Annotated in this window: 220 protein-coding genes and 2 tRNA genes (1 of these 222 running past the window's edge); 135 read left to right on the plus strand and 87 right to left on the minus strand. The window is 71.3% G+C overall.

Features of this window, described 5'->3' with window-relative positions; all coding sequences use genetic code 11:
- The first annotated feature begins 98 nt into the window (after positions 1–98).
- From V6R91_RS09100 to V6R91_RS09110, 3 genes are all read left to right on the plus strand, one after another.
- Positions 99–617, plus strand: a complete 519-nt coding sequence (locus tag V6R91_RS09100) for a DNA helicase (RefSeq protein ID WP_231819481.1) — start codon at positions 99–101, stop codon at positions 615–617.
- 13 nt (positions 618–630) lie between these two features.
- Positions 631–1,134 carry an aminoacyl-tRNA deacylase gene (locus V6R91_RS09105; protein WP_067246863.1) on the plus strand — a complete coding sequence of 168 codons (504 nt, stop codon included), beginning with the start codon at positions 631–633 and terminating at the stop codon, positions 1,132–1,134.
- Positions 1,135–1,210: 76 nt separating this feature from the next.
- Positions 1,211–3,382, plus strand: coding sequence for an MMPL family transporter (locus V6R91_RS09110; protein ID WP_271059849.1), 2,172 nt, complete (start codon positions 1,211–1,213; stop codon positions 3,380–3,382).
- A 6-nt stretch (positions 3,383–3,388) separates the two neighbouring features.
- Here the strand turns inward: V6R91_RS09110 and V6R91_RS09115 are convergent, their stop codons facing one another.
- The 3 genes from V6R91_RS09115 to V6R91_RS09125 all read right to left on the minus strand — a co-directional run bounded on the left by V6R91_RS09115 (position 3,389) and on the right by V6R91_RS09125 (position 6,328).
- Entirely contained in the window at positions 3,389–3,823 is a 435-nt protein-coding gene (locus tag V6R91_RS09115; protein WP_336395228.1) for an NUDIX hydrolase, read from the minus strand.
- A 92-nt stretch (positions 3,824–3,915) separates the two neighbouring features.
- Complete coding sequence (locus tag V6R91_RS09120) at positions 3,916–5,520, minus strand: amidohydrolase (RefSeq protein WP_336395229.1); 1,605 nt, start codon at positions 5,518–5,520, stop codon at positions 3,916–3,918.
- A 7-nt stretch (positions 5,521–5,527) separates the two neighbouring features.
- A complete protein-coding gene (locus V6R91_RS09125; protein WP_336395230.1) occupies positions 5,528–6,328 on the minus strand; it encodes a hypothetical protein in 801 nt (266 codons plus the stop codon).
- 141 nt (positions 6,329–6,469) lie between these two features.
- Between V6R91_RS09125 and V6R91_RS09130 the strand changes: the two genes are divergently transcribed.
- Positions 6,470–7,591 (plus strand): M24 family metallopeptidase, encoded by a 1,122-nt coding sequence (locus V6R91_RS09130; RefSeq protein WP_336395231.1) that lies wholly within the window; start codon positions 6,470–6,472, stop codon positions 7,589–7,591.
- Between the two features lie 21 nt (positions 7,592–7,612).
- Here the strand turns inward: V6R91_RS09130 and V6R91_RS09135 are convergent, their stop codons facing one another.
- From V6R91_RS09135 to V6R91_RS09155, 5 genes are all read right to left on the minus strand, one after another.
- Positions 7,613–8,470 carry an ABC transporter ATP-binding protein gene (locus tag V6R91_RS09135; RefSeq protein WP_336395232.1) on the minus strand — a complete coding sequence of 286 codons (858 nt, stop codon included), beginning with the start codon at positions 8,468–8,470 and terminating at the stop codon, positions 7,613–7,615.
- Positions 8,467–9,366: an ABC transporter ATP-binding protein gene (locus V6R91_RS09140; protein WP_336395233.1), complete on the minus strand. Its 900-nt coding sequence runs from the start codon at positions 9,364–9,366 to the stop codon at positions 8,467–8,469. Before V6R91_RS09140 ends, V6R91_RS09135 begins: the two co-directional genes overlap by 4 nt.
- Positions 9,363–10,268 carry an ABC transporter permease gene (locus tag V6R91_RS09145; protein ID WP_255218145.1) on the minus strand — a complete coding sequence of 302 codons (906 nt, stop codon included), beginning with the start codon at positions 10,266–10,268 and terminating at the stop codon, positions 9,363–9,365. Before V6R91_RS09145 ends, V6R91_RS09140 begins: the two co-directional genes overlap by 4 nt.
- Positions 10,265–11,332, minus strand: coding sequence for an ABC transporter permease (locus V6R91_RS09150; protein ID WP_231819489.1), 1,068 nt, complete (start codon positions 11,330–11,332; stop codon positions 10,265–10,267). Before V6R91_RS09150 ends, V6R91_RS09145 begins: the two co-directional genes overlap by 4 nt.
- A gap of 70 nt (positions 11,333–11,402) precedes the next feature.
- Entirely contained in the window at positions 11,403–12,995 is a 1,593-nt protein-coding gene (locus tag V6R91_RS09155) for an ABC transporter substrate-binding protein (RefSeq protein WP_336395234.1), read from the minus strand.
- A gap of 132 nt (positions 12,996–13,127) precedes the next feature.
- Here V6R91_RS09155 and V6R91_RS09160 point away from each other — a divergent pair, with 132 nt between their 5' ends.
- Positions 13,128–13,703: an Lrp/AsnC family transcriptional regulator gene (locus V6R91_RS09160; RefSeq protein WP_271059842.1), complete on the plus strand. Its 576-nt coding sequence runs from the start codon at positions 13,128–13,130 to the stop codon at positions 13,701–13,703.
- An 11-nt stretch (positions 13,704–13,714) separates the two neighbouring features.
- On the opposite strand, the gene V6R91_RS09165 is transcribed toward V6R91_RS09160, so the two are convergent.
- Entirely contained in the window at positions 13,715–14,056 is a 342-nt protein-coding gene (locus V6R91_RS09165; RefSeq protein WP_271059841.1) for a hypothetical protein, read from the minus strand.
- A 96-nt stretch (positions 14,057–14,152) separates the two neighbouring features.
- On the opposite strand from V6R91_RS09165, the gene V6R91_RS09170 reads away from it, so the two are divergent.
- Positions 14,153–14,713, plus strand: a complete 561-nt coding sequence (locus V6R91_RS09170; protein ID WP_336395235.1) for a hypothetical protein — start codon at positions 14,153–14,155, stop codon at positions 14,711–14,713.
- Between the two features lie 20 nt (positions 14,714–14,733).
- On the opposite strand, the gene V6R91_RS09175 is transcribed toward V6R91_RS09170, so the two are convergent.
- Positions 14,734–15,192 carry a winged helix-turn-helix transcriptional regulator gene (locus tag V6R91_RS09175; protein ID WP_271059839.1) on the minus strand — a complete coding sequence of 153 codons (459 nt, stop codon included), beginning with the start codon at positions 15,190–15,192 and terminating at the stop codon, positions 14,734–14,736.
- A gap of 74 nt (positions 15,193–15,266) precedes the next feature.
- Between V6R91_RS09175 and V6R91_RS09180 the strand changes: the two genes are divergently transcribed.
- Entirely contained in the window at positions 15,267–16,682 is a 1,416-nt protein-coding gene (locus V6R91_RS09180; RefSeq protein ID WP_336395236.1) for an MFS transporter, read from the plus strand.
- A gap of 149 nt (positions 16,683–16,831) precedes the next feature.
- Here V6R91_RS09180 and V6R91_RS09185 read toward each other — a convergent pair whose 3' ends face one another.
- Positions 16,832–17,059, minus strand: coding sequence for a hypothetical protein (locus V6R91_RS09185; protein ID WP_336395237.1), 228 nt, complete (start codon positions 17,057–17,059; stop codon positions 16,832–16,834).
- A gap of 447 nt (positions 17,060–17,506) precedes the next feature.
- Here V6R91_RS09185 and V6R91_RS09190 point away from each other — a divergent pair, with 447 nt between their 5' ends.
- A complete protein-coding gene (locus V6R91_RS09190; RefSeq protein ID WP_271059836.1) occupies positions 17,507–17,830 on the plus strand; it encodes a DUF3592 domain-containing protein in 324 nt (107 codons plus the stop codon).
- A gap of 81 nt (positions 17,831–17,911) precedes the next feature.
- Here V6R91_RS09190 and V6R91_RS09195 read toward each other — a convergent pair.
- The 5 genes from V6R91_RS09195 to V6R91_RS09215 all read right to left on the minus strand — a co-directional run bounded on the left by V6R91_RS09195 (position 17,912) and on the right by V6R91_RS09215 (position 21,304).
- Positions 17,912–17,984, minus strand: a tRNA-Ala gene (locus V6R91_RS09195).
- 40 nt (positions 17,985–18,024) lie between these two features.
- Positions 18,025–18,101: transfer RNA gene (locus V6R91_RS09200), tRNA-Ile, on the minus strand.
- Positions 18,102–18,219: 118 nt separating this feature from the next.
- Positions 18,220–19,116: a DUF4097 family beta strand repeat-containing protein gene (locus V6R91_RS09205; RefSeq protein WP_271059835.1), complete on the minus strand. Its 897-nt coding sequence runs from the start codon at positions 19,114–19,116 to the stop codon at positions 18,220–18,222.
- Positions 19,113–19,832 carry a response regulator transcription factor gene (locus tag V6R91_RS09210; protein ID WP_067250845.1) on the minus strand — a complete coding sequence of 240 codons (720 nt, stop codon included), beginning with the start codon at positions 19,830–19,832 and terminating at the stop codon, positions 19,113–19,115. The genes V6R91_RS09205 and V6R91_RS09210 overlap by 4 nt, the downstream gene beginning before the upstream one ends.
- Entirely contained in the window at positions 19,820–21,304 is a 1,485-nt protein-coding gene (locus V6R91_RS09215; protein ID WP_336395238.1) for a sensor histidine kinase, read from the minus strand. Before V6R91_RS09215 ends, V6R91_RS09210 begins: the two co-directional genes overlap by 13 nt.
- 244 nt (positions 21,305–21,548) lie before the next feature.
- On the opposite strand from V6R91_RS09215, the gene V6R91_RS09220 reads away from it, so the two are divergent.
- A complete protein-coding gene (locus V6R91_RS09220; protein ID WP_336395239.1) occupies positions 21,549–22,277 on the plus strand; it encodes a VIT1/CCC1 transporter family protein in 729 nt (242 codons plus the stop codon).
- 92 nt (positions 22,278–22,369) lie between these two features.
- Here V6R91_RS09220 and V6R91_RS09225 read toward each other — a convergent pair whose 3' ends face one another.
- The 8 genes from V6R91_RS09225 to dnaA all read right to left on the minus strand — a co-directional run bounded on the left by V6R91_RS09225 (position 22,370) and on the right by dnaA (position 33,289).
- Positions 22,370–22,774: a DUF3566 domain-containing protein gene (locus tag V6R91_RS09225; protein ID WP_067246256.1), complete on the minus strand. Its 405-nt coding sequence runs from the start codon at positions 22,772–22,774 to the stop codon at positions 22,370–22,372.
- On the minus strand, positions 22,771–25,320 hold the full coding sequence (gene gyrA, locus V6R91_RS09230) for a DNA gyrase subunit A (protein ID WP_067246253.1): 2,550 nt from the start codon (positions 25,318–25,320) through the stop codon (positions 22,771–22,773). Before gyrA ends, V6R91_RS09225 begins: the two co-directional genes overlap by 4 nt.
- A gap of 57 nt (positions 25,321–25,377) precedes the next feature.
- Positions 25,378–27,450, minus strand: a complete 2,073-nt coding sequence (gene gyrB / locus V6R91_RS09235) for a DNA topoisomerase (ATP-hydrolyzing) subunit B (protein ID WP_336395240.1) — start codon at positions 27,448–27,450, stop codon at positions 25,378–25,380.
- A 117-nt stretch (positions 27,451–27,567) separates the two neighbouring features.
- Positions 27,568–28,059 carry a DUF721 domain-containing protein gene (locus V6R91_RS09240; protein WP_067246249.1) on the minus strand — a complete coding sequence of 164 codons (492 nt, stop codon included), beginning with the start codon at positions 28,057–28,059 and terminating at the stop codon, positions 27,568–27,570.
- The gene (gene recF / locus V6R91_RS09245) at positions 28,052–29,353 is read right to left on the minus strand and encodes a DNA replication/repair protein RecF (RefSeq protein ID WP_336395241.1); all 1,302 of its coding nucleotides are present in this window, start codon (positions 29,351–29,353) and stop codon (positions 28,052–28,054) included. The genes V6R91_RS09240 and recF overlap by 8 nt, the downstream gene beginning before the upstream one ends.
- 46 nt (positions 29,354–29,399) lie before the next feature.
- A complete protein-coding gene (locus tag V6R91_RS09250) occupies positions 29,400–29,885 on the minus strand; it encodes a GNAT family N-acetyltransferase (protein ID WP_271061633.1) in 486 nt (161 codons plus the stop codon).
- Positions 29,885–31,024 (minus strand): DNA polymerase III subunit beta, encoded by a 1,140-nt coding sequence (dnaN, locus tag V6R91_RS09255; protein WP_067246237.1) that lies wholly within the window; start codon positions 31,022–31,024, stop codon positions 29,885–29,887. The genes V6R91_RS09250 and dnaN overlap by 1 nt, the downstream gene beginning before the upstream one ends.
- 573 nt (positions 31,025–31,597) lie before the next feature.
- Complete coding sequence (dnaA, locus tag V6R91_RS09260; protein ID WP_378822028.1) at positions 31,598–33,289, minus strand: chromosomal replication initiator protein DnaA; 1,692 nt, start codon at positions 33,287–33,289, stop codon at positions 31,598–31,600.
- Here dnaA and rpmH point away from each other — a divergent pair.
- The 11 genes from rpmH to V6R91_RS09315 all read left to right on the plus strand — a co-directional run bounded on the left by rpmH (position 33,288) and on the right by V6R91_RS09315 (position 41,849).
- Positions 33,288–33,425 carry a 50S ribosomal protein L34 gene (gene rpmH, locus V6R91_RS09265; protein WP_022879826.1) on the plus strand — a complete coding sequence of 46 codons (138 nt, stop codon included), beginning with the start codon at positions 33,288–33,290 and terminating at the stop codon, positions 33,423–33,425. The two genes, dnaA and rpmH, sit on opposite strands and share 2 nt — an antisense overlap.
- A 3-nt stretch (positions 33,426–33,428) precedes the next feature.
- Complete coding sequence (gene rnpA / locus V6R91_RS09270) at positions 33,429–33,764, plus strand: ribonuclease P protein component (RefSeq protein WP_336395242.1); 336 nt, start codon at positions 33,429–33,431, stop codon at positions 33,762–33,764.
- Positions 33,761–34,111: a membrane protein insertion efficiency factor YidD gene (gene yidD / locus V6R91_RS09275; RefSeq protein WP_067246229.1), complete on the plus strand. Its 351-nt coding sequence runs from the start codon at positions 33,761–33,763 to the stop codon at positions 34,109–34,111. The genes rnpA and yidD overlap by 4 nt, the downstream gene beginning before the upstream one ends.
- Positions 34,112–34,114: 3 nt before the next feature.
- Positions 34,115–35,191 (plus strand): membrane protein insertase YidC, encoded by a 1,077-nt coding sequence (gene yidC / locus V6R91_RS09280; protein WP_336395243.1) that lies wholly within the window; start codon positions 34,115–34,117, stop codon positions 35,189–35,191.
- Entirely contained in the window at positions 35,188–35,700 is a 513-nt protein-coding gene (locus V6R91_RS09285; RefSeq protein WP_271061630.1) for a Jag family protein, read from the plus strand. The genes yidC and V6R91_RS09285 overlap by 4 nt, the downstream gene beginning before the upstream one ends.
- Positions 35,701–35,787: 87 nt before the next feature.
- The gene (rsmG, locus tag V6R91_RS09290; RefSeq protein WP_336395244.1) at positions 35,788–36,423 is read left to right on the plus strand and encodes a 16S rRNA (guanine(527)-N(7))-methyltransferase RsmG; all 636 of its coding nucleotides are present in this window, start codon (positions 35,788–35,790) and stop codon (positions 36,421–36,423) included.
- A 49-nt stretch (positions 36,424–36,472) separates the two neighbouring features.
- A complete protein-coding gene (locus V6R91_RS09295) occupies positions 36,473–36,865 on the plus strand; it encodes a VOC family protein (RefSeq protein ID WP_336395245.1) in 393 nt (130 codons plus the stop codon).
- A 214-nt stretch (positions 36,866–37,079) separates the two neighbouring features.
- Complete coding sequence (locus tag V6R91_RS09300; protein ID WP_336395246.1) at positions 37,080–38,003, plus strand: ParA family protein; 924 nt, start codon at positions 37,080–37,082, stop codon at positions 38,001–38,003.
- Positions 38,003–38,998, plus strand: a complete 996-nt coding sequence (locus V6R91_RS09305) for a ParB/RepB/Spo0J family partition protein (protein WP_336395247.1) — start codon at positions 38,003–38,005, stop codon at positions 38,996–38,998. Before V6R91_RS09300 ends, V6R91_RS09305 begins: the two co-directional genes overlap by 1 nt.
- A 956-nt stretch (positions 38,999–39,954) precedes the next feature.
- A complete protein-coding gene (locus tag V6R91_RS09310) occupies positions 39,955–41,412 on the plus strand; it encodes a sugar porter family MFS transporter (RefSeq protein ID WP_336395248.1) in 1,458 nt (485 codons plus the stop codon).
- Positions 41,413–41,516: 104 nt separating this feature from the next.
- Positions 41,517–41,849 (plus strand): tryptophan synthase subunit alpha, encoded by a 333-nt coding sequence (locus V6R91_RS09315; RefSeq protein WP_067246205.1) that lies wholly within the window; start codon positions 41,517–41,519, stop codon positions 41,847–41,849.
- Between the two features lie 4 nt (positions 41,850–41,853).
- On the opposite strand, the gene V6R91_RS09320 is transcribed toward V6R91_RS09315, so the two are convergent.
- Positions 41,854–43,041 (minus strand): exo-beta-N-acetylmuramidase NamZ family protein, encoded by a 1,188-nt coding sequence (locus tag V6R91_RS09320; RefSeq protein ID WP_336395249.1) that lies wholly within the window; start codon positions 43,039–43,041, stop codon positions 41,854–41,856.
- 188 nt (positions 43,042–43,229) lie between these two features.
- On the opposite strand from V6R91_RS09320, the gene V6R91_RS09325 reads away from it, so the two are divergent.
- From V6R91_RS09325 to V6R91_RS09345, 5 genes are read left to right on the plus strand one after another with little or no spacing between them, the layout of a single operon-like run.
- Entirely contained in the window at positions 43,230–44,189 is a 960-nt protein-coding gene (locus V6R91_RS09325; RefSeq protein ID WP_271060385.1) for a GNAT family N-acetyltransferase, read from the plus strand.
- 33 nt (positions 44,190–44,222) lie between these two features.
- Entirely contained in the window at positions 44,223–45,533 is a 1,311-nt protein-coding gene (locus V6R91_RS09330) for an extracellular solute-binding protein (RefSeq protein WP_271060386.1), read from the plus strand.
- 57 nt (positions 45,534–45,590) lie between these two features.
- Positions 45,591–46,562, plus strand: a complete 972-nt coding sequence (locus tag V6R91_RS09335) for a carbohydrate ABC transporter permease (RefSeq protein WP_271062681.1) — start codon at positions 45,591–45,593, stop codon at positions 46,560–46,562.
- Positions 46,559–47,446 (plus strand): carbohydrate ABC transporter permease, encoded by an 888-nt coding sequence (locus V6R91_RS09340; RefSeq protein ID WP_067246197.1) that lies wholly within the window; start codon positions 46,559–46,561, stop codon positions 47,444–47,446. Before V6R91_RS09335 ends, V6R91_RS09340 begins: the two co-directional genes overlap by 4 nt.
- Positions 47,443–48,165, plus strand: a complete 723-nt coding sequence (locus V6R91_RS09345; RefSeq protein ID WP_271062680.1) for a PIG-L deacetylase family protein — start codon at positions 47,443–47,445, stop codon at positions 48,163–48,165. Before V6R91_RS09340 ends, V6R91_RS09345 begins: the two co-directional genes overlap by 4 nt.
- A 79-nt stretch (positions 48,166–48,244) precedes the next feature.
- On the opposite strand, the gene trxA is transcribed toward V6R91_RS09345, so the two are convergent.
- The 5 genes from trxA to V6R91_RS09370 form a co-directional block, all read right to left on the minus strand.
- Positions 48,245–48,568: a thioredoxin gene (gene trxA, locus V6R91_RS09350; RefSeq protein WP_067246191.1), complete on the minus strand. Its 324-nt coding sequence runs from the start codon at positions 48,566–48,568 to the stop codon at positions 48,245–48,247.
- Positions 48,569–48,653: 85 nt separating this feature from the next.
- Positions 48,654–49,628: a thioredoxin-disulfide reductase gene (gene trxB / locus V6R91_RS09355; protein ID WP_271062679.1), complete on the minus strand. Its 975-nt coding sequence runs from the start codon at positions 49,626–49,628 to the stop codon at positions 48,654–48,656.
- 104 nt (positions 49,629–49,732) lie between these two features.
- Entirely contained in the window at positions 49,733–50,386 is a 654-nt protein-coding gene (locus V6R91_RS09360; protein WP_336395250.1) for an IMPACT family protein, read from the minus strand.
- A gap of 6 nt (positions 50,387–50,392) precedes the next feature.
- A complete protein-coding gene (gene murJ / locus V6R91_RS09365) occupies positions 50,393–52,009 on the minus strand; it encodes a murein biosynthesis integral membrane protein MurJ (RefSeq protein ID WP_336395251.1) in 1,617 nt (538 codons plus the stop codon).
- On the minus strand, positions 52,002–54,257 hold the full coding sequence (locus V6R91_RS09370; protein ID WP_336395252.1) for a DUF6049 family protein: 2,256 nt from the start codon (positions 54,255–54,257) through the stop codon (positions 52,002–52,004). Before V6R91_RS09370 ends, murJ begins: the two co-directional genes overlap by 8 nt.
- A 274-nt stretch (positions 54,258–54,531) precedes the next feature.
- On the opposite strand from V6R91_RS09370, the gene V6R91_RS09375 reads away from it, so the two are divergent.
- Positions 54,532–56,127: a class I SAM-dependent methyltransferase gene (locus V6R91_RS09375; protein ID WP_336395524.1), complete on the plus strand. Its 1,596-nt coding sequence runs from the start codon at positions 54,532–54,534 to the stop codon at positions 56,125–56,127.
- 300 nt (positions 56,128–56,427) lie between these two features.
- Positions 56,428–57,483, plus strand: coding sequence for an LLM class flavin-dependent oxidoreductase (locus tag V6R91_RS09380; RefSeq protein ID WP_336395253.1), 1,056 nt, complete (start codon positions 56,428–56,430; stop codon positions 57,481–57,483).
- Positions 57,484–57,637: 154 nt separating this feature from the next.
- Here the strand turns inward: V6R91_RS09380 and V6R91_RS09385 are convergent, their stop codons facing one another.
- A complete protein-coding gene (locus tag V6R91_RS09385; RefSeq protein ID WP_336395254.1) occupies positions 57,638–59,470 on the minus strand; it encodes an alkaline phosphatase family protein in 1,833 nt (610 codons plus the stop codon).
- A 204-nt stretch (positions 59,471–59,674) separates the two neighbouring features.
- Between V6R91_RS09385 and V6R91_RS09390 the strand changes: the two genes are divergently transcribed.
- The 4 genes from V6R91_RS09390 to V6R91_RS09405 all read left to right on the plus strand — a co-directional run bounded on the left by V6R91_RS09390 (position 59,675) and on the right by V6R91_RS09405 (position 64,081).
- Positions 59,675–61,219: a helix-turn-helix transcriptional regulator gene (locus V6R91_RS09390; protein WP_336395255.1), complete on the plus strand. Its 1,545-nt coding sequence runs from the start codon at positions 59,675–59,677 to the stop codon at positions 61,217–61,219.
- Positions 61,220–61,374: 155 nt separating this feature from the next.
- Complete coding sequence (locus V6R91_RS09395; RefSeq protein ID WP_336395256.1) at positions 61,375–62,262, plus strand: polysaccharide deacetylase family protein; 888 nt, start codon at positions 61,375–61,377, stop codon at positions 62,260–62,262.
- A 47-nt stretch (positions 62,263–62,309) separates the two neighbouring features.
- Positions 62,310–62,609, plus strand: a complete 300-nt coding sequence (locus V6R91_RS09400; RefSeq protein WP_336395257.1) for a hypothetical protein — start codon at positions 62,310–62,312, stop codon at positions 62,607–62,609.
- A 44-nt stretch (positions 62,610–62,653) separates the two neighbouring features.
- Positions 62,654–64,081: a CCA tRNA nucleotidyltransferase gene (locus V6R91_RS09405; protein ID WP_336395258.1), complete on the plus strand. Its 1,428-nt coding sequence runs from the start codon at positions 62,654–62,656 to the stop codon at positions 64,079–64,081.
- A gap of 155 nt (positions 64,082–64,236) precedes the next feature.
- On the opposite strand, the gene V6R91_RS09410 is transcribed toward V6R91_RS09405, so the two are convergent.
- Together V6R91_RS09410 and V6R91_RS36365 are read right to left on the minus strand one after the other, a co-directional pair.
- Positions 64,237–65,367 (minus strand): hypothetical protein, encoded by a 1,131-nt coding sequence (locus V6R91_RS09410; protein WP_336395259.1) that lies wholly within the window; start codon positions 65,365–65,367, stop codon positions 64,237–64,239.
- Positions 65,364–65,816, minus strand: coding sequence for a PadR family transcriptional regulator (locus V6R91_RS36365; protein ID WP_442928109.1), 453 nt, complete (start codon positions 65,814–65,816; stop codon positions 65,364–65,366). Before V6R91_RS36365 ends, V6R91_RS09410 begins: the two co-directional genes overlap by 4 nt.
- Before the next feature lie 530 nt (positions 65,817–66,346).
- Between V6R91_RS36365 and V6R91_RS09420 the strand changes: the two genes are divergently transcribed.
- From V6R91_RS09420 to V6R91_RS09450, 7 genes are all read left to right on the plus strand, one after another.
- On the plus strand, positions 66,347–68,005 hold the full coding sequence (locus tag V6R91_RS09420; protein ID WP_336395260.1) for an ABC transporter substrate-binding protein: 1,659 nt from the start codon (positions 66,347–66,349) through the stop codon (positions 68,003–68,005).
- Positions 68,006–68,080: 75 nt separating this feature from the next.
- Positions 68,081–69,169, plus strand: coding sequence for an ABC transporter permease (locus tag V6R91_RS09425; protein ID WP_067249136.1), 1,089 nt, complete (start codon positions 68,081–68,083; stop codon positions 69,167–69,169).
- Between the two features lie 91 nt (positions 69,170–69,260).
- Positions 69,261–70,199, plus strand: coding sequence for an ABC transporter permease (locus V6R91_RS09430; protein WP_231821561.1), 939 nt, complete (start codon positions 69,261–69,263; stop codon positions 70,197–70,199).
- Entirely contained in the window at positions 70,196–71,974 is a 1,779-nt protein-coding gene (locus V6R91_RS09435; RefSeq protein ID WP_336395261.1) for an ABC transporter ATP-binding protein, read from the plus strand. The genes V6R91_RS09430 and V6R91_RS09435 overlap by 4 nt, the downstream gene beginning before the upstream one ends.
- 136 nt (positions 71,975–72,110) lie before the next feature.
- Complete coding sequence (locus tag V6R91_RS09440) at positions 72,111–73,433, plus strand: GAF domain-containing protein (RefSeq protein WP_336395262.1); 1,323 nt, start codon at positions 72,111–72,113, stop codon at positions 73,431–73,433.
- A gap of 134 nt (positions 73,434–73,567) precedes the next feature.
- Positions 73,568–75,133: an acetaldehyde dehydrogenase ExaC gene (exaC, locus tag V6R91_RS09445; protein WP_067249132.1), complete on the plus strand. Its 1,566-nt coding sequence runs from the start codon at positions 73,568–73,570 to the stop codon at positions 75,131–75,133.
- Positions 75,134–75,197: 64 nt separating this feature from the next.
- Positions 75,198–75,572 carry a DUF779 domain-containing protein gene (locus tag V6R91_RS09450; RefSeq protein WP_336395263.1) on the plus strand — a complete coding sequence of 125 codons (375 nt, stop codon included), beginning with the start codon at positions 75,198–75,200 and terminating at the stop codon, positions 75,570–75,572.
- Between the two features lie 13 nt (positions 75,573–75,585).
- On the opposite strand, the gene V6R91_RS09455 is transcribed toward V6R91_RS09450, so the two are convergent.
- The 3 genes from V6R91_RS09455 to V6R91_RS09465 are packed head-to-tail and all read right to left on the minus strand — an operon-like array spanning position 75,586 to position 79,137.
- Positions 75,586–76,854 (minus strand): hypothetical protein, encoded by a 1,269-nt coding sequence (locus tag V6R91_RS09455; RefSeq protein ID WP_336395264.1) that lies wholly within the window; start codon positions 76,852–76,854, stop codon positions 75,586–75,588.
- Positions 76,855–76,893: 39 nt separating this feature from the next.
- Positions 76,894–78,036 carry a hypothetical protein gene (locus tag V6R91_RS09460; RefSeq protein WP_336395265.1) on the minus strand — a complete coding sequence of 381 codons (1,143 nt, stop codon included), beginning with the start codon at positions 78,034–78,036 and terminating at the stop codon, positions 76,894–76,896.
- Between the two features lie 57 nt (positions 78,037–78,093).
- Complete coding sequence (locus tag V6R91_RS09465; RefSeq protein WP_336395266.1) at positions 78,094–79,137, minus strand: hypothetical protein; 1,044 nt, start codon at positions 79,135–79,137, stop codon at positions 78,094–78,096.
- 86 nt (positions 79,138–79,223) lie between these two features.
- On the opposite strand from V6R91_RS09465, the gene V6R91_RS09470 reads away from it, so the two are divergent.
- Genes V6R91_RS09470 through V6R91_RS09480 form a run of 3 tightly spaced genes read left to right on the plus strand, consistent with a single transcriptional unit; the run spans position 79,224 to position 82,950 of the window.
- A complete protein-coding gene (locus V6R91_RS09470; RefSeq protein WP_336395267.1) occupies positions 79,224–80,240 on the plus strand; it encodes a glycosyltransferase family 2 protein in 1,017 nt (338 codons plus the stop codon).
- Entirely contained in the window at positions 80,237–81,643 is a 1,407-nt protein-coding gene (locus V6R91_RS09475; protein WP_336395268.1) for a polysialyltransferase family glycosyltransferase, read from the plus strand. Before V6R91_RS09470 ends, V6R91_RS09475 begins: the two co-directional genes overlap by 4 nt.
- Positions 81,640–82,950, plus strand: a complete 1,311-nt coding sequence (locus V6R91_RS09480) for an acylneuraminate cytidylyltransferase (RefSeq protein ID WP_336395269.1) — start codon at positions 81,640–81,642, stop codon at positions 82,948–82,950. Before V6R91_RS09475 ends, V6R91_RS09480 begins: the two co-directional genes overlap by 4 nt.
- 147 nt (positions 82,951–83,097) lie before the next feature.
- Here the strand turns inward: V6R91_RS09480 and V6R91_RS09485 are convergent, their stop codons facing one another.
- Positions 83,098–83,793: a hypothetical protein gene (locus V6R91_RS09485; protein WP_336395270.1), complete on the minus strand. Its 696-nt coding sequence runs from the start codon at positions 83,791–83,793 to the stop codon at positions 83,098–83,100.
- Between the two features lie 307 nt (positions 83,794–84,100).
- Here V6R91_RS09485 and V6R91_RS09490 point away from each other — a divergent pair, with 307 nt between their 5' ends.
- From V6R91_RS09490 to dnaB, 8 genes are all read left to right on the plus strand, one after another.
- Positions 84,101–84,973 (plus strand): N-acetylneuraminate synthase family protein, encoded by an 873-nt coding sequence (locus V6R91_RS09490; protein WP_336395271.1) that lies wholly within the window; start codon positions 84,101–84,103, stop codon positions 84,971–84,973.
- Positions 84,970–86,373, plus strand: coding sequence for a DUF6716 putative glycosyltransferase (locus tag V6R91_RS09495; RefSeq protein WP_336395272.1), 1,404 nt, complete (start codon positions 84,970–84,972; stop codon positions 86,371–86,373). The genes V6R91_RS09490 and V6R91_RS09495 overlap by 4 nt, the downstream gene beginning before the upstream one ends.
- Before the next feature lie 541 nt (positions 86,374–86,914).
- Positions 86,915–87,280 (plus strand): 30S ribosomal protein S6, encoded by a 366-nt coding sequence (gene rpsF, locus V6R91_RS09500; protein ID WP_067245610.1) that lies wholly within the window; start codon positions 86,915–86,917, stop codon positions 87,278–87,280.
- Between the two features lie 5 nt (positions 87,281–87,285).
- Positions 87,286–87,786, plus strand: coding sequence for a single-stranded DNA-binding protein (locus V6R91_RS09505; RefSeq protein WP_067245612.1), 501 nt, complete (start codon positions 87,286–87,288; stop codon positions 87,784–87,786).
- Positions 87,787–87,854: 68 nt separating this feature from the next.
- Positions 87,855–88,109 carry a 30S ribosomal protein S18 gene (rpsR, locus tag V6R91_RS09510; protein WP_040168021.1) on the plus strand — a complete coding sequence of 85 codons (255 nt, stop codon included), beginning with the start codon at positions 87,855–87,857 and terminating at the stop codon, positions 88,107–88,109.
- A 12-nt stretch (positions 88,110–88,121) separates the two neighbouring features.
- The gene (rplI, locus tag V6R91_RS09515) at positions 88,122–88,574 is read left to right on the plus strand and encodes a 50S ribosomal protein L9 (protein WP_067245615.1); all 453 of its coding nucleotides are present in this window, start codon (positions 88,122–88,124) and stop codon (positions 88,572–88,574) included.
- Positions 88,575–88,691: 117 nt separating this feature from the next.
- Entirely contained in the window at positions 88,692–89,438 is a 747-nt protein-coding gene (locus V6R91_RS09520) for a SecDF P1 head subdomain-containing protein (RefSeq protein ID WP_336395273.1), read from the plus strand.
- 534 nt (positions 89,439–89,972) lie between these two features.
- A complete protein-coding gene (dnaB, locus tag V6R91_RS09525) occupies positions 89,973–91,364 on the plus strand; it encodes a replicative DNA helicase (protein WP_231819530.1) in 1,392 nt (463 codons plus the stop codon).
- A gap of 18 nt (positions 91,365–91,382) precedes the next feature.
- On the opposite strand, the gene V6R91_RS09530 is transcribed toward dnaB, so the two are convergent.
- Together V6R91_RS09530 and V6R91_RS09535 are read right to left on the minus strand one after the other, a co-directional pair.
- Complete coding sequence (locus V6R91_RS09530; protein ID WP_336395274.1) at positions 91,383–92,267, minus strand: hypothetical protein; 885 nt, start codon at positions 92,265–92,267, stop codon at positions 91,383–91,385.
- A gap of 119 nt (positions 92,268–92,386) precedes the next feature.
- Positions 92,387–93,568, minus strand: coding sequence for an FAD-dependent oxidoreductase (locus tag V6R91_RS09535; RefSeq protein ID WP_336395275.1), 1,182 nt, complete (start codon positions 93,566–93,568; stop codon positions 92,387–92,389).
- A gap of 79 nt (positions 93,569–93,647) precedes the next feature.
- Between V6R91_RS09535 and V6R91_RS09540 the strand changes: the two genes are divergently transcribed.
- Entirely contained in the window at positions 93,648–94,136 is a 489-nt protein-coding gene (locus V6R91_RS09540) for a MarR family winged helix-turn-helix transcriptional regulator (protein ID WP_336395276.1), read from the plus strand.
- Between the two features lie 36 nt (positions 94,137–94,172).
- Here V6R91_RS09540 and V6R91_RS09545 read toward each other — a convergent pair whose 3' ends face one another.
- Positions 94,173–95,303 (minus strand): nucleoside hydrolase, encoded by a 1,131-nt coding sequence (locus V6R91_RS09545; protein ID WP_336395277.1) that lies wholly within the window; start codon positions 95,301–95,303, stop codon positions 94,173–94,175.
- 75 nt (positions 95,304–95,378) lie between these two features.
- On the opposite strand from V6R91_RS09545, the gene V6R91_RS09550 reads away from it, so the two are divergent.
- Complete coding sequence (locus V6R91_RS09550) at positions 95,379–96,401, plus strand: LacI family DNA-binding transcriptional regulator (protein WP_336395278.1); 1,023 nt, start codon at positions 95,379–95,381, stop codon at positions 96,399–96,401.
- 1 nt (position 96,402) lies between these two features.
- On the opposite strand, the gene V6R91_RS09555 is transcribed toward V6R91_RS09550, so the two are convergent.
- The 5 genes from V6R91_RS09555 to V6R91_RS09575 are packed head-to-tail and all read right to left on the minus strand — an operon-like array spanning position 96,403 to position 101,566.
- Positions 96,403–97,491 carry a hypothetical protein gene (locus tag V6R91_RS09555; protein WP_271059595.1) on the minus strand — a complete coding sequence of 363 codons (1,089 nt, stop codon included), beginning with the start codon at positions 97,489–97,491 and terminating at the stop codon, positions 96,403–96,405.
- A gap of 54 nt (positions 97,492–97,545) precedes the next feature.
- A complete protein-coding gene (locus V6R91_RS09560) occupies positions 97,546–98,382 on the minus strand; it encodes a carbohydrate ABC transporter permease (RefSeq protein ID WP_067245642.1) in 837 nt (278 codons plus the stop codon).
- Positions 98,379–99,329, minus strand: coding sequence for a carbohydrate ABC transporter permease (locus V6R91_RS09565; RefSeq protein ID WP_084344509.1), 951 nt, complete (start codon positions 99,327–99,329; stop codon positions 98,379–98,381). Before V6R91_RS09565 ends, V6R91_RS09560 begins: the two co-directional genes overlap by 4 nt.
- Before the next feature lies 1 nt (position 99,330).
- Complete coding sequence (locus tag V6R91_RS09570; protein WP_271059597.1) at positions 99,331–100,632, minus strand: ABC transporter substrate-binding protein; 1,302 nt, start codon at positions 100,630–100,632, stop codon at positions 99,331–99,333.
- A gap of 49 nt (positions 100,633–100,681) precedes the next feature.
- Positions 100,682–101,566, minus strand: a complete 885-nt coding sequence (locus tag V6R91_RS09575; RefSeq protein WP_231819537.1) for a nucleoside hydrolase — start codon at positions 101,564–101,566, stop codon at positions 100,682–100,684.
- Positions 101,567–101,693: 127 nt separating this feature from the next.
- On the opposite strand from V6R91_RS09575, the gene V6R91_RS09580 reads away from it, so the two are divergent.
- From V6R91_RS09580 to V6R91_RS09590, 3 genes are all read left to right on the plus strand, one after another.
- Positions 101,694–102,827, plus strand: coding sequence for an AI-2E family transporter (locus tag V6R91_RS09580; protein ID WP_219085922.1), 1,134 nt, complete (start codon positions 101,694–101,696; stop codon positions 102,825–102,827).
- 184 nt (positions 102,828–103,011) lie between these two features.
- Positions 103,012–103,206 (plus strand): hypothetical protein, encoded by a 195-nt coding sequence (locus tag V6R91_RS09585; protein WP_067245651.1) that lies wholly within the window; start codon positions 103,012–103,014, stop codon positions 103,204–103,206.
- 262 nt (positions 103,207–103,468) lie between these two features.
- Complete coding sequence (locus V6R91_RS09590; protein WP_336395279.1) at positions 103,469–104,023, plus strand: dihydrofolate reductase family protein; 555 nt, start codon at positions 103,469–103,471, stop codon at positions 104,021–104,023.
- A gap of 119 nt (positions 104,024–104,142) precedes the next feature.
- On the opposite strand, the gene V6R91_RS09595 is transcribed toward V6R91_RS09590, so the two are convergent.
- The 4 genes from V6R91_RS09595 to V6R91_RS09610 form a co-directional block, all read right to left on the minus strand.
- Positions 104,143–105,060, minus strand: coding sequence for a J domain-containing protein (locus V6R91_RS09595; protein WP_336395280.1), 918 nt, complete (start codon positions 105,058–105,060; stop codon positions 104,143–104,145).
- Between the two features lie 4 nt (positions 105,061–105,064).
- On the minus strand, positions 105,065–105,982 hold the full coding sequence (locus V6R91_RS09600) for a DUF808 family protein (protein WP_231819540.1): 918 nt from the start codon (positions 105,980–105,982) through the stop codon (positions 105,065–105,067).
- An 80-nt stretch (positions 105,983–106,062) separates the two neighbouring features.
- Positions 106,063–106,857, minus strand: a complete 795-nt coding sequence (locus tag V6R91_RS09605) for an alpha/beta fold hydrolase (protein ID WP_219086967.1) — start codon at positions 106,855–106,857, stop codon at positions 106,063–106,065.
- Between the two features lie 50 nt (positions 106,858–106,907).
- Positions 106,908–107,585: a hypothetical protein gene (locus V6R91_RS09610; RefSeq protein WP_336395281.1), complete on the minus strand. Its 678-nt coding sequence runs from the start codon at positions 107,583–107,585 to the stop codon at positions 106,908–106,910.
- A gap of 169 nt (positions 107,586–107,754) precedes the next feature.
- Between V6R91_RS09610 and V6R91_RS09615 the strand changes: the two genes are divergently transcribed.
- The 4 genes from V6R91_RS09615 to V6R91_RS09630 all read left to right on the plus strand — a co-directional run bounded on the left by V6R91_RS09615 (position 107,755) and on the right by V6R91_RS09630 (position 110,232).
- Complete coding sequence (locus V6R91_RS09615; protein ID WP_336395282.1) at positions 107,755–108,342, plus strand: DUF1349 domain-containing protein; 588 nt, start codon at positions 107,755–107,757, stop codon at positions 108,340–108,342.
- 77 nt (positions 108,343–108,419) lie between these two features.
- Positions 108,420–108,872, plus strand: a complete 453-nt coding sequence (locus V6R91_RS09620) for a VOC family protein (RefSeq protein WP_336395283.1) — start codon at positions 108,420–108,422, stop codon at positions 108,870–108,872.
- A gap of 48 nt (positions 108,873–108,920) precedes the next feature.
- A complete protein-coding gene (locus tag V6R91_RS09625) occupies positions 108,921–109,544 on the plus strand; it encodes a hypothetical protein (protein WP_336395284.1) in 624 nt (207 codons plus the stop codon).
- A gap of 79 nt (positions 109,545–109,623) precedes the next feature.
- Positions 109,624–110,232 (plus strand): flavodoxin family protein, encoded by a 609-nt coding sequence (locus V6R91_RS09630; protein ID WP_336395285.1) that lies wholly within the window; start codon positions 109,624–109,626, stop codon positions 110,230–110,232.
- 20 nt (positions 110,233–110,252) lie between these two features.
- On the opposite strand, the gene V6R91_RS09635 is transcribed toward V6R91_RS09630, so the two are convergent.
- Together V6R91_RS09635 and V6R91_RS09640 are read right to left on the minus strand one after the other, a co-directional pair.
- Entirely contained in the window at positions 110,253–111,353 is a 1,101-nt protein-coding gene (locus V6R91_RS09635; RefSeq protein ID WP_336395286.1) for a baeRF2 domain-containing protein, read from the minus strand.
- Positions 111,350–111,619 carry a hypothetical protein gene (locus V6R91_RS09640; protein WP_067249642.1) on the minus strand — a complete coding sequence of 90 codons (270 nt, stop codon included), beginning with the start codon at positions 111,617–111,619 and terminating at the stop codon, positions 111,350–111,352. The genes V6R91_RS09635 and V6R91_RS09640 overlap by 4 nt, the downstream gene beginning before the upstream one ends.
- Before the next feature lie 202 nt (positions 111,620–111,821).
- On the opposite strand from V6R91_RS09640, the gene V6R91_RS09645 reads away from it, so the two are divergent.
- Complete coding sequence (locus tag V6R91_RS09645; RefSeq protein ID WP_231819546.1) at positions 111,822–112,040, plus strand: hypothetical protein; 219 nt, start codon at positions 111,822–111,824, stop codon at positions 112,038–112,040.
- 3 nt (positions 112,041–112,043) lie between these two features.
- A complete protein-coding gene (locus V6R91_RS09650) occupies positions 112,044–112,496 on the plus strand; it encodes a DUF6098 family protein (RefSeq protein WP_067249637.1) in 453 nt (150 codons plus the stop codon).
- Positions 112,497–112,506: 10 nt separating this feature from the next.
- On the opposite strand, the gene V6R91_RS09655 is transcribed toward V6R91_RS09650, so the two are convergent.
- The gene (locus tag V6R91_RS09655; RefSeq protein ID WP_231819547.1) at positions 112,507–113,190 is read right to left on the minus strand and encodes a phosphoribosyltransferase; all 684 of its coding nucleotides are present in this window, start codon (positions 113,188–113,190) and stop codon (positions 112,507–112,509) included.
- Positions 113,191–113,325: 135 nt separating this feature from the next.
- On the opposite strand from V6R91_RS09655, the gene V6R91_RS09660 reads away from it, so the two are divergent.
- The 5 genes from V6R91_RS09660 to V6R91_RS09680 all read left to right on the plus strand — a co-directional run bounded on the left by V6R91_RS09660 (position 113,326) and on the right by V6R91_RS09680 (position 117,506).
- Positions 113,326–113,535 carry a heavy-metal-associated domain-containing protein gene (locus tag V6R91_RS09660; RefSeq protein ID WP_067249631.1) on the plus strand — a complete coding sequence of 70 codons (210 nt, stop codon included), beginning with the start codon at positions 113,326–113,328 and terminating at the stop codon, positions 113,533–113,535.
- Between the two features lie 37 nt (positions 113,536–113,572).
- Positions 113,573–114,388 carry a hypothetical protein gene (locus V6R91_RS09665; RefSeq protein ID WP_336395287.1) on the plus strand — a complete coding sequence of 272 codons (816 nt, stop codon included), beginning with the start codon at positions 113,573–113,575 and terminating at the stop codon, positions 114,386–114,388.
- A 156-nt stretch (positions 114,389–114,544) separates the two neighbouring features.
- Positions 114,545–116,017: an MATE family efflux transporter gene (locus tag V6R91_RS09670; protein WP_067249628.1), complete on the plus strand. Its 1,473-nt coding sequence runs from the start codon at positions 114,545–114,547 to the stop codon at positions 116,015–116,017.
- A gap of 137 nt (positions 116,018–116,154) precedes the next feature.
- Entirely contained in the window at positions 116,155–116,472 is a 318-nt protein-coding gene (locus V6R91_RS09675; protein WP_219086959.1) for a hypothetical protein, read from the plus strand.
- 125 nt (positions 116,473–116,597) lie between these two features.
- Positions 116,598–117,506, plus strand: coding sequence for a VOC family protein (locus V6R91_RS09680; protein ID WP_336395288.1), 909 nt, complete (start codon positions 116,598–116,600; stop codon positions 117,504–117,506).
- Positions 117,507–117,550: 44 nt separating this feature from the next.
- On the opposite strand, the gene V6R91_RS09685 is transcribed toward V6R91_RS09680, so the two are convergent.
- Together V6R91_RS09685 and V6R91_RS09690 are read right to left on the minus strand one after the other, a co-directional pair.
- On the minus strand, positions 117,551–119,272 hold the full coding sequence (locus tag V6R91_RS09685) for an AMP-binding protein (protein ID WP_336395289.1): 1,722 nt from the start codon (positions 119,270–119,272) through the stop codon (positions 117,551–117,553).
- Positions 119,273–119,407: 135 nt separating this feature from the next.
- On the minus strand, positions 119,408–120,379 hold the full coding sequence (locus V6R91_RS09690; protein WP_336395290.1) for an acetylxylan esterase: 972 nt from the start codon (positions 120,377–120,379) through the stop codon (positions 119,408–119,410).
- A gap of 176 nt (positions 120,380–120,555) precedes the next feature.
- On the opposite strand from V6R91_RS09690, the gene V6R91_RS09695 reads away from it, so the two are divergent.
- From V6R91_RS09695 to V6R91_RS09715, 5 genes are all read left to right on the plus strand, one after another.
- Positions 120,556–122,106 (plus strand): hypothetical protein, encoded by a 1,551-nt coding sequence (locus V6R91_RS09695; RefSeq protein WP_336395291.1) that lies wholly within the window; start codon positions 120,556–120,558, stop codon positions 122,104–122,106.
- A gap of 147 nt (positions 122,107–122,253) precedes the next feature.
- Entirely contained in the window at positions 122,254–123,099 is an 846-nt protein-coding gene (locus tag V6R91_RS09700) for a phospholipase (RefSeq protein WP_336395292.1), read from the plus strand.
- A gap of 67 nt (positions 123,100–123,166) precedes the next feature.
- Positions 123,167–123,454, plus strand: coding sequence for a hypothetical protein (locus V6R91_RS09705; RefSeq protein ID WP_271059620.1), 288 nt, complete (start codon positions 123,167–123,169; stop codon positions 123,452–123,454).
- Between the two features lie 66 nt (positions 123,455–123,520).
- Positions 123,521–124,147 (plus strand): acyl-CoA synthetase, encoded by a 627-nt coding sequence (locus V6R91_RS09710; protein ID WP_336395293.1) that lies wholly within the window; start codon positions 123,521–123,523, stop codon positions 124,145–124,147.
- Positions 124,144–124,530 (plus strand): hypothetical protein, encoded by a 387-nt coding sequence (locus tag V6R91_RS09715; protein ID WP_271059621.1) that lies wholly within the window; start codon positions 124,144–124,146, stop codon positions 124,528–124,530. Before V6R91_RS09710 ends, V6R91_RS09715 begins: the two co-directional genes overlap by 4 nt.
- A gap of 158 nt (positions 124,531–124,688) precedes the next feature.
- Here V6R91_RS09715 and purB read toward each other — a convergent pair whose 3' ends face one another.
- Both purB and V6R91_RS09725 read right to left on the minus strand, forming a co-directional pair.
- Entirely contained in the window at positions 124,689–126,071 is a 1,383-nt protein-coding gene (purB, locus tag V6R91_RS09720) for an adenylosuccinate lyase (RefSeq protein ID WP_336395525.1), read from the minus strand.
- A gap of 44 nt (positions 126,072–126,115) precedes the next feature.
- Positions 126,116–126,637, minus strand: coding sequence for a low molecular weight protein-tyrosine-phosphatase (locus tag V6R91_RS09725; RefSeq protein WP_067249600.1), 522 nt, complete (start codon positions 126,635–126,637; stop codon positions 126,116–126,118).
- A 172-nt stretch (positions 126,638–126,809) separates the two neighbouring features.
- On the opposite strand from V6R91_RS09725, the gene V6R91_RS09730 reads away from it, so the two are divergent.
- Both V6R91_RS09730 and V6R91_RS09735 read left to right on the plus strand, forming a co-directional pair.
- Positions 126,810–127,064: a hypothetical protein gene (locus V6R91_RS09730; protein WP_336395294.1), complete on the plus strand. Its 255-nt coding sequence runs from the start codon at positions 126,810–126,812 to the stop codon at positions 127,062–127,064.
- Positions 127,065–127,285: 221 nt separating this feature from the next.
- Positions 127,286–128,626, plus strand: a complete 1,341-nt coding sequence (locus tag V6R91_RS09735) for a hypothetical protein (protein ID WP_336395295.1) — start codon at positions 127,286–127,288, stop codon at positions 128,624–128,626.
- Positions 128,627–128,706: 80 nt separating this feature from the next.
- Here V6R91_RS09735 and V6R91_RS09740 read toward each other — a convergent pair whose 3' ends face one another.
- Entirely contained in the window at positions 128,707–129,108 is a 402-nt protein-coding gene (locus V6R91_RS09740; RefSeq protein ID WP_271059624.1) for a phage holin family protein, read from the minus strand.
- A 252-nt stretch (positions 129,109–129,360) separates the two neighbouring features.
- Here V6R91_RS09740 and V6R91_RS09745 point away from each other — a divergent pair, with 252 nt between their 5' ends.
- The 8 genes from V6R91_RS09745 (at position 129,361) to V6R91_RS09780 (ending at position 137,692) form a co-directional block, all read left to right on the plus strand.
- Positions 129,361–130,437 (plus strand): histidinol-phosphate transaminase, encoded by a 1,077-nt coding sequence (locus V6R91_RS09745; protein WP_336395296.1) that lies wholly within the window; start codon positions 129,361–129,363, stop codon positions 130,435–130,437.
- 188 nt (positions 130,438–130,625) lie between these two features.
- Positions 130,626–131,027 carry a hypothetical protein gene (locus V6R91_RS09750; RefSeq protein WP_271059626.1) on the plus strand — a complete coding sequence of 134 codons (402 nt, stop codon included), beginning with the start codon at positions 130,626–130,628 and terminating at the stop codon, positions 131,025–131,027.
- 117 nt (positions 131,028–131,144) lie between these two features.
- Complete coding sequence (locus V6R91_RS09755; protein ID WP_271059627.1) at positions 131,145–132,290, plus strand: thiamine pyrophosphate-dependent dehydrogenase E1 component subunit alpha; 1,146 nt, start codon at positions 131,145–131,147, stop codon at positions 132,288–132,290.
- Positions 132,287–133,267, plus strand: a complete 981-nt coding sequence (locus V6R91_RS09760) for an alpha-ketoacid dehydrogenase subunit beta (RefSeq protein ID WP_271059628.1) — start codon at positions 132,287–132,289, stop codon at positions 133,265–133,267. Before V6R91_RS09755 ends, V6R91_RS09760 begins: the two co-directional genes overlap by 4 nt.
- A 73-nt stretch (positions 133,268–133,340) precedes the next feature.
- Positions 133,341–134,714 carry a dihydrolipoamide acetyltransferase family protein gene (locus tag V6R91_RS09765; RefSeq protein ID WP_336395297.1) on the plus strand — a complete coding sequence of 458 codons (1,374 nt, stop codon included), beginning with the start codon at positions 133,341–133,343 and terminating at the stop codon, positions 134,712–134,714.
- Between the two features lie 232 nt (positions 134,715–134,946).
- Positions 134,947–135,963 (plus strand): metal ABC transporter solute-binding protein, Zn/Mn family, encoded by a 1,017-nt coding sequence (locus tag V6R91_RS09770; RefSeq protein ID WP_336395298.1) that lies wholly within the window; start codon positions 134,947–134,949, stop codon positions 135,961–135,963.
- Positions 135,960–136,817: a metal ABC transporter ATP-binding protein gene (locus V6R91_RS09775; RefSeq protein ID WP_336395299.1), complete on the plus strand. Its 858-nt coding sequence runs from the start codon at positions 135,960–135,962 to the stop codon at positions 136,815–136,817. Before V6R91_RS09770 ends, V6R91_RS09775 begins: the two co-directional genes overlap by 4 nt.
- A gap of 23 nt (positions 136,818–136,840) precedes the next feature.
- The gene (locus V6R91_RS09780) at positions 136,841–137,692 is read left to right on the plus strand and encodes a metal ABC transporter permease (protein ID WP_336395526.1); all 852 of its coding nucleotides are present in this window, start codon (positions 136,841–136,843) and stop codon (positions 137,690–137,692) included.
- Between the two features lie 30 nt (positions 137,693–137,722).
- Here the strand turns inward: V6R91_RS09780 and V6R91_RS09785 are convergent, their stop codons facing one another.
- A complete protein-coding gene (locus V6R91_RS09785) occupies positions 137,723–138,421 on the minus strand; it encodes a DUF899 family protein (RefSeq protein ID WP_336395300.1) in 699 nt (232 codons plus the stop codon).
- 74 nt (positions 138,422–138,495) lie between these two features.
- On the opposite strand from V6R91_RS09785, the gene V6R91_RS09790 reads away from it, so the two are divergent.
- The 13 genes from V6R91_RS09790 to V6R91_RS09850 all read left to right on the plus strand — a co-directional run bounded on the left by V6R91_RS09790 (position 138,496) and on the right by V6R91_RS09850 (position 155,981).
- The gene (locus V6R91_RS09790) at positions 138,496–139,092 is read left to right on the plus strand and encodes a TetR/AcrR family transcriptional regulator (RefSeq protein ID WP_336395301.1); all 597 of its coding nucleotides are present in this window, start codon (positions 138,496–138,498) and stop codon (positions 139,090–139,092) included.
- A gap of 46 nt (positions 139,093–139,138) precedes the next feature.
- Positions 139,139–139,564, plus strand: a complete 426-nt coding sequence (locus V6R91_RS09795; RefSeq protein WP_067250585.1) for a Fur family transcriptional regulator — start codon at positions 139,139–139,141, stop codon at positions 139,562–139,564.
- A gap of 73 nt (positions 139,565–139,637) precedes the next feature.
- Positions 139,638–140,624, plus strand: a complete 987-nt coding sequence (locus V6R91_RS09800; RefSeq protein WP_271059635.1) for a permease — start codon at positions 139,638–139,640, stop codon at positions 140,622–140,624.
- Between the two features lie 4 nt (positions 140,625–140,628).
- Positions 140,629–141,477 carry a TIGR03943 family putative permease subunit gene (locus tag V6R91_RS09805; protein WP_336395302.1) on the plus strand — a complete coding sequence of 283 codons (849 nt, stop codon included), beginning with the start codon at positions 140,629–140,631 and terminating at the stop codon, positions 141,475–141,477.
- On the plus strand, positions 141,467–143,260 hold the full coding sequence (locus V6R91_RS09810; protein WP_336395303.1) for a hypothetical protein: 1,794 nt from the start codon (positions 141,467–141,469) through the stop codon (positions 143,258–143,260). Before V6R91_RS09805 ends, V6R91_RS09810 begins: the two co-directional genes overlap by 11 nt.
- Complete coding sequence (locus V6R91_RS09815; RefSeq protein ID WP_336395304.1) at positions 143,257–143,970, plus strand: DNA-3-methyladenine glycosylase; 714 nt, start codon at positions 143,257–143,259, stop codon at positions 143,968–143,970. The genes V6R91_RS09810 and V6R91_RS09815 overlap by 4 nt, the downstream gene beginning before the upstream one ends.
- A 215-nt stretch (positions 143,971–144,185) precedes the next feature.
- A complete protein-coding gene (locus V6R91_RS09820; protein WP_336395305.1) occupies positions 144,186–150,554 on the plus strand; it encodes an isopeptide-forming domain-containing fimbrial protein in 6,369 nt (2,122 codons plus the stop codon).
- A gap of 198 nt (positions 150,555–150,752) precedes the next feature.
- Positions 150,753–150,989, plus strand: coding sequence for a 50S ribosomal protein L28 (rpmB, locus tag V6R91_RS09825; RefSeq protein WP_067245377.1), 237 nt, complete (start codon positions 150,753–150,755; stop codon positions 150,987–150,989).
- Positions 150,989–151,159 carry a 50S ribosomal protein L33 gene (gene rpmG / locus V6R91_RS09830; protein ID WP_046014935.1) on the plus strand — a complete coding sequence of 57 codons (171 nt, stop codon included), beginning with the start codon at positions 150,989–150,991 and terminating at the stop codon, positions 151,157–151,159. Before rpmB ends, rpmG begins: the two co-directional genes overlap by 1 nt.
- 2 nt (positions 151,160–151,161) lie before the next feature.
- A complete protein-coding gene (rpsN, locus tag V6R91_RS09835) occupies positions 151,162–151,467 on the plus strand; it encodes a 30S ribosomal protein S14 (protein ID WP_067245380.1) in 306 nt (101 codons plus the stop codon).
- A gap of 563 nt (positions 151,468–152,030) precedes the next feature.
- Entirely contained in the window at positions 152,031–152,852 is an 822-nt protein-coding gene (locus V6R91_RS09840; protein ID WP_336395306.1) for an endonuclease domain-containing protein, read from the plus strand.
- A gap of 675 nt (positions 152,853–153,527) precedes the next feature.
- Positions 153,528–153,815: an HU family DNA-binding protein gene (locus V6R91_RS09845; RefSeq protein ID WP_045250850.1), complete on the plus strand. Its 288-nt coding sequence runs from the start codon at positions 153,528–153,530 to the stop codon at positions 153,813–153,815.
- A 144-nt stretch (positions 153,816–153,959) separates the two neighbouring features.
- Complete coding sequence (locus V6R91_RS09850) at positions 153,960–155,981, plus strand: cytochrome c oxidase assembly protein (RefSeq protein WP_336395527.1); 2,022 nt, start codon at positions 153,960–153,962, stop codon at positions 155,979–155,981.
- A 24-nt stretch (positions 155,982–156,005) separates the two neighbouring features.
- On the opposite strand, the gene V6R91_RS09855 is transcribed toward V6R91_RS09850, so the two are convergent.
- Positions 156,006–157,082 carry a hypothetical protein gene (locus V6R91_RS09855; protein ID WP_336395307.1) on the minus strand — a complete coding sequence of 359 codons (1,077 nt, stop codon included), beginning with the start codon at positions 157,080–157,082 and terminating at the stop codon, positions 156,006–156,008.
- 121 nt (positions 157,083–157,203) lie between these two features.
- Between V6R91_RS09855 and V6R91_RS09860 the strand changes: the two genes are divergently transcribed.
- Entirely contained in the window at positions 157,204–158,589 is a 1,386-nt protein-coding gene (locus tag V6R91_RS09860; protein WP_271060406.1) for an ATP-dependent DNA helicase, read from the plus strand.
- 139 nt (positions 158,590–158,728) lie between these two features.
- Here V6R91_RS09860 and V6R91_RS09865 read toward each other — a convergent pair whose 3' ends face one another.
- Together V6R91_RS09865 and V6R91_RS09870 are read right to left on the minus strand one after the other, a co-directional pair.
- Complete coding sequence (locus tag V6R91_RS09865; RefSeq protein WP_067245390.1) at positions 158,729–159,376, minus strand: biliverdin-producing heme oxygenase; 648 nt, start codon at positions 159,374–159,376, stop codon at positions 158,729–158,731.
- Positions 159,377–159,467: 91 nt separating this feature from the next.
- A complete protein-coding gene (locus V6R91_RS09870; RefSeq protein ID WP_336395308.1) occupies positions 159,468–159,776 on the minus strand; it encodes a DUF2470 domain-containing protein in 309 nt (102 codons plus the stop codon).
- Between the two features lie 158 nt (positions 159,777–159,934).
- On the opposite strand from V6R91_RS09870, the gene V6R91_RS09875 reads away from it, so the two are divergent.
- Together V6R91_RS09875 and corA are read left to right on the plus strand one after the other, a co-directional pair.
- Positions 159,935–161,248 (plus strand): serine hydrolase domain-containing protein, encoded by a 1,314-nt coding sequence (locus V6R91_RS09875; protein WP_336395309.1) that lies wholly within the window; start codon positions 159,935–159,937, stop codon positions 161,246–161,248.
- A gap of 40 nt (positions 161,249–161,288) precedes the next feature.
- On the plus strand, positions 161,289–162,305 hold the full coding sequence (gene corA, locus V6R91_RS09880; RefSeq protein WP_067245397.1) for a magnesium/cobalt transporter CorA: 1,017 nt from the start codon (positions 161,289–161,291) through the stop codon (positions 162,303–162,305).
- 13 nt (positions 162,306–162,318) lie between these two features.
- Here corA and V6R91_RS09885 read toward each other — a convergent pair whose 3' ends face one another.
- The gene (locus V6R91_RS09885; protein ID WP_336395310.1) at positions 162,319–163,338 is read right to left on the minus strand and encodes a YeiH family protein; all 1,020 of its coding nucleotides are present in this window, start codon (positions 163,336–163,338) and stop codon (positions 162,319–162,321) included.
- Between the two features lie 76 nt (positions 163,339–163,414).
- Here V6R91_RS09885 and V6R91_RS09890 point away from each other — a divergent pair, with 76 nt between their 5' ends.
- Positions 163,415–164,341: a LysR family transcriptional regulator gene (locus tag V6R91_RS09890; RefSeq protein WP_271060411.1), complete on the plus strand. Its 927-nt coding sequence runs from the start codon at positions 163,415–163,417 to the stop codon at positions 164,339–164,341.
- 111 nt (positions 164,342–164,452) lie between these two features.
- Positions 164,453–165,760 (plus strand): cation:proton antiporter domain-containing protein, encoded by a 1,308-nt coding sequence (locus V6R91_RS09895; RefSeq protein WP_271060412.1) that lies wholly within the window; start codon positions 164,453–164,455, stop codon positions 165,758–165,760.
- Between the two features lie 17 nt (positions 165,761–165,777).
- On the opposite strand, the gene V6R91_RS09900 is transcribed toward V6R91_RS09895, so the two are convergent.
- Together V6R91_RS09900 and V6R91_RS09905 are read right to left on the minus strand one after the other, a co-directional pair.
- A complete protein-coding gene (locus tag V6R91_RS09900) occupies positions 165,778–166,944 on the minus strand; it encodes a sensor histidine kinase (RefSeq protein ID WP_271060413.1) in 1,167 nt (388 codons plus the stop codon).
- On the minus strand, positions 166,941–167,645 hold the full coding sequence (locus tag V6R91_RS09905) for a response regulator transcription factor (protein ID WP_231819574.1): 705 nt from the start codon (positions 167,643–167,645) through the stop codon (positions 166,941–166,943). The genes V6R91_RS09900 and V6R91_RS09905 overlap by 4 nt, the downstream gene beginning before the upstream one ends.
- Before the next feature lie 146 nt (positions 167,646–167,791).
- Between V6R91_RS09905 and V6R91_RS09910 the strand changes: the two genes are divergently transcribed.
- The 6 genes from V6R91_RS09910 to V6R91_RS09935 all read left to right on the plus strand — a co-directional run bounded on the left by V6R91_RS09910 (position 167,792) and on the right by V6R91_RS09935 (position 173,686).
- A complete protein-coding gene (locus V6R91_RS09910) occupies positions 167,792–168,283 on the plus strand; it encodes a DM13 domain-containing protein (protein ID WP_336395311.1) in 492 nt (163 codons plus the stop codon).
- Positions 168,280–168,756 carry a hypothetical protein gene (locus V6R91_RS09915; RefSeq protein WP_271060415.1) on the plus strand — a complete coding sequence of 159 codons (477 nt, stop codon included), beginning with the start codon at positions 168,280–168,282 and terminating at the stop codon, positions 168,754–168,756. The genes V6R91_RS09910 and V6R91_RS09915 overlap by 4 nt, the downstream gene beginning before the upstream one ends.
- A 109-nt stretch (positions 168,757–168,865) precedes the next feature.
- Positions 168,866–169,891, plus strand: coding sequence for a hypothetical protein (locus V6R91_RS09920; protein WP_336395312.1), 1,026 nt, complete (start codon positions 168,866–168,868; stop codon positions 169,889–169,891).
- Positions 169,888–171,570 carry a hypothetical protein gene (locus tag V6R91_RS09925; RefSeq protein ID WP_271060416.1) on the plus strand — a complete coding sequence of 561 codons (1,683 nt, stop codon included), beginning with the start codon at positions 169,888–169,890 and terminating at the stop codon, positions 171,568–171,570. The genes V6R91_RS09920 and V6R91_RS09925 overlap by 4 nt, the downstream gene beginning before the upstream one ends.
- Positions 171,567–172,241: an ABC transporter ATP-binding protein gene (locus tag V6R91_RS09930; protein WP_219085237.1), complete on the plus strand. Its 675-nt coding sequence runs from the start codon at positions 171,567–171,569 to the stop codon at positions 172,239–172,241. Before V6R91_RS09925 ends, V6R91_RS09930 begins: the two co-directional genes overlap by 4 nt.
- A complete protein-coding gene (locus V6R91_RS09935; protein ID WP_336395313.1) occupies positions 172,238–173,686 on the plus strand; it encodes an ABC transporter permease in 1,449 nt (482 codons plus the stop codon). The genes V6R91_RS09930 and V6R91_RS09935 overlap by 4 nt, the downstream gene beginning before the upstream one ends.
- On the opposite strand, the gene V6R91_RS09940 is transcribed toward V6R91_RS09935, so the two are convergent.
- On the minus strand, positions 173,683–174,306 hold the full coding sequence (locus tag V6R91_RS09940) for an RBBP9/YdeN family alpha/beta hydrolase (protein ID WP_271060418.1): 624 nt from the start codon (positions 174,304–174,306) through the stop codon (positions 173,683–173,685). The two genes, V6R91_RS09935 and V6R91_RS09940, sit on opposite strands and share 4 nt — an antisense overlap.
- A gap of 165 nt (positions 174,307–174,471) precedes the next feature.
- Here V6R91_RS09940 and V6R91_RS09945 point away from each other — a divergent pair, with 165 nt between their 5' ends.
- Together V6R91_RS09945 and V6R91_RS09950 are read left to right on the plus strand one after the other, a co-directional pair.
- Positions 174,472–174,714 (plus strand): hypothetical protein, encoded by a 243-nt coding sequence (locus V6R91_RS09945; protein ID WP_336395314.1) that lies wholly within the window; start codon positions 174,472–174,474, stop codon positions 174,712–174,714.
- 158 nt (positions 174,715–174,872) lie between these two features.
- Positions 174,873–175,391 (plus strand): Fic/DOC family protein, encoded by a 519-nt coding sequence (locus V6R91_RS09950; protein WP_336395315.1) that lies wholly within the window; start codon positions 174,873–174,875, stop codon positions 175,389–175,391.
- A 132-nt stretch (positions 175,392–175,523) separates the two neighbouring features.
- Here the strand turns inward: V6R91_RS09950 and V6R91_RS09955 are convergent, their stop codons facing one another.
- From V6R91_RS09955 to V6R91_RS09965, 3 genes are all read right to left on the minus strand, one after another.
- Positions 175,524–175,826 carry a DUF7882 family protein gene (locus V6R91_RS09955; protein WP_067245427.1) on the minus strand — a complete coding sequence of 101 codons (303 nt, stop codon included), beginning with the start codon at positions 175,824–175,826 and terminating at the stop codon, positions 175,524–175,526.
- 98 nt (positions 175,827–175,924) lie between these two features.
- Positions 175,925–176,149, minus strand: a complete 225-nt coding sequence (locus V6R91_RS09960) for a DUF2795 domain-containing protein (RefSeq protein WP_336395316.1) — start codon at positions 176,147–176,149, stop codon at positions 175,925–175,927.
- Positions 176,150–176,227: 78 nt separating this feature from the next.
- Complete coding sequence (locus tag V6R91_RS09965; protein ID WP_067245430.1) at positions 176,228–176,650, minus strand: Hsp20/alpha crystallin family protein; 423 nt, start codon at positions 176,648–176,650, stop codon at positions 176,228–176,230.
- 121 nt (positions 176,651–176,771) lie between these two features.
- On the opposite strand from V6R91_RS09965, the gene V6R91_RS09970 reads away from it, so the two are divergent.
- The 9 genes from V6R91_RS09970 to V6R91_RS10005 all read left to right on the plus strand — a co-directional run bounded on the left by V6R91_RS09970 (position 176,772) and on the right by V6R91_RS10005 (position 184,348).
- Positions 176,772–177,086, plus strand: coding sequence for a MerR family transcriptional regulator (locus tag V6R91_RS09970; protein ID WP_219085240.1), 315 nt, complete (start codon positions 176,772–176,774; stop codon positions 177,084–177,086).
- A gap of 154 nt (positions 177,087–177,240) precedes the next feature.
- Positions 177,241–178,143: a phosphate/phosphite/phosphonate ABC transporter substrate-binding protein gene (gene phnD, locus V6R91_RS09975; protein ID WP_271060422.1), complete on the plus strand. Its 903-nt coding sequence runs from the start codon at positions 177,241–177,243 to the stop codon at positions 178,141–178,143.
- Positions 178,140–179,012 (plus strand): phosphonate ABC transporter ATP-binding protein, encoded by an 873-nt coding sequence (locus V6R91_RS09980; RefSeq protein WP_336395317.1) that lies wholly within the window; start codon positions 178,140–178,142, stop codon positions 179,010–179,012. Before phnD ends, V6R91_RS09980 begins: the two co-directional genes overlap by 4 nt.
- Positions 179,002–179,844 carry a phosphonate ABC transporter, permease protein PhnE gene (gene phnE, locus V6R91_RS09985; RefSeq protein ID WP_336395318.1) on the plus strand — a complete coding sequence of 281 codons (843 nt, stop codon included), beginning with the start codon at positions 179,002–179,004 and terminating at the stop codon, positions 179,842–179,844. The genes V6R91_RS09980 and phnE overlap by 11 nt, the downstream gene beginning before the upstream one ends.
- Positions 179,841–180,611: a tyrosine-protein phosphatase gene (locus V6R91_RS09990; RefSeq protein WP_336395319.1), complete on the plus strand. Its 771-nt coding sequence runs from the start codon at positions 179,841–179,843 to the stop codon at positions 180,609–180,611. The genes phnE and V6R91_RS09990 overlap by 4 nt, the downstream gene beginning before the upstream one ends.
- The gene (locus V6R91_RS09995) at positions 180,608–181,240 is read left to right on the plus strand and encodes a TetR-like C-terminal domain-containing protein (RefSeq protein ID WP_336395320.1); all 633 of its coding nucleotides are present in this window, start codon (positions 180,608–180,610) and stop codon (positions 181,238–181,240) included. Before V6R91_RS09990 ends, V6R91_RS09995 begins: the two co-directional genes overlap by 4 nt.
- Before the next feature lie 385 nt (positions 181,241–181,625).
- Positions 181,626–183,143 (plus strand): flavin monoamine oxidase family protein, encoded by a 1,518-nt coding sequence (locus V6R91_RS10000; RefSeq protein WP_336395321.1) that lies wholly within the window; start codon positions 181,626–181,628, stop codon positions 183,141–183,143.
- Between the two features lie 576 nt (positions 183,144–183,719).
- Complete coding sequence (locus V6R91_RS36370) at positions 183,720–183,959, plus strand: Fic family protein (RefSeq protein ID WP_442928114.1); 240 nt, start codon at positions 183,720–183,722, stop codon at positions 183,957–183,959.
- The gene (locus tag V6R91_RS10005; protein WP_336395322.1) at positions 183,899–184,348 is read left to right on the plus strand and encodes a hypothetical protein; all 450 of its coding nucleotides are present in this window, start codon (positions 183,899–183,901) and stop codon (positions 184,346–184,348) included. Before V6R91_RS36370 ends, V6R91_RS10005 begins: the two co-directional genes overlap by 61 nt.
- Before the next feature lie 7 nt (positions 184,349–184,355).
- Here V6R91_RS10005 and V6R91_RS10010 read toward each other — a convergent pair whose 3' ends face one another.
- The 3 genes from V6R91_RS10010 to V6R91_RS10020 form a co-directional block, all read right to left on the minus strand.
- The gene (locus V6R91_RS10010) at positions 184,356–184,682 is read right to left on the minus strand and encodes an SRPBCC family protein (RefSeq protein ID WP_336395323.1); all 327 of its coding nucleotides are present in this window, start codon (positions 184,680–184,682) and stop codon (positions 184,356–184,358) included.
- A 126-nt stretch (positions 184,683–184,808) separates the two neighbouring features.
- Complete coding sequence (locus V6R91_RS10015) at positions 184,809–185,069, minus strand: hypothetical protein (RefSeq protein ID WP_336395324.1); 261 nt, start codon at positions 185,067–185,069, stop codon at positions 184,809–184,811.
- 395 nt (positions 185,070–185,464) lie between these two features.
- Complete coding sequence (locus tag V6R91_RS10020; protein WP_336395325.1) at positions 185,465–186,250, minus strand: tyrosine-protein phosphatase; 786 nt, start codon at positions 186,248–186,250, stop codon at positions 185,465–185,467.
- Between the two features lie 266 nt (positions 186,251–186,516).
- Here V6R91_RS10020 and V6R91_RS10025 point away from each other — a divergent pair, with 266 nt between their 5' ends.
- A complete protein-coding gene (locus V6R91_RS10025; RefSeq protein WP_336395326.1) occupies positions 186,517–186,948 on the plus strand; it encodes a hypothetical protein in 432 nt (143 codons plus the stop codon).
- A gap of 31 nt (positions 186,949–186,979) precedes the next feature.
- Positions 186,980–187,771, plus strand: coding sequence for a hypothetical protein (locus V6R91_RS10030; RefSeq protein ID WP_336395327.1), 792 nt, complete (start codon positions 186,980–186,982; stop codon positions 187,769–187,771).
- Between the two features lie 25 nt (positions 187,772–187,796).
- Here the strand turns inward: V6R91_RS10030 and V6R91_RS10035 are convergent, their stop codons facing one another.
- Positions 187,797–188,651, minus strand: coding sequence for a DUF6159 family protein (locus V6R91_RS10035; RefSeq protein WP_271060430.1), 855 nt, complete (start codon positions 188,649–188,651; stop codon positions 187,797–187,799).
- A gap of 190 nt (positions 188,652–188,841) precedes the next feature.
- Between V6R91_RS10035 and V6R91_RS10040 the strand changes: the two genes are divergently transcribed.
- Positions 188,842–189,816, plus strand: a complete 975-nt coding sequence (locus tag V6R91_RS10040) for a hypothetical protein (protein WP_336395328.1) — start codon at positions 188,842–188,844, stop codon at positions 189,814–189,816.
- A gap of 124 nt (positions 189,817–189,940) precedes the next feature.
- On the opposite strand, the gene V6R91_RS10045 is transcribed toward V6R91_RS10040, so the two are convergent.
- Both V6R91_RS10045 and V6R91_RS10050 read right to left on the minus strand, forming a co-directional pair.
- Positions 189,941–190,339 carry a hypothetical protein gene (locus V6R91_RS10045; protein WP_271063101.1) on the minus strand — a complete coding sequence of 133 codons (399 nt, stop codon included), beginning with the start codon at positions 190,337–190,339 and terminating at the stop codon, positions 189,941–189,943.
- 134 nt (positions 190,340–190,473) lie between these two features.
- Positions 190,474–190,647: a hypothetical protein gene (locus tag V6R91_RS10050; protein ID WP_336395329.1), complete on the minus strand. Its 174-nt coding sequence runs from the start codon at positions 190,645–190,647 to the stop codon at positions 190,474–190,476.
- A 150-nt stretch (positions 190,648–190,797) separates the two neighbouring features.
- Here V6R91_RS10050 and V6R91_RS10055 point away from each other — a divergent pair, with 150 nt between their 5' ends.
- From V6R91_RS10055 to V6R91_RS10085, 7 genes are all read left to right on the plus strand, one after another.
- Positions 190,798–191,106, plus strand: coding sequence for a hypothetical protein (locus V6R91_RS10055; RefSeq protein WP_271063103.1), 309 nt, complete (start codon positions 190,798–190,800; stop codon positions 191,104–191,106).
- 82 nt (positions 191,107–191,188) lie between these two features.
- A complete protein-coding gene (locus tag V6R91_RS10060) occupies positions 191,189–191,617 on the plus strand; it encodes a hypothetical protein (RefSeq protein ID WP_336395330.1) in 429 nt (142 codons plus the stop codon).
- Complete coding sequence (locus V6R91_RS10065; protein ID WP_336395331.1) at positions 191,614–192,792, plus strand: NAD(P)/FAD-dependent oxidoreductase; 1,179 nt, start codon at positions 191,614–191,616, stop codon at positions 192,790–192,792. The genes V6R91_RS10060 and V6R91_RS10065 overlap by 4 nt, the downstream gene beginning before the upstream one ends.
- 175 nt (positions 192,793–192,967) lie before the next feature.
- Entirely contained in the window at positions 192,968–193,993 is a 1,026-nt protein-coding gene (locus tag V6R91_RS10070; protein WP_336395332.1) for an SIS domain-containing protein, read from the plus strand.
- A gap of 18 nt (positions 193,994–194,011) precedes the next feature.
- Positions 194,012–194,881: a PfkB family carbohydrate kinase gene (locus tag V6R91_RS10075; RefSeq protein WP_271060532.1), complete on the plus strand. Its 870-nt coding sequence runs from the start codon at positions 194,012–194,014 to the stop codon at positions 194,879–194,881.
- The gene (locus V6R91_RS10080; RefSeq protein ID WP_271060533.1) at positions 194,878–196,941 is read left to right on the plus strand and encodes a hydantoinase/oxoprolinase family protein; all 2,064 of its coding nucleotides are present in this window, start codon (positions 194,878–194,880) and stop codon (positions 196,939–196,941) included. The genes V6R91_RS10075 and V6R91_RS10080 overlap by 4 nt, the downstream gene beginning before the upstream one ends.
- Entirely contained in the window at positions 196,938–198,572 is a 1,635-nt protein-coding gene (locus V6R91_RS10085; RefSeq protein ID WP_336395333.1) for a hydantoinase B/oxoprolinase family protein, read from the plus strand. Before V6R91_RS10080 ends, V6R91_RS10085 begins: the two co-directional genes overlap by 4 nt.
- Before the next feature lie 10 nt (positions 198,573–198,582).
- Here V6R91_RS10085 and V6R91_RS10090 read toward each other — a convergent pair whose 3' ends face one another.
- Complete coding sequence (locus V6R91_RS10090; RefSeq protein WP_271060534.1) at positions 198,583–199,659, minus strand: LacI family DNA-binding transcriptional regulator; 1,077 nt, start codon at positions 199,657–199,659, stop codon at positions 198,583–198,585.
- Between the two features lie 337 nt (positions 199,660–199,996).
- Between V6R91_RS10090 and V6R91_RS10095 the strand changes: the two genes are divergently transcribed.
- The 6 genes from V6R91_RS10095 to V6R91_RS10120 are packed head-to-tail and all read left to right on the plus strand — an operon-like array spanning position 199,997 to position 207,771.
- Positions 199,997–201,601: an ABC transporter substrate-binding protein gene (locus tag V6R91_RS10095; protein WP_336395334.1), complete on the plus strand. Its 1,605-nt coding sequence runs from the start codon at positions 199,997–199,999 to the stop codon at positions 201,599–201,601.
- A gap of 40 nt (positions 201,602–201,641) precedes the next feature.
- Positions 201,642–202,598: an ABC transporter permease gene (locus V6R91_RS10100; protein WP_336395335.1), complete on the plus strand. Its 957-nt coding sequence runs from the start codon at positions 201,642–201,644 to the stop codon at positions 202,596–202,598.
- A gap of 5 nt (positions 202,599–202,603) precedes the next feature.
- Complete coding sequence (locus V6R91_RS10105) at positions 202,604–203,518, plus strand: ABC transporter permease (protein ID WP_271060537.1); 915 nt, start codon at positions 202,604–202,606, stop codon at positions 203,516–203,518.
- Entirely contained in the window at positions 203,515–205,188 is a 1,674-nt protein-coding gene (locus V6R91_RS10110; RefSeq protein WP_271060538.1) for an ABC transporter ATP-binding protein, read from the plus strand. Before V6R91_RS10105 ends, V6R91_RS10110 begins: the two co-directional genes overlap by 4 nt.
- Before the next feature lie 31 nt (positions 205,189–205,219).
- A complete protein-coding gene (locus V6R91_RS10115) occupies positions 205,220–206,821 on the plus strand; it encodes a gamma-glutamyltransferase (protein ID WP_336395336.1) in 1,602 nt (533 codons plus the stop codon).
- Between the two features lie 56 nt (positions 206,822–206,877).
- The gene (locus V6R91_RS10120; protein WP_271060540.1) at positions 206,878–207,771 is read left to right on the plus strand and encodes an alpha/beta fold hydrolase; all 894 of its coding nucleotides are present in this window, start codon (positions 206,878–206,880) and stop codon (positions 207,769–207,771) included.
- Here V6R91_RS10120 and V6R91_RS10125 read toward each other — a convergent pair.
- The 10 genes from V6R91_RS10125 to V6R91_RS10170 form a co-directional block, all read right to left on the minus strand.
- Positions 207,753–208,484: a glycosyltransferase family A protein gene (locus V6R91_RS10125; protein WP_336395337.1), complete on the minus strand. Its 732-nt coding sequence runs from the start codon at positions 208,482–208,484 to the stop codon at positions 207,753–207,755. The genes V6R91_RS10120 and V6R91_RS10125 overlap by 19 nt on opposite strands.
- Before the next feature lie 83 nt (positions 208,485–208,567).
- A complete protein-coding gene (locus V6R91_RS10130) occupies positions 208,568–210,055 on the minus strand; it encodes a sugar porter family MFS transporter (RefSeq protein WP_336395338.1) in 1,488 nt (495 codons plus the stop codon).
- Between the two features lie 5 nt (positions 210,056–210,060).
- Positions 210,061–210,462: a sensory rhodopsin transducer gene (locus tag V6R91_RS10135; protein WP_336395339.1), complete on the minus strand. Its 402-nt coding sequence runs from the start codon at positions 210,460–210,462 to the stop codon at positions 210,061–210,063.
- Positions 210,452–211,240, minus strand: coding sequence for an SDR family NAD(P)-dependent oxidoreductase (locus V6R91_RS10140; RefSeq protein WP_336395340.1), 789 nt, complete (start codon positions 211,238–211,240; stop codon positions 210,452–210,454). Before V6R91_RS10140 ends, V6R91_RS10135 begins: the two co-directional genes overlap by 11 nt.
- Positions 211,237–211,905 carry a GntR family transcriptional regulator gene (locus tag V6R91_RS10145; RefSeq protein WP_271060544.1) on the minus strand — a complete coding sequence of 223 codons (669 nt, stop codon included), beginning with the start codon at positions 211,903–211,905 and terminating at the stop codon, positions 211,237–211,239. The genes V6R91_RS10140 and V6R91_RS10145 overlap by 4 nt, the downstream gene beginning before the upstream one ends.
- Positions 211,906–211,946: 41 nt before the next feature.
- Positions 211,947–213,545: an N-acyl-D-amino-acid deacylase family protein gene (locus V6R91_RS10150; RefSeq protein ID WP_336395341.1), complete on the minus strand. Its 1,599-nt coding sequence runs from the start codon at positions 213,543–213,545 to the stop codon at positions 211,947–211,949.
- Positions 213,545–214,273, minus strand: coding sequence for an amino acid ABC transporter ATP-binding protein (locus V6R91_RS10155; RefSeq protein WP_271060546.1), 729 nt, complete (start codon positions 214,271–214,273; stop codon positions 213,545–213,547). The genes V6R91_RS10150 and V6R91_RS10155 overlap by 1 nt, the downstream gene beginning before the upstream one ends.
- On the minus strand, positions 214,270–214,977 hold the full coding sequence (locus tag V6R91_RS10160) for an amino acid ABC transporter permease (protein WP_271060547.1): 708 nt from the start codon (positions 214,975–214,977) through the stop codon (positions 214,270–214,272). Before V6R91_RS10160 ends, V6R91_RS10155 begins: the two co-directional genes overlap by 4 nt.
- Positions 214,977–215,636 (minus strand): amino acid ABC transporter permease, encoded by a 660-nt coding sequence (locus V6R91_RS10165; RefSeq protein WP_271060548.1) that lies wholly within the window; start codon positions 215,634–215,636, stop codon positions 214,977–214,979. The genes V6R91_RS10160 and V6R91_RS10165 overlap by 1 nt, the downstream gene beginning before the upstream one ends.
- A 46-nt stretch (positions 215,637–215,682) precedes the next feature.
- The gene (locus tag V6R91_RS10170) at positions 215,683–216,498 is read right to left on the minus strand and encodes a transporter substrate-binding domain-containing protein (RefSeq protein ID WP_271060549.1); all 816 of its coding nucleotides are present in this window, start codon (positions 216,496–216,498) and stop codon (positions 215,683–215,685) included.
- Between the two features lie 193 nt (positions 216,499–216,691).
- On the opposite strand from V6R91_RS10170, the gene V6R91_RS10175 reads away from it, so the two are divergent.
- Complete coding sequence (locus tag V6R91_RS10175; RefSeq protein WP_336395342.1) at positions 216,692–217,831, plus strand: mandelate racemase/muconate lactonizing enzyme family protein; 1,140 nt, start codon at positions 216,692–216,694, stop codon at positions 217,829–217,831.
- A 32-nt stretch (positions 217,832–217,863) separates the two neighbouring features.
- Here the strand turns inward: V6R91_RS10175 and V6R91_RS10180 are convergent, their stop codons facing one another.
- Positions 217,864–219,156 (minus strand): FAD-dependent oxidoreductase, encoded by a 1,293-nt coding sequence (locus V6R91_RS10180; protein WP_271060551.1) that lies wholly within the window; start codon positions 219,154–219,156, stop codon positions 217,864–217,866.
- An 86-nt stretch (positions 219,157–219,242) separates the two neighbouring features.
- Between V6R91_RS10180 and V6R91_RS10185 the strand changes: the two genes are divergently transcribed.
- Complete coding sequence (locus V6R91_RS10185; protein WP_271060552.1) at positions 219,243–219,857, plus strand: TetR/AcrR family transcriptional regulator; 615 nt, start codon at positions 219,243–219,245, stop codon at positions 219,855–219,857.
- A 170-nt stretch (positions 219,858–220,027) separates the two neighbouring features.
- Entirely contained in the window at positions 220,028–220,852 is an 825-nt protein-coding gene (locus V6R91_RS10190) for a CPBP family intramembrane glutamic endopeptidase (RefSeq protein WP_336395343.1), read from the plus strand.
- A 9-nt stretch (positions 220,853–220,861) separates the two neighbouring features.
- On the opposite strand, the gene V6R91_RS10195 is transcribed toward V6R91_RS10190, so the two are convergent.
- Positions 220,862–223,693 carry an FAD-binding and (Fe-S)-binding domain-containing protein gene (locus tag V6R91_RS10195; protein WP_336395344.1) on the minus strand — a complete coding sequence of 944 codons (2,832 nt, stop codon included), beginning with the start codon at positions 223,691–223,693 and terminating at the stop codon, positions 220,862–220,864.
- Positions 223,694–223,765: 72 nt separating this feature from the next.
- Here V6R91_RS10195 and V6R91_RS10200 point away from each other — a divergent pair, with 72 nt between their 5' ends.
- Positions 223,766–223,900, plus strand: the 5' end (the start) of a protein-coding gene (locus tag V6R91_RS10200) for a GntR family transcriptional regulator (protein WP_336395345.1). 528 nt of this gene lie beyond the right edge of the window; 135 of the gene's 663 nt are visible here — the first part of the coding sequence; it begins with the start codon at positions 223,766–223,768; its stop codon lies beyond the right edge, outside the window.

A 223,900-nucleotide genomic window follows, 5' to 3' on the forward strand; every position in this document is an offset into this window, starting at 1 on the left:
CCGATGAGTTCCCCGGGGTTCTGCCACTTCGCGCTGTCATCCCCGGCCAGGCATGGCAAGATGGGGAATCCGAACCCCTTTTCGATTGGGAGGGCACCGTGGGCCTCAGCCGCAAGCGCAAGAAGGAACTCCGCCGTCTGCAGGGCGACGCGACGAAGCTGTGGGAGGCCCAGCAGGCCCTCGCCGGAGAGGCGGCCACGGTCGCCCGTGAGGCCGGCAGACAGCTCGACAACTTCCGTCGGGAGCAGCTCGTGCCGACGGTGCAGGACGTCTACCACAACCGCGTCGTCCCGGTGGTGGACAAGGGCGTCAAGGTCTCTCGCGACGTCGTCGACCACCGCGTCGTCCCCTTCGTCGGTGACGTCATCGGCAACGCGCTCACCGCGTGGGACGTCGCCAACGCGAAGCGGCACGCGGCCACCGGCCGCGCGGCGCGCGCCGTGGCCCGCGTCGTCGAGCCGGAGCCCAAGAAGAAGGGCGCCGGGGTCGGCACCGTCATCGCGGTGATCCTCGGCGTCGGCGCCGCCATCGGCGTGCTGTTCGCCGCGTGGCAGACGCTGCGCGCCGACGACGAGCTGTGGGTGGCCGACGACCCGCTGAGCACGCCCGAGGCGTGAGCAGGACCCGCGGGTGAGCGCGGCCCCGTCCGTCGACCCGGTCGACGGGCCCGATCCGCACGAGCGCGTCCGGTCCGCCGCGACCCGGCGCGGGCTCGAGATCGAGATCCGCGAGCGCCCCGTCGCACGCAGCCTCCCGGAGGCCGCGGCGCTGCTCGGCCTGGAGCCCTCGGGCATCGTGAAGACGCTGGTCGTCAAGCGTTCCGACGACACGTTCCTGTTCGCGCTGGTGCCCGGCGGACGGAAGATCTCGTGGCCGAAGCTGCGCGCCGTGGTGGGCGTGAACCGGCTCAAGCTCCCGGATCCGGAGGTCGCGCTGGCGGCGACCGGCTACGAGCGCGGGACGATCGTGCCGATCGGCAGCACGACCGACTGGCCGGTGTTCGCGGACGCCTCGATCCGCGGACGCCGGATCGCGATGGGCGCCGGGACGCACGGCTACAGCCTGTTCGTCGACGCCGACGCGCTCATCGACGCCTACGACGCGACCGTCGCGGACATCTCCGATCCGGAGTGACCCGGGCGGCTGGGCTCGCCGTCATCCCCGCAGAGAGCTCGAAGAGGAACCGATGAGAGAGCTCGAAGAGGAACCGATGACCGCTCCCGCCCCCGCCCGCCGCCGTGCGAGACGACCGGGGAGATGGCTGCGCGGGGTGCTGCCCGCCGTCCTCATCGTCGCGTGGCTCGCCGCGGCGTCCTTCGGCGGCCCGCTGTTCGGGAAGGTCGACGAGGTCTCCTCGAACGACAGCACGGCGTATCTGCCCGAATCCGCCGATGCGACGCAGGTCCGTGCGCTCCTGCCCGAATTCACCGACTCCGACGCCATCCCGGCGATCGTCGTCTTCGTCGCCGAGCAGTCGCTGACGGAGGAGCAGCTCGCGGGGATCGAGGAGGCGCTGGCGGAAGCGACGGGGGCGGAGGGGGTCTCGCCGGACGTCTCCCCGGCGCTGCCCTCCGAGGACGGGCGCGCCGTGCAGGCCTTCGTCCCGATCCTCGAGGACGCCGACGTCGGCGACACGGTCGGCGAGCTCGGCGCGGAGCTCCGTGACGCGGCACCGGCGGGCGTCACCGTGCACATCACCGGACCCGCCGGCTTCACCGCGGACCTCGTCGCCGCCTTCGCAGGGATCGACGGGCTCCTCCTGCTCGTGGCGTTCGCGGCCGTGCTGGTCATCCTCGTGCTGGTCTACCGATCACTCCTGCTCCCGGTCGTCGTCCTGTCGACGAGCCTGTTCGCCCTCTGCGTGGCGCTGCTCGTCGTGTGGTGGCTCGCGAAGGCCGGAGTGCTCCTCCTCAGCGGACAGACGCAGGGCATCCTCTTCATCCTCGTCATCGGCGCCGCGACGGACTACGCACTGCTCTTCGTCGCGCGGTTCCGCGAGGAGCTGCGGACGACGAAGGATCGCGGCGCCGCGATCGTCGGTGCGTGGAAGGGCGCCGTCGAACCCATCCTGGCCTCCGGCGGCACCGTGATCGCGGGGCTCCTCTGCCTGCTGCTCAGCGACCTGAAGTCCAACAGCGCTCTCGGTCCGGTCGCGGCGATCGGCATCGTGTTCGCGATGCTTGCCGCGCTCACCCTCCTGCCCGCGCTGCTGTTCGTGTTCGGCCGGGCCGTCTTCTGGCCGCGGCGACCGGCGTTCGAACCGGAGGTCGTGGCGGCGGAGAACGGCATGCCCGGCCGCGGCCTGTGGTCGCGGCTGGCCCGGGCGATCCCGCGACGGCCCCGCCTGATCTGGATCGGCACCACGCTCGTCCTCGCCGTCGGCGCGCTCGGTCTGACACAGCTCGATGCGAACGGCGTCCCGCAGTCCGATCTCGTCCTGTCCGCATCGGACGCGCGGGAGGGTCAGGCGGCGCTCGGCGAGCACTTCCCGGGCGGATCGGGGAGTCCCGCCTCCGTCGTCGTCGACGCCGACGACCTCCAGAAGGCGACCGACCTGCTCCTCGCGCGCGAGGGCGTCGAGGGGGTCGCCGTGGTGACCGCGGACTCGCCGAGCGGGTCCGCTCCCGTCACCGCCGACGGCATCCAGGCGTTCGGCCCGCCGGGGACCCCGACGCCGGAGCCGACCGTGGTGGACGGACGCGTCCTCCTTCAGGCGACGCTCGCGGATGCGGCCGACTCCCCGGCCGCGGCGGACACCGTCCTCGGCATCCGGGCGGATCTCGCTCCCCTCCACGCGCTGGTGGGCGGGGTGACCGCGACCGCGGTGGACACCAACGAGGCCTCGATCCACGACCGGGCGGTGATCATCCCGCTCATCCTCGGCGTCATCCTCGTCATCCTGATGCTGCTCCTGCGCTCCATCCTGGCGCCGATCCTCCTCATTCTCACGACGGTGCTGTCCTTCGGCACGGCCCTGGGGGTCTCCGCGCTGGTGTTCACGCACGTGCTCCACTTCCCCGGTGCGGACCCGGCGGTCCCGCTGTACGGGTTCGTCTTCCTCGTCGCGCTGGGGATCGACTACAACATCTTCCTCATGACCCGAGTGCGCGAGGAGTCCCTCGCGCACGGCACGCGCGACGGCATCGTGCGGGGTCTGGCGATCACGGGCGGCGTCATCACCTCGGCCGGCCTCGTGCTGGCGGCCACGTTCGCGGCGCTGTCGGTGATCCCGATCCTGTTCCTCGTGCAGCTCGCGTTCATCGTCGCGTTCGGCGTGCTGCTGGACACCTTCGTGGTGCGTTCCCTGCTCGTCCCGGCGCTCGGGTACGACATCGGCCGCGCGGTGTGGTGGCCGTCGCGTCTGAGCCGCGGCGAGCGCTGAGGAGTCTCAGCGCGACTGCATCACCCCGGCCATCCCGAGGGCGATGTCGACGAGCTTCACGCGCGGGAGGGCCCCGATCGCGGAAAGGTCGAACCATCCGGCCATGTCCGTCGTGCCGTTCTTCTCGAAGCGCAACCGGCCGCCGGTGATGTGCGCGCGGTAGACGATGCGCAGGGTGTGCAAGGGGGCGTCCGCGCCGGGCGTCACCCTCTGTCCGGCCGGGATCACCCGGGAGTGGATACCGAGGAGCTCGTCGATCGCGACCTTGTAGCCGGTCTCCTCGCGGACCTCGCGGCGCGCGGCGACCTCGGGATCCTCGCTGGGTTCGAGGCCTCCGCCGGGCATCGTCCACGACGCGCGGCGTCCCTCCGTCCAGCGGGCGAGGAGCACGCGTTCGTCCTCGTCGGTGATGACCGCGTAGGCGGCGACGCGCATGTCCACGCGCCTCACCCTATCCAGCACGCCGCCGCACCGCGACGATTCGACCATATGCCGATCCGGGAATATGGTCTGGACAGCCGCTCGCTGTGGCCTCAGACCACGCGGCGTCCGGCCAGATACGTGGCGCGCACCTCGGTCTCGGCGAGCTCGTCGGGCGTCGCCTCCAGTGGATCACGATCGACGACGATGAGGTCGGCGAAGAGGCCCGGCGACAGCGATCCGACCTCGTTCTCGGAGAACAGCTGCCAGGCCGCGTTGACGGTGTGCGCGGCGAGCGACTGGCGCCGATCGACCGGGGAGCCTCCGGGCATGACACGCCCCGTCCGGCTCGTGCGCGTCTCTGCGACCGCCATGTTGCGGAACGGCTCGGTGGGAGTGACCCACCCGTCGTTGTGGAAGCTCGCCCGGTGACCGGCGGCGAACGCCGCACCGGCGTCGGCCCATGCGCCACCGCGCTCCGCCCCGAACAGGTCGTCGACGAGGACGTCGCCCCAGTACGTGATGTGGTCCACGAACAGGCTCACCGTGACCCCGAGCGCGGCCGCACGTCGGAACTGCCCGGGGGTCATGGCCCCGACATGCTCCAGACGGTGCCGGTGGTCGACGCTGCGGTGTCGACGGATCAGCTCCTCGTACACGTCGAGGGTCTGGTCGATCGCGAGGTCCCCGTGGGCGTGGCAGGCCAGCTGCCATCCTGCCGCCGCGTAGGGCTCCGCGACGGCGAGCAGCTCGTCGGGGGAGTAGTTCGTGCGCCCGACGTGTCCCGGTTCCAGTCCCAGCGCCCGGGTCGCCTCCGTGTCGAGGTAGGGGAAGCTCGTGGCGATGTTGCCGATCCACGGCGAGCCGTCCGACCAGGTCTTGACCCCCACCTGACGTGTCATCGCATCCCCCGCGCCGCGGGCGCGCGGAGCACCCCCGGGGCGGGACATCTCGTACCAGCGCAACCGCACCGGCAGGCGGCCGGCAGCGCGCAGCGCCTCGACCGCGGGGTTCAGGGCGGGGTTCCAGCTCAGGTCGGCGACGGTCGTGCATCCGCGCCGGGCAAGGTCCTCGACGTGCGCGCCCAACAGCCCGACGATGTCCGCCTGCGCCGCCGACAGCAGCGGTGCCGTGACGATCTCGACTGCGCGCGCCTCCTGAGCGACCCCGGACAGATCCCCGGACGCGTCTCTCCCGAACGAGGCGCCGGATGGGTCGGGGGTGTTGCGGCTGATCCCCGCGACGTCCGCGGCCGCGGTGTTGAAGTAGGCCGAGTGGCCGGAGTTGTGCACGATCACGAGCGGCACGGACCCCGCCATCTCGTCGAGGAGGGCGCGTCCCGGTTCCGGCAAACCTCGTTGCAGCAGCGCATCCCAGCCGTTTGCGAAGACGCTTCCCGAGGACTCGGCCGCACGCGAGATCGCAGCGCGAAGGGTGTCCATCACCTGCGCGGCCGTCGGCACGACGACCGGACGCAGATCGACGACCCGATCCGACAGCAGCACCGCCGCCGTGCCCGGATGGCCGTGCGGCTCGATGAGCCCCGGCATGATCCACCCGTCCAGTCGTTCCCGCTGCGCCGACGGGTGGGCCGCGGCGAGCGCGTCCGTCGCGCCGACCGCGAGGATCCGGCCGTCGTCGTCGACGAGCACGGCCTCGGCGAGGTCGGGACCCGTGGGGGCGAGCGGTCGGACGCGCCCCGTGAACAGGATGCTCATCGCGACGCTATCCGACCGGAGTGATCTCGACCGGGCTGCCGAGGTCGTGATAGTACTGCGTGGCCGTCTCGGTCAGGCCGAGGAACGAGACCGTCCCGGTCGCTCCGACCGGGATCCATCCGTCCGAATACCAGAGCTCGTACGCGTCCACGCCGACACCGCCCCAGGAGAAGGCGGCGTCGCTCACGATCCGGTAGGCGTCGACGGTCGTCGCGTTCGGCAGCTCCACCGGGGCCGGCTCCTGCACGGTCCAGGCCGGGCTCGCGGCGATCAGGTCCACCGTCGCCGCGGGATCCGCGAAGATGCGCGTGAGCTCTCCCGCGATCCCGGCGATCATGACCTCCGGGTCGGCGGAGGTGACGTCCCCGGCGATCGGTCCGGTCCCGCGATCAATCCACATCTGGCCACCGATGTAGGTGACCTCCATCGAGCCCTCGGCGTCGTCGATCGTGCCCTGCATCTCGAAGTCCGGGGCGTAGCGGAATCGCACCTCGCCGTTCTGCGACCCGCTGCGGATCGTCTCCCGTCCGCTGCCCGTGCTGCGCAGGGCCATCGCCACGCAGGCCCCCAGCGTGGCGCCGTCGTAGGCCGCGCCGGGGGAGAGCGGCAGCGCCGCGCATTCCGCCGGCGACGCCCAGGTCTTCTCCGACGGCGTCGGGGTGGGGGTGGGCGTCGCGCTCGGCAGCGGCGAGGGCGCCGACGCCTCGGCGGAGGGCGATCCCGTCGGCGCCGGCGCGGTCGCGGTGCAGCCGGCGAGGAGCGCCGCGAGAACGATCACCGCACCGGGCACGAGCGCACGCATCCTCATCGACGTTCTCTCCTTCGGGGCACGGGGTCCCCTCGATGCTAGCGGTGTCGGCCTCGTCCTGCTCGGCGGCCGGGGACCCGTGTGGAACGATCGGCTGCGCGCCACGGCCCGGGCGACACCGCGGGGCAATAGCGTGGGGACATGAGCGCATCCCCCTTCGCCGCCGAGGTCTACGCCTCCCGTCTCGACCGCGCCCGCACGCTGGCCGCGGATGCCGGCCTGGACGGACTCGTCGTCGGCCCGGGACCGGACCTGCAGTACCTCCTCGGGGTGGAGGGCGACACGATCGAGCGGCTGACCGCCCTCGTTCTGCGCCCGGCAGCTGACCCGGTCGTGGTCGTGCCGCGGATGGAGCTCGCGAAGGTCCGGGAGACCGCCGTGGGCACGCTCGGCCTGCGCATCGCGGACTGGGTGGACGGCGAGGATCCCTATGCACTCGTCACCGCTGCGCTCGGGTCCCCGGCCCGCGTCGGGGTGTCCGACGCCCTCCCGGCCCTGCATGTCATCCCGATCGGCGATGCGTTGGGGGTCCGATTGGACCTCGCGACACCGGTACTGCGTGAGAGCAGGATGATCAAGGACGCCGCGGAGATCGAGGAGCTGCGCCGTGCCGGTTCCGCCATCGATGCGGTGCACCGGGCGGTGCCGGGGCTGCTGCGCGCCGGACGCACGGAGCGGGAGGTCGCCGCGGACATCCATGCGGCGATCCTCGCGGCCGGTCATCGCTCCGTCGAGTTCGTCATCGTCGGGTCCGGCCCGAACGGCGCGGACCCGCACCACGAGGTCTCGGACCGCGTGCTCGAGGACGGCGACGTGGTCGTGGTCGACATCGGCGGCGCCGTGCCGTCCGGCTACAACTCCGACAGCACGCGCACGTACGCCGTGGGCACGCCCTCCGCGGAGGCGGCGCAGCGGATCGGGATCCTGCAGAGCGCGCAGCAGGCCGCCGTGGACGCCGTGCGCCCGGGCATCACCGCCGCGGAGGTGGACGCGGCCGCGCGGGACGTGCTCTCCGCGGCGGGGTTGGGCGAGGCGTTCCTCCACCGGACCGGGCACGGCATCGGCGTATCCGTGCACGAGGAACCGTACATCGCCCCCGGGAACGATCTCGTGCTGCGCGAGGACATGGCGTTCAGCATCGAGCCGGGCATCTACTTCCCGGGCTCGTGGGGAGCGCGGATCGAGGACATCGTCGTGGTGACCGCCGACGGCGCCGAGCGCCTGAACAACGCCCCGCACGGGCTCACCCCCGCCGGTCATTGAGCGAGGAGCGCAGCGCGCCGGTCAGCGGGTGCGGTCGAGGGCCTCCGGGATCTCCGCGGACCACGCGGAGGGCGCCTCCGACGCCGGGGCGGCGGGCAGCACCCCGGCGCCGTCCGGGTGCGGGATCGCCGCCAGCAGCGCCTCGGTGTACGGGTGCACCGGATCGGCCCACACCGTCGCGGTCGGTCCCGACTCCACGATGCGGCCGCGATACATCACCGCGACCCGGTCGGCCATCAGCCGCACCACCGAGAGGTCGTGCGAGATGAAGAGCATCGCCGCCCCGGAGGCGACGCACAACTCCCGCATCATCGCCGCGACCGACGCCTGCGCCGAGGCGTCGAGGGCTGAGATCGGCTCGTCGGCGACGATCAGATCCGGGCGCGCGGCGAGCGCCCGCGCGATCGCGACCCGCTGGCGCTGACCCCCGGAGAGCTGGTACGGATAGCGGTCGGCCAGCGTCGGCGACAGCCCCACAGCCTCGAGCCAGTGCGCCGGGGGCTCGACCGCCGCGCCGCGGGCGCGCGCAGCGCGGGATCCCTCCGCGATCTGCTGCGAGACCCGCAGCCGCGGGTTCAGCGAGGAGTTCGGATCCTGGAACACCATCTGGATCGCCGTGAGCTCCTTCGGCCGGGTGCGCAGGCCCAGCGGCGGGACGGCCCGGCCGCGATAGCGCACCTCTCCGCCGCGGGGGCGCTCCATCCCCACGACGGCGCGCGCCGTGGACGACTTCCCGCAGCCGCTCTCGCCCACGAGGGCGAGCACCTCTCCGGCGGCGATGTCGAACGAGACGCCGTCCACCGCGCGGAACGCGGACCGCCCGCCGTACTCGACGACGAGATCGCCGACGTGCAGCACCGGGGACCGGGGGTCGCTCACCGCTTCTCCTCCTCGTTCACGGGTGCCTCGTTCACGGGCGCCTCGTTCCCCTGCGCGCCGTTCCCGTGCGCGCCGCTCGGCGCGGCCGCCGGGGCGTCCACCAGCGGGTCCTGCGCGTCGGGCATCGCGTCCAGCAGCTCCCGCGTGTACGGGTGCTGCGGGTCCGTGAACACCTGCCGGCGGGACCCGGACTCGACGATCAGCCCGCCGCGCATCACCGCGACGTCGTCGGCCACGGCGCTCATCACCCCCAGATCGTGGGTGACGAGCAGCACCGCGAGGTCCCGCTCGGTGGCGAGGTCGCGCAGAAGGTGGAGGATCCCGGCCTGCACCGTGACGTCCAGCGCCGTCGTGGGCTCGTCCGCGAGCAGGACCTCCGGGTCGCAGGCGAGCGCGATGGCGATCGCGATGCGCTGCCGCTGACCGCCGGAGAACTGATGCGGGTACTTCTGCAGCGCCTCGTCGGGGTTCGGCACCCGAACGAGCGCGAGCAGCTCTGCCGCCCGCGCACGCGCCTGGGCGCGCGAGAGCCCGCGATGCGCGCGCATACCGTCGGCGAGCTGGGAGCCCACCGTGATCTGGGGGTGCAGGCTCGCGGACGGATCCTGGAACACCATGCCGATCCGCTTCCCGCGGATCCGTCGATACGCCCGGTCGCCCATTCCGACGAGCTCGGTGTCCCCGCCGAGAAGGATGGATCCCGATGCGGTGCCGCCCGCGGGGAGCAGGCCGAGCACGGCCATCGCGGTCATGCTCTTGCCGGACCCCGATTCGCCGGCGAGGCCCTGCACCCGCCCGGCGACCAGGTCCAGGTCGATGCCGCGGACGACCTCGGTGCGGTGCCTCCTGGTCTGCCCCAGCTCGACGCGGAGGTCGCGGATCGCGAGCACGCTCATGCCTTCACCTCCACGGCCGTCGGAGACTCGGCCTCGCGCTCCCGCGCAGCGAGCGGGTCCAGCGCGTCGCGGAGGGAGTCCCCGATGAAGTTGAACGCCATCACGACCGTGAGGATCGCGAGGCCGGGGAACAGCCCCAGCCACCACGCCGAGGTGTTCTGCATCGCCGCGGCGATCATGGTCCCCCACTCCGGCGTCGGCGGCTGGGCGCCCAGGCCCAGGAAGGAGAGGCCCGACAGCAGCAGGATCGCGGTGCCGATGTCGAGCGAGGCGAGCACGAGGACGGGACCGGCGATGTTCGGCAGCACGTCGCGGATCAGGGAGCGCAGCGGCGAGGATCCCAGGAGACGGCCGGCGACGACGTAGTTCTGCGTGCGCAGGCCCAGCACCAGCGATCGCGTGATGCGGGCGTACGGAGGCCAGGCGACGATGATGCCTGCGATCACCGCGTTCATGATCGACGGCCCGAGGGAGGCCGCGATCACCATCGCGAGGATCACCGTCGGGAACGCCATCACCATGTCGGTCAGGCGCATGAGCACCTCGTCGATCCATCCGCCCAGGTAGCCGGCGACGGCGCCGACGATGGTTCCGACGACCATCGCGCAGACGACGAGCATGAGCGCGAGGGGGATGGTGGTCTGGGCCCCGGTGAGAAGACGGGAGAAGACGTCGCGACCGTTGGTGTCGGTGCCCATCAGCGCGTCCGGGCCCGGGGGCGACAGCCGGGGGAGGTCCTGGGCCAGCGGGTCGTGCGGCGCGATCACGGGTGCGAGGACGGCGACGATCAGCCATCCCACCGCGATCACGGTGCCGACGAGGGCCAGGGGCGTGCGCCAGGCGCGCGGGAGCAGCGGCCGGCGGCGCTTCGGCGCGATCTTCTCAGGGATGACGAGGTTCACGACAGCCTCACCCGGGGGTCCAGGACGCCGTAGAGCACGTCGACGACGAGGTTGATGACGAGATAGATGACCCCGACGACGAGGCCGACGCCCGTGACCGCGAGCAGGTCGAGGTTCTTCGACGCGTTGTAGGCGTAGGTGCCCAGTCCCGGCCAGGCGAACACGGCCTCGACGAGGACGGTTCCCGACAGGAGGCTCCCGAAGGCGATGCCGACGAGGGTCAGGATCGGGAGGGCGGCGCCGCGCAGGACGTAGCCGACGACCACGCGGCGGCCGGACAGGCCCTTCGCGCGGGCGGCACGGGCGTAGTCCATGTCCAGCACCTCGAGCACCGAGGTCCGGACGAACCGGGTGAGGGTCGCGATCGTGAACAGGCTGAGGACGAGGACGGGAAGCGCCAGGTGGCTCGTCGCATCGAAGAACCCGACCGAGTCGCCGTTGAGGATGTAGTCGATCGTGTAGAACCCGGTGATCCGCGGCGGCGGCGTGATGGTGGGCGAGATGCGCCCGGAGCCGGACACCCAGTGCAGGTTCATGAAGAACAGCTGATAGGTGAGGATCGCCATCCAGAAGGTGGGGATGCTGAGGCCGATCAGGGTCACGACGCGGACGACCTGGTCGGTGACCTTGCCGCGGCGGTAGGCGGCGAGCGTCCCGAGCACCACCGCGACCGCCAGGCTGACGAGGATCGCGTAGAACGCCACCTCCGCCGTCGCGGGAACGGCCTTCGCCAGGTCCTCCGAGACGGATCGGCCCGTGGTCATCGACGTGCCGAGATCGCCGCGCAGGAGGTTGCCCACGTAGAGGAAGAACCGCACCCACACCGGCTGGTCGAGACCGTACTTCTCCCGGAACGCCTCGACGGTGGCGGGGTTCGAGGAGGCGCCCTCCCCGAGCGCGGCGCGCACCGGGTCGCCGGGGACGACGACGGTGAGGGAGAAGGTGACCAGCACGATCCCGAACAGGAGGATCACGCTCGTCACGGCGCGGCGCGCGAGGAAGCGCAGCAGCGTGTGCTGCGCTCCGCGCACCGTGCGAGTGGCGATGGCTTCGGTCTGTGTCACGGGGGGACTTCCGTCAGGCGGGCGAAGTGACGGCGCGGCGGGGACGACAGGCGCGTCCCCGCCGCGGCGCTCAGCCGGCGGGGTGCAGGGCGCGCAGGTCGAGCGTCCAGGTCACGTTGTACTCGAGCCCGGCGACCGTGTCGTCGCTCGCGACGTTGTTCCCGGGGACGATCAGCGGGACGAACGGACCGCTCTCCTGCATCGCCTCCGCGAAGGCGGTGAAGTCGGCGTCGCGCTCGTCGCTGCTCGTGGCGCTCTTGGCCGTGGCGACCAGCTCGGCGATCGGCGCGGAGGCCGACGCGGGCCATCCGGCCCGCAGGCCCACCTTCTCGCCCGGGCCGAACGGCAGGAACGAGGAGGAGTCGGCGTAGTCAGGGCCCCAGTACCAGAGCGAGAACGCCTCCTTCCCGGCGACGTACGGCTCGACCTCGGTGGCGAACGGCGCCGGGGCGAGCTCCACGCTGATGCCGACGGCCTTGAGCTGCTGCTGCACGCGCTCGGCGACCGGGGTGAACTCCACGCCGCCGACCGGGTTGTCGTTCGGGAACTGCAGCCTGACCGTCTCGCCGGCGTAGCCGGACTCGGCGAGCGCGGACTTGGCCCGCTCCGCGTCCGGCTTCACACCCTCCGCGAGCGCGCCGCCGAACATCGGCGGGATGACGCCCGTGGCCTGGACGGATCCGGCACCGGCCAGCTCCAGGAGCTTGTCGTAGTCCAGCGCGTAGCGGACGGCCTCGGCGAACTTCGGGTTGGCCGTGACACCGCCGACGGCCGGGTCCTGGTTGACCAGGAGGAACAGCGTCTCCGCGGACGGGACCGAGTCGACCACGAACCCGTCGCCCAGGTCGGCGACCTGGTCTCCGGAGAGGTCCACCGCGACGTGCGAGTCGCCGCCCTTGAGGTTGGTGAGCTGGGTGGCCGACTCGGGGATGTTCCGGACGACGATCTTGTCGTAGGCGGCCTCATCCGGGCCGTCGTACTCCTCGTTCTTCACGAGCACGACCTGCGAGGTCAGGTCCAGCGACTCCAGCGTGTACGGGCCGGAACCGGCGGAGGTGCCGTCGAGGTACTTCTGCGCGGCGTCGGAGGTGTCGGTCGTGCCGCCCTCCTTCTCGACGGCCTTCGCGTTCAGGATCGACAGCGACGGGTTCGTCACGATCGCCGGCAGCTGCAGCGACGGCGTCTCGGTCGTGAGCGTCACGGTCTTGTCGTCCACCTTGGTGACGGTGATGCCCGCCATCAGGAAGTTCGCCTTGGAGTCCGTCAGCCCCGCGACGCGCTCGAGCGAGAAGACCACGTCGTCCGCCGTGACCGGGGACCCGTCGGAGAAGGTGCGTCCGTCCTGGATCGTGAAGGTGAACTCCGTCGCGTCCTCGTTCTGCTCCATCGTCGCCAGCGACGGCTTCGGCGTGTGCGAGTCGGTGCCCTCGAAGGTGAGCAGCGTGTCGTACACCGCGTGGATGATCATGTTGCCGGTGGGCACGTAGTTGCGCCCCGGGTCGCCCGTCTCCAGGGAGAAGGCGGTGTCGACGACGAGGGTTCCGCCCCCGTCCGCTGACGAGTTCCCGCCACCGTTCGCGGAGTTTCCTCCGGAGCATCCGGCCAGCGTCAGGGCGGCGGCCGCGAGCAGCGCGGCGGCGGCGCGGCGATGTGAACGAGCCACGGGCGTTCCTCCTCAGTCACGGCTGGACGGGTCGGATTCTCGCCAGCCATTTTCCGGCACTATATCCGAGGCATCGCGCCTATTTCGCGCAATCCATTGATGCGTTGGACCCCATGAGGCAATATGTCCAGCATGAACGCCGATGATCACGCGTCGACTGGACGATCCGCCGCCGCGATCGACGAAATCGGCTTCGACATCCTCCGGGTGCTCCGAGACAACGGTCGGATCTCGATCGCCGCCCTCGCTCAGGAGGTCGGGATCTCCCGCGCGAGTGCCTACTCGCGCGTCGAGGCGCTCACCCGCGCCGGGGTCATCTCGGGCTATTCGGCGCGGGTCGACACGGCGAAGGTCGGGCTCGGCGTGAGCGCACTGGTCTTCTGCACCATCCAGCCGCAGAGCTGGCACTCGTTCCTCGGCTCCGTCGGCGAGCTGCCCGACGTCGAGTCGGCCCGCGTGACGACCGGGGAGCACGACGTCATGCTGATCGTGCGCAGCGTCGACGTGGAGACGATGCAGTCGCTCGTGATCGGCACGATCGCCGCACTTCCGGAGGTGACCAAGCTCGAGACGGTGATCGTCCTCGGCGAGATCTTCCGCCGGCCCTACGTGCTGCCGACGGACATCCCCGCGCGCGAGCCGATCTCCGTGGAGACGGGCCTGATGGGGTTCACCCGCACGGACCCGACCCGTCAGACCCGGGTCTGACGGAGTAGGCGTCAGATCTGCCGGCAGACGCTGACGTGGTCGACGCCGTCGACCACGAAGTCCTCGACGAGCCGGATCCGCCCCTCCGCGTCGTGCTCGACGCGACTCACCGCGTCGCCGCGCACGACGGAGCCGTCGGTCACGAGGGCGTGGGCGAACGAGATCCGCACCTGGTCGTCGGCGAGCTCGCCCACGAAGCGCCCCTCCGTCACGGTGTCACCGGTGTACTCGCCCCAGACCAGCCGACCGTCCTGGTGGTAGTCGAAAGTGGTGGGCGACTCGGGGTCGACGGCGCTGGCCGTGGAGGAGACCATCGCGAAACGCAGCCCGTCGAGGGAGAGGGGGGAAGGCATGACGACGAGTATGGCGGTCCGCGGACCCGATCCGCCAATCCGGACGCTTGACGGGTCGCCGCGGGTGCGGGAGCATCTCGGCCAGGAGGAGACGATGTGACGACCCCCGCGCGCGCATCCCGTCCGACGCCGTGGCGACGCCTCTGGCCCGCCGCGTCGGGCGTGCTCGTCGCGGCCGCGACGGCGTATGCGCTGACCGACGGTCGCGGTGCCGCGCCGGTCGTCGCCGCCTCCGGTCTCGTGTATCTCGCCGCCGCGGCGTCCGGACGCCGCGGCGCCGCCTGGGCCTCGTTCGCCGTCGCCTTCGTGCTCATCGCGATCGACAAGTTCACGGCGTTCGACGCGGTGCCTTGGCTGCTCGTGCTGGCCGGCGCCGTGCTCGTCGCCGGGCTCCTGCTCCGCCGCCGCGGACCGTGGTGGATGCTCCCGCTGCAGGCCGGCGCCATGGTCGCGTTCGGGGCGATCGCCGCCATCGCCCTCGCACTCGATCCGCGGTGGGGCGGACTGCTCGTCGCCGCAGGACTTGTCGCCCACGCCGCGTGGGACATCTGGCACCACCGGACGGACCGGGTCGTCGATCGCTCCTTCGCGGAGTTCTGCGCCGTGCTCGACGTCCTCGTGGCGATCGTCGTGGCCGTCGTCTCCCTGGTCCGCTGACGGACCCGCCGCCGCCTCGGTCAGGACGCGACGGCGGTCCGCTCGGCCTGGGCTCGGTCGAACTCCTCACGGGCGCGAGCGATCCGGTCCTGGTGCTCCTCGGTCCACACGACGAGAGACTGGACGGTGTCGTGGAGCGTTCGCCCCATCGTCGTGAGCCGGTACTCGACCCGCGGGGGCACCTCCGGATAGATCGTGCGGTGGACCAGGCCGTCGCGCTCCAGGTTCCGGAGGGTGACCGTCAGCATGCGCTTGCTGATCCCGGCGATCTCACGGCCGAGCTCCCCGAAGCGCATCGACTTCGCGTCCAGGAGGGCGATCACCAGCAGCGACCACTTGTCGGCGATGCGGTCGAGGATCTGCCGCACCTCGCAGTCCTCCCGCGCATCCCACTGGAACGGGTCCCGATCGTCGCGGCACTCGGCCGGGGCGGGCACCTCGAGGGAACCCGGGTACGCGGAAGTGCCTTCTTGTGCCATGGATCCATGGTGACCGAACATGAGCGAGGTTACAAGGAGTAACCAGGATCCGATGAGTGACCGAGGAGCGAGCCGTGACCGACCTGAAGACCCCCACCGGATCCGCGCCCGTCACCCCACAAGGCTCCTGGGGAGTGCTCGCCGTCGTCACCGGCGCGCTGTTCCTGGAGGGCATCGACATCGCGATGCTCAACGTGGCCGTTCCGAGCATCGCGTCGGACATCGGTCTCGGCACGGGATCGGCGCACTGGGTCATCAGCGCGTACGTCCTCGCATATGGCGGATTCATGATCCTCGGCGGACGGGTCGCGGACCTCCTCGGACGGCGGCGGGTCTTCCTCGTCGCGCTCGGCGTGTTCGCCGCGTTCTCCCTTCTCGGCGGCCTCGCGCACGAATCGTGGGCGCTGATCCTCGTGCGCCTGGTGACGGGTGCGGCCGCCGGGTTCATGACCCCGGCCGGATTCAGCCTGCTGACCACCAGCTTCCCGGAGGGCCCGCGCCGTGGCAGGGCGCTGGCGATCTATGGCGCGATCGGCGCCGCCGGCTTCTATCTCGGAGTGGTCGCCGGAGGCGTGATCACCTCGTTCGGGTGGCGGTGGGTGTTCTTCGTCCCGGCGGCGATCGCTCTCGTCTTCCTCGTCGTCGGGTGGCGCGCCGTGCCGCGGAAAGACAAGCCGGTCGGCGCCGGACGTGCGCGATTCGACGTCGGCGGCGCCGTCACGCTGACGGCGGCGATGATGTCCTTCATCTTCGGCGTCGTGACCGTGGGGGAGCACCCGGGCGATCCTCTCGGGCTGTCCGCGCTGGGCGCCTCCGTGCTGCTGCTCGTCGCGTTCCTGGTGATCGAGCGGCGCGTGCCGGAACCGCTCGTCCCCTCCGGGGTGTTCACCCAGGGACGGCTCCCCTGGATGAGCGCCGTCGGAATGCTCTTCATGGGCGGATTCATGGCCTGGCAGTTCCTGCTCACCCTGTTCCTGCAGGAGCACCTGGGATGGGGACCGCTCGAGACCGGCCTCGCCTTCGCGGCGATGATCGTGGAACTGCTCATCGCCCCGTCGCTCACGCCACAGATCGCCGCGCGGTGGGGGAACCTCCCCACCCTCACGGCGGGTCTCGTCTCCATGACGATCGCCTTCCTGCTCACGCTGCGCCTCGACGCCTCGTCCGGCTTCCTCGACCTACTGCCGTCGCTCCTCCTGATCGGGGTCGCGTTCGCCCTGGTGTACGGGCCTCTCACGGCCGCCGCCGTGGAGGGGGTGGAGCCGGATCGCCACGGCGTCGCCGGCGGGATCGTCTACACCGGCTTCCAGTTCGGGGCGGCGCTCGGCGTCTCGGTCGCCACCATCGTGCTCGCCGCCGGTGGCGGTTCCGCCTCCGACGCCGACTACGCCCGGGCCCTGTGGGTGCCGTTCGTCGCGGTCGCGGTCGGACTCGTGACCGCCGCCGCATCCCGCGTCCGCCGACCCGCCGCACGGAGCACCGCCGGATAGGACCCCGACATGAACAAGAGCGCCGGCCCTTTCAGCCGTACCACGCGACGCGCGCCGCATTGCTCCGCGATTCTGGAGCTCCTGAAGAGCAGTTCGAACGGGCCATCGACCTCTGCACCCACCCGCCGAGCAGGCGCTACCTCATCGGCCTACAGCAGGAAACGCTTGACGATCCGTCGATCCGCCGCAATTCGCGGCCGAGCCGATCGTCGCCTGAGGTCAGCAGGCGAGGCAGCTGCACATCCGACCACGCGTCCGTACTCATCCAGAATGCGCAGTTTCTCCAACGACTCGGGCAGATCGCCGGTGTGCAGATCACTCACCAGCGACGGCTCGGTGCTCCCGCCGCTGATCGTCAGAGAGGTGAGGTTCGTCATCTCACCGATAACTTTCGGCAGGCGCGCGATCTTATCGTTGTGGGGAGCCCAGAGTTGAGCAGTTTTGACCTGTGCCGCCCGTTCAGGGAGCAACGGCTAGTCGAAGAACAGCACTTCGCGCTCGGGCCCGAACGGGCTTGGATCCTACTCGTCAGGGATCAACGCGTAACGGGTGGGAGGCTGACTCCAGGACCGGTGCGATTCGCGTCGCCGGCGTCGACCTGTCGACCTGTTCATCACTGCCTCGCCCGGCAACTCGGTGTTCCAACCAGAGATCTCCTCACCGAGGACAACGATCGCCACGAGGACGTCGAGCACGGCGCAGAATTCCGCGAAGGAGCGTCGTGGCCATCCTCTCCCTGGTCCGCTGACGAGGCGGCGCCGAGAGCTCCGCGCTTCGTGCCCGCCTACACTGAGGACCGACGTCGACGGGGAGGCGAGGCGCGTATGACGGTCGGAGTGATCATCGCCCTCATCACGGGCACCGTCGGGCTCGCATGGGTCGTCTGGCTCGTCGTCCAGGATCGCCGGATCCAGGCGGAAGGGCGCGACGTGCGAGTCCTCGTCGAGGAGGCCCGCGTCGTCGCGCGCAACGACAGCAGTTCCGTCACGGTCCGATACCGCCTGTCGTGGAGCGAGGGCGGAAGGGTTCGGCGGGTCGAGGGCACGGAGACGATCGGAGCGCATCGTATGCAGGCGGTGAGAGCGGGCGAGGAGGTCACGATCCGGTACCTGGACGACGGGCAACTGCGGTTCGTCTTCGATCGGTAAGCGACCAGAGTCCCGACCAGCGACTCACGAGACGCGAGAACCGTGCCACGGCGACGCAGTTAAGACAGTTCTTGCGGACTGTGGAGCCTAGGAGATTCGAACTCCTGACATCTTGCTTGCAAAGCAAGCGCTCTACCAACTGAGCTAAGGCCCCGAACGGGATCCGACGGATCCTGCGGGTGTTCAGTTGTGTGTGGTGGGGCTACCAGGACTTGAACCTGGGACCTCTTCATTATCAGTGAAGCGCTCTAACCGCCTGAGCTATAGCCCCGCATCAACCTCCAAGACTTTACCGGATCCCGCCGCGATCACGAAATCGGCGTCGGGTCGCAGCGGGCCCGGGGACGGAAGCCGTCGTCCCCGGGCCGAACCGTCGCGCGCCGCCGCGGTCAGCGGCCTTCGCGGACGCTGATGCTGCCCGCCGCGACCTGCACCGTGACGACGCTCCGCGCCGACGCGCTGGTCTGCAGACCGTTGTCGAAGCTGCCCGCGGCCACCTCCTGATCGACCGCGTACGCGCCCTGCGGAAGGGTCACGGTCATGGACCCCGCCGTGGCGTCGAGAGAGACCTCGTCGGGCTGGGATCCGGTGAGCTCGGCCTCGAGACGACCGGCCGACATCGTGAGGTCGGCTTCGCGCACGCCGTCCAGCGTGAGATCGGCCCGACCCGCCGAGATCTGCGCGGAGACCGATGTCGCCGACCCGTCCACCGTCATGGCGCCGGCACCGAGCTCGAGATCCAGCTCACGGAAGTCGCCGCTGGCGGTCAGGGATCCGGCCGAGAGCTGGAGATCCGCATCGAGGCGCCCCTCCAGCTGCTCCGGCAGCGTGAGCACGACGACCACGTCGTCGGTGCTCCAGCTGCCCCACCATCCCCACCACCCCCATCGTCCGTTCGGGCCGTTCACGCGGAGGGTGTCCTCGTCGCGACGCATCTCCCACTCGCCGGGGGATCGGCCGTCCACCCGGAGCTCGGCATCGGTCACGTCGCCGAAGCGCACCGTGACGTCCGCTCCGCCGGCGTCGACCTCGAGGTCCGTGATCCCGTCGATCGGGGCCGTGAGACCGTGGGCCGACCCCGCGGGCCGGAACTGGCCGGTGGCGGCGAAGGCGGCGCCGCCGCCTGCTCCGAGCAGAGCGATGCCGCCGACGATCGCGGCCACGATCGTGATGGCGCGACCGGCGCCGGAACCGCCCGAGGGCGCAGCAGGACCGGCGGGCGTGCCCGGGCCCGACGCGCTCGCGTCGTGTCCGGCGGGAGGGGGCGTGTTCGGGGTGGTGTTCATCGTGTCGTTCCCGTCTGTCTGGTCTGCGGAGCCGGTGCCGGAAGGCCGGCGCTGTTCTCGATGTGGGCGATGGCCGCGAGCACACGGCGGTTGCCGGACTCGTCGGGCTCCAGCCCGAGCTTCTGGAAGATGGCGGTGATGTGCTTCTCCACGCTCGCCTCGGAGAGGAAGAGCAGGCCCGCGATCGCCTGATTGGACTTCCCCTCGGCGATGAGGGCGAGCACGGTGCGCTCGCGCTCGGTGAGGGTACGCATGCGGTCGTCCTGATTGCGTCGGGTGAGCAGCTGCGCCACCACCTCGGGATCCAGGACCGTGGCCCCCGCCGCGATCCGCTCGACCGACTCGATGAAGTCCGACACGTCGGCGACGCGGTCCTTCAGCAGGTAGCCCAGAGGTCCCGGCGCCGAGGGACCGGAGCCCGTCTGCGCGATGATCAAGTCGCTCGCGTACCGCTCCTCCACGTACTGCGAGAGCACGAGGAGCGGAAGCCGGGGCAGGCGCCGCCGGAGGGCGAGCGCCGCGCGGATCCCCTCGTCCACGAACGTGGGCGGGAGCCGCACGTCGAGGATGCAGAGCTCGGGGTCGGTGCGATCGACGGTCTCGTCCAGCGCGGTGGCGTCGGGGAGGGCGGCGACCACGTCGTGGCCGGCATCCTCCAGGAGGCGGGCGAGGCCCTCCCGCAGCAGGACCGAGTCCTCGCAGATCAGGATGCGCATGGGACGCTCACCTCCAGGCTCGTCGGGCCGCCGACCGGGCTGTCCAGCCGGACGGACCCGCCGGCCGCGAGCACGCGGTTCGAGATCCCGTCGAGGCCACCGCCGGGGGTGACGCGCGCGCCGCCCATGCCGTTGTCCTCGACCCGCGCCCACAGGACGCCGCCGTCGCGGACCCGAACGACCACCCGGCACTCGCTGGCCCGCGAGTGCTTCGCGGCGTTGGTGAGCGACTCCGCGATCGCGAAGTACACCGCAGCCTCGGCGTCGCGGCTGCATCGGCCGTCCATGCGCACGTCCAGCATCACGGGGATGTGCGACCGGCCGGCGAGCGCCGACAGCGCGGCGTCGAGGCCGCGGTCGTCGAGCACCGACGCATGGATCCCGCGGGCGAGCTGGCGCAGCTCGGTGATGGCGGCCTTGGTGGAGGTGTGCGCCTCCTCGATCAGCGCCTTCGCCGCCGTCGGATCCGTGTCGATCTTCTGCTGCGCCATGCCGAGCGTCATCCCGACCGAGACGAGACGCGGCTGGACGCCGTCGTGGAGATCCCGTTCGATCCGGGTGCGCTCCACGTCCGCGGCGCGCACGGCGCCGGCGCGCTGGGCGCTGGTCGTGCGGACCTGCTCGGTCAGCACGGCCTCGCGCGAGGGACCGCCCACGATCGCTCTGGCGATGACCCGGTGCAGCAGCGCCAGGCCCCAGATCCCCGCGAGCGACGCCAGCACGCCGAGGATGCCGATGACCGGCGCCCAGGCGACCGGGTAGCGAGCGCCCCACCCCGTGTCCGCCTCACCGCTGGTGAACAGCGGGGCGAACGCCGTCACGACCGACCAGCCGAACCACGTGAACAGACGCAGGACGATCGCGCCGAGCATGCACGCGATGGCGAAGTTCGCCAGGGCCCGCCACATCCGACCGTCGGTCGCCTGTCGTCCGAGGGAGCGCAGCCAGCCGCCGAAGCCGGGCTGGCCGGATCGACGCAGGCGCAGCGACGGGATGCCGAGACGGTAGAGGTCGTCCACGCGAGCGGTCTCGAACCAGGCCACCCCGTAGAGGGCGTAGACCAGGCCCACGAGCAGCAGCGCCCCGACGCCGAAGAGGAAGAGGAGGCCGACGCCGGTGGCGAGCAGCCCGCCGAGGATCGCGACGATCCCGGATCCCACGATGCCCAGCGCAGCGAGCTCCAGCGTGGTGAGGGCGAGCCGCAGCGGCACGGCCCGGCGCTCCGCCTTCGCCGCGGGCACCGGCGCGGCCGGGGGAATCGTCGCGGTCGGGGGCACCGGCGCGGCCGGCGGGACCGCAGCCGTGGGCGCCGCCGCGGCAGCCGGTGCACTCGCCGCCGCGGTCGGGGGAGTCGGGGGGACAAGCGGAGCGTGCGCGTCGGCCGGGCCCGGCGGGGTCGGCGCCGCGGGGGTCCCGGGCGTGGGGGACGTCGGCACCGTGGCGGCCGGGTCGGAGGACGGATTCGTGGTCATGGCATCCACGCTACGGGGGGCGGCTTCCCCTCGTAACGGGGGCATCCGGATGCCTCGCTTCGGGGTTTCCCTACCGTCCCCGCGCGGCATCCCCCTCCCCGTCCGTCGAGTGGTCAGTTTCTGTGGGTTGGCGGGCGCGGAACCCACAGAAACTGACCACTCGACGCGGGGGAGACGGGTGTCGGTCGGCGGGGCCATGATGGACACGTCGGAGAGAAGGACGCATGAGCGAGGAGGAGGACGCATGAGCGGGATCGACGAGGCGCCGTCGCACGACGGGGAACCCCACGGCACCGGACTGGGCCAGAAGCTGAACTGGCTCCGCGCCGGGGTGCTCGGAGCGAACGACGGCATCGTCTCGGTCGCCTCGCTCGTCGTCGGCGTCGCCGGCGCGACGACCGACAACGCCGCGCTCCTCACCGCCGGGGTCGCCGGACTGGTGGGCGGCGCGATCTCCATGGCGCTCGGCGAGTACGTCTCGGTGAGCAGCCAGCGCGACACGGAGAGGGCGCTCATCGCCAAGGAGCGTCACGAGCTGCGGACCATGCCCGAGGAGGAGCTGGAGGAGCTCGCCGGGCTCTACCGCCGTCGTGGTCTCTCCGAAGCCACCGCCCGACAGGTCGCCACTGAGCTCACCGCGCACGACGCCTTGTCCGCCCACCTCGAGGTCGAGCTCGGGATCGATCAGGACGACCTGGTCAACCCGTGGCACGCCGCCATCTCGTCCGCGGTCGCCTTCACGCTCGGCGCCCTGCTGCCGCTTCTCGCGATCCTGCTGCCGCCTGCCGAGTGGCGGGTCCCGGTGACCTTCGTCGCCGTCCTGCTCGCCCTCGCGATCACCGGCACCGTGTCGGCGCGGATCGGCGGGGCCTCATCCCTCCGCGCCTCGATCCGCCTCGTGATCGGCGGTGCGCTCGCGCTGGCCGCGACCTGGGCGATCGGGACGCTGCTCGGCACGACCGGCGTCGTGTAGATCGTCGTGGCGGGGATCGGCACGACCGGTGTGCGGAGACGACGATGCCCCGCGCTCGAGGGAGCGCGGGGCATCGGACGCGGATCAGTGGATCAGCTGGAGGTGAATCCGACGAGCAGCCCGCCGGTGACCTTGACCGCGAGGTTGTAGATCCCGGCGATGATCGCGCCGAGCACGGTGAACACGACGAGGTTCAGGATCGCGACGACAGAGCCGAACGCCATGACCTGCGGCAGGCCCAGGACCTGCGTGAGCGAGATCTGTCCGTCCGAGAAGCCGCTGACGATCTCGTCCGCCTTGCCCACGAGCCCGGTGGCCTGCACGATGAGGTACATAAGGAAGAACGACACGATCGTCACGATCGCGATCGCGACCGCGCCGAGGAACGACAGCTTCACGGCCGACCAGAAGTCGACGTAGACCAGGCGCAGGCGAACCTGCTTCCCGGTGGTCTTCTTCGACGACTTCTTCGCCAGCTTGTCCGCTACCGTGCTCATTCGTCCGCACTCTCCTGGGGGGTCTGTGTGTCGGCGTCCGCGGTGTCCGCGCCTTCAGGATCTTCCGCTTCGGCCAGGCCGCGTTCGGTGTTCCGGGCGATCGCGAGGATCCGATCATCGTCCCCGGTCCGGGCGAAGACGACACCCATCGTGTCGCGTCCCTTCGCCGGCACCTCGGCCACGGCAGAGCGTACCACCTTGCCGCTGGCAAGAACCACCAAGACCTCGTCGTCCTCGGAGACGATGAGACCGCCCGCGAGGACCCCCCGATCGTCGTTGAGCTTGGCGACCTTGATGCCCTGTCCGCCGCGTCCCTGGACCCGGTACTCGTCCACGGCCGTGCGCTTGGCGTACCCGCCGTCGGTCACCACGAAGACGAAGCTGTCGTCGTCGACGAGGGACGCCGACAGCAGGCTGTCGCCCTCGCGGAACCGCATCCCCTTGACGCCCTCGGTCGCACGGCCCATCGGTCGCAGCGCCTCGTCGGTCGCGTGGAAGCGCAGCGACATGCCCATCCGGCTGATGAGCAGGATGTCGTCGACCGCGTCCGAGAGGAACGCGCTGACCAGCTCATCCTCCTCCCGCAGGCGGATCGCGATGACCCCGCCCTGGCGGTTGGTGTCGTAGTCCGTGAGCCGGCTCTTCTTCACCAGACCCTGTCGGGTCGCGAGCACGAGGTACTCGGCGGCGGCGTAGTCGCGGATGTCGAGGATCTGCGCGATCTTCTCCTCCGGCTGGAGCGCGAGGAGGTTCGCCACGTGCTGGCCCTTGGCGTCGCGGCCGGCCTCGGGGATCTCGTAGGCCTTCGCGCGGTACACCCGGCCCTTGTCCGTGAAGAACAGCAGCCAGTGGTGCGTAGTGGTCACGAAGAAGTGCTCCACGACGTCGTCCGAGCGCAGCTGCGCGCCCTTCACGCCCTTGCCGCCGCGGTGCTGCGACCGGTAGTTGTCGCTGCGGGTCCGCTTGACGTATCCCTCCCGCGTGACGGTGACGACCATCTCCTCCTCGGGGATCAGGTCCTCCATCGACATGTCGCCGTCGAAGCCGTGCAGGATGTGCGTGCGTCGCTCGTCGCCGAAGCGGTCGACGATAGCGGTGAGCTCCTCGCGGATGATCGTGCGCTGCCGCGCCGGGTCCGCGATGATCTCCTTGTACTCCGCGATCTGGGCCTCGAGCTCGGTGGCCTCGTCGATGATCTTCTGGCGTTCCAGCGCCGCGAGGCGACGCAGCTGCATCTGCAGGATCGCATCGGCCTGGATGTCATCGATCTCCAGCAGGGACTTCAGGCCCTCGCGCGCGTCGTCGACGGTGGGGGAGCGGCGGATCAGCGCGATGACCTCGTCGAGCGCGTCGAGCGCCTTGAGGTACCCGCGCAGGATGTGCATCCGCTCCTCGGCCTTGCGCAGCCGGAACTTCGTGCGGCGGACGATGACGTCGATCTGGTGGTCGATCCAGTGGGTGATGAACCCGTCCAGCGCGAGCGTCCGCGGCACGCCGTCCACGATCGCGAGCATGTTCGCGCCGAAGTTCTCCTGCAGCTGCGTGTGCTTGTAGAGGTTGTTCAGCACGACCTTCGCCACCGCGTCGCGCTTGAGCACGATCACGAGGCGCTGACCGGTGCGATCGCTGGTCTCGTCGCGGATGTCGGCGATCCCGTTGATCTTGCCCTCGCGGGCGAGGTCACCGATCTTCACGGCCAGGTTGTCGGGGTTCACCTGGTACGGGAGCTCGGTGATGACCAGGCACGTGCGGCCCTGGATCTCCTCGACCCCGACGACGGCGCGCATCGTGATGGAACCGCGTCCCGTGCGGTACGCCTCGTGGATCCCCTTGGTGCCGAGGATCTGTGCTCCGGTCGGGAAGTCCGGGCCCGGAACGCGCCGGATCAGTCCGTCCAGCAGCTCCTCGCGCGGCAGGTCGGGGTTGTCCATCGCCCACAGCGCGGCATCGGCCACCTCGCGGAGGTTGTGCGGCGGGATGTTCGTGGCCATTCCGACCGCGATGCCGACGGACCCGTTGACCAGGAGGTTCGGGAAGCGGGCCGGCAGGACGTCCGGCTCCTGGGTCTGCCCGTCGTAGTTGTCCGAGAAGTCGACGGTCTCCTCTTCGATGTCCCGCACCATCTCCAGCGCGAGGGGAGCCATCTTCGTCTCGGTGTACCGAGGGGCCGCAGCTCCCATGTTGCCCGGGGAGCCGAAGTTGCCCTGCCCCAGCGCGAGCGGGTAGCGCATCGACCACGGCTGCACGAGACGGACGAGGGCGTCGTAGATCGCCGAGTCGCCGTGCGGGTGGTACTGCCCCATCACCTCGCCGACGACGCGGGCGCACTTCGAGAACGACTTGTCCGGCCGGAACCCGCCGTCGTACATGCCGTAGATGACGCGACGGTGCACGGGCTTGAGCCCGTCACGTACGTCGGGCAGCGCCCGGCCCACGATGACCGCCATCGCGTAGTCGAGGTACGACCGCTGCATCTCGGACTGCAGATCGACCTGGTCGATCTTGCCGTGCTCGTGGTACGGCTCGGGACGTTCTTCGTCAGTCATGTGTGTGTCTTCTTCAATTTCCGGTCGTTGAGCGAGCGAAGCGAGACGAAACGCTCATCAGATGTCGAGGAAGCGGACGTCCTTGGCGTTGCGCTGGATGAAGCTGCGCCGCGACTCGACGTCCTCGCCCATCAGCACGCTGAAGATCTCGTCGGCGGCCGCGGCGTCGTCGATGGTCACCTGGCGCAGCGTCCGCGTCGTGTGGTCCATCGTGGTCTCCCACAGCTCCTTGGCGTTCATCTCGCCCAGACCCTTGTACCGCTGCACGCCGGCGTCCTTGGGCAGACGCTTGCCGTTCGCGGCGCCGTCCTTCAACAGGGCGTCGCGCTCGGCGTCCGAGTAGACGTACTCGTGCGGGGAGTTCGACCACTTGAGCCGGTACAGCGGCGGCATCGCGAGGAACACGAAGCCGGCCTCGATGAGACCGCGCATGTAGCGGAACAGCAGGGTGAGCAGCAGCGTGGTGATGTGCTGGCCGTCGACGTCCGCATCGGCCATGAGCACGATCTTGTGATAGCGCGCCTTCTCCAGGTCGAAGTCCTCGCCGATCCCGGTCCCGAAGGCCTGGATCATGGCCTGGACCTCCTTGTTGGCGAGGGCCTTGTCCAGCCGCGCACGCTCGACGTTCAGGATCTTGCCGCGCAGCGCCAGGATCGCCTGCGTGTGCGGGTCGCGCCCCTGCACCGCCGAGCCGCCGGCCGAGTCCCCCTCGACGAGGAAGATCTCGCTGATCGACGGGTCCTTGGACGTGCAGTCCTTGAGCTTGTCCGGCATCGAGGTGGACTCGAAGACGCTCTTGCGCCGCGCGGTCTCGCGCGCCTTGCGGGCGGCGAGACGAGCCGTCGCCGCCTCGACCGCCTTGGTCACGACGTTCTTGGCCTGCTTGGGGTTCCGGTCGAACCAGTCGCCGAGCTCCTCGCCGACGACCTTCTGCGTGAAGGCCTTCGCCTCGGTGTTGCCGAGCTTCGTCTTGGTCTGTCCCTCGAACTGCGGCTCGCCGAGCTTGATCGAGATGACGGCGGTCAGCCCCTCGCGGACATCGTCGCCGGTGAGGTTGTCGTCCTTCTCCTTGAGGATGTTGTTGGCGCGCGCGTAGCGGTTGACGAGCGTCGTGAGCGCCGCGCGGAACCCCTCCTCGTGCGTGCCGCCCTCGTGCGTGTTGATCGTGTTCGCGTAGGTGAAGACGTTCTCGGTGTACCCGGTCGTCCACTGCATGGCGACCTCGAGCGAGATCTTCCGCGTCGTGTCCTCGGACTCGAACGCGATGATCTCGTCGTTGACCACCTCGGCCTTGCGGACGTGGTTCAGGTATTCGACGTAGTCGACGAGGCCGCGCTCGTAGAGGAAGACGTCCGCGCGCTGGCGCGTGACGACGGTGCCGTCCACCTCCTCCTCGACCGTGGAGCCCTCGCGCTCGTCCAGCAGCTCGATGCGCAGCCCCTTGTTCAGGAACGCCATCTGCTGGAAGCGGGTGCGCAGCGTGTCGTAGTCGAACTCCACCGTCTCCTGGAAGATGGCGGGGTCGGGCCAGAACGAGATGCTCGTCCCGGTCTCCTCGGTCGCCTCGCCCTTCTCCAGCTTCTGCTGCGGGGCGCCGCCGTCGGCGAAGCGGTGCCGCCAGACGAAGCCCTTCTGCTTGACCTCCACGTCGAAGCGCGTCGACAGCGCGTTCACGACGGAGGATCCGACGCCGTGCAGGCCGCCGGAGACCGCATAGGCGCCGCCGCCGAACTTGCCGCCCGCGTGCAGGATCGTGAGGACGACCTCGACGGTGGACTTCGTCGGATCGGACGAGTGCGGATCCACCGGGATGCCGCGGCCGTTGTCGACCACCCGCACGCCGCCGTCGGCCAGCAGGGTCACCACGATGGTGTCGGCGTAGCCCGCCAGCGCCTCGTCGACGGAGTTGTCGACGATCTCGTAGACCAGGTGATGCAGACCGCGCGGTCCCGTGGACCCGATGTACATGCCGGGGCGCTTGCGCACCGCCTCCAGACCCTCGAGGATCTGGATCGAATCGGCGCCGTACTCGGCGGAGGGCGGTGCGTCCGGGGTCTGGGAACCCCCTGCGTTCTGGGGCGACGGGGTCGGGTTCGACTCGTTCTCGTCGGAGGGGGTTTCAGGCGTCATCGGAAGGCAGGCTCCACATCGAAATCTAGATCCCCATCCTATCGCGGATCGATCGCCGATGCTGGCTGTACGGCCTTCTGCGCGTCTGAATCCTTCGGGAACGGGATGGATCGTGCCTCAGCCGTAGGTATCGCGCGGACCCCGCCCTGGAACGGCTCTGGGACCCCATTTCCACGAGGGGACGTCCGGCCCGACGAAGCGGATGTTCTCGACGCCGGCCTCCGGGTAGCGGCGGCCGATCTCGGTGACGATGACGGCGCGCATGTACTGGAGGTTCTTCGCCCACGCCGTGGAGTCGCACTTCACCGTCAGCAGACCCCCCTCGAGCGAGACCGGCTCCGAGTGCTTCGCCGTGTCGGGCCCGGCGAGCTCTCCCCACTGCCGGACGAGGTCCTCCCGGCTCAGGGTCGTCTCCCATCCGGAGTCCTTGCTGAGCTTCGCGAGGACGTCGCCGAGGGTCCCCGGGTCCCGGCCGGGCGTGAACGGCGCGTTGTCGTCGTCGACGACGAGGCGCTTCTTGCGCTTCCAGGTGCTCGAACTGGGCTGGAGACCGCGCAGGCGGAGGTAGGTGGCGACCGTCTCCGGGACGCGGGCGTCGAGATCAGCCATCCGTCTCCTCCCCATCGGTCGTCGAGCCAGCGGAGGCCTCGGTCGTCGAGCGAGCGGAGGCCTCGGTCGTCGAGCGAGCGGAGGCCTCGGTCGTTGAGCGAGCGGAGCGAGACGAAACGTCGAGCGACCCGTCAGACGCCTCGCGCTCGTCCGTGATGGTACCCGCATGGATCCGCACGACATGGCGGTGCAGCACATCCGGGATGTCCGCCTCGACCGCAGCCGTGACGAGGACCTGTTCGTAGCCGGCGGTGATCCCCGCGAGCCGGCGACGGCGCTCGGCGTCGAGCTCCGCGAACACGTCGTCGAGGATCAGGACCGGATCGCCCGCCGGGGACTCGCGACGCAGCAGCTCCGCGGAGGCGAGACGCAGGCTCAATGCCACGGACCACGACTCGCCGTGCGAGGCGTAGCCCTTCACCGGCAGGTCCCGCACGCGCATGATCAGGTCGTCCCGGTGCGGGCCGACGAGGGTGAGCCCGCGCTCGAGCTCGGACGCGCGCTTGTCGGCCAGGGCCGCACGGAACAGCTCCGCGGTGGCGTCGGATCCGCCGCCGCCCTCGGCGTCGCCCCCGACTCCCTCCTCGGGATCCCCGCCGCGAATGGACTGGGCCCAGTGGAGCGTGGGACGGTGGTCCTCACCCGCGATCGCGGCGTACGCCTCGGTGAGCGGGGGCTGGAGATCGGCGGCCAGCCGGGTGCGCGCGTCGATGATCTCGGATCCGAGGGCGACGAGCTTGTCGTCCCACACGTCGAGGGTGGACAGCCCGTCGCCGCGGACCCCGCGGGCTCGGGCGGACTTCAGCAGCGCCGTGCGCTGACGCAGGACCCGGTCGTAGTCGCCGAGCACGGCGGCCATCCGCGGCGTGCGCTGGGTGAGCAGCTGGTCCGCGAAACGGCGACGTGACGACGGGTCCCCGCGGACGATCTGCAGATCCTCCGGCGCGAACAGGACGACATGCGCGTAACGCGGCAGGTCCGCGGTGCGCCCCGGCGAGCCGTTGATCCGAGCGCGGTTGGAGCCTGTGCGATTGATCTGCACCTCCACGAGCACGGTGCGCGCGCCATGGGCGAGCCGGGCGCGGACGAACGCGGCCTCCTCGCCGTCACGCACCATGGGGGCATCCGACGAGACCCGATGCGAGCCGAGGGTGGCGAGGAAGACGATCGCCTCGGCGAGGTTGGTCTTGCCCTGGCCGTTGCGGCCGACGAGGACGTTCGGGCCGCGGTGCAGAGTCAGGTCGGCGGTGGCGTAATTGCGGAAGTCCTTGAGGTTCAGGTGCTCCACGATCACGCGAGCAACCTTACCTTTCGGGTCCGACGTCCCTTCCGCGCGGGTGTCAGCGGACGCCTGCGGAGAGCTCGCGGGAGAAGAACACCGTCCCCGCGCGTCGCGCGGTCTCGATCATCCCCGCCTTCGCCAGCACCCGAAGGGATGCGACGTTGTCCTCGGCGGTGTCCGCGATCGCACGGAGCGCGCCGTGGGCCGACGCGATCCTCAGACCCGCGGTCACCGCGCCGGTCGCCCGCCCTCGTCCCCGGGCCGCGGGCACCAGTCCGTATCCGAACTCCACCGTCCCGGTCTCGTCCGGGGGACCGAAGAAGCCGAACCCGCCGACGGCGACGCCGGTCTCGTCCCGGATGACGTAGAGCGTGAACACCGGATCCGGATCCGGGTCCCGGACGAGCATCTGCAACGGATCCCGTTCGTCCTCGAAGGGGTACTGGGGGTGCCAGCGGTCGCCCGGGCGCTCGTCGCGCGAAAGGATCCGCACGGCCGTGGCCGGGGTGATCGGCTCGAGGCCGACCGGGGCCGGCCCGGACATCAGCGCAGCAGGAGGTTCGGCTGGAGGAGGTACTTGAACGAGTCCAGGCCCGCCTGGTCGACGGAGGTCTGGCTCGTGATCAGGACCGGGCTGAGCTTGTTGGCGTTGTCCGAGGAGGTGAAGGTCACCCGCACGAACTCGCTCTTCACCGCGCCGAGCGCCTCCAGCAGGTACTGCGGGTTGAGGCCGAGCGTGACGTCCTCCCCGAGCAGGTGGGCGTCGACCGACTCGGATGCCCGTGCCTGCTCGCTGCCCGAGGCGTCCATCGTGACGGTGTCGCTCGAGAAGGTGAACCGCAGCGGCGCCGACCGGTCCAGCACCAGGGCGACACGGCGCACCGCCTCGGTGAGGTCGGCGGTGTTCACGACGGCGTGGTGCTCGGTCTGCTCGGGGAACAGGCGTCGCACCGGCGGGAAGTTCCCCTTGATGAGCAGCGAGGTGACGGTCTTGTTGCCGGCGGTGAACGCGATGATCTCGCGATCGCCCGCTCCGGAGAACGAGATCTGGATGGTGCCGGCGTGGCCGAAGGTCTTCCCGACCTCCTGCAGCGTTCGGGCGGGGACGAGCGCCGTCTGCTCGGCCGACTCGCCGTCCCACGGGACGTCGCGCAGCGACACGCGGTACCGGTCGGTGGCGACGAGACTGAGCTGCTGGCCGCTGACCTCGAGCTGCACACCCGTCAGCACCGGGGTCACGTCGTCGCGCGAGGCGGCGAACGCGACCTGCGCGATCGCGGTCCCGAAGTCCTCGGCCGGCACCACGCCGGACGTCCCGGAGACCTCGGGGATCGAGGGGTACTCCTCGACCGGCATCGCCGCGAGGGTGAAGCGGGCCGAACCGCAGCGCACGGCGACCCCGCCGTCCTCCTCGACCGCGATCTCGATGGGGGCGTTCGGCAGGCGGCTGGCGATGTCGGACAGCAGGCGCCCGTGCACCAGGATCGTGCCCGGCTCGTCGACGGTGGCCTCGATGGTCGTGCGGGCGGAGGCCTCGTAGTCGAAGGCCGACAGGGTGAGACCGTTCTCGTCCGCCTCGATCAGCACGCCCGCGAGGATCGGCTGCGGGTTGCGCTGCGGCAGCAGTTTCACGACGAAGGACACGGCTTCGCTGAACACATCCCGGTTGACCTGGAACTTCACGGTCGCTCCTTCGTCGTTGTCCCACGGCTGTCGCCGCCTCATGGCGCACGCCACGGGCTCCCATGCTATGCCACGAGTCCAGCCGCACACATGCCGATTCCGGAACCTTGGACGCAGGGACAGAGGCGTCCGGGCGTGGTCGCGCGCGCTCGCGCGCGCGAAAGATAACCGCTTCGGCGGAGCGGGAATGACACGTCCGCGCGGCGTCCCCCACATGCCTCCCCGAGGTGATCGAGCCACCTCATTCGGGTTAACTCGTTAACGGTGTTAACAACTGTGGATACTGTGGATAACTCTGGGGATTCCTGACGGGACAAGGGAACTACACGCGTGTGACATGTGGATTTCCTGCGGAAACCGTGGGATCGGAGGGGGACCGCCCGATCCGCTCCTCGACGGGTTATCCACAGGGCGGGGATGCGGATGGGGATCGGGACCCCCGGCCGACGAGATTCATCCACAAGTTATCCACATGTGCAATTCCGAATACTCGACGCCGTCCCGGCACGTCAAATCCGTCGTCCCGGGCATGGCGCGACGACGCGGGCCGCGCGAGGCGCGGCCGGGGGGCGCTCAGCGGCGGCCGAGCTGCGCGGTGATCTCCGTCACCTGGTTGTAGATCGAGCGGCGCTCCTTCATGAGGTCGCTGATCTTCTTGTACGCGTACATCACCGTGGTGTGGTCGCGGTTGCCGAACAGCTGCCCGATCTTCGGCAGGGACAGCTCGGTGTGCGTGCGGCAGAGGTACATCGCGATCTGACGGGCCGTCGCGATCTGCTGCGAGCGGCTGGAGCCGTAGAGGTCGTCGACGGTGAGCTTGAAGTACGCGGCGGTGGCCGTGATGATGTCGGTCTGCGAGATGAAGTTGTCCTCGGCCTGATCCACGATGTCGCGGAGCACCGTCTGGGCGAGGGACATGTCGAGGGTCGACCGGTTGAGGCTGGCGTAGGCCGAGACGCGGATGAGGGCGCCTTCGAGCTCGCGGATGTTCGACGACACCTTCGTGGCGATGTACTCCAGGACCTCGTCCGGGATGTGCAGGGCCTCGCTCTGCGCCTTCTTGCGCAGGATGGCGATGCGGGTCTCCAGGTCCGGCGCCTGGACGTCGGTGATGAGACCCCATTCGAAGCGGCTCCGCATCCGATCCTCGAACCCGGTGAGGAGCTTCGGGGCGACGTCGCTGGTGATCACGACCTGCTTGTTGTGGTCGTGGAGCTGGTTGAAGGTGTGGAAGAAGGCCTCCTGCGTCTCCGCCCGGCCCTGGAGGAACTGGATGTCGTCGATGAGGAGGATGTCGACGTCGCGGTAGCGGGCCTGGAAGGCGGCTCCCCGGTTGTTGGCGATCGAGTTGATGAAGTCGTTCGTGAACTCCTCGCTCGAGACGTACCGCACCTTCACCCCGGCGTAGAGGGACTGGGCGTACTCGCCGATCGCGTGGAGGAGGTGGGTCTTGCCGAGGCCGGAGTCGCCGTAGATGAACAGCGGATTGTACGCCTTGGCCGGTGCCTCGGCGACGGCCACCGCCGCGGCGTGCGCGAAGCGGTTGGACTGGCCGATGACGAAGTTGTCGAACGTGTACTTCGGGTTGAGTCGTGAGTCGTGGCGGATGGGCGTCGGCTGCTCGATCGGGGACTCCGCCCGCTGCTGCTCCTGGCGGCTGCCGGCGAAGTCGGCGACCGGGATCGGCATCGTCGGCTGCTCCGCGAGCTCGTGATTCACGACGACGCGGAACGAGGTGACCTCGTCGCCGGCCGTCGCGAGCGCCTCCATGATCGGCAGGCGCAGACGCTTGTTGATCTGCGCGGCGGTGAGATCGTTCGGCACGTCGAGGTACAGCGTGGACTGCATGACCCCGGCCGGGACGGCGAGACTGAGGAATCCGTGGAGCTGCGGGGTGACGCGATCGTCATGGGCGAGGGCGTCGAGGAGGATGCTCCAGATGGGGACCTCGGGCTGCGCGTCTGACGACATGGTGCTCCGGATGCTCGGAACGGCGGGCATCGGGGGGAGCCGCCTGTGGATAACTGCTCGTGCCACGCTAGTCAGAGCGGCCCCCGAGGGCAACCTGCGCGCGGAACTCCGCGGCTGCGTGTCCCTTCCCCACGATTCCCACAGGTTGTGGATAATGGTGCTCTGCGCCTCGCCGGTTTGCGATGTGGGGGACGACGTCGTAGCCTTAATCGGTTGACTTATGCCATCTCGGCATGCATCCGATCCGTCTCCGGCCGCAGCGATCCCGGTGACATCCCTCCCGGAGTAACTCATGAGCAAGCGCACTTTCCAGCCCAACAACCGTCGTCGCGCCAAGAAGCACGGCTTCCGCGCCCGCATGCGCACCCGCGCCGGCCGCGCCATCCTCTCGGCCCGCCGCGCGAAGGGCCGCACCGAGCTCTCGGCGTAAGTCGTGCTCGCCCGCCCGTATCGACTCACGCGCGGGAGCGACTACCGAACGGTGGTCCGGCGCGGGAGGCGTTACGGCGGTGCGCGAGTGGTGACGTCCGTGCTGTTCACCGGTGAGGACCGGGCTCCCCGCTTCGGCTTCATCGTGAGCAAGCAGGTGGGCGGCGCCGTCGTGCGCAACACGGTGCGGCGTCGACTCAAGGACGTCTGTGCGCGCAACCTCGACCGGGTCCCCGCCGGAACGGACGTGGTGATCCGGGCCCTTCCCGGTTCCGCGGACGCGCCGTTCGCCGACCTGCTCACCGACGTCAGTCGAGCGCTCGCGCGGAGCACGGCATGAGCGCCCTCCCCGCCTCGGCACGCGGCACGGCGCATCTGCACGCTCCGGACGCGCTGCGCGCGATCCCGCTCGTGCCGCGGAATCTGGTCCTGGGCTTCCTCACCGCCTACCGGGCCGTGATCTCGCCGCTGTACGGGGACGTGTGTGCGTACTATCCCTCCTGTTCCGCCTACGCTGTATGTGCGGTGCAACAGCATGGCGCCGCGAAAGGCGCGGTGCTCGCGGCATGGCGCATCCTGCGGTGCAACCCCTGGACTCGCGGCGGTGTGGATGACGTGCGGCCGCACCCGAACTTCCGACACGCTCTCACCCCTCGAGGGTTCGTCGTCCCCTCCCGAAAGGACTGAACGGTGGGCCTAGACATCCTGCTTGCCTCCAGCACGCCGGCTCCGAGCTCCGGCGGAGGCTTCGACCTGATCGGCATCATCATGTGGCCGTTCAAGTTCCTCGTCGAGGCGATCCTGGTGGGGTGGCACTGGCTGCTGACCGCGGTGGGGCTTCCCGCCGCGTCCGGTCTCACCTGGGTGCTGTCGATCGTCGGTCTCGTGATCGTGATCCGCGCGGCCGTCTTCCCGCTGTTCGTGCGGCAGATCAAGAGCCAGCGAAAGATGATGGAAATCGCTCCTGAACTGCGGAAAGTTCAGGAGAAGTACAAGGGCAAGCGGGATCAGCTCAGTCGCGAGGCGATGAGTCGCGAGACGATGGCGCTGTATAAGAAGCACGGGACGACCCCCGTCTCGAGCTGTCTGCCGCTCCTCGTGCAGATGCCCTTCCTGCTGGGTATGTTCTACACGCTGAGCGATGTCAAGAAGCACGCCGAGGCGGGTCTGGGCGGCGTCGGCCTCCTCGGCGCCGAGCTCACCAAGCAGTTCTACGACGCGACGCTGTTCGGCGTCGCCCCGCTGCACACGAGCCTCATCGATGCGGTGAACACCAAGCCCGCGGGCTGGGAGCTCACGGTCATCATCCTCGTGATCCTCGTGATCCTCATGATCGGCTCGCAGTTCTTCACGCAGCTGCAGATCATCTCGAAGAACCTGTCGCCCGAGGCCAAGACCGGCCAGGCGTATCAGATGCAGAAGATCATGCTCTACGTACTGCCGCTGGGCTTCATCTTCTCCGGTCTGTTCTTCCCGCTCGGCGTCGTCATCTACTGGTTCGTCAGCAACCTGTGGACGATGGGCCAGCAGTTCCTCGTCCTGCGCGAGATGCCGACCCCTGGGTCGGACGCGGCGAAGGCCCGTGAGGAGCGCCTCGCCCGCAAGGGGAAGGCGATCGACGCGTCCGGGAAGGTCGTTCCGATGTCGGTCTACGAGGCCGAGCAGAAGCGCATGCTCGAGGAGGCGGAGCGCGCCAAGGCGGAAGCCCCCAAGCGCCAGCAGCCGATGGGCAAGAAGCGTGCGAAGAAGAAGGGGGAGTCGTCATGACCGAGCAGGACATGACCGTGGAGGATCCCACTGTGGGCGACGACGCCCCGGAGGTCGAGGATCTGGAGCACGAGGGTGACGTCGCGGCCGACTTCATCGAGGGCCTTCTCGACATCGCCGACATCGACGGCGATCTCACGCTCGATGTGAAGCAGGGACGGGCGTACGTCTCGGTGGACGCGGACGGCGACTCGCTGCGCGTGCTGTCCGACCCGGACACTGTGCAGGCGCTGCAGGAGCTGACGCGACTGGCGGTGCAGAGCAAGACCGGCTCGTTCTCCCGGCTCATCCTCGATGTCGGCGGATCCCGCGACGCGCGGCGCCGCCAGCTCGAGCGTCTCGTCGACGCCGCGGTGGCGAAGCTCGACGAGGGCGCCACGCAGGCGTCCCTGCCGTCGATGTCCAGCTACGAGCGCAAGCTGGTCCATGACATCGTGAGCGAGCGCGGCCTCGTCTCGGAGTCCTACGGTGAGGGTGCCTCGCGGCACACTGTGATCCGGCGCGTGTGACGTTTCACGTGAAACACTCTTGTTCGTACGTGGACGTCTGCATGCCTTACGTCTGCAAGAAGAGCCTGGGACAGGTGAAGCCCTGACATGAGCACCGACACCTTCCTCGAACCGGAACCCGATGTGGCCGCCTCGCTCTTCGGGGGCGGGATGGCCAAGGCTCGGTCGTTCGCCGAGGCTCTGGCGCGCGAGGGGGAAGAGCGCGGACTGATCGGGCCGTTGGAGCTCCCTCGCCTGTGGACGCGGCACATCCTGAACAGCGCGATCGCCGCGCCGCTCTTCCACGGATCGGTCGCGGACGTCGGCTCCGGCGCAGGTCTGCCCGGTGTCGTGTTGGCGATCGCCCGCCCGGACGTGCAGTGGACGCTCATCGAGCCCATGGAACGGCGGGTCACCTGGCTGTCGGAGCAGGTCTCCGCCCTCGAGCTCGGCAATGTGGAGGTCCTCCGCGGCAGGGCGGAGGAGGTGAAGCGCTCCGGTTCCTTCGACATGGTGACGGCCCGGGCCGTCAGCGCGATGCGCACACTGATCCCTCTCACCGCCCCGTTGGTCAAGGACGGCGGCGAGCTCGCGCTGTTGAAGGGGCTCAAGGTGCAGAACGAGATCGATGCGGCGCAGAAGCAGCTGAACCGATTCCGTGTGAGCGACCTGCGCGTGGAGGTCCTGGGCGAGGGCGTCCTCGCGGAGACGACCCGCGTGGTCCGCGCGCGCGTCCGGGCCTGAGCCGGTCACGGCCCCCGCAACGTCTGAGTGCAAGAACGGGATCCCGCGTATGACCGGTCTGCATCACGTGGAGATCTGGGTGGGGGACCTCGCCACGGATCTCCCACCCTGGCGGTGGCTGCTCGGAGCCCTCGGTTTCGAGCGTTCGGCGGCGTGGCCTGAGGGGGAGACCTGGGCGGTCCAAGGGTGTTACCTGTCGATCACCCGGCCGCCGACCCTCGAAGATCTTGCGCATGACCGCCGCCGCGCCGGAGTGAATCACCTCGCTTTCGATGGCGGTTCTCGGGACGAGGTCGACAGAGTGATGGGTCGTGCCCGTGCCCATGGGTGGACACCCCTGTATCACGATCGGTATCCCCACGCGGGCGGGCCGAGCCACTATGCGGGGTGGCTGGAGAACGGTGCGGGCTTCAAGGTCGAGGTCGTCGCGACGGATACCTGAACGATGCCCGTTTCACGTGAAACATGGGTTAGTCGAGCTCCGCACTTCGCAGGCGTGCCCCCTGGGGGTCACCGCAGCCGATCGGGCCCCAAGCCGAACGGAGTGTTTCACGTGAAACGTCTCCACAGTCCCGGTCCTCGTTCTTCTGTGTCAGGATCGCCGATTAGAGTGGAGAGGCGCATCGCGCCGATCGATCCCCAGCCAGAAGGAGTGGATGTTTCACGTGAAACAGTCCCAGAAGAGCACGACGGCGGGATTCGGGTCGGATACCCCGCTCGCCCGGGAACTCGCGGATCTGACGGTGCGACGCAAGGCGCTCGAGGGAGTGACCGTGTCCTTCGAAGGACCGACCCGGATCTTCACGGTGTCGAACCAGAAGGGTGGCGTCGGGAAGACGACGACTGCGGTCAATGTCGCATCGGCGATGGCCGCGCTGGGTGCATCCGTGCTGCTGATCGACCTCGATCCTCAAGGGAATGCCTCGACGGCAGTCGGTGTGCCGCACACCGCTGATCTCCCGAGCATCTACGACGTCCTCATCAACGATGCCCCGCTCTCGACGGTCGTGCAGGACAGCCCCGAATCGCCGCGGCTGCGCTGCGCGCCCAGCACCATCCATCTGGCCGGTGCGGAGATCGAGCTCGTCTCCCAGGTGGCTCGAGAGCATCGACTGCGCACCGCCCTCCACGACTACCTCGCCGAGAACCCGACGGACATCGTCATCATCGATTGCCCGCCGTCCCTCGGACTCCTCACGATCAACGCGTTCACGGCGGCGACGGAGGTCATGATCCCGATCCAGTGCGAGTACTACGCGCTGGAGGGGCTCAGTCAGCTTCTCGGCAGCATCCGGATGATCCAGAAGCACTTGAATCCAGTGCTCCGGTTGTCGACGATCCTGCTCACCATGTTCGACGGGCGTACGCGGCTCGCGCAACAGGTCGCGGAAGAGGTCCGGGAGCATTTCCCCGACGAGGTGCTGGAGACGGTGATCCCACGGTCCGTTCGTGTCTCTGAAGCGCCGAGCTTCGGGCAGACCGTGATTACCTACGATGGGCAGTCGGTGGGCGCGATCGCCTACCAGGAGGCTGCGGTGGAGATCGCCGAACGGGCGAACACGACGAAGAAGGGGAACTGATGGCCAAGCGCACAGGACTGGGGCGGGGCATCGGTGCATTGATCCCCACGACGGAGCAGACCGAGCGTCCCGTCGATGTGTTCTTCCCCGGCGCGAAGATCAAGGACGACAAGGCAGGATCGACCGCGGAACCCGCCGCGACATCGGCGGAGGCGGATTCGGGGGAGGACCTTCTGGCCGTCCCGGGTGCGCGGCTGATCCGCGTCGACCCGCACGAGATCGTCCCGAATCCGCGCCAGCCACGAACCCACTTCAAGGAAGAGGACCTGGCCGAGCTCGTCCACAGCGTGCGAGAGTTCGGTGTGCTGCAGCCGGTCGTGGTGCGGAAGAACGCCGAGGGCGCGTACGAGCTGATCATGGGGGAGCGCCGCACCCGTGCGGCTCGCGAAGCCGGTCTGGAGAGCATCCCCGCGATCCTGCGCGAGACGGCGGATGAGGACCTCCTGCGGGACGCGTTGCTGGAGAACCTGCACCGGTCCGAGCTCAACCCGCTCGAGGAGGCGTCGGCCTACCAGCAGCTTCTGGAGGACTTCGGGATCACGCAGGAGGAGCTGGCCACGCGGATCGGGCGCTCTCGGCCGCAGATCAGCAACACCATCCGTCTGTTGAAGCTGCCGGTCCCGGTGCAGCAGCGCGTCGCGGCCGGGGTGCTCAGCGCGGGCCACGCTCGTGCGATCCTCTCCTTGGACGACGCGGACGCCATGCAGCGGCTCGCGGACAAGGTGGTGAATGAGGATCTCTCCGTCCGCGCGACCGAGGAAGCGGCGAAGAACATCGCCACCGCAGGCGCGTCTACCGCGGGGTCCAAGCCGCAGCCCGGTGCCCGCCGTGCCTACCTCGATGAAGTCGCCGGCAAGCTGGGGGACCGCCTCAACACCCGTGTGCAGATCGCGCTGGGCGCGCGGAAGGGACAGGTGAAGATCGAGTTCGCCTCCATCCAAGACCTGAACCGCATCCTCGGTGAGCTGGGGGAGGAGAACTTCGGCTCTCGCTGAGGGATTCGAAAGGCAAGGGGTGGCTCTCGTGACGAGGGCCACCCTTGGTCGTCCCGGCGACGTTTCACGTGAAACAGCTCGGTCGGTGGTGGCGGTTCTCGGTCGTTGATCGAGGAGCGCAGGGACGGGTCGAAACGCGCTGACCCGGTCTCCGGTGTGGGTGCGGCCGCTGCGCGATGGCCTCGTCCGTTTCGCGGTCCCCCGCCGTCCTTCGGTCGGCTCCCGCCAGGCCCGATGCCGGCGCGTCGGACGAGGCCATCGCTCCGCTCAGCTCCCGGGCGCCCCCTTCCCGGTCACCCTCCGGTCGTTGAGCGAGGAGCGTAGCGACGAGTCGAAACGCGGTGACCCGGGGCTAGGGCGTTTCGTCTCGCTGCGCTCGCTCAACGACCGACTCTTCTTCCGGTCGTTGAGCGAGGAGCGCAGCGACGAGACGACACGCGGCGACCTGGGGCTGGGGGCGTCTCGCGGCGCTCGCTCAACGACCGAGGGAGGGGAGGGCGTGGCTGTCTCCGCACGTTTCACGTGAAACGTCGCGGTTGTCAGGTGGTTGCCGGGTTTCGTCTCCGGGAGACCTGCACTGAGCGAGCGAAGTGAGTCGAAGTGTCGCTCAACGACCGACACCTGTTCCGGTCGTTGAGCGAGGAGCGCAGCGACGAGACGAAACGCGGCAACCCGAGGCTGGGGCGTTTCGTCTCCGGGAGACCTGCACTGAGCGAGCGCAGCGAGTCGAAGTGTCGCTCAACGACCGGTGGGGATCACAGCGAGTCGAAGTGTTGCTCAAGGAGCGGGGCCGGGATGTTTCACGTGAAACGGTCCGCGCGGGAGAGCCGAGCAGAATCGACCCGCGCATCGATGCGCCGCGCCGGGACGCTCTTGCGCCCGTGACGCTCTCGGGTGTCGAATCGACTCACACCTCGCCGGGGGGCGGCGATGACGAAGTCGACGAGGAGGAGCGGATGATGCACGCGCGCGATGACAGTATCGGGTTGCCGGAGTCGATCGAGGGGGAGGGATCTGGTCGTGCGGCGGGCGTGGTCAGGATCGCCGTCGTGGCGGCGCTCGGCGGATTCCTCTTCGGATACGACAGCGCGGTGATCAACGGCGCGGTCGCCGCCGTGGAGTCCACGTTCCACGCCGATCCCGTCTCCCTGGGGTTCGCCGTCGCCTCCGCCCTCCTGGGCGCTGCCGTCGGCGCTCTGGCGGCAGGTCGGGTCGCGGACCGGGTCGGACGGCTGGCCGTGATGAAGATCGCTGCCGTGCTGTTCCTCGCCTCGGCACTCGTGACCGGCTTCGCTCCGGAGCTGTGGGTGCTGGTCGTCGGACGCATCGTCGGCGGCCTGGGGGTCGGCATGGCCTCGGTCATCGCCCCGGCCTACATCGCCGAGATCGCGCCCGCCCGGATGCGCGGGCGTCTCGCCTCGCTCCAGCAGCTCGCCATCGTGACCGGCATCTTCATTTCTCTGCTCGTCGACTTCCTCATCGCGTCCGCGGCGGGAGGGTCGGCGGAGCCGTTCTGGTTCGGGCTGGGGGCATGGCAGTGGATGTTCCTGATGATGGCCGTTCCCGCCGTCGTCTACGGGGTTCTCGCCCTCACGATCCCGGAGTCCCCGCGCTACCTCGTCTCCCAGCACCGGGTCGATGAGGCGCGCACCGTGCTCACGTCCCTCTTCGGCCCCGAGAAGATCGAGACGACCATCATCCGGATCCAGAACACGATGGAACGGGCGGTAGCGCCCTCGTGGAGCGACCTGAAGAGCCCCACAGGACGCGTCGCCGGCATCGTCTGGGTGGGGCTGCTGCTGTCGATGTTCCAGCAGTTCGTCGGGATCAACGTCATCTTCTACTACTCGAACATCCTCTGGGAGGCGGTCGGGTTCGCCGAGGGTGACGCATTCATCTTCACCGTGATCAGCGCCACCATCAACATCCTGACGACCCTGATCGCGATCGCCACCGTGGACCGGATCGGCCGCAAGCCCCTGCTGATCATCGGATCCATCGGCATGACGATCACGCTGACGACCATGGCGGTCGTGTTCGGGACGGCACCGGTCCGCGACGGCGCGCCGGTGCTGGAGGGTGCGGCGGGGCCGATCGCGCTCGTCGCGGCGAACCTGTTCGTGATCGCGTTCGGCATGTCCTGGGGTCCGGTGGTCTGGGTCCTGCTGGGGGAGATGTTCCCGAACAGGATGCGCGCGGCCGCCCTGTCGTTGGCTGCGGCGGGACAGTGGGTCTCCAATTGGCTCATCACGGTCTCCTTCCCCGGGCTGAAGGACTTCTCCCTCGGGCTGGCCTACGGCCTGTACGCGGCGTTCGCGCTGCTCTCCCTGCTCTTCGTGACGAGGTTCGTCCGCGAGACGAAGGGCCGATCCCTCGAGGACATGGGCGAGGACGTGGTCGCGCCCATCCACTGACCGTCCTCCGCGTGTCCGGACTCCGCGAGCGAGGCGTCCGGCGCGCGGAGGACGCCCGTCCGCCGAACGGGTCCGGTGTCGGATCCGGCGCGTAGGCTGGACGGGTGACCGACTCCCCGACCCGACGCGCGAGCCTCGAGGTGCTCCGCGCCGAGGCGGCGGACGAACGCGCCGTGCTCGTCCAGGAGCGCCTGCACGGGGGAGAGGACCCGTGGGAGTTCATGGAGGAGCTGCCGACGGTGGACGAGCTCGTCGTGCTGCTTCTGCGGGCAGAGGACCTGGGGTCGCAACGGCGCCCGGACCCGGAGGAGAACTTCCGCGTGCTCCGGCGGATCGCGCTGGACTTCCCGCCGCTCACCCCGGTCGTGTGGCGGTTCCTCGGGCACCGCACCTCCCACCGTCGGTGGGACGCCGCCGTGCGCGGAAACGCCTCCTGACCCCTCAGCGCTCGTAGATCAGCACGTCCTCGGCGTAGTGGTCCACGGTCGGACGGGTGCGCAGATCGAGCGCGTCGAACGAGGCCGAGCCGTCCAGGGCCCGACGCAGTTCCGGCGACCCCCAGAGGCGGTCGAGGGCGAATCCGGAGTCCCCGGGGTCGATCCTCTCCCCGGCGCCGAGGCTGGATGTCTGTTCCGGAGCGGTCTCGTGGGCGATCTCGAGGAGCGCGACGGCCGTGGCCACGGGATCGAACGCGTACCGGTCGACGAGGTGGAGCTGGACGCCGCGGACCGTCTCCCCGGCGTATTTGTGGAAGGTCGGCTGGAACCAGGCGTCGCGCACGAGGACGCCGGGAAGGTCGCGCCCGCGGGCGGCGGCCGCGAAACGCTCATCGAGGAAGGGCGCCCCGAGGAGCTGGAAGGGAAGGGTGGTTCCCCGTCCCTCGCTCAGGGTCGTCCCCTCGAACAGTCCCGTGCCGGCGAACGCGAACGCCGTGTCGAGCGTCGGCATGTTGGGTGACGGCGGGACCCAGGGCAGCCCGGTGGCGGCGAAGTCGCGGGCGGGATCCCAGCCCTCCATCGACACGACGTCGAGGTCGAGCTCCAGGCCCTCTGCGGCGAGATCCCGCGCGAGGAACAGCCGGGCGAGCTCACCGGCGGTGAGCCCGTGCCGCTGCGGGACGTCGACGCGCCCGACGAAGCTGGCATAGGCCGGATCGGTGATCCCCGGCCCGCTGACCACCGCGCCGCCGAGCGGATTGGGGCGATCGAGGACGGTGAAGCGGATCCCGAGGCGCGCGGCCGTGCGCATCGCGTCATACATGGTCCAGACATAGGTGTAGAAGCGCACGCCGATGTCCTGCATGTCGAACACCAGCGCGTCGACGCCGGAGGACGCGACGATCTCATCGAGTCGGTCGTCGTCGGCGAGGTAGGTATCGCTGAGGGGGAGGCCGGTCCCGGGATCGTGGTCATCGTCCGTGCTCTCCCCGGCCTGGACGGCGCCGCTGAGCCCATGCTCGGGGCCGAAGAGGTGCACGAGGGGGACGCCCGCGCGTGCGAGGGCGTCGACGCTGCGGGAGAGGTCGGGCATCGTGCCGGTGAAGTTCGTGAGCAGCCCGATGCGCGCGCCGCTCAGCCGCTCGGGCTGAGCGGCGACGATCTCGGCGCCGGTCCTGGTCCGCGGCATCATCGCCATCCTCTCGGTGCTCGGGGACGGCGGAGCGCTGCCGTCGATCCGCCCCCTTTCTAGCAGGAACGGGCCCCGTTTGGTAATTCATTTACGTGATCCGCGCCTGAAAGAAAAATTCTTGACACTCCCACATATCGGAATGTAGTTTCGTGACCATCGTGACGACGTCGCTCGATGCAGGAGATTTCATGGACGCAATCCTTCGTACCTTCCGAGCCGGGGACGGCCCCGCGCTCGCCGATGCGTGGACCCGCTCGGCCCCCGGAGACGGGGTGACCTATGACCGGTTCCGCGACCTCGTGCTGTTGGATCGGAACTTCGATCCGCACGGGCTCCTCGTCGCCGAGAAGAACGGGCGCCTCATTGGCGCCGTGTACGCCGTGCGCCGCCTCATCGCGGCGGAGGGCGCCGACCTGGAGCCCGACTCGGGGTGGATCCCGTTCTTCTTCGTCGTCCCGGAGGCACGGCGCGCGGGCATCGCCCGGGCGTTGATGACCCGGGCGCTGCAGTGGCTGCGCGAGCAGGGCGTCTCTCGCGTCTTCTTCTCGTCGTACACGCCGAACTACTTCCTCCCGGGACTCGACGAGGAGCGGTACCCCGAGGCGGCCGCCTTCCTCCGCACGATGGGCTTCGAGACCCAGTACCGCGCCGTCGCCATGGACCGGACGCTCAACGACTACGCGATGCCGGAGGGCGTGCGGGAGCGGATCGAGCGCCTGCGCGGCGAGGGGTGGCGGTTCTTCTCGCCCGAGGGCGACGACCTCGTCGACCTCATCGACATCGCCGGCTCCCGGTTCAACGCCGATTGGTCGCGCGGCATCCGCGAGGGCGTCCTCGGCGGACAGGCCCTCGAACGGATCATGGTGTGCCGCGATCCCGAGGGCACGATGCTCGGCTGGGCCATGCACGGCACCTACGAGAACGTCCTCGAGCGTTTCGGGCCGTTCGGGGTGCTCCCGGAGAGCCGGGGCAACGGTCTCGGCGAGATCCTCCTGCACCTGACGCTGGAGCGCATGCGCGCGCTCGGCGCACACAGCGCGTGGTTCCTCTGGACCGACGAGGAATCCCCGGCCGGTCGCCTCTACCTCAAGACCGGATTCTCCGTGACGCGGACGTTCACGATCATGCACACGACCCTGGACGCCTGAGTCCCCCGCACTGCACCCCTGAGAGGAATACCCATGAAGACGAAGGCCTTTCGCCGGCTCGGACGAACGACGAAGACCGTCGCGATCGTCGGTGCGGCGGCCGTGGCGCTCGCCGGATGCACCGGCGCGGGCGGGGGAGACTCCGCCGACGGCGTCGTGAAGCTCACGTTCCTGAGCCACTACGGCAGCGAGCCGTTCAAGAGCGGCATCGGAGCGCTCATCGACCAGTGGAACGAGGAGAACCCGAAGATCCAGGTCGTCTCGCAGGCGGTGAACTTCGACGAGCTGCTCACGACGCTCAACGTCCGCCAGACCGGCGGCCGCGGCGCGGACGTCTTCAGCTCCTACTCGCTGTGGGGAGGCCAGCTGGCGAAGAACAACGTGCTCGCGGAGCCCCCGGCGGACGTGGCGAAGGACATCGAGACGAACTACAGCCAGGCCGCCCTGGACTCCGTCACGACCGGCGACGGCGAGATCCTCGGCTACCCGACGGAGTTCAACACCTACGCGCTCTTCTACAACAAGAAGCTCTTGCAGGAGGCCGGCTACGACGCGCCTCCGGCGTCCTGGGACGAGCTGAAGGCGGCGGCCGAGGCCACCACCAAGAAGGACGGGTCCGGCAACGTGACGGTCCAGGGGCTCTCGGTGATCCAGGACGGGGACAACCACACCGTGCATCCCTTCCTCTCGCTGCTGGACGCGGCCGGAGGGGAGTTCCTCGCGGCCGACGGCTCCTCGGCCATGGACGACTCCGCCGAGCAGACGATGGCCCTCGAGGCGGAGCTGGCCGCATCGGGCGCCACGGACACGTCGATCATGCCGACGAAGGCCTTCCCGACCGGCGGCGTGGCCATGGCGATCCAGGCGGGATGGTGGATCGGAAGCCTCAAGAACTCCATGGGCGACGACTACGCCAACGTCGGGGTCGCTCCCGTGCCCGGGCCGAAGGCCGGCGACACCGGCTCCCTCGCCTACAGCTTCTTCACCGGCGTGAACTCCGGCAGCAAGCACCAGAAGGAGGCATGGGAGTTCCTTTCCTGGCTGAACTCGCACCAGACCGACGCCGGCGTCACCGGGCTCGGGACGTTCCTCGCCGACCAGGGGCTGATCCCGCCGCGCAAGGACGACGCGGCCACCCTCGGTCCGGAGTTCCTCGCGAAGGACCCGAACCTGAAGGCCGTGTACGACGCGGCCGACTACGCGATGGCCGAGTCCAACGCGCCGAACGCGTACGAGGCGAAGACGTCGACCAACGTGGCCCTCAACGAGATCCTCGTGAACGGCGCCGATGCGGCGAAGACCTTCTCGAAGCTCGTCGCGGAGATCGACGCGCAGGTCAAGTGACCCCTCGGTGGCGGGGGCAGCGGCCCCCGCCACCGGCACGACCCACGGAGAGACCCGATGGCCAACACCACCCTGATGGTGCCGACGCCGGCGGCGGCGGAGCGCGAGCTCGCCGGGCCCGGCGGCGCACCCTCCCGCCGCACTCGGCGGTTCCGGCGGGAGGCGCGCGCCGGGTACCTGTTCCTGGCGCCCTCCCTGCTGTTCTTCACCGTCTTCCTGATCCTGCCGACGTTCTTCGCGATCTTCCTGTCGGTGTCGAACTGGGGCGGGTTCGACCTCACGACGATCGAGTTCATCGGGCTCCAGAACTACGCCGACATCCTGAACCTCGACGGCACGTTCGTGATGCCGATCCTCGTCAACACGTTCGTGTTCGCGTTCCTCGCCGTGATCCTGGCCGTGGGCGGCTCCCTCGTCGTGGCCCAGCTGATCGAACGGCTCAAGCTCCAGGGCTTCTGGCGGTTCCTCTACTTCCTCCCGGTCGTGGCGACCGTCGTCGCCATCGGCAACGTCTGGAAGATGCTGTACCAGCCGGCGGGGCTCATCAACGCGGTGCTCAACGCGCTCGGCGTCAACTCGATCGGCTTCCTGTCGGATCCGTCGATCGCCCTTCCTGCCGTGGCGGTCGTGCAGGCGTGGGCCTCGATCGGATCGGCCGTGCTGATCCTCACCGCCGGCATCAAGGCGATCGACCGCAACATGTACGAGGCCGCCGAGCTCGACGGCGCGGGCAGCTGGCGGACGTTCTGGAGCATCACCCTGCCGCTGCTGCGGCCCTCGCTGGTGTTCGTGTTCATCACGCAGTGCATCGCGGGGCTCCAGTCCTTCGCGCTCATCATCGTGATGACCAAGGACGGCGGACCGGCCAACGCCACCAACGTCGCCGCGTTCGAGATGTACCAGCAGGCGTTCAAGTTCGGCGCCTGGGGGACGGCCAGCGCCATGGCGATGGTGCTGTTCCTCATCATCTTCATCATCACGCTGCTCCAGCTCTGGATCAGCCGTCGCGGCGGAGGAGACGACGAATGAGCCGATCGCGCAGCAGGCGGCACCCGTTCCCCTGGATCTCGTACCTCGTCGTCGCCATCGGCGGCGTGCTCATGGTCATCCCGTTCCTGGACACGGTGTTCAGCTCGCTCAAGGGGCCGGGCGAGTACGGGATCTTCCCCTACCGCTTCCTCCCGGAGGTCTGGACGTGGGACAACTACGCCAGCGCGGTGGAGCAGCTCCAGCTCGGCAAGCTCTTCCTCAACAGCGTCGTGGTGACGCTGGTGGTCACCGTCTCCGTGCTCATCACCTCGGCGATGGCCGGCTACGCCCTCGCCAAGCTGCGCTTCCGCGGGCGGGACGTCATCTTCCGGTTCGTGCTGGCGACGATGATGCTGCCGCCGTTCCTGCTGCTGATCCCGGACTTCCTCATCATGCTGAACTGGCCGCTCGTCGGCGGGAACAACATCCTCGGGCAGGGCGGCGAGGGCGGCATGACGAACAACATCGTCTCCCTGATGCTGCCGTTCCTCGTCAGCGGCTTCGGCATCTTCCTCATGCGCCAGTTCATGCTGAGCGTGCCCAACGAGATGCTGGAGGCGGCCCGGATCGACGGCGCGGGGGAGTGGCGGCTGTTCGCGAGCATCATCCTGCCGCAGACGAAGCCGGTCGCGATCACGCTCGGCCTCATCACGTTCGTCGGCCAGTGGAACGAGTACATCTGGTCCTCGCTGATCGCGTCGAGCAACCCCGACCTGATGACGCTCCCGGTCGGCATCCAGATGCTGCAGAGCTTCATCGACCCGAACCGGACGATGCCCATCGTGATGGCGGGCATCGTGATCAGCACCCTCCCGGTGCTGGTGGTGTTCCTCTTCCTGCAGAAGTACTACGTCCGCGGCATCATGCTCAGCGGCCTGAAATGACGACCCCCGACCACGGAGAAACGGAGCAGAACATGGGCAGGACGGTGCTGGCGATCGGCGGGCACATCGGCGACATGGACCTGACGGCGGGACCCACCCTCGCCAAGATGGTCCAGGAGGGGGATCGGGCGATCATCCTGGCGTGCACGTACGGAGAGCGCGGGCACCCGACCGTCGCCCCGGAGGAGTATCGGACGCAGAAGGTCGCCGAGGGCGAGGCGTTCGCGGCCGGCATCGGCGCGGAGTTCCGGGTTCTGGACTACTCGGACGGGTTCCTCCCCGACGACGACAGCGCCGCCGAGCAGATCGCCGACATCATCCGTCAGGAGAAGCCGGAGATCGTCATCACGCACTGGAAGCACTCGATCCACCGCGACCACGAGCGCGCGGCGATCCTCGCCGAGCGCGCCCGGTTCCTGGCCTCGCTCCCGGTGGGGAGCCCCTACGGCCGGCACGGGGTGTCGCAGATCCTGCACGCCGACAACTGGGAGGACGCCGAGGGGTTCGTCCCGAACCTGTACGTCGACATCCCGGACGCGGCCTACGAGGCGTGGCGCGCGGCGATCCAGGGCCAGGCCTTCGCGCGGGGCGAGACCTACGGGTTCCGCTACATCGACTACTACAGCGCGCTGATGCTCGCGAAGGGGTGCCTGGCGGGGACGACGCGTGCCTGCGGGTTCGTCCGCGCGAACGACCACGCGGAGCTGGCCGGGCCCTGACCCCCGCCGAACGCCGAAGGACCCCGTCTCCGCGGAGACGGGGTCCTTTCGGACGTGGCGGCCCGGAGGCCGACGCGGGTCAGGCCAGGAAGTCGGCCAGGTCCTTCTCCAGCGCGAACTTCGGCTTCGCGCCGATGATGGTCGTCTTGACCTCGCCGCCGTGGAAGACCTTCATCGCCGGGATCGAGGTGATCTGGTACTTCATCGCCAGCTCCGGGTTCTCGTCCACGTTGAGCTTGAGGATGGTGATCTTCTCGGGGTTCTCGGCCTGGATCTCGTCGAGGACGGGCGCGACCATGCGGCACGGCCCGCACCACGCGGCCCAGAAGTCGACGAGGACGGGGCCTTCGGCCTGAAGCACGTCCTGCTCCCAGGTCGCCTGGCTGGTTGCCTTGGCACTCATGGTTTCTCCTTGTTCGAGGTTCGCTCGGTTGCTGAGTCCTGTCGAAGCATCCCAACAGCCGTCGGGGGGAAGTTGTTCCCCGGGGTCAGGCGACGATGATCTCCGCGGCCTCGGCGGCGGGCACCTCGACTGAGGCGTCGTCCAGGTCGGCGAGGAAGTGCTCGGCGTCCAGCGCGGAGACCGTCCCCGAGCCGGCAGCGGTGGCCGCCTGGCGATAGGTGGGGTCGATCACGTCGCCGGCCGCGAAGACACCGGGAACGGAGGTGCGCGAGGAGCGTCCGTCCACCCAGATCGTCCCCTCGGGGGTGAGCTCGAGCTTGCCGTGCACGAGGTGCGTGCGCGGGTCGTTGCCGATCGCGATGAACAGGCCGTCCAGCTCCAGCTCGCTCGTGGTGCCGTCGACCGTGTTGCGCAGCCGTACCCCGGTGGTCTCTGTCTCGCCGAGGATCTGCTCGACCTCGCTGTTCCAGACGAACTCGATCTTCTCGTTCGCGAACGCGCGCTCCTGCATGATCTTCGAGGCGCGCAGGGTGTCCTTGCGGTGGATCACGTAGACCTTGTCGGCGAAGCGGGTGAGGAACGTCGCCTCCTCCATCGCCGAGTCGCCGCCGCCGACCACGGCGATGGTCTTCTGGCGGAAGAAGAAGCCGTCGCAGGTGGCGCACCAGGACACACCGTGCCCGGACAGGCGCTCTTCGCCCTCGACGCCGAGCTTGCGGTAGGCGGAGCCGGTCGCGTAGATGACGGTGCGGGCCTCGTGCGTCGTGCCGCTGCCGAGCACGACCTTCTTCACCGGGCCGTCCAGCTCCAGCTCCACGACGTCGTCGTAGACGACCTCGGTGCCGAACTTCTCCGCCTGCTCCTGCAGCTTGGCCATCAGGTCCGGACCCTGGATCCCCTCGGGGAAGCCGGGGAAGTTCTCGACCTCGGTGGTCTTCATCAGCTCGCCGCCGACCTCGACGGTGCTGGCGATCAGCAGGGGCTTCAGATCCGCCCTCGCGGCGTAGATGGCGGCCGTGAACCCGGCGGGGCCGGAGCCGATGATGATGACCTGGCGCATTGCTTCTCCTCGTGTTCACTGAGCCTGAACACATGGTAGCCGCGCGGCATTCCAGACCGCTGTGGACGCCGGGGCGCGTACCCGAGCAGAGGGGCCGGCGGGGCTCAGCGCGTGGGGACGTCGACCACCCGGTCCTCGCCGAGCACGGGGGTCAGGGCGCCCGCCGAGGCGGCGGCGAGGTCGGCGGCGAGCAGCTCCAGATGCTCGGGCGGCACCCACAGCTCGAACCGGGCCGCGGCCGCGTAGGCGGGGTCGGCGAGGGCGGCGCCGTGCGCGCCCGCCCAGTCGCGGAGCAGGTTGTCGATCCGCCCCGCGTCGGCGTGCGGGACCTCGATCACCGCCTGGCGGAGGAGCCGGCGATGGACCAGGCGGGCCTCGTCGAGCGCAGCGGAGACCGCGGACGAGTAGGCGCGCACGAGTCCGCCCGCTCCCAGCTTGACCCCGCCGAAGTACCGGGTGACGATCGCCACCACGTCGGTCAGGCCGCGGCGGCGGAGCACCTCCATCATCGGCACCCCGGCCGTGCCCGAGGGCTCGCCGTCGTCCGTCGAGCGGGCCTGGTCGCCGAGCACGCCGATCACCATCGCGACGCAGTGATGACGAGCGTCCCAGTGGCGGCGGCGGACGCCGGCGATCACCTCCTCCGCCTCCGGCACGGAGCCGACCGGGGCGACGTGGGCGAGGAACCGCGACTTCCTCTCCACCAGCTCGCGGGTCACCGGAGCCGCGATGGTGTCGGGGTAGGCGCGATCGGACATCGCCGATCAGCGACCGGGGAGGAACCGCGAGACGAGACCGCGGGCGGCGGCCAGCTCCGGGGCGCGCATCACGGCGAGGACGACGACGTACACCGCGAGGACGACGACGCCCACGATCCCCGCGCCGATCGCGCCGAGAAGCTGGCTGCCCATGGTCCAGCCGGCCGTGCCCCCGAGAAGGAGGAAGACGCCCCAGCCGGCGGCGGCCGCCGGCACGGCGGCCACGGCGAAGCGCAGGAGGGCGAAGCACCACTGCGCGGTGTGGATCCCGCCGAGTCGGCGGTGCAGCAGCCAGGTCGCGATGATCGTCTGGACGGTCCCCGAGATCGACTGCCCCAGGGCGATCGTGGCCGCAAGGGCCTCGAGCGGGATCACGTCGAGCTGCAGGAGCAGCTGTGCGATGAGCGCCGTGCCGACGATGAGCACGCACTGGAAGATGGTGAAGAAGAACGGCGTACGCGTGTCCCCATAGGCGTAGAACGTGCGCTGGACGATGAACAGAACGGCCAGCGGGATGAGCCCGACGAGGTAGGCGACGAGCACCAGCGCTGCCTCGACCGCGTCCGTGTCGAAGGCGACGAAGATCCGAGAGGCCGGGACGGAGGCGGCGAAGACGGCCGCCATGGCGCCGACGAGGAAGAGGCCCAGCGTCCGGATGCTCCGGGAGATGTCGGAGCGGACCTCCTCGTCACGGCCGGCGGCGGCGTGCTCGCTGAGCTGGGTGAAGTAGGGCGTCCCGATGGAGTGCACGATCACGGAGTACGGGAGCATGAAGATCAGCCAGGCGTTGAGCATGACCTGAACCGCCGGGCCGGCCCCGGACGCGTCCATCGCGATCCGGTGCTGGATGATGCCGGCGGTGAGGCTGGCGAGCGCCATGAGGATCGTCCAGCCTGCCAGGCGTCCGATGTTGCCGAGCCCCACGCCGCGCCAGCGGAAGTCGGGCCGCAGCGCGAGGCGGGTGCGCGGCCAGAAGACGAAGAGGATGAGCGCCTGCACGGCGATCCCGAGGGTCGCGGTCGCCCCCAGCCAGGCGATGCGGTCCGGCGACCAGTCGTCGACCTGCTCCAGCGGACCGCCGAACATCGCGGCTATGGCGAGGAAGCCGGCGATGGAAACGACGTTGTTGGCGACGGGAGCCCACGTGAACGGCCCGAAGATCCGCCGTGCGTTCAGGGTCTCCCCGACGAGCGCATACAGCCCGTAGAAGAAGATCTGCGGGATGCACCAGTAGGAGAAGGCGATCGCGAGCGCCTGCTGCTCGGCGGTCTTCTCTCCCATCGTGAGCCACACAAGGGCGGGCGCGACGAGCATCGCGATCCCCGTCGCAGCCACGAGCACCACGGTGCCCAGGGTGAACAGCTTCGAGATGAAGGCGTTGCCGCGGTCGGCGTGGGTGGTCGCCTGCACGATCTGCGGGACGATCACTGCGGTGAGCACGCCGACGGAGATCAGGGAGAAGACGTCGTTCGGGAGCTGGTTCGCCACGCCGAACGCGTCGGCCGCCTCGGAGGCGTTCGCGCCGATGACGCCGACGAGGACGATGGTGCGCAGCAGCCCCGTGACGCGCGACACGATCGTGCCCGCGGCCAGGACGGCGCTCGCGCGGCCGAGACTACTCATTGTTCTCCGTGTCGTCCTTCTCGTTCTCCGCGGCGTCGGCCTGCGGGACGCCGTCCGGACCATCCGATCCGGTACCGCCCTCGGCCGCGTCCTCCGAGGATGCGACGGCGGCCTTGCGTCGCCGCAGCACGGTGCGGACGATCCCGCCGCCGATGAGCAGCACGGCGACGGCGCCGAGGATCACGAGACCGATGTTCTCCCACTCGGCGCGCACGGTGAGCCGGGCCACCTGGGCGTCGCCGATCGGAACCCCGGTCGGGCTCGTCAGCGTCATCCGGAGGTCGACCTCGCCGCTCGCCACCCGCGCCTCGACGGGGATGGTGAGCCGGGTCGTCCCGTCGGGCTGGCCGGTCACGTCCGTGAAGCGCTGCACGTCGAGGCGGGCGTCGCTGGGCTCGGCCTCCAAGCGGACCGACACGGGGTACGGCAGATCGTTGCGCAGCCACACGGGGACGTCGACGGCGGCGCTGATGAGGATGGGGTTGGACGGCTGCAGCCCGACCGCGTCGAGGGTCTCCCGGGTGTCGTCGCGCTGGGCGGCCAGGGCGTCGGCGAAGTCGGCCTCGCCGCGGTTCCTGCCGACGGCGAGCAGGCGCAGCACCGAGATCCGCTGCCGCACCGTGAGCTGGCGAGGATCCTCCAGCACGGTGGCGAACGCCGCGACGCGCTCCTCGTCCTGCAGCAGGGTGCTCACCGCGCCGGCGCGGTCGGCGGCCGGGGCGGAGACGACGGTCAGCGCCGTGGCGGGACTCGCGAGCAGCTCTCCCAGCGACGCCGGGCGTCCGCCGGACAGGGTCGTCACCGCGTCGCGCAGGCCCTCGGCAGAACGCCGGTCGGCCCGGTCCAGGCCCGCGAGCACCGGCGAGGCCGAGTCCGCGAACCAGAGCAGCGCCACGGCCTCGGTCAGTGGCGCGTCGCGGCGGAGCGCATCCGCCTCGCCCGCGGCACGGCTCAGGGCGTCCGCGACGGCGGCGTCCGACACCAGGACGGGGGCGCCGTCCACCTCGCCCCGGGCGGGGACGGGGGCCTGCGCCTCCCCCCGACCGAACGAGGTGGACGGAAGGATGCTGACGGTCGGGTCATCGGTCGCCGCCGCGGAGGTCCGGTACCGCGACAGCGTCGCCACGTCCGCGGCGGAGACCTCGCCGCGGGGCCAGAGCAGGTCGTCGCGGGTCGCGCCCACGTCGACGAGCTCCGCGAGGTCGGGCAGCTCCGGCGTCGCGGCGGTCGGGGAGGGGGCCGGCGTGGGTGTCGGCGACGGGGTGGACGACGGGGTGGCGGTGGCGTCCGCCCCGGGACCGGTGGGCGCGAAGTCCTGGGGGCGGAGGAGGGGCTCGAGCGTGTCGACGCCGAGCGGGGTCTCCAGTCCGGCGGAGGCCTGCGCCGCGGTGTCCGCATCCCCGAACCGCAGCGGGAAGCGCTCGTTGGGCAGCGTCTCCAGGCGCGTCAGCCACGCCGTCGCTGTGGCCGGCGCGGTCGAGCCGAGGGCGCGGATCGAGGCCGGGATCGCGGGATCCACCGCGAGGATCGCCGAGGTGCCGGCGACACCGTCCAGGAGCGTGGACAGCGCGCCGTCCGGAGCCGTGAGGGCGGTCAGCTCCTCCGCGTCCAGCAGCGCGCCCCGGGCCGAGGCGGTGACCGGCACGGCGACCGCGACCGAGGGGGCGGGGCCGCGCGGGACGACGAGGACGCTGACGGCCGACACCGGAGCGGGAGAGGGGGCGTCCGCCGCAGCGGCGGGTGCGGAGAACGTGGCGCGGATGGGGTACACGCCGGGTGCCAGGGCGCCGACGTCGGCGGCCGGGACGACGACCGTGACCGTGCTCGTCTCCTCGGCGTCCACCGGGGTGGTGGCGCCCTCGCCGAGCGGCGAGAGCGCCGCCGCGGCGTCCTCACCGGACAGCCAGGACTGCACGGCGGACCGATCGCCGAGCGCGGTGCGCCCGATCTCCAGCCGGACGCGTCCGGCGCCGAGCGCCGTGTCGTCGGCGTTGTCGATCGCGATCGTCGCGCCCAACGGCGCCCCGGGCCCGTACGTGCCGTGCGCCTCGGGGACGAGCGTGATGCCCAGGCCGGCGGGCTCGGGCGTCGGGGTGGGCGTCGGCGTCGCGAACGCCGCATCGGGCGCGGTCACGGCGACGGCCGCTCCGACGATCAGGGCCACCGCGGTCACCACGGCACGGGTCGCCCGGCGCACCCGTGACGCCGGCATGGCGCGCGGGGGCGTCGGGGAGGGTGTGGAGGTCATGGGGTGTCCGTCGGGCGTCCGGGGGAGGACGCGGTGAGTCCTGGCCCTGTGATTCTAGGCGGCGAGGCGGAGCGATCCCTGGAACCGGTGATCGCCGGGGGCGCCCGGCCCGATCCGCACATCCGGTCCCGTTCTGCACAGGTCCTCGGCGGATGCGTGTGCGGATCGGGTCGACGTGTGCGGATCGGGGTCATCGGATCCCACCGACCACCCGGGACCATCCGCGTAGAGTGACGCCGTGCCTCCCCACCTCGACCCGCGACCCGACGCCCGGATGTGCGCGGCGCTCGCCGCCGACCTCGACGCCGCCGACCTGCGCTCCGAGTCCCTCCGGGCCGCCTGGGGCGACGACGCCGACGACGCCCTGGCACGTGGCATCCGATCCCCGCTGCTGCACGCGATCGCGCACCGGACGGATCCGCTCGCCACCCTCGGGCGCCTCTTCGTCGTGGGTCTGCCGCAGCCCGTCGCGGACGTGGCGGCCGCCCTCCCGACGGTCGGGATCGACGGGATCGAGGCGCTCGGGCTCGCCGCCCGCGACGGCGACGTCGTCGCACCGGCGGCACTGATCCGACCCCAGTCCTTCGTCGACGCCGACGGCGTGGGGGAGTGGTGGATCGCGAGCGACCTGGACGAGGTCGCGCTGGGCGGGCCGCTTCCGCCGGACCACGTGCTGGGGGTCGGCGGGGCGTCCCGGACGCTCGCGTCGCTCGTCATGCCGGAGCAGGTCGACCGTGCGCTCGACCTCGGCACGGGCTGCGGGATCCAGGCGCTTCTCGTCTCACGGCACGCCGGACACGTCGTCGCCACGGACATCTCCGCGCGGGCGCTGGCGTACGCGGAGCTGAACGCCCGGCTGGCGGGCGTCGAGAACATCGAGTTCCGCTTCGGCAGCATGTTCGCCCCGGTCGCCGGGGAGTCCTTCGGGCTCATCGTCTCGAACCCGCCGTTCGTCATCACGCCCCGGGCCGAGGGCGTCCCGGCCTACGAGTACCGGGACGGCGGGCTCGTCGGCGACGCGCTGGTGGAGGGCTTCATCCGTGAGGCGCCGGCCCATCTGGCCCCCGGCGGCGCGGCGCAGCTCCTCGGGAACTGGGAGACCCGCTCCGGCGTGGACGGCCTCGAGCGTGTCCGCTCCTGGATCCCCGACGACCTCGACGCGTGGGTGATCGAGCGCGAGCGGCTGACGCCCCTCGGTTACGCCGAGCTGTGGATCCGGGACGGCGGCACCACCCCGCGCGATGGCGGGTTCGAGCCGTTGCTGGAGGCGTGGCTGGATGACTTCGCCGAGCGCGACGTCACGGCGGTGGGCTTCGGCTACGTCCTGCTCCGCCGGCCGTCCGGGCTCGATCTGCCGACCACGGATCGGGAGTCGTCCGGCGCGGGGGTTCCCCGCGGGGCGGCGGATCCGGAGTCGACCCGCACGGCGTCGACCGTCGCGGAACGCGGTGGCGACGCGAGTGACGGTGGCGGCGGGCGGCTGCGTCGGTTCGAGCGGATCGAGCAGGCGGTCTCGGGCGTCGGCACGGCGCTGCGGCAGGGCCTGCGCGCCCACGACCTCCTGGCCGGCGGGATCCCGCCCCGGCTCGTCGCGGCGCCCGACGTCACCGAGGCGCGCCACCATCTTCCGGGGCAGGAGGCGCCCAGCGTCATCGAGCTGCGCCAGGGCGGCGGCTTCGGACGGACCGTGGCGGTGGACCCGGCGCTCGCGGGATTCGTCGGGGCGTGCGACGGCGAGCTGACGGTCGGCCAGATCGTCCAGGCGCTCGCGGACCTCTTCGAGGTGCCGCTGGACGCCCTCTGGGCCGACATGCGGCCCCGCATCCGCGACCTCGTCATCGACGGCTTCCTCATCCCCGCCCTCACCTGACCCTCGCCCGTCCCTCGCCGGGTTTCGGGCCCCCTCGCGCGGTTTCGGGGTCCGTCGCGCGGTTTCGGGGCCGGTTCCGGGGAGATCCGGCCCCACCGACCGCCCCAATCCCCCGGACCTCGCCCCAACCCCGGATCCCGCCCCACCTCGCGCCATTCCGGGTTCGGGGTCCGATCTGGGGTGGATCGGCCTCGGGAACCGCCCCGAACCCCCGGATCCCGCCCCGAACCCCGGCAGAGGGGGGAGGGGGGAGGGGAGGGGGGGGGAATGCGGGGGTGGATCCATACGTTCGCATAGATCATGAAGGCTTTCGGATTCCTCTCGTTCGGGCACTACGCGAACGTGCCCGGATCGGTCACCCGTACCGCCGGGGAGATGCTCAAGCAGACGATCGAGATCGCGCAGGGGGCCGACGAGATCGGCGTCAACGGGGCCTACGTCCGCGTGCATCACTTCGCCCGACAGGCGGCGTCCCCGATGCCGCTGCTGTCCGCGATGGCCGCGACGACCTCACGCATCGAGGTCGGCACGGGCGTCATCGACATGCGGTACGAGAACCCGCTGCAGTTCGCGGAGGAGGCGGCGGCGCTGGACCTCATCGCCGACGGGCGGATCGCGCTGGGCGTCAGCCGGGGGTCACCCGAGACCGCGCTGCGCGGCTACGAGGCGTTCGGCTACACCGGGGCGGAGGACCCACGTGGAGCGGATCTGGCGCGCGAGAAGTTCGACCTGTTCCTGGAGGCGATCGACGGCGCCGGTGTGGCTCCGGGTGATCCGCGCATGGTGGGCGAGGGGCGATACCTGCCGGTCGAGCCGCGATCGGCGACGCTCCGGGACCACGTCTGGTGGGGATCCGGCTCCCGCGCCACCGCGGAGGACACCGGCCGACGCGGGCTGAACATGATGAGCTCGACCCTCCTGACCGAGGCGACCGGCGTGCCGTTCCACGAGCTGCAGCGCGAGCAGATCGACCTGTTCCGCGCGGCGTATCGCGAGGCCGGGCACACCGGCGCGCCGCGGGTGTCGGTGAGCCGCAGCGTCTTCCCGCTCGTGGACGACCGCGACCGCGCCTACTTCGGCCTGCGGTCGGAGGAGAACCACGACCAGATCGGAATCATCGACGGCTATCGGTCGACCTTCGGCAAGACCTACGCCGCCGAGCCGGACGTCCTGATCTCGCAGCTGAAGCAGGACGAGGCCGTGATGGCCGCGGACACGCTGATGCTCACGATCCCGAACCAGCTCGGTCCCGAGTACAACCTGCACGTGCTGCAGGCCTTCGCCGAGCACGTCGCACCGGCACTGGGCTGGAAGTCGAACACCGAGGGCCCGGTCCAGGGCGACCCGATCACCTGACGACCGACCGCGTGAGAACAGGCGAACGCGCGAGCTCAGGCAATCTCATGTGCTTTCTGCCTGAACTCGCGCGTCCGCCTGATCTGGCGACCCGGATCCAGCGACCCGGATCTGGCGACCCGGATCCAGCGACCCGGATCCGCGTCCGGCCGGGTCAGCCGGCGTCATCCTCCCCGGGAGGACCGAACAGTCCGCGCCCGTGCTTGTGCAGCAGGTTGTACGCGTCCATGAAGGTCTGCGGCGCCTCGTCGTCCGGCAGGCCGTACCGGGCCAGGAGCAGCCCGAGCAGCCCGTGCGCGGGCGGCGTGAGGGGTTTGTCCTTGTGGGCGTGCGCGGGGTGCGGCGGCGTCTCCTCCGGGTTCGGAGGGGTGAACGACGGGCGGGTCTCCGGCCAGTCCGCCGGATGCCGGGGCTTGTCGAGGTTGATGACGCTGAACAGGTCGTTCGCCGTCGCGTCGCGCCGGGTCAGGGGCTTGAGCCCGTGCAGGCGGTTGAGCGTGGCGATCACCGAGCCGTGGTGCATCTCGTCGTTGATGACCGTGCCGCGACGCGTGTAGGCCGAGACCGCGATCGCGGGCACGCGGCAGCCGAGCCGGTCGAACTCGAAGCCCATCTCGCCCTTGCCGGAGTCGTCCGGCGGGGTGGCGGTCGGCGGGGCGACGTGGTCATAGGTCCCGCCGTGCTCGTCGAACGTGATCAGCAGGAGGGTGTTGACCGCGTTGGATCCGTTCGGCGTCTTGCTCTCCTTGATCGCCGTGTAGATGTCGTGGATGAGCTCGTCCCCGGCGCGCACGTCCGAGTGGGCGCTGTTGATGATCTCCGACCCGTCGACCTCGCTCGCGTGCAGGTGGCCGAACGGCGGGTGGAAGTCGTTGTGGTTGTAGACCATCCTCGGCTCGATGAACGCGTAGGCGGGCAGCTCCCCGTGCTCGGCGTCGGCGTAGAAGTCGTCCATGGTCCCGAAGTGCTCGGTGCGCCAGAACTTCTCCAGGACCGGCGCGTGCAGCACACCCGTGAACGAGACCATCTGCAGCTCGTCGAAGTAGATCTTCCAGCTGATCCCGGCGTCCTCCAGCCGGTTGAAGATCGTCGGTGCGGGATGGGCGTCGAGCCACTTGTTGTAGCCGCCGCCGTGCTTGTTCGTCACGAAGCCGTGCGAGGTCGATGCGTGGAAGAAGGAGCGGTTGCAGAACGTCTGGGAGGGCACCGCGCAGAACCAGGCGTCGAACACCGCGAACTCGCGCGCGAGGGTCGACAGGGTGGGGAGCATCTCGGGGGAGAAGGACCCCATGATGCGCGACACCTCCTCCAGGGACGGCGCCTTGCCCTTCTTCAGCCGCATGAAGTTGACGAGGTAGTCGGTGACGAAGCCGCTCATGGTCGGCTGCTGCCCGGCGTCGGGCGCGTTGTACGGCGCCTGCATGCTCTCGACGTACAGCTCCGCGTTGCCGGCGGGGTTGATCGTGTTGAAGATCTGTGTGTTGACGTGGGGGAACTCCTCGCCCGGATCCGGATCCGGGTAGGTCATGATGGTGTCCGTGGGCCCCTCGTAGACGTGCGCGTCGATGCGCTGCCCGTCGAGCTCGTTGTAGTACTCGCCGAACGCGAGGCCGTCGAACTGCTGCCCCTCGGGAAGGTTCTCCTTGGAGTAGAGGTAGCCGAGGAGGTTGTCGAACGACCGGTTCTCGCCCATCACCACGACGATGTGGTCGAAGCCGGGCGCGTGCCGCGGAGCGAGGGCGCCGTAGTCGTTCGCCGCCTCCGCGAAGCCCTCCTTCTGCCCGAGGGCGAACCCGATGGACGCGCCGGCGCCGCCGCCGAGGATCGCGCCGGCGGCGGCGGTTCCGCCCAGGCGCAGGAAGTCGCGTCGGGAGGTCCGGGACCCGGACGCCTCCGACGCCCCGTCCGCGTCCCCGTCGCCGGTGCCCTCCGGATCGCTCCGCTTCCCGCTCCTGCGCGCCGATTCACCGGTATTTCGCCTCACCATGCCCTGATCCTAATGACGGTCGCGGCCACCGTTCGGTGATGCGCGACCGGGCCGGTCCCGCCCCCGGGGTCCTGCCGCGCCGCGCACCGGGGATCTACGGGGAATCCCCTAGGAGAAAGGCCGTACGAGCACGTCCGTAGCCCTGCGCGGCGGAGCGCTCATAGAATCGCGGGAACCGCTGGGGGGCGGAAGGGGAACGAAGGGATGGATCGCGCCGTTCACGTGATCGACGCACTCCAGCGGATCGGGCGACCGGTCGCACCGCACGTCGCGGGGGCCATGGCCGAGCTCGGTGAGATGTCGGCGGGCGATGCCGCCGAGATGTCCAATGCGCTGACGCCGGGACAGCTGACGGGCATGGAGGCGCTGCCGCTCGTGCTGCCCGCCCCCGCATCGGTGCGGGCACGGTATGCGCCGATGCTCGAGGCCGTGGGCGCGGCGGGACGACACCTGCTGCTGACGGCCGCGCTGTCCACGACGGATCGGATCGAGGTCGTCCTGGGGGCGTCGGGCATCGACGCCTCGGTGATGCTGGCGCCGGGGATGAGCCGGCTCCTGGAATGGGACGACGGGCGGATGCGGTTCACCTCCGCCGGGGCGCGCGCCGCGGTGCTGGCCGCGGCACCGAACGCCGCGGAGGTCCATGCGGCCCTCGCCCGAGCGCTGCGACAGCGCGGCGAACGCAGCCGGGCGGCCTGGCACGCGTGCCACTCGTCCTCCGCCGACGAGTCCACGCAGCGCGAGCTCGCCCGCTTCGGCGAGCAGCTGCTCGCCGCCGGGTCGGTCCACGGCGCCCTGGAGTGCGGACGGCTGCTGACCCGACGCGGCGGCGGCGCCCTGCGCGCCCGGGGCCATCACCTCTTCGCGCGGGCGGCGCTGGCCCTCGGCTGCTTCGCGGACGCCCGCTCCGGTTTCGTCCGCGTCCTGCAGGATCCGTCCGCCGCGCCGCTGCATGCGGAGGCGGCGGCGGGGCGCGCAGCCGCGGAGGACTTCCTGCACGGCGTCCGCGCGGACCCGCCGGTGCTCGCCCAGATCGGCGCTCAGGTGGTGGGCCTGCGCGCGGCCTCGGTCACCGCGTCCGACCACGTCATCATCTCCGGGATCGAGGAGATCGTCGCGGCCTGGACGACCGACCGCGACGAGGTCGACGCGATCCACACGCGGCTCATGCTCGCGGCGATGGGATCCCGCCCTGCCTGGCCGTGGCGGGTCGAGCCGGGGCCGTTGTCCCCGCTCGTGGACGCGTACCTGAGGGGGCAGCACACGGGGTTCCTGCTGCACACGGGCGACTTCGCCGGCGCCGCGGCGGCTCTGCGGGAGTCGCTCCGCCGCCTGCCGATGACCCATCTGGCCGGCGGCATCACGGCCAGCGCCGTGCGGCTGCTGCGGGATCACGCCCCGGATCTGTCGTCCGGCTTCGCCGAGGTGCTCGGCGAAGTGCGTCCCGCCACGGTCCTGGACTTCTCGATCCAGGACGACCTCCCGGGTCCGCGGACGAGTGCGGTGGCACGCAAGGAGCTGCTCATCCCGACGACCCCGTCGCTGCGGAGCGCCCTCACCCCGCGGCAGTGGGACGTGGCGGTCCTCGTGGCGGAAGGGCGGACCAACCGCGCGATCGGCGACGCGCTGGGCATCTCGGACCGGACGGTGGAGGTGCACCTCGGGCGGGTCTATAACTCCCTCGGCGTGCGCTCCCGCGCCGAACTGGTCGCGCTTCTCCTGTCGCGCCGCGCGCGTGGCGTCTCCTAGCCGGAGGTCCGGCCCTCTACGGGGTTTCCCGCACGCCGCGGTGCGCGGAAGCCGCGGGATCGTGCGCGTGCGCCGGGCGGGTGCGCACGCGCACCGCCGGGCCCCCTACCGTGGCCCGCGACGGGCCGAGGACCCCGTCGGAGCGAGGAGGACGGATGGCCGCCGGGAGGATCGGGGGAGCGCGTGGCGCGGACGCTCCCGTCTCGTCCGGACGACGGGCCTTCCTCGGCGCCTCGGTGTCGGCGCTGGCGCTGCTCGCCGCCGGGTGCGCACCGCATCTCGTCGAGCCCGCGGCGCCCCGGCCCTCCGCCACGCCGCGCGCGACCGCCCCGGCGTCCAGCGCCCCCGAGGCCGTCGTGCCGTCGCCGCCCACCCCGCCGCCGCCCCCGTCGGCTCCTGCGCTCGACCGCGTCCCGGCGCCGCACGAGGCCTTCACCGCGCTGCCCGGAGAGGGGAGTCTGCTCGCCTGGACGGTGGACGACGGATCCGACTCCGCGGTGGTGCGCGCCTACGCCGAGTTCGCCGCGACGACCGGCACCCGGCTCACCCTGTTCGTGACCGGTTCCTATGCGTCCTGGGCCGACAACGTCGACGTCCTCGCGCCCTTGGTGGGCACCGGCCAGGTGCAGCTGGCGAACCACACCTGGAGTCACCCCGACCTGCAGACCCTCTCCGATCAGGGCATCCGCGATGAGCTGCAACGCACGCACGACCGCATCGGCGAGCTGTACGGGGTGGACGCCCGCCCGTTCTACCGGCCGCCGTACGGCTTCCACGACGCGCGCGTCCGTGCGGCGGCGGCCTCGATCGGGTACACCGCTCCCGCCCTCTGGTACGGCTCCCTCGCGGACTCGGGGCTGATTCCGGCAGAGGAGATCGTCCGGCTCGCACACGAGTGGTTCCTGCCGCAACACATCGTGATCGGCCACCTCAACCACGCGCCGGTGACGACCGTGTTCCCCCAGCTCGCGCAGGTCATCGCGGATCGGGGCCTCACGACCGTGACGCTGCACGACGTGTTCCACAGCGAGCAGCACCCCTGAGGCCCCCGCTCTCGTCGCCCGCGCGCCGGATCGATAGCCTGGGAGGCATGACGGGCCCCACCGACTACTCCACCCAGGCGCGCGTGCGGCGGATCAACGAGGACTTCGCCCGTCGGCGGTCCCGGTTCTTCCTCGGCTTCGCGATCGTCGAAGGACTGCTGCTCGCCGCCGCCGTCGTGGCGGTGTACGTCCTGGAGGTCGTCGACCCGGATCAGGGGTTCTGGATCATCGCGGCGGTCGCGGCGCTCGGCGCCATGGTGATGGCGGGGTGGATCGTGTCCTCGACCCGCGCGCAGCAGCAGGCGATCCGCGACGTCGGGGGGACGATCGGGCCGCCCGCCGCCTAGTCCCCGCACCGGGGGCCAGGCCCCCGCCCGGTACCCTGGAACCCATGCTCAACATGGCCGAGGGACTCGCACGACTGGGCGGGCTCGCCGAGGATCCGGTCGTCCGCACCCTCGCCGCCGCGTTCGACGAGGCGGGCTTCGCGCTCGCCGTCGTGGGCGGTCCCGTGCGCGACGCGCTGCTCGGGCGGGACACCCACGACCTGGACTTCACCACCGACGCGCGACCGGACGAGATCCTGCGCATCGTCACCCCCGTCTCCACCGCGCAGTGGGACATCGGTCGCGAGTTCGGCACCATCGGGGCGCGTGTGCAGGGCGAGCAGGTGGAGATCACCACCTACCGCGCCGACAGCTACGACGGGACCACGCGCAAGCCCGCCGTGGAGTTCGGCGACACGATCGAGGGCGACCTCGTCCGGCGCGACTTCACGGTGAACGCCATGGCCCTGCGCGTGCCGGCGGTCACGCTGGTCGATCCGACCGGAGGCGTCGAGGATCTCGTGGCCGGGGTGCTGCGCACGCCCAGCGATCCCGAGGTGAGCTTCGGCGACGATCCGCTCCGCATGCTCCGCGCGGCGCGGTTCTGCGCTCAGCTGGGCTTCGACATCGAGGAGGGCACGCTCGCCGCCGTCGCGCGGCTGCGGGAGAGCCTGCGAATCGTGAGCCCCGAGCGGATCCAGAGCGAGCTCATGCGCCTGCTGCAGACGGATGATCCCGTCCGCGGCATCCGTGTGCTCGTCGACACCGGGCTGATCGAGGAGTTCCTCCCGGAGGTGCCCGCGCTGCGGCTCGAGGTGGACGAGCACCACCACCACAAGGACGTCTACGAGCACTCGCTGACGGCGTTGAACCAGGCGATCGCCCTGGAGCGCTCGCGGCACCCGGGCGCGCCGGCCGACGCGACGCTGCGCCTGGCGGTGCTGCTGCACGACATCGGCAAGCCCCGCACGCGCAAGCTCGAGCCCGGCGGCGCCGTCACCTTCCACCACCACGACGTGGTCGGGGCGCGGATGGCGCGCAAGCGGCTCCAGGCGCTCCGCTTCGACAAGGAGACGACCGACGCGGTCGCTGCGCTCATCGAACTGCACCTGCGCTTCTTCGGGTACGCGGAGGGCGCGTGGACCGACTCGGCCGTGCGCCGCTACGTCCGCGACGCGGGCGCACAGCTCGAGCGTCTGCACATCCTCACCCGCGCCGACGTGACCACGCGCAATCGGCGCAAGGCCGCCCGGCTCGCCGCCGCCTACGACGACATCGAGGCGCGGATCGTGGCCCTGCGCGAGCAGGAGGAGCTCGACGCCATCCGCCCCGAGCTCGACGGCAACGACATCCAACGCATCCTCGGCATCGCTCCGGGCCGTGAGGTGGGGGAGGCGTACCGCTTCCTCCTCGATCTGCGGCTGGACGAGGGCGTCGTCGGTCCCGAGGAGGCCGAGAAGCGCCTGCGCGAGTGGTGGGCTGTCCGGGGCTGATCCGCCGAGACTCCGCTCGCTGCTGTCGTCCGCGAACGGCTTGACGGGCCGTCACTCCTCACCGGAGTCGTCCTCGTCGCTGTCGGGTCGGGCCGCCGGGCGCAGGGCCTGCTCGACGAGGTAGGTGATATCGATCGAGACGATCCGCTGCTCGCTCACGACGACGGCTCCTCGTCGCCGGGCGTCTCGCCGGGGGCGCCGTCGGTCGGGGCCGGCGTCGGCTCGGCCGTCGTCCCGGGCGTCGGCGCCGCGGTCGTGGTCGGCGTGGGGACGGGCGTCGGAGCAGGGGAGAGGAGCCCTCGCTCCGGCGCGCGCAGGTACGGCGGCTGCGGCACGCTCGTGCGGTCGAGATCGGCCGTGCCCGTGCCGGGGTCGAACGGGGCGGTGTTCAGCGGGAACGCGTTCCAGACCGGTCGGCCCTGCGCGTCGAAGAAGGGGACGAGGACGTGGTCCTCGCCGGACCATCCCCAGAACGCGCTGTCGCTCATGTCCCTGCTCTGCTCGCCGAAGAGGTTCAGCGGCGTGCCCTTGTCGGTGTAGAGCTGCGCGCCGTCGACCAGGTTCCCGTCGCGGTCGTAGACGAAGACGTTGCCCACCTGGGTGCCGTCCAGGAGCAGGCCGCCGGGGACCTGGTACTCCGCGTCGCCCGCAAAGGCGTTGTTCTCGCCGTTGACCACCATCGTGGCGAGCTGTCCCGCGGCGAAGGGGAGGACGAGGACGGCGACGACGCTCGCGACGGTGCGCAGGTGCCGGAACGCGTTCCTCGGGAGCCAGCGCCCCCGCCCCCACTGGATGCTGAGCAGCACGACCCCGAGCAGCAGCAGCCAGCTCAGGACGTGGGAGCCGAACCCGCTCTGCCCGATGAGCGTGCGCGGGCCGAACTGGACGATCCCCGCGAGCAGGGCGTACAGGCCGACTCCACGGAGCACCCACCACACGGGCCGCAGCGCGATCACCAGGTCCAGGAGCCAGGCGCCGAAACGGGACCCGCGCACCGCGGCCGCCGTCGACTCCCGCCACGCCGTCGCGCGCTCGCGCAGCCCGGGCTTCGGGGGCGCGGTGGTCCGCTCCGGGAGGCCCGCCGCCGCGCGCAGCTCCTGCGCGTACGCGACGGGGTCGCCGAGCGCGATCTCCCCGCCGCCGTCGGCGGCCTGCTCGGTGAGGTCGGCCACGAGGCCGCCGGCGAGGTCCTCGATCTCCTCCTCGCCGAGGTCGGAGAGCTCGGCGCGAACCCGCTCCGAGAAGGCGCGGATCCGGTCGGCGGCGGAGAGGGTGGTGTCGTTCATCGCTGGGCTCCCGTGTCGATGCGGTCGGGATGGTCGGCGCCGTCGCCGGCGCCGGGAACGGAGGGCCGCGGCTTCGTGATCGCCGGGGCCGCGGCGGACGGCGCCGCCGGGGGCGCCGGGGGCATCGGCGCGTGCGGTGCGAGCAGGCCCGACATCGCGACGGCGAAGTGCGTCCACGTCGTGGTCTGCTCCTCGAGCATGTGCCGGCCCTGCGGGTTGATCGCGTAGTACTTCCGGTGCGGGCCGCCGTCGGAGGGGACCACGTAGCTCGACAGGGCGCCGCCCGCGTAGAGGCGCCGGAGGGTGCCGTAGACCGAGGCGTCCCCGACGTCGCCGAGCCCCGCGTCGCGAAGACGGCGAACGATGTCGTACCCGTAGCCGTCCTCGTCCCGGACCACCGCGAGCACCGCGAGGTCCAGAACGCCCTTGAGCAACTGCGTCGTATCCATCGCCCCTCCTCCTCCGCGCCGACGGCTGCGTTGCGAGGCACACTACCACGCATCCCGCAGTAGTACACGAAACGCGAGTCCGAGGCGTCGACCCCGGTGGTCCGGGAGCGTCGTACCGGGGTACGACGCCCAAGATCGTGCCCTGGTCCGATGGATCGGAGGCGGCGAGCGGGAAACATGGAGTCATCGGGCGAGATTCGTGCCCGTCTGCATGCTTCGGCGACCGGACGGCCGCCGAAGCCCGGTGGGGCCCCTTCTCATTCCCCCCAGCGGGGGCCCCGCCGCGGAGAGAGCGCGACGTCGACGACGACTCTCCCTCCGGCTCTCTCCCCGGTGCGCGAGGCGGCGTGACCGCCGCGCGCACCGGGGCGCTCTCGTCCTCGGCGGGCACGACCGACACCACGGATCGGACCGGGTATCGCAGGAAACGGAACCGCGTGCCTAAGATGGGGCGTCCGCGCCCCGACCCCGAACGGCGCGGGTACTCGGCCGCGAGGACTGCGGTCATTGGAACAGATACAGAGGTGTATATGTCATTCCACAGCACGTCTCGGCTCGGCCGGCGAAGCCGCCTGGGCCTGGCCGTCGGGGCGCTCGGCGTCTCGGCCCTCGTCCTCGCCGGCTGCGCCACCAGCAGCACCGGCGGCGGCGGATCCGACGGGGGATCCGACGGCGGCGGGGGCGGCGAGATCGTCGTCGGCACCACCGACAAGATCACGTCGCTGGACCCGGCCGGCTCCTACGACAACGGCTCCTTCGCCGTGATGAACCAGATCTACCCGTTCCTGCTCAACAGCGAGTACGGCACGGCCGAGGTCACCCCCGACATCGCAGAGAAGGCCGAGTTCACCTCGCCGACCGAGTACACGGTGACGCTGAAGAAGGGGCTGAAGTTCGCCAACGGCAACGACCTCACCTCCAGCGATGTGAAGTTCACGTTCGACCGCATGGTGAAGATCAACGACCCGAACGGCCCGGCGTCCCTGCTGGGCAACCTCGACAGCGTCGAGACCCCGGACGACACGACCGTCGTGTTCACGCTGAAGAACGGCGACGACCAGATCTGGCCGCTCATCCTCTCCAGCCCGGCAGGGCCCATCGTCGACGAGGACGTCTTCTCCGCCGACGCCGTGACCGCCGACGACGACATCGTCAAGGGCAAGGCGTTCGCCGGCCAGTACGAGATCACCAGCTACAAGGTCAACGAGCTCATCGCCTACAAGCCCTACGCGGACTACCAGGGCAACCTCGGTGCCGCCGAGAACTCGGCGGTGAGCGTCAAGTACTACGCCGACGCCTCGAACCTGAAGCTCGCGATCGGCAACGGCGACATCGACGTGGCCTTCCGCAGCCTCTCCGCCACGGATGTGGAGGACCTGGCCAAGAACGACAAGGTCAAGGTCGTGGACGGCCCCGGCGGCGAGAGCCGTTACATCGTGTTCAACTTCAACACGATGCCGTTCGGCGCGACCACGCCCGAGGCCGACCCGGCGAAGGCGCTCGCCGTCCGCCAGGCGGCGGCGAACCTCGTGGACCGCGCGGCCCTGGCCAAGGACGTCTACAAGGACACCTACAGCCCGCTGTACTCGCCGGTCGTGGAGGGCCTGCCGGGCGCGACGGAGCCGCTCAAGGAGCTCTACGGCGACGGCAACGGCGCCCCCTCGCTCGACAAGGCGAAGGAGGTGCTGACGGCCGCTGGCGTGCAGACCCCGGTGACCCTGAACCTGCAGTACAACGGCGACCACTACGGTCCGTCCTCGGGCGACGAGTACGCCGCCGTGAAGGCGCAGCTGGAGGAGGGCGGTCTGTTCACCGTCAACCTCCAGCAGACCGAGTGGGTCAAGTACAGCGAGGACCGCACCGCCGACGTCTACCCGGCGTACCAGCTCGGCTGGTTCCCGGACTACTCCGACGCCGACAACTACCTGTCGCCGTTCTTCCTCAAGGAGAACTTCCTCGGCAACCACTACGACAACCCGGAGGTCAACGACCTCATCGTGACGTCGCAGACGGAGACCGACGAGACCAAGCGCCTGGAGGAGCTCGGAAAGATCCAGGAGCTCGTCGCGAAGGACCTCTCCACCCTGCCGCTGCTGCAGGGCAAGCAGGTCGCGATCGTCGGAGCCGACGTCCAGGGCACCACCCTCGACGCCTCGTTCAAGTTCCGCTACGCGCCGCTGACCAAGTAGCGCACCGGTGATCGGGGCACCGCCCGCGCGGCGGTGCCCCGATCCGCTCTGCACTCGAACGAAGAGGTTCATCCCATGTCCGTCGACGCCCTCACCCCGGATCCGACGACGCTGACGCCCGCGACCCGACCCGCCTCACAGGGCGGCGGACTGTGGCGTTACGTGGTCGTCCGGCTCCTGCTCATCATCCCGACCGTGCTGATCCTGGTCACCATGGTCTTCTTCCTGATGCGGATCACCGGCGATCCCATCACCGCCGCCCTCGGCGGCCGGCTCCCCGCCGCCCAGCTCGCCGAGCGCGTGCACGAGGCGGGCTTCGACCGCCCGCTGATCCTGCAGTACTTCGAGTACCTCGCCGGCATCGCCCGCGGAGACTTCGGCACCACCATCACGGACCGGCGCCCGGTCACCGAGATCCTGCTGCAGTACGGGTCCGCGACGCTGGAGCTGGCGATCTACGCGCTGATCGTGGCCTTCGTCGTGAGCATCCCGCTCGGACTGGTGGCCGCGTACCGCCGCGACCGCTGGCAGGACGCGACGCTTCGGATCATGGCGATCCTCGCGTACGCGACCCCCATCTTCTTCGTGGGCCTCCTCCTGAAGCTCGTCTTCTCCGTCTGGCTCGGCTGGCTGCCCGTCTCGGGCCGCGCCGGCACCCGCACCGAGCTGCTGATGAGCGGCATCGACACCCCGACCGGAATTTACCTGCTCGACGCGATCCGGCTCGGCAACGGCCCCGCGATCGCCGACGTGCTCTGGCACGCGGTGCTCCCGGCGGTCGCCCTCGGGCTGCTCACCGCGGGCGTCTTCCTGCGTCTGGTGCGCACGAACGTGATCGGGACGCTCGGCCAGCAGTACGTCACCTCGGGCCGCTCGCGCGGGGTGCGCGAGTTCCGGCTGGTCACCAAGCACGCCTTCCGTCCGGCCCTCATCCCGATCATCACGGTGATGGGGCTGCAGATCGCGCTGCTGCTCGCGGGCGCCGTGCTCACCGAGACGACCTTCGAATGGAAGGGGATCGGCTTCATGCTCGCCGAGTACCTGAAGGCGCGCGATTTCGTGGCCGTGCAGGGCATCGTCGTGATGATCGCCGTGATCGTCGCCGTGACGAACTTCCTGGTCGACGTCATCGCGGCCTTCATCGACCCGAGGGTGAGGTACTGACATGGAGCGCGAACCGCTTCCCGCCCACCCGCCGACCGGCACGCCGGTGAACCGGGACCTCCCGACGCCGAAGACGGAGGCGCTCGCGGCCATGAAACCGCGCAAGCGCCGCTGGACGGAGCGCGTGCCGGTGATCTCGCACCTGCGCCAGAGCGTCGGGCTCCAGCGCGGCATGCTCGTCACGGGCCTGGTCATCACCGCCTTCTTCGTGGTGGTCGCCGCCCTCGCCCCCGTCATCGCGCCGTACTCGTGGGCGCAGCAGGCCGTCGACGGGACCAAGTTCGGCACCCAGCAGCCGCCGAGCGCGACGAACATCCTCGGCACCACCGTCTCCGGCTTCGACGTCTTCTCCCGGGTGGTGTGGGGCGCGCAGACGGCGCTGCTCGTGATCCTCGCCGCGATCGTCTGCTCGATCTTCCTCGGAATCCTCCTCGGGCTCGTCTCCGGCTACTTCGGCGGATGGCTCGATCGGGTGCTCGTGGTCGTCTGCGACGCGATCTACGCGTTCCCCTCGCTGCTGCTGGCGATCGTGATGTCGATCGTCATCAGCGGCGGCCGGTCCACGCTGTGGTCCGGGATCTGGGCCACGGCGCTGTCGATCACGGTGGTGTACGTGCCGCAGTACTTCCGCGTGATCCGCGCGGAGGTCGTGCGGGTGCGGGCCGAGCCCTTCGTCGAGTCGGCGAAGGTGATCGGCGTCCCCATCGGACGGATCCTCGTCCGGCACGTGCTGCGCAACTCCACCCGGTCCCTGCCGGTGGTGATCACGCTAAACGCCTCGGAGGCCCTGCTGACCCTGGCCGGTCTCGGCTTCCTCGGGTTCGGCATCGAGGCGACCTCGGCGGCCGAGTGGGGGTACGACCTCAACCGCGCCGTGGCCGACGTCACGAGCGGCATCTGGTGGACGAGCATCTTCCCCGGCGTGGCGATCGTGCTCGTCGTGCTGGGCATCACCCTCGTCGGCGAGAGCCTGAACGATCTGAGCGATCCGCGACTGCGCACCCGCCGTCGCGCGGGAGGTGCGGCATGAGCGCCGTGGACACGACGGGAGCCGCCGGCTCCTTCCGCAACGACGCCGCGGTGATCCGGGACCTGCGGATCGCATTCGCGACCGACGGCGACCCGGTCCAGGCGGTCAAGGGCATCGACCTGGAGGCGCACGCCGGCGAGGTGCTGGCGATCGTGGGCGAGTCGGGATCCGGGAAGACGGTCACCGCGAACGCGCTGCTCGGCCTGCTGCCGGAGACGGCCACGATGTCCGGTGCGGTGCTCGTCCGCTCGCGCAGCGGCGAGGAGACCGATGTCGTGCACGCGTCGCCGGCGAAGCTGCGTGCGATGCGCGGGCGGGACGCCGCGATGGTCTTCCAGGAGCCGTCGACCGCGCTGAACCCCGTGTACCCGGTCGGCTGGCAGATCGCGGAGGGGCTCCGGGCGCACCGCTCGCCGAACCAGGGCGCGCTGTCCAAGCGGGATGCCCGCGCCCGCGCGGTGGAGATCCTGCGGAAGGTGGGGATCCCGGATCCGGAGAAGCGCGTCGACGACTACCCGCACCAGTTCTCCGGCGGGCAGAAGCAGCGCATCGTCATCGCGATGGCGCTCGTGCTCGACGCGGGCCTCATCATCGCGGACGAGCCGACGACGGCGCTCGATGTCACCGTGCAGGCGGAGATCCTGGATCTGCTGCGCACGTGCCGGGACGAGTTCGGCGCGACCATCGTGCTCATCACGCACAACATGGGCGTGGTGGCCGACCTCGCCGACCGCGTCGTCGTGATGTACCGCGGCGACATCGTCGAGCAGGCCCCCGTGCACGAGCTGTTCGCGTCCCCGCGGGAGGAGTACACGCGCGAGCTGCTCGCCGCCGTGCCGCACGTCGGCCAGGGCAAGTCCGCCTCGCCCGCGTCTTCTGCCCCTTCGGTCGCCCCGCGAGCGGAGCGGGACGAAACGTCGCCGGAGTCCCCGCGCCCGTCCGCCGGCCGCGCCCCGGTGATCGTCGCCGAGGCGTGCGAGATCGGCTACCCCGGCCGGTTCGGCCGCGGCGGCTTCGTGGCGGTGAAGGGCGTCGATTTCGAGGTCGGCCCCGGCGAGGTCGTCGGCCTGGTCGGCGAGTCCGGGTCCGGCAAGACCACCATCGGCCGCGCGGTCGTGGGGCTGACGACGGTCGTCGGCGGCTCGCTCCGGGTCCTCGGCCAGGAGATGCGCGGGGTCCGCTCGCGTCAGTTGGCGCCCCTGCGCCCGGAGATCGGGTTCGTCTTCCAGGATCCGGCCACGAGCTTCAACCCGCTGCTGACCATCGCCGAGTGCATCGCGGAGCCGCTCATCGTGCACGGCCGGGCAGCGAGCCTCGCCGCCGCCCGGCCGCGCGTGGACGAGCTGCTGGACGCCGTACGGCTGCCGGCGAACTTCGGCGACCGGTACCCGCACGAGCTCTCCGGCGGGCAGCGGCAGCGCGCGTCGCTGGCCCGGGCGCTGTCCCTCGACCCGACGCTGCTCATCGCCGACGAGCCCACGAGCGCGCTGGACGTGTCGGTGCAGGCGAAGGTGCTGGATCTGTTCGTGCAGCTGCAGCAGGAACTCGGCTTCGCGTCCCTGTTCATCAGCCACGACCTGGCCGTGATCGACGCGGTGTCGGATCGGATCATCGTGCTCCAGCGCGGCGTGATCCGCGAGCAGGGGACCACGGCGCAGGTGCTCAACGACCCGCAGGATCCCTACACCCGCGAGCTGCTGGCGGCGCTGCCCGTCCCGGACCCGGTCGCCCAGGCCGAGCGGCGGGCGCTGTGGCAGGAGGTCCGGCGCCGCTGAGGCACGGTGCGGCGGCGGGACGCCCGTTCCCGCCGCCGCGTCCTCGGCCTACACTGAGGTCACCCGGGACCGGACGCAGGTGGTCGCCGCAGGCGACGGAGACCGGGCACCACCGTCAGCGCTGATCGGAGGACTCGTGACCTCGGGCTGGTCCGCGTCGCACGGCGTCTCTCCGGAGGGGTCGCGGCTCCTCGTCGAGCGCGCCCACGAGGAGCTCGTCGCGGGCAACCTCGCCGACGACCGCCTGCAGCAGGTGCGCCCCCTCGTGCGCGCGTCGTGGGAGCGGGCGTGGCGCCGGCGAGTGGGCGCCGAGGGTCTGCCGCCCCTGGACCTGTCCGCCGAGGCGTTGGAGGCCTATCGCTCCGGGCACCCGCTCGCCGGGATGATGGACATGATCCGCGGGCTGCTGCTGCCCGGGTCGGCGGAGGACTCCGGGGTCATCGTGGCGGTGGGCGACCATGCGGGACGCCTGCTGTGGGTGGAGGGCGACCGGAGCCAGCGCCTGCTGTCGGCGGACATGGGCTTCGTGGAGGGGGCGAACTGGTCCGAGGACACGGTCGGCACCTCCGCTCCCGGGACCGCCCTCGCACTGGGGCATTCCGTGCAGATCCACCAGGCCGAGCACTACAACCGCCTCGTGCAGCCCTGGTCGTGCACCGCCGCCCCGGTCTTCGATCCGGAGACCCGGCGGATCCTCGGCGTGATCGACGTCACCGGAGGCGCGGAGACGGTGTCCCCGCAGGCGCGCATGCTCGTGGACGCGACCGCGCGGGCGGTGGAGGCCGAACTGCTGGTGGCCCGGCTGCGCGCGGGGGAGGGTGCGGCCGTCCGTCGCCGCTCGACCGCGGCCGACGCGCCGCGGCGCGCGCGGCTGCAGGTCCTCGGCCGCGATCGCGCGCGCCTCGAGGTCGACGGCGCCCACCGCGAGGACGTGATCGAGCTCAGCGCGCGGCACGCCGAGATCCTCCTCATGCTGGCGGTGCACCGGCAGGGACTCTCCGCGGATCGTCTCGCCGCCCTCGTCTACGGCGAGTCGGGGACTCCGGACACGCTGCGACCGGAGATGGTGCGCCTGCGCAAGGTGCTGGAGCGCGTGAGCCCCGATCTCGTTCCACAGTCCCGCCCGTACCGTCTGACGATCCCGTGGGAGACGGACGCGCAGGATCTGATGTCCCTGATCGACCGGGGCGCGCACCGCGTCGCGCTCTCCGCCTACCGAGGACCCGTGCTGCCCGAATCGACGGCGCCGGGCGTCGAGGAGATGCGCGAGGCGCTGCGTGCGACCCTTCGCGAGGCGATGCTCGCCGAGGCCAGCGTGGATGTCCTGCTCGCCTACGCCGAGATCCCGGAGGGCGCCGAGGACGCCGAGGTGCTGCGCCTGTGCCTGGAGATGCTCCCTGCGCGGTCGCCGCGGCGGGCGAGCCTGGTCAGCCGCATCGAGAAGCTCGAACGCGGCTGACCCGTCCCGGCGTCGCAACCCGATGCAACGTCGCGCACCGGGACGCAACGTCCCCCGGCCTACCGTCGTGTCCACCACCGCGGGCCGGCCGTTCACCGCCCGCGTCGTACGGATCGAGTGTCGAAGGAGACATCATGACCATCGTCGAAGAGGGCGTCGTCGAGACGAGCGCCCCGACCGCGTACGCCGCCCCCGGCCAGCCCGGAGCGGTCGCCGCCTACCGCTCCCGTTACGGCCACTACATCGGCGGCGAGTTCGTCGATCCGGTGAAGGGGCAGTACTTCGAGAACGTGAGCCCCGTCAATGGCAAGCCCTTCACCGAGGTGGGGCGCGGCACGGCCGAGGACATCGACCGTGCCGTCGACGCGGCCTGGCGGGCGTTCGCCTCCTGGAAGCGCACCACCCCCGCCGAGCGCGCCGTCATCCTCAATCGCATCGCCGACCGGATCGAGGAGAACCTCGAGGCCATCGCCGTGGCGGAGACCTGGGAGAACGGCAAGCCCGTGCGCGAGACGCTCGCCGCCGACATCCCGCTCGCCGTCGACCACTTCCGCTATTTCGCCGGCGTGCTCCGGGCGCAGGAGGGCTCGCTCAGCCAGCTCGACGAGAACACCGTGGCCTATCACTTCCACGAGCCGTTGGGCGTGGTCGGTCAGATCATCCCGTGGAACTTCCCGATCCTCATGGCGACGTGGAAGCTCGCTCCGGCGCTCGCCGCGGGCAACTGCGTGGTCCTCAAGCCCGCCGAGCAGACGCCCGCGTCGATCCTGTTCCTCTTCGAGATCATCGGGGACCTCCTCCCGGCCGGCGTGGTGAACATCGTCAACGGGTTCGGGATCGAGGCCGGGGCGCCGCTCGCGTCGCACAAGCGGATCCGCAAGGTGGCCTTCACCGGGGAGACGACGACGGGGCGGCTGATCATGCAGTACGCCTCGCAGAACCTGATCCCCGTCACGCTGGAGCTCGGTGGGAAGTCTCCGAACCTGTTCTTCGAGGACGTCGCCCGAGACACGACCGACCCGTTCTACGACAAGGCGCTGGAGGGCTTCACCCTCTTCGCACTGAACCAGGGCGAGGTCTGCACGTGCCCCTCCCGGTCGCTGATCCAGCGCTCCATCTACGACGGCTTCCTCGCCGACGGCCTGGAGCGGGTCGGCAGGATCGTCCAGGGGAACCCGCTGGATCCGGCGACCATGATCGGCGCCCAGGCGTCCAACGACCAGCTGGAGAAGATCCTCAGCTACATCGACATCGGCCGGCAGGGCGGGGCGAAGCTCCTCACGGGAGGGGAGCGGGTGGACCTCGGCGGCGACCTCAGCGAGGGCTACTACGTCGCCCCCACGGTGTTCGAGGGGACCAACGACATGCGGATCTTCCAGGAGGAGATCTTCGGTCCGGTGCTCTCCGTCACGAGCTTCGACGACTTCGACGATGCGATCTCGATCGCGAACGACACGCTGTACGGCCTGGGCGCGGGCGTCTGGAGCCGCAGCGGGGACACGGCCTACCGGGCGGGACGCGCCATCGAGGCGGGTCGGGTCTGGACGAACACCTATCACCAGTACCCGGCGCACGCCGCGTTCGGCGGGTACAAGCAGTCCGGGATCGGTCGGGAGAACCATCTGAAGATGCTCGACCACTACCAGCAGACGAAGAACCTCCTCGTCTCGTACGCGGAAGGCCCCATGGGGTTCTTCTGAGCCGTGCTGCAGGATCCGGGCGGGTGCCGACGGCGCCCGCCCGGGCCGATCGGAAGGGGAAGCCATGTCGCATCGGGTCGACGTCTCGTCCGCTGCCGCCGCGCTGCTGCGGGAGCTCGCGGAGCGGCACGGTCCGCTCATGTTCCACCAGTCGGGCGGCTGCTGCGACGGGTCGTCGCCCATGTGCTATCCGGTCGGGATGTTCCTGACCGGTCCGGGAGATGTGCTCCTCGGGGTTCTCGACGTGCCGGGGATCGATCCCGTCGAGGTCTACATGTCGGAGGCGCAGTTCGAGTACTGGAAGTACACGCACCTGACGATCGACGTGGTGCCGGGGCGCGGCGCCGGATTCAGCGTCGAGGCGCCGACGGGGAAGCGATTCCTGATCCGTTCGCGCATGCTCGAGCCTGCGGAGCTCGTGCGGCTCGGCCTGGCCTGACGCGGAGGGGGCGTCAGAGCGCGATGAGGAGGGGGACGACGAGCAGCAGCAGCGGGCCGAGGAGCGTGAGTGCGAGGACGCCGAGCACGATCGCGATCGCCACCCACGGCCCGGTCCGCCGCAGGCGCTGACCGGGCGGAGCCACGCCCGGCGGAGGGGGTGTGAGCAGGTCGGGCGGCGGCGTGAACGGGAGGGCGGGAGCGGCGAACGTCCCCGGGCCGCCCGCGGCCGGCAGCGGTGCGGACGCGCCCGTCGCCGCGGGTGCGCCGGAGGGAAGAGGGCCGGGCGCCGCGGCCGGGGGAACGGCCGGAAGCCCGCGGAGGCGGTCGTCGCGCCACCGCGCCCACTGGTCGAGCTTGGTGAGGAGCGCGCCCACGGCGCCGAACAGCCACGCCCACGTCGCCGGGTCCAGCGTCGAGGCCGGTCGCGGCGTGTAGAGGAACAGCCAGTCGTCGACGATCTCGACGTCGAGCTGCGCCGCGTGGTCGATGAAGCGCACCATCACGTCCGGGGTGAACAGGTACAGCGCGTCCGTCTCGTAGCCGGTGGGGCAGTAGAGGGAGAAGTGGCGATCGAAGTCGCCCTCCAGCGAGAGCCGCTGCTCCTTCCGGAAGGAGGCAGGCAGGTTGCTGCCCAGCGTGTTGTTGCCGAGCGCGTCGAGCACGATGTGCGGCAGCGGGACGTCCAGCTTCACGGCGACGTAGCCCCAGTGGTGGGTGGTCTGGTTCTTCCCGGACCCGGTCGTGTACTGGTGGTTGCCGAACTCGACGAACCGCGGCTGCAGCCCGCGGATCGCGTTCGACGCCGCGCGGCCCGATCCCTGGTGGAAGATCATCCCGGGCAGCGGCGGGTTCGGCACCGTGCCGATGTACGCCATGCCGTTCGCCGCAGCGAAGTGGGCGATCCGGTACTGGGCGATGCGTCGGTTGCGGATCGACCGGGAGATCGCGATCCCGATGCCGGCGCCCGCGCCGCCCACGAGCAGGAACATGACGGCCCCGCCGATGAGCGCCCCGATCCCGGCACCCGGGCCGAGCCCGCCGTCCGGAGCACTGCCCGCGGTCGCGCCGAGGGTGACGCCGAGACCCATGGCCATGAGGAACAGGACCGGGACGACGAAGATCGCCACCGCGACGATCGCGATCACGATCCCGGCGATCTGCCCGCCCGACGTCGGGTTCTGCGCCCGCTGTGCCCGGGCGAACGCCGCGACCGCCGCGGGGTCGACGGGGTCGACGAGGGGCCGATGGTCGAAATAGCCGGGCGGCAGGGGCGTGCTCACGCCCCCACGCTAACCTGCCCGCGCCGTCGGGGACGTCAGCTAGCTCCCGGTGACGCGGAGCCAGAGCCAGACCGCGCCGACGACGACGAACACGACGATCCCGATCCACGAGCCGCTACGCCGCAGGCGCCTCCCCGCGGGTGCGACCCCCGGAGGCGGGGCGAACGGCACGGAGAGCGGCGCGACCGGGCCGGGCACCGCCGCGGTGGAGGCGGGTGCGTCGGCCGGTGCCGAAGGATCCGGGGACGCCGGCGTCGCCGTGGTCCGCAGCCGGTCGTCCCGCCACCGGGCCCACTGGTCGAGCTTCGTGAGCACGGCCGCGACCGCGGAGGACGCGGCCTGCCAGACGGGCTCCTCCAGCGTCGCGACCGGCCGCTGCGTGTACAGGAACATCCAGTCGTCCACGATCTCGACGTCGAAGTGCGCCGCGTGGTCCAGGAAGCGGACCATCACGTCCGGGGTGAACAGGTACAGCGCATCGCGTTCGTAGCCGGCGGGGCAGAAGAGGGAGAAGTGCCGGTCGAAGTCGCCCTCCAGGGACAGCCGCTGATCCTTCGTGAACCGGGCGGGGAGGTTGGATCCGAAGAGCCCGTCGTTGGAGGAGGCGTCCAGGACGATGTTCGGGAGCGGGACGTCGAGCTTGATCGCGATGTAGCCCCAGTGGTGGGTCTGAGCGTTCTTGCCCGAGCCCGTGGTGTACGTGTAGTTCCCGAACTCGACGAACCGCGGCCGGTCGCCCCGCACGAGATCCTCGGCGCGGCGGCTGTGGCCGAGGGAGAAGATCATCCCGGGCAGCGGCGGATCCGTGACGAGCGCCTCGTAGGTCATGCCGTTCGCGAGGGCGAACGCGTGCAGCCGGTACCGACGGACCCACCGGGCGCGGCGCGTGGCGAGGAAGCCGATGATCGCGACGGCCGCGACGACGACGAACACCGGCACCAGCCAGCTCCCGCCGCGCGATCCGCCGAGCACGAGAGCGAGCACCGTGGACCCGACGGCGACCACGAACCCGATGGCGATCACCGCGACGACCCACGCGAACACCCGGCCGAGCGGCACCTCCTTCTGGGCGTCGAGCGCCTTCTGCGTGCGTCGGAACTCCGCGAACGCGGCGCGATCGATCGGCGCGGTGAGCGCCCGCGCATCGAACGGGGCCGACGAGGCGGCGGAGGGATCGGTCACCGGTCCACGGTAACCGGGACCGCGCAGGGACGGAGGGGAACCCGCCGCCCGGCCGCCTCAGCGGTTGACGCCGTCGGCGTCCCAGCGCAGGTCCGCCCCCTCGCGGAGCGCCAGGGCCTCGATCGCCGGGTCCGTGCACAGGGCCCGGATCAGCTCCGGGCTCCCGGCGACGACGGTGGAGTCGAAGTCGATCTCGCTCACCATCACCCAGGCGCGGTCTGCGGGCCAGAGGAGGTTCGGGTGGTGCGCCGAGGGCGGGAGGCCGTGCGCCTCGGCGATCCGGTCGCGCCACGGCACGTCGAGGATCCAGTCCGGGTCGGAGAAGGAGCGCGGTGACGCGGTGAACAGCACGTACTCCCGCCCGGGAAGCTCCAGCCGCGGTCCTTCCGAGATTTCGCGGGACAGGATCCCCTCCCGCCACTGCGCCTTGCGGAAGGGGTTGTTGAACGGGTCGTGCGTGCTCTCGGCGAGCATCGCGGCGTGCGCGTTCTCCGCGGGGTCGTCCGAGAACGTGAGGAACGATCGGCCGTTGCTGCCGTACGCGCCCAGGAGTCCGCCGTAGCCTGCCCACACGCCGACGACGCCCTCCTCCGGGGTCGTCGTGTGCGCGGCCAGGTGCGCCGCCACCGGGGCGAGGTCCTCGGGAGACAGGTCGCCCTCGGCCGGTGCCGTGAACTCGCGTCCGTCCGGCGCGTGCCGGGTGCGCCAGTCGCCGTCCGCCGGCGTGCGCACGAGGTGCTGCCACTGCGCGAGCGGGTGCACCGTGGTCCCGAACGCCGCGGCGGTCTCCGCCCAGGTCGCGCGTCGGTCCTCCGTCAGGCCGAACAGCCGCTCGCGCTCGTCCTCGGTCATCGCGTCCCACTCCTCCGCGGTGGGGACCGGGCGATCGGGCAGGGAGCGGACGACCGCGGGATGGAGGATCCGCGCGTAGGCGGGATATCCGCGGGGCACCACGCCGTGCATCGTCGCGTACCCGTCGTCGAGCCGTGCGCGGAGCCAGCCTCCCGCGGCGGCGGGATCCGGGATCCAGGCGGACGCGGAGCCGTGGGCGTCCGGGGATCGGTCGGCGGGGCGGTCGGATCCGGTCGCGGGGGAGGTCATGTCCCCACGCTACGCAGGCCCGGCCCAGCGCGCACGCGTCATCCGCCGTTCACCTCGTCGTCTCCGGCCCGTCAGCCGCCCGCGCCATGATCGACGCCGTCCCGTCCCCGTCGTTCTGGAGCCCTGTGCGCGCACCGCTGGTCACCGTCGTGCTCCCCGCGAAGGACGCGGGGGCGTATATCGGCACCGCGCTGGAGACGCTGACCCGTCAGTTCGACGATCCTCGCGATCTTCAGCTCGTCGCGATCGACGACGGCTCTGCGGACGACACCGGCGCGCTCATGGCGCACTATGCCGAGCGGTTCCCGCACGCCGAGGTGATCCGCAACGACCATCCGCTCGGCCTCGCGACCGCCCGGAACCAGGGGCTCGACCGCGTGGCCGCGGACGCGTTCTGCTTCCTGGACGGCGACGACTGGATGCAGCCGCGCCGGCTGCCCGTGCTCCATACGGCGCTGCGCATGCAGGACTGCGACTTCGTCCGCACCGATCACGTGACGGTCACGGCGGGGGAGAGGGCCCTCGTGCGCGCGCCCTTCACGCGTCGGGGAGGACGCGCGGATCCGCGAGACGGCGTCCTCCCCGAGGACGACACGACCATGGTGGACTATCCGTATGCCTGGGCGGGCATGTTCCATCGGCGGCTCATCGACTCCGGTGTCGCCCGGTTCCGGGACGGGCTCTTCACGGCGGAGGACCGGCCCTGGGTCTGGAGGCTCCACCTGGAGGCGACCTCGTTCGCGGTGGTGGACGCGCCCCACCTCCTGTACCGCCGCGGCATGGACGGCTCGCTGTCGCGCACGACCGATCGGCGCCAGCTCGACGTCGTCCCCGCGCTCGCCGAGGTGATCGACCTCGTCCGCACCGACAGGGATGCCGAGCGCCTACTTCCGAAGGCGGTGGTCACCGTGCTCGCGCTCAGCTCGCACCACCTGGTCCGCGCCCGGCGGATGGAGGCGGGCGTGCGCCGTGAGCTCCGCGCGGGAATCCGCGGGCTGCTGGCGCGCCTCCCGTCGGACGAGGTCCGCGCAGCGATCCCGAGGATCGGCGGCCCCCGCCGGCGGGTGCTGGCGCGTCTCCTGCGAGAGGCGGAGCACGGATGATCGACGTCTTCGCGCTGCACAGCCCGTACGGCCTCATGACGGCCACCGCCGCCATCGACGCGGGGCTGGTCCCTCCGGCGGTCGACGCTGACGGCGCGGTCGTCGCTCCCCGACGGGTGCTCCTCGCGGTGGGGTCGTCGGCGGTGCCGGAGACCGCGCCCGACCTCGCGGCGGATCCCGCGTGGCGCACGCTCCGGGACCGGTTCGATCGCGTCGAGTCGCTGAACGCGCTCGTGGACCCGCATCACCCGCGCGACTGGATCCCCGCGGAGCAGGATCATCCGATGCTCGGCCGCCTGCTGCGGCGGGCGTGGGACGCGGAGACGGAGCGGATCCGCCTGTTCGTGCAGAGCCCGCAGGTGGCACCGGCGCGCACGCTGATGACCCTCTTCGACCAGGCCGAGATCCTCGTCGTGGGCGACGGGCTGATGACCTACTCTCCGATCCGCGACCGGCTGCCTCGTCAGGTCACGGAGCGGATCGCCGGCGTGATCCTCGCCGACGTGGTCCCCGGGGTCGTGCCGCTGGTGTTCGTCGAGACCGGGGCTCCGCGGATCCCCGTGCCCGCGCCCGCCTTGCGCGCGGTGATCGACGAGGTCGACGCCGGATCCGACGCGACCGTCCGTCCCGCCGGGGGAGAGCCGGTCGCCCTCGTGCTCGGGCAGTACCTGGCCGCGCTCGGCCTCGCCACCGAGGCGGAGGAGCAGGAGATGCAGGCGCAGATGGTCGATCGCGCCGCCGAGTGGGGTGTCGCGGGGATCGTCTTCAAGCCCCACCCCGCCGCGACGGCGGGTCTGGTCTCGCACGTGCGGGAGCGCGCCGCCGCGCACGGTCTGAGCTTCGCCGTCCACGAGGGCGACGAACCGGCCGAGCTCGTCGCCCGCCGGATCGGCGCCGAGGGGGTCGTCGCGGGCTTCTCCACCGCGCTGCCCACCGTGCAGACGCTCTTCGGCGTCCGGATCGCGTCCGCCGGCACGCGGACGGTGCTGCGCGGGCTGACCCCGTACGAGAACAGCAACCGCATCCCGGCCACGATCGTCGACGCGCTCACGCGGCGGCGGTCGCCGTACGCGCGCCCGGAGGATCTGCAGCTCCTCGTCGACGCCGTCGGGTACTGCATGCAGCCGCGGATCCTCGCGGCGCTGCGTCCCCGGGCGGAGGAGCTGCTGCGGCGACTCGGCCGCGTGGAGATCGCGCGGTACTTCGATCCTGAGCGCCTTGCCGCGCTCGATCTTCCCGGCGCCCCGGTGCCGACGTGGCGCGACCGGGCCCGTCGCCGGGTGGGGCTCGGCCCCGCGCTCGTGGACACGGGGGGCGTCTCGCGGCTGGAGCAGGTGGGGCTGACAATCCAGGGTGCGCGCCGGCGCGCGGCCCGCGTATGGAGGACGGTGCGAGGGCGATGACGACGGGGACGCCCTTCGGGGCGGATGCCGGGGGTTCGGGTGCGCGCGGGCCGATCGACGAGCGGGGCTCTGTCGCGAGTGCGGGGAGCGCCGACACGCCGCCACAGGGTCTCACGGCCGCGATCATCCCGGCGCGCGGCGGATCCCGCGGTATCCCGCGCAAGAACCTGCAGCGCGTGGGAGGTCTGACGCTCGTGGAACGCGCCGTCCGCGCCGCGGCCGCGGCGGAGGGCGTCGACCTCGTCGTCGTCTCGACGGACGATCCGGAGATCGCCGCGGTCGGACGCGCCGCCGGGGCCCGCGTGGTGGATCGCCCCGCCGACCTCGCGAGCGACACGGCGTCGTCGGAGAGCGCGCTCCTGCACGCCCTGGACGAGCTGGAGTCCGCGGGGCTCGGGATCGAGGTCGTCGTGTTCGTCCAGGCGACCTCGCCGTTCCTCCCCGTGGACGGGATCGCCCGTGCCGTGGCGGATATCCGCTCCGGTCGCTTCGACAGCGTCTTCGCCGCGCACGAGACGTACGGGTTCCTCTGGCGGCGCGGACCGGACGGCACGGCTGAAGCCGTGAACCACGACGCCGCCTTCCGACCGCGCCGGCAGGACCGCGCACCGGACCACCTCGAGACCGGCGCCTTCTACGCCTTCCGTGCCGACGGCTTCCGCGCCGCGCAGCATCGCTTCTTCGGGCGGATCGGGGTCGTCGTCGTGCCTGAGAGCACGGCGATCGAGATCGACGTCCCCGCCCAGCTCGCGGCGGCTGACGCGCTGGCCGGCGTCCTGGGCCCCGCGTCTCCCGGAGGAGGGCCGCCCGAGCCGATCGGCGGCGAGCCGGTTCCTGCCCGTGCGCTGGTGACGGACTTCGACGGGGTGCACACCGACGACACCGCCTGGGTGGACCAGGACGGGCGGGAGAGCGTTCGGGTCAGCCGGGAGGACGGCATGGGCGTGGCCCGGCTGCGGGCGGCGGGTGTGCCGGTCCTCATCCTCTCCACCGAGGTCAATCCGGTCGTGTTCCGGCGTGCGGAGAAGCTCGGGATCCCCGTCCTTCAGGCGGTGGGCGACAAGGCTGCCGCGCTCGCCGCGTGGGCGCAGGAGCAGGGGGTGGATCTCGCGGACGTGGCGTACGTCGGCAACGACGTGAACGATCTCGGCGCCCTCCGGATCGCGGGATGGCCGGTCGCGGTCGCGAACGCGCATCCCGACGTACGGGCAGCGGCCCGGGTCGTCCTCGCCCGCTCCGGCGGGTCCGGCGCGGTCCGCGAGATCGCCGAGCGCATCCTCGCCGCCGGTTCCGCTTCCGGTCGTTGAGCGAGCGCAGCGAGTCGAAACGCCCTCGCCCCGGTCCCGCCCCCGGTCGTTGAGCGAGCGCAGCGAGACGAAACGCCCTCGCCCCCGTCCCCGGTCTCGCGTCCGGTCGTTGAGCGAGCGCAGCGAGTCGAAACGCCCTCGCGCCGGTCAGGCCGCGCTACTGAAGCGGCGGAGAGCGAGTTCGATGAGGGGAAGGTCGTCACGGGGGATGACGACTGTGCAGGTGACGTGGCGATCGACGCGGAAGCCGACGGCGAAGACGAACGGGTCCGTGTCGAGGTGTACCGCCGATCGCTGGCGTCCGTCGACGGTGACCTCCGTCGGTGCCACTGCGGAGACGGGCGCCATCCATGCGCTGTCGCCGCGAGGCCCTGGCGGTAGTCCGAGCTCCTCGCGGAAGCGGTTGCGGAGGATCTGGTTCACGTGATCGACGAGCAACTGCGGCAGGGACTGGCGCGTCGGATCCGGGGTTGCGTGCCAGGTCGTCTGGACCGCGTCCCACAGCATCGGGTAATGCAGGAGCTTCGCCTGTTGGCGGAGCCATTCCGGTCGGCCCCATGGGGGCTCCTCATCGAGGGAACGGCGGGTGCGTTCGTCCTGCTCCAGCTCGTTGCGCGGGTCGGCGTGGTCGTCCGGGTACCGCCAGAGCGTATAGCTGAAGGAGACGGACATCGATGAGACGTCGCCGGTGCCGATCGTGTCGGAGAACCCGGTGACGGGCGCGCGGGTAAGGGCGGGTTGCGGACAGAGTTCGAACACGGGGAACGGCACCGCGCGCAGTCGGGCCTCGGAGGCGATGCTCGGATCCGGGGCGTCCAGGGGGAGGAATCCGTGGAACTCCATGGCTCCAGTGTGCACCCAGCGCTCCGCCCGTTGACGGACGCCCGCGCCCCCGGTCGTTGAGTGAGCGCAGCGAGTCGAAACGCCCCCGCTTCCGGTCTCGCGTCCGGTCGTTGAGCGAGCGCAGCGAGTCGAAACGCCCTCGCTTCCGGTTTCGCGTCCGGTCGTTGAGCGAGCGCAGCGAGTCGAAACGCCCTCGCCCCGCGCACCGCTCCGGACCCGACACGCACGCGTCGCCGCGGAGACACGCCGGCGTCGCTCGGTGTTCACCCCCGGTGCGTAAGCCGGAGGGGAGCGAACGGAGACGCACATGACCGTCAGCATCGGATCGCGCGTGGTGGGCGGGGGGAACCCGGTCTACGTGATCGCTGAGATCGGCCTGAACCACAACGGCGACGTCGAGCTCGCCAAGAAGCTCATCGACGTCGCGGCCGCCGCGGGAGCGGACGCCGTCAAGTTCCAGAAGCGCACGCCGGAGATCGCCACGCCCGAGCACATGCGCGACACCCTGCGCGAGACGCCGTGGGGCACCATGACCTACCTGGACTACCGCCGGAGGGTGGAGTTCGGCCGGGACGAGTACATCGAGATCGGCGACCACGCGACCCTCGCGGGCCTGCACTGGTTCGCCTCGCCGTGGGACGTCCCGAGCGTCCGCTTCCTGGAGGAGCTCGGCGTGGTGGCGCACAAGGTCGCGTCGGCGAGCCTCACCGACCTCGAGCTGCTCGCGGCCCTGCGAGACACCGGCAAGCCCGTCATCCTCTCGACCGGGATGTCGACGATCCCGCAGATCGACCGCGCGCTGGAGATGCTCGGCACCGACCGGCTCATCCTGATGCACGCGACCTCGACCTATCCGATGGAGCCGGAGGAGGCCAACCTCAAGGTCATCCCCGCACTGCGCGACCGCTACGCCGGCGTCCCCGTGGGGTATTCCGGTCATGAGCGGGGCCTGCAGATCTCGCTGGCGGCGGTCGCCCTCGGCGCCGTGGCGGTGGAGCGACACATCACGCTGGATCGGGCGATGTGGGGGTCCGATCACGCCGCCTCGCTGGAGCCGACCGGATTGGAGCGCCTCGTGCGGGACATCCGCGTCATCGAGACGGCGCTCGGCGACGGGGTCAAACGCGTGTTCCCGGGCGAGCACGCGCCGATGGCGAAGCTGCGCCGGGTCCCGGCATGAGCCTGAACGAGCTCGTCGCGCAGGTGGCGCGCCCGGTGATCACGGGCATGTCGCGACCGGATCCGGTGCGTCCGCCCGTCGGCACGGCCGTGCGGCGCGTGGTCGTGATCGCGGACGCCGACTCGTTCGTGAAGTGGGGCGCCGCGCTCGTCGACGAGGTGCGCGGGATCAGCGCACACCTGCTCCTCGTGCGCACGCCGCTGCGTGTGAGCGGCGATCAGGAGCGCACGGCGGTCGCCGGGACCCGATTCGCGGCCCCCGGCGCCCGGACGCGGCTCGACCTCCGGGAACTGCGCGGCTGGTTGGACTGGGATCGTCCGGACGTCGTGGTGCTCGCGGCCCGCGGCCCGCTCATCCGTCTGCTCCAGCGCGAGATCGACCAGCTCGTCGAGCGCCCCGTGGTCGTCACCGGGCTCCCCGGGGCGTCGGTGCCGGCGCTGCGCGGCGCGCTGTCCTATCGCGCGCACAGCGATCTCGTCGTGGTGCATTCGCATCGCGAGCGCCGCGCCTACCGCGAGCTCGCGCGGCGGATCCGCGTCGACGTGCCCATCGGCCTCGCCACGCTGCCCTTCGCCCGGACGGCGGGCGGCCTCGGCGCGTCCGGGACCGAGCCGGCGACGGACCTCGTCTTCGCCGCGCAGGCGCTCGTTCCCTCCTCCCGAGAAGACCGTGCACGGATCGCGGGGATCCTGCGGCGGGCGGCCCTGGCCGATCCCTCCCGGCGCGTGGTCGTCAAGCTCCGCGCCCGGCCGGGGGAGGCGCAGACCCACGCCGAGCGCGACGGCTATCCGGAGCTGATCGCCGACATCGGGCCGGTGCCGCCGAACCTGGTGTTCTCGTACGGTTCGATGCGGGAGTCCCTCGCGCGGGCCGAGGGACTCGTGACGATCGGATCGACGGCCGCGATCGAGGCGGTCGCGGCCGGTGTCCCCGTGATCGCCTTGGATCTGTTCGGCTTCGACAAGGCGCTGCTGAACACCGTCTTCGCGGACTCCGGACTGCGCGGAGGGGAGGAGGACGTGGTCGCCCGCCGCTTCCGTCGCCCGGATCCGCGCTGGCTCACGCAGAACTACTTCCACGACCCGGCGGAGTCGGACTGGTGGGCGACGACCCGGCGGCTGGTCGCGCAGCGTCGTCGCGGCGCGCTGGCTCCGCGGACGGCACCCGCGCCGCGCGGTGGGCCGCTCCACGCGGCGTGGCAGCGCAAGAGCGTGCTCGGCGCTGAGGACCGCACGCTCTCTGGAGCCGTCGCCCTCGTGCTCGGCACCCCGGTCGTGCGTGCGATCGTCGCCGTGCGGCGGTGGCGCGGGCGTCGCGGGATCGGATCCTGGACGCACGGCGCGAGCGACTTCACCCTCTCGCCCTCTCCGCACCGCGACCGCATCCGCCCCGCCCGCTGATCCCCTGCTCCTCGCCGCTCCCTCTCGTCCGCCGGTCTGCACACCCGGCTGATCCCCGCCTGATCCCCGCCTGCGGAGATCGCACGCATCTCCGGGCGTTTCCTTCGGATCCTTCCGCCGTTGCGGTCGTCCTCCGCCGTTGTCGGGTCGCGGGTCGCGCGGATCAGCGGAGATCGCGTGGATCGGCGGGGATCGCGCGGATCGGCGGAGGTTCTCGGTGAATTCGTCCGCAGGCACGGTCCTTCTCCGCGGTACGGGATCGGGCCGACCCACATCGCCGGAGATCCCCTGCATCTGCGGAGTTCACATGGATCTGCGGCGCTCACTTGGATCGGCGGGGATCCACGGCGGATTCGTCCGCAGATGCGGGGGTTCTCCGCGAGAGCCCGACGGGCGCGGTCAGCAGGGTGGAGGGATCTCGGCTAGACTGTTGTGGTTGTCTGCCCGGGAGTCTTCGACTCCGAACGGCGGACACGTGCAACACACCCTCCTGCTTCCGGGAAAGTCCCGGGAGCCGTTCTAGTCCGAAGGAGGTGGGTAAGTGACGCACCAGTACGAGCTCATGGTCATTCTGACCCCTGAGCTGGACGAGCGCCAGGTTGCCCCCAACCTCGACAAGTTCCTGAAGGTCATCACGAACGATGGTGGCTCGATCGACAAGGTCGACGTCTGGGGCAAGCGCCGTTTCGCCTACGAGATCAACAAGAAGAGCGAGGGCATCTACGCCGTCGTCAACTTCACCGCGACGAGCGAGGCCACGCAGGAGCTCGACCGCCAGCTCAAGCTGAGCGAGCTCGTGTTCCGCACCAAGGTCCTGCGCGCCGAGGAGGCCCAGGCCATGGTCGCCGCCGAGGCGAAGCGCGCCGAGGAGAAGGCCGCCCGCAAGCCCAAGGTCGCGAAGGCGTAATCCCCATGGCCGGCGAAACCGTCATCACCGTGGTGGGCAACCTCACCGCCGACCCCGAGCTGCGCTACACGCAGAACGGGCTGCCGGTGGCGAACTTCACCATCGCGTCGACGCCGCGCACCTTCGATCGCCAGGCGAACGAGTGGAAGGACGGCGAAGCGCTGTTCCTCCGCGCGTCGGTCTGGCGCGAGTTCGCCGAGCACGTGGCGGGTTCGCTGACGAAGGGCATGCGCGTCGTGGCCCAGGGTCGTCTGCGCCAGCGCTCCTACCAGGACCGCGAGGGCAACAACCGCACCGCGATCGAGCTGGAGGTCGACGAGATCGGCCCCTCGCTCCGCTACGCGACGGCGCAGGTCACCCGCGCCGCCTCGGGAGGAGCCGGTGGCGGCGGCGGTCAGCGCCCGCAGCAGCAGCAGGTGTCGGAGGAGCCGTGGTCCACGCCCGGCTCGTCCAGCGCCGATGCGTGGTCGACGCCCGGCAGCTTCGGCGACGACACGCCCTTCTGATCCCAAACTTCTGAGTCCGGTCCTGAGCCCGTCGAGGGGCCGGAGTCTTCATCACCTAAGGAAATCTCATGGCTGGAAAGTCGAGCGGCGACCGCCGCAAGCCGCGGAAGGGCGCGAAGAACGCCGCTCCCGCGAAGTCCATCCGCGTGGGTGTCATCGACTACAAGGACGTCGCGACCCTCCGCAAGTTCATCTCGGAGCGCGGCAAGATCCGCGCCCGTCGCATCACCGGAGTCTCGGTGCAGGAGCAGCGTCTGATCGCCAAGGCGATCAAGAACGCGCGCGAGATGGCGCTCCTGCCCTACGCCGGCGCCGGCCGCTAAGGGGTACCGACAATGGCAAAGCTGATTCTCACGAACGAGGTCGCCGGGCTCGGTAGCGCTGGCGACGTCATCGAGGTCAAGAACGGGTACGCCCGCAACTACCTCATCCCGCAGGGCTTCGCCGTCGCGTGGACGCGCGGTGGCGAGAAGCAGGTCGAGCAGATCCGCTCGGCTCGCCAGGCCCGTGCGATCCACGACCGCGAAGAGGCCGTGGCGCTCAAGGACAAGCTGCAGGCCGCCAAGGTCCGCCTCGCCGTCAAGGCGGGCGCCGAGGGTCGTCTGTTCGGTTCCGTCAAGACCGGCGACGTCGCGGACGCCGTCGAGGCCGCCGGCATCGGCGCGATCGACAAGCGCAAGGTGCACATCACCTCGCCGATCAAGTCGGTCGGCGAGCACGAGGCCACCGTCCGTCTCCACGAGGACGTGACCGCGGTCATCACCCTTCAGGTCGTCGCCGCCAAGTAAGCGCGACGCCGTACGACAGCCCCCGGGTCCTCGGACCCGGGGGCTTCGTCGTCCCTCCGGTCCGCGACGCTCGGCTGGGGCCTGACAGGAGCGGACGCGGGTGGTTAGGATCCGGCCATGCGTCGATCGATCCGTCCGACCCTCATCGCGCTCGTCGCCGTCCTCGGGGGCGTGCTCGGCGGCGCCCTCGCCGGATGCTCCGCCATGACCCCGGAGCCGCCACTGAGCGAGGTCGTGCTCGACGTGCCCGCAGGGAGCGCCGACGCCGCGCGAGAGGCGCTGGAGGAGCGCCTGGAGGCCGCCGGGATGGAACGCGTCTCGGCGGCGGTGGACGGGGAGCGTGTGACCGTGCGGTTCGCCCCGGACACCATGGGGGTCGCCGAGGACGTCTTCACCGCTCCCGGGGCGCTGGCGATCCGGCCGGTGACCGCTCCTGCGGCCGATCCGCCGCCGGACTGCGTCGACGCGACCCCGCAGGAGGCGTGCCAGGCGGAGACGCCGGACGGAGAACTGCTGCGGCTCGGCCCCTCGGACGTCGCCGGTGACGCGGTGGAGGGCGTCGAGGCGCGGATCGAGCAGGGCGAGTGGGTCGTGCTGCTGGACCTCACCGACGCGGGCGGGGCGGCGATGGAGGCGTTGACCGGTGCGCTCGCCTGTGCCGAGGATCCGGCCCTCCCCCGGATGGCGGTCCTGCTGGACGGCGGGGTCCTGACGGCGCCGTCGCTCTTCCTGGAGTGCGGGGACGCTCTGACGACCGAGATCCAGTTCTCCGGCATGAAGGATCGGCAGGACGCGATGCGCACGGCCGCGCTCCTCGCCGCGGAGCTTCCCGAGGGCGTGACGATCGTCTCCGCGACCCCCTGAGCGGTCGCAGCGCCGAGACGATCGGTATCCTGCCCCGGCGTGTCGCGGCGCCTTCCGCGTGATCACGCGGGAGACGCGCCCGGCGCGGATCCGAGCTTGACAAGAGGGCCCGCCATCCCCTTGTTCTCCCCAGGTTGTGCACATGACGTTCGGTGTCGCGACAACCTTCAATCCCCGCTTTAAGCGGGAATCCATCCACAGGCTGGGGAAAGCACTAATCCCTGTTCACGCCCCATTAAAAAGTCCGCACTCACCGACATCCACCGCGTTGTCCACAGGCGCTGTTCACAGACACACCCAAGTTCTTCGCAACCTCTCCACAGAGTTATCCACAGGGTGTGTTGCGGGTGTGGAATCGCCCTCCTAGCCTGAGTCACACGCGATGTCGGTGGTCCGTGATCTGCTGTGCGGAGTCCGGTCCACATCACGCGTTCGGGATCCCGGGTCGGACACCGAGCGCAACCGCGTCCCAGCGCGGGCGAGGCGTTCGCGAGCGTTCGAGGCGTGCATGACGCGCGCAGAAGGGGGAGCGGTTTGTCGATCGCCGACATCTCGGAGGAGCGACTCGGACGAGGGCGCGAGCCGGAGCGCACCCCGCCGCACGACCTCATCGCCGAGCAGAGCGCCCTGGGCGGCATGCTGCTGTCGAAGGACGCCGTCGCCGACGTGATCGAGACCCTCCGCGGCACCGACTTCTACATCCCCAAGCACGAGCTGATCTTCGAGGCGATCCTCTCGCTGTACTCGCACGGCGAGCCCACCGACGTGATCGCCGTCGGCGACGAGCTCGTCAAGACGGGCAACCTGCAGCGCGCCGGCGGCATCGACTACCTGCACACCCTCACCTCGATCGTCCCCACCGCGGCCAACGCGGGCTACTACGCGGGGATCGTGTCCGAGCGCGCCATCCTGCGCAAGCTCGTCGACGCCGGAACCCGCATCGTGCAGATGGGCTACGACGGGCAGGGCGACGCGACCGACCTCGTGAACACGGCGCAGGCCGAGATCTACTCCGTGACCGGCACCGAGACGACCGAGGACTACGTGCCGCTCACCGTGGCGGTCGACGCCGCCGTGGAGGAGATCGAGGCCGCGAACGGTCGCGACGGGACCATGACCGGCGTCCCGACCGGCTTCCGCGAGCTCGACGAGCTCACCAACGGGCTGCACGGCGGCCAGATGATCGTCGTGGCGGCGCGTCCGGCCATGGGCAAGTCGACGCTCGCGCTGGACTTCGCACGCGCGGCGTCGATCGGCCACAACATGCCCTCCATCTTCTTCTCGCTGGAGATGGGCAAGAGCGAGATCGCCATGCGTCTGCTCAGCGCCGAGGGCGCCGTGCCGCTGCAGAACATGCGCAAGGGCACGCTCGATCAGCGCGACTGGACGACCGTGGCCGCGACCCGCGGGCGGATCAACGACGCCCCCCTGTACATCGACGACAGCCCCAACATGACCCTGGTCGAGATCCGCGCGAAGTGCCGCCGGCTCAAGCAGCGCGCCGGTCTGAAGATGGTCATCATCGACTATCTGCAGCTCATGACGAGCGGCAAGCGCGTCGAGTCGCGTCAGCAGGAGGTCTCCGAGTTCTCGCGTGCGCTCAAGCTGCTCGCGAAGGAGCTCCAGGTGCCGGTGATCGCGCTCAGCCAGCTGAACCGTGGTCCCGAGCAGCGGCAGGACAAGAAGCCCGCGATCAGCGACCTGCGCGAGTCGGGATCGATCGAGCAGGACGCCGACATGGTGATCCTGCTGCACCGTGACTCCGTCTACGACAAGGACGTCCGTCCCGGCGAGGCGGACCTGATCGTGGCGAAGCACCGTAACGGCCCCACGGCGACGATCCAGGTCGCCTTCCAGGGCCACTTCTCCCGCTTCGCCGACATGGCCCCCGACTTCAACGGTGGTGGTGGCGGCGACTTCGGCTGATCCGGGCGCCGCTCGGGGTCAGCGCGGTTCCCGTGCCCAGGCGTCCGCGAGCCGCTGGCGCAGGGCCGGGAGCTCGATGCCGGGGTCGGTCACGAGGGGGTTCAGGACCGCGGCACCGCCGATGTAGGCGCGGGGACGCGGCGGAGGCAGGGGAGTGCGGAGCCCCTCCAGGTACGTGCGCTCCCCGGGGCTGAGGACCTCGTCGGGCAGGGGCAGGCCCCGGCGCAGGGCGGCGGCGCACAGGCCGAGGGTGAGGATCGGGACGTCGGAGAGCCCCTTGTAGCGGTCGCGGATCCACCTGCTGCGCCGGGCGTGCGAGCGGAAGGCGCGGATGCCGTCGTGGAAGGCTGGGGCGTCCTCCCGGAGGATCGCCTGCAGCGCCTGCACCAGCGCCGCGGTCGCGCGGGGGAGGTTCTCCGCCGGAAGGTCGCGGGCGGGCGCCTCGCCGACGAGCACGGCGTGGACGAGGTTCTGGAGGATCGGGACGTCGGGGTCGCCGGTCCAGCTGCCGGCGTCGATCGGCGTCGAGCGGGCGGCGTCGTAACGGATCATCGCCTCGTCGTCGGCGGCGAAGCCGAGGAGCGGGTCCGTGAGGCCCACGCCGCCCCCGAACGGAGGGACCGCCACCCGGCTCACCGCGCGAATCCGGAGGTAGTCGACGGCGTGATCGCGGAGCCGCGCCGGGTCGTGACGCAGGCTCGCGGCGAGGACCGGTCCGAGGTGCTGCTCCGGCGACCCCAGGTTCAGGGCCACGAGCGCCTGCGGGTCGAGGGCGGCGACGAATGCCGGACGCGACGCGGCGAACCGGGTCCCGGCACGATCCGGTCCGGTCACCCTCCGGAGCACCTCGTCGACCTCGGCCTCGATCGCCGACACCGCGTGCGCCGCTGTTCCCGCGTCCATCCCGCGCTTCCCTCCTGCTCGGCGGCGAGGGAGCTGCGGCCGCCGGGTGCGGACATCAGCTTGCCAGAAGCTCCGGCCCAAAAGCTCCGGCCCAGAGGAGCCCGATCAGGCCGGCCGGCTCAGTCCCACGGCACGGTGTGGTTGTAGAGATGGTTGTTGCGGGTGTCGCGCATCGCGCCGCGGAGGAACAGAGGCAGCAGAGCGTCGCGCATGAGGATCGCGAGGCGCGACGAGGTCACCTTCTTCTGCTTGCTGATCGCGCTCGCGTACGCGACGACCTCCTCGGCCCGCGGCTGACGCAGCGCCTGGTACCGCGCGAACGCTCGTTCGTGATCCGGGTCGTCACGCAGGCACAGGGCGAGCGTCGCCGCGTCCTCCAGGGCGAGGGAGGCGCCTTGGCCGGCGCTGGGCGAGGTGGCGTGCACGGCGTCGCCGATCGCGACCACGCGCCCCCGATGCCAGTGCGCCACATGGGGGAGCTCGTAGATGCCGTAGGCGCCGACGGGCCCGGTGACGGCGTCGAGGATCTGCGGGACGGGGAACGGATCGTTGGCGTGCAGGGCGCGGAGCTCGTCGATCCACTCCTCGACCGGCCTCGTCCGGAGCGCCTCGCGGTCGATCTCCGCATGGGTCGGGTTCGCGAACCAGTACACGGTGCCGTCGTCACGGACGAGGTAGCCGAAGAACCCGCGGGCGCCGAACACCATCGTCTGCGTGAGCGGGGTCGGGGCGAGGCCGTCGACCCGTGCGAACCCGCCGATGCTCATGAGTCCCGTGTACGCCGGTTCGGGCGCCTGCGGATCGATCCATCGTCGCGTCGGGGCCCCGATGCCGTCGGCTCCGACGAGGATGTCGCCGGTCGCCCGGCGGCCGTCCGCGAAATGGGCCGTCACCCCGTCCGCGTCCTCGACGATCCGTTCGAGCCGGGCATCCCACGTGGTCGGGACGCCCGCGGCCTCGGTGCCCTCGCGGAGCACGGCGTTGAGCCATTCGCGGCGGACGACGGCGCTGCCGCGCTCCGGCTCCCCCGCGGGCCCGTTCGGGACGACGCCGAGCGTGCGTCCTCGCCCGCTGCGCATCTGCATGTAGGGGCAGGGGTGCGCGTCGGTGAGGAGCCGGTCGCGCAGGCCGAGCGTGTCGAGCACGGCGAGCCCGTTGGTCGCGACGTTGAGGAAGAGCCCGCCGAACGCATCCGGGGCGGGACGGGCCTCGAAGATCTCGGCCTCCCATCCTGCGCGTCGGAGGAACAGGGCGGCGGCGGGCCCCGCGACGCCGCCGCCGATGATGAGCGCCTTGGGCATCGGATCTGCCTTTCGATAGTCTGGTAGGGAGAGCGAGAGTCTCCAAGAAAGAGTCTCTCGATATTAGAGAGGTTATCAGATGGGGGAGCCGTCTGCACGGCGTGCCGCGGCGATCGCGCGTCAGGGCGAGGCGATGCAGGAGTTCATGGCGCGAGCGGTGCTGTTCCAGGACGCGGTCGCGCGCTCGGCGGGGCTGAACAGCACGGACCTGCAGGCGGTCGGGATCCTCCTGCGCAACGGGCCCGCGACGCCGGGCGAGCTGGCCACGCGGACCGGGCTCACCGCGGGCGGCGCCGTCACCGCGATGATCGATCGACTGGAGCGCGCGGGATACGTCCGGCGGACGCGGGATGACAACGACCGGCGGCGCGTGATCGTGACCGCCGACCCCGTCGCCGTGCAGACCGGCGTCGGCCCGGTCTACGGGCGGGTCGCGGAGAGGTGGAACGCCTATCTCGACACGCTCGACGACGAGCAGATCGAGTTCGCCGCCGACCTGCTCGCCCGGGCCGCCGAGCTCAACCGCGTGGAGACGGACCTGCTCCGGCAGGGCGGCGACCCCGGGTGAGCCCCGCGCAGGGGTCGTCCGGGGGTGCAGGCGGCATCAGAGGAGCGGGCCCGCGTATGCGGCGGGAGTGGCGTCGCGGAGCGACCCCGTCGTCGAGCCCTGCCACCCCGGTGGGCTGAAGCCGCGATAGAGCGCCGGAAGGGCCTCCTGCAGGGCGGCCTCGTACTCCGCTGGATCCTGGCGACGGAAGACGAGCACGTCGTCGTCGCCCGCGTCGTCCGGTTCGAACGTGTAGAGCCCGGAGGGGTGGGTCCGCACGCGGGCGGGGATCAGCTCGTTGGGGATCACGCGGTCGCCCGGTCGGACCTCCTCGGACCCGACGATGCGGTGGGTGCCGTCGGAGCGTCGCACGAGCGACGACGAGGAGGCGATCATCCAGGCAGCGGTCTCCCACACCGCGTGCCGGCGGCCGTACACCCGCGCCGCGGTGTCGGCGGGAGGGTCCTCGTCGAGCGCGCGGAGGAAGTCGATCCGCGGCTCGCCGCCGAGGCCGTACAGGAGATAGCGCCGGAGCGCGGGGTGCATCCCCTCGATCCAGGCCAGGTCCTCGAGCCACCACACCGTGTTGTGGACGTCCGGCGTGTAGCAGTCGACGGCGGACGCGCACGGGTACAGCGCGACGGGGAGGCCGGAGTCGACGAGTCGCCGAGCGGCGAGGGGATCCAGGTACACGTTCCACTCGAGGTAGTCCAGCGTCGTGGACCCGGCTGAGAAGTGCACGCGTGCGACCTTCTCCCGCATCAGGTCGGGATCGCGGTTGAACGCCACCGCGATCGGGCGCGCCGAGCCGAAGGACATCAGATGGACCGGCTCCGCGGCCCGACGGAGCGTGTCGAGGATGAGCTCGGGCCCCTCCTGCTGGAACGCCGGGACGTCCCGCATCTCGTCGTCGGGCCGGCGCATCCGGGCGAACGGCGAGACGGCGGCCGGGACGCGCGTTCCGAAGAGGGCGTTGAGCTGCGCCACGGGGATCAGGCCGGGGTCCCTGGGGCCCGGATATCCGATCACGCCCTCGCGGACGGACTCGCGCTTCTCGATGGAGACGTCGAGGATCACGGCGCGCAGGTCGATCCGACCCGAACCGAACGGGAACAGCAGATCGAAGTTGTCCCCGGGGTCCTCCGGCGGCAGGTAGAGGTCGGTCACGACGACGACGGGAGTCGGCATGGCATCAATCTACTCGAATAGACTCGGGGAGCGCAGCAATACTTGAGACGAGCCCGACGAACGAGGGGGAGCACGGTGACGGACGAAGAGGGAACCGTCGCGCCGACGCACGCCGCGACGCGCAGCGACGTCGCCCGGCTGGCCGGGGTGAGCACGGCGGTGGTGAGCTACGTCGTCAACAACGGTCCGCGCCCGGTCGCCGCCGCGACCCGCGCTCGCGTTCTCGACGCCATGGAGCAGCTCGGCTACCGCCCGAACGCGGTCGCTCGTGCCCTGCGCCTGCGCAGCGCGCAGGCGATCGGCCTGGTGGTCCCCGACGTCAGCAACACGTACTTCGGCGCCCTCGCCCGGGAGCTCTCGGACCAGGCGTTCGCCGCCGGCTACGCCCTGCTCCTCGGTGACGCCGACAATGACATCGACCGGGAGCGCGCCCAGGTGGAGTCCCTCGTCAGCCATCAGATCGACGGCCTCGTCATCGTAAGCCTGGATCCGGCGTCGGTGGCCGAGACCGGATCCACTCCCACGGTCTTCCTGGACCAGCGGTCGCGGCCGGGTCAGCTGTCGGTGATGGTCGACGATCGTGGCGGGGCGATGCAGGCGGTCTCGCACCTCATCGGTCACGGGCGCACGCGGATCGCCCTGCTGAGTGGTCCCCGCGGTGCCCCGGGAGTGGAACGACGGCAGCAGGGATGGCGGGATGCACTGCAGGCGGAGGGCCTTTCGAACGGCGACGAGCTGATCGTGCGCAGCGAGTTCTCCCGGGCGGGGGGCTTCGAGGCGGGGTGCGAGCTCCTCCGGCGCGCGGATCGACCGGACGCCGTGTTCGTCACCTCCGACGTGCAGGCGCTCGGCCTCCTCGCGGCGGCCCGGCGCGAGGGGATCGGCGTCCCCGACGAGCTCGCGGTGATCTCCTTCGACGGCACCGAGGACGCCGTGTACAGCGATCCGCCGCTGACGGCGATCGAGCAGCCGATCCGGCTCATCGCCGAGGCGGCGTTCACCGCCGTGCTGCAGAAGGGCCTCGAGCGGTCGCCGCTGCTGATCCCGGTCGAGCTCGTCGCCCGGGAGTCGTGCGGATGCGCGGCGACCGCCCGGTAGCTCAGTCGATCGCGCCGGTCACGCTGTGCAGCCGATACTGCCACAGGGAGTCCGTGCACCCGCCGCATGAGGTGGTGAACAGGACCGTGAGGCTCTGCGCGTCGATCAGTGTGCCGTACTCCGAGCGGAGGATTCCGGCGTTGTGGTTACGGGCGTATCCGGTCAGACCCGGATCGATCTCCGCCTCGACCGTCCAGGTCCCGCCCCCTCCCCAGACGCTCGCGCCCGGGATGCTGGCGACCTGCACCGACGAGCCGATGTAGTCCGGGGAGTCGGTCGGATACGGGTGCTGCTCGCGCACGACGTAGAACCGGTCGCGGGACGGGTCGTAGGCGAAGTCCGCGTTGTTCAGCCAGTCCGTCCCGCCGGTGGTGCTCGTCAGACCGCTCGTCGTGACGGGGAGACGGGGACCGACGACGGGTCCGCCCGGCTCGTCCAGGTCGACGAGGGCCCGATAGGTGATCGTGTCCCCGTAGCCCTCCGTCCAGAAGAGCACGGCGGTGCCCGCCTCCGGGTCGACGGTCGTGGCGCTCGGCTGGCCCGCACCCCACGCGCCGGTGTCGGAGCCGGAGAAGGCGATCACGGGGGTCGGGTTCTTCACCCACGGCCCGTCCAGGCTCGTGGCGTAGGCGACGCCGACCTGGTTGTGCGCGCTGGCGTCCTGGTCGTTGCCCAGGTAGAACATCGCGTAGCGGTAGGCGGTCCCGCCGTAGGTCGCGTCGACACGGATCACCGACGGATCGCAGATGTGGAAGGAGTCCCAGCCGCTGGCGCTCCGGGTGAGGACGGAGGCGTCGGCGACGACCGACCCGCCGGAGAGGGTCGTCGCGAAGATGTCGTCCTCGATCACGCCGGAGACGGAGTTGTGGCACGTCCACACCCGGGTCTCGGACCCGCTGCGGATCGCGCTCGGCGCGTAGGCGTAGTAGAGACGCTGGCCGTCCGCGTCCGGCGGGCCCGTCGGGACGTACTCGGTCGTGAGCGACTCAGGGTCCCAGCTCACCGCGGCGGCCGCGGGCGCGGTCCCCGAGCCGAGGGCCAGCGCGCCGGCCAGGGCGATGCCGGCCGAAAGGCGTCCGTACGTCTTCATCCTGTCTCCTTCGTCAGGTGCTTCGGCGGGCCGAGTGCCCGCGTGTGGGTCAGGTCATCCCTTGAGCCCCGTGGTGGAGAGGGACTCGGTGTACTGCCGCTGGAAGAACAGCAGCAGGATCATGGGGATGATGCTCAGCACGAAGGAACCGGCGAGGATCTGCCCGAGGTCCACGGTGAAGGCGGTGCTGAGGTTCGCGAGCACGATCGGGGCCAGCTGCCGCTCCGGCGAGGTGCCGATGAGCAGCGGCCACAGGTAGGCCTGCCACTGCGAGAGGAACAGCATCATCCCGGCCCCGATCAGCGAAGGCTTCGACAGCGGGAGGATGATCCGCCACAGCGTGCCCAGGCGCCCGAGACCGTCCACCTCGGCGGCGTCGATGAGCTCGCGCGGCACGCCCATGAAGAACTGCCGCAGCACGAAGATCGCGAAGCCGTTGGCGAGCGCGGGCAGGACCAGCCCGGCGTACGAGTCGCTCAGGCCCCACCCCTGGAACAGGGAGGACAGGGGGATCGCGATCGCGTCGAAGGGGATCATCGCGACGATGATGATGAAGCTGAAGACGATCCCGCGCCCGCGGAACTCCATCGTCGCGAGCGCATAGGCGGCGGGGATCGCGATCGCGAGCCCGAGGACGATCGTCAGGCCGGCGACGAGGAAGCTGTTGAAGAGCCCGAGGAGGAAGGCTCCGGACCCCAGCGCGGCGTAGTTGGTGACGTCGCCGCCGAGCGGGACGAAGGCCAGCCAGGAGAGCGGAGTCATGTGCTCGACGTACGAGTTGCCGGGGCGCATGGACGAGGCGAAGACCCACCAGAGCGGCAGGAACACGGACACGGCGACCAGTGCCGAGGCCGCCGTCAGGACGACGGTGGCGCCGCGGGAGCGTCTCATGCTCGGTCCTCCTTCAGCAGCCGGAACTGGACCAGGACGATGAGGGAGAGCAGGAGCATCAGCACCACGACCTCCGCCTGACCGACGCCGAGGTCGCCGAGCAGGTACGCGCGGTTGTAGATGTCGTACATGATCAGGTTCGTCGAGCCGTTCGGGCCGCCCTTGGTGAGGATCTGCACGGGCGCGAACAACAGGAACGACCCGACCGTGCAGGCGATGAGGACGAATGCCATGGGCCGCTTCAGCAGGGGCAGCGTGATCGAGAAGAGCCGCCGCCACCACCCGGCGCCGTCGAGCGCGGCCGCCTCGTAGAGGGACCCCGGGATGTCCTTGAGGCCGGCGATGATGAAGATCATCCAGTAGCCCAGCGCCCCCCAGGTGACCATGATGCCGATCGAGAACGCGGCCTGGTTCGCCGAGGTGAGGAAGGGCTGTGCCGGCAGGCCGACGGCACCGAGGATGCCGTTCACGAGGCCGTCGGGCTGCAGCGCCGTGCTCCAGATCAGCGCCACGACGGCGCCGGGAACCGCGGCCGGCACGAAGATCATGGATCGCCACAGGCCCACGAGCGGGATGTTCTGCACGAGGAGCAGCGCGAGCGCCGTGGACAGGACGACGATGACCGGGTTGAGCACGAGGTTGAACACGAGCGTCACGATGAGCACGGAATGGAAGTTGGGGTCGCTGAACAGGTACACGTAGTTCGCCCAGCCGTCGAACGTGGTCTCGCCCGTGGCGAGGGAGACGTGCTGGAAGCTCATGCCGACGGCGCTGAGCAGGGGGACGACCCGCATCAGGATCAGCGTGAGCAGCGCCGGGGTCAGCATCGCGAACGCGATGAGCGTGACGCGCAGCGCCGTGGTCCGGCGGCGGGCGGGTGCCCGGCCCGTGACGGGCCGGGCCGAACCCGGACCCGCCACGGACGTCGGTGCTGTGGTGTCGGTCATGTCACTTCAGTCGCGCGATCTGCGCTTCGATGTCCTTGTCGGCTTGCGCGGCCCGCTCACGGGGATCCGATCCGTTACGGATGTCGGAGAACATCTGGTTCGCCCCGGGCTCGAACACGCTATAGCCGACCACCGCGGGACGGTGCACGGCGTTGTTCTCCAGTTGGAACTGCATGATCGCGCCGAACTCCGCGGTCGCCTCCCCGCCCAGCGCGGACATGCTCTCGGCATACGCCGCGTAGGCCTCCTTGTTCGTCGGTGCGATGCCGGCGACCTCGGCGGACTGGGCGTTGCCGGTCGGGTCGATCGTCAGGTACTCGAGGAATGCACGAGCCGCGTCCTGCTTCTTCGACTTCGCCGAGATGCCCACCGACCAGGAGTCGGTGGAGGTGGCCTGCTCGCCGCCGTCGAAGTACGGCGCGGGGGCGACGCCGTACGGGATGTCGCCCTCCTCGGCGACGTTCACGCCCCAGGGGCCGGACACGATGAATCCGGCCTTGCCGGTCTGGAACAGCGCGCCGTTCTTGTCGTTCGTGACGCCGCGGGGCGACAGTCCCTCCTCGAACAGGTCGTGGTACCAGGTGAGGGCCCGCTGCCAGCCGGGGTTGGAGAAGTCCACGTTCCCGTCGGCGTCGATGCCGTCCCCGCCGCCGGCCGAGACCCCGACCATCTGCAGCTGGTAGTACGAGTCCCACTGGTCGAAGAGGAACGGGTACTGGGCCGCGCCCGCATCCTTGATCTTTCGTGCTGCGTCGGTGAGCTGTTCGTAGGTCCACGGCTGCTGCGGGTCGCTGCTCGGGGGCTCGACGCCCGCGGCGGCGAGGATCTCGGGGTTGTAGTACAGGAACTGCGAGGTCGTCCAGGTCTCCAAGGCGTAGAGCTTGCCGTCCGCTTCGCGTGCGGTGACCATGTCCTCGCTCACTGCCGCGTCGACCGCGGCGTCCTTGAGGTCGGAGATGTCGGCGAGGAATCCGCGGTTGGCCCAGTCGAGCACGGCCCCGCCGGCGTCCACGACCATGAGGTCGATGTCGCCGCCCCCGCCCGTCATGCGCTGGTTGATCGTGCTCGTGTACTGCGCGTAGGGGATGTTGAGCTGCTTGACGGTGATCCCGGGGTTGGCCTTCTGGAACGCGTCGATGACGACCGCCCAGGTGTCGGCCGGATCCGCGTTGGCGAACGTGAGCGTCACCTCGCCGTCGGGCGCGGCGTCGCCCCCTCCGGCGGGGGCGCAGGCGGCCAGCCCGGCGCTGCCGATGGCCAGCGTGGCGGCGGCGGCGCCGAGCCGCAGTGCCGTGGACTTCATGATCTCTCCTCGTCGAGTGGTTCGGGTGGGCAACGGGTCGTTCGGGGACTCAGGGGGTGGAGGGGTGCGGCGGCAGCGAGCACGCGCGGACGATGCGGGCGAGCACCTCGTCCGCGACGGCGCCGACGTCCATGCCGGTGACGATGGCGTGCGGTCCGTCCGGCGTCGCGGTGAAGCGCGTCACGCCCTCGTCGGGTCCGACCGCCTCCAGCTCGATCGTGCCGCGGGTGATCTCGAAGAGGTCGGGCCGGGCGAGGGAGAGGACGGCGAGCGGATCGTGCGGGACGTTGTAGTCCTGGTCGGCGAACTCCCAGAACCGCCGCATCTCGGCGCCGATGAGCGCCCCGAGGGGGCCGGACCGCCCGATGCGGTCGAGGTCGTCGTGCCGGAGGCGGATGCGCTCGGTCTGCTCCAGCCCGATGGCGAGAATCGGAACGCCGCTGCGGAACACGACGTCCGCCGCCGTCACATCGCAGCGGATGTTGTGCTCGACCACTCCTGCCGCGAACTCGCCGCCCATCATCACGATGCGCTCGATGCCGTGCCCGGCCCGCTCCACGGCGGTCGCCACATTGGTCAGCGGGCCGATCGCGACCACGGTGCGCGCGGAGGCGAGCTCCGACACGGCGTCGCGTGCGGAGGAGTACGTCTGTGCGTCCAGATCCGCGATGGTCTCGCCCTCGTGGCCGGGCCACCAGACCTCGCGACCGGATCGGGTGGCGCGCTCGCCGACGGCGATCGAGGGGGCGGGCGCGCCGGCCGTGCGGAAGACCTTCGCCACGATGCGGGCCCGGAGCTCGACGTCGCCGTAGACCGTGGTCACGGCGCGAAGGTCGAGGTCGTCGCTGCCGAGGATGAGAGCGATCGCGAGGAGGTCGTCGACGTCCGTGCCGATGTCGGTGTCGAGGACGAAGGCGGGAGAACCGGTCTGCATGCTCCGGACTCTACTCGTGTAGATTCTGATTGCGCAACCCATGATCCGTTCGTCCGGCCCGGCTGATTGACTCGCCACGACCCGGATGCTCCACTGGAAGCCTCGACGATCGTATGGGGGGACTGAGATGCGCACACGCAAGGTCGTGATCCTGACGCAGGGAACAGGAGGAGAGGCGACGGCGCGCCGCATCGAGCCGTTCACCTTCGGGCTGGTCGGCGCCCTGGGCGTCCTCGTGGCGCTGCTGATCGGGACGATCGTGGGGCAGCTCTCCACCGTCCTGGTCTACATCGGGCTGGCGCTGTTCCTCGCGCTCGGGCTGGATCCGATCGTCGCGTGGATCGAGAAGAAGCTCCCGCGCGGGGCCGCCGTGGCGATCGTCGTCGTGGTGGTCATCCTCGCCTTCGCCGGCATCGTGCTGGCCATCGTGCCGATCCTCGTGCAGCAGATCTCCAACCTCATCACCGACGCTCCCGAGATCATCGACAACGTCACGCACACGGAGTGGTACGAGCACCTCGCGGCGCAGTACGGCGACTCCTTCAACGACGCCGTGCAGGGCATCGTCACGTTCCTCCAGGATCCGGGCAACCTCGGCCAGATCGGCGGCGGGCTGCTCGCCGTCGGGGCCGGGATCGCCGGAGGGATCACGGGCGTCACGATCGTCCTCATCCTGACCCTGTACTTCATGGCATCGCTGCGCAGCATGAAGCGGGTCGCGGCGCGTTTCGTCCCCGCGTACCGCCGGGACCGGTTCCGGGAGATCCTCGAGGACGTGTCGGGAGCCGTCGGGCGGTACGTCATCGGGCAGGCGAGCCTCGCGCTCATCAACGGCGTGCTGAGCCTGATCTTCCTCACCATCATCCAGGCGCCGCTTCCGGCCCTGCTCGCCCTCATCGCGTTCATCGGCTCGCTGATCCCGCTCGTCGGAACGCTGTCCGGGTCGATCATCATCTCGCTGATCTGCCTGTTCACCTCGCCGACGACGGCGCTCATCGCGGCCATCTACTACCTGATCTACATGCAGATCGAGGCGTACGTGATCAGCCCGCGGATCATGAGCCGGGCCGTCGCGGTCCCCGGGGCGATCGTGGTGATCGCCGCCGTCGGCGGCGGCGCGCTGGGCGGGATCCTCGGAGCACTGGTCGCGATCCCCGTCGCCGCGAGCATCATCATCATCGTGCAGAAGGTCCTCTTCCCCGCGCAGGACGCGAAGAAGACGCCCCCGGCGGATCGCGCGGCCGCGGCGCCCCTCGCCTGACGCGCGCGCCGGTTCGGGGCGCGGTATGGGGGCGGGGTGCCTCGCGGGCAGCCCCCAACCTCTGACGGGAGCTCCAAACCGGCGGCGTGCTCCGAGCCGACGGAGGCCGCGGAGAGGGAACGGACGGCTCGCTGTCAGGTGCGCTCGGTAGCGTGGCGGAAGCAGTCGAGGAAAGGAGCCAGAAATGGGAATCTTCGAGAATGCCAAGGAAACCATCGGCGAGGCCGCGAAGCAGGCCGGACGCGCGGTGGAGGACGCGGTCGACCGCGTCAAGGACAAGGCCGATGAGGTCAAGGCCGACGCCGAGGTGAAGAAGGCGGAGGCAGAGCGCGACGCCGTCAAGGCGCGCAACGAGGCCAAGGAGGACCTGCGCGACTGAGTCCGCAGGCCCGGACGCCGCCCCGTCACCGATCCCCGGTGGCGGGGCGTCGTCGTCTCCGGACCTTCTCGCGGGTTGGGGCGCCGTATGGGGAAAATGTGCCCCGGGCGGGCCCCGAGCCCCCGAGGAGGGCCCCAAACCGGGGAAGCGCGGGGGAGGGGCGGGAGGGGTTCCGTCGGCCGGCGGCGATGCGTAGGCTCCGGCGCAGGGGAGGACCCGAGACGGCGGGCGACGACGCGCGCCGGGCGCGAAGGAGAACGGCATGCAGCCCCTCACGATCGACTTCATCATCTCCCTCGACGGATACGGCGCCGCCGAGGGATGGCCGGGATGGTGGGGCCTGGAGGGCCCCGAGTACCTCGGCTGGCTCGACGGGCTCCCGGACAAGGACCATCCGATCCTCATGGGAGCCAACACCTATCGGGTCATGTCGGGGTTCGCCGCCTCCGGGGAGGAGGGTGTGGACAGCCTCGACGCCGTGCCGAAGTACGTGTTCTCCTCGACCCTGGACGAGCCGCTGACCTGGGCGAACTCGACGCTCGTGCGGGAGGACGCCGTGGCGTTCGTGCGCAGGCTGAAGGAGGAGTCGGACCGGCCGCTGCGCACGCTCGGCAGCGTGTCGCTGTGCCGATCCCTCCTCCGTGCCGGGCTCGCCGACCGCTACCGCGTCGTCATCTTCCCCGTCATCACGGGCGCGACGGGGCAGGAACGGATCTTCGACGGCTATCCCGACGTCCGCCTGGACCTCGTGGAGTCCCGGACCTTCGACGGGCGCAGCCAGCTCCTCGAGTACGTCCCGACGGTCCTCGCCGGCTGACTCCTCCTCGCCGGTTTGGGGCGCCGTATGGGGGAAACGTGCCCCAGGGCGCGCCCCGAAACCCCGAGGAGGACCCCAAACCGGGGAGGGGAGGGGGAGGGGCCCGGGGAGGGAGGGGGTCAGACGAAGCGGACGGACTGGTGCAGGCGCGAGCGGATGTCGAACAGCTCATTGCCGCCGATCACGCGCGCGCCGGGAACCCCGGAGCGCAGCACGGTGCGCAGGGCGCTGCGGCGCACGATCACGACCGGCACCCCGCGGAGGGATCCGAGCGGCACCGCCGCCTGGGCGAGGTCGTCGTCCGGGACCACCACGACGCCCCCGCCGAACCTCACCCGCGCGGTGCGGGCGAGGATCCGCATGCGGCCGAGCATCGCCGTCACGGGGGCGCGGTCACCGGCGTCCGGGCCGATGATCTCCCCGCCGCGGAGCCGGACCACGCCGCCGAAGTCCTCGGACGACACGGCGTAGAGTCCCGACGGGCTGAGCACCACGTGGTCGAGCTTCCCGGACGGATCCCGCTCGCTCCTCGCATCCACGTCGTGCCAGGCCGTGAAGCCCATGCCGAGATCGCGGACGGTCCGGGCGGTGTCCTCCTCGGCCAGGGCGTCGGCGAGGAGGCGTCGTAGCTCCCGCGGGACCGTGCGGACGAAGGCGGGGTCGTACGGATCGGCCGGCGCCGGATCCCCGGCCCACACCGCCACCCGGGCGAGGTACTCTCGGCGATGCCATCCCCCGGCCGTTCCATGGCTCTTCGCCCGCGGCCGGGTGTCGGCGGGCGCGTCGGGCTCGTGCCATCCGCCCCACGGCGCGTCGTCGGCGAAGCCGTGTCCGCGGTCGTAGGCGGCGCGGCCCTCCGGCGTCCCAACGAGCTCCCATGCGCGCTGCACGAGGATGAAGACGGCCGCATCTCCGCCCGCGTCCGGGTGGGTCCGGCGCAGCTGCAGACGGTAGGCGCGACGGAGTCCCTCGTCGTCGATCGTCGGCGCGACGTCGAGGATCTCGTACGCCGACGCGGACAGGGGGCTGTCGAACACGGCCTCAGTGCCGTGCGGCGGTCGGCGACTCGCCGCCCTCGCTGAACGTCGGCGTCCTGCCGCGCAGGCGTCCGATGAGCAGCACGACACCCACGATGACGAGGCCGACGATGATGCCGCCGATCGCGGAGACGACGGTGTCGCCGAGCCAGACGACGAAACCGCCGAGGGGCTCCAGGGCGTGCTCCACCCCGTGCAGCAGGTCGGCGGTGAACGCGACCCCGACCTCGCCGAGGTTCGCGAGGACGAGGTGCCCGCCGACCCACAGCATCGCGACGGTGCCGACGACGCTGATGACGCGGAAGACCGCGGGCATCGAACGGACGATCCGGGTGCCGGTGTGCCGCACGCGGCGGTCCGGGTTCTTCGCCATCTTCAGCCCGACGTCGTCGATCTTGACGAGCAGCGCGACCGCTCCGTAGACGACGCCGGTCATCACGACGGCGATCACCGCGAGCACCGCGAGGGTCATCCAGATCCCCATGTCGGGGTCGAGGCCGGCGAGGGAGATGAGCATGATCTCGGTCGAGAGGATGAGATCGGTCCGCACGGCGCCGAGCACGAGCCGCTTCTCGTCCCGCGCCCCCTCCTCACCGTGGCCGTGCGTGACGCCGAACCACTCGAGGACCTTCTCGGCGCCCTCGAAGCAGAGATAGGTGCCGCCGAGGATCAGCAGATACGGCAGCACCCACGGGGCGAAGGCGGTCAGCAGCAGCGCCAGGGGGATGATGATGAGGAACTTGTTCGCCAGCGATCCCAGCGCGATCTTCGCGACGACCGGCAGCTCGCGGGCCGGAGTGATCCCCTGCACGTACTGGGGTGTCACGGCGGCGTCGTCGATCACGACGCCCGCGGCCTTCGCGGAGGCCTTCATCGCGGCGCTCAGGATGTCGTCGACGACGGCGAGCAGTCCAACCGACATGTGTGTCGTCCCCCCGATGTAGGTGCGTGTCGGAGAGCAACTTTATCCGCCGCGGCGCGGATCCGCGGCGACGGGGGCGGTCACGGGCCCGCGAGGAACTCCAGGGCGGACCGGCGGAAGTCCCGGGATCCGGGGGCGTTGAAGTGGTTGCGGCCGGGGATCTCCACGAACCGGCCCTGCGGCGCGGCCGCGGCGAGGCTGCGGGACCCCTCGATGATGGCGTCCTGGGAGCCGGTGGCGAACAGGATCGGGTTCGCCGGGGCGTCGGCGGGATCCGGATCGATCGTGCCGGACCGGCGCATGCCCTCGGCGAGGGCGAGGAGCGCCCGCAGGTCGTTGCCCTTCACCCGTTCCGCGAGCGTCACGTAGTTCTGCGTCGTGCGGTCCTGGACGGGGGTGCCGTGCTCCGCGTAGTCCTGGATCTGGCCGAGGTCGAGGCGCGCGAGGGGGATCCCGTCCGGCACACCGCCGAGCACCGCCCGCCCGATCCGCTGCGGAAGGTCGCGGACGACCTCCCACCCCACGCGCGCGCCGAGCGAGTAGCCCACGTAGAAGGCGTCGTCCACGAGGTAGGTGTCCATCACGGCCTCGACGTCCTGCGCCAGCGCTCGGACCGCATACCCCGCCGGATCATGCGGCTTCTCGCTGCGTCCGTGCCCGCGCTGGTCCAGGGCGAGGACGCGGTAGCCGGCGTGGGTCAGATCGCGGACCCACCCCGTCAGCACCCAGTTGTCCCGGGCGTGCGAGGCGAAGCCGTGCACGAGGACCACGACCGGCGCATCCGGCTCGCCCCACGTGTAGGTCGCCAGCCGCACGCCGTCCGGCGCGTACACCTGCTGCGGCTCGGGCATCTGCGTGAGCTCGGAGAGGGCCATGGCACGACGCTACCGCCCCGTCGTCGCCCCGGGGCCGCGGTGACGACGGCTCAGAGGCAGCCGACGATCCGGGTGGCCACGGGATCGTCCAGGAGGTCGTCCTCGGACGCGGGGAACGTCGAGAGGGAGCGGGCGAGCTCGTCGACGGAGTAGACGTCCGCGGTGAAGGGGGTGCGGCGCGGATCGTCGTCGGTGTAGAGAATGACCATGCTCGCGTCGTCGAGGCGAACGGCGAGGTAGTACCCGAGGCCGTCATCGGAGGCCATGCCGGCGACGTCATCGATCGGCACGGTGAAGCCGTCGTCGAGGAGGTCCTCCAGCTCGTCCGGCAGTGCCAGGCAGCCGGGAGCCAGCGCGTCACCCCTGTCGTCGTCCTTCAGATCGGGGTCGTCGTCCTTCAGATCGGGATCGTCGTCCTTGAAGTCGTCGTCGGCCTTGAAGTCCGGATCGTCGTCGTCCTTGAGGTCGTCATCGTCATCGAAGTCGTCATCGCCATCGTCATCGAGGTCATCATCGTCATCGACGTCGTCGTCGAAGTCGTCGTCGACGTCGTCTGCCGCGCTCGTGGCGGACGGCTTCGCGGAAGAGCTCGCGTGCGGGGTGGAGGACGCAGCGTGGGGGCTGGGGTGGGCTGCCGCGCCGCCACCGCAGCCGGCGAGGAGGAGAGCGGTCGCCGCCAGTGCGGGCAGCGCCCAGCGGGCGGAGGGACGGCGTTTCCGGATGCTCATCGACGGCTCCTTCGAGATGTGCGGCGCGGCGGCGAGTGCCGCGGCCGGCCTCGGGCACCGTCACGGTACCGACGGGCGAAGGAACAGGGGGCATCCGGTCAGGGATATCCCGTAGAGCCCGCCGCCTTCGCCCTCGCCGCTCGCCGAAGGGGCGCGATAGCGTCGTCGCATGAGCGACGTCGTCTGGTCCGAGGGCCGCTGGACCCATCCGCCCGTTCACGTTCGCGCCGGCTCCGACGGGGCCGGGATCGAGGTCACGGCGGCGGAGGGCAGCGACGCCTGGCGGCTGACCTCGTACGGCTTCGTGCACGATTCCGAGCACGCCCTCGTCGCGCCGTTCGCGGACCGCTCGGCCATGGAGGTCGAGTTCACGGCGGCGTTCTCCGCGCAGTTCGACCAGGCCGGGATCTTCCTGCGGGTCTCGGCGGAGCGCTGGATCAAGGCGGGCGTGGAGTTCGCCGACGGCGCGGCCCAGCTCGGCGCCGTCGTCACGGACGGCCGATCGGACTGGTCGCTGGCGCCCGTGCCGGAGTGGACGGGGCGGCGCGTGCTCGTCCGAGTGAGCCGGGACGGCGACGCCATCACGGTGCGCGCGGGCGTCGTCGGCGAGCCCACCCGGCTCGTGCGGGTCGTGCCCTTCGCCGCGGGCCTCGTGGCCGAGGCCGGCCCCTTCGTGTGCGCGCCCACTCGGTCCGGGCTCGTCGTGCCGCTCCACGCCTGGCGCCGCACGCCGCCCGACGCCGCCCTGCACCCGTAGCCCGCGGCCGAGCGTCGGAGTCGACGTGGCCAGGACGCCGTATCGGACGGATCCGAGCGGGAGTAGCATTCCGTCGCATGCCGATCATCTTCGAGAACGTCGGCATCGCGGTGCGCGATGTGGACGAGGCCGTCTCCTTCTTCACCGATCTGGGGCTCACCGTTCTGGACCGCAGCGAGGTGAGCGGCGAATGGGCGTCCACGGCCGTCGGGCTCGATGGCAACCACGCCAAGGTCGTCATGCTGCAGACGCCCGACGGGAACGGTCGGCTCGAGCTTTTCGAGTACCTCCATCCGGAGGCGATCGAGACCGAGCCCACCCTGCCGAACGAGATCGGGATGCATCGGGTGGCGTTCCGCGTCGACGACCTCGATGCCTCCCTGGCGATCGCCGCGCGCCACGGGTGTCATCCACTGCGCGGCGTCGCGAACTACCAGGACGTGTATCTCCTCACGTATCTGCGAGGCCCGAGCGGCATCCTCGTCATGCTCGCTCAGTATCTCACCAAGAGCCGCGGGTCGTCCCTCTAGGCGTCGAGGTCTCTCGGCGGGGCGCGGCTTCTCGAATATCGTTGTCGGATGCGCGCGATCGCCGTCGACGAGCGGGACTCATCATGGGAGTCGGATGAGCCGCGCTATCGGATCTACGTCTTCGGCGGACCTCAGTCGTCGGTGGCCACTGTCGATGTGGTCGACGCGTCGTTCCAGGAGGCCGAGCAGTCTGCGATGACCCTCGCCGGTGACGACGCACTGTGGTCGATCGCCCTGGTGGTCGATGACTCCGCCCGCGGTCGCGGCTTGATCTGGTTGGTGGGCGGCGACTATTACTCGCGACCCGCGTCGCCCCGCGAGTGGCGGATGCGGGCGGAGATGCAGGACCGGCTGCTCTCGCACCGGAAACGCAGAGATCTTCCGCTGACCCTTCCGGACGGACGGCGGGTGATCCGTCTGTTCCCGGACTGGGGCCGAGAGTGGCCGCTCTGGGAGTCGTTCAGCGAGCAGTACGCGCTCGACGCCGAAGACCTGCCGCTGAGCAGCGAGCTCGCCACCGCGCTGAAGGAGTGGAACGCCGCCTGGCAAGCCCGAGATGAGACCGCGCCTGTGCCGGACGGCTGGATCGAGCACGGGCGACACCTGCACGCACGACTTCAGAAGGAACTCGGAACGGTCGCCGAGGTGCGTCCCGACTTCGACCTGTCGTGACGGGACGACGCCTAGCGCGTGGGCGGGCCGTGCGGAACCCCCTTCCCTGTACGGCGGCGCCGCGGCCTACCCTGCCCGCATGTCCGCTCTCACCGCACTGATGCTGAACTGCACGCTCAAGCCCTCGCCGGAGCCCTCCAGCACGGAGGTGCTCGGGCAGCAGGTGATGGAGGCGCTCGCCGAGCAGGGGGTGAGCGGGGACGCCCTGCGCGTCGTCGACCACCGCGTGCTCCCGGGGGTCCTCACCGACATGGGCGACGACGACGAATGGCCGACGATCCGCGCCGCGGTCCTGGCGGCCGACATCCTGGTGCTCGCCACGCCCACCTGGCTCGGCCAGCACTCGTCGGTCGCGCAGCGGGTCCTGGAACGCCTGGACGCCGAGCTGAGCGAGACCGACGACGCGGGCCGCCCGACGCTCTTCGGGACCGTGGCGATCCCCGTGGTCGTCGGCAACGAGGACGGCGCCCACCACATCTCCGCGATCCTGGGCCAGGCCCTTGGCGACGTCGGCTGCACCCTCGCCGCGCAGCCCGCGGTGTACTGGAACGGCGAGGCGATGAGCGGCGTCGACTACAAGGATCTGACCGAGGTGCCGGAGGCCGTGGCGGCGGCGACCCGGACCGCCGCGGCCAACGCGGTGCACCTGGCGGGTCTGCTGGCGGCGTCGCCGTACCCCTCGCCCTGATCTGCGGCGCCCGCCGGCGATCAGCGGAGCGCCGCGACCGGCTCGCGCACCGCCCGGTCGCGGCGCGCCTCGTCCTCCGCGGGCTCGTCCCGGTCGTCGAGCAGGACCTCGGCACCGCTCAGCACGGCGGCGCGGGCGAGCGCTTCGCCGGCCGGCACGTCGTCGAGCACGGGCACGTCGTACGCGTCCTGCTCGGTGCGCGCGACCCACGGCTCGTCGCGCAGGGCCCGCAGGCGCGCGTCGAGGTCCCCGATCCGGACGTCGAGGACGAGCGTTCCCGCGCGGGCCCGCTGCAGCGCCTCGACGACGGGACCCATGCCCTCGGCGCCGTTCTGCGCGGCGGCACCCGTCGCGTCGTCGAGCCGGGCGCGCCGGCGCGCGTCGAGGGCGGCGGCGATCGACGCGTCCAGTGCGGTGTCGTCCGCGCCGTCCGCACGGGTGTCCGCGTCCACGACTACCACGCGGGCCGCGGCCGCCCCGCCGAGCTTGTCGAGCAGGAGCCCTCGGGCGCGGACGTCGCCGGTGACGAAGACGTGCACGGGATCGAACGTGCGGACGAGGTCGTCGACGACGCCCGCCACCTCCGCCTGGTTGTGCTTCCACACCTCCTCCGCGTGCCGGTGCAGACGCGGTTGCGACAGGCGTCCCGCGCCGACCTTGGTCATGCCCTCGGTCTCTCCCTCGACCTCCCGCACATCGCCGACGCCGCGGCCGACGTGCTCCTGACGGATCCTCGCTCCGGAGCGCTCGGTCTCCACCACGAGGATGCGAGCGTCGTCCTGGTGGTGCCGCAGCAGCGGCAGGAGCTGCGGCACCGCGCCGTGCGCGATCACCTCGGGACCCTTCCGGGGGCCATGGAACGCCTCGTCCGCGACGAGGGAACCGCCCCGGACCAGGATCCAGCGCGACGACGGTGCGGGCGGCCCCGATCCCGGCGCGAGGGCACGGTCGATCGCCTCGGCGTCCTGGTCCGGAGCCCCGGCGGCGCGGAGCCGCTCCCTCAACGAGCGCGACCGGCTCTCGGCCGCCCCCTCCGGCTCACCGCTCGGGCCGTCGACGTACGCCGTGGTCCACGGCCCCTCCTGGCGCAGCGCCTCGCGCACCGCATCCGATACCGTCATCGTCCCTCCCCGTCGTCGGTGTCGTCGGCGTCCGTGTCCTCCGTCGCCGGGTCCGCGGAGGCCGGGGCGTCCCCGGCCCGGGCGCCGTCTCCGCGGAAGGCCTCCCGGGTCTCCTCCGCGTCGGTGTCATCGGGCAGCGGCTCGCTCTCCCGGAACGGCTCGGCGTGCGCGGCGCCGTGCCCCTGCACCATCCCGCGCGTCTCCTGCTTCATCTGGTCGTCGAGCTGCGGACCGTGGGTGGTGTTCCCTCGCTGCGATTCGTCCATGGCGTCCTCCTCGCGCGCCCGTCCGGGCGTCTCATCGTGTGTCGTGTCGACAAGGGCCAGCCACGCTAGGCGCTCGTCGTCCGCGGGTCGACCGGGTTGACGCCGTGGATCCGTGTGGTTACCTTCGTGCCCATCACCGCCCGGGCCGTTCGGCCCGGATCCGACGGGCGGCGCGGCCGACGCCGCGCGAGAAGGGAGCGACATGTCCCCCCGCACACCCCAGGACGACGATCAGGACCTCCGGGCGACGGAGGCGGATCGGCTGGAGCAGGAGCGCCCCTCGACCGAGGACGCCGGCGATCCCGAGGCCCCCGCCCACGAGGAGGAGCCGCCCAGGACCCGGCCGGACGCGAGCGAGGCGGACCTCCTCGAGCAGCGGACGGCCGTCCCGGAGGACGACGAGGACGAGGACCGGGGCTGACCCGTGTCCGAGGAGGAGCCGACGCAGGAGGACGAGGACGACCTGCCGCGCTGCGGCAGCCTCGACGAACTGGCGCGCCTGGTCTCCGAGCACGGCGCCCTGCACGTCCGCTACAGCGAGGGCCCGGCGCACGATCGGCGCGAGCGCAGCGTCGACACGGAGAGCGGGCTCGAGCTCCCCGGGCTCTCCGTCAATCCGCTCAGTCCCGAGGCGTGGTGGACGCGGCCTCTCACGCACTGGTTGTCGCGTCAGCTCTGCCAGTACCGCCACCTGCAGGAGAGGATGCCGGAGCGCTACGCCTGGGTGCTGACCGGCGAGGAGGTCGGGCGCGGGCCGGACTGTGAGCCGCTGCTGTCCGAGGTGGTGCCCGTGGCGGTGATCGCCGAGAGCGCCCTGGACGAGGCCGAGCGGCTGTACGCGCGGGTGTTCGACCGCGGGCGCGGCCCGGGCGAGTGACGGGGAGCGCTCACGCGCGGGGAGCGACGGCGCCCAGCAGCGCGCGCACCTGCTCGTCCGGCGTCTGGTCGAAGAGCTCGTACGCCTGGCCCACCGACATCAGCTCATCCGAGGTCCAGGGCAGGACGAGGTCGTCGGCCGCGTCGTGCAGGAGCCGGGGCGTGTCTCCGAGCGCGATCGGGGCGGCGATGAGCGTCCGCACCGCCCCGCGGTCCCGGACCACGGCGGCGGCCGCGCGCATGGTCGCTCCCGTGGCGATCCCGTCGTCGGCGAGGACGAGCGTGCGACCGCGCACGTCCAGCGGGGCGCGGTCGCCCCGGTAGGCGCGTTCCCGACGACGCAGCTCGGGCTCCTCGAGGGCGACGGCGCGCTCGAAGGCCTCGTCCGCCCCCGCGCCCAGGTGCGCGAGGACCTCCGGGTTGCGGACGGACACGAGCCGCCCGGCGAGGGACGCGATCGCCCCCATCGCGACCTCGGGGTTTCCGGGGAACCCCAGCTTCCGCACGACGACGACGTCCAGATCGCCCCCGGTGGCCTGCGCGATCTCCGCCGCGACGGGGACGCCGCCGCGCGGCAGCCCGAGCACGAGCGGTGCGTCGTGGCCGAGCCGGCGGACCGCGGCGGCGAGCACGCGCCCCGCCTCGGCGCGGTCGCGGTATCGACGGGAGCCGGTCATGCCGCCGACCTTAGGCATCTCCGCATCTTCACCGGAGGGGGTTGACGCGGAGCGGCACAGGGGCGGACGCACATCGGGGAATACCCCCTCGGGGTACTATGTTGTCCTGAGCGCCGGGCCTGTCACGGCCCCGAATCCACGGAGGAGAGAGACATGATCACGACCGAGTACCGGGTCACCGGCATGACCTGCGGGCACTGCGAGCTGTCGGTGCGCGAAGAGGTCGAGCAGATCGACGGTGTGGAGGAGATCGCGGTCAGCGCGGCCGACGGCTCGCTGCGCGTCACCTCCGCCGGCGCCCTCGATGACGCGGCCGTCCTCGAGGCGGTCAGCGAGGCCGGATACGCCGCGGTGCGCGTCTGAGCCGCGACGGAACACGAGAGAACAGGATCGGGAGACGATGAACGGGCAGGCGATGGCGCACGGCGCGCACGGGGGAAGCGGGACGATGACGACGGGTGCGCATGCGGAAGGGCACGGCGGTTCGGCGCCCGAGGGGCTCTCCCTCTCGGCGCAGGGGCTCGTGCTCGGGCCGGTGGGGGCGCCGGCCGCTGTGGGGCAGCCGGGGGAGCTCGTCTTCCGGATCCTCGGGGAGGACGGCGAGGCGCTGACGGCGTTCGAGCGGTCCCACGAGAAGGAGCTGCACCTGATCGTGGTGCGCACCGATGGCACGGGGTTCCGTCACGTGCACCCGACGCTCGACGCCGGCACCGGCACCTGGACCGCCCCGTGGGTCTGGGACGCGGCGGGCACGTACCGCGTGTACGCAGACTTCGCCCCCGCGGGCGCGGACAAGGTCACACTGTCGCGCACGGTGGACGTCGCGGGGGAGTTCACCCCTCGGGCGGCCGTGCCCGCCGCCGCCTCGGACGTGGCCGCGTTCCAGGCGACCGTCGAGGGCGCGCTCGTCGCGGGTCAGGCCTCGGCGCTGACGGTGCGGATCCACCGTGACGGGCAGCCGGTGACGACGCTGGAGCCCTACCTCGGGGCCTTCGGCCACCTCGTCGCCCTCCGGGAGGGGGACCTCGCGTACCTCCACGTGCACGCCGAGGGCCAGGCCCCGTCGGACGGGGCCCTCTCCGGCCCGGAGATCGCCTTCATGGCCCAGGCGCCCACGGCGGGCCGCTACCTGCTGTACCTGGACTTCCAGGTCGCGGGCGTCGTGCACACCGCATCCTTCGTGCTCGACGCGCACCCGGCGGCGCACGCCGGCTGAGCACCGCACCGTCGCTCGGCGGCCCCGTGTCCGCGGACGCGGGGCCGCCGGCGTTCCCGGGTGGACGTAGCGCGCTCTCGAATCGATTCGATACACTGATCGGATCGCTTCTCGCGAGCCTTCCCCCGATCCGTCTCCTTCCGCCCTGGGACCGCTATGTCCACCACCCTCATCACGGGCCGCCCGTGGCGCGTCATCCTCGCGTTCTCCATCCCGCTGCTCATCGGCAACGTGGTGCAGCAGCTGTACCAGTTCGTCGACGCCATCGTCGTCGGCCGCCACCTCGGCGTGAACTCACTGGCGGCCGTGGGCGCGACGGGAAGCCTGATCTTCCTGCTGATCGGGTTCGCCTGGGGCATGTCGAGCGGGTTCGCGATCCCCACGGCGCAGGCGTTCGGAGCGTCGGACAACGCCGCGGTGCGGCGTTCGGTCGCCACGGGCACGATCCTCACCGGGGCGACGAGCCTGTTGCTCACGGTGGCGGCGCCGCTCATCTCCGGCCCGGCGCTCGCCCTCCTGCAGACCCCGCCGGAGCTCATGGCCGAGGCGACGGTGTTCACCCAGGTGACCTTCCTCGGCGGCAGCACCATCATGTTCTTCAACTACCTGTCCGCGATCATCCGCGCGATCGGCGACTCCCGGACGCCGCTGGTGTTCCTCACCGTCTCGTGCGCGCTGAACGTCGTGCTCGTGATCCTCATGGTCGGGACGCTCGAATGGGGCGTCGCGGGGGCGGCCCTGGCGACGGTCGTCGCCCAGGCGGTCTCGGTGATCCTCTGCCTCGTCTACGTCTGGCGTCGGCTCCCGGTCCTGCACGTGCGCCGCGCCGACTGGCGGGTGAGCCGCGCCGACCTCGCCGAGCACCTGCGTCTGGGCCTTCCGATGGGCTTCCAGGCCTCGATCATCGCCATCGGCACGCTCACCGTGCAGGTCGCCCTGAACACTCTCGGCTCCGAGGCGGTCGCCGCCTACACGACCGCCAGCCGCGTGGACAGCCTCGCCGTCGCGTTCCTGTCCTCGCTGGGGCTCGCCGCCTCCATGTACACGGCTCAGAACCTCGGTGCGCGCCGCCCGGACCGGATCCGCAAGGGCGTCGTCCAGGCGACGTGGATGGCGATCATCACGGCCGTCGTGCTCGGCGCGCTGCTGGTCGCGTTCGGCACGGCGATGGTGCGCGTGTTCATCGGCGAGGGCTCGGACGAGGTCGTGCACGACGCGAACCTCATGCTCATCATCAACGGCCTGAGCTACTCGTTCCTCGGCGTCCTGTTCGTGCTCCGAGGAGCGCTGCAGGGCCTCGGTCATACCCTCATCCCGACGGTCACCGGCGTCATCGAGCTCGTGATGCGCGTCGCGGCGGCCGTCGTGCTCGGCGCGCTTATCGGCTTCGTCGGCGTCGCGCTGAGCAACCCGCTGGCATGGATCGGGGCGGCCGCCCTGCTCATCCCGGCCTACGTGAAGGCGAACCGCGAGCTGGCGAAGCTCCCGGTCGACCCCGTGGAGGTGACCCCCACGACGGCGATCCCCGTGGTCGGGCCCACCGACGGGTCCATGGTCGTCGACGCGGTCATCACCGCGCCGGTGCCGATCGTCTCGGCGCGTCGGCGGCTCTTCCGCGCGCGCCGCTGACCGCTCGACCGAGCGAGGCCGCGCGGATCATCCTTCCGGCGGATGCCGGATGGCACCTGCGGCGGATGCCCGGGCGCGGGCCGCTTCGTAGCGTGGAACCACGGCGCCATTTCGGGAAGAGCGCCGAAGGAGGATCCATGACCTCGCTGGCGGTGGCGGGCGCGTTGTCCACGATCTTCGTCCCGATCGGTTTCGCCGGGGCGACGTGGGCGGTGATCTGCGCGCTGGTGGCCGGCTTCGCCCTGGCCCGCGGATCGGCGGGCCTCTGCGGCGGGGCCGCGGGTCTGTGGATCGTCGGGGCGCTGTTGAGCGTGGCGTCGGCGTTCACGAGTGATTGGTCCCCCCTGCTCGTGTCGCTGGCCGCGCTCGCCGCAGCCCTGACCGTAGGCGGCCTCGTCCGCGCCGGCATCGCCGCGCGCCGGGCCGCCTCGGGTGAGGAGCGCGCCTTCGGGTAGGCGCCCTCCTCACCCGTCCTCCCCGCGCGGGCCTTCCTCCCCGCGCGCCGTCCTTCCCGCGCGGCCTTGTGCGGGGCGCTCCGGCGGGATCACCATGGACCCGGGGGAGTGATCGAGGAGGCGGCATGGCCGGTCAGCGCATCATTCCGAACATCTGGTGCCACCGCGTGGCGGAGCAGGCGGGCGCGTTCTACGCCTCCGCGCTGCCCGGGACGACCGCGGAGGTCACGGCTCGGTACCCGGACGAGGGGCTGCGCGAGCCGCAGCGGGGCTTCGCCGGTCTGCCGGTCACGGTCGACGTCCGGATCGGCGAGTACCGGATCACGCTCATCAACGCGGGCGACCAGTTCCGACCGCAGCCGTCGATCTCCTTCCTGCTCGCCTTCGACCCGCGCGACGACGACGGGGACACGTCGGCGACGAGGCGGCGGGTCACCGCGGTGTGGGACGCGCTGAGCGAGGGCGGCACCGAGCTGATCGCGCTCGGCGCGCATCCGTTCAGCCCCTGGTACGGCTGGATCGAGGACCGGTACGGGGTGAGCTGGCAGCCGATGATCGTCCCGCCGGAGGGCGAGCGGCGCCCGTTCGTCACACCGCAGCTGACGTTCGGCGGCGCCGTGCAGAACCGCGCCCGCGAGGCGATGGACTTCTACACCGGCCTGCTCCCGGACTCCGGGATCCTCTCCGTCCTCCCCCACACCGAGCCGCGGGGCCCGGCCCGACCCGGCGACGTCCTCTTCGCACGGTTCCGGCTGGCGGGGCAGGAGTTCGCGGCGATGGACTCCGGCACCTCGCGGACCGTGCCGTTCGACGGCGGCGTCTCCCTGGAGGTCCGCTGCGACGGGCAGGCGGAGATCGACCGGCTGTGGCGTGCGCTGTCGGCCGTGCCCGAGGCCGAGGCGTGCGGCTGGTGCGCGGACCGGTTCGGGGTGAGCTGGCAGGTGGTCCCGTCCGACATCGGGGAGCTCCTGCAGCGCCCGGACGCGTTCGCGCACCTCATGTCGATGAAGAGGATCGTCATCGACGAGCTCTGACGTCGCGGCGCCGGCTCCGTTCCCCTCCCTGAGCCGACCGGTCGTCAGCGATGGTCGCGGTCGTGGTGCTGACCGGAATCTTCGCCCGACGCGACCCGCTCGGCCTCCCGCGCTCGCAGCTCCACCCGGCGGATCTTGCCGGAGATCGTCTTGGGCAGCTCCGGCACGAACTCGATGATCCGCACCCACAGATGCGGGGAGAGGTGTGCGCGGGCGTGCGCGAAGATCGATCCCGCCGTGCGCACCGGATCCTCCGCGCCCGCCGAGGTCAGGCACACGTAGGCCTTCGGCACGGCCAGCCGGGTGGGATCGGGGCTCGGCACGACGGCCGCCTCCACGACGTCGTCGTGCTCGAGGAGCACGGACTCCAGCTCGAACGGCGACACCTTGTAGTCGGATGCCTTGAACACGTCGTCCGCCCGCCCGACGTAGGTGAGGTACCCCTCCTCGTCCCGGGTCGCGATGTCGCCGGTGTGGTGGAAGCCGCCCGCGCGGGACGCGGCGGTGGCGTCGGGATCCGCGTAGTACCCGGCCATGAGCCCCAGGGGCGCCGCGGACAGGTCGAGGGCGATCTCCCCCTCCCGCTCGGTGGGCTCGCCGGTGGCGGGATCCAGCAGCACCACGGGGTACCCCGGCAGCGGGCGCCCCATCGATCCGTCCTTCACCGGCTGGCCGGGGGAGTTCCCGACGCAGCAGGTCATCTCGGTCTGGCCGAAGCCGTCGCGGATCGTGCCGCCCCAGGCGGTGCGCACGCGGGTGATGACCTCCGGGTTCAGGGGCTCTCCCGCTCCGACGAGCTCGCGCGGCGGGCGGGTGAGCCGTGTGAGGTCGGCCTGGATGAGCATGCGCCACACCGTCGGCGGCGCGCAGAACGTGCTCACGTGGTGGGTGTCCATCACCCGCATGAGCGTGTCGGCGTCGAAGCGGTCGTAGTCGTAGACGAAGACGGTCGCCTCGGCGAGGAACGGGGAGTAGAAGCTCGACCAGGCGTGCTTGGCCCATCCGGGCGAGGAGATGTTCAGGTGCACGTCGTCCGGTCGCAGGCCCAGCCACCACATGGTCGACAGGTGACCGACGGGGTACGACACGTGCGTGTGCTGGACGAGCTTGGGCCGGTTGGTCGTGCCGGACGTGAAGTACAGCAGCGCCGTGTCGCCGGCCGGCGTCGGCGCGTCGGGCACGAACTCCGCCGCCGCGGCGTCGGCGGCCTCCGCGAACGCGAGCCAGCCGTCGGGGACGACCTCGCCCACGGCGATGCGGAGGACGTCCGGCCCGATCCCCGCCAGACGGTCGGCCAGCCCGCCGCGGGTGACGATCGCGCGAGCCCGTCCGTGCTCGGCGCGGTACGCGAGGTCCGCCGCGGACAGGAGCGTCGACGTCGGGACGGCCACGGCGCCGATCTTGGTGAGGCCGAGCATGGTCTCCCACAGCTCGATGGTGTTCCCCAGCATCACGATCACGTGATCGCCGCGTCCGATGCCGGCCGTACGCAGCCCGTTCGCGACCTGATCCGAGCGTGCGGACAGTTCGCCGTAGGTCCATGTGCGGGCGCGGAGATCGGCGGAGACGATCTGCACCGCGGGTCGGTCGGGCTTCTCGCCGGCGATGACGTCGAACCATTCGAGCGCGAAGTTGAACTCCGTGAGCTCGGGCCAGCGGAAGGCGGCGCGGGCTCCCTCGTGGTCGGTGGCGTGCGCGAACAGCAGATCGCGCGCCGCGCGGATCGCGGCGGTGGCGGCGGTGGCGGCGGTGGCGGACCGGGTCATCTCAGCTCCTTCGGGGACGGCCCTTCCATCCTGGCCCTCGCTCCCGGGGCGGACGAGGTTTTGGGGCGCGTCGCGAGTGTTCGGGGTCCGTCCTCCGGCCCCGAACCACCGGATCACGCCCCGAAACGGCGGGGCTCAGCGCGCGAGCTGATCGGCGAGGAAGGCCGTCTGGCGCTGCCACTGCACGCCCAGCCCGCCCTCGTGCTCGTTGAACGGGTACTCGACGATCTCGGAATGACCGCCCCAGTGGTTGTGCGCCGCGTAGACCGTGGACGGCGGGCACACCGGATCCATCAGCGCCGCGGAGAACAGGGAGGGCGCGGTGGCGCGGCGCGCGAAGTTCACGGCGTCGAAGTAGGACAACGTCTCGAACACCGTCGAGACGGCGCCGCGGTGGACGGACAGATACCGCACGATCTCGTCGTAGGGATCCCGATCGGTCAGCCCCACGGCGCGCTCGAAGTGCGAGAGGAACGGGACGTCCGGCATGGCGGCGACGAGCCCGGTGCACAGGCCGGCGGCGGCGATGGCGATGCCGCCGCCCTGGCTGATGCCGGTGACGGCGACACGGGCGGGATCCACGCGATCCAGTGTGCGGATGGCGTCCACGGCGAGTACCGCGTCGGTGAACACCCGCCGGTAGTAGTAGTCGCGCGGATCCTCGATGCCCCGGGTCACGAAGCCCGGGACGGACGGCCCGGTGCCGTGCGGATCCGGGGTGCTGCCGCCGGTGCCCGAGCGGCTGCCCTGGCCGCGGGTGTCCATGATGAGGTGCGCGTAGCCGGAGGCGGACCATCCCAGGCGCTCGTGGGGGAGGCCCCGACCGCCGTTGTACCCGATGAACTCGACGACCGCGGGCAGCGGCTCGACCGCGTCGGCGGGCAGGAGCAGCCAGGCGCACACCGGATCCCCCTCGAAGCCGGAGAAGGTCACATCCCATGCCTCGACGACCTGCAGCGGCGAGTCAACCCGGCGAAGGTGCGGCGCGGACGCCTGTGCCCGGGCCTCGGTCAGGGTCTGGTCCCAGAAGTCGTCGAAGTCCGCGGGCTCGGCGACGTCGGGGCGATAGGCGCGCAGCTGCTCGGGCGGCAGGTCGAAACGGGGCATGTCGGATCCTTCGCGTGGGTGTGAGCGGCAGACTACCGGGCGGCGCGCCCGGGGTCCGGGTGCATCGCGGCCCGATGGGCGAGGCGCCGGAGCGGGCGGGGGCGTCCGCGGGTCGTGGCGGGCATCGCGGTCTAGGATTCCCCTGACCGGCGAGGACGCCGGACCGGGGGTGGAACATGCGTGGGATCCGTGCGCTGGCGGTGCTCGCCGCCGTCGCCGTGCTGAGCGGCTGCGGGGTGCTGCCGACCCTGACCGGCCCGGAGCCGACGCCGACGCCGCTCACGATCGAGCCGGTGCTCAACGACGACCGCGACGCCGATGCCGTCGCGCAGGCGATGGCGTCTCTGGATCCGTGCGCGCTCCTGGATCCGGCGCTCGTCGCCGGGCGGGAGCGGGAGCCGGAACTGCACCACTGCCGGATCCCGGGGGTGCTGAAGGTCGACACGTGGGCGTCCGCGCCGGCGTCGCAGCGGTTCTGGGAGGAGCGCGCGGACCTGGCCGGGGCCGCCGCCTACCGGAACACGGCGCTGTGGGACTGGTGCGAGATCCGGCTCCCCGTCGACTTCGCGCACGCGATCGTGTTCGCCCAGGACCCGTCGCAGGGCGCCTACGACTGCGCCGAGCCGATCGCGTTCGCCGAGGCGGCGGTGAAGGCGCTGGCGGCGGATCCGGCCTCGCTGCGTCACGCGGATCCCCGCGACGGCCTCGTCGCCTGCGACGTCTTCGAGCAGGTCGTCGGGCCCGCTGCGGACGGCGACGTCCTCGCCCCGCACAGCGGCCTGGACGAGGGCCTCGGCGACTGCGGGATCTGGAAGGACTCCGGTGGGGTCGGCTTCACGAGGGTGACGCCCGAGTTCGGACTCAACCTCCGTCGGAGCCCGGCGCTCGCGGATCTGCGCGCGAACTACGGGTGGGCGGAGTATCCGACCGAGACGCTCGCAGGCCGGGAGGTCCTGATCTGGTTCGCCGAGGGCGACGAGGACTGCCGGATCATGTGGGATGCGTGGGCATCGCCGGCGGCGGCGGGCACCCGTCAGCCGGTCGTCGGCGCGACCGCGTCCGCGCGCACGTGCGACGAGGCCAGGGAGCTCGTCGCGGAGCTCGCCCCGGCTCTCGACCGCGCGAAGCCGGCCGATGCCGACCTCGACGGCCTGCTGTACGCGGCGGACGAGCCGGACACCGCGGCGACCGGCGTGTGCGTCGACGTCGAGCCCGGCTCGCCGTGCGCGGAGGCGGTCGAGGCCACGGTGCCCGACTCCGCCGCGGAGGTCGTCGCCTGGGGGGAGAGGGATCCGAACGTCCTCTGCACGGCGGCGTGGGACGCGGTGCGGGAGGCGCTGGGCGAGGAGCTGAGACCGGCCGTGGTCGCCGAGCGCGACGGAACGGACGACCCGGCGCCGATCTGCATGTTCGTGCGTCCTCGACATGACCTCGTCGTGCGGATCCAGGCGACCGACGAGGAGCTCACGTACGTGTTCGGGGACGGCGACGAGACCACGATCGCGGGCCGTGCGGCGACCGTCAAGAGCGAGGCGGAGTTCTCCCGGGCCGTGATCGCGGTGGGGGAGGCGGAAGAGCCCGGCGTCCTGCGCATCACGGTCACTGCGCTGCCGGACCGCGCCGACGGCCGCTGGGACACGGCGCCGGTCGACACGGCGCCGCTAGACGACTTCGAGGACGACGCCGCGGTGATCGCGGAGGCGGTGCTCGGCCCGGCGGGACGCTGAGTCGCGGAGCGCTCCCACCGCCCGTCCAGCGCACACGGAGGCGGCATTCAGGAACACTGATGCAGAATCGTTACCTTGTGCGCCCGGCCCGAGGGCGCCGACCGCTTACGAGCGGCGAGGAACACCCGAAGGATCGTCACCCCTCCCATGCCCGAGACCCTGTCGCCCACCCCTGCCCTCCGCCGGACCGAGACCGCGCGCCGCCGCGCGCACAGCCGCGCCCACCGCACCACGGCCGCACTGACCGTCGCGTTCGGCGTCGCCCTCGGCACGGCCGCCTCCCTCGGCCTGTCCGCCGTCGCACCGGCGGCCGCCGCCGACCCCCTGCCCCGCGCCGCGGCGGCGTCGCCGTCGTTCGACACGGCACGTCAGGATCTGCACGCAGCCCTCGCAGAGTCCGATGCCGTCCTCACGGACGCGACCACCGTCGTGATCGAGGTCCAGAACTCCGGACTCGACCTCGCCGCCCAGAGTGCCGCGGTCGACATCGATGGGCTCAAGTCCGTCCGCTCCGCGGCCGAGGAGGCCGACGCCTCGTCCACGCGCGGCGGCACCGTCGCCGCCTCCCTCCGCGACCGGGCGCAGGCCGTGGCCGCGCAGGCCGCGACGCTGCGGACCCAGCTCGCCACCGCCGTCTCCGAGAAGCAGGCCGCGGAGGCCGCGGCCGCCGCGCTCGCCGAGGCGAACACCCCCAACGGCGCCCGCGCCGCCGCGCAGCAGATCGCGGCGGACGAGTACGGCTGGGGCGGCGACCAGTTCCAGTGCCTGAGCTCCCTCTGGCAGAAGGAGTCGGGCTGGGACTACCAGGCCTACAACCCGTCGGGCGCGACCGGCATCCCCCAGTCGCTGCCGGGGGACAAGATGGCCAGCGCCGGTGACGACTGGGAGACCAACGCCGTCACCCAGATCCGCTGGGGCCTCGGCTACATCCAGAGCGTGTACGGCACCCCGTGCGCCGCGTGGGGCCACTCCCAGGCCACGAACTGGTACTGATGGAACCGGCCCGCGTCCCGGGGCCGCGGGGCGAGCGGAGCGGATCCGGCCCCGGAGAGGAACCGTCATGGCACTGGACCCGAACAGCTCTCTCGGCGACTGGCTCGGCCACCCGCGCGCAGGGGTGTACATCCGTGAGCTGCTGAGCGACGCGGGGGTTTCGGAGGACGCCCTCGGGCCCGTGCTCGGCATGCCCCTGCAACAGCTCGTCCTCCTGAGCGACGGCGCCATCCCGCCCGCGCTCGTCGAGCATCTGACGGGGCTCGTCGCGGACGACGCCGAGGCCGGTGCGACCGGGGGAGTCCCCGCCGACGGCGCCGGAGAGGACGAGGACGCGGGGCGGTCGCCGGCCTGAGCGCGGGCCGACCCGCCGCGATCCCCCGCGTAGACTGGGGAGGTCACCCCCGCAGAGGATCGATCCATGACCGCTTCCGCAAGCCCGACGTTCAGCGTGCGTCACGTGCAGCTCGTGCGCGCCCTTTTCGCGGCGGTCGCGGCGCTCATGATCACGTTCTCCCCGGACCACTCCGCCGCCGTCGGCCTCTCCGTCTTCAGCGGGTTCGCGCTGGCGACGGGGCTGGTGCTCGCGCTGGCCGCCTGGCTCGTCGCCCGGCCGGGCTGGCGCTGGCCCTACGTCCTGCTCGCGGCGTTCTCCTTCCTCGCGGGCATGGCCGGCGGGATCCCGGCGTGGCGCTCCACGCCCCTCTTCTTCGTGCTGCTGATCGCCTGGGGCGCCCTCACCGGACTGGTCGAGCTGATCGCGGGGATCCGCGCGCGCAAGGCCGCGCAGCGCGGGGAGCCGGTGGTCGACGGCGCCCGGGACCACCTCCTCGTCGGGGTACTCGGCCTGCTGCTGGCCGTGGCCCTCCTCCTGGTCCCGATGCAGTACGCGTGGACGTACTCGATCGAGGACGCCGGCGACTTCATCCTGACCGGGATCACCCTCGCGGTGGGGATCTTCGGAGCCTATGCGGCCATCGTGGCCGTGCTGCTCGGCATCGCCGGGTTCTCGCCGCGGCCCGCCACCGAGCACGGAGGAACTGCGTGACCGACGACAAGCCCACCCGCCGCGAGCTGCTGCGTCCCCTCCACCTGCTGGGGATCGCCCTGGGCTGCGGCGTCTTCGCCGCCGTCGTCACGCTCGTGTCCACCGGGGCGTTCACCACCCGGGTCATCGACGCCGTCGCGCGCGGGGCCTATGACGGGCTGACGCCGTGGGGGCTCGCCCTGGTGATCGGGGGCAGCGCCTTCATCGTCACGCTGCTGATCCTCGCCATGCTGATTCTCGCGGTCGACCCGGCACAGGTGACGAAGACCGTCGATCGCCCCGTGCTGCTCGACCCACCCGCCGAGGGCGCCCCTGCCGAGGACGCCGCTGCGGAGGAGACGCCCGAGACGGTCGCGGACGAGGACCCTCCCGCCGACCGCTGACCGTCGCGGAGTGACGCGTTTCGTCTCGTCGCGGCGCTGGTCCCTCCCGGTCGTTGAGCGAGCGCAGCGAGTCGAAACGCGCCGAGCTGGGCCCGTTTCCGGTCGTTGAGCGAGCGCAGCGAGACGAAACGCGCTGAGCCGAGCCTCGCCCGCCGCCGTCAGCGCGCGAGATCCTCCGCGAGCCCGGTGTACCCGGCCGGGGTTAGCGCGAGCAGGCGCTGCTTGGCCTCCTCGCCGATCTCCAGCCCCTGCACGAACTCGGCGAGCTCCGCCGCGCCGACGCGGTGCCCGCGGGTGAGCTCCTTCAGCAGCGCGTACGGGTCGGCGATCGTGGAGCGCCCGGCGACCACCTCGGCGCGGATGACCGTCTGGATCGCCTCGCCGAGCACCTCCCAGTTCGCGTCGAGGTCGGCGAGCAGCACGTCCCGCGCGAGCGAGATCTCGCCGAGGCCCCGGCGGAGGTTGTCGAGAGCGAGCAGGGAGTGTCCGAACGCGACGCCGATGTTGCGCTGCGTCGTGGAGTCGGTGAGGTCGCGCTGGAGGCGCGAGGTCACGAGCGTCTGCGACAGGGACCCGAGCAGGGCGGCGGAGAGCTCCAGGTTCGCCTCCGCGTTCTCGAACCGGATCGGGTTGATCTTGTGCGGCATCGTCGAGGAGCCGGTCGCGCCGGCCACCGGGATCTGGGCGAAGTACCCCAGGGAGATGTACGTCCAGACGTCGGTCGCGAGGTTGTGCAGGATCCCGCCGGCGTGCCGGATCCGGTCGTACAGCTCCACCTGCCAGTCGTGGGACTCGATCTGCGTGGTCAGGCCGTTGAAGCCGATGCCGAGGCTCTCGATGTAGGCGCGGGTGACGGCGGGCCAGTCGGTGTCCGGATCGGCGGCGAGATGCGCCGACCACGTGCCCGTGGCGCCGGAGAACTTCGCCAGGTACTCCGATCCGGCGATCTGCTCCGCGACCCGCTCCAGCCGTGCGGCGAACACCGCGAGCTCCTTGCCCATGGTGGTGGGGGTGGCGGGCTGGCCGTGCGTGCGCGAGAGCATCGCGGCGTCCGCGTGCTCGACGGCGAGCTCGCGCAGCGTGGTGGTGACGGCCCGGAGCGCGGGAAGCCACACCTGCTCGACCGCGCGCTTGACGGTGAGCGCGTACGCCGTGGAGTTGATGTCCTCGCTCGTGCAGGCGAAGTGGGTGAGCTCGGCCACGGCGTCCAGCCCGAGGGCGGACAGGCGGTCGCGCATGAGGTACTCGACGGCCTTGACGTCGTGCCGTGTCACGGCCTCCTTCTGGGCCAGCCAGGCGATCTCCTCGGCGTCGAACTCGCGGTAGAGGGCGCGCAGGCGATCCTTGTCGGCGTCCGCGAGCGGCGAGGTGCCGAACAGCGAGCGGTCGGTGAGCGCGATCAGCCACTCCACCTCGACCTCGACGCGCGCCCGGTTGAGCCCGGCTTCGGACAGATAGTCGGCGAGCGGCGCGACGGCGGCGTGGTAGCGGCCGTCGAGGGGGCTCAGCGACGCGGACGGGTGGGCGGGCTGCGCAGTCAGGGGAGACCTCCTGATCGAGGCGTCCGGGGGATCCCTCGGAAAGCTCAGGGACCGAGGCGGACCCGGGACGCCGGTGGCCGGATGGCGGGTTCGAGCTGACGGAACAGGCCGCGGCTCGCGCTCTCGATCATACCGAGCACGCTGTCGAACATCGCGGCGTCGGCGTAGTACGGGTCGGGGACGTCGAGCACGCTCGCCTCACGGTCGAAGGACATCAGCAGCACCACCTTGCCCTCCTCCGACTCGTCGCGCGACCACTGCCGCAGGCTCCGTTCGTGGGTGCGGTCCAGTGCGACGACGAGGTCGCTGTCGGCGAAGGACTCGTAGGTGAACTGCTTGGCGCGATGGAGGGATCCGTCGTAGCCGCGACGCGCCAGGGCCGCGATGGTCCGTTCGTCGGCGCGTTCGCCGACGTGCCAGTCGCCGGTGCCGGCGCTGCGGGAGAGGATGCGGTCGCCCAGCCCCTGCTTCTCCGCCAGATCGCGGAACACGACCTCCGCCATCGGCGACCGGCAGATGTTCCCCGTGCAGACGAAGACGACGCGGAACGGATCCGGCTCGGTCATGCGTCCATCATGCCGCACCCTCCCGTTCCTGCCGAGGGGCGAGGGCCGGTCGACGGCGAGGAGCACCGTCCGAGCGGCGACTCGTCCTGCACCGATCAGAAAGGTGCCGGGTTGTCCACCGATCCTGTGGACGCGCGCGTGCGCCGCCGTCCGGTCCCGGAGAGTGGAGCGCATGACGGCATGGACGGGCTCCTTCCTCGCGGGGATCGAGGCGGAACGCGCGCTCGGCGAGGCGGCGGCGGTGCTGCGCTGCGCCCTCGAGGACGCGGAGTCGGCGGGTGGGGAGCTGCGCGGCCTCACCGCGGAGACGGCGTGGCACTCGGAGGGGATCTCCGCGCTGGGGGAGCGGGTGGCGACGTTGGCGGCGGACCTGTCCGACGCGACCGTGGCCGCACGGACGGCCGCATCCGAGCTGGGGATCGGATGACGGCCGTTCGCGCATCCGCCGCGGCGGGGGCCGCGCGCCGGACGTGGGAGGGGCCGCGGGCCGGACTGGGGACGACACCCGCGTGGGGAGGAGGGCGGCTGGGGAACGCGGGCCGGACTGTGGGGGTCCGGCCCGCACGAGGGGTGACGCGGAGGCTGTCGGCTGTGCGACGGCACCCGAGACGGGCAGGGACCAGGGGATCGATCGGGAAGGACGGACGGGTGGGGGACGAGCTGGACATCTCTCGCGGCGGGGCGCTCGCCGTGGACACGGAGCACCTGAGGGGTGTCGGCCGGCGTCTGCGCGCGCTGGGGGAGCGGTTGGCGCGGGTGGCCGGGGAACTGCGCCTCGTCCGCACGCTCGCCGACGGGGCGGGCGCGGACGCGTCCGGGCTGGAAGGGCCGGCGCAGCGGATCGCCGGGGTCGCCGAGCTCCTGGTGCCCACGGCGCAAGGCGTCGAGCTCATGGCCGAGGCGTACGAGATCGTAGAACTGCGTGCCCGGGCTGAGCTGAGGGCGGCCTCGGACCCGGGCGAGGCCGCGGCGTTGCGCCGGGATGCCGAGCTGCTCTCCGAACGCAATCCCGCCGCGGCTGCTGCTGCGGCGTCCCTCCTCGCTCAGGGGGAGCGGCGTCGGTTCGATGGCTTCGTCGACCAGACCCGGTGGGCGCAGTACCTGTCGCCCGCTGGCGCCCACTCGGCGCAGCTGGCCGCGGGGCTGTGGCTCACGGGCGTCGGGATGGTCGGCAAGGGGGTGCGCCTCGCGGATCGGCCGCTGCACCCGTCGGACACCTCCGTCGTGATCGCTCCGACCAGGGTGCCGGGGCCGTCCGCGGCGCCTCGCGGGCTCGCAGACCTCACGGACCGGTTCCCGGCCACCCCCGGCGCGCAGGTGCGGGTCGAGACCTACACGATGCCCGACGGCCGTCGGGAGTACATCGCCTATGTGGCGGGCACACAGCTTTCCGCCGACTCCCGGGAGCCGTGGGGGATGGGCGCGAACCTGGACCTGTACCTGCACGACCGGGAGACCGCCTCGTACCAGGCGGTGGTTGACGCGCTCCATGACGCAGGGGCCGGGGAAGGGGACGCCGTCGCCATCGTCGGGCACTCCCAGGGCGCGATGATCGGCGGCCTCGTGGCCCAGAGCGGCGAGTTCCCGGTGCACACGCTGGTCGGCTTCGGCTCCCCGATCGACCCGGTGCTTCCCGAGTCCACGACGAGCGTGATGGTCCGCCACACGGACGACCCGGTGTCCAGCCTCGCCCAGGGAGGCACCGTCGCGGGCACCGGGTCGTCAGACAGCGTCGTGGTCTCGAGGATCGGCGACCCGGCGCAGGGGCTGCAGGACGCCGTACTTACGACCCATCACCTGTCGACGTACGCCGAGACCGCGGCGCTCGCCGACGCCGCTGGGGACCCGCGGCTGACCGCGCTCGGGGAACGCCTCGCGGCACTGGACGAGGCGGTGGAGATCCTCGCCACCGACTACGTCGCGAGGATCGAGCCGCCGACGAGGGTGCTGGCCCCCGGCGCCGACGCTCCGGCGGACGATCGGTTCTGACCTCGAGACGAGTTCGCGGGAGCCGTCGTCCTGTTCGCGGAAGCCGTCGTCCCGTTCGCCGGACCCGGCCCGCGGAGGGATCAGTCGCGACGGCGGTCGCGCTGCGGGCGGAGGATCCCGGCGAAGACGGCGTTGATGATCGAGATGATCAGCGCCGCGACGACGCCCCACCAGAAGTTGCCGACGTTCAGACCCCAGCCGAACATCCCGGTGATGACGGCGGTCAGCCACAGCAGGAACCCGTTGATGATCAGCGAGATGAGCCCAAGGGTCAAGATGTACAGCGGGATCGCCACGATGCGGACGACGGTGCCGATGATCGTGTTGACCAGGGCGAAGATCAGCGCCACGACGAGCAGGGTCAGCACGAGCTGCAGCGTCTCCCCGGGGGCGAACGGGGTCACCGTCACCTGCAGGAAGGGCATGAGCGTCACCACCCAGATGGCGAACGCGTTCACGATGACGCGGATCAGGAATCGCATGCCCCGAGTCTGCCAGGCCCGCGTCCACTTCCACAGGCCCTTGTCCTCTCCGCCCTCCCCGTGCTTTCCCTTCCTTCCCCTCCTCCCCATCGCCGAAACCCCCTCGCGCCGCCGAGACCCCCTCGCAGACGCGCGTTCCAGAGGGGGTCTCGGCGGGAGGGGGGGTGTCGGTGGCCTTTTGGGCCGGGGAGAGAGGGAGGCCGGGGAGGGGGAGACGGAGAGGGAGGAGGGGGCGGTTCTAGACTCGACAGGGTGAGCGAGCCCATCCTGCCCCGCATCCGGCCCGAGATCGCGGCGCTTCCGCCGTACCGCCAGGGCAAGCAGGCGTCCGCCGACGCGTTCAAGCTCTCCAGCAACGAGAACCCCTTCGATCCCCTGCCCCAGGTGCAGGCCGCCCTGGCGCGGGCCACACCCATGAACCGCTACCCGGACGCGACCGCCGGGGCCCTGCGCGCGCGGCTCGCCGAGCGGTACGGGGTCCGGCCCGATGCCGTGCACGTCGCCTCGGGGAGCGTCGCGATCCTGTACCAGTTCGTGCAGGCCGCGGCATCCGTGGGCGACGAGGTCGTCTACGCCTGGCGGTCGTTCGAGGCCTATCCGGGCATCCCGCTCATCGCCGGGGCGACGGGGATCCCCGTGCCTCTCGCCGAGGGCGGACGACACGACCTGGACGCGATGGCCGCGGCGATCACAGACCGCACGCGGGTCGTGCTCGTCTGCACGCCGAACAACCCGACCGGCCCGATCGTCACGAGCGCCGAGTTCGCCGCCTTCCTCGACGCAGTGCCTCGCGACGTTCTCGTCCTGCTCGACGAGGCCTACGCGGAGTTCGTCACCGCACCCGATGCCGTGGACGGCCTGGCCGAGCGTGTCTTCGAGACCCACCCCAACGTCGTGGTCCTCCGCACCTTCTCCAAGGCGTACGGGCTGGCCGGACTCCGCGTCGGCTACGCCATCGGGGATCCGCGCGTCCTCGACGCGGCTCGCAGCACCGCCGTGCCGCTGTCGGTGACCGCCGCCGCCGAGGTCGCCGCCATCGCGAGCCTGGACGCCGAGGACGAGCTGCGCGTGCGCGTCGTCGAGCTCGTCGCCCGACGCACGACGCTCGCGGAGGGACTCCGGGCCCAGGGCTGGGCGGTGCCCGACGCACAGGGCAACTTCGTCTGGCTCCCGACCGGGGATGAGACGACGGAAGCCGCGGACGCCTTCGCCGAGGCTGGGATCGTCGTGCGCGCGTTCGCCGGGGACGGCATCCGGATCTCGGTCGGCGAGGAGGAGTCGCTGCCGCGCATCCTCGACACCGCCGCCGCGCTGCGTTCGCGCTCCTGAGCGTCCGCCCCAGCCGCATACGCCGCTCGGCGCACACTCCGCAGGGCACGCGCCGCTCGGCGCACCACTTCCGCCGCGCCCGCGCCGGCGGACCCCTGCACCCCACCCCCGGACTGCGCACGCCGCAACCGGACACGCCGCGCCCGCGGGCATCGCGGTCTGCGGCGTCGGCCGGTAGCGTCATCCGCGTGAGCACGCCGCCGTACCCGCCTTCGAGGAACGACCTGACGGCCTCGGGGGTCCCCATCCCTCCGCAGCGCCCGCCGGGCTCGCCGGTGCTGGGGCGCGTGGCGCTCGGCCTCGGCGCGGGTGCCGCCGTCATCGGCCTGCTGGCCGCGGTGGCCGTCGTGCTCATGACGTTCGTGCCGTCGGCGGATGCCGTGTCCCCGCTGTGGAACGTCCTCGGGACGCTCGTCGGGCTCGCCGCGATCGTCCTCGGCATCGTCGCCGTCGCGACCCGTCGCGGCCGCAAGCCCGGGGCGTGGGGGATCGGCCTCGCCGCGCTCGGCGCGGCGCTTCCGATGCTCGCGTGGGCCGTCTCGATGGTCGCGATCCTCATCGGTGTCGGAGCGGTCATCGCGAATCAATGACGGACGGACGGCATATCCCGCGGGCGGCATGAATCGGTGGAGAAGGTCCTACGGATCCGGAGAACCGTTGTGCGGACTCTCCACGCCCGAGCCCTGAGGCTCGGTTAGCGTAGAACCGTGACCGCCGCTGACCCCGCTCTGATCCGCGTCCTGGACGCCGACGGAGCCTTCGCACCGAGTCCCGCCGCCGAAGAGTTCCTCCCGCTGATCGACGCCCTCACCGACGCCGAGCTCGAGCAGTTCTACCGCGACATGGTCGTCATCCGCGCGATCGACACCCAGGCCACGAACCTGCAGCGGCAGGGACAGCTGGCGCTGTGGCCGCCGAGCCGCGGCCAGGAGGCCGCGCAGGTCGGCTCCGCCCGTGCCGCGCGCCCGCAGGACACCCTCTTCCCCTCCTACCGCGAGCACGTCGTGGCGCGGATCCGGGGCGTCGACCCGGTCGACATCATCCGGCTCATGCGCGGCGTCTCGCACGGCGGGTGGAACCCGACGGATCCGAAGAACGGCAACACCCGGCTCTACACGCTGGTCCTCGGCTCGCAGGTGCTGCACGCCACCGGGTTCGCCATGGGCCTGGTGTTCGACGGGAAGTGCGGCACCGGAGACCCCGATCGCGACGAGGCCGTCATGGTCTACTACGGCGACGGGGCCTCCAGCCAGGGCGACGTGCACGAGGCGATGGTGTTCGCCGCGAGCTACCGGACCCCCGAGGTCTTCTTCCTGCAGAACAACCACTGGGCCATCTCCGTGCCGGTCACGACCCAGTCGCCGGTCCCGCTGGTGCAGCGAGGGCCGGGCTATGGGATGCCCAGCATGCGCGTGGACGGCAACGACGTTCTCGCCAGCTACGCCGTCACCCGGCACGCGCTGGAGGGTGCCCGCTCCGGCGGCGGACCCCGCGCGATCGAGGCCGTGACCTATCGGATGGGCGCGCACACGACCAGCGACGACCCGACCAAGTACCGCGGCGACGCGGAGGAGGCCGAGTGGGCCCGGCGGGATCCGATCACCCGGATGCGGGCGTACCTGGAGTCCCGCGGCGCCGCCTCCGCGCTCTTCGAGGACGTGGAGGCGGAGGCGGCGTCCGCCGCGGAGGATCTGCGCGCGCGCACCGTCGCCCTCCCGCCCCCCGACCCGGCGATGGTGTTCGAGCACATCTACAGCGAGCCGCATCCGCTGGTGGACGAGCAGCGCGCCTGGCGCGCACAGTACGAGGCGTCCTTCGACGCCGGCACCGCCACGGAAGGGGGCCGGGCATGACCATCGAGACGATGCCGTTCAGCAAGGCCCTCAACGCCGGGATGCGCAAGGCCATGGAGGACGACCCGCGCGTCCTTCTCATGGGGGAGGACATCGGCCGCCTCGGAGGGGTCTTCCGCGTCACCGAGCACCTCCAGCGGGACTTCGGCGCGCAACGGGTGCTGGACACCCCCCTGGCCGAGTCGGGCATCGTCGGAACCGCCATCGGCCTGGCCATGGCCGGCTTCCGCCCGGTGTGCGAGATCCAGTTCGACGGGTTCGTCTTCCCCGCCTTCGACCAGATCACCTCCCAGCTGGCCAAGCTCACCTACCGCCACGAGGGCGCGATCTCGATGCCGATCGTGATCCGGATCCCCTACGGCGGGCACATCGGAGCGGTCGAGCACCATCAGGAGAGCCCCGAGGCGTACTTCACGCACACGCCCGGGCTGCGGGTCGTGTCGCCGTCCACGGCGAACGACGCCTATTGGATGATCCAGGAGGCGATCCGCTCGAACGACCCCGTGATCTTCATGGAGCCCAAGAGCCGATACTGGCCCAAGGGCGAGGTGGAGCTGGAGGCCCCGGCGCTGCCGCTGCACGCGTCGCGCATCGTCCGCCGCGGCACCGACGTCACCCTCGTCGGGCACGGCGCCATGGTCACCACCCTCCTCCAGGCGGCCGCGCTCGCCGAGGCGGAGGGCACGAGCTGCGAGGTCGTGGACCTGCGCTCGCTCTCGCCCGTGGACTACGGGCCCATCCTGGACTCGGTGCGATCCACCGGGCGGATGGTCTACGCGCAGGAGGCGCCCGGGTTCACCAGCCTGGGCAGCGAGATCGCCGCGACGGTGATGGAGCGCGCCTTCTATGCCCTCGAGGCGCCGGTGCTGCGGGTGTCCGGGTACGACACCCCGTTCCCCCCGGCGAAGCTCGAGGGGGAGTACCTGCCGGATGCCGACCGCATCCTCGAGGCCGTCGACCGGTCCCTCGCCTACTGAGGCCGGTGCTCCCGCCCGCTCGACGACCGGGACGAGCCGCTCGCGCACCGACCGGAATGAGTAAGGATCAATCATGAGCACCCAGACCTTCACCCTGCCGGACGTCGGCGAGGGCCTCACCGAGGCGGAGATCGTGTCGTGGCGCGTGGCGCCCGGGGACACGGTGGCCGTCAACGACGTCATCTGCGAGATCGAGACCGCCAAGTCGCTCGTCGAGCTGCCGTCGCCGCACGCCGGCACCGTCGGCGAGCTCCTCGCGGAGGAGGGCGCGACGATCGACGTCGGCACGCCGATCATCACATTCGTGCAGGACGACGGATCCGCGCCCGTCGCCGAGCCTTCGGCCCCTGCCGCGGACGAGGGATCGGGGTCGGTGCTCGTCGGCTACGGCTCCGGCTCCGGCGCGTCCTCGCGACGGCGTCGCCCGGCCGCCCGCCCCGTCCGCAGCTCCGTGGGCGTGATCGCGAAGCCGCCGATCCGCAAGCTCGCCCGCGACCTCGGCGTGGACCTGGCCGCCGTCACCCCGACCGGGGCGGACGGGGAGGTCACCCGTGAGGACGTGATGACGCAGGCGCAGCAGGCGTCGGTGTTCCGCAACATCCGCACGCCCGAGTGGGGCGACGTGCGCGAGGAGACCGTTCCCGCCCCGGCTCCGGCGCCGGTCGGGCTGGCGCGCGGTGTCGCCGCCCCGGCGCATCCGGCGCCGGCGGGTGCCGCCCCGGAGCGCCCCGAGTCGGCCCCCGACGAGCGGACCGAGTCGATCCCGGTGAAGGGCGTGCGTAAGGCCAGCGCCAATGCGATGGTGCAGAGCGCGTACACCGCCCCGCACGTGACGGTGTGGAAGGAGGTGGACGCCTCCCGCACGATGGAGCTCGTCAAGCGCCTCAAGGCGTCGCCGGACTTCGCCGACGTCAAGGTCTCGCCCCTGCTGATCATGGCGCGCGCCGTGATCTGGGCGGTGCGTCGCACGCCCATGGTCAATGCCGCCTGGGTCCAGGGCGAGAACGGTGCGGACATCCTGGTCCGCCACTACGTGAACCTGGGCATCGCCGCCGCCACTCCGCGGGGGTTGATCGTCCCGAACATCAAGGACGCCCAGAATCTCGGCATGCGCGACCTGGCCCGCGCCCTGAACCGTCTGACCCTCACGGCCCGCGAGGGCAAGTCGACCCCCGCCGACCAGCAGGGCGGGACGATCACGATCACGAACATCGGGGTCTTCGGGATGGACGCCGGCACCCCGATCATCAACCCGGGCGAGTCCGGGATCGTCGCGATGGGGACGATCAGCCAGAAGCCGTGGGTGGTGGACGGCGAGGTGCGCCCGCGCTGGGTGACGACGGTGGCCGGCTCGTTCGACCACCGCGTGATCGACGGCGACGAGATGAGCCGCTTCATCGCCGACGTCGCCGCGGTGCTGGAGGAGCCCGCCCTCCTCGTCGACTGACCCCCGCCGCGACGCCTCGCCGCGTCGTGCCGTGCCGTGGACGGCGCCGTGCGCCGCGCCCGCGTCGTGCGCCCGCGCCGTCCGCGTGCCAGGGCGCCGAGTGGTCAGAAATTGTGGGTTGACGCCCCGCGGGGCCACAGTTTCTGACCACTCGACCGAAGAGGTGAGGAGAGGCTGGGTCGTGGCGTCGCGGTTAGTTGAGAACGATTCTCATTTCGTTTAGAGTGAGCGGGTGAAGAAGCCCGTGATCGCCGTCTCGCTCGTGTCCGTCGCCGCCCTCGCCCTCGCGGGGTGCTCGTCCGCCGGATCGGTGGGCGGGGCGAGCCCTGATGACGGGAGGATCGCGGTCGTCGCCTCCACGAACGTGTACGGCGACCTGGCCGCGGCAGTCGGCGGGGACCACGTCGACGTGACCTCGATCATCCGTTCCGCGACGCAGGACCCGCACTCTTACGAGGCCTCCGCCCGGGACCGGCTCACGGTCGAGGGGGCCGATCTCGTCATCGAGAACGGCGGCGGGTACGACGCCTTCATCGACGATCTGCTCGACGGATCGGACGTGCCCGTCCTCACCGCCGTCGAGTTCTCGCACGACTACCCGGGCAACGCCGGTCACGACGAGGCGGAGCACTCCGACCACGCCGGAGCTGAGGACGACCACGCCGAGCACGACCACGGCGACGAGCACGGCGAGGAGGGCCACGAGGGTCACGACCACATCGAGGGCTTCAACGAGCATGTGTGGTTCGACCCGCACACCATGCGCCACCTCGTCGAGGACATCGCCGCGCACCTGACCGAGCTCGACCCCGAGGGGAAGGCCGACTTCGAGGCGGGCGCGGCGTCGCTGACCGCCGAGCTCGAGGACGCGGAGACGCAGCTCGCCGACCTCAAGGAGAAGGCCGCCGGGGCGAACGTCATCCTCACCGAGCCCGTGCCCGGCTACCTCGCCGCGGCGGCCGGCCTGACGGATGTCACACCGGACGGGTTCGCCGAAGCGGTGGAGGAGGGGCGCGACGTGCCCCCGGCCACGCTTCTCGCCGCGCTCCAGGCGATCGAGGGCGGGGGCGTCCGCGCGGTGCTGACCAACGCCCAGACCGGCGGGCCGGAGACGCAGCGGGTCGAGGACGCCGCGACCGAGGCGGACGTGCCGGTCGTCGCGTTCACGGAGATCCTGCCCGAGGGGAAGACGTACGCTGAGTGGATGCATGACGCGATCGCATCCCTCGCCACGGCGCTGGGCGCGTGAGCCCGGCCACCGACGGCGGCTCGGCCGCGCCCGTCCTGCAGATCCGCGGCGCGGCCCTGCGGCGTCCCGGCGGGCGCAGCGGCGACCGTGAGCTGTGGTCGGGGCTGGATCTGGACGTCCGGCACGGCGAGTTCATCGCCGTGCTCGGGCCGAGCGGGTCCGGCAAGACGACGCTCCTGCGCAGCGTCCTCGGACTCCAGGCGTTGAGCGCGGGCCGGATCCTCGTCGGCGGGGAGCCCGTCCGGCGCGGGAACCGCCGCATCGGGTACATCCCGCAGCAGCGTCCGTACGCTCCCGACACCGCGCTGCGCGGCCGGGACGTGGTGGCCCTCGGCATCCAGGGCCCGCGGTTCGGCCTGCCGATCCCGCGGCGCACCGACCGGGCGCGGGTCGACGACGTACTGGCGGATGTGGGGGCGTCGGCGTTCGCCGACCGGCGGGTCGGAGAGCTCTCCGGCGGCGAGCAGCAGCGGCTGCGGGTCGGCCAGGCGCTCGTGGACCACCCGAGCCTGCTCCTGTGCGACGAGCCGCTCTCGAACCTCGACCTCGCGAACCAGCAGGGCGTGACGGACATCATCGATCGGCAGCGCCGCGAGCACGGCGCCGCCGTGCTGTTCGTCACCCACGACATCAATCCGATCCTCGGCAAGGTGGACCGCATCCTCTACATCGCCGGCGGCCGGTTCATGCTCGGGACCCCGGACGAGGTGCTGCAGAGCCGCGTGCTGACGGATCTCTACGGCGCCCCGGTGTTCGTGCTGCGGGCGGGCGACCGCCTCGTCGTCGTCGGGATCCCGGACGCCGAGCCGCACCATGCGCACGACGACGACCAGCACCCGCGGAGCGTCGCGTGAGCGCGGCCGGGGTGCTGGCTGCCGTGCCCGCGGTCGACTGGGGCGACGTGTTCTCGTTCCAGGACTACGGGGCGCTCGTGGCGCTGCTCGCGAACTCGATCATCGCGGGCGCGGTGCTCGGGATCGTCGGCGGCCTCGTCGGGGTGTTCGTGATGCAGCGCGACCTCGCCTTCGCCGTGCACGGGGTCAGCGAGCTGTCGTTCGCCGGCGCCGCGGCGGCCCTGCTGCTCGGCGGCAGCGTCGTGGCCGGATCGATCGGCGGCGCGCTGGTCGCGGCCGTGCTGATCGGGCTCCTCGGGGCCAGGGCCCGAGAGCGCAACTCGATCGTCGGTGTCCTCATGCCGTTCGGGCTCGGGCTCGGGATCCTGTTCCTGTCGCTGTACGAGGGGCGAAGCGCCAATCGATTCAGCCTGCTGACCGGGCAGATCGTGTCCGTGTCCAGTCCGGACCTCGGGTGGCTCATCGGCATCAGCGCGGTCGTCCTCGTCGTCCTCGTCCTGATCTGGAACCCGTTGCGGTTCGACTCGCTGGACCCCGTGTCCGCGCAGGCGCGGGGTCTTCCCACGGGCGTCCTCGGGATCGTGTTCATGGTGCTGCTGGGGCTCGTGGTCGCCGTCGCCGTCCACATCATCGGCGCCCTGCTCGTGATGGCGCTGCTCGTCACGCCTGCCGCGGCCGCGATGCGGGTCGCTGCCGGGCCCCTGTCCGTTCCGCTGCTGGCGGCGCTGTTCGGGTTCGTCGCCGCCGTGGGCGGGATCCTTCTGGCGCTCGCCGGTCCGCTGCCGGTCAGCCCCTACATCACGACGATCTCGTTCGCGATCTACCTCGGCTGCTGGGCCGTGCAGCGCTCGCGCGAGCGGATCCGCCGCGCCTGACCGGCGTCGCAGACCCGTTCGCGCGTCCGCTCAGGCGGTCGGATCCCCGTAGAGCTCGGCGACGTCCTTCGCGTCCAGCCAGCGCGAGTAGGTGGGGCCCTGCGGCCAGCCCTCCGGGACGTCCTGCCACTTCTCCTGGCGTCCGTACGGGAGAACGTCGTAGAGGGAGAAGAGGGGACCGAACTGCTCCGCGCCCCGACTGGTGGTGTGCCAGGTGCGGTAGACGTCGTCGCCGTCGCGGAGGAAGACGTTGATCGCGAACCCCTCGCCCGGCCCGGCGTCGACGTCCGCCCCGAACGGGCTGCCGGCAGACGAGTACCAGGTCATCAGGTTCCCGACGCGCTTCTTGTAGGCGAGGATCTCGTCCATCGGGCCGTTCGTGACGATCACGAAGCGCGCGTCGACGTTGGCGAGCCCGCCGGTCCGGCCCCACTGCGACGTCAGGCCGGTGCATCCCGAGCACTGCCACCGGGCGCCGTCCGTCCACATGTGGTGGTAGGTGATGAGCTGGCTGTGCCCCTCGAACACGTCGGCCAGCGTCACGGTCGACCCGTCCTCCGCGGTGAGGGTGTATCTCGGGAGCTTCACGGCGGGGAGCCGCCGACGCTCGGCGGCGATGGCGTCGAGCTCGCGGGTCGCGGCCTTCTCGCGGACGCGCAGGCGGGCGAGCTCCTCGCGCCAGGTCTCCTCGTCGACGACCGGGGGGAGCGGAGTGGTGGGTGCGGACATGAGGCCTCCGATGTTCACGCTGTACACATCTGGTATGTTCACACCGTACACATCGTGCGTCGGGAGGACAAGGGGTGGCCTATCATCACGGCGATCTCGCCGCGGCGCTCGTCGAGGCCGCGGTCGAGCTGACCCGCGAGGGCGGACCGGACGCGCTCACCGTTCGGGAGGCCACGCGCCGCGTCGGCGTCTCGCCGAACGCCGCCTACCGGCACTTCCCCCACCGGGACGCCCTCCTCGAGGCGACGGCCGACGCGATCCAGGCCCGGCTCGCCGCCGCGATGGCCGCGCAGGAGGGGGCGACCCCGGTGGCGCGGCTGCGGCGCGTCGGCCGCGCGTACGTGGACTTCGCGCTCGCCGAGCCGGGATGGTTCGCCGTGGCCTTCTTCGGCGGCCGCCCGCCCGGCCCCGCCCAGCTCGCCCAGTCGCCTGCCTACGGGGCGCTGATCGACGCGCTCGACGCCCTGGTGGCCGAGGGCGCGGTGGCGCCGGCATCCCGCGACGACGCGGCATGGGCGTGCTGGGCGACGGTCCACGGCTTCGCCGAGCTCGCCCTGCACGGGCCCCTCGTCGACACCGCGCCCCCGGAGCTGCGCCGACGGGCGGCGGTCGCCATCGATGCGATCATCGCCGGCGTGCAGAGCCGACCGGGTGAGCGCGGCGTCGGCTGAGCCGGTTCCCAGTCCGGCGTCAGTCCCGCGGAATAGACTCGGGGGCATGGCTCAGCGCAATACGTGGCAGCGTGAGCGGGTGCGGGACGCGCTCGCGGATGCGCGCGGCTTCGTGAGCGCGCAGTCGCTGTTCGCGACGCTGCGCGAGGAGAAGACCGGGATCGGCCTGGCGACGGTGTATCGCGCGCTGGCCGGGCTCGCGGCCTCCGGCGAGGCCGATTCCCTGCAGAGCCCCGAGGGCGAGGCGCTCTATCGTGCCTGCAGCAGCGAGGGGCACCACCATCACCTCATCTGTCGCTCGTGCGGTCTGACGGTCGAGATCGAGGCGTCCGACGTCGAGCAGTGGGCACGCCGCACCGCCGCGCTGCACGGGTTCCGCGACGCCGAGCACGTCGTCGACATCTTCGGCCTCTGCGCGGCGTGCGCCAACGCCGGCGCGCGTGACGACGCGACCGCCGTCCAGGAAGCGTGAGCGCGGCGTGACGACCACGGCACCGCCCCGTCGCTCGGCGCCCGCAGGACCACCGTCGCGGCGGCGCGAGCCGATGTCGGGGCGTGCGAAGGCGCTCGGCGCCGCGGTGGGCGTCGCCGTCGTCGTGGCGCTCGTCCTCATCGACGTGTTCGTTCCGACGCTGTTCCCCGCGACTCTCCCGACCCGCGTGCAGGACGGCCTGACGCTGTCGCTCAGCGTGCTGTTCGAGGCGCTGCCGTTCGTCGTGCTGGGCGTGCTCCTGTCGATCCTCGTGCAGGTGTGGCTGCCCTCCGGCGTCATCGAGCGCATCCTTCCCCGACGCGCCTGGGCACGGCGGGCCGTGCTGTCGCTGCTGGGCATGCTCATCCCCGTGTGCGAGTGCGGCAACGTGCCGTTCGCGCGCGGGCTCATGATGCGCGGGCTCGCCCCGGCGGAGGCGCTGACGTTCCTCATGGCGGCGCCGATCGTGAACCCGATCGTCATCCTGACCACGCACGCGGCGTTCGGATGGGACGGCGGCATCCTCGTGGCCCGCCTGGTCGGCGGCTACGTGATCGCGAACCTCATCGGGTGGATCTACAGCCGTCATCCCTCGCCGGACGCCCTCCTGACGTCGCACTTCCTCGACACCTGCGACCGCGCGGCGCATGAGCCGGGCACGCCGGTGCGGCGGAGCCTCGTGCAGTTCCTCGTGGAGCTGCGCGCGGTCATGCCCGCCCTCGTGATCGGCTCGGCGCTGGCCGGGGCCGTGCAGGTGCTCGTCCCGCGCGACGCGCTGCTCGCGATCGGATCCAACCCGGTCCTCTCGATCGTCGCGATGATCGCGCTCGCGGTGACGGTGGCGATCTGCTCCAACGTCGACTCGTTCTTCGCGCTGTCCTTCGCCTCCACGTTCTCCTCCGGCGCGATCATCGCGTTCCTGCTCGTCGGCCCGCTGGTCGACATCAAGATGATCGCGCTGCTGCGCACCACCTTCACCGCGCGGACCATCGCGGGCATCGTGGCGGTCGTCGTCCTGGCGGCGTTCGGCATCGGGATCGGGGTGAACGTCTTTGTCTGACGCCGTGCTCCCCGTCTCCGCCGCCGAGCGCCCCCCGCGGAGCCGCCGGCTGCGCGGCCTCGGCACCCGCTGGCTGGGGGTCGGGCTCGCCGCCGTGATCTCGGTCGTGACGCTCGTGCTGGGGGTCACCGGTCGGCTCACGCTCTACATCAGCCCGGAGACGGTCTGGTTCGCCTGCGCGGCGGCGGTGGTGACCCTGATCGGCGCCGTGTGGTCGTGCACCCTGCCGCTCGGCACCGAGGATGACCACGGCCACGATCACGGCCACGGCCACGATCATGGCCATGACGCCGCAGAGGCGGGCGCCGCGCATCGCGGGGGACCGGGGGCGGTGCGTCGGGCGGCCGGGACCGCGGCGGTCGTCACCGGCGGCGTGCTCGCGACCGGCGTCGCGGCCGGCGCGCTGCTCCTGCCGCCGGCCTCGCTCTCGGTCGATCTCGCCATGTCGCGCGCACCGGGATCGGACGTCCTCTTCGCCGGCGCCGACACCGTCGCCCTGGGGGCCGCGACCGACACCAGCGTCTTCGGGATCGGCGACTGGGCGAGCGTGTTCGCGACCGCCGCGCGGCCGGAGACGTACGACGGCGCCGAGGTGACGCTGACCGGGTTCCTCACACCGGCGGGCGACGAGGGGGACGAGGCCCGACTCACCCGGATGGTGATCACGCACTGCGTGATCGACGCGCAGCCCGCCGCGGTGCCCGTGCAGATCGACGCCTGGCAGAGCGACTACGCGGTCGGAGACTGGGTCGAGGTGACCGGGACGGTGCGGGCGCTGGAGGACGGCACCCTGCGCGTGGAGCCTTCTGGCGTGACCCGCGTCGACGAGCCGGGGGATCCGTATGAGCACTGAGGCCCCCCGCGGCACGGATCCGGCGGACGCGGGTCCCGGAACGGCCGGCGCCGACGCGTCCCGCCCGCTGACCCGCGCGGAGGCGCGCGCCCGTCGCGAGGCGGAGGCGGCGCGGGCGGCCGAGGGATCCGCGGAACCGGCCGCGCCCACCCCGACGGCCGAGCCCGCGCCGACGGCAGAGCCCGCGACGGCAGAGCCCGCGGCGACGGCCGAGCCCGCCGAGTCTGCGGACCCCGCGCCGAGCGCCGCGTCCGCTGAGCAGGGGCCGCACATCGACACGGCCCCGGTGTGGCACATCGATCCCGCCCCGAGCGCCCGGCGAGACCCGGCGCGCACCTATCCGGGGTACGAGGACGCCGCCGGTCCCGGCGACCACGCGGCGGCGACCGACGGCACCGCGGTCGCGGCGGCGGGTCGCGGACGCCGACCACGGTTCGCGCTGCTGCTGGGAGGTGTGCTGGGGGCCCTCGTGCTGCTCGTCGGGGGGCTGAGCGCGGTGAGCCTGATCCAGGGGCCTCGCGTGAGCAGCGTGTCGGTGGACCCGCGCGCGGCGATCGAGTCGTCCGGTACCCGGCTCATCCTCCGGGCCAACGAGCCGCTGGCCGACGTCGCCCCCGAACAGGTGACGATCGAGCCCGCCGTGCCCTTCACCCTCGACACCGCCGGCCGAGCGCTCGGGATCCGCTTCACCGTCCCGCTGGACGACGACACCGAGTACGCCGTCACCGTGGCGGACGTCACCGGCACCGGCGGCGGTCCGGCCGGAGCGCTGCACACGACCTTCCGCACCCCGGAGTCGCAGATCTTCCTCCTCCAGCGCGACGCCGAGGGCGACGACACCATCTTCCGGACGGACCTGGGCGGAGAGCGCGCCGTGCCGGTGTACAGCGCCGCGCAGATCCAGGACTTCCGCGCGACCGCCGATCGGCTGGTGGTCGCGGTGGAGAAGGGCGGCCTGTCGTCGTTGCGGGTGATGGACCTCGACGGCACGCACGAGAAGGAGCTGCCGCTCCCGGGCGACGGCTACCTGTCCATGCTGCAGGTGTCCGATCGGGGTGGCCTGGTCGGTTACACCTTCACGGACGAGAAGATCTCCGCCACGAGCGGGCGTGCGAGCGTGCTGGTGACGCAGTCGGTCCGCGGCGGAGACCCCCGCATCGTCGAGGTCGGCGGATCCACGCCCAGCGTCGCCGAGTGGCAGTTCGTCCCGGACACGTCGTCGGCGCTGTTCGTGGACTTCACCGGGACCCTGTGGGTGGACGACCGCTCGGCGGAGGCCGGGGCGACCAACCTCGGACTGGCACAGTCGATCCTCGGGATCTCGCGGGGCACGTACACCGCGATCATCGAGCGCTCCAACACGCTGCTGGAGCTCGATCTCGCCGACGGATCCGAGCAGCCGCTGCCTCCGTCGAACCCGGACTACGGTCTGTCCACGTCGATCACGCCGTTCCCCGGCGGCACTCTGCGCCACACGGTGGACCGCGACGCCTCGGGCCTGCCGACGGGTCAGGGCATCGCGCGCGTGGACGACGACGGCACGGCGCAGATGCTCCTGTCCGTCACCGGATCGGATGCGATCATGCAGGCGTGCCCCTCGCCGAGCGGCCAGTACTCCGCGATCGTGGTGGCGCCGAACCTCGTCGAGAACCCGTACGACCGCTCCCTGCTGCCGCTGCCGAAGACGCTGCAGACGCACATCCTGGACACCCGCACCGGCGAGGAGAAGGTCGTCCTCGCCGGGTTCGACGCGTCGTGGTGCGCCGTGGGTCCCCGCCGATGACGCGGGGACCCGGCGTGGCGTCCGGGCATCACCGCGCGACGCGCGCCGAGCTGGCCGATCTCCCCGTGGAGGTCGCGCCGCGTCTGCTCGGATCGAGACTGCGCACGGTGCTCGACGGCGAGGAGACGGTCCTGCGCATCACCGAGGTCGAGGCGTATCACGGCAAGGGGACCGGGGAGACCGCGGATCCCGGCTCCCATGCGCGGATGGGGCGGACGGCCCGCAACGCCACGATGTGGGGCGAGCCCGGGCATCTGTACGTGTACCTCAGCCACGGGATCCACTCCTGCGTCAACGTCGTCTGCGGCCCCGAGGGGTCGGCCGGCGGGATCCTCCTGCGCGCAGGCGAGGTCGTCGAGGGCGTCGAGACCGCCGCGCGGCGGCGTGGCGCAACGGTGCCCCTCACCCCTGTCGCCGCCCGGGATCTCGCGCGCGGCCCCGGCCGGTTCGGACAGGCCTCGGGCCTTCGCCATCCGGCGCACGACGGGATCGACGCGGTCACCGGGGCCGAGCGCGCCGGCGCCGTCGCCGAGCTGTGGCTCGCGGACGCCGGCGCGGATCCCCTCCCGATCGCGCGGGGACCCCGCGTCGGGGTCGCAGGGCATGCGGGCACCGCGGCGTTCCCGTGGCGGTTCTGGATCGAGGGCGACCGCACCGTCTCCCCCTTCCGCTGGGGGCGCGGCGCGGCCGAGGCGGCCGCGGCACTCTAGATCCACGACCGTCGCTCCGCTGGTGTGCGTTGCACCGGATCTGTTCGTCGTGTCTGGAGGCTCGACGAACCCGGGGCCACGCGTACCTTGCCGTGCCGCATCACGATCGGTTTTGACCCGACCCCCGTCTGGCGTGCAATCATGGGTGCATCGTGCGGGCGTGTTGATCGAGTCGGAGGCTCGGAGCCGCTCGCCCTTCATGGGGATGGGGAAGCATGTCGGTACGTCAACGGATTCGGACGGGCACGCGTCGTGTCGTCGCACTGATCGCCGCGGGGGTCCTCCTCGCGTCGGGACTCGTCGTCGTATCGACGGCGTTCCCGACCACCCCGGCCTCGGCTGCGGTGATGCAGTGCAGTCCGAGCACGATCTACGCGACGGCGGTCAACGCCCGGACCGGCGCCGGCGGGAACATGTACCGGATCGACGTGAACACCGGCCAGGCCACCGTGGTCGCCGACATCAGTCCCGCGAACAACGCGCTCGGGATCACGGACGGCGGGGGAACCGCCTGGGGCATGCAGAACGCCGGGTCGGCATCGACCAGGGGCACCATCGTCGCCTACGACGGGGCCTCCGACTCGACGCGGTCCTACCGGAACGCCGATCCGAACGCGCCGGCGACGATCATCCGCGGCGCGGTCAACCCCGCGAACGGCGTCTTCTACTACAGCGGCAACGGCGCCACCGCCTATCTCGGCGCGTTCGACACCGAGGCGGAACGCGCGATCGGACAGGTCGGGAACATCACGGGGCTCCAGCCTGCGCCGTCCAACGGCGACTTCGCCTTCAGCTCGACCGGCGGTCTCTTCCTGACCACGGGCAACGAGGTGCGCCGGCTCGACGAGCAGCCGCCCACCGCGGCGGGCGCCCGATCGCTGGGGACCACACTGCTGGCCACCCTGCCCTCCAGCGTGAACAGCCCGGGCATCGCGTTCGCCAATCGCGGCGACCTTTACGTCTCGAACGGCCTCACGCTCATCCGGCTCGACCCGGCGACCGGTCAGGAGCGCGGTCGCGTCACCGTCTCGGGCATCCCGAGCACCATGACGCTGTCGGACCTCGCCAGCTGCAGCTACCCGAACACGCTGACCGCCGTGAAGGACGTCGCGGGCCGCTTCGCCCCGAACGACCAGTTCACCGTGACGGTGACCGGACCCGGCATCACCGGCGGCAACACTGCGACGACGGCGGGGAGCACGACCGGTCCGCAGGACGCGCAGGCGGGCCCCGTCTTCGCCACTCCGGGCGCCACCTACACCGTCACCGAGACGGGGGCGGGAAGCACACAGCTGTCGAGCTACACCGCGACCGTCGTCTGCGTGGAACGGAGCAGCGGGAACGACATCCCGGTCACCGCCGCAGGAGCGGGACGGTGGACCTTCACGTACCCGCAGCCGGTCGGCGACCTCACCGGCAACGTCCTGTGCACGGTCAGGAACACCCCGCTCCAGGCGGGATACACGGTGGCCAAGAGCGCGGATCCGGCGTCGGGGACGACGGTGGAGGCCGGTGACACGATCACGTACACCGTGACCGGGACGAACACCGGCGAGACCCGGCTGGATCCGGCCAACCTCCGCGACGACCTCTCTCGGCTGCTCCCCTTCGCCGACTACAACGACGATGCCGTGGCGACCATCGGCGGCGTCCCTGCCGGAGCGGTGAACCGCGACGGGAACACGATCGCCTGGAGCGGGGCGCTCGCGGTCGGCCAGAGCGTGAACGTCACCTACTCCGTGACCGTCCGTCCCGAAGGCGCAGGTCAGACGCTGCAGAACACCGCGAGCGGGGACGCGACCCCGCCCGGCGGTGTGCGCATCGTGCCGCCCCCGGCCGGCACGACGCACCCCGTCGCGCTGCCCGGGTTCGAGGTGAGCAAGTCGGCCGATCCCGCGCACGGCACGCCGGTCGATCCCGGATCGACCATCACCTACACCGTGACGGGACGGAACACGGGCCAGACGGCGCTGGACCCGGTCGCGATCACCGACGACATGTCGGAGGTCCTGAACGCTGCAGGCTACAACGACGACGCCACCGCGACGATCGACGGAGCGGACGCCGGTCCGGTGACGCTCACGGACACGGAGCTCTCGTGGCGCGGGCGTCTTGCGGTCGGGGAGACGGTGACCCTCACGTACTCGGTGACGGTGAACGGCGACGCCGGAGGGGCGCTCCTCGCGAACAGCGTGCTGGGTACGGCAACTCCGCCGGGCGGCGCCGTGATCACGCCTCCGGACGTCATCACCCGCCACCCGGTCAACCGACCTGGATTCGATCTCAACAAGGCGTCGGACCCGGCGTCGGGAACCGCGGTCGATCCCGGAGAGACGATCACCTACACACTGACGGGCGTGAACTCCGGACAGACCGCGCTGGATCCCGTCGTTCTGCGCGACGACCTCGCGGACGAGTTCGCGCAGTACAACGACGACGCCTCGGCGACCGTGGGCGGCGTCGAGGCGGGCACCCTGACCGTCGTGGACGGCGTGCTCACCTGGACCGGGGCACTCCAACGGGGCGAGACCGTGACGATCACCTACACGGTCACCGTCGACGCGGACGCGGGAGGGCAAACCGTCCGCAACGTCGTCACGGGCGAGGCCACGCCGCCTGGGGGAGCCACGATCACCCCGCCGCCGGACGAGGTCATCACTCCCGTCAACGAACCCGGCTTCTCCCTGAACAAGAGCGCCGACCCCGAGTCGTCGAGCGACGTGTTCGAGGGGCAGACCATCACCTACACCCTGACGGGCGAGAACACCGGGCAGACCGCGCTCGCCGGGGTGCAGTTGCGCGACGACCTGCGGGGCGTCCTGGAGAGCGCGGACTACAACGACGACGCGGTCGCGACGATCGACGGTGTCGGCGCCGGGCCGGTGACCTTCGACGGCACCGTCCTGAGCTGGGACGGCGCCCTCGAGATCGGTCAGACGGTGACGGTGGTGTACTCGGTCACGGTGCACACCGACGCCGGCGGGCACACGGTCGAGAACGCCCTCACCGGGCAGGCCACACCACCGGGCGGGGACACGATCACGCCGCCGCCGACGTTCACGACGCACGATGTCCTGGAGCCGGGCCTGTCGCTGCTGAAGGTCGCCGACCCGCCCACGGGCTCGAACGTGGACCCCGGTTCGACGATCCGGTACACGGTGATCGGCACGAACAGCGGAGAGACGCCCCTCACCGAGGTGACCATCACGGACGACCTCTCGGGCGTGCTCTCCTCCGCCGCCTACAACGACGATGTGACGGCCACCATCGACGGTGCGGACGCCGGATCCGTCGTGTTCGAGGGTGCCACGCTCACCTGGAGCGGGGATCTCGCGTTGGAGCAGGAGGTGGTCATCAGCTTCACGGTGACGGTGCACGCGGACGCCGGCGGAGCGACCATCGGCAACGTCGTGAACGGCCGGGGCGTCCCGCCTGGGGGTCTGGAGGTCGTTCCGCCGCCCTCCGAGACCACGCACGAGGTGAACCGGCCCGGCTTCGAGGTGGCGAAGACCTCCTCGCCGGAGAGCGGGACGGCGGTCGATCCGGGATCGACGATCGTCTACACGGTGACGGGGACCAACACCGGCGAGACGGCCCTCGACGTGGTCACCGTCGCGGATGACCTGTCGGGCCTGCTCGGAAGCGCCGACTACAACGACGACGCCACCGTGACGATCGGCGGCGACGGGGCGGGCAACGTCGTGCGCGACGGCGACACGCTGTCGTGGACCGGCGCGCTCGCTGTGGGGCAGTCGGTCACGCTGCGGTACACGGTCACCGTGCACGGGGATGCGGGCGGGGAGCTGCTGGACAACGTGGCCACCGGCTCCGCGACCCCGCCTGGGGGAGAGGTCATCACGCCTCCGCCGGCCGAGACCGAGCACCCGGTCAACCGCCCCGGCTTCGAGATGACGAAGACCGCAGACCCCGAGGCGGGGACGACGGTCGAGCCGGGCTCGACGCTGCGGTACATCCTCACCGGGACCAACACCGGCGAGACCTCGCTGAGCCGCGTGCGCGTGGCGGACGACCTCACCAACGTGCTGCCGTGGGCGGACTTCAACGACGACGCCACGGCGACGGTGAACGGCGCGGAGTCCGGAACGATCATCCGCGTGGACGACTGGATCTACTGGGAGGGCGGCCTCGAGGTCGGCGAGTCGGTGACGTTCTCGTTCACGGTCACCGTGCACGAGGACGCCGGACAGCGGGTCCTGCGCAACCACGGGCGCGGCGACGCGATCCCGCCCGGGGGCGAAGAGATCGACGCCCCGCCGGTGGAGATCGAGCACCCGGTCGCCGGTACTCCCGGCTTCGAGCTCGCCAAGACGGCAGACCCGGAGTCCGGGGCGACGGTGGACCCCGGATCGACGGTGACGTACACCCTCACCGGAACGAACACCGGGACCACGGTGCTCGACCCGGTCGAACTGACGGACGACCTGAGCGGCGTGCTCGCGCTCGCCGACTACAACGACGACGCGGTCGTGGTGATCCCGGGGCTGGATGCCGAGGACACTCCGATCGCCACTGTCGAGGACTCGAGGTTGACCTGGTCCGGTGAGCTCGGACTCGGCCAGACCGTGACCATCACCTACTCCGTGACGATCCACGACGACGCGGCCGGGGAGACGATCGGCAACGTCGTGACGGGGAGCGCCACCCCGCCCAGCGGCGAGGTGGTGACACCGCCGCCGGCGGAGACCGAGCATCCCGTCGCCGTGCCGGGCTTCGCGCTCGACAAGACGGCCGATCCGGCCTCCGGCAGCGCCGTGGACCCCGGGTCGACCATCACGTACACGGTGACCGGGGCGAACACCGGCGAGTCGAGGCTGGATCCGGTGACGGTGACGGACGACCTGTCCGGCGTCCTGTCGTCCGCGGACTACAACGACGACGCGGTCGCCACGATCGGCGGCTCCTCTGCGGGCGAGGTCGCCCGAGACGGTGACGTCCTCTCGTGGACGGGTGCGCTCGGCGTGGGCGAGACGGTGACCCTGACCTACTCGGTCACGGTCCATGCCGACGCCGCGGGCGAGACCATCGGCAACTCGGTCACGGGTGTGGCGACTCCGCCGGGCGGCGAGGACCTCACGCCTCCGCCGGGCGAGACGGAGCACGGCGTGAACGTGCCCGGCTTCGAGGTGCAGAAGAGCGCGGAACCGGCGGCGGGCAGCGCGGTCGATCCCGGCCAGGTCATCGTCTACACGGTGACCGGCGAGAACACGGGCGAGACGGTGCTCGACCCCGCGACGATCACGGACGACCTGTCCGGGGTCCTGCTCGCGGCGGACTTCAACGACGACGCGACGGCGACGATCGACGGCTCAGACGCCGGTGCGCCGACCCGGGACGGCGATGCGCTGTCCTGGACCGGTGTGCTCCAGCCCGGACAGATCGTGACCATCACGTACTCGGTCACGGTGAGGGCGGACGCCGGGGGCCAGACGGTCCGCAATGCGGTGACCAGCACGGGCACCCCGCCGGGCGGCGAGGTCATCACGCCTCCGGACGTCACGACGGAGCACCCCGTGAACGAGCCGGGCTTCGAGGTCGAGAAGTCGGCGGACCCCGCGTCCGGGACCGCGGTGGCGGCGGGCGATCGGATCACCTACACGCTGACCGGCCGCAACACCGGCGAGACTGTGCTGGATCCGGTGGTTCTGAACGACGACCTCTCCGGCGTGCTGCCGCACGCGCAGTACGACGAGGACGCGGCGGCGACGATCGACGGCGCCGACGCGGGGCCTGTCGGGCGGGACGGCGACACGCTGTCCTGGTCGGGTGCGCTGCCGGTCGGGGCGACCGTGACGGTCACCTACTCCGTCACCGTGATGGAGGGGAGCGAGGGACAGATCGTTCGGAACTCGGTGACCGGAGTCGCGACGCCTCCGGGCGGGGGCCAGCTGACTCCGCCGCCGGCGGTGACGGAGCACCCGGTCCCGACGCCCGGCTTCGAAACGTCGAAGACCGCCGATCCTCCGTCCGGGACGGAGGCCGCGCCCGGCCAGACGATCACGTACACCCTCACGGGGGCGAACACGGGCGAGGTCGCGCTCGACCCCGTCACGCTCGCGGACGACATGTCCGGCGTCACTCCGTACGCCGCGTACAACGACGACGCGACCGCCTCGATCGGCGGCGCCACCGTCGACGGCGTGGCGGTGGACGGTGACCGGTTGAGCTGGCGGGGCGTGCTGCACCCGGGCGAGGTCGTCACGGTGACCTACACCGTGACGGTGCGGGAGGGCGTCCAGGACGTCGTCATCGCGAACCGGTTGACGGCGTCCGCGACTCCGCCGGGCGGGGCGGAGATCGTCCCGCCGCCGACCGGCACGGAGAACCCCGTGCCCAAGGAGCCCGCACCCACACCGAGCCCGTCGCCGACGGAGCCCCCGTCTCCCGCTCCGAGCCCGACCGACCCGCCGGCGAGCCCGAGCCCGACCGACCCGCCGGCGACGACGCCGCCCGGCCAGCCGCTGCCCGCCACGGGCGGGGAGGTCGCGGTGTCGGTGATCCTGTGGGGCGTGCTCATGCTCGTGCTGGGAGCGGTGTTCGTGTCGACCCGTCGGCGGAGGAGCTGATGACGTCCGTGTGCGGGGCGGTGCCCGCTCTGCACACGGCACGCCCGGGAGTCGCGCCGTGCTAGACTGACTCTTTGTCTGCGCACACTCCTGTGCGTAGTTCGTATGCCTCCCCGCTCCGAATGTGCGGATGAGGCGTGCAGACAAGGGATCTTGGGTGGGGCCGTCCGGCCTCACGGTAATGAAGGAGTCACCATCATGGCAGCAGTGTGCCAGGTGACCGGTGCTGTTCCCGGCTTCGGTCACAACGTCTCGCACTCGCACCGCCGGACGAAGCGCCGCTTCGACCCGAACGTGCAGAAGAAGACCTACTACGTCCCGTCCCTCGGCCGTAAGGTCACCCTGAACGTGTCCGCCAAGGGCATCAAGGTGATCGACGCGCGCGGCATCGAGAACGTGGTCAAGGACCTCCTTGCGAAGGGTGTGAAGCTCTAATGGCGAAGAAGGCTCAGGACGTCCGTCCGATCATCAAGCTGCGCTCGACGGCGGGCACGGGGTACACCTACGTGACCAAGAAGAACCGCCGCAACACCCCCGACCGCCTCGTGCTGAAGAAGTACGACCCGGTGGTTCGCAAGCACGTCGAATTCCGCGAGGAGCGTTAATCATGGCCAAGAAGAGCAAGATCGCTCGCAACGAGCAGCGCAAGGCGGTCGTCGACCGCTACGCCGAGCGTCGCCTGGAGCTCAAGAAGGCTCTGGTCGACCCGAACTCGACCGACGAGCAGCGCGAGGCCGCCCGCGTCGGCCTGCAGAAGCTGCCCCGCAACGCGTCGCCGGTGCGTCTGCGTTCGCGCGACGTCATCGACGGCCGTCCGCGCGGCGTCCTCACGAAGTTCGGCATCTCGCGTGTCCGCTTCCGTGACATGGCGCACCGTGGTGAGCTCCCCGGCGTGACCAAGTCGAGCTGGTAAGCACGACGTCTTCAGAAGGGGCGAGGATCTTCGGATCCTCGCCCCTTCTGCGTCCCCGCCCGTCTCCCTTGCCCTGCCGCGCTGCCGCGCTGCCTCGCTCCCTTGTCCTGCCGCGTTGCTGCGCTCCCTTGCGCTGCCGCGTTGCTGCGTCGGAGAACCCGCGCATCGGCGGTGGATCCGACGTGCGGCGTCCGCCGGAGTGCGCGTTCTCCGCGGTTGTGGTCGTCGATTCCGTCGCGCGGCATGCACGCGCAACGTCGGAGATCCCCTGCAACGGCGGCGGAATCGGACTGGGGTTTCCGCGCGTGCGTGTGTCTTCCGCGCGTGGTCAGAATGAGGAGCCTGACCCTCCGGCGCGTGGTCATCCGCCGGGTGCGCGCCGCGGAGCCCTCCGCAAGGTCGGAGAACACACGCCGCGGCGGAGGAACCAACGTGCGGGCTCAGTGCGGATGTGCGTTGTCCGCACGAACCGTCGTACTGCACTGATCCGGGATCGGCCTCCTTCTTCCACCGATCCTGGACGGGGCCACCGGATGTCGCCCGGGAACGCGCACGATCGGTCGATGGACCTCTTCGATCACCTTCAGGCCCGCCAGGGAGTCGCACGGACCCAGACGCTGCGGAACGCGGGCATCACCGTCCACCAGCTGCGCATCGCCAAGGCCGACGGCCGGATCCGGACTGTCCGTCGGGGATGGGTCGCACTGCCGGACGCGGATCCCGTCCTGGTCGCAGCAGCGACGCATGGCGTCGTGCTCACGTGCACGACGCTGGCCGCCCGCCGCGGACTGTGGGTGCTCGACGACGGGGAGCCGCACGTTGCCGCGCGGCCGTCCGCGCACGCGCAGATCGCTCGGGGCGTGATCCATTGGGCTCGCCCGACCATCCCCCGAGACCCGGACGACCTGGAGGACCGGTTGGAGAACGCGCTCATCCTCCTCGCGAAATGCCAGCCGTATGAGATGGCGCTGGCGACATGGGAGTCCGCCCTCCGCCGTCGCCTCATCGATCCCGGGGTCCTCGCCCGGATGCCCCTCACCCCGGCAGCCCGGGCGGTGTTGGCGAATGCCCGTCCGTACGCCGATGCCGGGACGGAGACCATCTTCCGGACACGTCTGTCGTGGCTCGACATCCCAATCGTTCCGCAGGTCTGGCTCTTCGGCCATCGAGTGGACTTCCTCATCGGAGACCGCCTGGTCATCCAGATCGACGGCGGCCACCACGTGGGGCCGCAGCGAGACGAGGACAACCGGCACGACGCGATCCTCCGATTGCAGGGGTACCACGTGATCCGGATCGGCTACCACCAGCTCATGACTCAGTGGCCTCAGGTGCAGGCGCAGATCCTCGAGGCGATCGGTCAACGACTGCACCGCGCGTCCTGAACCGTGCGATCTCCATCCGCACTCGTGCGGGCGGACATCGCGCGGATCAGCAGGGAAAAGGCGTCGTCGCGCAGCGTCTTAGGCCCCAGCGCCGCGGGAGCAGGTGTCGTCCTTCGCAGCGGTCGCCACTCAGGCGCGTGTCGGACACGCGTTGCGGCGGACGGCGCGCGCAGCGCCGGAGAAAAGTGCGCAGCGGCTGAGGAAGCGCGCAGCGCCGGAGAAAATGCGCAGCGGCGGTGGAAGCACGCAGCGGCGGTGGAAGCACGCAGCGGCGGAGGACGCGCGTCGTGGCGGAGCGGTCGGGGGGAGGCGTCCGCGGGAGTGAGGGATGTCCGGTGGTGCGGTCGTCGCTCGTCCTGCGGCGGACGGCGCGCGCAACGGCGGTGGAAGCACGCAGCGGCGGAGGCCTCTCGGCGAGAGGTCCGCCGGAGTGGCCGTCGTCCGCTGTTGTGGCCGCCGCACGGGAAGGGGCTCGGCCTCGTCTGGGGATCACGGGTGTGACTGATGTGACGCATGAGGTGCGACACGCCGCCCCAATACGTGGAAACCCGCGAAATGACGCGGAAAAACGGGGCGGAGTTGATACATTCGAGGCGGTCATTCGACCAACGGGGGGCGTCCGCCCCGCGGAACTTCGAAAAACAAGCGACGAGCCTTTCGTCGCTGGAGGATGACATGGCTGACAAGTCCATCACCAAGACCGAGCTCGTCGCGAGCATCGCCAGCGCCACCGGTCAGAGCCAGGCTGCTGTCTCGGGCGTGCTCGACGCTCTGTTCGCCACGGTCTCGGACGCCGTTGCCAAGGGCAGCAAGGTCTCGATCCCGGGCTGGATCTCCTTCGAGCAGGTCGCGACCGCCGCGCGCACCGGCCGTAACCCGCAGACCGGCGCCGAGATCAAGATCCCGGCCGGCAAGCGCGTCAAGGTGACCGCCGGCTCCAAGCTCAAGGCCGCCGTCAAGTAAGACGTCTCGCCTCGAAGGCCGTCTCGCAGCGACTGCGGGACGGCCTTCGGCGTCCGCCACCGGGCCGCGCCGGGAGCGCATAGGCGACGCGCCTAGGCTGGAGGGGTGAACCGCCCGTCCAGCCCGCCCCCGACGAAGGGTGTCGTGTCGACGCAGGCCGCCGTCTCGCGCATCGCGGGACCCGTGATCCTCGTGGTGGCCGCCGTCGTCGCCGCGCTCGTCGGACTGGCCCTCGGCGGGGGCGCGGCTCCGGCCGTGATCGCCGACTCGGGACCGGTGGTGCGCTGGGGGCTCCCGCTGGTGAAGCTGCTCAGCAACCTCAGCGGCGCCGTCATGCTGGGCGCGCTCGTGCTCGCGCTGTTCGGGCTGCAGAGCGGGAAGCGGTCGTTCGACGTGGCGCTGGACGCCGCATCCATCGGCGCCGCGGTGTTCACGGTCTCGTCCGCGGCCGCGGCCTTTCTCACGTTCATGAACGTGTTCCCGGTCAAGCTCGACTCCGGACCGGAATTCGGTGCACAGTTCGGGCGGTTCCTCGTCGAGACCAACCTCGGTCGCGCCTGGCTGATCACCGTCCTCGCCGCGGCCGTGATCACGATCTCCGCCTTCGCCTTCCGCAGCTGGCTCGCGGCGCTCCTCACCGCGATCCTCGCGGCGGCGGCCTTCATCCCGCTCGCCACCGAGGGACACGCGGGCGACCTCGCCGGGCACACCGCCGCGGTGAACTCGATCCTGCTCCACACGCTGGGGGCGGCCGTCTGGCTCGGCGGCCTCGTGCTGCTGGTGATCCTGCACGGCACGCGCACCGAGCTCACCCGCTTCGGCCCGCTCCTGCGCCGATACTCTGCGATCGCCCTGGCGGCGTACGCCGTGGTCGCCGTCTCGGGCGTGGCCCGCGCCATCGTCGCCGTCGGCACCTGGGAAGCGCTGTGGTCCTCCGGATACGGCGCGCTCGTCATCGCGAAGGCGGTGCTGCTGCTCCTGCTGGGCGCGTTCGGCGCCTGGTACCGCACGCGGCTGATCCCCCGCATCGAGACCGCCGGGAACGCGACCCGCTGGTTCTGGACCCTGGTGCTCGCCGAGCTCGCGCTCATGGGTCTGGCCTCGGGAGCGGCGGCGGCCCTGGCCCGCACACCCCCGCCGACCGGGACCGAGCCGGCGTCGTCCCGGACGCCGGCGGAGATCCTCACCGGATCGCCCCTTCCGCCCGAGTTCACCCTCGACCGCTGGTTCACCCAGTGGAACGTCGACCTGATCTGGCTGACCGCGGCGGCGTTCGGGATCGTCTTCTACCTGGCCGGCGTCCGTCGGCTGCGGGCCCGCGGCGACTCCTGGCCCGTGCACCGCACGGTCCTCTGGATCCTCGGCATGCTGCTGCTCGTCTGGGTGACCGGCGGGCCGATCAACGCCTATCAGGAGTTCCTCTTCAGCATCCACATGATGGGGCACATGATGCTGTCGATGGCGATCCCGTTGCTGCTCGTGTCCGGGGCGCCGGTCACCCTGGCGCTGCGTGCGATCGACAAGCGCGAGGACGGAACGCGCGGCGGGCGGGAGTGGATCCTCTGGGCCGTGCACTCGCCGTTCTCGAAGGTCGTCACGAACCCGTTCGCGGCCGCGGCCATCTTCATCGTGTCGCTGTGGGCGTTCTACTTCACGGACCTCGTGCGCTGGGCGATGAAGGACCACATCGGGCACCAGTGGATGACGATCCACTTCCTCATCTCCGGCTACCTCTTCGTGCTCTCCCTCATCGGCGCCGATCCCGTGCCCAAGCGCCTGCCCTACCCCGGCCGGCTGATCACGCTCATCGCGGTCATGGCCATGCACGCCTTCTTCGGGATGGCGATCATGATGCAGTCCGGGCTCATGGTGGCGGAGTGGTTCGGATCGATGGGGCGGACCTGGGGGCCGACGCCGATGGAGGACCAGTACATCGGCGGCGGCATCGCGTGGTCGATCGGCGAGATCCCCACGCTCATCCTCGCCATCACCGTCGCGATCCAGTGGAGCCGCAGCGACGCCCGCGCGGAGAAGCGGGCCGATCGTCACGCGGACCGCACCGGCGACGCCGAGCTGGCCGAGTACAACGCGCGCCTGGCCGAGCTCGCGGAGAAGGACCGCCGCGCGGCGGAGCGGGAGGCGCGGCAGGCGCCCCGCCGGCGCTGACCGTCACAGGGATCGGGCGGCCGGTCAGTCGCCGTCGTCGATGGGCAGGTCCGGGGAGCCGACGACGATGGAGGCGGCGCCGTCCGGGAGCACCTGGATCGTGGCATCGATCCGGAACCGCACGTCCTCGTCCACCTCCCGGATGCTGCCGTCGTACAGCGACTGGACGTCGACGACGATGTGCGCGACCGCGTCCGTCGGCGGGATCCGCCAGTTCGCGCCGTCGGGCTCCACGGAGACCTTCGGCATCTCCACGATCGACCAGTGTGGGTCGGAGGCGAGCTTGTTCTGCACCGTCATCCCGAACGGGCATCCCGCCGGCATGAGGACCTGCTGCGTGGCGCACTGCGTGAGGAACTCGTCCACCCGCTGCTGCACGACCTGCACGAACTGGTCCGTCGGCTGGGCCTGGACGTCGACCGGGACGGTCGCACCGGGCGCGTCCGCGAGGACCCCGATCCCGGGCGTGGCCGACATCGGGGTGTCCACGCTCACCGAGTACAGGCCCGGGGAGAAGACGAGGAGCGGCACCGGCTCCAGCGGCGGCGCGTCCACGCCCCCGGCCGCGACCTGGCGCCGGTCGAGCTCGAACCCGTTCACCGTGAACTGCTCGGCGCCGCGCACCGTCAGCGACACGACCGCGAGGGGGCTCTGCGAGAACCGCCACGTCGGCGCGACCCCGAGCCAGCCCTCCCGGGCGACGTGGAAGGTCGTCCGTCCGGCGTGCCCGCCCGCGCGGTACTCCACGGTGACGAGGGTCTCGTCCCCGTCCGCGCGCTCGTCGGTGACGGTGTAGTCGGTCAGGGGAGCGAGAGCCGTTCCGCGCAGGAGCGCGTCCGAGGCGGCGGCCGCATCCCCGTCCAGCGCCTCGCGATCCAGGGCCACCCCGGGGAGGCGCAGGGCGTCGGAGGCGCGGTGCTGCGCGAGGAGGTCGAGGTAGCGCGTGACGAACGCCGAGGGGCTGTAGAACTCGCGGTACAGGGTGACGCCGCCGGCGCCCAGCGCGGCGACGAGAACGAGCGCGACCACGCCCAGCAGCGCGAGATCCGACGACAGGCGAGCCGGACGACGGCGCGTCGGGACGTCGCTCGGCTGCTCCATGGGCGCCAGTCTAGGCAGTGGGACTGTGCCGAGCCCGAATGCCCTCGGAGAGGTGCGCCGCGCCCGGAGGAGGGCGCCGTACCATGGTGTGCGCATCCCCCGTCCGAGAGCCTGAGCACCCGTGAGCATCCCCACCCTGTCCGACGAGCAGCACGAGCTGTTCCGCCTCATCGAGGACACCAGGGACCACGTGTTCGTCACCGGCCGTGCTGGGACGGGGAAGTCCACGCTCCTGCAGCACTTCGCCTGGAACACGAGCAAGCAGATCGCGGTGTGCGCGCCCACCGGCGTGGCCGCGCTGAACGTCGAGGGGCAGACGATCCACTCGCTCTTCCGCCTCCCCATCGGGCTCATCGCCGACACCGAGCTGGATCAGTCCGACGCCACGCGGCGGATCCTGAACGCGATCGACACGCTCGTGATCGACGAGGTCTCGATGGTCAACGCGGACCTCATGGACGGGATCGATCGATCCCTGCGCCAGGCTCGCGGGCGCCGGGGAGAGCCGTTCGGCGGCGTGCAGGTCGTGATGTTCGGCGACCCGTACCAGCTGGCGCCGGTGCCCCCGCGCGGCGACGAGCTGCGCTACATCCAGGACCACTACCGCTCGTTCTGGTTCTTCGACGCGAAGGTCTGGACCGGGGGCGCCGCCGACGAGGCGGGCATGCTGGACGTCGGCGAGCACGGGGCGCCGCTGCACGTGCGCGAGCTCGTCCGCATCCACCGGCAGGCCGACGACGGGTTCAAGGCGATGCTGAACGCCGTCCGGTACGGCCGTGTGACGGCGGAGATCGCGGGCGCGCTGAACGCCGCCGGTGCCCGGACGCCGCCGGAGCCGGAGCCGGGCGAGACGCCCATCATCACCCTCGCGACCCGCAACGACATCGTCAACAGCATCAATCGGCGTCACCTCGCGGCGCTCCCGGGCCGCGAGCAGACCGCGAAGGCCGAGGTGTCGGGCGACTTCGGCCGCGGGGAGGCGAACTACCCCGCGGACGCCGAGCTCAAGCTGAAGGTCGGGGCGCAGGTGATGTTCCTGCGCAACGACGTCGGCGTGCAGGGGGAGCCGCCGCGCTGGGTGAACGGCACGATCGGCACGGTCACGCGGATCCTGGGCGACACGGTGCGCGTCGAGATCGACGGGGAGGAGGTGGACGTCGAGCCCGCCGTGTGGGAGAGGTTCCGCTACGCCTACAACCCGGGGACCAAGACGCTGTCGCGCGAGGTCGTGGCCGAGTTCACGCAGTTCCCGCTGCGTCTCGCGTGGGCCGTGACGATCCACAAGTCGCAGGGCAAGACGTACGACCGCGCGATCGTGGATCTGGGCTCCGGCGCCTTCGCGCCCGGGCAGACGTACGTGGCGTTGTCCCGGCTCACCTCCCTCGACGGGCTGTACCTGTCCCGTCCGCTGCGTCCGAGCGACATCCGCGTGGACGAGGACGTGCGCCGCTTCATGCGCGCGGCCTGGGAGGCCCGGCAGGGCTCGACCCCGGTCCTCCCCGCCTGAGCCGGTCCTGGCGGGGCGTTTCGTCTCGCTGCGCTCGCTCAACGACCGGGGGGGGAGCGCAGCGACGAGTCGAAACGTGGTGACCGGGGCTGGGGGCGTCTCGTCTCGCTGCGCTCGCTCAACGAGTGGAAGGGGGACGTCAGGCGGCGAGGCGCTGCGCCTCGAGCTCCTCGAACAACTCGGTGTTGAAGCGGTAGGCGAGCAGCACCTCGTCGATCACCCGTTCGCGCTCGGCCTCGTCCCACGGGGCGGCGTCCAGCTGCTCGCGGTAGACGTCCTTGAACGCGGCGGGGTCGGCGATGGCGTCGAAGAGGTAGAACCCGATCCCGTTGGTCTCGAAGCCGAATCGCCGGGCCATGACCCGGCCGATGAACAGGCCCCCGGACAGGTCGCCGAGGTAGCGGGTGTAATGGTGGGCGACGAAACCGCCGGGCCAGGTCGCGCCGACCTGGCGGATCCGCTCCACGTAGCGGGCGGTCGCCGGCAGCGGCGCGATGCGCTCCCGCCACTCAGGGCCGACGAGGAAGTCCAGGTCCGCCTCGAGGGCGGGCAGCCGGGTGAGCGCGTCGCTGAGGAAGACGGACGCGACCGGATCCTTCCGCATCCGTTCGCCCACCTCTTCGAGCGCCTCGTAGATGAAGTAGTGCTGGGCGACGAGGGAGACGTAGTCCTCCCGGGACGCCTCGCCGCTCAGGAGCGAAGCCATGAAGCCGGCGTGCTCACTGCGCGAGTGCGACCCGGAGGAGCGCTCGCGCAGCGCCGCGGAGAAGGAGACGATCTCGGCCATGGCACGAGTGTAAGGCACACCTAACTTCCGCACCCAGCGAAAGGCGGGGATTCCGAGCCGGCGGATCGGGATCGCTCAGCCGGCTCGCAGGTCAGTCGTGCGGGCGAGCATCCACGCCGAGGGCGGCGCACGCGGCGTCGTACAGGGCCACGACCTCGCGACGCACCTCGGGTCGCTCCTGGATGGGACCGCTCGGCCAGGGCACGCGCAGCGTCTCCGGACCCCCGGACGCCCGGCTGACGGTCCACTCGCCGGCATCGCCGTCGAAGCCGCGCATCGATGCCGAGACGATGTCGGCGCCGCCGAACGCGCGCGCGATGAGCAGGTTGTCGTCCTGATGATCGCCGTTCATGTGGCGGAGGACCGCCGCGACGACCTCGTCGGGGAAGGGGCTGGGCATGGCCCCACTCTACGCACGAGGGGACGTCCCGGACCCGGCCCGCCGGCGGTCCGCGCACGGGCGGGATCGGGATCATCCGTAGGGATGACGAGGACGCGGAGGCCCGGCCCTTAGACTCTCCTCAGACATCCAGGGGGGTTTCTGTGCACGGACGGACCATGCGTCGTACGCGCATCGCGGCAGCGGGAGCGGTGATCATCGCGCTCGCGCTGACGGGATGCGCCCCCGAGTCGACCCCCGCGTACACGCCGGCTCCGCAGGTCGAGGGCGCGCTGCCGGAGGACCTCCAGACGCAGCTGCACGACGCCGTCGCCCACGCGATGGCCGCCAGCGGTTCCTCGGGTGCGGTCGTCGGCGTGTGGGCGCCATGGAGCGGCTCGTGGGTCACCGGGATCGGGACTGCGGGCCCCGGGGACGAGACTCCCGCCAGCACGGACATGGCCTTCCGCATCGGTGACGTCACCCGGCTCATGACCTGCGACGTGCTCTACGCGCTGGCCGACCGCGGCACCGTGGCCCTGGAGGACTCCGTGACGACATGGGTCGCCGGCGTCCCCGATCTGGCCGACGTCACGCTCCTGGACCTCTGCAACGGCACGTCCGGGCTGGGGCTGAGCTCGTCGATCGCGGAGTCGAACTGGCTCTCGAACCCCACGCGCATGTGGAACCCGAAGGAGCTCGCGAGCTACGGGATGGAGCAGCAGCGGACGGCTCCCGGCGGCGGGTTCCGGGACTCCGACGCGGCGTATCTCCTGCTCGGTCAGGCGCTCGAGCGGGCGAGCGGCCAGAGCGCCGCGTCCCTGATCCGCACCTACGTCACGGGTCCTCTGGGCTTGAACAGCACGAGCCTCCCCTCGGCACGGCCGGCCGCGCCGAGTGACGGGCCCGTGCTCGCGGGCACCTACGCGCCGCGCACGCCGGAGGGCGGCTACGACTGCGCCGCTCCGGTGGACGTCACGGTGAGCTCCGCGAGCATCGGCTTCACCGACTCGGGCGTGGTCTCGACGATTGAGGACCTCGGCCGCTTCGCGCAGGCCGAGGCGAAGCAGGCCCTGCGCACCAAGGACGAGCCCGCCCGCTTCGGCGCGCCGCTGCCGGCCTATGACGGTGCGCCGTCCTGGTTCCAGGCGACGGGAGGCGGGTACCTCGTGGGGACGATGGTGGGACAGCAGGGCTGGGCGCCCGGCTACCTCACTGCCGCGTACTCGGACCCGGCGAGCGGCTTCACGGTCGCCGTCGTGCTCAACGGCTCCTCGGGCGGCGGTGCGCTGATCTCGGCGCTCGCCTTCGAGCTCGCCGCGATCGGGTCGAAGGCCCCCGCTGCCAAGGGCGCCACGGCCCCCGAGTTCGGGCTCCCCTTCACCGCGGAGCAGTACCACGAGGTGATCGGCAGCCAGGCGATCTGCCCCGTCGACCAGCCGGCCGCGGAGGAGTCCGCCGGGGAGGACGAGGGCGAGGGCGACGACGACTGATCATCGGTCGTCCGCCGACCTGAGCGAGGAGGAGGCGTCGATGGCGATCGTCGACAACGGCATCTACGTCGACGGCGTGCGCACGGAGAACCCGGCGTCGCTCGCGGAGACCTTCGAGCTGATGCATGCCCGCGGAGGCATGGGATGGATCGGGCTGTACCGCCCCAGCGAGGAGGAGGTGCGCCAGGTCGCGGCCGAGTTCGGACTCCACGAGCTGGCGGTGGAGGACGCGCTGACCGGGCACCAACGCTCGAAGCTGGAGCGCTACGGCGACACGCTCTTCCTGGTCCTGCGCCCCGCTCGGTACCTGGACGACGTGGAGGAGGTGGAGTTCGGAGAGCTCCACGTGTTCGTGGGCCCCACGTTCGTCGTCACGATCCGCCACGCCGAGTCCCCGAGCCTGGGCCGGGTGCGCCACCGGCTGGAGAACGACCCGGCGCTGCTGGCGCGGGGACCGGAAGCGGTGCTGTACGCGATCCTCGACGAGGTCGTCGACGAGTACGCGCCGGTCGTGGCGGGCCTGGAGAACGACATCGACGAGATCGAGGCGCAGCTGTTCGTGGCCGAGTCCGACCTCACTCAGCGCATCTACGAGCTCTCCCGCGAGGTGATCGGCTTCCAGCGGGCGACGCAGCCGCTGCGCGAGATGCTCGAGGCGCTCCTGCGGGGATCCGAGAAGTACGCCGTCGACGGCGAGCTGCAACGCTACCTGCGCGACGTCCTCGACCACACCATCCGGGTGATCGATCGCTCGGCCACCTTCCGCACGGTGCTGGACAACGCCCTCACGGTGGAGTCGACGATCGTCGCCCGCCGCCAGAACGACGAGATGCGGCGGATGACCGAGGAGAGCATCCGGCAGGGTGAGGAGGTCAAGAAGATCTCCAGCTGGGCCGCCATCTTCTTCGCCCCGACGATCGTCGCGGGCGTCTACGGCATGAACTTCGATGCGATGCCGGAGCTGCACTGGGTCTTCGGGTACCCCATGGCCATCGGGCTCATGGTGGGCGGCGCGTTCGTGCTGTACCTCGTCTTCAAGCGCAAGGGCTGGCTCTAGGACCCGGCCGTCGTCAGAGCAGGGCGATCGTCGCCAGGGACGTCGCCGTCACCAGGATCCACAGGATCGCTCCGAGCGCCAGGGGGCGCCACCCGGCCCTGCGCAGGGCCGCGACGTCGGTGGACAGGCCGATCGCGGCGAGGGCCATCGCGATGAGGAAGCCGCTCATCACCGACAGGCCGTCGCGGACGGACGCGGGGACGATCCCCGTGGAGGTGACGGCGGCGACGAGGAGGAAGCCGACGAGGAACCAGGGCACGAGCCGGACGATCCCTCGCGGCGTGAGCCGGCGTCCGCGGGAGTGGCGCCGGGCTTCGGCGATCGAGAGTCCGACGCTGATCGGGATGATCATGAGCGTGCGAACGAGCTTCACGACGACCGCGAAGCCCAGCGCCGCGGAGCCGTAGACGGCTGCGGCCGCCACGACGGAGCTGGTGTCGTTGACCGCGGTGCCGGCGAGCAGGCCGAACGTGTGCGGATCGAGCTGAAGCGCATGCCCGAGCAAGGGGAAGAGGACCACGGCCAGCACGTTGAACAGGAAGATCGTGGTCATGGCGTAGGCGATCTCGGCTCCCGTCGCCGCGATGACGGGGGAGACGGCCGCGATCGCGGAGGCGCCGCAGATCCCCGTGCCCACACCGATCAGCGTGGTGAGGCGGCGCTCGACCCGCAGCGCCCGGCCGAGAGCCCACGCCCCGAGGAGGCACACGGCGAGGCTCGTCAGCATGACCGGGAGGGACTCCAGCCCGACGCGCAGGACCTCGGCCACGGACATCTGCACGCCGAGCAGGACGACCGCGGTCTGCAGGAGGAGGCGAGCGGAGACCGCGAGGCCGGGGGCGAACAGGGCGCCGGGTCGACGCCACAGCGAGATCGCGACGCCGATGAGCAGGGCGGGCAGCGCGGACCCGACCACGGGCGCCAGACCGCCGATCTCGGTCGACGCCGCGGCGATGAGGGCCGTCAGGCCGAGTCCGGGGACGACGGCGAGGAGGCGGGGACGATCGGCGGCGGACACGGCGGGGGAGGGCATGGATCCAGCCTGCGCGCCCCGTCCCGCGCCGGGTAGCCGGGTGGCGCCGGTGGCGGTACAGGACCAGACTGTGGAGATGGAGGCGATGCGGACGGTGCCGGATCTGACCGCCCTGGAGCTGCTCGCGGCAGTGGCGCGGCACGGGTCGATCTCGGCGGGGGCGCGGGAGATCGGCGTCACGCAGCAGTCGGCGTCCGCGCGACTGCGGAGCGTGGAACGGCAGGTCGGGCTGGAGCTCTTCCGCCGCTCGCCCGGCGGGATCCGCCCGACGCCGGCGGGCGAGGTCGTCGTCAGCTGGGGCGAGGAGGTTCTCGCGGCCGCGTCCCGCCTTCGAGTGGGGATCGAGACGTTGCGCGAGGAGAGCCGGCGCGAGCTGACGGTCGCCGCGAGTCAGACCGTCTCCGCCCATCTGCTCCCGGGCTGGCTCGTCGACCTCCGGCGACGTCAGCAGGAGGAGGGGCGCATCCCCACCGCCGTGACGCTGGCGACCGGCAACAGCGAGGTCGTGATCGCGCGGGTGCGCGCGGGAGCGGCGGACCTCGGATTCATCGAGACGCCCCGTGTGCCCGACGACCTCGCGTCCACGGCCGTGACCACCGACGAGCTGGTCCTCGTCGTGGCGCCGGCGCATGCGTGGTCGCGGAGGGACGAGGTGTCGTTGGCGGAGGTCGCCGCGGCGCCGATCGTCGCGCGCGAGTCGGGCAGCGGCACCCGCGATGCCTGGGAGCGGACCGTCCGGGAGCGCCTGGGACATGACGCGCCGGAACCGGCGGCCGTGCTCCCCACCTCCGCGGCCGTGCGCTCCGCCGTCGCGGGCGGGCTCGGCGTCGCGCTTCTGTCCCGTCACGCGGTCGCCGACGACATCAGGCTCGGCCGCCTGCACGTCGTGCCGATCGCGGGTGAGCGGCTGATCCGACCGATCACCGCGCTCTGGCGGGGAACGACGAGAGACCTGACGCCGACGAGCCGGACGCTCCTGGAGGTCGCCGCCGCCGGATCCTGACAGGGCCGCCGCACCGATATCCTCAGCGGTGGGCGTGCAGACACCGAGGAGGTGTCGGACGGGACCCGCGGGGCCGAGGCGTCGGAGGCCGCGGGGGGAGAAGGAGCGGCGATGTCCCCATTGGTGCTGATCGGCCTCGTCGGAGTGCTCCTGTGGTCGCTCGTCTCCCACCGGTTCGAGCGCTGGGGGGTCGCCGGGCCTGCGGCCCTCATCGTCCTCGGCGCGGCGACGGTGGCTGCGGATCTCCCGGCCTTCGAAGGCGCCATCGACGCGGAGTGGAGCGAGAAGGTCGTCGAGGTCGTCCTCGCCATCCTGCTGTTCGTCGATGCGACCGCCGTCAGCGGCAAGGGCATCTTCGGGGGAGAGGGACGCGCGACGCTCCGTCTCATCCTGATCGGTCTGCCGCTGTCGCTCATCCTGGCCGTGGTCGCCGGAGTGCTGGTCATGCCGAACTCGGTCTTCGTGATCCTCGTCATCGCCTGTGTGGTGATGCCCACCGACTTCGCCCCGGCCGCGCGGATCCTGCGCCTGCGGCACGTCCCGCCCCGGGTCCGCCAGATCCTCAACGTCGAGAGCGGTTACAACGACGGCCTCGTGTCACCGCTGTTCGGCATGGCCCTGGCGACCTCAGTGGTCATCACCGGGGTCCTGCGGGCCGAGTCGGGTCAGGACGACGGCATGCTCGACACCGAGGTGGAGCACTTCGTGAGCGCGTTCCTCACCGCGGTTCCGGCGACGGCGGTCGCCATCGCCGTCGGGGTGGCCTTCGGAGCGCTCGTGGGGTGGGCCGTGCGCGTGCTGCATGCACGGGGGTTCGCCGATGACGGCGGTGTGCGCTTCGTCATGCTGCTGCTTCCGCTCATCGCCTATGGTGTCGCGATCCTGATCCCCGTCGTGCACGCGAACGGCTTCGTCGCGGCGTTCGTCGCCGGCGTGGCCTATCGCGTCGCTCGGACGCGTCGTCTCCCTGAGCGGACGATCCCCCATGCGGAACTGATCCTGGTCGAGGAGACGGGTCTGCTCGCGTCGAATCTCGTCTGGTTCATGCTCGGCGGCACGGCGGTCGTGGCGGTCCTCGACGGGATCGATCCAGCGGTGGTCCTCTTCGCCGTGCTGGCTCTGACGCTTCTGCGGATGGTGCCGGTCTGGCTCTCGCTGATGGGCGGTTCCGTGGGGAGACGGGACCGTGTGCTCATCGGCGCGCTCGGCCCGAGGGGAACCGCGTCCATCGTCTTCGGCCTGCTCGCCTTCAACGCACTGCCGACGAACAGCGGCGAGGCGGACCTCGTTCTCGATGTCATGGTGGTCACGGTCGTCTTGAGCGTTCTGCTGCACGGTGTCGTCGCTCCGGCAGTGCTGCGCCGACTCGATCGCGGCGGCGCCCTGTCGACGGCGGGCGGAGACCGTTCGACGCGCTGAGGCGTCGCCGTCCGGCGTCAGATCGTGTGTGGCGCCGGATCCTCACCGGAGGACCGCGGCAGCAGCACGTTCACCCGGAAGCCTCCGGCGGCGTGCTCGGCGTAGACGTCGCCGCCGTGCGCGCGGGCGAGCCCCCGCGCGATGGCGAGCCCGAGCCCCGCTCCGGCGGCGAGCCCGTCGTCGGGCGTGCTCCGCGCCGCATCCGCCCGCCAGCCGACGTCGAACATCCGGTCGAGGTCCTCCACGGCCACGCCGCCGCCGTGGTCCAGCACGCCGAGGACGAGTCGATCGGGGGCGAGCTCCGTGGCGGAGACGTGGATCTCGGAGCCCGGCGGCGCGTGACGGACGGCGTTGCCGAGGAGGTTCACGACGATGCGGGTGAGCTTGTGCGGATCCGCCCACACGGCCGTCCCGTCCAGCCCCGAGCGGGTGATGCGGATGCCCCGTGCCTCGGCGAACGTCCCCACGTCGGCGACCGCGCCGGAGACGACGTCGAGGAGGTCGACCTGCTCGGTCTGCAGACGCACCGCGCCGGAGGAGAGGCGGGAGAGCTCGAAGAGGTCGTCGACCATCCGGTTCATCGTCCGCACCTGGGCGCGCACCTGTCCGGCGATCCGCTGCGGGTCGTCCGCGACACCGAGTTCCAGGCTCTCGGCGAGGGCGTGCACGGCGGTGAGCGGCGTGCGCAGATCGTGCGAGATCCACGCGAAGAACCGGCGCCGATCCGAGTCCAGACGCTCCAGCTCCTCGCGGGCGTCCGCCAGGCGGGAGGAGACGTCGGCGAGCTCGGCCGACAGCTCGTCGAACTCGCTCCATCGCCCCTCGTGCGCGGCGACGACGTCGCCGTCGCCGACGCGGTGAACCGAGCGGGACAGCGCCGCGAGCGACCGTCGGGCCGCGCCGGCGGTCACCGCCGCCGCGCCGAGCCCGAGCACCAGGGAGACGCCGATCACCCAGACGAGCACGGTGAGGTCGTGCGGCGAGATGTACATCTCGAACGCGATCGCGAGCACCGCGACGCCGACCGTGACCACGCCCGCCACCGCGACGATCGCCATCCGGATCCGCAGCGAGGGGCGGCGGACCAGCCGCAGCGCGAGGAGCGCCGCTCCCGCGACGACGAGCGCGGACGCGACCGCGGTCAGGACGATGACGGCGATGTCGCCGAGGCCGAGGGGCATCATGGGCGGACACGCCCTCCGTCCGGGACGAACCGGTATCCGGTGCCCCACTCCGTGACGAGGTGGCGAGGATCGCGCGGATCCTCCTCGATCTTCTCCCGCAGCCGCCGCACGTGGACAGTGACGGTCGAGGAGTCGCCGGCGTCCCACCCCCATGCCTCCCGCAGCAGCTCCTCGCGGCCGATCGTGCGGCCGGGGTGCGCCAGCAGGTAGCGGAGGAGGTCGAACTCGCGGGCCGCGAGCGGGATGTCCCGGCCGCGCACGGCCGCGGTCCTCCGGGCGAGATCGAGGACGAAGTCGCCGTCGCGGAGGACGACCGCCGCGTCCGCGGCTTCGACGCGTCGGCGGATGAGCGCCGCCACCCGGAGGGCGAGCTCGCGGAGGGAGAACGGCTTGGCCAGGTAGTCGTCCGCGCCGAGCTCCAGCCCCTCGATGCGGTCCTCGACGTCGCCGAGCGCGGTCAGCATGAGCACCGGCGCACGGGATCCGGCGCGCAGCTCGGCGCAGAGCTCGTCTCCGCTGACGCCGGGGAGCATCCGATCCAGGACCACGACGTCCGCCTCGACCTCGCGCAGGGCGCGCCTGCCCGCGTCGCCCGTGGCGCACAGCGTCACGGCGTAGCCCTGGGCGTGCAGATAGCCGCCCACGGCGTGGCGGACGTCGGCGTCGTCCTCCACGAGGACGACGCGGGGCCGGGCTTCCATGCGGTCGAGACTAATCCCGCTCCGGCGCGGGCGACGGTGCTCTTACGGCTTCGAAAGAAGCGCTGCGACCGGCGGGGCGGGATCCGTATCGTCCTGGTCCAGCACTACGGCGGCCCGGATCGGGGCCGCGGACGAAAGGAACCCTCATGCGCAAGACCGTGTTCACCGGCATCGTCCTCCTGGCCTTGGCCGGCTCGCTCGTCGGTTGCAGCCAGACCGCGGACCCCGCGACTCCGGACTCCGCGATGTCGGACTCGACGATGTCCCCGGAGCCGTCGATGTCCGCCAGCCCGGAGGCCGAGGACATGACCGATGACGGGGACGACATGATGGCCACGGACCGCTCCGGCACCTTCGCGGGGTTGAACGGCAAGCAGGTCGCCGGCGAGGTGACCGTCTCGGGCACCGCGCTGACGCTCTCCGGCTTCTCCTCCGACGAGGGCCCGGATCTGCACGTCTATCTGACGAACGGGACGGACGAGGCCGCGGTCACGGCGGGCATGCGGATCGACGCCGTCGCGTACGACCAGGCCTCGCAGACCTTCATGCTCGACGGGATCGATGTCGCGGGATACACCGACGTGGTGATCCACTGCGACAAGGCCAAGGCCGTGTTCGGGGCGGCGTCGCTGTCATGACGGGTCGGCGCCCGGCCCTGGCCGTGTCGCTGGGGAGCGACGCGGCCAGGGTCGTGGCCGGAGCGCTGTGGCTGACGGAGGGGATCGTCAAGTACCGCGCGGGGTTCGGCGCCGCCGACATCCTCCTGGTCGCGGGGAGCGCGGACGGGAACGGTCGTGCGCCCTCCTACCTGGGGCCGCTGGCGGAGGCGATGCGGGCCGCACCCGGCCTGTTCGGAGGGGTCGTCCCCGCGGGGGAGATCGCTCTGGGCGTGCTCCTGGTGGCGGGGGCGCTCGGCCGATGGGCGGCCTTCGCGTCGATCGGGACGCTCATGCTCTACTGGGCCTCCGATCAGCTGATCGGCCAGTACCCGGTCATGGCGCTGCTGGCCGCCGCCGTCCTCCTGGCTGGTCCGACGGCCACCGTGGCCTCGATCGACGCGCTCGTCCGCCGGCACCGCGTCCGGAGAGACGATCCGGTATATCGGAAGTAATCCTATGAGGTTGGTCACATCATCCTGCCGACGGATGCGCCGGGGGCGGCGGAGTCAATACGGTGTGGGGAAGACCTGGCGCTGACGTGCCCGGAACGAAGGAGCCCCGATGCGCACATCCGCACCCCGACTCGTCGTCGTCCTCGCCGCGACGGCCCTGGCCCTGACCGCCTGTTCCGGCGGTCCCGGCGGAGGCGAGCTCGACTACGAGGACTCTCCGCTCAACACGTATCTGTCCGCGGCCTACGGCGGCGACGCCTCCCCCGAGGAGCAGCAGAAGAAGTTCGACGAGCAGCAGAAGAAGCAGGAAGAGCTCATGGCCGAGTGCATGGCCGAGCAGGGCTTCGAGTACAAGCCGAACATCCAGGACAGCGGCGCGATCTTCAGCAGCGGCGACGGCGACTGGGACCCGGAGAACAAGGAGTGGGTCGAGAAGTACGGCTATGGCGCGGTGAACAGCCCGTGGCAGGAGCGCAACGCGGAGCAGGAGCCGGAGACCTACCAGGACCCGAACCAGAAGTACATCGAGTCCCTCAGCGAGTCCGAGCAGGCGGCGTACTACGAGACGCTGTACGGACCGCAGCCGGATCCGGCGGAGATGAGCGAGGACGGCAGCTTCGAGTACAAGTGGGAGAACGCAGGCTGCCAGGGCAAGGCGCAGCACGAGGTCCAGGGCGACGACCCGTGGCAGCAGGACGAGTTCGCCGACCTGCGCGCGCGCATGGAGGAGTTCTGGACCTCGACGCAGGAGTCGTCGGAGATGGCGGACCTGAACGCCGAGTGGGCCGCGTGCATGACCGATGCCGGCGAGCCCGGCTTCACCAACCAGATGGACGCCGCACAGTCCATCTACGACGAGCAGAACAAGATCTACGAAGCCGCCTACGGAGACGGCTCCGAGGAGATGACGGCCGAGCAGATGGAGGCCGCCGACCCGAGCAAGAGCCCTGAGATGAAGAAGCTCGGCGAGCGGGAGATCGAGCTGGCGCTGAAGGACCACGAGTGCCGCCAGAAGACCTCCTACCTGCAGAACTCCCTGAAGATCCAGTTCGCCCTCGAGGAGCAGTTCATCAAGGAGAACAAGGCGGACCTCGAGGCCTTCAAGACCGCGGCCGAGCAGGCCCAGGCCCAGTGATCCGGCGCGCAGGCCGGGGCGCGGGCGAGCCCGTCGAGCCGGAGTCCGGCGAGACCGGAGCCGTCGACCCGTCCGCCGGAACTGGAGAAGCGACCGCCGACGCGCCCGTGGCCGCCGGCGAGTCGGCGACCACCGAGGAGTTCGACCGCCTGATCCGCGAGGACGACGAGGAGGCCGAGGACGCGGCATCCTCCGGCGGCTCCTCGCGCGTCCGGGGCTGGGGGCGGGTCTTCCGGGGCAACAAGTCGCTGTGGATCGTCGCCTCCCTCGCGGTCGTGAGCCTCGTCGCGGGACTGCTGATCGGGACCTTCCTGATCTCGCCCGCCGACGCGAAGGGGCCGCCCCCGAAGCCGGGGCTGGTCACGGTCCCGGTCGAGTTCGGCCCGCTCAGCAACGACGTCACCCTCCGCGCGGACGTGGGCTACGCCGACGCCGTCGAGGTGACGCTCGACACGTCCGCGGTCTCCGGCGCCGCCGTCGTCACGGGGCAGGTGCCGGAGGTCGGGGCCACGCTGTCCCCGCTGTCGATCGCCCTGGAGGTCGTGGGGCGTCCGGTCATCGTCCTGCCGGGCGAGCTGCCCGCCTACCGGACGCTGCGCCTGGGGGTCTCCGGGCCGGATGTAGTCCAGCTCAAGCAGGCGCTCGCCGCGGTCGGGATCGATCCCGGCGACGTGGGCTCGAACCAGTTCGACGAGGCCACCGCCAACGCCGTCGCGCAGCTCTACGCGCAGGCCGGCTATCCGGCGCCGCCCGCCCCGGACGGCGCCGCGGAGACCTTCCGCGCCGCGCAGGAGGGCGTCCGCAGCGCGGAGAGCGGCGTCGCCTCGGCGCAGAGCGCGCTGGATCAGGCGGGGGCCGGACCGACGGACGTCCAGATCTGGGAGGCGGACGTCGCCGTGGCCGAGGCCGAGCGCAAGGTCGCAGAGGCGAAGGCCACGCAGGGGGACGTGCAGGCCGCCGAGTGGGCGTTGCGCACCGCGCAACTGCAGCGCGAGGCGCTGTGGAACGGCAAGGACACGAGCAGCGAGCGAGCGGCGCTCGACGCCGCCCACGCCCAGGTGCAGTCCGCGAACGAGGCGCTCGAGGAGGCCCGGCAGGCGATGCTGCCGTACCTGCCATCCAGCGAGGTGCTGTTCCTCACCGAGCTCCCGCGCCGCGTGGACGCGGTCGAGGTCAAGCGCGGGACGGTGCTCCAGGGCAAGGCGATGACGGTGTCCGGTGCGACCGTGCGGCTGACCGGCGCGGCGGCCGACGCCGACGCGCGACTGCTCTCGGTCGGCGCGGAGGCGACGTTCGAGCTTCCCGACGGCACCGAACACCGCGCCGTGATCAGCGCCCTCAACGCGGGCAAGGACGCCAAGGCTCGCTGGGAAGTGCTTTTCGAGCCCGACCCGCTGTCGCCGGAGCAGATCCAGCAGCTCCAGGGCACGAACGTCCGGGTGAAGATCGCCGTCGGCGCCACGGACGGCGACGTGCTGTCCGTGCCGCTGGCCGCGCTCACCGCCGGTCCGGGTGGAGAGTCCCGGGTCGAGGTGGTCGAGTCCGACCCCAAGGAGGGGGAGGACGCGAAGACGCGGATGGTCGTCGTGGAGACCGGCCTGGCCGCCCGCGGCGCGGTCGAGGTCCGACCGACCGAGGGCGCGCTCGAGAAGGGCGACCTCGTGGTGGTGGGGCGGTGACGGCGCCTCTCGTCGAGCTCCGTGACGTCACCCGATCCTTCCCCGGGCCGCCGGAGGTGCAGGCGCTCAAGGGCGTCAGCCTCGCGGCGGAGGCCGGCGACTACCTCTCCATCGTCGGGCCGAGCGGGTCGGGCAAGTCGACCATGCTCAACATTCTGGGGCTCCTGGACCGGCCGAGCGTGGGGGAGTACCGCCTGGCGGGCGCGCTGACCGGCGACCTCTCCGACGACGACCGGGCCGCGGTGCGGGCGCGCTTCATCGGCTTCGTCTTCCAGTCGTTCCATCTCATGGCGCGGCGCACCGTGCTCGACAACGTGCTCATGCCGATGCTCTACAGCGGCGTCCCGCGTGCGGAGCGGGAGGGGCGGGCGGAGCAGGCGCTGATCCGGGTGGGGCTCGGCCACCGCATCGGGTTCTTCCCGAACTCGCTGTCCGGCGGCGAGCGGCAGCGGGTGGCGGTGGCGCGCGCCGTCGTGAGCGGTCCGAGGCTGCTCCTGGCGGACGAGCCCACGGGAAACCTCGATCAGAAGACCTCGGGCGAGGTGATGACCCTGTTCGAGGAGCTCAACGCGGACGGTCTGACGCTCATCGTCATCACCCACGACGACGCCGTGGCGCGCCGGGCCGCCCGGCGGATCCGCATCGCCGACGGCCGATTGAGCGAGCTGTGAGGCTGTGGCCGCGCCGGCGGGACACCGGCAGCCCGGGCGAATCCGCCCCGATCGACGCCGCGGACGCCGAGACGACCGAGGACGGTTCGCTGCTCGACGGCATGACGTCGAAGACCCCGAGGAAGAGGACAGTCCGACGGATCGGTCGGCGCAAGCGTGGCGTCGGGGACGCCGAGGCGGCGGGGAGTCCGTCCGCCTCGTCCCTGGTCCCCGCCGTGCGGCACGCGGACCGCTTCACGTTCCAGGACCTCGTCGCCGAGGCGACGTCGGACATCGGATCCCGGCCCGCGCGCCTGGTCATGACGATCCTCGGCACCGTGCTCGGGATCGGATCCCTCGTGGCCACGATCGGGTTCGCGCAGACCGCCGCCGGGCAGATCGCCCGGCAGTTCGACGGCGTGGCCTCGACGCAGGTCGTGGTGACTCCGGCGGAGGCGCGGACGGGCGGGCAGAACAAGACGGTCGCGGCGGGGCGGATCCCCTGGGACGGCGCCGACCGGGTCATGCACCTCGCCGGTGTCGAGGATGCCGCGCTGATCGCCGACGTGACGCTGAACGACGCCGACACGATCACCGCTGTCCCGGTCAACGACCCCTCTGCACCGGTCCCCGCCTCGCCCAAACTGTTCGCCGCCTCGGGCGATCTCCTCCCCGCCGTCGACGGCGGGCTCGTGACCGGGCGGGCCTTCGACGCCGGGCACGACCGGCGCGCGGACCGCGTCGCGATGCTCGGGGAGAAGGCGGCGGAGCGCCTGGGGATCAACCGCGTGGACTCCCAGCCGTCGATCTTCATCGGCGGGGTGGCCTACGCCGTGATCGGAATCGTCGACGGCATGGAGCGTCGCAGCGACCTCCGCGATGGCGTCATCATCCCGATGGGCGCGGCGCGCGCGGACTTCGACGTGGTCGCCCCGTCCGAGCTCGCCATCCGGATCACGGTCGGCGCCGGTCCTCAGGTCGCGAAGCAGGCCGTGCTCGCGCTGCAGCCCGACGAGCCGGACACCCTCAAGGCGCGGGCGCCGGCTGCGGCCTCGGATCTCAGCCAGAACGTGCAGGCCGACGTGAACGTCGTCTTCCTCATCCTCGGCGCGATCGCGCTGCTGGCCGGAGGACTCGGCATCGCGAACGTCACGCTGCTGTCGGTGATGGAGCGGATCGGAGAGATCGGCCTGCGTCGGGCGCTCGGCGCGACCCGGAAGCAGATCGGTCGTCAGTTCATGGTGGAGTCGATCGTCATTGGCCTGATCGGGGGCCTCATCGGCGCCTCGCTCGGCGTGATCGCGGTGGTAGTCGTCGCGGCCGTCCAGGGATGGGCTCCCGTGACAGATCCCCTCGTCGCCGTGGCCGGCGCGCTGCTGGGCGCCGTCGTGGGGTGGGCCTCCGGCTGGTATCCGGCCTGGCGGGCGACGCGGATCGAACCCGTGACGGCCCTCCGCGGCGGCTAGCGCCGGGCCGCGGGCGGCGATCCGGCCGCCTCCTGGACCGGCGTCTCCGGGGCCGCGGGCTCCGGTGCGTCTCCGAAGAGCTCGGCCAGGGGCGGGAGGGCGGTGAAGCCCTGGCTCGCGAGGAAGTGCCCCGCGCCGGGGACCACGATGATGTCGGCGTCGAGCGCGCGTCCGAGCGCCCGGGAGTGTGCGGGCGGCACGATCGCGTCGTCGTCGGAGTGGAGCATCACCCGGCGGCGGATGCGCGTGGCCAGGCGCCCCAGGTCGGGCGCGGGGGACACGAAGGGATCGAGCTCCGGCAGGGTAGGAAGCGGATCGGCGAAGCCCGCGACGCCGACGAACATTCCGAGCCGCTCGGAGTCGCTGAGCCGGTCCAGCGCGTGCAGGGCGGTGACGGTGCCCAGGCTGTGGGCGACGACCGCGGTCCGTTCGTCGGCGCCGCCCAGCGCATCCCGCACGGCGGCGACCCACCGTTCGCGGTCCGGGGCCGTGGTGCCCGGAAGCGCAGGGATCGCGGTGTCGATGCCCCGCTCCCGGAGGCGGTCCGCGAGCCAGGCGAACCAGTGGTCGGCGGGGGTGGCGGAATAGCCGTGGACGATGATCGCGCGGTCGATGCTCACGTCCGGGCCAACACCGGCACGGCCCGGAGGATTCCGCGGCGGCCCAACGTCGGCGAAGTCGCGTCGTTCGCTACAAATCCAGGTCGTAACCGCGTTTTTCCTGTCCGACCCCTGGGGTCACGTGGGTGACGTCGGTAGACTGGCGGGGCCGGAAGGGGGTCCGTGATGGCTGACACGTTCGACATCGAGAGCCGCTGGCCGGAGCTGTTCGCGTCGCTCGACGACGTGCAGCGTAACGCCGTTCGTCAGTCGCTGGCGTCAGCATGGCACGAGGGGTGGGTGCCGAACCGCGAGGACGTGGAGAACCTGACGGACGAGGCCCGCGGAGCGATCGATGGCGCGGAGTACCTGCGCCGCATGCAGGAGGCCGCGGAGCGCCGGCGTTCGGCAGCGGCCGCCGCGAGCTGATGGCGGCTCGGGAGGAGCGATGGGCCGCATACTTCTATCCGGAGACGTATGATCCCGTCACTCGGACCGGGACCTTGCGAAACCTGCTGAATGAGCGTGACCGTGACGTTTTGAGCGCACTGGAGCACGGCGCGACGCTGCGTCGGCAGCGACAGCTCATGAGCGCTGATGTCATGGTTCCGCGCACCTACGATGCGGCGCATGTGCAAGCCATCCACGGGCACCTGTTCCAAGACGTGTACGTCTGGGCAGGAGAGTTCCGCACCGTGAACCTCTTCAAAGGCACCCCGCGAGGATTCGCCGATGTCGAGACGGGCGAGATCGATCGCTGCCTGCGGGACATGCACAGGCTGGTCGCGGCTACCGTCTGGGCACGACTCGACCGTGATCGGTTCGTGGACCGAGCCGCCGCGGTGTTCGCATACCTCAACCAGGCGCATCCGTTCCGAGAGGGGAACGGGCGCACCTCGAAGGTATTCATGGAGCATGTCGCCGAACGGTCAAGATTCACTCTCGACTTCGCGCGGGGCGGGCCGGACGAGTGGAATGAGGCGTCCAGGCTCTCGGGTCCTGACTTGTTCGCCTACGAGCCACAGCCCGCGTCGCTTGTGCCCGTGTTCCGGGCCATCGCGGTGGAGCGCTCGATGAGGGACTCTCCCGACGCCGCGCCTCGGTGAGGCCGCGGGGCTCGCGATGCCGGGCCACGTCGGGCGAACTCGCATTGGATGGGCATCGGCCGACCTGGTTCCAGCCGAGGACCGCGGGGCGCCCCGCCCTTGCGTGAGTAGATCCTTCGTCGATCAGCGGCGTCACTCCATGTGCTCGGGGATCAGCTTGATGCCGCCGGAGGAGTGCGCGGAGTGGGCGAGCTCGTCGATCCACTTGCGGCTCAGGGGCGGTTGCTCGGGCTCGTCGAACACGAAGCGCAGCGGGATGGACGGGTGCACCCAAATGGTGCTGCGCCCGCGAGGCTGCTCCTCCGGATGCGTCCACGAGACGGTGAAGCTCTCGTTGCGGCGCAGTTTGGTCGCGATCACGATCTTCAGGTGCGCCAGTGCCCGATCCTCGATCTCGATCGGGGCCTCGGCGCTGCCGTAGTAGAGAGTTCCCATGGGTGAACCGTATCTGTGTCAGGGGGCGGGCAAGGGACGGGTTTCGGGGGCTTGACGGCGGCGCGCCCCGTGCAATAGGGACGCGCCGCCGTGCAGCGTCAGGCGCCGACGAGCTCGCGCTCGGCCGGGGCGCCGTCACTGCCCTCGCCGATGGCCCGGCGGATCTGCCACCACGAGTCGTAGCTGCGTTCGGGGAGGCCCTGGACGACGAGGAGGTCCGTCATCGGCAGGTCCTCGCGGCGCGCTTCGCGGACCAGATCGTCCTTCTCCGCCGGGTACTCCATCTCGGCGAGGAACCGGTTGAGTGAGGGGGAGAGCATCATGCTCCTGCTCCTTCCAAGGACGGGGCGCCGCCGACCGGGGCGTCCGGACCAGGACGCCCCGGGGCGGTCGCCAGGGGATCAGGCGGTGAGGGAGGCCGTCTGGTCCGCGGAGGCGACGGCGATCTTGCGCGGCTTCGCCCGTTCGCTCACGGGGATGATGACGGTGAGCACGCCGCTCTCATACGACGCCGAGATCTTCTCCAGATCGACGCCGTCCCCGAGAGTGAACTGGCGCAGGAAGGACCCCGCCGTGCGCTCGCGGTTCAGCCAGCGCACGCCCTCGCCGGAGTCCGCGGTGCGCTGGGCGCGGATCGTCAGCAGCGACCCGTCCAGATCGATGTCGATCGATCCGGGGTCCACGCCGGGCAGGTCGGCGTGAAGGATGTATCGGTCGCCGTCACGGGCGAGGTCGACCGGCATGAATCGGGGTGCGCGGCCGGAGTCCAGCACGCTCGCGGCGAAGCGATCGAGCTGACTGATCGGGTCGAAGTTCAATGCCATGATGTGCTCCTTTCGTGCGGCCCGAATCGGGCGGTGGGGATGCAGGTAACCTGCATCGTGTGCTATAGATTTACTCATACAACACATCGAACCGATCTGCAAGTACCCGATGAGGATCACCATGACTGAGCGCGACTCCGGGACGCCGGTGTACGGCATCGCCATCGCCGCGCAGCTGGTGGGGATGCCGATCCCCACCCTCCGGCTGTTCGAGAGCAAGGGGTTGCTGACTCCTTCCCGCAGCGACGGCGGGACCCGCCAGTACAGCGACGACGACATCGACCGGCTCAAGCGTGCGGGCCGGCTCCGCGACGAGGGGCTCAACATCGCCGGGATCAGCCGGGTGCTGGATCTCGAGGACGCGAACGCCCAGCTGCAGGCGGAGCTGTCCGAGAGCCGGGGCGCGGACGGAGGGGACGAGCGACCCGCTTCCTGAGCCGCGCGGGAGTCGTCTGTCCGGCCGCGCGTCACCAGGAGTTCAACCGGCGTTCCGTTCGCGGTACGCCGGTCTCGTAATTCCCCGTCACCTTCGGGAGTTGGAATACCGGTGATCTCGCAATGGCGAGGCACCCTCCTCCCGAAAGGTCATCATGCGCCGCTTCACCCTGCCCGCCGTGGGCCTCCTCGGCGTCGCCGCCCTCGCCCTCACCGGCTGCCAGGGCGCCACCGCCCAGGCCGCCCCCACCGATCCCGACGCCCCCATCACCATCGCCACCCTCCCGATCGGGGAGGACCCCACCGCGGAGAACCCGATCGAGGTCTTCGCCGAGCTCTTCGAGGAGGCCACCGGCCGCGCGGTGGAGGTCACCGACGTCCCGGACTACCTCAGCGTGGTCGAGGCCATCCGCGCCGACCACGTCGACATCGGGATCATGAGCGGGTTCCCCTCCGCGCTCGCGGTCAACACCGGCGAGGTCGACCCGCTCGTGGCCTTCCGCGGCGACGACAAGCCCGTCTCCACCTGCGTCGTCCTGAAGGACTCGCCCGTGCAGAAGCCCGAGGACCTGAAGGGCAAGACCGTGGCCTTCGCGGACCAGGCGTCGAGCTCCGGCTACTTCATGCCGGTCTACATGCTGCACGAGGCGGGACTGGAGCAGGGCGAGGACTACGAGGCGATCTTCGCCGGCGGCCACGAGGGGTCCTTCGCCGCCCTCGCGCAGGGACAGGTCGACGCCGCCTGCACCGCCATCATGCTCACCCAGCTGGGCGCCCCGATGTTCCCCTTCGCCGACGGCGAGTGGCGCGCGGTGGGCGAGAGCCCGTCGATGGCGGTCCAGGGCACGGTGCTCGGGCGCCAGTCGCTCGACGCGGAGACGCGGACCGTGATCGCGGACGGCATCGCCGCGGTCTTCTCTCCGGAGAACGCCGAGCGCCTGGGCGCGATGGGCAGCTTCGCGACCCTGGAGCAGACCGTGGCCCCGGAGGCGTCCACCTACGCGTCCTTCGCCGAGATCGCGGGCGTCGCGGGCGTCGAGCTGAAGGATCTGAAGTGACGGCGGTGCGCGTCGCCGGGTCGGAGACGAACGTCTCCGGCCCGGCCGTCCCCGTCCGCCCGGCGCCTCCGGTCATGGCCGAGCGCACGCCCACCGCGGAGGTGCGCCACGCGCTGCCGCGGGTGAGCGTCCGCGGCCTCGGCGTCGCCTACGACGGGACCGCCGTGCTCGACGGCGTGGACCTGGACCTGTTCGCCGGGGAGACGGTGGCGCTGCTCGGCGCGTCCGGCTCGGGCAAGTCGACGCTGATGCGGAGCCTCACCGGCTTCGCCCCGGTCTCGTCCGGCACCGTGCGCGTCGCGGGTCACGACGTCGTGAACCTCCGTCGCGGCGAACTGCGCCGGCTGCGCGCGGACGTGGGCCAGGTGTTCCAGCAGTTCCACCTCATCCCCCGGCTGAGCGTGCTGACGAACGTGCTCACGGGCGCGCTGCACGGCGCCGGGCCGGTGAACCTCGTCGGCGGCTTCTCCCGCGCGGACCGCACTCGTGCCCTGGACCTGCTCGACCGCGTCGGCATCGCGCACAAGGCCACGGCGCCGGCGCGCTCCCTCTCCGGGGGACAGCAGCAGCGGGTTGCGATCGCCCGCGCCCTCATGCAGCAGCCGAAGGTGATCCTGGCGGACGAGCCCGTCGCCTCCCTGGATCCGCGGCTCGCCGACTCGGTGCTGGAACTGCTGCGACGGATCGCGACCGAGGACGGGATCCCCGTGCTCGTCAGCCTGCACGTGCTGCCCCTCGCCCTCGCCCACAGCGACCGCATCGTGGGCCTGCGGCAGGGGCGGATGATCGTGTCGGACGCCACGACGCGTCTCGACGCCGCGGCGCTGGCACCGCTCTACGACAGCGAGGAGCACGGCGATGACCGTTGACGCGCCGGCCCGCCCGGCCCGCACCGCAGCGACGGAGCTCGGCCCCGCCGAACGCCGACGGCTCGAGAGCGCCTTCCGCGTGCCCCGCACCCGGTTCCTCCTGGGGCTGCCCGTCGCCCTCCTCGTGCTGATCTGGTCCTTCCAGGGCGCGGGCTTCGACTTCGTGAAGCTCGGCGACGGCGCGGTGAACATGGGGGAGTTCCTCTCGCGGCTCTTCCCGCCCGACTTCTCGAAGATCGGCACGATCCTGTCGCTGCTGCTGGAGACGTTCCAGATGGCCGTCGTCGGGACGGTGCTCGGCGCCGTGCTCTCGCTCGTGGTCGCGTTCGGAGCGGCGTCGAACATCGCCCCTCGCTGGCTCTACTACCCGACGCGCTGGGTGATGAACATCATCCGCTCGGTGCCCGATCTGGTCTTCGCGCTGATGTTCGTCTCTGCCGTGGGCCTCGGGCCGTTCGCGGGGATCCTGGCCATGACGCTCGGTTCCCTCGGGTCGATCGGCAAGATCTTCGCGGAGGCGATGGAGCAGGTCGACCGCGGACCGGTGACCGCGATGCAGGCCGTCGGCGCCTCGAAGAGGCAGGTGATCCAGTACGGAGTCCTGCCGCAGGCGGCGCCGCTGCTCACCTCGTACACCCTGCTGCTGTTCGAGGGGAACGTCCGCGGGGCCACCATCCTCGGCCTCGTCGGCGCGGGCGGCATCGGCCTCGAGCTCACCACCGCCATGCGCATGTACGACTACGGCCACCTCAGCGCCATCATCATCTGCATCATCGTGCTGGTCACGATGATCGACCAGGGCAGCGCCCTCATCCGAAGGAGAATCACATGACCATCGTCGACACCACTCCCGCCGTGCCCCTGAGCGCCCCCGTCAACCTCCGCGACCTCGGCGGCATCCGGATCGACGGCGGCGTGCTGCGTCGCGGCGTCGCCATCCGCGCCGACGACCTGGCCTATGCCACGGAGGAGGTGGCGGACCGGCTGGTCGCCGACGGCCTCGCCGCCGTCATCGACCTGCGCTCGCCCCTCGAGGCGTCGGTCACCGGACGCGGGCCGCTCGGTGCCCTCCCGGTGGCGTACCACCACCTGCCGCTGATCGCGGACGTGGGGACGTCGATGAAGGAGGACAGGCCGGCGCTCAGTCACGAGGCGATGGGCGCCATGTACGTGCGGATGGCGGAGGGGGCCGCGGCGCCGCTGGTGACCGCCCTGGCCGTCATCGCGCACGGTCCCGGAGCGGTGGCGTTCCACTGCGCCGCCGGGCGGGACCGCACGGGCGTCCTCGCCGCGATGCTGCTGCTCGCCCTCGGGGCCGACGACGAGGCGATCGTCGCCGACTATGCCCGCACCGGCGAGAACATGCCGGCGATCATGCGCCGGAACGAGCCCGTCATGGGCGCGATGTGGCGCGCGCTGGGGATCGACGTGGACGCGCACGACGGCAGCGCGCTGCTGGGCGACGGGATGGACGTCTCGATGCGGACCCTGCTCGGCACGCTTCGCGAGCGTCACGGCGATCCGCTGGCGCCGCTGCGGGCCGCGGGGCTCTCCGACGACCTCGTCGCCCGGCTCCGGTCGCGGGCGCTCGCCGCATGACGATGCTCGCCGCCGAGGCGACCGGGGCCGCACGACGGGGCCCCGGTCGTCCTCGCGATGCGGAGATCGACGGCCAGATCATCGCGGCGACGCTCGCGATCATCGATGCCGGTGAGGACGTCACCGTGAGCCGGGTCGTGGCGCGCGGCGGCGTCAGCCGCGCCGCGCTGTATCGCCGATGGCCCTCCCTCACGACCCTCATCGCCCAGGCGCTGGACGTCGGCAGGGAGGTGCCTCCGGAGTATCCGGAGGGGCAGGATCTCCGCGAGGCGGTGCTCGCCAGCCTAGGGCTCGGGGCGGACGGCGTGGCCCCGTCGGCGCCGGGATACTCGGAGGAGCGGTTCCGCCAGCGGATCCGTCTCGTCATGGCCGACCGGGCGCTGCAACGGGCGTACTGGGCCTCGCACGTCTCGCGCCGCCGTGTGCCGCTGGAGAACGCGCTGCGCCGGGGGATCGCGCGGGGGGAGCTGCGCGCGGACCTCGACGTGGAGGCCTGTTTCGACGCGATCGCCGGCGCGGCGTACTACCAGCTCGTCGTCCGCGGGGAGCGCATCGACGATCCGTCCACGAACGCCCGGCTGCGCTCGGCGCTCGAGATGATCTGGCGCGGGATGGTCGCGCCGGACTGATCAGACCGAGTCGGGTGCGTTGCCGGATCCGCAGGCGCAGACGCCGTCTCGGGCGGTGGACGCTCCGCCGAGCCGATGACCGAGGTGGTCCGCGGGCACGGGTTGTGGAATCCGCAACCTGTAGGAGAGAGGCCCGACGGCCGCCGGACCGGTGCCGGCGGGTCCGTTCTCGACGCGCCGTCCCGGCGGGCCGCACGGCCTTTCGCTGAAAACGCGAAAGGGAATGGGAATTGTTGGATCGACAAAGGGGAGAGGGGATGGAAAAGGCGCGGGAAATGTCGTTCCGGAATTCCTTGACCTTCTCCGGCGGCTCTGGATAGCCTGACCGCCGCGCGGGTCCATTCCCATGGATCGCCATTCGGTTCGTCCCCGACGAAGGAGTTCCATGGACAACCTCTCTCGCCGCGGCTTCCTGATCTCGGGGATCGCCGCGGCCGCCGGAATCGCCGCCGCCGGTGTCACCGTCTCAAGCGCCGCGGCGGACCCGTCGGGGAGCCCGGGCAACGGGCACGGCAACGGTTCGCCCTCGCTCGGCCACCCGCGTGGTGACAAGCGGGTCTGGGACGTGGTCGTCGTCGGCGCCGGCGCGGCAGGGATCGCCGCGGCGCGACGGCTCGTCGACCAGAAGCCGGATCTGCGCGTCGTGATCGTGGAGGCCCGCGACCGGATCGGCGGACGCATGTTCACAGACCGCACCTCGATGGGCGTGCCGGTGGAACGCGGGTGCGAGCTCGTCCACGGCGGCCCCTACGCGTCGACGTACCCGTGGATCGAGCGGGCGGGCCTGGACATGCGGATGTTCCGCCACAACTACATCCGCCTCGACGGGGCGCCCGACGGGTCGCCGTCGGCGCAGTGGCATCAGTGGGACTCGGCCCCCTCGTGGCTGTTCCCGCTCGGGATGCCCGACGCTCTCATCGCCTATGACCCGGCGGGCCAGAACGCGCCGATGCCGGAGCCGCTTCCCGGCGAGACGGCCGACGCCTTCCTGCTGCGGCTGGGAGTGCCGCCGGAGAACACCCCGAGCGGGCTGATCTATCGGCTGACGGACGACAGCGAGCCCCTGTCGCACACGCCCGCCGAGCTCGTCGAGCCGGAGCTGCGCAGCTGCATCCGGTTCTCGTTGCACCCGGAGCAGGCGCCGGAACCGGAGATCCTCGATCCGGACGATCCGGAGCACGACGACGGGGACTACAAGATCATCGGCGGATACGACCAGCTCCTGACTTTTTTGGCCGGGTCCATCCCGGTGATGCTGCGGACCGCGGTCGAGGAGGTCGCCTACTCGCCGCGCGGGGTCGAGCTGCGCACGTCCCGGGGCGCGTTGTCCGCGCGGCGCGTGGTCATGGCCGTTCCCGCCGGGGTGATGAAGCGTCGCGATATCGCATTCTCGCCGGGGCTGCCGACGGAGAAATGGGCGGCGTTCGACGAATTCGCCTACCATTCGATCTTCAAGGCCGTCCTCGAATTCAAGGAGAAGGTGTTCCGTCCGCTCGGGACCGATGACTGGGGATATGCGGAGTCGATGGACCTCCGCCCCACGACGCTGTGGAACGCGTCGATCGCCTCCCCGCGGTACAAGGGGCAGGTCGTCGTCGGGTGGGAGACCGGGGAAGCCGCCCGTGAGCTCAACGCGCTGCCGGAACGCGAGCGCTTCGAGGCGGTCCTCGACGTCGTGCGCCGGTCGGCCGGCGATCAGGGGATCCGCTACCACAAGGCCGTCCTGACCGACTGGGCGAACGAACCCTACTCGTGGGGTCCGTACGGCGGCGGCGGCGATGCCGACGCGATGTCCGCCACGGTCGACGGCGTCCTCTACTGGGCGGGCATGCGCACCAGCACGGTGAACGCCTCGTACAGCTCGGGGGTGGCGCAGGCGGATCAGCTCCTTCGCGGACTGTAGCCGCGGAGACGCTGATCCCCGATCAGGCGGTGTGACCGTCGCGGCGGGCACTCTCGTCCGCGACCTGCGTCGATCGATCATCCCCGCCAGGCGGCAACACGAGCGATGATCGTGCGCGCACGCAACGTTATGAGTAACGTCAAAAGTCATAATTCTGACGAGGACGATTATGAGTAACCCCTCCGCCCCGCGCGACGTGGACTGGCCATCGATCTCCCACGAGGAGGCGGAGTGGCGGGCTGCGTCGACGTTCGGCGGTACGCGGCCGACCGCGGACCGCGGGCGCTACCGTGCCGCGGTCCCACCGAGCATCGCGGACCTCGTTCCTCGCCCTCGGGAGGAAGCGGTGAGCCTCGCAGCGGAGGCAACTAGCGAACTCCACCGGTTCGACGCCGAGCTCGGGCACCGTGTCACTGCCTTCGCACCGGTTCTGCTGCGCTCGGAAGCGGCGTCGTCATCGCAGATCGAGAACCTGACCGCGACTCCCGGCGAGTGGCGGACGGAGGCCGTCTGGATCGGCGCGCGGGGGGATCCCCCCCCCACGGCGCGGACTTCGTCGCGCCGGTGCACGAACGCGTGCCGGCCCTGATCGAGGATCTGACCGCCTTCGCCCGACGCACCGACGTGTCGCCGCTCGTGCAGACGGCCGTCGCCCATGCGCAGTTCGAGACGATCCACCCGTTCACCGACGGGAACGGACGCACCGGACGAGCTCTGGCTCAAGCGCTTCTTCGCCATCGGGGGTCACCCGCAACGTGGCCGTCCCCGTGTCCGCGGGGCTTCTCGCGGACGTTTCCGGGTATCACGAGGCGCTGACCGCCTATCGCACGGGGGACGTGTCGCCGATCGTGCTCTCGTTTGCACGGGCGGCACTCCGGGCCGTGGAGAACGCGCGGCGACTGGTCCGGGAGATCGACGAGATCCGCGCCGGCTGGGACGAGCGACTCACCGTGCGCCGCTCCAGCAACGCCTGGAAGCTGCTCGATGTCGTGGCCCGAAGGCCCGTGCTGAACGCAGAAGCCGCCGCACGGGAGCTCGGGATCCAGAGGCCCAACGTCTATCCGCCGCTGACGGCCCTCGTCGACGCGGGAATCCTCACATCCAAGTCCGAGCACCGGCTCGGCCCGTTCTGGTGCAGCGACGAGGTCCTCGACGCTGTGGACGCGTTCGCCGCGCGTGCCGGGCGACGCGAAGCCGCACGCTGATCCCCGATCAGGCGGCGCGACCGTCGTCGATCTCCTCGTCCGCGGTCGAGGGCTGGGAGGTGGCGGTCGCCTTCCCCTCGCCGATCGGCCAGCCCTTCGGGCGCATGACCAGCCGCCGTGGCTCGTCGCGCTCCTCCACGACGGTCACGTCGTCGATGAGCACCGGCCACACGCCGAAGGAACGGTGCAGGCGGGCGCCCGGGGCGGCCCACGCCTCGTCGACCTCCCGCATCCGGGACGCGCCGACGACCCAGGAGGGGAAGATCCAGCCGTCGCCGAGCACCCGGAACACGTCCTCCGGGGTGCAGCGCAGCGTGCGGACGGTGACGGACATCACCGATGTCCTCGGCAGGGAGCAGTCATGGCCCCAGGATCCCGGGCCCCTTCGGCCTCGACCAGGCGCTGGACACGGGGTCGACGGAGCGCGACGGATGCGGCCCCGACGCCGAGAGCGTCTTGCTCATTCAGCGGAGCACCCCTCGTTGTTCACTGTCTCGGTGTGCGTCATGATCCATCGTCCGTCGATCTTCTCGAGGATGCCGAGGTGCTGAGCGAACGGGGTCAATTCCTCCGCGGCGATGCCCGAGGCGTCGCGGTCGACGGTGCGGTTCTCCGGACAGCCCGTCACCCCCGCGAAGTCGTCGTCCTCGATGCGGATGTCACTGAGGCCGATGCGGATGTCGCCGACGGTGCGCAAACCGTTCGCGCGGAGGTACGCCACGTACTCGCGTACCGCGTGTCGGCGGCCTGGCCGCGAGCGACTTCCCCAAGACGTTCCTCGTCAACCTCGACTCGGTGATAAGCGGGGAGGCGAAACGTCCAGTAGGCGATCCACGCATCCGCCACCGCCTGTTCCTCCGCGTCGTCCGCCGCAAACGAGCCGAGGTGCAGGTCGGCTCCCTCGTCGTCGAACGGACCTGCGCCTTTGACCGTCGTCGGAGGAGCTGCGGCCGGTGGTCCAGGGGGCGCAGAAGTCGCCGGGTCCTCCAAGGGAGACATGGTGGGCGAGGGCGGCGATGCGGGCGCGGCGGTGCACGCCGTCCCGCCGAACGCGAGGGCGACCGCAAGGCCGACCGCCAGGGCGACCAATCGCGTGCGCCTGCTCATGTCGCCTCCTCAGACCGTGAGCTTGCGCTTCAGAGCATCGACCGTCCCCGCGTCGAGGCCGAGGCCGTCGCGGAGATAGCCCTCGATCCCGCCGTATTGCGCGGTCATCGCCTCCAGGCCTGCGGCCAGGAACTCCTCCTGCACGCCGAGGAGGACCGCATAGGTGGCACCCATGTCCTCCCCGTACTGCTCGGCGAGGGATGCTCCCGTCTCGGCCATCCACGCGGCGTTGTACTCGTTGCTCGCCAGATAGTCGGCGGTGACGTCGGCCTCGTCGACACCGGCGGCGAGCTGGAGGACCGCGGAGAGCCAGCCTGCGCGGTCCTTTCCCGCGGTGCAGTGGAAGAGTACGGCACCGTCGGCCTCCGCGATGACCCGGATCGCGTCTCGGAAGGCCTCGCGTTGGTTCGCGTCCTCCACGAATGCGACGTTCGCCGACGCCAGCGCCTGCGCCGCGGCCTCGGGAGTGTCCACGTCGAACTGGCGCAACGGGTTGACGGCCGTGTCGCCTCGCCCCATCACGTCGACGTGGACCCATTCGACCCCCTGGGGGAGGACATCCTCGTGCCCCTCGATCTCCTCGTCGCTGCGGAGATCGATCACCGTCCGGACGTCGAGGTCGGCGATCCTTTCCATATCCTCGTCCGTGAGTCGGTCGAGTGCGTTCGACCGGTAGACGACCCCGTCCGCGAGCCGGGTGCCGCCTTCGAGCGAATACGTCGTGGCGGTGCCGGCGACGTCTCGGAAGTTCTGAGCGCCGGTGAGGCGCGGCGTCGTCAGCCGTGCGGGCTCCATGCCGGCAGCGCCGGTTGCAGCGGGGCGGTCCTCAGCCGGGGCGGCAACAGGATCATCGGGGGAACAGGCGGTGAGGAGGAGGCTCGCGGCCAATACCAGGACGGGTCGGAGGAGGAGTCCTCGGGTGCGGGAGGAGGTGCTCGGTGTCATGCACCCACACCGTAGGCTTTCGCCGTTCACCAAACAAGAGCTTGTTTGGTGAACGGCGTGAATGAACGCTTGCCATCCCTGATGCGAATTCAATTAGGTAAGGCTAACCTGAGTGCATGATCCCTACCGATCGTGATCGAGAGCACTACGTCCTCGCCGGCGTCGGCACCGACGTCCCGTTCCTCAACCGGCTGCTCAGTGCCCTTCCTCTGGACGGGTACGGGCAGGTGTTCATCGAGAGCACGGGGCCGATGACCCTGCGCGGCTGGCCTGGTCCGCCCGGGCTCATGCCGATCCAGGTGCGCCAGGACCTCGCTCCGGCACGTGACGGGCGGCTTCCGCGGCCCGGCGAGGTGCTGGCGGATGCGCTCGGGAGCTGGGCGGAGGAGTGGCTGCCCGAGCCCGGGACGCGTCGGCCCCTGCCGTTCACCCTGTGGATCGGGGCTGCGGGGCATCCCGCCGTGGACCGGCTGTGCGCTCGTCTCACGCGGGAGCATCCCTGGTTGCACCTGCATCACCCGACCGGCGCCACGGCCTCCGGGCGGTGACGACGGCACGGCACCGAGGTACCGTGAACGGGTGAACCGCACGGTCTCCTCGCGGCGCCCGACGGCGCTGGTCACGCTCGCGCTCGTGGCGGCCGCCAGCGGTCTGCTCGCGGGGTGCGTGCCGTCCGCCGGCGCCCCGGATCCCTCGTCGTCACCGATCGCCTCCCGCACAGCCACGCCCGATCCGTCGTCGTCGACGGGCCCCGGCCTCACCGCCACCCCGACGACTGCTCCCTCCGCGCAGGCGGGAGCGTCGCTGAGCGTCGCCGACAGCGCGTACGGGCGCGTGCCGGGCGAGCTGGGCTTCTTCTGGTACGTCGTCGTGATCGATAACCCGGAGGGCAAGGGGATCTATCCGGTCGCCGGCGTGCAGATCGACGCCCTGGACGCGGACGGCGAGGTCGTCGACTCGGCGACGCACCGCCGCACCATCCCCGAGGGGCGATCCGCCGTCGGCGGGTCGTTCACCCGTGTCGGCGATGCGGAGATCGCCGAGCTCCGGGTCACCCTGCCCGATCCCGACCGCGCCGTGGACGAGCCGGAACCGGTGACGGCATCGGTGGCCGTGAGCGACCTCGTCGCCCAGGCGCCGACCGGTGGGCGCACCGCCGTGTCCGGCATCCTCACCGGACCCTTCACCGATCCGGACCAGGCGATCACGGTCGTGGTGATCGCCCGGGACCCGGACGGCCGCATCATCGGTGCCGAGGTCGGTCATCCCGAGCCGCGCCAGACGGGCGAGACGCTCCCGTTCGACGTGCTGTTCCCCGAGGGGCTCCCCGAGGACACCGTGTACGAGGCCTACGCGGGCGCGCCCGACTGACTCGTCGCCCGTCGCCGACGGGCCGTCAGGCGGTCCGGACCGCTCCGCGGACGAGCTCGGCCGGAAGGGCCGTGGGGCGGCCGGAGGCGTACAGGTAGAGCTGGGTCGTGACGTAGGCCTTGATCGTGCTCATGAAGGCGAGGGCGCAGACGAGCACGAGGACGCCCAGCACCATGATGCAGACGCCCGCCACCTCGTTCACCGCGCCCATCGTGATCGCGCCGACGAAGACGAGGAGGATCGCCACGAGGAACGCCGGGAGCAGGATCAGGCCGAACCGCAGCGTCACCCGGACCGCGCTGCCCCAGGTCGTCTTCAACAACGTGGCCGACCGCTTCACGGCGGCGATGGGCCCGATGCCCTCCGACACGACGGACGGCAGGGCGAGGAAGGTGGCCGCGCTCCAGGCGAGGCCGCCCGCCGCGGAGAGGATGCTGGTGAAGACGTTGTTGCGGTCCCGGATCAGCGACAGCACGACGTTGACCGACGCGACGACGAACCCCCACTGCAGGAGCCGACCGAAGCGCCGGTTCGCCCCACCCAGCGCCTGACCGACGGAGGTGGGCTCGCCGGCCGCCTGCTGGAGCGCCGCGCTCACGACGGCCCCCTGGAAGTAGGTCACGGCGAGCGTCGCGGCCACGCCCCCCACGATCGCGGCGATGGTGAGCACGATCGTCCGGGTGTGGTCGTCGGGGACGGCGACGACGCCCGCGACGATCCCGGGGCCCGCGAAGAGGAGGAACAGGACCGTGCCGGCGATCCCGCCGAGCAGGGGGAGCGCGGCCACGCCCGGAACGGTCTTGAGGTGACGCCATGCCTCGCGCAGCAGCTGCCTGCCGGTCGGGGCGGCGGAGGGGCGGGCGTGGTCGTCGAGCGTCATGTGGTCTCCCCTGTGCGGTGGATCCGGCGGATCCGGCTGTTCCGGGCTCCGCGTGATGGGGTCGCGGCGGCTCGGCGCCTCTCGATTCAACCGGTGCCGCAGCCCACGACCCTCCGGAGCTACGTGCTTCCCCGTAACGCGTCGCGCCCGATCAGCTGAATGGTCATTCAACCTTCGATACGCTCTCTGCGTGGACAGCATCGAGACGTATGTGTCATCCCTTCCCCCGCAGCGCGCCGACCTGTTCCGGACATTGACGGCACGGGCATCGACGCTCGCGGCGGACCTCCCCGACATCCAGGACTTCGTCTTCGTCCCCGGGCACGCGCATCCGACCTGGGAGGACGGGCAGAACGTGCTGTGGCGGGCCGTCCAGCAGATGATGCTCGTCTCGCCCGCCGGCGACGACGAGCTCCCCGTCATCTGGGTGGGATACGACGTCGCGTCTCGGTTCACGAACAAGAGGGAGGCGCAGGGGTTCCTGGTCACCGATCGCCGGCTCATCGCCAAGGACAGCGTGGACCTCGTGTTCGGCAAGGGCGAGGCGCGGCAGTATCCGCTCTACGTCGGACCGAACGGCGTCGCGGGCACCGCCGGTGCGATCGCGTCGACCGCGATCGGCGACTACGACTGGGACACCGCCGGCTCCCTCGTCGACGAGGAGGACGCCGAGTGGTTCAGCCAGCTGCTCGTCGCCGTGATCACGATGACGCTGGAGACCCTCGGGAGCACGGGGGAGGAGGTCGCGGACGCCCCCGCCACGGCGGGAGACGTCCGCGGCAGGGTGAGCGAGCTCGGCCTCACCGGTGCGGTGAAGTACCCCGACGACCCGAAGCAGGCGAAGCACTTCGCGAAGTTCGCGAAGAAGATGCCGCTCGACGCGGGGGAGCGGATCCTCGCGTGCTTCAGCGCCAGCACGCTGGCGGGCCCGTACGGGCTCATGCTCACGGATCGCCACCTGCGCTCCCGTGACCTCGGCGAGGGTCCCGTCGTGACTCCGCGGTCCGAGGTCGACGCCGGCGCCGTGCACGCGGATCCCGAGAACGGGAGCCGGATCATCGCCGCGCCCGGTACGGTGCACCATCTCCCGGGACATCTGGGCGAGCGCGAGGCGGTCGCCGTCGTGACGCTCATCAAGGAGTGGGCCGAGGGCCGCGTCGACTGACGTCCGGAGGGGTGCACGGATCCTCGCGAGCTGCGGCGCTGCGCAGGGTCGGCGTCCGGGGGCGCTGAGACAGGACGCCCCGCCCCGGCGGGGTCGCCGGGGCGGGGCGTCGTCGCGTCTCGGATCAGGCGGTCTTGCGGAAATAGTCGTTGGATGCGGGGAGCCACATCAGCACGACGGCGACGAGGCCGATGACCACGGCGATGATGGTCCAGATCGACTGGTCGTTGAAGAGCACGAACAGCCCGAGGATCTCGAAGACGGTGATGAGGATGCGCGCCCAGTTCTTACCCGCCTTCATCTTCCACAGCACGATCAGCTGGATCACGGCGATGGCGAGCTGGCCGATAGAGATCCACAGCAGCGCGGTGCCGCCCGTCGCGACGGCCGCGTCTCCGGACGCCCCGCCGGCGGCGGCGATGAAGGAGCTCCCGGCCACCCCGATGATCGAGAGGGTGATGTCCAGCAGGGCTCCGAGGAGGAAGATCCAGAAGGCGACCTTGACGGTCGTGGGAATGGTCATGTCTGCTCCAGTCGAACAAAGGGCGCGACGGGGCGTCGCTGCGCTCAGAATCGCACACTGTGAATTCGCTGAAGTTCGGCATACGGGATTTCCCTGACTCCCGGGCGCGGGGGGTTCGTCGCCCAGACCTCCGATCAGCCCTCGTCTCCCTCAGCCGCGATCCGGTCGGCCTCGGCGCTGTCCACGAGCTCGTCGGCGGCGTCGGGATCGAGCGTCTCCCTGCCGTCCTCTTCCCGCAGCACAGCCTCCGGGATGCCCTCGTCGTCCGGGTCCTCCGGGACCAGGGGCACCATCGGGTTGTTCGTCATGATCGGTCTCCTCTCCGGTGAGGCGGGTCAGCGGTGATCCGCCTCGGGCGTTGCGGGCACGCTACGCCGCGACTCGACCCTCCGCGCCCGGATTGCCCCCGGTCGGTCCAGGTGCTAGGCACGCGGATGCGTCCCGCGTAGAGTGCCGACATGGGCGTGGTCGGGGCGATCGATTCCGCGGTCGTCGCCGCGGGCACCGCTCTCTGGCTGGACAGCCACGCGACGCCGCTCGCGTGGCTGGTCGCCGTGGGGGTCATCGTTCTCGGCGCATGGATCGCCCGGAGTACGGTGTCGGCGCCCGTCGCGCGCCACGGGACGGCGGCCTCGTCGCCGCCGGTCGATCCGGCGGCGGGGGCGGACGACGAGGAGCCGCCGCGGCACCCTGCGCTGCGCGTGCGGGGGCTGACGGCTCCGCGCGCGCCGGGGCGCGTTCTCGTGCGCGCCGTCGTCCTCCGCTGACTCCCGCCGCCCGCAAGCGGGTTCTCGCGGCCGTGATCACGGGCGCCTCTGCGACCCTGACCGCCGAGCCCGGAGTCTCGCCATGCCGTCCTTTCCCTCCTTCGTCGTCGCCATCCGTCCCCGCGCGGACCGTGCCCGCCGCCGCTGGCGGCTGATCCGCGCGCGGGCCTCGCGCCGACTGCGCCACCTCCTCCTCGTCCCGCTGGTCCGGGGCAGCACGGCGGTGTACTTCGCGGCAACCGCGCTCGTCGGATTCGAGGGCGTGGAGGTGATCTTCGGGACCTTCCTGCTCGCGCCGGAGTTCGTGCCCGTGGCGCTCGGCGTCCTCGCCATGATCTGGTTCCTCCGCTCGCGTGCCGACCGGATGAGGCGTCGCCTCCGCCTCGCCGTCCTGCGTCTGCGCCGGCGACGGGACCCACTCGGGCGCGGCGGGGGAGGCGCGGCCTTGCGCTCGTCCGGGCGTTGCCCCCAGACTGGCGTCGTCCGCGTCCGCCGACGAAGGAAGCAATGAACGCCACGAGACCGCACCGCGTCGTGGTCGTCGGCGGCGGCATCCTCGGCGCCTCGGTCGCCGCTCACCTGACCCGTCGGGGAATGGCGGTGACCCTCGTGACCTCCGGCGACCTCGCCGACGGTGCGTCGGGTCGATCGCTGTCGTGGCTGAACTCCTCGGGGGAGCGGTCGGAGGCGTATCACCGGCTGCGGCTGCTCGGCATCGATCGCTACCGGACCTGGGCCGCGCGGCATCCGGACAGCGCCGACCACCTCCGGTTCGACGGGGCGATCAAGTGGGCGAGACCGGGATCCAGCCTGCAGCCGACCTTCGCGCGGGAGCGCTCGCGGGGGTACGACGCGATCTGGGTCCCGAGGACGCGGATCGCCGAGCACGCCCCCGACGTCCGACCCGGCGCGGTCGCCGAGGAAGGGGCGATCGTCAATCCGGGGGAGGGATGGGTCGATCTCCCCCCGCTGGTCGCCGATCTCGTGGCCGAGGCCGTCGCCGGAGGGGCACGGCTCGTCTCCCGCACCGCGGTGCGGGCGGTGGCGACGGACGCCGGCGGCGTCGTCGGCGTGCACCTCGCGGACGGCGCGGCGATCCCCGCCGACCGTGTGGTCCTCGCCGCGGGAGCGGCCACGCCCGCCCTGCTCGCGACGGTCGGCGTCGCGCTGCCGGAGGCCACGGTCCCGTCGTGCATCGTGCACACCGCGCCGCTGGCTGAGCGCGTGCGGATGGTCATGAACACCCCGCGCGTGGCCGTCCGCCCCCTTCCCGACGGAGGCCTCGCGCTCGACTCGGGGTGGGCGGCGCGGACCGTGCGCCGCTCCGAGGACGGGACGTGGACGGTGCCCGCGGAGACCGTGACGGGGCTCCTCGACGAAGCGTCCCGCGTCCTCGCCCGGACGGAGAGGCTCCGGGCGAGGCGCGTCGCCGCCGGCCCGAAGCCCATCCCGGCGGACGGCGATCCAGTCGTGGGCGCGGTGCCCGTCGTGCCCGGCCTGTCGGTGCTGTTCACCCACTCGGGTGCCACGCTCGGGCTCATCCTCGGTGAGCTGCTCGCCGAGGAGATCGACACCGGGGCGGCCTCCCCGGTACTGGAACGGTTCCGGATCGACCGGTTCGACGGATTCGCCACCGCAGGGCCCGCCGCGGACGACGACGCCTGGACGCCGGTCGTCCCGGCCTGACGCCGTCTCCGCCGCGAGCCTGCCGGCCTGCGGGACTCCCCGACTCGCCGAGCCGAGCCGGGATCGTTGTCCTCGCCACTATTGACACCGTTCCCAATCTGCGTCAGAGTACCTGTGTGGGAACGTTCCACATTCTTGGCCCGCAGGGCGATCCGACGCAGAGAAAGCGATGGCGATGAGCGACTTGATCCCGGTTCCGGACGACTTCGAGGCGTGCGTGCAGCATGCGATCGACCAGGACGGCAAGGCGCGGTCCCTGGTGGCGCGCGCGGTCGAGCGCGGTGTCGAGCGCGTCTACCTCGTCGGTTGCGGCGGATCGCACTTCGGCACCTACCCCGCGTTCGACCTGCTCGACCGATACGCGCCCGGGCTGGTCACCCAGCGGATCACCAGCGCCGAGCTCACCTCCCGCGCTCCGGTGGGGCTGGACGAGAAGGCGCTCGTCGTCGCGGCCTCGCACTCCGGCAACACGCCCGAGACCGTCGCCGCCGCGGAGTTCGCGAAGGCGCGCGGCGCGCTCGTCGCGGGCATCTCCCGTCAGGGGGACAACGGGCTGTCGCGGATCGGTGACGTCCACCTCGACTATCCGGACACCATCTCGATCACCGAGCCCAAGCTCGTGCACAACGAGCAGATCGCGGCGGCTCTGCTGGAGGCGTACGGCGCGCCCGAGAAGGCCGCCGACCTCCGTGCCGGCATCCCGGCGCTGCCCGACGCGCTCCGCGCGGTGAAGGACGAGGTCGCGGACGCGGGGGAGCGCGTCGCCGACCTGCTCGCCGCCCCCGTCGCGCCCCTCAGCTACATCGTCGGCGGCGGGCCGGCGTACGGCATGGCGAAGATGATGGCCTGGTGCTACTTCCAGGAGATGAGCTGGATGAACTCCGCCGCCATCAACGCGGGGGACTTCTTCCACGGCCCGCTGGAGATGATCCTCGAGGACACCACCGTCGTGACCCTGGTGGCCGAGGACGACAGCCGCGCGCTCGGCGAGCGCGTCGTCCGCTTCGCCGAGGCGCGCACGCGCAACTCGGCAGCCGTCGACACGGCGGGCTTCAGCCTTCCGGGCATCCCCGCGGCGGCGCGTCCGGACCTGAGCGTCCTCGCCCTGATGAGCGCGGAGCGGCGCGTGCTCGACCATGTGGCCGCTCGGCGGGGGCACGACACCTCCCAGCGTCGTTACATGTACAAGATCGCCTACTGAGCGGGGCGGGAGCGACCGATGAGAGTCCTCGGTGCCGGTGACAACGTCGCCGATCGATACCTGCATCAGGCGATGATGTACCCGGGCGGGAACGCGGTGAACGTCGCGGTGTTCGCCGCCCGGCTCGGCGCGCGGGCCGGCTATCTCGGGGTCCTGGGGGACGACGCCGCGGGCCGCCAGATCCTGCGGGCCCTCGAGGCGGAGCACGTCGACACCGCCCTCACGCGGGTGGTCCACGCCCCCAACGCCACCGCGGACGTGGAACTGATCGGCAACGATCGCGTCTTCCTGCGCTCGGATCGGACGACGGCGCTGTTCGACCTGGACTCCGCGCAGCTGGAGGCCATGGCGGCGTTCGACGTCGTGCACTCGGGCTACGCGGGGCCGCTGCTCGATCGCATCCCGGAGATGGCGGCGCGGACGCGGGTCTCCTTCGACTTCGGCAGCCGATTCGACGAGGCGTCCGTCCTTCCGTACCTGCGGCACCTCCACCTCGCTAGCTTCTCGGGCGGCCACCTGGAGGAAGCCGAGGCGAGGGCGCTCGTGGCGCGCGCCCTCGACGCCGGCGCCGAGCATGCGCTCGTCACGATGGGGGCGGCGGGCGCGCTCCTCGGATCCGCCGAGGGCATCCGCCACCAGGAGGCGGACCGGGTGAATGTGCGAGACACTCTCGGAGCGGGAGACGCGTTCATCGCCGGAGTCCTCGTCGGACTGGGCACCGGCCGCAGCATCCGCTCGACGCTGGTCGCGGCGAGCGCCCATGCCGCCCAGGTGTGCCAGGTGAACGGCGCGTTCGAGCACGGCATCCCCTTCGACGCGGAGGCCGTGCGGCGCCTCCACTCGACCGATGACAGCAACGACGACCAGGAAGAAGCGGTGACGGCATGACCCTTCGCATCGGAGTGGACACGGGAGGAACCTTCACCGATGTCTGCGCGTTCGACGAGGAGACGGGACGCGTCCACGTGCGCAAGGTCTCGAGCACCCCGGACGACCCCGGCCGGGCCATCGTCCAGGGGGTCACGGAGATCCTCGATCAGATCGGCGGGCGCGAGATCGGCGAGGTGGGCTACTTCGCGCACGGGACGACCGTCGGCACCAACGCGCTGCTGACGGGGCGCGGCGCGCGCACCGGCCTCATCACGACCCGCGGGTTCCGCGATCTCCTGGAGCTTGGACGAGGGCGCCGGCCGAGCATGTACGACCCTCAGGCGGACAAGCCGACCCCGCAGGTTCCTCGGCACCTGCGGATGGAGGTCACCGAGCGGGTGCGGCACACCGGAGCGGTCGAGACGCCGCTCGACGAGGCCGACGTGCGCCGGGCCGTCCGGGAGCTGCGGGAGGCGGGGGTCGGCGCGATCGCCGTCTGCCTGCTCTACAGCTACCTCAACCCCGACCACGAGCGGCGCATCGGCGAGATCATCCGCGAGGAGATGCCGGACGTGTACGTCTCGCTCTCCTGCGACGTCCTTCCGGAGTTCCGCGAGTACGAGCGGCTGTCGACAGTGGTGACCAACTCGTACGTCGGTCCCGTGGTCGCGAACTACCTCGCCCGGCTCCGCGGCGTCCTCGCCGACCGAGGGCTGACGGCCGTGCCGCACGTGACGCAGAGCAACGGCGGCGTGATCCCGTTCTCGACCGCCGAGGCCCTCCCGGTGCGCCTGGTCCTGTCCGGGCCGAGCACCGGTGTCGTGGGCGCCGCGCAGATCTGCGCGGCCGCCGGCTTCGAGGACATCATCACCTTCGACATGGGCGGCACGTCCTCCGACATCTCCCTCGTTCAGGAGGGCCGGCCGAAGGTCACCGCCGGGATGGAGCTGGACGGGCGTCCCGTGCGCTCGCCGATGCTGGACATCCACACGGTCGGCGCCGGCGGCGGGTCCCTCGCGTGGATCGACAGCGGGAACCACCTGCGCGTGGGGCCGCAGAGCGCGGGGGCCTTCCCCGGTCCCGCGTGCTACGGCAACGGGACCGACGCGGCCGTCACCGACGCGAACGTCGTCCTTCGGATGCTCAACCCGGACTACCTGTTGAACGGCCAGATGAAGATCGACCGCGAGGCATCGGTGGCGGCCGTGGCCCGACTGGCCGAGCCGCTGGGACTCTCCGTCGAGGAGACCGCGCTCGGGATCCTGCGCGTCGTCACGGCGAACATGGCCAGGGCGATCCGCGTCGTCAGCGTCCAGCGGGGATACGACCCCCGCGCCTACGCCCTCGTCCCGTTCGGCGGCGCCGGTCCGCTGCACGCCTCGCGCCTCGCCCGTGAGCTGGGCATGAAGACCATGGTCGTCCCGGAGATCCCCGGCGCCCAGTCGGCGCTCGGCCTGCTCATGACCGATGTGAAGACGGACTTCATGCGGACCCACATCACCCGCGTCGACGAGTCCACGGCCGCGGACGTCGACGAGGTCTTCGACGAGCTCACCGAGCGCGCCGCGGCCTGGTTCGTCGAAGAGGAGGTGGAGGAGGCCGGGCGTACGCTGCGGCCCCGACTGGACCTCCGCTACCGCGGCCAGAACTTCGAGCTCGCGGTGGAGGTCCCCGCGGGGCACCGGTTCGCGCGCGACGGTGTCGACGCCGTGATCGAGCTGTTCCACGAGGCGCACGAGCGGGTGTACGGCTATCGCTCGGAGGACGCGACCGTGGAGGTCGTCACGTTCCGTCTTGAAGCGTCGGGCTCGGCGGCCCACGTGGACGTCCGACGCGACGAGATCCACGCCTCCGAGCCGGAGAAGGCGATCATCGGCACGCGCAGCACCTGCTTCGACCCCGCGGAGGGCTACGTCGACACCCCCGTGTACGACCGCGCGCGCCTGACCCCGGGCGACGTCGTCACGGGCCCCGCCATCGTGGAGCAGATGGACACCACGACGGTGCTGCTGCCGTCCGACGTCTGCCGCGTGGACGCCTATCGGAACCTCATCGTGGAGATCGGAGACCAGTCATGACCGCCATCGAGTTGGACGCGGTGCTCGTCGAGGTCGTGGGCTCAGCGCTCTCGACGATCGTCGAGGAGATGAGCGAGACCCTGGTGAAGGCGGCGTACTCGCCGAACATCAAGGAGCGCCGCGACTGCACGGCGAGCCTCTTCGACGCCGAGGGGCAGGCCATCGCCCAGGACGAAGGCGGCTCGCCGTTGCACCTGGGCTCGCTGATGGGGATCGTCGCCGCGCTGCGCGCGCAGTACCCGATGGAGCAGATCCGGCCCGGGGACGTCTTCATCGGCAACGACCCGTACACCGGCGGCGGATCGCATCTTCCCGACATCGTCCTCGCCACGCCGATCTTCGTCGGCGGGGAGCTGCGCGCCTGGGCGGCCACGCTGGCCCATCACGCGGACTTCGGCGACCGGGGGCACGCGCACATCTTCCAGGAGGCCATCCGGATCCCGCCCGTCCACCTCGTCCGGGAGGGCGTGCGGCAGGAGGAGCTGCTCCAGCTGATCCTGCTGAACTGCCAGGTGCCGGAGGAGCGCATCGCGGACCTGCGCGCGCAGGAGGCGGCGCTGCGGGTGGCCGTGACGCGCTACGGCGAACTGTGCGAGCGCCATGGCACCGAGGTCGTCCAGGCGATCGGCGCGGAGCTCCTGGACTACACCGAGCGACGCACCCGTGCGGCGATCGCGGAGTTCCCCGACGGGGAGTACTCCTTCGAGGACCGCTTCGACTGCCCGGAGCTCGACGACGAGCTGGTGCTCCGCGTGCGCATCGTCGTCAGCGGCGACCGGATGCTGTTCGACTTCGCCGGGAACCCTCCGCAGGTGCGGGCGAGCGTCAACGTCGTGTGGACCGGTCTCTACGCCGCGGTGTATTACACGATCAAGACGATGATCGATCCGGACATCGCGCCGAACGCGGGCCTGTACCGCCCGGTGACGATCGAGGCGCCGGAGAACTCGATCGTGAACTGCTCGGCCCCCGCCGCGGTCAACGGCCGCAGCGAGACCTGTCAGCGGATCGTGGACCTCATCCAGGGGGCCCTCGCGGAGGCCGTCCCGGAGCGCATCACGGCGGCGTCGAACGGCGCGAACACCGGCGTGCACTTCTCCGGCCACGACCCGGCACGGGGCCGGGACTTCGTCTACCTGGAGACGATCGGCGGCGGAAGCGGCGCCCGTCACAACAAGGACGGCCTCGACGGCGTCCAGGTCCACATGACCAACACCTCGAACCTCCCGGTGGAGAGCCTGGAGACCGAGTATCCGCTCATGGTGGAGGCCTACGAGTTCATCGAGGACTCCGGCGGCATCGGGGAGCACCGCGGCGGGATGGGGATCCGTCGGCGGATCCGGGCGGAGGCCGCGGACGTCCACTTCTGGCTGGACACGAGCCGCCAGCGCTCACAGCCGTGGGGCGTGTTCGGCGGGGGCCCCGGCGCCTCGGCCCGATGCGTGCTCAGCGAGGGCGCCCGCCCCATCGACCACGGATACACGGTGCTGCAGCCCGGGCAATGGGCCTCGATCGAGACCGCGGGCGCCGGCGGCTACGGGGACCCGTCTGCACGGGAGGAGCACGCGCTGAAGGCGGACGTCCGCGACGGCCGCGTTTCGGAGGCCACCGCGCGGCGCTATCGCGCCTGAACGATCCGTGTCACCGCGGGGCGGCGGAACCGCGCACCAGCAGCTCGGCAGCGAGCATCTGGCGCCGCGGCTCCGCCGTCCCGCCGCGGATCATGCCGACGAGGGTCGTGGTGGCGGTCGCCCCCAGGCGCTGTCGCGGCTGCTCGACCACGGAGACGGGCGGCTGCACCATCGTCGTCCAGTCCTGATCGTCGAAGCCGATCAGGGAGAGGTCCTCGGGGACGCGGAGTCCGCGGGAGCGGATGCCCCGATAGGCGCCCGAGCTCAGCACCGCGTCGGTGGCGTGGAGGGCCGTGACGTCGGGGGAGCGGTCGAGGAAGGCCTCGACCGCCTCCTGGGCGAGCTCCGTGGTGTAGCCGGAGCGGATGATCAGGTCCTCGTCGATGGCGATCCCGGCCTGGCGCAGCGCCCGGAGATAGCCGATCAGGCGTTGCGCGGACGGACGCAGCAGCGACACGTCGGAGCCCTGGCCCGGACCCTCGGTGAAGGCCTCCAGGGTGGAGTGCACCTGGACCGCCTCGGTCAGCAGAGCGATCCGGCGATGCCCCAGCTCGATGAGCGAGCGGACAGCCTGCTCCGTGGCGTCGACGTGGTCGATCGAGACGAGCGGCAGCTCCTCCAGCCCGGGCATCCGGCGGTCGAGGAGGACGATGGGCATGCCCTCGTTCTGCAGCCGGATCAGCGCCGAGGGCTCGGGCTGGAACACCGGTGCGATGACGATGCCGTCGACACGCTGCTCGGCCAGCAGCTCCAGCGACCGCGCCTCGATGTCGGCGTCGTTGTCGGTGTTGCTCACCAGGACCTCGAATCCTGCCGCTCGGGCCGTGTCGGTGAGTCCTCGCAGGACCGCGGAGAAGAACGGGATCGCCACGTCCGGCACGACGATGCCGATCGTGTTCGTGGCGCCGGACTTCATGGCCCTGGCCAACTGGTTGGGCCGGTAGCCCAGGCGATCCGCGGCCTCGAGGACCTTCTTCCGGGTGACGTCGCTCGCCGATCCGTTCTGCGCGAGCACGCGTGCGGCCGCCGACTTCGACACCCCCGCGGCCCGGGCGACGTCGATGATCGTCACTGCTCCGTGCGCCATGCGTGGTTCCCCCTCGGTCGATCGCATCGTAGCGGACGGGATCGCGCCGGCCCGGCCGCAGATCACCGCACGGTAAATCTTCCCCCATGATATTGACATCGTTCCCAACGTGCGTCAGAGTGGGACGGAAGCCGGTAGGGAACGTTCCCAAACCGGTTCGGATTCTCGCAGTTCTCCCAACGACGAAGACAGGAGGAGGAGGTTCACCGCAGAACCGGGCAGGACGCCTCGGAGCACCCGAACGGCTCGAGGCGACCGTGCCAGGAGCTCGGCATCGCCGCCGAGGACGACGCTCTTCCTCACGCCCCACGGGGCCCTCAAGGACGGAATCACAGCTATGGACAGTCTCATCACCCGACGGCTCGCCGCAGGCCGGTCCCGGCGCGGCGCGCGCCTGATCGCCCTCGCCGGCGTCGCCACCATGACCGCCACCCTGGGGCTCGCCGGTTGCGCGAGCGATCAGGGCGCGGCGGCCGGCGGCGGGGAGGCGGCCGCCGATCAGACCCTCTCGATCGGATTCTCGGCCGAGCCCCCCGGCTTCAAGACCGGTGTCGACCAGGGCTCGGCGAACCGGCAGCTCATCACGCTCGTGCGTCGAGGTCTCCTCTCCTACGCGCCCGACGGCGCGGTCGTGCCGGCCCTGGCGTCGGACTACGAAGTCAGCGACGACGGGCTGACGTACACCTTCACGCTCCGGGACGGACTGGCCTTCTCCACCGGCGAGGAGCTGACCTCGGAGGACGTCAAGCGGACGTTCGAGTTCCTGGCCGTGCCGGAGAACGGCGCCGCCGACCAGACCTCCTTCGCGAACATCGCCGCGATCGACACCCCCGACGACACCACCGTCGTGCTCCGTCTGACGGAGCCGCAGACGGCTCTGCCCAAGGTCATCGCGAACCCGCTCAACGCGATCGTGCCGGAGGAGGCCGTCGCCGCCGACGGGACGCCGATCGGGGCCGGGCCGTTCATGGTGACCGAGTACAAGAAGGGCGTCTCCTACACGCTGGAGGCGGACCCGAACTACTACGACGCCGATGCGGTGCAGCTGGACGAGATCGACATGACGTTCATGGCCGACGCGCAGACGCGGGTCAAGGCGCTCGTCAGCGGTCAGGTGCAGTTCATCGACTACGTCCCCGCCGCCGACTACGCGACGCTCGAGAACGCGAACGGCATCACCCTCGACACGGCGCACGGTCTGTACGGGGCTCTCCAGTTCAACCTCACCGAGGGGCCGCTGGCGGTGCCGCAGGTCAGGCAGGCCATCGCGTACGCGCTCGATCTGGAGGCGCTGAACGAGGTCGGGACGCTCGGCTACGGAACCTCCAACGGCGGTCTGCCGATCCCGGAGGACAGCGAGTACTTCGACAAGGAGCAGGCGTCCCACTTCGCCCAGGACGTCGACAAGGCGAAGGATCTGCTCGCTCAGGGCGGGTACCCCGACGGCGGGTTCAGCCTCACCCTGCTCACCAACTCGCAGTACTTCGGCTACAGCGAGCGCGCACAGGTCATCAAGAGCGATCTGGAGGAGATCGGCATCACGGTCGAGATCGAGACCGGCGACTACGCCAACCAGATCGCCAAGGGCAACAGCGGGTCCTACGACCTGATGATCGGCGGCCCGCCCGCCGCCATCAACGACCCGTCGGCGCTCACCGGCGCGTTCATCGGCGGACCGACGTTCGTTCGCAGCTTCGGCATCGACCAGAACCTCTACGCCGCGCTGCTGGACGAGGGCGCGAAGACCCCGGACGGCCCGGAGCGCGAGGCGATCTACCGTGAGATCGGGGAGATCTACCTCGAGGACGTGCCCTTCGTGACGTGGGGCCAGGGCGCCGCCGCCTACGCGTACTCGGACGCCCTGGAGGGCTTCGAGATGCTCAGCGGGCCGATCGTCTACTCCTCGATGTACAGCCTGGCCGGGGCACGTCTCACGAACTGAGTCGCGCCGCCACGGCGCCCCGGGATCGGATGGGTTCTCAATGATTCGCTACATACTGCTTCGGCTCGGACTCGGTGTCGTCACCGTCTGGGGCGTCGTGACGGCCGTCTTCCTGGCGCTGCACGCCGTTCCGGGCGGGCCGGCGGCGATCATCCTCCAGGGAGGCGCCGGCGGCGGGGACGTCAACCCCGCCGCCGTCGCGGCCCTGGAGAAGGAGCTGGGGCTGGATCGCCCGCTGTTGGTGCAGTACGTGACGTATCTGGCGGACCTGGTCCGGGGCGACCTCGGAGACTCGATCAAGTACTCGGCGCCGGTGACGGAGATCATCGCCGCTCCGCTGGGCAACACCGTGGTCCTCGTGATCATGGCGCTGGTGATCGGCGGTGCGGTGGGCATCGCGTTCGGGGTGCTCTCGGGCAACTGGCCGGGCAGCGTCCTGGACCGGGTCCTGTCCGGGCTCATCTCGGTCGCGGTGTCCACGCCGGGCTTCGTGATCGCGATCTTCCTGTCCCTCGTCGTCGGCCTCGGCCTCGGCTGGTTCCCCTCCCTCGGGTATCGCGCGCCCGAGGACGGCATCGGGCCGTTCCTGTACCACGCCTTCCTACCGAGCCTGGCGCTGTCGTTCGGCTTCCTCGCGATCGTCGGCCGTGTGACGAGGACGTCGATCCTGTCGGTTCGGCGGGAGGACTGGGTGCGCACGGCCAGGGGGGTGGGGCTTGCTCCGGGGCGAGTGTTCCGACGTCACGTCTTCCGCAATGCGCTGAACCCCGTGGTGACCGTCGCCGGCCTGCAGCTCGGCGGCCTCCTGGGCGCCACGGTCCTCATCGAGCAGGTGTTCAACTGGCCGGGCATCGGCGGAACCCTGCTGAACGCCATCAACGGGCGGGACTATCCGCTGGTGCAGGGGATCGTGATCCTCTTCGCCGTCGTGTTCATCCTGACGAACCTGCTCGTGGACCTCCTGTACCGATTCCTCGACCCCCGAGTGGAGGGGTGACCCCGATGAAGACCGCCGTCCGTTCCCTGTGGAGAAGGTCCAGTCCCGGACTCTTCGTGACGAGCTGCGTGATGCTGCTCGTCGTCCTGTTCATCTTCGTCTACCCGATCCTCAGCCCGGTGAACCCGCTCGCGCAGGACGTGGCCAACGCATTCGCGCCGGTGGGATCCCCGGGGCATCCGCTCGGAACCGACAATCTCGGCCGCGACACCTTCGCCCGTCTCGTCGTCGGGCTGCGCACGGAGATCATCGTCTGCGCGTCGGGGACCCTTCTCGCCGCCCTCCTCGGCACGCTGATCGGCATCCTGGCCGCGTACTTCCGCGGACTCGCCGACCTCCTGCTGATGCGGACGGTCGACATCGTCCTCGCCTTCCCCAACCTCGTCTTCGCGATGCTGATCGTGTCCCTGTACGGGGCCAGCGACCTCACCGTGGTGGCGGTGTGCACGATCGCCTTCTTCCCGAGCTTCGCGCGGCTGACCTACGGCGAGGTGCTGTCGCTGCGCCAGGCGCTGTACGTGGAGTCGGCGGAGCTGTTCGGCGGGACCCGCTGGCAGATCATCCGCGGACCGCTGCTGCGGGGCGTGGGGCCGCTCGTGCTCGCGCAGGGGTTCCTCACCCTCGCGTTCGCCGTCGGCCTGGAGTCGGGCCTGAGCTTCCTCGGACTCGGGATCACCCCGCCGCGTCCGTCGCTCGGCCTCATGATCGCGACCGGACAGCAGTACTTCATGCAGAGCCCGTGGCAGCTCCTGATCCCGAGCATCGTCCTCGTCGCGCTGCTGGTCTCGCTGGGGTACGTCGCGGACTGGGTCCGCGACCTGCTCGACCCGCGGGGCGTCACGCGCCGCCGCCGGACCGGGCGATCGCCGCTGGGGCAGGGAGGCACCGGCACGCCGGTCGGACAGGGGGTCAACGCATGAACGCACAGGACGACATCCTGCTGGAGGTCTCGGACCTGGAGATCGCCGTCGACGGCACGCCGATCGTGCACGGCGTCTCCTTCACCGTGGCGCGGGGTCAGGTCGTGGCCCTGGTGGGCGAGTCCGGCGCCGGCAAGTCGATGACGGCCATGGCCGTCCCCGCCCTCCTTCCGCCCGGGATCTCGCGGGCCGGATCGATCCGCTTCGACGGGGTCGAGCTCATCGGGGCCACGGAGGCGGAGATGCGCCGGCGCCGGGGAGCGGAGATCGCCTGCGTGTACCAGGAGCCGATGACCGCGCTGAACCCGCTCCACACCGTCGGCGACTTCCTGTCCGAGGCCATCGGCGCGCATGAGGGCCACGGCCGTGGGCGCCGACGTGAGCCGCAGGAGCTGCTGGACCTCGTCGGCCTGGGCGGTCACGACGACCTGCTGCGCCGCTACCCGCATCAGCTCTCCGGCGGGCAGCGGCAGCGGATCATGGCGGCCGGCGCCGTGGCATGGGAGCCCAAGCTCCTGATCGCGGACGAGCCGACCACCGCCCTCGACGTCACCACCCAGCGGAACCTCCTGTCGATGTTCCGTGAGCTCGTGCAGCGGGAGCGCATGGGCATGGTCTTCGTCACCCACGACATGGGGGTCGTCGCCGACATCGCCGATGCCGTGGTGGTCATGCGGCACGGCCGCGTCGTCGAGGCGGGTGACGTGTTCTCGATCTTCGAGAACCCCCAGCACGAGTACACCCGTTCGCTGCTCGCCGCCGCGCGCGTGCTGCACGGCGCGGAGAGCGCCGAGGCGACGCCGCCCGAGGGGGAGTCCGAAGACGCGGCGGACCGCGGCCCCGCGATCGAGGTGCGCGATCTCGTCGTGGAGTACCGGCGGCGGGGTCTGCGCGACCCGCATGCCGGGGGAGGACGCGGCGCCGCCGTCCAGTCCGCTCGCCTGACGGTGGCGCGGGGGGAGACGCTCGGCATCGTCGGGGAGTCGGGATCCGGCAAGTCCACGATCGCCCGGGCGATCCTGGGCCTCGCCCCCGTGACCGGCGGGTCGGTCACGCTGGCGGGCACGGAGCTGGTCGGGCTGCGGGGACGGCGGCGGCGCAAGGCGCTCTCGCGACTGGGCGTCGTGTTCCAGGATCCGACCTCGTCGCTCGATCCCAGCCTCCCGCTGTGGCGGGTGGTGACCGAGCCCCTGTGGCGCAGCGGCGCGGAGCGCGACGCACGTGAGCTGCGTCGCCGCGCGAGGGACCTGCTCGCCGACGTCGACCTCGACCCGGACTGGATCGATCGGCGCCGTCACGAGCTCTCCGGCGGGCAGCGGCAGAGGGTCGCCATCGCGAGGGCGGTCTCCCACCGGCCGGACGTGCTCATCGCCGATGAGCCGACCTCGGCGCTGGACGTCACCGTGCAGGTGACCGTGCTGGAACTGCTCGCGCGTCTCCAGCGGGAGCACGACTTCGCCTGCATCTTCATCAGCCACGACCTGTACGTCGTCTCGACGATCTCGGACCGCGTGCTCGTCATGAAGGACGGCAGGGTGGTCGAGGACGGTCCCACCGCGGACGTCATCCACGATCCCGAGAACGAGTACACGCGCACGCTGCTCGGCGCGATCCCCGTGCCGGACCCGGCGGTCCAGCGCGCGCGCCGGGAAGCGGGCGACCCGCGATGATCGTCCGGACGTGCGGGCACGAGGAGGAGTCATGAGAGCCGAGTACGCGACGCCCGGTCGGTTCGGGGCCAAGCAGGTGGCGACCGGCTCCGTCGGGATGGTCGTCAGTTCCGAGCCGATCGCGGTGGAGGCCGGGGCGGCGGTGCTCCGGGACGGCGGCAACGCCCTCGACGCCGCGCTCGCCGTCGCGGCGACGCAGCTCGTCACCGAGCCGCACATGACGGCGATCACCGGCGGGGTCTCCCTCGTCTACCGCGAGGCGTCGACCGGGGTCGCCGCCTACTTGTCGGGCAACGTCAACGCGCCGCTCGCCCCCCTGCCGGACTTCGGAGGAGCCGACCTCACCCGCGCCCGGGGCGTGCCCGTTCCCGGATGGTGGCCGGCCTTCACCGCCGCGCACGAGCGGTTCGGGACGATGCCCGTGGCCCGCCTGCTCGCCCCGGCCATCGACGTCGCCCGCGAGGGATTCGCGGTCTCGCCCTACCTGTTCGGCGAGATGTACAACGCCCGGCAGAACCTGGGCCGGGATCCGCAGGCGCGGGAGATGTACTTCCGGGACGGATCGCTCATCGGTCCGGGGCAGGAGCTGCGGCAGGAGCGCATGGCGCGGACCCTGGAGCGGCTGCGTGACGAGGGCATGGACTACTACCTGGGCGACTTCGCCCGCGCGTTCTGCGCGGCGAGCGACGCCGACGGGGGCGTGATCACCCCCGAGGACTTCCACGCGTACGAGCCGGAGTGGGCGGACCCGGTCCGCGGGACATACCGGGGATTCGAGATCGTCGGCTCGGCTCCGCCGGATGACGGCGGCCTCCAGCTGGTCGAGGCGTTCAACATCCTGGAGAACCTCGACCTCGCCGCGCTCGGCCCGGCCAGCGCCTCGCCCGAGACGCTCTCCGCGCTCATCGCCGCCCACAACGCGGTGTATTACGCCGCCCCGCGGGAGCGGCGGTTCCGCGACGACGCGCGGGTCATGGACGTGCTGCTGTCCAAGGAGTACGGCAGGCAGCGCTTCGCCCTCCTCGACACCCTCGCGGGTCCCGCGGGGACGGCGCCGCCGACCCCCGGGACGATCCACCTCTCGGTCATCGACGCGGCGCACAACGTGGCCACTCTGACCCACTCCCACATGGCGTCGCCCTGGGTGAACGGCCTCTTCGCCGAGGGCTTCCAGCTCGCCGGCGGCGGATCCTTCTTCCAGCGGGTCATGCCGCAGCCCGGTGAGCGCGCCACGATCTACCTCGCGCCCAGCATGGTGCTGCGCGACGGCGCCCCGGTGATCGTCGCAGGGTCTCCGTCCGTGTCCCTGGTCGCCTGCGTGCTGCAGAACCTCGTCAACCTGATGGACTTCGGAATGCCGATCGAGCAGAGCGTCGCCGAGCCGAGGTTCGGCGCCCGCCCGCACGAGCCCGCGCGAGGCTGGGTTCCCGGGACCACCCTGGAGTCCGGCTTCCCGGACGCGATCCTGCGGGACATCCGTCGATGGGCTGGTCGGAACCGGCTGTGGACGCGCGAGATCGGTCCCTGGAACTCCATGACGGGGAACTTCGACGGCATCACCGTCGACCCCGTCACGGGAGAGATGCGCTCCTGCGGGGATCCGCGCCGCATGGGCGTGGCCGTCGCCGTCTGAGCGCGACCGGGCAGCGCTCCGCCCCGACCCGGTCCGGCGCGGATATCGTGTGTCCCGTGACCACCTCGTCGTCGCTGGACGCCGAACGGCTCCTCGCCAGAGAGCGCGACCGTGCCCTGGCGGACATCGACTGGACGGAGCTGCCCCCGGATGCGGTGCGCGGCCGGTTCGCCGCGCCGAGCGGTGAACTGGCGGTCGTGTCGATGGGCGATCCACAGGCTGCGCGGGTGGTCCTGGTCCCCGGCGTCACCGGGTCGAAGGAGGACTTCGTCCGGATGATGCCGATCCTGGCGTCCGCCGGCCACCACGTGCAGTCGTTCGACCTCGCCGGGCAATGGGAGTCGTCCGCGGCGGGTCCCGCGCCGGGGCGGCCGTTCACCGAGGAGCTGTTCGCGGAGGACCTGGTCGCGTTCCTCCGGGCGGGCCCGCCCGCGCACCTGCTCGGCTACTCCTTCGCCGGGATCGTCTCGCAGCTCGTCGCCGTCCGTCATCCGGAGCTCATCCGGTCCCTGGCGCTGCTGACGACGCCGCCCGGATCCGGCAATGTCTTCCGCGGCATGCGGGTGCTCGGTCCCGCGGCACCGCTGGCGAGCCCGAGGACCGGAGCGTCGCTCATGATCTGGGGGATCATGACGAACAAGAACCGGGTGCCGCCCGGACGACTCGCCTTCGTGCGCTCCCGGTTCGCACGGACGAGCCGCCGCAGCGTCGACGACATCATCGGGCTGATGATGCGCACACCCGACCGGCGTGCGGCCGTGCGCGCCCTGGACGTGCCCAAGCTCGTCGCGGTGGGTCGCCGCGACCTCTGGCCGCTGTCGGCGCACGAGCGCTTCGCGCGCGCGATCGGGGCCGAGATCCGGGCATACGACACCGGCCACAGCCCGTGCGAGACCACGCCCCACGAGCTGTGCCTGGACCTCCGGGAGCTCTACCTCCGCGCGGCGTGAGCCGCCCGCAGCGCTCGCCGGTGCCGCATGGCGCGTGCGCCGGACGGATGCAGGCGCAGGGTGGGCACGACGCGGGAGAGCCGTCGGCGCAGAGACGGCCAGCCGTCGAACGGGCGCGCCGACACGTCGACGATCAGGTCGGGGAGGTAGCGGACCGTCATGTCCGGTCGGATGTGGAACGAGAGGTCGAGGTCGTCGTGGATGCCCGGGTCGTCGCGGTGCACCTCGGCGCTCAGTGTCCGCCAGGCCTCGGCGCGCATCGCCATGTTCGATCCGTAGAGAGGCGGGTGCCCGAGATAGGGGGTGAGGACGCCGTACATGCCGCCGATGTAGAGGTGGCGCCCCGCCCACCGCACCGCCGCCGAGGCGCCGTAGAACCGGGCGCCCCCGGTGACGAAGTCCGGCGGCGGGTCGCCCTCGAAGGCGCGCTCCAGCGCGGCGAGCCACCCCGGCCCCGGCACGGAGTCGGCGTCCAGCCGGGCGATGACGTCTCCGGTCGCGGCGTCGTAGCCGGCGGCCGCGGCCCGCGGGATGCCGACGACCGGCTCCGCGACCACCTGGGCGCCGTGCCGTCGCGCGACGGCGACGCCGTCATCGGAGCTCGCGTTGTCCACGACGACGACCTCGTCGGCCCGGCGGCGCTGCGCGGCCAGCGCCTGCAGGCACGCGTCGAGCATCCTCGCGTCGTCCCGCACCGGGATCACCACGCTCATCCGCACGATGACGGCCTCCTCGTCCGATCCTCCCCGTCGTACGCTACGCCCGGACCGCCCCTCCGCGGCGGACCGGCGGCGGCTCAGCCGCGTCGGCCGCTGCGCTCCGCGGTGCGCACGACCTCGGTGCGCATCTCCTCGAGCGTCCTGCCCTTCGTCTCCGGCACGAAGAAGTACACGAGGAGCCAGGAGAGCAGGGCCATGACCGCGTACACGGCGTAGCTCCCCGGCAGCGACAGATCGCGCAGGGTCGGGAACGTGAAGTTGAGGACGACGCCCGCGATCCAGTTGGCCGACGCGCAGACCGAGAGCGCGACGCCGCGGATCCGGTTCGGGAACATCTCGCCGAGGAGCACCCACACGACCGGGCCCCAGGAGACCGCGAACGACACGACGAAGAGGTTCGCCGCGATGAGGGTGACCGGGCCCCAGGGGCCCGGGAGAGCCGGGGCGCCGTCGACGATCGTCGCGGTGGAGAACCCGATCGCCACCACGACGAGGGCGACGAACATCCCCACCGATCCGGCCAGGAGGAGCCGGCGACGACCGAGGCGGTCGATGAGCAGGATCGCGACGACGGTCGCGACGACGTTCACGAAGGAGCTCAGCACCGACAGGCCGAACGCCGCCTCCTCGTCGAACCCGACCGTCTGCCACAGCGAGGTGGAGTAGTAGAAGATGACGTCGATCCCGACGAGCGCCTGCAGCGCCGCGATCCCGATCCCGACCCAGACGAGCGGGAGGAACCCTCGTCGGCGGTCGATCACGTCGCGCAGCCTCCCGCTCGGGCGCTCGCGCAGGGTGGCCTCGATGTCCTCCGTGGTCCGTCGGGCCTCGTCCTCGGAGACTCCGAGGAGGCGCACGAGGACGCGGCGCGCCTGTTCGCTGCGGCCGCGGGCGACGAGGTGGCGGGGCGACTCCGGCACGGAGAAGGCCACGACGAGGTAGACGATCGCCGGCACCACGCCGGCGATGAACATCCAGCGCCACGCGGGAAGACCGAGGAGCAGCTGTGCGTCGGCGCCGCCCAGCGTCATCGCGATGCCGGTGTCGGACAGCAGCGCGGCGAAGATCCCGAGGACGATCGCCATCTGCTGCATCGACGACAACCGGCCACGGAACTCCGCCGGCGCGATCTCGGAGATGTACAGGGGCGCGATCACCGTGGCGAAGCCGACCCCGTAGCCCGTGAGCAGGCGCCACAGGGCCAGGTCCCACAGGCCTTGGGAGAGGCCGCAGCCGATCGCGGCGACGAGGAAGACGGCGCCCGCGACCGCCATCGTCCGCGGTCGTCCGATCCGGTCCGCGACGCTCCCGGCGCTCAGCGAGCCCAGGGCCGCGCCGACGAGCGTGACGGCGACGACGACGCCGAGCCCCACCGCGGAGAGGCCGAAGTTGTCCTCGATGGCTTGGACGGCGCCATTGATGACGGCGGTGTCGAAGCCGAAGAGGAAGCCGCCGACGGCGGCCGCGACGGAGATGACGACGACGCGGGAGGTGAGGCGACCGCCGTGCGGCCGAGGAGGGAGGGAGCGGGTCACGGAGAACTCCTCTTGTCGATTGTCGACCACGTTGGTCAGGGGGTGACGGGAAAGGCGATCGTCGTCATCAGGGCGTTGGCCGCCTGGCGCGAGTCGAGCCGGGTGTGCTGCACGACGATCGGCCGGTCCGAGCGGATCACCAGGCAGTAGTCGACGCCCGGCGGCACGGATTCCGGGTCGTCGAGTCGGTTCACCTGCTGGTGGAACGCGCGGCGGGCGGGCGCGACGAGCCGGTAGGGCCCCGCCGGCTCCCGGTCGGCGAAGTACACGAGGACGATGATCTGCGCGTCCTCATCGCCGGCGTTGAGGACGCAGAAGCTCTCGTGGCTCTGCAGCGCGGGATCGTCGCCGGTGCTCCCGGGAGGGACGCATCCATCGGCGATGACCCAGGTCCGTGCGCCGAGACCGGCGCGGTCGTCCCGCGCGTCAGAAGTCATTCGCGCTCCGGGCCATCAGGCCTCCGTCGCACACGAGGTGACTCCCCGTGACGTACGAGGCGGCGTCCGAGAGCAGCCACAGGCAGGCCTCGGCGATCTCGTCCGGCCGCGCCATCCGCCGCAGCGGGATCTGCTCCTCGGCGCTCGCCCGGAGACGCTCCCGCTCGGCTTCCAGAGCGTCGCCGCTGAGCCCGAAGTAGAGCATCGGCGTGTCCGTGGCCCCGGGGACCACCGCGTTCACCCGGATCCCGTCGTCGGCGAGGTCGATGGCCGCCGCGCGCACCAGTGCGGACACGCCGCCCTTCGAAGCGCCGTAGGCGGCGTTGGACCCGCCGGCGAACCCGGTGAACGCGGACGGGGAGGACAGGCACACGACCGCGCCCGGGGAGCGCTGGGCCCGGAACCGTCGTGCGGCCTCCTGGACCGTGTGGAAGACCCCCGTGAGGTTGACGTCGACGACCCGTCGCCACAGGTCCTCGGGGATCTCCCCGAGCCGGGCGTTGCGCTCGATGCCCGCCGCGGCGACGACGCCGGTGAGCGGTCCGAGCTGCTCGGCGGCGGCGACCACGGCGGCGGACACGTCCTCCTCGCGCGCGGTGTCGGCGGTGAGGACCGCGATCCCGGCCGCGCCGAGGGACAGGGCCTCCTCGCCGGCGGATCGCCCCGCCTCGGGGTCCACGTCGACGATTGCGATCGCGGCGCCGCGCGCGGCGGCCGCGCGGACCACGGCGCGACCGATCCCGCTCGCGCCGCCGGTGACGAGGACGACGTCCGTCATGGCCGGGGTGCCTCCGATTCCGTGAAGTGGGTGCGGATATGGTGGGCGACGACCTGCTCCAGCGCCTCGGTGTCGCCGGCGCGCAGGGCGGCGAGGAGCTCCCGGTGCTGCGCGGCGATCTCGGAGGCGTCCTGGTAGTAGCCGGCGTCGCGGCGGAAGTACGCGCGGACGCGCGGCTGGATCGACCGCCAGATCTGCAGGCAGTGCGGTTGCGCGGAGTACGTCACGACGGCCTCGTGGAACCGGACGTCCTGGTCCGCGAGCGCGGTCGCGTCCCCGGCGGCCGCGGCCTTCTCCATGTCGGCGATGATCGTCTCCAGCTGCGCCAGCCGCTCCTCCGTCAGGAGCGGGACGGCCTTGCGGAAGGCGTACTGCTCGAGCGAGATGCGCACGGGGACGAGGACGTTCTCGATCTCCTCCTGCGAGACCCCGAGCACCTCCGTCCCCCGGTACGGGTAGGACACGACCAGGCCCTCCTGTTCCAACTGACGCAGCGCCTCGCGGACGGGGGCCCGGCTGGTGCCGAGCTGCTGGGACAGGGCGATCTCGGTGAGCTTCTGGCCGGGCTGGAGCTGGCCCGAGGTGATGGCGTCCCGCAGCCGATCCGCCACGGCCTCTCGGCGAGAGGCGACGGGGATGGGCGGAAGACTGTGCAGATCGGACATGGCCGGAGCGTAACACGATTGCACTTTGTCGACATTCCTGTTCATCTCGCACTCAACCGCCGACCGGGACGCAGCGCCGTGCGGACGCCCTCTGCCACCGCGGGCACGCCGTTGACCCAGACGTGGCGGGCCGCATCCGAATAGCCGTCGGGTACGGAGAACGTGTCGACGGACGCGAGGCGGACCGGATCGAACACGACCAAGTCGGCGATGGCTCCGTCGCGCACGACGCCGCGGTCGCGGATGCCGAAGTGATCGGCGACCGCTCCGGTCATCTTGTGGATCGCCGTCGCCATGCTCAGCGTCCCGGTCCGCAGCACGTGGTGGGACAGATAGTGCGTGTGCCCGTAGGAGAAGAGGGGGTGGCGGGTCCGGGCCGCGAGCGGGCCGTCCTGGCGGCTGGTGTAGGCGTCCACGCCCAGGAGGAAGTCGTCGTGGCCGATGGCCTCCGCGAGGTGCTCGGGGGTGAACAGCTCGCCCAGGAGCTGGACGGCGCCCATGTCGGCCCCTGCGGCGGCGAGAACGTCGAACAGGGCGTCCCATTCGTCCTTTCCCGTGGACTCCGAGATCTCCGGGAACGACAGCCCCTCCAGTGCTGGAGTGGCCGGACTCACCCCCAGGCGCACGCGATGCCATTCGCCGCGGTGGAGGAAGCGCCAGTACCGGTCTGCGTCGGCGCGGACCCGTGCGCGCACCTCGGGGTCTCGCAGGAGCCGCGCCGCCGCGATCGGGCCGTCCGACAGCAGCCAGTCCGGCAGCAGCCCGGTCGCGAGCCCGATCCCGTCGGGGTACGGGGTCATGTCGGCGCGCACGGCGGTGCCGAGGTCGCGTTCCCTGCCCAGACGGTCGACCGCGCGGAGCCAGGCGTCCTCCTTCGCCCCGGTGCCGTGGCGCACGTTGAGGTGGGAGAGCTGCGCGCGCACGTCGCCGGCGCGCACGACGGCGAAGAACTCGTCGACGGCCTCGGCGAGGGCGCTGTCGCGGTTGCGGATGTGGCTGGCGTACATGGCCCCGCGCTCGCCGAGGACGCGCGCGAGCCGCTGCAGCTCGGCGGTGTCGGCGAAGCGTCCGTCGCCGTACTCCAGCCCGCTCGACATGCCGATCGCGCCGGCGTCGAGGGCTTCCCGCAGCCGGCGCTCCAGGGCGGCGTCGAGATCGACGCCGGTGTCGTTCGCGTCCGCGCGGGCGGCCCGGCGCAGTCCGGTGTGGCCGACGAACCACAGCAGGTTCTGCGCCGTGCCGCCCCCGTGCACGTGCGCGAGGTAGTCGTCGAAGGCCCGCCAGGACACCTCGCCCTCGAAGCCGAACGCGGCGAGCGCGGCACGGGTGGCGGCGGCGTCGCGGTCGGCGACCGGCGCGTACGTCACGCCGCAGTTGCCCACGATCTCGGTGGTGACGCCCTGGTGGATGGTGCTCAGCGCGTCCCGGTTGCCGAGAATCGACCAGTCGCTGTGGCTGTGCGGGTCGATGAGGCCGGGCGTGAGCAGCATGCCGTGCGCGTCGACGATCCGCACCGCCTCCGTCTCGCTGCCGGCGGGGAGCACCGCGATCCGGTCGCCGAGGATGCCGACGTCGCGCCGCTGCGGGGGGCCGCCGGTCCCGTCGAGCACGTCGGCGCCGGTGATGAGCGTGTCGAGCATCAGAGCACCTTGCTCAGGAAGGCGCGGGTGCGCTCCTCGCGAGGCGAACCGAACAGCGCCTCGGGGGCACCGGTCTCGACGATGCGTCCCTGGTCCATGTAGATGACGCGATCGGCCACCTCGCGCGCGAAGCCCATCTCGTGCGTGACGACGACCATGGTCATGCCCTCGGCCGCGAGCTCCTGCATGACGGCGAGGACCTCGCCCACGATCTCCGGGTCCAGCGCGGACGTGGGCTCGTCGAAGAGCATCACCCGCGGCTGCATGGCCAGCGCGCGGGCGATCGCCACCCGCTGCGCCTGACCGCCGGAGAGCGAGCCGGGGTAGGCGTCGATCTTGCTGCGGAGACCGACCTTCTCCAGGAGCGTCTCGGCGCGGGAGCGGGCCTCGTCGCGGGAGACCGCCAGGACCTTGCGCGGGGCGAGCATGATGTTGTCGCCCACCGTGAGGTGCGGGAAGAGGTTGAAGGACTGGAACACCATCCCGACGTCTCGCCGCACGGCCTCCAGGTCCGCCTTGGCCTCGTCCGGGCCCAGGCGGTGGCCGTTGATCTCGATGGCGCCATGGCTCGGCTTCTCGAGGCCGTTCATGCTGCGAAGCAGCGTGCTCTTGCCCGAGCCCGAGGCGCCGATGACGCAGACGACCTCGCTCTCGGCGACCGTGCATGAGATGCCGTGCAGGACCTCCGTGTCCCCGAAGCTGAGACGCAGGTCAGTGACAGTGATCATCGGCGGGCTCCTTTGGCCGGGGTCAGGGCGTCGCCGATCTTCGGCGCCGCGACGCGCACGCTGAGTCGTCGCTCGTAGCGGCGCGCGAGAGAGGTGAGGGCGAAGCAGATGACGAAGTACACCGCTCCGACGATGAGGTAGGACGAGATGGGCTGGCCAGTCTGCGACGCGACGATGTTCCCGGCCCTGGTGAGCTCGATCAGGCCGATCACCGCGACGAGCGAGCTGTCCTTGATGAGGATGACGAGGAAGCCGATCCCGGGCGGGACGATGATCTTGGCAGCCTGGGGGAGGATCACCCACCGGAGCCGCGAGACGTAGGAGAGACCGAGCGCCTCCGCCGCCTCGAACTGGCCTCGGGGGATCGCCTGGATGCTGCCGCGCACGATCTCGCTGACGTACGCCGACGCGAACACCGACAGCGCGACGACGGCGGCCCAGTACTCCGGGACGTTGCTCCCCGGGGACAGCAGCGGCAGGCCGAAGTAGACGAAGAAGATGATGAGGAGGACGGGGACGCCGCGGATCGCGCCGACCCAGATCGCGCCGATCCACCGGAGGACCCGGACGGGGCCGGTCGAGGCGATCCCGAACAGCAGGCCCAGCGCGCCGCCGAAGAGGACGGAGAGCGCGCAGATCTGCAGGGTGACGATCGTCCCCTGGAGGATGAGCGACAGGTCCTGGCCGTCGAGGGGAGTGAACATCAGGCCACCTTCCAGCGGACTCGGGATTCGAGGGCACGGGATCCTGCCGCGATGACGAAGGCGACCGCGAAGTACAGGAGCCCGCCGACGACGAAGGTCTCGATTGTGCGGAACGTGGTCGTGGTGATGCCCATCATCACGTGCATGAGCTCGGGCACGGCGACGACGGAGGCGATGGACGAGGCCAGGAACAGCAGGATCACCTGGTTGGTCATCGCCGGCGTGACCGCGCGCAGGGCCGGGGTGAGCAGCACGTGGACGAACGTCGTGCGGCGGGAGAGGCCCAGCGCGGCGGCGGCCTCGCCGAGGCCCTTCGGCAGGGAGGCGAATCCGGCGCGGTAGATCTCGGCGACGTACGCGGAGTGGTTCACGCTCAGCGCGATGATCCCTGCGGTGACGGGGTCCAGGTTGACCCCGACCGACGGGAGAGCGAAGTAGACGAGGTAGAGCTGGAGCAGCAGCGGTGTGTTGCGGATCACCTCGATGTACGCCGCACCCAGCCAGCGCGCGGGTGCCACGTGCGACGCGCGAGCGAGGTGGACGAGGATACCGAGCACGCTGCCGATCGCCACCGCGGCGAGGGTGACCAGGATGCTGACGCCGAGACCGGCCAGCAGCACGCCGGCGTAGGGGAGGAGGTCCCCGAAATAGAGTTGCATTCTTCCTCCGGACCGGGTGGCGCCGCGCGCCACCCGGCGTCGTGGGTCACTTGATCAGGTCGGGGACGTCCGTGCCGAGCCACTCGTTGTACGAGTCGTTCGCCGCGTCGCTGATGTTGTAGTTCAGGAGGAAGTTGTTCAGATAGTTCAGCCAGAGCTGATCGCCCATCCTGACGCCGAAGGAGACCACGGAGGGGCTGAGCTCGGGGGCGTCCACGATCGTGAACTCGTCCGAGTCGGCCACGATCCCCGCCGCGACGGAGTGGCTCTCCATCAGCGCGTCGACCTTGGCGCTGCGCAGGGCCTGCACCGAGTCGGCGACCGCCTCGAACAGGCTCGCCTTAGCCTCGGGGAAGCGCGACTCCAGGATCGTCGCGGGCACGCTGCCGCGGGTGGCCGCGACCGTGCGCCCGGCCAGGTCGTCGTAGGAGTCGATGTCGCTGCCCTTCGGCACGAGCACGACCTGACCCTCGGCGGCATACGGGCGCGTCATGGCGACCACCTGGGCCCGCTCGTCGAGGTTCGTCAGGGCGGCGATGACGACGTCCACCTTGCCGGTCTCCAGCAGGGGGATCCGGTTCGCGTTGGTGGTCGACACGAACTCGATCTCGGCGCCCAGGGAGTCCGCGAGGGCCTGCGCCTTGTCGATGTCGAAGCCCTCGTACTCGCCGGAGCTGCTGAGCACGCCGTACGGCGGAGCATCCGCGAAGACGCCGACCACGAGCTTCTTGGAGGTGAGGACCTTGGTCAGGATGCTCTCGCCCGCACTCGTCGCGGACGTGGTCGGGGAGGTGCAGGCCGTCAGCGCGGCTGCGGCGAGGACGGCGGCCGCGCCGGCGGTGATCCATCGGGTGTACTTCATCGTGCTGCCCTTCTCTGGGTGGGTGTTCTCACGCGCGACGCCGCGTCGTCGTGGCGATCGCACCGGCCGTTCCCAGGCCGGGCGTTCCGCGCCGACGCCGATGCTAGCCGACAATTGGCTTATTGTCGACAATCGACTATCGTCATGACTCACGTCGGCTGTGACCCGACGGCGATCCCGAGGAAAGGCGCTCATGAAGATCACCGGCATCGAGACATGCGGACTGCGCGGGGCCACGCCCGAGGGGGGCTGGTCGAACGAGCTGAAGCCGGACGACGTCGTCCACACCCTCGTCGCGGTCCACACGGACGAGGGCCTCGTCGGCATCGGCAGCGCCTTCACCAGCGAGAGCCTCGTTCGTGGGGCGATCGAGCTGCTCGCTCCGCACCTGCACGGGCAGGACCCGCGGGAGGTCGAGCGGCTCACCGAGACGCTGCACCAGACGGCGTTCTGGATGGGCAGGGGCGGATCGCTGACGCATGCGACCAGCGCCATCGACATCGCGCTCTGGGACATCGCCGGTCAGGCGCTGCGGCGGCCGGTGGGGGCGCTCCTGGGCGGGCGGTACCGCGACCGGGTGCGGCCGTACGCGTCCGTGCTCATGGACGAGGAGGGCCCCATGACCGAGAACCTCCTCGCGCTCGCCGCTCAGGGGTTCCGCGCCTTCAAGATCGGCTGGTGGAAGTTCGGGCGCGTCGACGCGCGCACCGATGAGCGGACGGTCGCGGCAGCCAGGGAGGCGGTCGGCGACGCGCTGCTCGCGGTGGACGCGGGCGGATCCGAAGGGTTCTTCCCCGGCTCGCTGAGCTGGGCGAAGCGGACGGCGCGGATGCTCGCCGACTACGACGTGGCGTGGTTCGAGGAGGCGCTGGCCCCGGACGACATCGACGGCTTCGTCGAGCTCCGCGCGAGCTCACCGGTGCCCATCAGCGGCGGCGAGGTGCTCACGCGCCGGCAGAGCTTTGCCCCGTACCTCGCGCGCCGCGCCTTCGACATCGTCCAGCCCGACACCACCAAGGGCGGCGGGCTCAGCGAGTCCCGGCGAATCGGCTGGGCGGCCCAGGACGCGGGAATGCGGCTCATCCCCCACGGCTGGAACACCGCCGTCGGTCTCGCCGCCGACCTGCAGCTCTCCTCGGCCCTGGCCCACACCGACCTGGTCGAGTACAAGACCGGGTCCGAGTACGTCGATGCGCTCGTCGAGGGCGGATGGACGCTCGACACGGACGGCATGCTGCCCATCCCGAGCGCACCGGGTCTCGGGGTGTCGCTGAGCCGCGAGACTCTGGAGCGTTACGGCACGCGACCGGACTTCGCCCGTCCGCGGGGGTGAGGGGCCGTCGTCGCCCACGCTCGTCCCCGGGGTCACACCGCTCCCGGGCCGCAGGCCGGGAGCGCGACGCCCGCCCTGGTGAGCATCGCCGCCGGCTCCGGGCGCGCGGACATGAGGCGGATGATCGGGCCGAGCGCGGCGCGCGCGCTCGCCAAGCGCAGTGCCGTCTCGCGAACCGTCGTGAGAAGGCGGCCCTGTCGGAACATCACGCGCGCGAGTAGGCGCGAGTTCGACTGCGCCGACTCGACGCGAGGACGCTGCTCCTGCTCCCACGCGGCAAGAACAACCGGCAGCGTGCCTCGGTCCGCGTGGGGGAGGACGCGAGAGAGCGTCCATGCGGACTCCAGCGCCATCGCCGCGCCGATCCCTGCCGTGGGCAGGAAGGCTGCGGCGGCGTCCCCGAGGAGGACGGCGCCCGGGGCGGTCCACGCCGCAGCGCGCGCGTCCTCCAGTCGCCACCAGTAGGGGGACGGATCGGCGGCAGCCGCGTCGAGGGCGGCTGCCAGGCGCGGCGTCGGAGCGGTCACGCCATGCCGGACCCGCTGGGCGAACGCGGCCGCACCCTTCTCCCGGATCTCCGCCGGCCCGCCGAGGAACACCCCGCGCCGGCGTCCCGTGCCGCCTCCGACGGGGTAGACGCCGAGGAAGAAGCCGTTCCCCCAGAGCTCGTCGCCGGTGTGGGGGTCCTCGTCGTCCTCGCTCCAGAGCACCCATCCGCCCCACCCCGTCCGAGTCCTCTCGATCGGCTGCACCGGGAGCAGGGCCCGCAGCGCGGAGCCGATGCCGTCCGCGCCGACCACGAGGTCGAACCGCTCCGCTCGGAAGGCGGAGCGCGGGGCGTCAGTGCCCTCCGCGGACGCCGACGCGAGGGTCACGCGGCGGCCGCCGCGCTCGGGCGTGCACGAGGCCACAGTGAGGCCGGGGGTCACGGTGCAGCCGTCCGCCGTGAGCACGTCCAGCAGTGTCCCGCGGTCGATGCCCCGGTAGTCGCCGTGCGCCGAGAGCAGGTCTCCGAGCGGGTCCCGGCGGAGGACGCGTCCGCGGTGCGAGTGGAAGGCGAACGTGCGCAATGCCACGCTGCGCTCTCGGTAGAGCGCGGTCGCACCGAGGTCGCGGAAGACGGGGTCCGCGTTGGGCATCAGCGCGAGCATGTACCCCGGGTGCTCGCCCGGCGCCGTGCGTTCCACGAGCGCGGGGTGCAGTCCTCGCCGTCTGAGCAGCTGGGCGAGCGCGGTGCCCGCGACGCCGGCGCCCACGATGAGGATCCGCAGCGGGTCGTCCCGCTGGGCGTGGAGCTGGTCGTCGAGCGATGCGGTGATGAACACGGTGCCTCCCGGGCGAGACGGATTGGACCGGGTGGTCCAATCCGAGGATACGCCTAGTGGACCACCCGGTCCATTAGGCTCGGGGCATGCCAGGACCACTGCCGCTCGCTCCCGACCGCCGTGACGCCCTGATCGCGGCGACCCTCGCGGAGTTCGACGCGCAGGGATACGACGGCGCCTCGCTCAATCGGATCATCCGGACCGTCGGGATGAGCAAGAGCTCCTTCTACCACTTCGTCGGATCCAAGGCGGAGCTCTTCGACGCCGTCATCGCGCTCCTCCTCGACGATGTCTCCGAGCGCTGGCGCCCGCCGTCGGCGGAGACGTTCCGGGCCGACTTCTGGGGGTCCGCGCGTGCGGTGCTCGACGACGCGGGGGCCCTGACCGCGACGGATCCGGCTCTCCGCGCGCTCGGCCGGATCTTCTACCTTCCCGGTGCACCCGAGGACACCGGGGAGCGGGCGCGGCTCTTCGCCGCCGTCCGCGGATGGGTGGGGGACGTGCTGGACGTCGGAAGGGACGCCGGGGCCGTGCGCGCGGACCTGCCGGCGCCCCTCCTCGCCGACGCCGCCTTCGCGGTGCTCCGGACGATCGACGAATGGGTGCTGCGCGAGGAGCGCACGCCTGCGGACGCCGAGATCGCCGAGCGCGCCTCGCTGTCGCTGATCCGAGGGCTCCTCTCCCCCGACGCCGACCGCTGAACCGGTGTCCCGGGCGCGTCCTGGGCACCGTGCGGGTCACGAGGGGCTCCCGCGAACTCCGGGTTTCCGTGCCCAGGCGTCGGGTTTCCCCCGTTCCGGGCATCGGAGAGCGGTGCCTAGATTGCAGTGGGCGCGGGATCCCGGGCCCTTCCCCGAACCGAGGACACCCCATGCCGCCGTCCCCCGTGCGCCCCGTCTCTTCACGCCCCGCCGCCCGTGCCGCGACCATCGAGGTCGTCTGGTTCTTCGCGATCGCGATCCTGCTGTGCTTCGCCCTGTCCGTGCCGATGGTGTTCCGGCTGGTGCCGACCGACCTCAACAACCTGATCACGCCGATCCTCCAACTGACCCCGCTCATCGCCGCGGTCATCCTGTGGCTCGTCCGCCGGCCGGGGACGTTCCGCGAGACCTTCGCCACCGGGTGGCGCGGCACGCCCCGATGGGCGGGCATCGGGATCGGGCTCATCGCCGCGATCGCTGCGATCCAGACGGCCATCGCCCTCGCGACCGGGATCTGGCCGCTCAATCCGCTCGACGAGATCCTGGCGGCGACGCTGTGGATCGTCCCGGTCTTCCTCCTGCAGTCGCTGTTCGCGATCGGCGAGGAGTTCGGATGGCGCGGATGGCTCGCAACCCGAGCGGCGAGCTGGGGCTTCTGGCGGCTCTCCGTCATCAGCGGCCTCGTCTGGATCGTCTGGCACCTCCCGGTGCTCGCGGTCATCGGGGACCGGCCGCTCTGGGACATCGTGATCTACTACGCGGGCATGCTGCCGTGGGCTCCGCTGCTGCTCGCGCTGCGGTGGCGCTCCGGCAGCGTGTGGCCGGCGGTCCTGACCCACGGGGCGATCAACAGCATCCGTGTGTACCTGCTGCAGTCCGTTCCGAACGCGACGGATCACCTGCTCATCGAGGTGATCGGCTGGGCGCTGACCCTCGCCGCGGCCGCGTGGCTGATGCGCACCCGCCCGGCCTTCGCCGGCCCGGCGGTGCGATGAGCACGGGCGTCAGGGGCGGGTGAGCTCCTCCAGGACCTCGACGATGTGGCGGTAGCCGTGGCCGGTCGCCCGCGTCATGCCGATCTCGCACGTGCGGTTCGCCGAGACGAAGGCGTCGAAGGGGCGCTCGGTCTCGGCGTCGCGGATCTCGGCCGCCTCCACGGCCGTCGCCGAGGCCGTGAGCTCCGGGTGGAGCATGCCCCGGTCGCCCGCGAACGCGCAGCATCCCCATCCGTCGGGGACGAAGACGTCGTCGGCCACGGCGGCCGCGAGCCGCGTCAGCGCGCCGGTGGCGCCGAGAGCCGTCGTCGAGCACGTCGGGTGCACGGCGATGCGATCGAGCTTCACCGGGACGTCGAGTCGAGGCAGCAGCTCCCGGGCGGCGAACGTCGTCGCGTCCTCGATCACGAGTCCCGCGTACTCCGGGTGCTCGGCCACCGCGTGGGTGAGCATGACGTGCAGCCCCTCGGTGCAGGACGCGGCGTCGCAGACGACCGGAAGCTCTCCCTCCCTGCTCGCGGCCCACAGCGCGGAGAGCACCCGATCCGTCATCCGGCCGTACCCGGCGAGATGCCCCTTCGACTTCCACGGGGTGCCGCAGCAGAGACCGCCCGCGTCCTCCGGGACGACCACGGGGACGCCCGTGCGATCCAGCAGGGTGCGCAGGGCGTCGCGCGAGCCGTCTCCGTCGCCTTCCGCGCCGAACATCGTGCCGATGCACGCGCCGAAGAAGACCGCCCGGGCGTCCGCCGGATCCCCGGGCCGCGGAGGCCGTGTGCCGCCACGGGAGAGCCCCGCGTCGTACAGGGGCACGGTGTCCGCCCCCAGCACGGCACGCCCGAGCTTCGTCGCCCCGCGGACGAGGGGAGCAGGCAGGGCGTCGGCGACGGTGAGGGCGGCGGAGCCCAGCCGCGTCACGGCGCCCCAGCCCCTTGCGGCGGCGTCCCACAGGCCGTCCTCCACGGCGGACGCCTGCTCCGCGCGCAGCCGGCGGACGAGATCGCCGGTGTTGATGTCGACCGGACAGGCGACCCCGCACATGCCGTCCACGGCACAGGTCTGGACGCCCTCGTAGTCGTAGTCGGCACGGAGGTCCCGCAGCAGCTCGGTGTCGCCCTGCTCCTCGGCCCAGGCCATGTCACGGCGCAGCACGATCCGCTGCCTCGGGGTCAGCGTGAGGTCCTTGCTCGGGCAGGTCGGCTCGCAGTAGCCGCACTCCACACAGCGATCGACCTCGCCCTCGACCGTCGGCACTCGCTTGAGGTCGCGCAGGTACGAGTCGGGGTCCTCGGACAGGACGACGCCGGGGTTGAGGAGCCCGGACGGATCGATGAGCCGTTTGATGTCCCACATGAGGTCGGTGAGCTCGTCCCCGTACTGCCGGCGCACGAACGGCGCCATGATCCGGCCGGTGCCGTGCTCGGCCTTCAGCGACCCCTGCTGGGACAGCACGAGCTCCACGAGGTCGTCCGTGAACCGCCGATAGCGGGCGATGCTGTCCGGGTCGTCGAAGCGCTCGTTGAGCAGGAAGTGCACGTTGCCGTCCTTGGCGTGCCCGAAGATGACGGACCCCTCGTAGCCGTGCAGGGCGAATAGCTCGATCAGTCGCTCGCAGGTGGCCAGGAGCCGGTCCACCGGGACGACGATGTCCTCGAGCAACGCCGTCGTGCCGGAAGGCCGAGCGCCCGCCACCGCCGTGTAGAGGCCCTTGCGCACATGCCAGAGCGCGGCGCGCTCGGCGGCGTCGGTGGTCAGGGAGGCCTCGACGGTCAGAGGGAGCGCGTCGATGTGCACGAGGGCCGCCGCCGATGCACGGCCGAGCTCGGCCGTGTCTTTCGCATGGATCTCGACGAGGAGGGCGGCGTGCTGGTCGACGGCGATGTCCGCGATCGCCGCGGGCACGTCGCTGAGGCCCTGGGCCACGCGGAGGGAGGCCGCGTCCATGAGCTCGATCGTCGCGAGACCGAGGCCGGTGAGACCGGGGAGGGCCGCCATCGCATCCGACAGCGTCTCGAACACGAGCAGACCGGTCGCGATCGCCGGTCGGACCTCGATCGTGCGGAACCGCGCCTCCGCGACGAAGGCGAGCGTGCCCTCCGAACCGATCACGAGATGCTCCAGGATCCGCACCGGATCGTCGAAGTCGAGCAGCGCGTTGATGCCGTAGCCCATGGTGTTCTTCATCGAGAACTGCTGCCGGACGAACGCGACCTGCTCGGGGGAGGCGCGCAGGCGATCCCGCAGCGCGAGGAGCCCGTCGGCGATCTCCGGCTCCTGCCTGCGCAGCCGTTCCTCCGCGTCGGGCGCCCCGGTGTCGAGGATCGTCCCGCTCGGGAGGACCAGCAGCAGCGACTCGATGGTCCGGTAGGAGTTCTCGACGATCCCGCAGGCCATGCCGCTGGAGTTGTTGGCGACGACGCCGCCGATCGTGCAGGCGATCTCGCTCGCGGGATCCGGGCCGAGCTTGCGTCCGTGGCGGGCGAGGCGTGTGTTCACCTGTCGCACCGTCGCGCCCGGTCCCACGCGCACGGACGCCCCGGCGTCCTCGACCGTGATCCGGCGGAAGTGGGAGCGGGTGTCGACGAGGACGTCGCCGCTGACGCCCTGGCCGGACAGGCTCGTGCCTCCGGAGCGGAACGTCAGGGTGCGTCCTGCGGCGCGCACGGCGTCGAACGCGCGGGCCACGCCCTCCGCGTCGGTCGGGGAGAGCACGGCGTCGGGCACGAGCAGATAGTGCGATGCGTCGTGCGCCCGGGAGAAGCGATCGATGGAGCGCACCTGGACCTCGGTGCCCGGGGCGAGCAGCGCGGTGTCGAGTGGGGCGGCGAGTGCGGGGGCCACGATGCTCCTCGGGTGGGGGAAAGATTGTCAGACAAGTGTACCGACTTGTGTGGGCCTCGGTAGGCTGGAAGGGTGACGAGCATCGCGGAGGCCGGTCTGGGGGTCGTGGGCGTCGTGGACGCCGTCACCGCACAGCTGCGGGCGCGGATCCTCCAGGGCGACATCCGTCCGGGTGCGCCGTTGACCGAGGCGGCCGTGTCCCAGACG

The organism is Microbacterium sp. CCNWLW41, assembly GCF_037083505.1.

What these genes read in the sequence shown, in the direction of transcription:
- V6R91_RS09110 (WP_271059849.1), top strand. Translation starts at nt 1,211, where the DNA reads ATGACCGCTCCCGCCCCCGCCCGCCGCCGTGCGAGACGACCGGGGAGA.
- V6R91_RS09120 (WP_336395229.1), bottom strand. Translation starts at nt 5,520, where the DNA reads ATGAGCATCCTGTTCACGGGGCGCGTCCGACCGCTCGCCCCCACGGGT.
- V6R91_RS09125 (WP_336395230.1), bottom strand. Translation starts at nt 6,328, where the DNA reads ATGAGGATGCGTGCGCTCGTGCCCGGTGCGGTGATCGTTCTCGCGGCG.
- V6R91_RS09130 (WP_336395231.1), top strand. Translation starts at nt 6,470, where the DNA reads ATGAGCGCATCCCCCTTCGCCGCCGAGGTCTACGCCTCCCGTCTCGAC.
- V6R91_RS09140 (WP_336395233.1), bottom strand. Translation starts at nt 9,366, where the DNA reads ATGAGCGTGCTCGCGATCCGCGACCTCCGCGTCGAGCTGGGGCAGACC.
- V6R91_RS09160 (WP_271059842.1), top strand. Translation starts at nt 13,128, where the DNA reads ATGAACGCCGATGATCACGCGTCGACTGGACGATCCGCCGCCGCGATC.
- V6R91_RS09165 (WP_271059841.1), bottom strand. Translation starts at nt 14,056, where the DNA reads ATGCCTTCCCCCCTCTCCCTCGACGGGCTGCGTTTCGCGATGGTCTCC.
- V6R91_RS09175 (WP_271059839.1), bottom strand. Translation starts at nt 15,192, where the DNA reads ATGGCACAAGAAGGCACTTCCGCGTACCCGGGTTCCCTCGAGGTGCCC.
- V6R91_RS09185 (WP_336395237.1), bottom strand. Translation starts at nt 17,059, where the DNA reads ATGACGAACCTCACCTCTCTGACGATCAGCGGCGGGAGCACCGAGCCG.
- V6R91_RS09190 (WP_271059836.1), top strand. Translation starts at nt 17,507, where the DNA reads ATGACGGTCGGAGTGATCATCGCCCTCATCACGGGCACCGTCGGGCTC.
- V6R91_RS09205 (WP_271059835.1), bottom strand. Translation starts at nt 19,116, where the DNA reads ATGAACACCACCCCGAACACGCCCCCTCCCGCCGGACACGACGCGAGC.
- V6R91_RS09210 (WP_067250845.1), bottom strand. Translation starts at nt 19,832, where the DNA reads ATGCGCATCCTGATCTGCGAGGACTCGGTCCTGCTGCGGGAGGGCCTC.
- V6R91_RS09215 (WP_336395238.1), bottom strand. Translation starts at nt 21,304, where the DNA reads ATGACCACGAATCCGTCCTCCGACCCGGCCGCCACGGTGCCGACGTCC.
- V6R91_RS09220 (WP_336395239.1), top strand. Translation starts at nt 21,549, where the DNA reads ATGAGCGGGATCGACGAGGCGCCGTCGCACGACGGGGAACCCCACGGC.
- V6R91_RS09225 (WP_067246256.1), bottom strand. Translation starts at nt 22,774, where the DNA reads ATGAGCACGGTAGCGGACAAGCTGGCGAAGAAGTCGTCGAAGAAGACC.
- gyrA (WP_067246253.1), bottom strand. Translation starts at nt 25,320, where the DNA reads ATGACTGACGAAGAACGTCCCGAGCCGTACCACGAGCACGGCAAGATC.
- gyrB (WP_336395240.1), bottom strand. Translation starts at nt 27,450, where the DNA reads ATGACGCCTGAAACCCCCTCCGACGAGAACGAGTCGAACCCGACCCCG.
- V6R91_RS09240 (WP_067246249.1), bottom strand. Translation starts at nt 28,059, where the DNA reads ATGGCTGATCTCGACGCCCGCGTCCCGGAGACGGTCGCCACCTACCTC.
- V6R91_RS09250 (WP_271061633.1), bottom strand. Translation starts at nt 29,885, where the DNA reads ATGTCCGGGCCGGCCCCGGTCGGCCTCGAGCCGATCACCCCGGCCACG.
- rpmH (WP_022879826.1), top strand. Translation starts at nt 33,288, where the DNA reads ATGAGCAAGCGCACTTTCCAGCCCAACAACCGTCGTCGCGCCAAGAAG.
- dnaA (WP_378822028.1), bottom strand. Translation starts at nt 33,289, where the DNA reads ATGAGTTACTCCGGGAGGGATGTCACCGGGATCGCTGCGGCCGGAGAC.
- yidD (WP_067246229.1), top strand. Translation starts at nt 33,761, where the DNA reads ATGAGCGCCCTCCCCGCCTCGGCACGCGGCACGGCGCATCTGCACGCT.
- V6R91_RS09285 (WP_271061630.1), top strand. Translation starts at nt 35,188, where the DNA reads ATGACCGAGCAGGACATGACCGTGGAGGATCCCACTGTGGGCGACGAC.
- rsmG (WP_336395244.1), top strand. Translation starts at nt 35,788, where the DNA reads ATGAGCACCGACACCTTCCTCGAACCGGAACCCGATGTGGCCGCCTCG.
- V6R91_RS09295 (WP_336395245.1), top strand. Translation starts at nt 36,473, where the DNA reads ATGACCGGTCTGCATCACGTGGAGATCTGGGTGGGGGACCTCGCCACG.
- V6R91_RS09300 (WP_336395246.1), top strand. Translation starts at nt 37,080, where the DNA reads ATGTTTCACGTGAAACAGTCCCAGAAGAGCACGACGGCGGGATTCGGG.
- V6R91_RS09305 (WP_336395247.1), top strand. Translation starts at nt 38,003, where the DNA reads ATGGCCAAGCGCACAGGACTGGGGCGGGGCATCGGTGCATTGATCCCC.
- V6R91_RS09310 (WP_336395248.1), top strand. Translation starts at nt 39,955, where the DNA reads ATGATGCACGCGCGCGATGACAGTATCGGGTTGCCGGAGTCGATCGAG.
- V6R91_RS09320 (WP_336395249.1), bottom strand. Translation starts at nt 43,041, where the DNA reads ATGATGCCGCGGACCAGGACCGGCGCCGAGATCGTCGCCGCTCAGCCC.
- V6R91_RS09325 (WP_271060385.1), top strand. Translation starts at nt 43,230, where the DNA reads ATGGACGCAATCCTTCGTACCTTCCGAGCCGGGGACGGCCCCGCGCTC.
- V6R91_RS09330 (WP_271060386.1), top strand. Translation starts at nt 44,223, where the DNA reads ATGAAGACGAAGGCCTTTCGCCGGCTCGGACGAACGACGAAGACCGTC.
- V6R91_RS09335 (WP_271062681.1), top strand. Translation starts at nt 45,591, where the DNA reads ATGGCCAACACCACCCTGATGGTGCCGACGCCGGCGGCGGCGGAGCGC.
- V6R91_RS09340 (WP_067246197.1), top strand. Translation starts at nt 46,559, where the DNA reads ATGAGCCGATCGCGCAGCAGGCGGCACCCGTTCCCCTGGATCTCGTAC.
- V6R91_RS09345 (WP_271062680.1), top strand. Translation starts at nt 47,443, where the DNA reads ATGACGACCCCCGACCACGGAGAAACGGAGCAGAACATGGGCAGGACG.
- trxA (WP_067246191.1), bottom strand. Translation starts at nt 48,568, where the DNA reads ATGAGTGCCAAGGCAACCAGCCAGGCGACCTGGGAGCAGGACGTGCTT.
- trxB (WP_271062679.1), bottom strand. Translation starts at nt 49,628, where the DNA reads ATGCGCCAGGTCATCATCATCGGCTCCGGCCCCGCCGGGTTCACGGCC.
- V6R91_RS09360 (WP_336395250.1), bottom strand. Translation starts at nt 50,386, where the DNA reads ATGTCCGATCGCGCCTACCCCGACACCATCGCGGCTCCGGTGACCCGC.
- murJ (WP_336395251.1), bottom strand. Translation starts at nt 52,009, where the DNA reads ATGAGTAGTCTCGGCCGCGCGAGCGCCGTCCTGGCCGCGGGCACGATC.
- V6R91_RS09370 (WP_336395252.1), bottom strand. Translation starts at nt 54,257, where the DNA reads ATGACCTCCACACCCTCCCCGACGCCCCCGCGCGCCATGCCGGCGTCA.
- V6R91_RS09375 (WP_336395524.1), top strand. Translation starts at nt 54,532, where the DNA reads ATGTGCGCGGCGCTCGCCGCCGACCTCGACGCCGCCGACCTGCGCTCC.
- V6R91_RS09380 (WP_336395253.1), top strand. Translation starts at nt 56,428, where the DNA reads ATGAAGGCTTTCGGATTCCTCTCGTTCGGGCACTACGCGAACGTGCCC.
- V6R91_RS09385 (WP_336395254.1), bottom strand. Translation starts at nt 59,470, where the DNA reads ATGGTGAGGCGAAATACCGGTGAATCGGCGCGCAGGAGCGGGAAGCGG.
- V6R91_RS09390 (WP_336395255.1), top strand. Translation starts at nt 59,675, where the DNA reads ATGGATCGCGCCGTTCACGTGATCGACGCACTCCAGCGGATCGGGCGA.
- V6R91_RS09395 (WP_336395256.1), top strand. Translation starts at nt 61,375, where the DNA reads ATGGCCGCCGGGAGGATCGGGGGAGCGCGTGGCGCGGACGCTCCCGTC.
- V6R91_RS09400 (WP_336395257.1), top strand. Translation starts at nt 62,310, where the DNA reads ATGACGGGCCCCACCGACTACTCCACCCAGGCGCGCGTGCGGCGGATC.
- V6R91_RS09405 (WP_336395258.1), top strand. Translation starts at nt 62,654, where the DNA reads ATGCTCAACATGGCCGAGGGACTCGCACGACTGGGCGGGCTCGCCGAG.
- V6R91_RS09410 (WP_336395259.1), bottom strand. Translation starts at nt 65,367, where the DNA reads ATGAACGACACCACCCTCTCCGCCGCCGACCGGATCCGCGCCTTCTCG.
- V6R91_RS36365 (WP_442928109.1), bottom strand. Translation starts at nt 65,816, where the DNA reads ATGGATACGACGCAGTTGCTCAAGGGCGTTCTGGACCTCGCGGTGCTC.
- V6R91_RS09420 (WP_336395260.1), top strand. Translation starts at nt 66,347, where the DNA reads ATGTCATTCCACAGCACGTCTCGGCTCGGCCGGCGAAGCCGCCTGGGC.
- V6R91_RS09425 (WP_067249136.1), top strand. Translation starts at nt 68,081, where the DNA reads ATGTCCGTCGACGCCCTCACCCCGGATCCGACGACGCTGACGCCCGCG.
- V6R91_RS09430 (WP_231821561.1), top strand. Translation starts at nt 69,261, where the DNA reads ATGAAACCGCGCAAGCGCCGCTGGACGGAGCGCGTGCCGGTGATCTCG.
- V6R91_RS09435 (WP_336395261.1), top strand. Translation starts at nt 70,196, where the DNA reads ATGAGCGCCGTGGACACGACGGGAGCCGCCGGCTCCTTCCGCAACGAC.
- exaC (WP_067249132.1), top strand. Translation starts at nt 73,568, where the DNA reads ATGACCATCGTCGAAGAGGGCGTCGTCGAGACGAGCGCCCCGACCGCG.
- V6R91_RS09450 (WP_336395263.1), top strand. Translation starts at nt 75,198, where the DNA reads ATGTCGCATCGGGTCGACGTCTCGTCCGCTGCCGCCGCGCTGCTGCGG.
- V6R91_RS09465 (WP_336395266.1), bottom strand. Translation starts at nt 79,137, where the DNA reads ATGACCTCCCCCGCGACCGGATCCGACCGCCCCGCCGACCGATCCCCG.
- V6R91_RS09470 (WP_336395267.1), top strand. Translation starts at nt 79,224, where the DNA reads ATGATCGACGCCGTCCCGTCCCCGTCGTTCTGGAGCCCTGTGCGCGCA.
- V6R91_RS09475 (WP_336395268.1), top strand. Translation starts at nt 80,237, where the DNA reads ATGATCGACGTCTTCGCGCTGCACAGCCCGTACGGCCTCATGACGGCC.
- V6R91_RS09480 (WP_336395269.1), top strand. Translation starts at nt 81,640, where the DNA reads ATGACGACGGGGACGCCCTTCGGGGCGGATGCCGGGGGTTCGGGTGCG.
- V6R91_RS09485 (WP_336395270.1), bottom strand. Translation starts at nt 83,793, where the DNA reads ATGGAGTTCCACGGATTCCTCCCCCTGGACGCCCCGGATCCGAGCATC.
- V6R91_RS09490 (WP_336395271.1), top strand. Translation starts at nt 84,101, where the DNA reads ATGACCGTCAGCATCGGATCGCGCGTGGTGGGCGGGGGGAACCCGGTC.
- V6R91_RS09495 (WP_336395272.1), top strand. Translation starts at nt 84,970, where the DNA reads ATGAGCCTGAACGAGCTCGTCGCGCAGGTGGCGCGCCCGGTGATCACG.
- V6R91_RS09505 (WP_067245612.1), top strand. Translation starts at nt 87,286, where the DNA reads ATGGCCGGCGAAACCGTCATCACCGTGGTGGGCAACCTCACCGCCGAC.
- rpsR (WP_040168021.1), top strand. Translation starts at nt 87,855, where the DNA reads ATGGCTGGAAAGTCGAGCGGCGACCGCCGCAAGCCGCGGAAGGGCGCG.
- rplI (WP_067245615.1), top strand. Translation starts at nt 88,122, where the DNA reads ATGGCAAAGCTGATTCTCACGAACGAGGTCGCCGGGCTCGGTAGCGCT.
- V6R91_RS09520 (WP_336395273.1), top strand. Translation starts at nt 88,692, where the DNA reads ATGCGTCGATCGATCCGTCCGACCCTCATCGCGCTCGTCGCCGTCCTC.
- V6R91_RS09530 (WP_336395274.1), bottom strand. Translation starts at nt 92,267, where the DNA reads ATGGACGCGGGAACAGCGGCGCACGCGGTGTCGGCGATCGAGGCCGAG.
- V6R91_RS09535 (WP_336395275.1), bottom strand. Translation starts at nt 93,568, where the DNA reads ATGCCCAAGGCGCTCATCATCGGCGGCGGCGTCGCGGGGCCCGCCGCC.
- V6R91_RS09540 (WP_336395276.1), top strand. Translation starts at nt 93,648, where the DNA reads ATGGGGGAGCCGTCTGCACGGCGTGCCGCGGCGATCGCGCGTCAGGGC.
- V6R91_RS09545 (WP_336395277.1), bottom strand. Translation starts at nt 95,303, where the DNA reads ATGCCGACTCCCGTCGTCGTCGTGACCGACCTCTACCTGCCGCCGGAG.
- V6R91_RS09555 (WP_271059595.1), bottom strand. Translation starts at nt 97,491, where the DNA reads ATGAAGACGTACGGACGCCTTTCGGCCGGCATCGCCCTGGCCGGCGCG.
- V6R91_RS09560 (WP_067245642.1), bottom strand. Translation starts at nt 98,382, where the DNA reads ATGAGACGCTCCCGCGGCGCCACCGTCGTCCTGACGGCGGCCTCGGCA.
- V6R91_RS09565 (WP_084344509.1), bottom strand. Translation starts at nt 99,329, where the DNA reads ATGACCGACACCACAGCACCGACGTCCGTGGCGGGTCCGGGTTCGGCC.
- V6R91_RS09570 (WP_271059597.1), bottom strand. Translation starts at nt 100,632, where the DNA reads ATGAAGTCCACGGCACTGCGGCTCGGCGCCGCCGCCGCCACGCTGGCC.
- V6R91_RS09575 (WP_231819537.1), bottom strand. Translation starts at nt 101,566, where the DNA reads ATGCAGACCGGTTCTCCCGCCTTCGTCCTCGACACCGACATCGGCACG.
- V6R91_RS09580 (WP_219085922.1), top strand. Translation starts at nt 101,694, where the DNA reads ATGCGCACACGCAAGGTCGTGATCCTGACGCAGGGAACAGGAGGAGAG.
- V6R91_RS09585 (WP_067245651.1), top strand. Translation starts at nt 103,012, where the DNA reads ATGGGAATCTTCGAGAATGCCAAGGAAACCATCGGCGAGGCCGCGAAG.
- V6R91_RS09590 (WP_336395279.1), top strand. Translation starts at nt 103,469, where the DNA reads ATGCAGCCCCTCACGATCGACTTCATCATCTCCCTCGACGGATACGGC.
- V6R91_RS09600 (WP_231819540.1), bottom strand. Translation starts at nt 105,982, where the DNA reads ATGTCGGTTGGACTGCTCGCCGTCGTCGACGACATCCTGAGCGCCGCG.
- V6R91_RS09605 (WP_219086967.1), bottom strand. Translation starts at nt 106,857, where the DNA reads ATGGCCCTCTCCGAGCTCACGCAGATGCCCGAGCCGCAGCAGGTGTAC.
- V6R91_RS09610 (WP_336395281.1), bottom strand. Translation starts at nt 107,585, where the DNA reads ATGAGCATCCGGAAACGCCGTCCCTCCGCCCGCTGGGCGCTGCCCGCA.
- V6R91_RS09615 (WP_336395282.1), top strand. Translation starts at nt 107,755, where the DNA reads ATGAGCGACGTCGTCTGGTCCGAGGGCCGCTGGACCCATCCGCCCGTT.
- V6R91_RS09620 (WP_336395283.1), top strand. Translation starts at nt 108,420, where the DNA reads ATGCCGATCATCTTCGAGAACGTCGGCATCGCGGTGCGCGATGTGGAC.
- V6R91_RS09625 (WP_336395284.1), top strand. Translation starts at nt 108,921, where the DNA reads ATGCGCGCGATCGCCGTCGACGAGCGGGACTCATCATGGGAGTCGGAT.
- V6R91_RS09630 (WP_336395285.1), top strand. Translation starts at nt 109,624, where the DNA reads ATGTCCGCTCTCACCGCACTGATGCTGAACTGCACGCTCAAGCCCTCG.
- V6R91_RS09635 (WP_336395286.1), bottom strand. Translation starts at nt 111,353, where the DNA reads ATGACGGTATCGGATGCGGTGCGCGAGGCGCTGCGCCAGGAGGGGCCG.
- V6R91_RS09640 (WP_067249642.1), bottom strand. Translation starts at nt 111,619, where the DNA reads ATGGACGAATCGCAGCGAGGGAACACCACCCACGGTCCGCAGCTCGAC.
- V6R91_RS09645 (WP_231819546.1), top strand. Translation starts at nt 111,822, where the DNA reads ATGTCCCCCCGCACACCCCAGGACGACGATCAGGACCTCCGGGCGACG.
- V6R91_RS09655 (WP_231819547.1), bottom strand. Translation starts at nt 113,190, where the DNA reads ATGCCTAAGGTCGGCGGCATGACCGGCTCCCGTCGATACCGCGACCGC.
- V6R91_RS09660 (WP_067249631.1), top strand. Translation starts at nt 113,326, where the DNA reads ATGATCACGACCGAGTACCGGGTCACCGGCATGACCTGCGGGCACTGC.
- V6R91_RS09665 (WP_336395287.1), top strand. Translation starts at nt 113,573, where the DNA reads ATGAACGGGCAGGCGATGGCGCACGGCGCGCACGGGGGAAGCGGGACG.
- V6R91_RS09670 (WP_067249628.1), top strand. Translation starts at nt 114,545, where the DNA reads ATGTCCACCACCCTCATCACGGGCCGCCCGTGGCGCGTCATCCTCGCG.
- V6R91_RS09675 (WP_219086959.1), top strand. Translation starts at nt 116,155, where the DNA reads ATGACCTCGCTGGCGGTGGCGGGCGCGTTGTCCACGATCTTCGTCCCG.
- V6R91_RS09680 (WP_336395288.1), top strand. Translation starts at nt 116,598, where the DNA reads ATGGCCGGTCAGCGCATCATTCCGAACATCTGGTGCCACCGCGTGGCG.
- V6R91_RS09685 (WP_336395289.1), bottom strand. Translation starts at nt 119,272, where the DNA reads ATGACCCGGTCCGCCACCGCCGCCACCGCCGCCACCGCCGCGATCCGC.
- V6R91_RS09690 (WP_336395290.1), bottom strand. Translation starts at nt 120,379, where the DNA reads ATGCCCCGTTTCGACCTGCCGCCCGAGCAGCTGCGCGCCTATCGCCCC.
- V6R91_RS09695 (WP_336395291.1), top strand. Translation starts at nt 120,556, where the DNA reads ATGCGTGGGATCCGTGCGCTGGCGGTGCTCGCCGCCGTCGCCGTGCTG.
- V6R91_RS09700 (WP_336395292.1), top strand. Translation starts at nt 122,254, where the DNA reads ATGCCCGAGACCCTGTCGCCCACCCCTGCCCTCCGCCGGACCGAGACC.
- V6R91_RS09705 (WP_271059620.1), top strand. Translation starts at nt 123,167, where the DNA reads ATGGCACTGGACCCGAACAGCTCTCTCGGCGACTGGCTCGGCCACCCG.
- V6R91_RS09710 (WP_336395293.1), top strand. Translation starts at nt 123,521, where the DNA reads ATGACCGCTTCCGCAAGCCCGACGTTCAGCGTGCGTCACGTGCAGCTC.
- V6R91_RS09725 (WP_067249600.1), bottom strand. Translation starts at nt 126,637, where the DNA reads ATGACCGAGCCGGATCCGTTCCGCGTCGTCTTCGTCTGCACGGGGAAC.
- V6R91_RS09730 (WP_336395294.1), top strand. Translation starts at nt 126,810, where the DNA reads ATGACGGCATGGACGGGCTCCTTCCTCGCGGGGATCGAGGCGGAACGC.
- V6R91_RS09740 (WP_271059624.1), bottom strand. Translation starts at nt 129,108, where the DNA reads ATGCGATTCCTGATCCGCGTCATCGTGAACGCGTTCGCCATCTGGGTG.
- V6R91_RS09760 (WP_271059628.1), top strand. Translation starts at nt 132,287, where the DNA reads ATGACCATCGAGACGATGCCGTTCAGCAAGGCCCTCAACGCCGGGATG.
- V6R91_RS09765 (WP_336395297.1), top strand. Translation starts at nt 133,341, where the DNA reads ATGAGCACCCAGACCTTCACCCTGCCGGACGTCGGCGAGGGCCTCACC.
- V6R91_RS09785 (WP_336395300.1), bottom strand. Translation starts at nt 138,421, where the DNA reads ATGTCCGCACCCACCACTCCGCTCCCCCCGGTCGTCGACGAGGAGACC.
- V6R91_RS09795 (WP_067250585.1), top strand. Translation starts at nt 139,139, where the DNA reads ATGGCTCAGCGCAATACGTGGCAGCGTGAGCGGGTGCGGGACGCGCTC.
- V6R91_RS09800 (WP_271059635.1), top strand. Translation starts at nt 139,638, where the DNA reads ATGTCGGGGCGTGCGAAGGCGCTCGGCGCCGCGGTGGGCGTCGCCGTC.
- V6R91_RS09810 (WP_336395303.1), top strand. Translation starts at nt 141,467, where the DNA reads ATGAGCACTGAGGCCCCCCGCGGCACGGATCCGGCGGACGCGGGTCCC.
- V6R91_RS09815 (WP_336395304.1), top strand. Translation starts at nt 143,257, where the DNA reads ATGACGCGGGGACCCGGCGTGGCGTCCGGGCATCACCGCGCGACGCGC.
- V6R91_RS09820 (WP_336395305.1), top strand. Translation starts at nt 144,186, where the DNA reads ATGTCGGTACGTCAACGGATTCGGACGGGCACGCGTCGTGTCGTCGCA.
- rpmB (WP_067245377.1), top strand. Translation starts at nt 150,753, where the DNA reads ATGGCAGCAGTGTGCCAGGTGACCGGTGCTGTTCCCGGCTTCGGTCAC.
- rpmG (WP_046014935.1), top strand. Translation starts at nt 150,989, where the DNA reads ATGGCGAAGAAGGCTCAGGACGTCCGTCCGATCATCAAGCTGCGCTCG.
- rpsN (WP_067245380.1), top strand. Translation starts at nt 151,162, where the DNA reads ATGGCCAAGAAGAGCAAGATCGCTCGCAACGAGCAGCGCAAGGCGGTC.
- V6R91_RS09840 (WP_336395306.1), top strand. Translation starts at nt 152,031, where the DNA reads ATGGACCTCTTCGATCACCTTCAGGCCCGCCAGGGAGTCGCACGGACC.
- V6R91_RS09845 (WP_045250850.1), top strand. Translation starts at nt 153,528, where the DNA reads ATGGCTGACAAGTCCATCACCAAGACCGAGCTCGTCGCGAGCATCGCC.
- V6R91_RS09855 (WP_336395307.1), bottom strand. Translation starts at nt 157,082, where the DNA reads ATGGAGCAGCCGAGCGACGTCCCGACGCGCCGTCGTCCGGCTCGCCTG.
- V6R91_RS09865 (WP_067245390.1), bottom strand. Translation starts at nt 159,376, where the DNA reads ATGGCCGAGATCGTCTCCTTCTCCGCGGCGCTGCGCGAGCGCTCCTCC.
- V6R91_RS09870 (WP_336395308.1), bottom strand. Translation starts at nt 159,776, where the DNA reads ATGCCCAGCCCCTTCCCCGACGAGGTCGTCGCGGCGGTCCTCCGCCAC.
- V6R91_RS09875 (WP_336395309.1), top strand. Translation starts at nt 159,935, where the DNA reads ATGCGTCGTACGCGCATCGCGGCAGCGGGAGCGGTGATCATCGCGCTC.
- corA (WP_067245397.1), top strand. Translation starts at nt 161,289, where the DNA reads ATGGCGATCGTCGACAACGGCATCTACGTCGACGGCGTGCGCACGGAG.
- V6R91_RS09885 (WP_336395310.1), bottom strand. Translation starts at nt 163,338, where the DNA reads ATGCCCTCCCCCGCCGTGTCCGCCGCCGATCGTCCCCGCCTCCTCGCC.
- V6R91_RS09890 (WP_271060411.1), top strand. Translation starts at nt 163,415, where the DNA reads ATGGAGGCGATGCGGACGGTGCCGGATCTGACCGCCCTGGAGCTGCTC.
- V6R91_RS09895 (WP_271060412.1), top strand. Translation starts at nt 164,453, where the DNA reads ATGTCCCCATTGGTGCTGATCGGCCTCGTCGGAGTGCTCCTGTGGTCG.
- V6R91_RS09900 (WP_271060413.1), bottom strand. Translation starts at nt 166,944, where the DNA reads ATGATGCCCCTCGGCCTCGGCGACATCGCCGTCATCGTCCTGACCGCG.
- V6R91_RS09905 (WP_231819574.1), bottom strand. Translation starts at nt 167,645, where the DNA reads ATGGAAGCCCGGCCCCGCGTCGTCCTCGTGGAGGACGACGCCGACGTC.
- V6R91_RS09910 (WP_336395311.1), top strand. Translation starts at nt 167,792, where the DNA reads ATGCGCAAGACCGTGTTCACCGGCATCGTCCTCCTGGCCTTGGCCGGC.
- V6R91_RS09915 (WP_271060415.1), top strand. Translation starts at nt 168,280, where the DNA reads ATGACGGGTCGGCGCCCGGCCCTGGCCGTGTCGCTGGGGAGCGACGCG.
- V6R91_RS09920 (WP_336395312.1), top strand. Translation starts at nt 168,866, where the DNA reads ATGCGCACATCCGCACCCCGACTCGTCGTCGTCCTCGCCGCGACGGCC.
- V6R91_RS09945 (WP_336395314.1), top strand. Translation starts at nt 174,472, where the DNA reads ATGGCTGACACGTTCGACATCGAGAGCCGCTGGCCGGAGCTGTTCGCG.
- V6R91_RS09950 (WP_336395315.1), top strand. Translation starts at nt 174,873, where the DNA reads ATGAGCGCTGATGTCATGGTTCCGCGCACCTACGATGCGGCGCATGTG.
- V6R91_RS09955 (WP_067245427.1), bottom strand. Translation starts at nt 175,826, where the DNA reads ATGGGAACTCTCTACTACGGCAGCGCCGAGGCCCCGATCGAGATCGAG.
- V6R91_RS09960 (WP_336395316.1), bottom strand. Translation starts at nt 176,149, where the DNA reads ATGATGCTCTCCCCCTCACTCAACCGGTTCCTCGCCGAGATGGAGTAC.
- V6R91_RS09965 (WP_067245430.1), bottom strand. Translation starts at nt 176,650, where the DNA reads ATGGCATTGAACTTCGACCCGATCAGTCAGCTCGATCGCTTCGCCGCG.
- V6R91_RS09970 (WP_219085240.1), top strand. Translation starts at nt 176,772, where the DNA reads ATGACTGAGCGCGACTCCGGGACGCCGGTGTACGGCATCGCCATCGCC.
- phnD (WP_271060422.1), top strand. Translation starts at nt 177,241, where the DNA reads ATGCGCCGCTTCACCCTGCCCGCCGTGGGCCTCCTCGGCGTCGCCGCC.
- phnE (WP_336395318.1), top strand. Translation starts at nt 179,002, where the DNA reads ATGACCGTTGACGCGCCGGCCCGCCCGGCCCGCACCGCAGCGACGGAG.
- V6R91_RS09990 (WP_336395319.1), top strand. Translation starts at nt 179,841, where the DNA reads ATGACCATCGTCGACACCACTCCCGCCGTGCCCCTGAGCGCCCCCGTC.
- V6R91_RS09995 (WP_336395320.1), top strand. Translation starts at nt 180,608, where the DNA reads ATGACGATGCTCGCCGCCGAGGCGACCGGGGCCGCACGACGGGGCCCC.
- V6R91_RS10000 (WP_336395321.1), top strand. Translation starts at nt 181,626, where the DNA reads ATGGACAACCTCTCTCGCCGCGGCTTCCTGATCTCGGGGATCGCCGCG.
- V6R91_RS10010 (WP_336395323.1), bottom strand. Translation starts at nt 184,682, where the DNA reads ATGTCCGTCACCGTCCGCACGCTGCGCTGCACCCCGGAGGACGTGTTC.
- V6R91_RS10020 (WP_336395325.1), bottom strand. Translation starts at nt 186,250, where the DNA reads ATGGAGCCCGCACGGCTGACGACGCCGCGCCTCACCGGCGCTCAGAAC.
- V6R91_RS10025 (WP_336395326.1), top strand. Translation starts at nt 186,517, where the DNA reads ATGATCCCTACCGATCGTGATCGAGAGCACTACGTCCTCGCCGGCGTC.
- V6R91_RS10035 (WP_271060430.1), bottom strand. Translation starts at nt 188,651, where the DNA reads ATGACGCTCGACGACCACGCCCGCCCCTCCGCCGCCCCGACCGGCAGG.
- V6R91_RS10045 (WP_271063101.1), bottom strand. Translation starts at nt 190,339, where the DNA reads ATGACCATTCCCACGACCGTCAAGGTCGCCTTCTGGATCTTCCTCCTC.
- V6R91_RS10050 (WP_336395329.1), bottom strand. Translation starts at nt 190,647, where the DNA reads ATGACGAACAACCCGATGGTGCCCCTGGTCCCGGAGGACCCGGACGAC.
- V6R91_RS10055 (WP_271063103.1), top strand. Translation starts at nt 190,798, where the DNA reads ATGGGCGTGGTCGGGGCGATCGATTCCGCGGTCGTCGCCGCGGGCACC.
- V6R91_RS10060 (WP_336395330.1), top strand. Translation starts at nt 191,189, where the DNA reads ATGCCGTCCTTTCCCTCCTTCGTCGTCGCCATCCGTCCCCGCGCGGAC.
- V6R91_RS10065 (WP_336395331.1), top strand. Translation starts at nt 191,614, where the DNA reads ATGAACGCCACGAGACCGCACCGCGTCGTGGTCGTCGGCGGCGGCATC.
- V6R91_RS10070 (WP_336395332.1), top strand. Translation starts at nt 192,968, where the DNA reads ATGAGCGACTTGATCCCGGTTCCGGACGACTTCGAGGCGTGCGTGCAG.
- V6R91_RS10075 (WP_271060532.1), top strand. Translation starts at nt 194,012, where the DNA reads ATGAGAGTCCTCGGTGCCGGTGACAACGTCGCCGATCGATACCTGCAT.
- V6R91_RS10080 (WP_271060533.1), top strand. Translation starts at nt 194,878, where the DNA reads ATGACCCTTCGCATCGGAGTGGACACGGGAGGAACCTTCACCGATGTC.
- V6R91_RS10085 (WP_336395333.1), top strand. Translation starts at nt 196,938, where the DNA reads ATGACCGCCATCGAGTTGGACGCGGTGCTCGTCGAGGTCGTGGGCTCA.
- V6R91_RS10090 (WP_271060534.1), bottom strand. Translation starts at nt 199,659, where the DNA reads ATGGCGCACGGAGCAGTGACGATCATCGACGTCGCCCGGGCCGCGGGG.
- V6R91_RS10095 (WP_336395334.1), top strand. Translation starts at nt 199,997, where the DNA reads ATGGACAGTCTCATCACCCGACGGCTCGCCGCAGGCCGGTCCCGGCGC.
- V6R91_RS10100 (WP_336395335.1), top strand. Translation starts at nt 201,642, where the DNA reads ATGATTCGCTACATACTGCTTCGGCTCGGACTCGGTGTCGTCACCGTC.
- V6R91_RS10105 (WP_271060537.1), top strand. Translation starts at nt 202,604, where the DNA reads ATGAAGACCGCCGTCCGTTCCCTGTGGAGAAGGTCCAGTCCCGGACTC.
- V6R91_RS10110 (WP_271060538.1), top strand. Translation starts at nt 203,515, where the DNA reads ATGAACGCACAGGACGACATCCTGCTGGAGGTCTCGGACCTGGAGATC.
- V6R91_RS10115 (WP_336395336.1), top strand. Translation starts at nt 205,220, where the DNA reads ATGAGAGCCGAGTACGCGACGCCCGGTCGGTTCGGGGCCAAGCAGGTG.
- V6R91_RS10125 (WP_336395337.1), bottom strand. Translation starts at nt 208,484, where the DNA reads ATGAGCGTGGTGATCCCGGTGCGGGACGACGCGAGGATGCTCGACGCG.
- V6R91_RS10135 (WP_336395339.1), bottom strand. Translation starts at nt 210,462, where the DNA reads ATGACTTCTGACGCGCGGGACGACCGCGCCGGTCTCGGCGCACGGACC.
- V6R91_RS10140 (WP_336395340.1), bottom strand. Translation starts at nt 211,240, where the DNA reads ATGACGGACGTCGTCCTCGTCACCGGCGGCGCGAGCGGGATCGGTCGC.
- V6R91_RS10145 (WP_271060544.1), bottom strand. Translation starts at nt 211,905, where the DNA reads ATGTCCGATCTGCACAGTCTTCCGCCCATCCCCGTCGCCTCTCGCCGA.
- V6R91_RS10150 (WP_336395341.1), bottom strand. Translation starts at nt 213,545, where the DNA reads ATGCTCGACACGCTCATCACCGGCGCCGACGTGCTCGACGGGACCGGC.
- V6R91_RS10155 (WP_271060546.1), bottom strand. Translation starts at nt 214,273, where the DNA reads ATGATCACTGTCACTGACCTGCGTCTCAGCTTCGGGGACACGGAGGTC.
- V6R91_RS10160 (WP_271060547.1), bottom strand. Translation starts at nt 214,977, where the DNA reads ATGTTCACTCCCCTCGACGGCCAGGACCTGTCGCTCATCCTCCAGGGG.
- V6R91_RS10165 (WP_271060548.1), bottom strand. Translation starts at nt 215,636, where the DNA reads ATGCAACTCTATTTCGGGGACCTCCTCCCCTACGCCGGCGTGCTGCTG.
- V6R91_RS10170 (WP_271060549.1), bottom strand. Translation starts at nt 216,498, where the DNA reads ATGAAGTACACCCGATGGATCACCGCCGGCGCGGCCGCCGTCCTCGCC.
- V6R91_RS10175 (WP_336395342.1), top strand. Translation starts at nt 216,692, where the DNA reads ATGAAGATCACCGGCATCGAGACATGCGGACTGCGCGGGGCCACGCCC.
- V6R91_RS10185 (WP_271060552.1), top strand. Translation starts at nt 219,243, where the DNA reads ATGCCAGGACCACTGCCGCTCGCTCCCGACCGCCGTGACGCCCTGATC.
- V6R91_RS10190 (WP_336395343.1), top strand. Translation starts at nt 220,028, where the DNA reads ATGCCGCCGTCCCCCGTGCGCCCCGTCTCTTCACGCCCCGCCGCCCGT.